The 174529-nt window shown below is 71.6% G+C and carries 151 protein-coding genes, 1 tRNA gene and 3 pseudogenes; 90 read left to right on the top strand and 65 right to left on the bottom strand.

The genetic code is table 11. The features are described from left to right. Window positions 1–314 precede the first annotated feature (314 nt). The 6 genes from ald to ACIBK6_RS13870 all read left to right on the top strand — a co-directional run bounded on the left by ald (window position 315) and on the right by ACIBK6_RS13870 (window position 6334). On the top strand, window positions 315–1430 hold the full coding sequence (ald, locus tag ACIBK6_RS13895) for an alanine dehydrogenase (protein ID WP_399051453.1): 1116 nt from the start codon (window positions 315–317) through the stop codon (window positions 1428–1430). Window positions 1431–1834: 404 nt separating this feature from the next. Next, window positions 1835–2953, top strand: a complete 1119-nt coding sequence (locus ACIBK6_RS13890; RefSeq protein ID WP_399051410.1) for a ParA family protein — start codon at window positions 1835–1837, stop codon at window positions 2951–2953. Continuing rightward, window positions 2938–3477 (top strand): hypothetical protein, encoded by a 540-nt coding sequence (locus tag ACIBK6_RS13885; protein ID WP_399051409.1) that lies wholly within the window; start codon window positions 2938–2940, stop codon window positions 3475–3477. The genes ACIBK6_RS13890 and ACIBK6_RS13885 overlap by 16 nt, the downstream gene beginning before the upstream one ends. 51 nt (window positions 3478–3528) lie before the next feature. After that, window positions 3529–4551 (top strand): segregation and condensation protein A, encoded by a 1023-nt coding sequence (locus tag ACIBK6_RS13880; protein WP_399051408.1) that lies wholly within the window; start codon window positions 3529–3531, stop codon window positions 4549–4551. Beyond that, window positions 4518–5168: an SMC-Scp complex subunit ScpB gene (gene scpB, locus ACIBK6_RS13875; protein ID WP_399051452.1), complete on the top strand. Its 651-nt coding sequence runs from the start codon at window positions 4518–4520 to the stop codon at window positions 5166–5168. Before ACIBK6_RS13880 ends, scpB begins: the two co-directional genes overlap by 34 nt. Beyond that, complete coding sequence (locus tag ACIBK6_RS13870) at window positions 5165–6334, top strand: pseudouridine synthase (RefSeq protein ID WP_399051407.1); 1170 nt, start codon at window positions 5165–5167, stop codon at window positions 6332–6334. Before scpB ends, ACIBK6_RS13870 begins: the two co-directional genes overlap by 4 nt. A gap of 520 nt (window positions 6335–6854) precedes the next feature. On the opposite strand, the gene ACIBK6_RS13865 is transcribed toward ACIBK6_RS13870, so the two are convergent. Beyond that, window positions 6855–7577, bottom strand: a complete 723-nt coding sequence (locus ACIBK6_RS13865) for a dienelactone hydrolase family protein (RefSeq protein WP_399051406.1) — start codon at window positions 7575–7577, stop codon at window positions 6855–6857. A 455-nt stretch (window positions 7578–8032) separates the two neighbouring features. Between ACIBK6_RS13865 and ACIBK6_RS13860 the strand changes: the two genes are divergently transcribed. Both ACIBK6_RS13860 and ACIBK6_RS13855 read left to right on the top strand, forming a co-directional pair. After that, on the top strand, window positions 8033–8800 hold the full coding sequence (locus tag ACIBK6_RS13860; protein ID WP_399051451.1) for an NUDIX hydrolase: 768 nt from the start codon (window positions 8033–8035) through the stop codon (window positions 8798–8800). After that, entirely contained in the window at window positions 8797–9810 is a 1014-nt protein-coding gene (locus ACIBK6_RS13855) for an ADP-ribosylglycohydrolase family protein (RefSeq protein ID WP_399051405.1), read from the top strand. Before ACIBK6_RS13860 ends, ACIBK6_RS13855 begins: the two co-directional genes overlap by 4 nt. A gap of 24 nt (window positions 9811–9834) precedes the next feature. Here the strand turns inward: ACIBK6_RS13855 and ACIBK6_RS13850 are convergent, their stop codons facing one another. From ACIBK6_RS13850 to ACIBK6_RS13840, 3 genes are all read right to left on the bottom strand, one after another. After that, a complete protein-coding gene (locus ACIBK6_RS13850; protein ID WP_399051404.1) occupies window positions 9835–10596 on the bottom strand; it encodes a DNA polymerase beta superfamily protein in 762 nt (253 codons plus the stop codon). Between the two features lie 18 nt (window positions 10597–10614). Further along, window positions 10615–11073 (bottom strand): Rieske (2Fe-2S) protein, encoded by a 459-nt coding sequence (locus ACIBK6_RS13845; protein WP_399051403.1) that lies wholly within the window; start codon window positions 11071–11073, stop codon window positions 10615–10617. A 160-nt stretch (window positions 11074–11233) separates the two neighbouring features. After that, window positions 11234–11569 carry a DUF952 domain-containing protein gene (locus ACIBK6_RS13840; RefSeq protein WP_399051402.1) on the bottom strand — a complete coding sequence of 112 codons (336 nt, stop codon included), beginning with the start codon at window positions 11567–11569 and terminating at the stop codon, window positions 11234–11236. A 165-nt stretch (window positions 11570–11734) separates the two neighbouring features. Here ACIBK6_RS13840 and aroH point away from each other — a divergent pair, with 165 nt between their 5' ends. From aroH to der, 5 genes are all read left to right on the top strand, one after another. Then, window positions 11735–12097, top strand: coding sequence for a chorismate mutase (gene aroH, locus ACIBK6_RS13835; protein ID WP_399051401.1), 363 nt, complete (start codon window positions 11735–11737; stop codon window positions 12095–12097). Beyond that, window positions 12094–13179, top strand: coding sequence for a prephenate dehydrogenase (locus ACIBK6_RS13830; RefSeq protein WP_399051400.1), 1086 nt, complete (start codon window positions 12094–12096; stop codon window positions 13177–13179). The genes aroH and ACIBK6_RS13830 overlap by 4 nt, the downstream gene beginning before the upstream one ends. Before the next feature lie 124 nt (window positions 13180–13303). Beyond that, window positions 13304–13999, top strand: a complete 696-nt coding sequence (gene cmk / locus ACIBK6_RS13825) for a (d)CMP kinase (RefSeq protein ID WP_399051399.1) — start codon at window positions 13304–13306, stop codon at window positions 13997–13999. Beyond that, window positions 13957–14637: a lysophospholipid acyltransferase family protein gene (locus tag ACIBK6_RS13820; RefSeq protein WP_399051398.1), complete on the top strand. Its 681-nt coding sequence runs from the start codon at window positions 13957–13959 to the stop codon at window positions 14635–14637. The genes cmk and ACIBK6_RS13820 overlap by 43 nt, the downstream gene beginning before the upstream one ends. A 70-nt stretch (window positions 14638–14707) precedes the next feature. Next, entirely contained in the window at window positions 14708–16156 is a 1449-nt protein-coding gene (gene der, locus ACIBK6_RS13815) for a ribosome biogenesis GTPase Der (protein ID WP_399051397.1), read from the top strand. A gap of 23 nt (window positions 16157–16179) precedes the next feature. On the opposite strand, the gene ACIBK6_RS13810 is transcribed toward der, so the two are convergent. Together ACIBK6_RS13810 and ACIBK6_RS13805 are read right to left on the bottom strand one after the other, a co-directional pair. Next, window positions 16180–16596, bottom strand: coding sequence for a hypothetical protein (locus ACIBK6_RS13810; protein WP_399051396.1), 417 nt, complete (start codon window positions 16594–16596; stop codon window positions 16180–16182). Between the two features lie 151 nt (window positions 16597–16747). After that, window positions 16748–17518 (bottom strand): hypothetical protein, encoded by a 771-nt coding sequence (locus ACIBK6_RS13805; protein WP_399051395.1) that lies wholly within the window; start codon window positions 17516–17518, stop codon window positions 16748–16750. 505 nt (window positions 17519–18023) lie between these two features. On the opposite strand from ACIBK6_RS13805, the gene ACIBK6_RS13800 reads away from it, so the two are divergent. The 3 genes from ACIBK6_RS13800 (at window position 18024) to ACIBK6_RS13790 (ending at window position 21017) form a co-directional block, all read left to right on the top strand. Next, entirely contained in the window at window positions 18024–18686 is a 663-nt protein-coding gene (locus ACIBK6_RS13800; protein WP_399051394.1) for a transglycosylase family protein, read from the top strand. A 235-nt stretch (window positions 18687–18921) separates the two neighbouring features. Continuing rightward, window positions 18922–20202 (top strand): glycosyltransferase family 4 protein, encoded by a 1281-nt coding sequence (locus ACIBK6_RS13795; protein WP_399051393.1) that lies wholly within the window; start codon window positions 18922–18924, stop codon window positions 20200–20202. Beyond that, window positions 20199–21017: a transferase gene (locus ACIBK6_RS13790; protein ID WP_399051392.1), complete on the top strand. Its 819-nt coding sequence runs from the start codon at window positions 20199–20201 to the stop codon at window positions 21015–21017. Before ACIBK6_RS13795 ends, ACIBK6_RS13790 begins: the two co-directional genes overlap by 4 nt. Here ACIBK6_RS13790 and ctaD read toward each other — a convergent pair. Further along, on the bottom strand, window positions 21014–22720 hold the full coding sequence (gene ctaD, locus ACIBK6_RS13785) for a cytochrome c oxidase subunit I (RefSeq protein WP_399051391.1): 1707 nt from the start codon (window positions 22718–22720) through the stop codon (window positions 21014–21016). The genes ACIBK6_RS13790 and ctaD overlap by 4 nt on opposite strands. A gap of 456 nt (window positions 22721–23176) precedes the next feature. On the opposite strand from ctaD, the gene ACIBK6_RS13780 reads away from it, so the two are divergent. Further along, on the top strand, window positions 23177–23392 hold the full coding sequence (locus tag ACIBK6_RS13780; RefSeq protein WP_399051390.1) for an I78 family peptidase inhibitor: 216 nt from the start codon (window positions 23177–23179) through the stop codon (window positions 23390–23392). Between the two features lie 102 nt (window positions 23393–23494). Here ACIBK6_RS13780 and ACIBK6_RS13775 read toward each other — a convergent pair whose 3' ends face one another. Next, window positions 23495–24496, bottom strand: coding sequence for a phosphatase PAP2 family protein (locus tag ACIBK6_RS13775; protein ID WP_399051389.1), 1002 nt, complete (start codon window positions 24494–24496; stop codon window positions 23495–23497). A 509-nt stretch (window positions 24497–25005) separates the two neighbouring features. Between ACIBK6_RS13775 and ACIBK6_RS13770 the strand changes: the two genes are divergently transcribed. Both ACIBK6_RS13770 and ACIBK6_RS13765 read left to right on the top strand, forming a co-directional pair. Further along, a complete protein-coding gene (locus tag ACIBK6_RS13770; RefSeq protein ID WP_399051388.1) occupies window positions 25006–26667 on the top strand; it encodes an MFS transporter in 1662 nt (553 codons plus the stop codon). 73 nt (window positions 26668–26740) lie between these two features. Beyond that, window positions 26741–27934, top strand: a complete 1194-nt coding sequence (locus ACIBK6_RS13765; RefSeq protein ID WP_399051387.1) for an acyl-CoA dehydrogenase family protein — start codon at window positions 26741–26743, stop codon at window positions 27932–27934. Between the two features lie 60 nt (window positions 27935–27994). On the opposite strand, the gene ACIBK6_RS13760 is transcribed toward ACIBK6_RS13765, so the two are convergent. After that, window positions 27995–28432, bottom strand: coding sequence for a cell division protein SepF (locus tag ACIBK6_RS13760; protein WP_399051386.1), 438 nt, complete (start codon window positions 28430–28432; stop codon window positions 27995–27997). A gap of 323 nt (window positions 28433–28755) precedes the next feature. On the opposite strand from ACIBK6_RS13760, the gene ACIBK6_RS13755 reads away from it, so the two are divergent. The 7 genes from ACIBK6_RS13755 to ACIBK6_RS13725 all read left to right on the top strand — a co-directional run bounded on the left by ACIBK6_RS13755 (window position 28756) and on the right by ACIBK6_RS13725 (window position 37139). After that, a complete protein-coding gene (locus tag ACIBK6_RS13755; RefSeq protein ID WP_399051450.1) occupies window positions 28756–29898 on the top strand; it encodes a DUF5685 family protein in 1143 nt (380 codons plus the stop codon). Between the two features lie 455 nt (window positions 29899–30353). Next, window positions 30354–32180 (top strand): FAD/NAD(P)-binding protein, encoded by a 1827-nt coding sequence (locus ACIBK6_RS13750; RefSeq protein ID WP_399051385.1) that lies wholly within the window; start codon window positions 30354–30356, stop codon window positions 32178–32180. A gap of 82 nt (window positions 32181–32262) precedes the next feature. Next, on the top strand, window positions 32263–33285 hold the full coding sequence (locus ACIBK6_RS13745) for an LLM class flavin-dependent oxidoreductase (protein WP_399051384.1): 1023 nt from the start codon (window positions 32263–32265) through the stop codon (window positions 33283–33285). Then, window positions 33272–34573 (top strand): LLM class flavin-dependent oxidoreductase, encoded by a 1302-nt coding sequence (locus tag ACIBK6_RS13740; protein WP_399051383.1) that lies wholly within the window; start codon window positions 33272–33274, stop codon window positions 34571–34573. Before ACIBK6_RS13745 ends, ACIBK6_RS13740 begins: the two co-directional genes overlap by 14 nt. 4 nt (window positions 34574–34577) lie before the next feature. Further along, window positions 34578–35399, top strand: coding sequence for a DUF1684 domain-containing protein (locus tag ACIBK6_RS13735; RefSeq protein WP_399051382.1), 822 nt, complete (start codon window positions 34578–34580; stop codon window positions 35397–35399). Window positions 35400–35592: 193 nt separating this feature from the next. Then, on the top strand, window positions 35593–36498 hold the full coding sequence (locus ACIBK6_RS13730) for a S1 family peptidase (protein ID WP_399051381.1): 906 nt from the start codon (window positions 35593–35595) through the stop codon (window positions 36496–36498). 161 nt (window positions 36499–36659) lie between these two features. Beyond that, window positions 36660–37139: a hypothetical protein gene (locus ACIBK6_RS13725; protein ID WP_399051380.1), complete on the top strand. Its 480-nt coding sequence runs from the start codon at window positions 36660–36662 to the stop codon at window positions 37137–37139. A 31-nt stretch (window positions 37140–37170) separates the two neighbouring features. Here the strand turns inward: ACIBK6_RS13725 and ACIBK6_RS13720 are convergent, their stop codons facing one another. Further along, window positions 37171–38067 (bottom strand): DUF4231 domain-containing protein, encoded by an 897-nt coding sequence (locus ACIBK6_RS13720; RefSeq protein WP_399051379.1) that lies wholly within the window; start codon window positions 38065–38067, stop codon window positions 37171–37173. A gap of 206 nt (window positions 38068–38273) precedes the next feature. On the opposite strand from ACIBK6_RS13720, the gene ACIBK6_RS13715 reads away from it, so the two are divergent. The 4 genes from ACIBK6_RS13715 to ACIBK6_RS13700 all read left to right on the top strand — a co-directional run bounded on the left by ACIBK6_RS13715 (window position 38274) and on the right by ACIBK6_RS13700 (window position 42837). Then, entirely contained in the window at window positions 38274–38450 is a 177-nt protein-coding gene (locus tag ACIBK6_RS13715) for an FXSXX-COOH protein (RefSeq protein WP_399051378.1), read from the top strand. 141 nt (window positions 38451–38591) lie between these two features. Then, window positions 38592–40784: a radical SAM/SPASM protein FxsBH, inactivated beta-hydroxylase extension form gene (fxsBH, locus tag ACIBK6_RS13710; RefSeq protein ID WP_399051377.1), complete on the top strand. Its 2193-nt coding sequence runs from the start codon at window positions 38592–38594 to the stop codon at window positions 40782–40784. After that, the gene (locus ACIBK6_RS13705; RefSeq protein WP_399051376.1) at window positions 40774–41661 is read left to right on the top strand and encodes an aminoglycoside N(3)-acetyltransferase; all 888 of its coding nucleotides are present in this window, start codon (window positions 40774–40776) and stop codon (window positions 41659–41661) included. The genes fxsBH and ACIBK6_RS13705 overlap by 11 nt, the downstream gene beginning before the upstream one ends. Before the next feature lie 258 nt (window positions 41662–41919). Next, window positions 41920–42837, top strand: coding sequence for a slipin family protein (locus tag ACIBK6_RS13700; RefSeq protein WP_399051449.1), 918 nt, complete (start codon window positions 41920–41922; stop codon window positions 42835–42837). Window positions 42838–42894: 57 nt separating this feature from the next. Here ACIBK6_RS13700 and ACIBK6_RS13695 read toward each other — a convergent pair whose 3' ends face one another. Next, complete coding sequence (locus tag ACIBK6_RS13695; protein WP_399051375.1) at window positions 42895–43917, bottom strand: DUF3533 domain-containing protein; 1023 nt, start codon at window positions 43915–43917, stop codon at window positions 42895–42897. A gap of 167 nt (window positions 43918–44084) precedes the next feature. Between ACIBK6_RS13695 and ACIBK6_RS13690 the strand changes: the two genes are divergently transcribed. The 3 genes from ACIBK6_RS13690 (at window position 44085) to ACIBK6_RS13680 (ending at window position 49410) form a co-directional block, all read left to right on the top strand. Continuing rightward, entirely contained in the window at window positions 44085–44873 is a 789-nt protein-coding gene (locus ACIBK6_RS13690) for a VOC family protein (protein WP_399051374.1), read from the top strand. 122 nt (window positions 44874–44995) lie between these two features. Beyond that, entirely contained in the window at window positions 44996–48445 is a 3450-nt protein-coding gene (locus tag ACIBK6_RS13685) for a DNA polymerase III subunit alpha (protein WP_399051373.1), read from the top strand. Next, window positions 48442–49410 carry a hypothetical protein gene (locus ACIBK6_RS13680; RefSeq protein WP_399051372.1) on the top strand — a complete coding sequence of 323 codons (969 nt, stop codon included), beginning with the start codon at window positions 48442–48444 and terminating at the stop codon, window positions 49408–49410. The genes ACIBK6_RS13685 and ACIBK6_RS13680 overlap by 4 nt, the downstream gene beginning before the upstream one ends. Before the next feature lie 163 nt (window positions 49411–49573). Here ACIBK6_RS13680 and ACIBK6_RS13675 read toward each other — a convergent pair whose 3' ends face one another. Beyond that, window positions 49574–50308 carry an SDR family oxidoreductase gene (locus tag ACIBK6_RS13675; RefSeq protein WP_399051371.1) on the bottom strand — a complete coding sequence of 245 codons (735 nt, stop codon included), beginning with the start codon at window positions 50306–50308 and terminating at the stop codon, window positions 49574–49576. Window positions 50309–50410: 102 nt separating this feature from the next. On the opposite strand from ACIBK6_RS13675, the gene ACIBK6_RS13670 reads away from it, so the two are divergent. Further along, window positions 50411–51061, top strand: coding sequence for a TetR/AcrR family transcriptional regulator (locus ACIBK6_RS13670; protein ID WP_399051370.1), 651 nt, complete (start codon window positions 50411–50413; stop codon window positions 51059–51061). A 243-nt stretch (window positions 51062–51304) separates the two neighbouring features. Beyond that, window positions 51305–52165, top strand: coding sequence for a lipase family alpha/beta hydrolase (locus ACIBK6_RS13665; protein WP_399051369.1), 861 nt, complete (start codon window positions 51305–51307; stop codon window positions 52163–52165). Between the two features lie 58 nt (window positions 52166–52223). Here the strand turns inward: ACIBK6_RS13665 and ACIBK6_RS13660 are convergent, their stop codons facing one another. Continuing rightward, window positions 52224–53252, bottom strand: a complete 1029-nt coding sequence (locus ACIBK6_RS13660) for a lytic polysaccharide monooxygenase (protein ID WP_399051368.1) — start codon at window positions 53250–53252, stop codon at window positions 52224–52226. A gap of 203 nt (window positions 53253–53455) precedes the next feature. Here ACIBK6_RS13660 and ACIBK6_RS13655 point away from each other — a divergent pair, with 203 nt between their 5' ends. Continuing rightward, window positions 53456–53932, top strand: coding sequence for a GNAT family N-acetyltransferase (locus ACIBK6_RS13655; protein WP_399051367.1), 477 nt, complete (start codon window positions 53456–53458; stop codon window positions 53930–53932). 30 nt (window positions 53933–53962) lie between these two features. Further along, a pseudogene (locus tag ACIBK6_RS13650) lies at window positions 53963–54538 on the top strand (class I SAM-dependent methyltransferase); the annotation flags it as partial. A 60-nt stretch (window positions 54539–54598) separates the two neighbouring features. On the opposite strand, the gene ACIBK6_RS13645 reads toward ACIBK6_RS13650, so the two are convergent. Next, complete coding sequence (locus ACIBK6_RS13645; protein ID WP_399051366.1) at window positions 54599–55108, bottom strand: DUF402 domain-containing protein; 510 nt, start codon at window positions 55106–55108, stop codon at window positions 54599–54601. Between the two features lie 78 nt (window positions 55109–55186). On the opposite strand from ACIBK6_RS13645, the gene ACIBK6_RS13640 reads away from it, so the two are divergent. Continuing rightward, complete coding sequence (locus ACIBK6_RS13640) at window positions 55187–55561, top strand: GntR family transcriptional regulator (protein WP_399051365.1); 375 nt, start codon at window positions 55187–55189, stop codon at window positions 55559–55561. 21 nt (window positions 55562–55582) lie between these two features. Here the strand turns inward: ACIBK6_RS13640 and ACIBK6_RS13635 are convergent, their stop codons facing one another. Beyond that, complete coding sequence (locus ACIBK6_RS13635; RefSeq protein WP_399051364.1) at window positions 55583–56683, bottom strand: DUF5925 domain-containing protein; 1101 nt, start codon at window positions 56681–56683, stop codon at window positions 55583–55585. A 119-nt stretch (window positions 56684–56802) separates the two neighbouring features. Between ACIBK6_RS13635 and ACIBK6_RS13630 the strand changes: the two genes are divergently transcribed. Next, window positions 56803–58176, top strand: coding sequence for a xylan 1,4-beta-xylosidase (locus ACIBK6_RS13630; protein ID WP_399051363.1), 1374 nt, complete (start codon window positions 56803–56805; stop codon window positions 58174–58176). On the opposite strand, the pseudogene ACIBK6_RS13625 reads toward ACIBK6_RS13630, so the two are convergent. From ACIBK6_RS13625 to ACIBK6_RS13605, 5 genes and pseudogenes are all read right to left on the bottom strand, one after another. Next, window positions 58173–59381: pseudogene (locus ACIBK6_RS13625) on the bottom strand (lipopolysaccharide biosynthesis protein); the annotation flags it as partial. The gene ACIBK6_RS13630 and the pseudogene ACIBK6_RS13625 sit on opposite strands and share 4 nt — an antisense overlap. A gap of 134 nt (window positions 59382–59515) precedes the next feature. Continuing rightward, window positions 59516–60325: a polysaccharide deacetylase family protein gene (locus ACIBK6_RS13620; RefSeq protein WP_399051362.1), complete on the bottom strand. Its 810-nt coding sequence runs from the start codon at window positions 60323–60325 to the stop codon at window positions 59516–59518. Then, the gene (locus ACIBK6_RS13615) at window positions 60322–61344 is read right to left on the bottom strand and encodes a glycosyltransferase family 2 protein (RefSeq protein ID WP_399051361.1); all 1023 of its coding nucleotides are present in this window, start codon (window positions 61342–61344) and stop codon (window positions 60322–60324) included. The genes ACIBK6_RS13620 and ACIBK6_RS13615 overlap by 4 nt, the downstream gene beginning before the upstream one ends. After that, complete coding sequence (locus ACIBK6_RS13610) at window positions 61341–62204, bottom strand: glycosyltransferase family 2 protein (protein WP_399051360.1); 864 nt, start codon at window positions 62202–62204, stop codon at window positions 61341–61343. Before ACIBK6_RS13610 ends, ACIBK6_RS13615 begins: the two co-directional genes overlap by 4 nt. A gap of 317 nt (window positions 62205–62521) precedes the next feature. Then, on the bottom strand, window positions 62522–63019 hold the full coding sequence (locus ACIBK6_RS13605; RefSeq protein WP_399051359.1) for a hypothetical protein: 498 nt from the start codon (window positions 63017–63019) through the stop codon (window positions 62522–62524). 200 nt (window positions 63020–63219) lie between these two features. Here ACIBK6_RS13605 and ACIBK6_RS13600 point away from each other — a divergent pair, with 200 nt between their 5' ends. Then, the gene (locus tag ACIBK6_RS13600) at window positions 63220–64029 is read left to right on the top strand and encodes an SGNH/GDSL hydrolase family protein (RefSeq protein ID WP_399051358.1); all 810 of its coding nucleotides are present in this window, start codon (window positions 63220–63222) and stop codon (window positions 64027–64029) included. Window positions 64030–64035: 6 nt separating this feature from the next. On the opposite strand, the gene ACIBK6_RS13595 is transcribed toward ACIBK6_RS13600, so the two are convergent. Next, complete coding sequence (locus ACIBK6_RS13595; protein WP_399051357.1) at window positions 64036–65646, bottom strand: serine/threonine-protein kinase; 1611 nt, start codon at window positions 65644–65646, stop codon at window positions 64036–64038. Window positions 65647–65937: 291 nt separating this feature from the next. On the opposite strand from ACIBK6_RS13595, the gene ACIBK6_RS13590 reads away from it, so the two are divergent. Continuing rightward, on the top strand, window positions 65938–66201 hold the full coding sequence (locus tag ACIBK6_RS13590; protein ID WP_189962000.1) for a hypothetical protein: 264 nt from the start codon (window positions 65938–65940) through the stop codon (window positions 66199–66201). A gap of 29 nt (window positions 66202–66230) precedes the next feature. Here the strand turns inward: ACIBK6_RS13590 and ACIBK6_RS13585 are convergent, their stop codons facing one another. Genes ACIBK6_RS13585 through ACIBK6_RS13575 form a run of 3 tightly spaced genes read right to left on the bottom strand, consistent with a single transcriptional unit; the run spans window position 66231 to window position 69220 of the window. Further along, on the bottom strand, window positions 66231–67427 hold the full coding sequence (locus ACIBK6_RS13585) for a CaiB/BaiF CoA transferase family protein (RefSeq protein WP_399051356.1): 1197 nt from the start codon (window positions 67425–67427) through the stop codon (window positions 66231–66233). Between the two features lie 51 nt (window positions 67428–67478). After that, window positions 67479–68261, bottom strand: a complete 783-nt coding sequence (locus ACIBK6_RS13580) for an ABC transporter permease (RefSeq protein WP_399051355.1) — start codon at window positions 68259–68261, stop codon at window positions 67479–67481. After that, window positions 68258–69220, bottom strand: a complete 963-nt coding sequence (locus ACIBK6_RS13575) for an ATP-binding cassette domain-containing protein (protein WP_399051354.1) — start codon at window positions 69218–69220, stop codon at window positions 68258–68260. Before ACIBK6_RS13575 ends, ACIBK6_RS13580 begins: the two co-directional genes overlap by 4 nt. Before the next feature lie 64 nt (window positions 69221–69284). On the opposite strand from ACIBK6_RS13575, the gene ACIBK6_RS13570 reads away from it, so the two are divergent. Both ACIBK6_RS13570 and ACIBK6_RS13565 read left to right on the top strand, forming a co-directional pair. Beyond that, complete coding sequence (locus ACIBK6_RS13570; protein WP_399051353.1) at window positions 69285–69992, top strand: TetR/AcrR family transcriptional regulator C-terminal domain-containing protein; 708 nt, start codon at window positions 69285–69287, stop codon at window positions 69990–69992. Between the two features lie 80 nt (window positions 69993–70072). Next, entirely contained in the window at window positions 70073–70606 is a 534-nt protein-coding gene (locus ACIBK6_RS13565) for a GNAT family N-acetyltransferase (RefSeq protein WP_399051448.1), read from the top strand. A gap of 7 nt (window positions 70607–70613) precedes the next feature. Here the strand turns inward: ACIBK6_RS13565 and ACIBK6_RS13560 are convergent, their stop codons facing one another. The 3 genes from ACIBK6_RS13560 to hmgA form a co-directional block, all read right to left on the bottom strand. Beyond that, a complete protein-coding gene (locus ACIBK6_RS13560; protein WP_399051352.1) occupies window positions 70614–71810 on the bottom strand; it encodes a type ISP restriction/modification enzyme in 1197 nt (398 codons plus the stop codon). Between the two features lie 198 nt (window positions 71811–72008). Beyond that, a complete protein-coding gene (locus ACIBK6_RS13555) occupies window positions 72009–72761 on the bottom strand; it encodes a GntR family transcriptional regulator (RefSeq protein WP_399051351.1) in 753 nt (250 codons plus the stop codon). A gap of 24 nt (window positions 72762–72785) precedes the next feature. Beyond that, the gene (gene hmgA, locus ACIBK6_RS13550) at window positions 72786–74120 is read right to left on the bottom strand and encodes a homogentisate 1,2-dioxygenase (protein ID WP_399051350.1); all 1335 of its coding nucleotides are present in this window, start codon (window positions 74118–74120) and stop codon (window positions 72786–72788) included. Window positions 74121–74223: 103 nt separating this feature from the next. On the opposite strand from hmgA, the gene ACIBK6_RS13545 reads away from it, so the two are divergent. Both ACIBK6_RS13545 and ACIBK6_RS13540 read left to right on the top strand, forming a co-directional pair. Continuing rightward, the gene (locus tag ACIBK6_RS13545) at window positions 74224–74844 is read left to right on the top strand and encodes a TetR family transcriptional regulator (protein WP_399051349.1); all 621 of its coding nucleotides are present in this window, start codon (window positions 74224–74226) and stop codon (window positions 74842–74844) included. Window positions 74845–74919: 75 nt separating this feature from the next. Then, window positions 74920–77145, top strand: coding sequence for a molybdopterin oxidoreductase family protein (locus ACIBK6_RS13540; protein WP_399051348.1), 2226 nt, complete (start codon window positions 74920–74922; stop codon window positions 77143–77145). A gap of 57 nt (window positions 77146–77202) precedes the next feature. On the opposite strand, the gene ACIBK6_RS13535 is transcribed toward ACIBK6_RS13540, so the two are convergent. Together ACIBK6_RS13535 and ACIBK6_RS13530 are read right to left on the bottom strand one after the other, a co-directional pair. Continuing rightward, window positions 77203–80283: an ATP-binding protein gene (locus ACIBK6_RS13535; RefSeq protein ID WP_399051347.1), complete on the bottom strand. Its 3081-nt coding sequence runs from the start codon at window positions 80281–80283 to the stop codon at window positions 77203–77205. Between the two features lie 137 nt (window positions 80284–80420). After that, the gene (locus ACIBK6_RS13530; protein WP_399051346.1) at window positions 80421–83300 is read right to left on the bottom strand and encodes a hypothetical protein; all 2880 of its coding nucleotides are present in this window, start codon (window positions 83298–83300) and stop codon (window positions 80421–80423) included. A 291-nt stretch (window positions 83301–83591) separates the two neighbouring features. Between ACIBK6_RS13530 and ACIBK6_RS13525 the strand changes: the two genes are divergently transcribed. Together ACIBK6_RS13525 and ACIBK6_RS13520 are read left to right on the top strand one after the other, a co-directional pair. After that, window positions 83592–84986 (top strand): aldehyde dehydrogenase family protein, encoded by a 1395-nt coding sequence (locus tag ACIBK6_RS13525; RefSeq protein ID WP_399051345.1) that lies wholly within the window; start codon window positions 83592–83594, stop codon window positions 84984–84986. Between the two features lie 65 nt (window positions 84987–85051). After that, entirely contained in the window at window positions 85052–86131 is a 1080-nt protein-coding gene (locus tag ACIBK6_RS13520; protein WP_399051344.1) for a Zn-dependent alcohol dehydrogenase, read from the top strand. Here the strand turns inward: ACIBK6_RS13520 and ACIBK6_RS13515 are convergent. The 3 genes from ACIBK6_RS13515 to ACIBK6_RS13505 form a co-directional block, all read right to left on the bottom strand. After that, window positions 86128–87111, bottom strand: coding sequence for a DMT family transporter (locus ACIBK6_RS13515; RefSeq protein ID WP_399051343.1), 984 nt, complete (start codon window positions 87109–87111; stop codon window positions 86128–86130). The two genes, ACIBK6_RS13520 and ACIBK6_RS13515, sit on opposite strands and share 4 nt — an antisense overlap. A gap of 89 nt (window positions 87112–87200) precedes the next feature. Continuing rightward, entirely contained in the window at window positions 87201–87902 is a 702-nt protein-coding gene (locus ACIBK6_RS13510) for an ArsR/SmtB family transcription factor (protein WP_399051342.1), read from the bottom strand. A gap of 18 nt (window positions 87903–87920) precedes the next feature. Continuing rightward, on the bottom strand, window positions 87921–88616 hold the full coding sequence (locus tag ACIBK6_RS13505; RefSeq protein WP_399051447.1) for a TetR/AcrR family transcriptional regulator: 696 nt from the start codon (window positions 88614–88616) through the stop codon (window positions 87921–87923). Between the two features lie 57 nt (window positions 88617–88673). Here ACIBK6_RS13505 and ACIBK6_RS13500 point away from each other — a divergent pair, with 57 nt between their 5' ends. From ACIBK6_RS13500 to ACIBK6_RS13490, 3 genes are all read left to right on the top strand, one after another. Beyond that, complete coding sequence (locus ACIBK6_RS13500) at window positions 88674–89825, top strand: acyl-CoA dehydrogenase family protein (RefSeq protein ID WP_399051341.1); 1152 nt, start codon at window positions 88674–88676, stop codon at window positions 89823–89825. Between the two features lie 77 nt (window positions 89826–89902). Continuing rightward, on the top strand, window positions 89903–90190 hold the full coding sequence (locus ACIBK6_RS13495) for a YiaA/YiaB family inner membrane protein (protein ID WP_399051340.1): 288 nt from the start codon (window positions 89903–89905) through the stop codon (window positions 90188–90190). A 105-nt stretch (window positions 90191–90295) separates the two neighbouring features. Continuing rightward, window positions 90296–90943 carry a TetR/AcrR family transcriptional regulator gene (locus ACIBK6_RS13490; RefSeq protein WP_399051339.1) on the top strand — a complete coding sequence of 216 codons (648 nt, stop codon included), beginning with the start codon at window positions 90296–90298 and terminating at the stop codon, window positions 90941–90943. Here the strand turns inward: ACIBK6_RS13490 and ACIBK6_RS13485 are convergent. After that, window positions 90931–91392 (bottom strand): MaoC family dehydratase, encoded by a 462-nt coding sequence (locus ACIBK6_RS13485; protein WP_399051338.1) that lies wholly within the window; start codon window positions 91390–91392, stop codon window positions 90931–90933. The genes ACIBK6_RS13490 and ACIBK6_RS13485 overlap by 13 nt on opposite strands. 128 nt (window positions 91393–91520) lie before the next feature. Here ACIBK6_RS13485 and soxR point away from each other — a divergent pair, with 128 nt between their 5' ends. Continuing rightward, a complete protein-coding gene (gene soxR, locus ACIBK6_RS13480; RefSeq protein ID WP_399051337.1) occupies window positions 91521–91982 on the top strand; it encodes a redox-sensitive transcriptional activator SoxR in 462 nt (153 codons plus the stop codon). Between the two features lie 114 nt (window positions 91983–92096). Here the strand turns inward: soxR and ACIBK6_RS13475 are convergent, their stop codons facing one another. Further along, window positions 92097–92708 (bottom strand): hypothetical protein, encoded by a 612-nt coding sequence (locus ACIBK6_RS13475; protein ID WP_399051336.1) that lies wholly within the window; start codon window positions 92706–92708, stop codon window positions 92097–92099. A 543-nt stretch (window positions 92709–93251) separates the two neighbouring features. On the opposite strand from ACIBK6_RS13475, the gene ACIBK6_RS13470 reads away from it, so the two are divergent. Continuing rightward, a complete protein-coding gene (locus ACIBK6_RS13470) occupies window positions 93252–96089 on the top strand; it encodes a penicillin acylase family protein (protein WP_399051335.1) in 2838 nt (945 codons plus the stop codon). A 68-nt stretch (window positions 96090–96157) separates the two neighbouring features. On the opposite strand, the gene ACIBK6_RS13465 is transcribed toward ACIBK6_RS13470, so the two are convergent. Together ACIBK6_RS13465 and ACIBK6_RS13460 are read right to left on the bottom strand one after the other, a co-directional pair. Further along, window positions 96158–97468, bottom strand: coding sequence for a serine-threonine protein kinase (locus tag ACIBK6_RS13465; RefSeq protein ID WP_399051334.1), 1311 nt, complete (start codon window positions 97466–97468; stop codon window positions 96158–96160). A 118-nt stretch (window positions 97469–97586) separates the two neighbouring features. Further along, window positions 97587–98828: an exo-beta-N-acetylmuramidase NamZ domain-containing protein gene (locus ACIBK6_RS13460; RefSeq protein WP_399051333.1), complete on the bottom strand. Its 1242-nt coding sequence runs from the start codon at window positions 98826–98828 to the stop codon at window positions 97587–97589. A gap of 434 nt (window positions 98829–99262) precedes the next feature. Between ACIBK6_RS13460 and ACIBK6_RS13455 the strand changes: the two genes are divergently transcribed. The 3 genes from ACIBK6_RS13455 to ACIBK6_RS13445 all read left to right on the top strand — a co-directional run bounded on the left by ACIBK6_RS13455 (window position 99263) and on the right by ACIBK6_RS13445 (window position 102352). Further along, window positions 99263–100036 carry an SDR family oxidoreductase gene (locus ACIBK6_RS13455; protein ID WP_399051332.1) on the top strand — a complete coding sequence of 258 codons (774 nt, stop codon included), beginning with the start codon at window positions 99263–99265 and terminating at the stop codon, window positions 100034–100036. Beyond that, complete coding sequence (locus tag ACIBK6_RS13450) at window positions 100033–101688, top strand: class I adenylate-forming enzyme family protein (RefSeq protein WP_399051331.1); 1656 nt, start codon at window positions 100033–100035, stop codon at window positions 101686–101688. Before ACIBK6_RS13455 ends, ACIBK6_RS13450 begins: the two co-directional genes overlap by 4 nt. 67 nt (window positions 101689–101755) lie before the next feature. After that, complete coding sequence (locus ACIBK6_RS13445; protein ID WP_399051330.1) at window positions 101756–102352, top strand: TetR/AcrR family transcriptional regulator; 597 nt, start codon at window positions 101756–101758, stop codon at window positions 102350–102352. 182 nt (window positions 102353–102534) lie between these two features. Here ACIBK6_RS13445 and ACIBK6_RS13440 read toward each other — a convergent pair whose 3' ends face one another. From ACIBK6_RS13440 to ACIBK6_RS13415, 6 genes are all read right to left on the bottom strand, one after another. Next, on the bottom strand, window positions 102535–103749 hold the full coding sequence (locus ACIBK6_RS13440; protein ID WP_399051329.1) for an acyl-CoA dehydrogenase family protein: 1215 nt from the start codon (window positions 103747–103749) through the stop codon (window positions 102535–102537). Window positions 103750–103758: 9 nt separating this feature from the next. Continuing rightward, window positions 103759–104781, bottom strand: a complete 1023-nt coding sequence (locus ACIBK6_RS13435; protein WP_399051328.1) for a phosphotransferase family protein — start codon at window positions 104779–104781, stop codon at window positions 103759–103761. Between the two features lie 149 nt (window positions 104782–104930). Next, entirely contained in the window at window positions 104931–105245 is a 315-nt protein-coding gene (locus ACIBK6_RS13430; protein ID WP_399051327.1) for a DUF202 domain-containing protein, read from the bottom strand. Beyond that, window positions 105245–105631, bottom strand: a complete 387-nt coding sequence (locus tag ACIBK6_RS13425; protein ID WP_399051326.1) for a YidH family protein — start codon at window positions 105629–105631, stop codon at window positions 105245–105247. The genes ACIBK6_RS13430 and ACIBK6_RS13425 overlap by 1 nt, the downstream gene beginning before the upstream one ends. A gap of 30 nt (window positions 105632–105661) precedes the next feature. Beyond that, on the bottom strand, window positions 105662–106177 hold the full coding sequence (locus ACIBK6_RS13420) for an NUDIX hydrolase (protein ID WP_399051325.1): 516 nt from the start codon (window positions 106175–106177) through the stop codon (window positions 105662–105664). Window positions 106178–106232: 55 nt separating this feature from the next. Then, complete coding sequence (locus ACIBK6_RS13415) at window positions 106233–107129, bottom strand: DMT family transporter (protein ID WP_399051324.1); 897 nt, start codon at window positions 107127–107129, stop codon at window positions 106233–106235. A 169-nt stretch (window positions 107130–107298) separates the two neighbouring features. On the opposite strand from ACIBK6_RS13415, the gene ACIBK6_RS13410 reads away from it, so the two are divergent. The 5 genes from ACIBK6_RS13410 (at window position 107299) to ACIBK6_RS13390 (ending at window position 113221) form a co-directional block, all read left to right on the top strand. Then, the gene (locus ACIBK6_RS13410) at window positions 107299–108954 is read left to right on the top strand and encodes an FAD-binding dehydrogenase (RefSeq protein ID WP_399051323.1); all 1656 of its coding nucleotides are present in this window, start codon (window positions 107299–107301) and stop codon (window positions 108952–108954) included. Between the two features lie 225 nt (window positions 108955–109179). Then, complete coding sequence (locus tag ACIBK6_RS13405; RefSeq protein ID WP_399051322.1) at window positions 109180–110130, top strand: hypothetical protein; 951 nt, start codon at window positions 109180–109182, stop codon at window positions 110128–110130. A 73-nt stretch (window positions 110131–110203) separates the two neighbouring features. Further along, on the top strand, window positions 110204–111787 hold the full coding sequence (locus tag ACIBK6_RS13400; RefSeq protein ID WP_399051321.1) for an APC family permease: 1584 nt from the start codon (window positions 110204–110206) through the stop codon (window positions 111785–111787). Between the two features lie 83 nt (window positions 111788–111870). Continuing rightward, window positions 111871–112614 carry a molybdopterin-dependent oxidoreductase gene (locus ACIBK6_RS13395; RefSeq protein WP_399051320.1) on the top strand — a complete coding sequence of 248 codons (744 nt, stop codon included), beginning with the start codon at window positions 111871–111873 and terminating at the stop codon, window positions 112612–112614. Continuing rightward, the gene (locus ACIBK6_RS13390) at window positions 112586–113221 is read left to right on the top strand and encodes a cytochrome b/b6 domain-containing protein (RefSeq protein WP_399051319.1); all 636 of its coding nucleotides are present in this window, start codon (window positions 112586–112588) and stop codon (window positions 113219–113221) included. The genes ACIBK6_RS13395 and ACIBK6_RS13390 overlap by 29 nt, the downstream gene beginning before the upstream one ends. Here the strand turns inward: ACIBK6_RS13390 and ACIBK6_RS13385 are convergent. Together ACIBK6_RS13385 and ACIBK6_RS13380 are read right to left on the bottom strand one after the other, a co-directional pair. Next, complete coding sequence (locus ACIBK6_RS13385) at window positions 113207–114613, bottom strand: gluconate:H+ symporter (RefSeq protein ID WP_399051318.1); 1407 nt, start codon at window positions 114611–114613, stop codon at window positions 113207–113209. The two genes, ACIBK6_RS13390 and ACIBK6_RS13385, sit on opposite strands and share 15 nt — an antisense overlap. A 12-nt stretch (window positions 114614–114625) precedes the next feature. Continuing rightward, window positions 114626–115135, bottom strand: a complete 510-nt coding sequence (locus tag ACIBK6_RS13380; protein ID WP_399051317.1) for a gluconokinase — start codon at window positions 115133–115135, stop codon at window positions 114626–114628. Between the two features lie 138 nt (window positions 115136–115273). On the opposite strand from ACIBK6_RS13380, the gene ACIBK6_RS13375 reads away from it, so the two are divergent. Together ACIBK6_RS13375 and ACIBK6_RS13370 are read left to right on the top strand one after the other, a co-directional pair. Then, the gene (locus tag ACIBK6_RS13375) at window positions 115274–115975 is read left to right on the top strand and encodes a FadR/GntR family transcriptional regulator (protein ID WP_399051316.1); all 702 of its coding nucleotides are present in this window, start codon (window positions 115274–115276) and stop codon (window positions 115973–115975) included. 230 nt (window positions 115976–116205) lie between these two features. Continuing rightward, window positions 116206–117663 carry an amino acid permease gene (locus ACIBK6_RS13370; protein WP_399051315.1) on the top strand — a complete coding sequence of 486 codons (1458 nt, stop codon included), beginning with the start codon at window positions 116206–116208 and terminating at the stop codon, window positions 117661–117663. Window positions 117664–117717: 54 nt separating this feature from the next. Here the strand turns inward: ACIBK6_RS13370 and ACIBK6_RS13365 are convergent, their stop codons facing one another. Beyond that, window positions 117718–118431: a TetR/AcrR family transcriptional regulator gene (locus tag ACIBK6_RS13365; protein ID WP_399051314.1), complete on the bottom strand. Its 714-nt coding sequence runs from the start codon at window positions 118429–118431 to the stop codon at window positions 117718–117720. 118 nt (window positions 118432–118549) lie between these two features. Between ACIBK6_RS13365 and ACIBK6_RS13360 the strand changes: the two genes are divergently transcribed. From ACIBK6_RS13360 to ACIBK6_RS13345, 4 genes and pseudogenes are all read left to right on the top strand, one after another. Then, the gene (locus tag ACIBK6_RS13360) at window positions 118550–120046 is read left to right on the top strand and encodes an APC family permease (protein ID WP_399051313.1); all 1497 of its coding nucleotides are present in this window, start codon (window positions 118550–118552) and stop codon (window positions 120044–120046) included. Window positions 120047–120084: 38 nt separating this feature from the next. After that, complete coding sequence (locus ACIBK6_RS13355) at window positions 120085–121728, top strand: amidohydrolase (protein WP_399051312.1); 1644 nt, start codon at window positions 120085–120087, stop codon at window positions 121726–121728. Window positions 121729–121776: 48 nt separating this feature from the next. Further along, on the top strand, window positions 121777–122892 hold the full coding sequence (locus ACIBK6_RS13350; protein WP_399051311.1) for an S-(hydroxymethyl)mycothiol dehydrogenase: 1116 nt from the start codon (window positions 121777–121779) through the stop codon (window positions 122890–122892). 27 nt (window positions 122893–122919) lie between these two features. Then, window positions 122920–123123, top strand: a pseudogene (locus tag ACIBK6_RS13345) (MBL fold metallo-hydrolase); the annotation flags it as partial. A 67-nt stretch (window positions 123124–123190) separates the two neighbouring features. Here the strand turns inward: ACIBK6_RS13345 and ACIBK6_RS13340 are convergent. From ACIBK6_RS13340 to ACIBK6_RS13325, 4 genes are all read right to left on the bottom strand, one after another. Further along, window positions 123191–124066, bottom strand: a complete 876-nt coding sequence (locus ACIBK6_RS13340) for an amidohydrolase family protein (protein WP_399051310.1) — start codon at window positions 124064–124066, stop codon at window positions 123191–123193. A 49-nt stretch (window positions 124067–124115) separates the two neighbouring features. Next, window positions 124116–124427, bottom strand: a complete 312-nt coding sequence (locus ACIBK6_RS13335; protein WP_399051309.1) for an L-rhamnose mutarotase — start codon at window positions 124425–124427, stop codon at window positions 124116–124118. Beyond that, the gene (locus ACIBK6_RS13330) at window positions 124424–125368 is read right to left on the bottom strand and encodes an aldo/keto reductase (protein ID WP_399051308.1); all 945 of its coding nucleotides are present in this window, start codon (window positions 125366–125368) and stop codon (window positions 124424–124426) included. The genes ACIBK6_RS13335 and ACIBK6_RS13330 overlap by 4 nt, the downstream gene beginning before the upstream one ends. A gap of 70 nt (window positions 125369–125438) precedes the next feature. Beyond that, a complete protein-coding gene (locus ACIBK6_RS13325; protein ID WP_399051307.1) occupies window positions 125439–126389 on the bottom strand; it encodes an RluA family pseudouridine synthase in 951 nt (316 codons plus the stop codon). Window positions 126390–126605: 216 nt separating this feature from the next. On the opposite strand from ACIBK6_RS13325, the gene ACIBK6_RS13320 reads away from it, so the two are divergent. From ACIBK6_RS13320 to ACIBK6_RS13300, 5 genes are all read left to right on the top strand, one after another. Beyond that, the gene (locus tag ACIBK6_RS13320; protein WP_399051306.1) at window positions 126606–128132 is read left to right on the top strand and encodes a beta-ketoacyl-[acyl-carrier-protein] synthase family protein; all 1527 of its coding nucleotides are present in this window, start codon (window positions 126606–126608) and stop codon (window positions 128130–128132) included. Window positions 128133–128361: 229 nt separating this feature from the next. Next, the gene (locus ACIBK6_RS13315) at window positions 128362–128619 is read left to right on the top strand and encodes a hypothetical protein (protein ID WP_399051305.1); all 258 of its coding nucleotides are present in this window, start codon (window positions 128362–128364) and stop codon (window positions 128617–128619) included. After that, the gene (locus tag ACIBK6_RS13310; protein WP_399051304.1) at window positions 128594–129124 is read left to right on the top strand and encodes a DUF6879 family protein; all 531 of its coding nucleotides are present in this window, start codon (window positions 128594–128596) and stop codon (window positions 129122–129124) included. Before ACIBK6_RS13315 ends, ACIBK6_RS13310 begins: the two co-directional genes overlap by 26 nt. Window positions 129125–129151: 27 nt before the next feature. Then, complete coding sequence (locus ACIBK6_RS13305) at window positions 129152–130000, top strand: helix-turn-helix domain-containing protein (RefSeq protein WP_399051303.1); 849 nt, start codon at window positions 129152–129154, stop codon at window positions 129998–130000. Window positions 130001–131136: 1136 nt separating this feature from the next. Beyond that, window positions 131137–131343 carry a DUF397 domain-containing protein gene (locus ACIBK6_RS13300; protein WP_399051302.1) on the top strand — a complete coding sequence of 69 codons (207 nt, stop codon included), beginning with the start codon at window positions 131137–131139 and terminating at the stop codon, window positions 131341–131343. A gap of 1359 nt (window positions 131344–132702) precedes the next feature. On the opposite strand, the gene ACIBK6_RS13295 is transcribed toward ACIBK6_RS13300, so the two are convergent. Beyond that, window positions 132703–132790, bottom strand: a tRNA-Leu gene (locus ACIBK6_RS13295). Between the two features lie 189 nt (window positions 132791–132979). On the opposite strand from ACIBK6_RS13295, the gene ACIBK6_RS13290 reads away from it, so the two are divergent. The 3 genes from ACIBK6_RS13290 to ACIBK6_RS13280 all read left to right on the top strand — a co-directional run bounded on the left by ACIBK6_RS13290 (window position 132980) and on the right by ACIBK6_RS13280 (window position 135664). Next, window positions 132980–134311, top strand: coding sequence for a M20/M25/M40 family metallo-hydrolase (locus ACIBK6_RS13290; RefSeq protein WP_399051301.1), 1332 nt, complete (start codon window positions 132980–132982; stop codon window positions 134309–134311). Between the two features lie 192 nt (window positions 134312–134503). Beyond that, window positions 134504–134737 carry a chaplin ChpH gene (gene chpH / locus ACIBK6_RS13285; protein ID WP_399051300.1) on the top strand — a complete coding sequence of 78 codons (234 nt, stop codon included), beginning with the start codon at window positions 134504–134506 and terminating at the stop codon, window positions 134735–134737. A gap of 138 nt (window positions 134738–134875) precedes the next feature. Then, window positions 134876–135664 carry a chaplin family protein gene (locus tag ACIBK6_RS13280; protein ID WP_399051299.1) on the top strand — a complete coding sequence of 263 codons (789 nt, stop codon included), beginning with the start codon at window positions 134876–134878 and terminating at the stop codon, window positions 135662–135664. Between the two features lie 88 nt (window positions 135665–135752). On the opposite strand, the gene ACIBK6_RS13275 is transcribed toward ACIBK6_RS13280, so the two are convergent. Next, a complete protein-coding gene (locus ACIBK6_RS13275) occupies window positions 135753–135941 on the bottom strand; it encodes a DUF5703 family protein (protein WP_018535088.1) in 189 nt (62 codons plus the stop codon). Window positions 135942–135988: 47 nt separating this feature from the next. Here ACIBK6_RS13275 and ACIBK6_RS13270 point away from each other — a divergent pair, with 47 nt between their 5' ends. Then, window positions 135989–136675 (top strand): hypothetical protein, encoded by a 687-nt coding sequence (locus ACIBK6_RS13270; protein ID WP_399051298.1) that lies wholly within the window; start codon window positions 135989–135991, stop codon window positions 136673–136675. A gap of 59 nt (window positions 136676–136734) precedes the next feature. Here ACIBK6_RS13270 and ACIBK6_RS13265 read toward each other — a convergent pair whose 3' ends face one another. Continuing rightward, window positions 136735–139074 (bottom strand): helix-hairpin-helix domain-containing protein, encoded by a 2340-nt coding sequence (locus ACIBK6_RS13265; RefSeq protein ID WP_399051297.1) that lies wholly within the window; start codon window positions 139072–139074, stop codon window positions 136735–136737. Beyond that, window positions 139071–140054: an aldo/keto reductase gene (locus ACIBK6_RS13260; protein WP_399051296.1), complete on the bottom strand. Its 984-nt coding sequence runs from the start codon at window positions 140052–140054 to the stop codon at window positions 139071–139073. The genes ACIBK6_RS13265 and ACIBK6_RS13260 overlap by 4 nt, the downstream gene beginning before the upstream one ends. A gap of 157 nt (window positions 140055–140211) precedes the next feature. Here ACIBK6_RS13260 and ACIBK6_RS13255 point away from each other — a divergent pair, with 157 nt between their 5' ends. Further along, entirely contained in the window at window positions 140212–141267 is a 1056-nt protein-coding gene (locus ACIBK6_RS13255; RefSeq protein ID WP_399051446.1) for an LLM class F420-dependent oxidoreductase, read from the top strand. Window positions 141268–141487: 220 nt separating this feature from the next. After that, complete coding sequence (locus ACIBK6_RS13250) at window positions 141488–142267, top strand: ferritin-like domain-containing protein (protein ID WP_399051295.1); 780 nt, start codon at window positions 141488–141490, stop codon at window positions 142265–142267. On the opposite strand, the gene corA is transcribed toward ACIBK6_RS13250, so the two are convergent. Then, window positions 142268–143263, bottom strand: coding sequence for a magnesium/cobalt transporter CorA (gene corA, locus ACIBK6_RS13245; protein ID WP_399051294.1), 996 nt, complete (start codon window positions 143261–143263; stop codon window positions 142268–142270). A 59-nt stretch (window positions 143264–143322) separates the two neighbouring features. Here corA and ACIBK6_RS13240 point away from each other — a divergent pair, with 59 nt between their 5' ends. The 4 genes from ACIBK6_RS13240 to mshC all read left to right on the top strand — a co-directional run bounded on the left by ACIBK6_RS13240 (window position 143323) and on the right by mshC (window position 146910). Next, window positions 143323–144009 (top strand): histidine phosphatase family protein, encoded by a 687-nt coding sequence (locus tag ACIBK6_RS13240; protein ID WP_399051293.1) that lies wholly within the window; start codon window positions 143323–143325, stop codon window positions 144007–144009. 68 nt (window positions 144010–144077) lie between these two features. After that, on the top strand, window positions 144078–144668 hold the full coding sequence (locus ACIBK6_RS13235) for a DUF3090 domain-containing protein (protein ID WP_344375820.1): 591 nt from the start codon (window positions 144078–144080) through the stop codon (window positions 144666–144668). Further along, a complete protein-coding gene (locus ACIBK6_RS13230) occupies window positions 144632–145453 on the top strand; it encodes an SCO1664 family protein (RefSeq protein WP_399051292.1) in 822 nt (273 codons plus the stop codon). Before ACIBK6_RS13235 ends, ACIBK6_RS13230 begins: the two co-directional genes overlap by 37 nt. 227 nt (window positions 145454–145680) lie before the next feature. Beyond that, entirely contained in the window at window positions 145681–146910 is a 1230-nt protein-coding gene (mshC, locus tag ACIBK6_RS13225; RefSeq protein ID WP_399051291.1) for a cysteine--1-D-myo-inosityl 2-amino-2-deoxy-alpha-D-glucopyranoside ligase, read from the top strand. 144 nt (window positions 146911–147054) lie between these two features. Here the strand turns inward: mshC and ACIBK6_RS13220 are convergent, their stop codons facing one another. The 4 genes from ACIBK6_RS13220 to ACIBK6_RS13205 all read right to left on the bottom strand — a co-directional run bounded on the left by ACIBK6_RS13220 (window position 147055) and on the right by ACIBK6_RS13205 (window position 152330). Beyond that, the gene (locus tag ACIBK6_RS13220) at window positions 147055–147564 is read right to left on the bottom strand and encodes a hypothetical protein (protein WP_399051290.1); all 510 of its coding nucleotides are present in this window, start codon (window positions 147562–147564) and stop codon (window positions 147055–147057) included. Window positions 147565–147619: 55 nt separating this feature from the next. Continuing rightward, window positions 147620–149365, bottom strand: coding sequence for a S8 family peptidase (locus ACIBK6_RS13215; protein ID WP_399051289.1), 1746 nt, complete (start codon window positions 149363–149365; stop codon window positions 147620–147622). 321 nt (window positions 149366–149686) lie between these two features. Further along, complete coding sequence (locus ACIBK6_RS13210; RefSeq protein ID WP_399051288.1) at window positions 149687–151093, bottom strand: NADP-dependent succinic semialdehyde dehydrogenase; 1407 nt, start codon at window positions 151091–151093, stop codon at window positions 149687–149689. A 253-nt stretch (window positions 151094–151346) separates the two neighbouring features. Then, entirely contained in the window at window positions 151347–152330 is a 984-nt protein-coding gene (locus ACIBK6_RS13205; RefSeq protein ID WP_399051287.1) for a PAC2 family protein, read from the bottom strand. 360 nt (window positions 152331–152690) lie between these two features. Here ACIBK6_RS13205 and ACIBK6_RS13200 point away from each other — a divergent pair, with 360 nt between their 5' ends. Genes ACIBK6_RS13200 through ACIBK6_RS13180 form a run of 5 tightly spaced genes read left to right on the top strand, consistent with a single transcriptional unit; the run spans window position 152691 to window position 158373 of the window. Then, a complete protein-coding gene (locus ACIBK6_RS13200) occupies window positions 152691–154010 on the top strand; it encodes an enolase C-terminal domain-like protein (protein WP_399051286.1) in 1320 nt (439 codons plus the stop codon). Continuing rightward, window positions 154007–154783, top strand: coding sequence for an SDR family NAD(P)-dependent oxidoreductase (locus ACIBK6_RS13195; protein ID WP_399051285.1), 777 nt, complete (start codon window positions 154007–154009; stop codon window positions 154781–154783). Before ACIBK6_RS13200 ends, ACIBK6_RS13195 begins: the two co-directional genes overlap by 4 nt. A 19-nt stretch (window positions 154784–154802) precedes the next feature. Next, complete coding sequence (locus tag ACIBK6_RS13190; protein WP_399051284.1) at window positions 154803–155840, top strand: sugar ABC transporter substrate-binding protein; 1038 nt, start codon at window positions 154803–154805, stop codon at window positions 155838–155840. Between the two features lie 2 nt (window positions 155841–155842). Further along, window positions 155843–157345: a sugar ABC transporter ATP-binding protein gene (locus ACIBK6_RS13185; RefSeq protein ID WP_399051283.1), complete on the top strand. Its 1503-nt coding sequence runs from the start codon at window positions 155843–155845 to the stop codon at window positions 157343–157345. Continuing rightward, window positions 157342–158373, top strand: coding sequence for an ABC transporter permease (locus ACIBK6_RS13180; protein ID WP_399051282.1), 1032 nt, complete (start codon window positions 157342–157344; stop codon window positions 158371–158373). Before ACIBK6_RS13185 ends, ACIBK6_RS13180 begins: the two co-directional genes overlap by 4 nt. A gap of 15 nt (window positions 158374–158388) precedes the next feature. On the opposite strand, the gene ACIBK6_RS13175 is transcribed toward ACIBK6_RS13180, so the two are convergent. From ACIBK6_RS13175 to ACIBK6_RS13155, 5 genes are all read right to left on the bottom strand, one after another. Continuing rightward, the gene (locus ACIBK6_RS13175; protein WP_399051281.1) at window positions 158389–159060 is read right to left on the bottom strand and encodes a FadR/GntR family transcriptional regulator; all 672 of its coding nucleotides are present in this window, start codon (window positions 159058–159060) and stop codon (window positions 158389–158391) included. A gap of 119 nt (window positions 159061–159179) precedes the next feature. Then, window positions 159180–160808, bottom strand: coding sequence for an FAD-dependent oxidoreductase (locus tag ACIBK6_RS13170; RefSeq protein ID WP_399051280.1), 1629 nt, complete (start codon window positions 160806–160808; stop codon window positions 159180–159182). Between the two features lie 5 nt (window positions 160809–160813). Further along, window positions 160814–162340 carry a glycerol kinase GlpK gene (glpK, locus tag ACIBK6_RS13165; RefSeq protein ID WP_399051279.1) on the bottom strand — a complete coding sequence of 509 codons (1527 nt, stop codon included), beginning with the start codon at window positions 162338–162340 and terminating at the stop codon, window positions 160814–160816. A gap of 43 nt (window positions 162341–162383) precedes the next feature. Then, window positions 162384–163160: an MIP/aquaporin family protein gene (locus ACIBK6_RS13160; RefSeq protein WP_399051278.1), complete on the bottom strand. Its 777-nt coding sequence runs from the start codon at window positions 163158–163160 to the stop codon at window positions 162384–162386. 306 nt (window positions 163161–163466) lie between these two features. Continuing rightward, window positions 163467–164231 (bottom strand): IclR family transcriptional regulator, encoded by a 765-nt coding sequence (locus ACIBK6_RS13155; protein WP_399051277.1) that lies wholly within the window; start codon window positions 164229–164231, stop codon window positions 163467–163469. Between the two features lie 295 nt (window positions 164232–164526). Between ACIBK6_RS13155 and metH the strand changes: the two genes are divergently transcribed. The 4 genes from metH to ACIBK6_RS13135 all read left to right on the top strand — a co-directional run bounded on the left by metH (window position 164527) and on the right by ACIBK6_RS13135 (window position 172632). Further along, window positions 164527–168036 (top strand): methionine synthase, encoded by a 3510-nt coding sequence (metH, locus tag ACIBK6_RS13150; RefSeq protein WP_399051276.1) that lies wholly within the window; start codon window positions 164527–164529, stop codon window positions 168034–168036. A gap of 138 nt (window positions 168037–168174) precedes the next feature. Then, entirely contained in the window at window positions 168175–168876 is a 702-nt protein-coding gene (locus ACIBK6_RS13145; RefSeq protein ID WP_399051275.1) for an HAD family hydrolase, read from the top strand. 490 nt (window positions 168877–169366) lie between these two features. Beyond that, window positions 169367–170968 (top strand): ABC transporter substrate-binding protein, encoded by a 1602-nt coding sequence (locus ACIBK6_RS13140; RefSeq protein ID WP_399051274.1) that lies wholly within the window; start codon window positions 169367–169369, stop codon window positions 170966–170968. 71 nt (window positions 170969–171039) lie between these two features. Then, window positions 171040–172632, top strand: coding sequence for an ABC transporter substrate-binding protein (locus ACIBK6_RS13135; RefSeq protein WP_399051445.1), 1593 nt, complete (start codon window positions 171040–171042; stop codon window positions 172630–172632). Window positions 172633–172800: 168 nt separating this feature from the next. On the opposite strand, the gene ACIBK6_RS13130 is transcribed toward ACIBK6_RS13135, so the two are convergent. Both ACIBK6_RS13130 and ACIBK6_RS13125 read right to left on the bottom strand, forming a co-directional pair. Then, the gene (locus ACIBK6_RS13130) at window positions 172801–173472 is read right to left on the bottom strand and encodes a response regulator transcription factor (RefSeq protein WP_100577075.1); all 672 of its coding nucleotides are present in this window, start codon (window positions 173470–173472) and stop codon (window positions 172801–172803) included. Between the two features lie 131 nt (window positions 173473–173603). Continuing rightward, the gene (locus tag ACIBK6_RS13125) at window positions 173604–174461 is read right to left on the bottom strand and encodes a RecB family exonuclease (RefSeq protein ID WP_399051273.1); all 858 of its coding nucleotides are present in this window, start codon (window positions 174459–174461) and stop codon (window positions 173604–173606) included. Window positions 174462–174529 lie beyond the last annotated feature (68 nt).

Here is a 174529-nt window from a genome sequence, read left to right as displayed (position 1 = left end):
GTTTTGGGGGGTGCGGGCGGGCCACCTCTGGCTCGCGTCCCCCCCCCGGCCGGGGCCCCCCCCCCCCGCGGCGGCCGGGCGCCCCGGGGCCGCCCCCGACCGGCTTCTGGAAGATGAGGCAGCAGGCGCTGGGGACCTGCGAAATCCGTAGCAGTTCAGCCAAAGATTGGAGCTTTGTAAGGGTAGACAGCGGGAAAACCTTCATTAGACTGGCTCTGCCGCAACTTCCTGCGGTGTCTCCCGGTGTGCCGCAGTGCATCCGGGTATGTATCGCATTACCCCCCTTTATCCCTGAGCCAAGGACCGTGATCGACGTGAAGGTCGGTATCCCCCGCGAGGTCAAGAACAACGAGTTCCGGGTGGCCATCACCCCCGCCGGTGTGCACGAGCTCGTGCGCCACGGCCACCAGGTCTTCGTCGAGCAGAACGCCGGCGTCGGCTCCTCGATCACGGACGCCGAGTACGTCGGCGCCGGTGCGGAGATCCTCGCCACCGCCGACGAGGTCTGGGCCACCGCCGACCTGCTGCTCAAGGTCAAGGAGCCGATCGCGGAGGAGTACCACCGCCTCCGCAAGGACCAGACGCTCTTCACCTACCTGCACCTCGCCGCCTCCCGCGAGTGCACGGACGCGCTCCTGGAGTCCGGCACCACCGCCATCGCGTACGAGACCGTCGAGACGGCCGGCCGCCAGCTGCCGCTGCTCGCCCCGATGTCCGAGGTCGCGGGCCGGCTCGCCCCGCAGGTCGGCGCCTACCACCTGATGCGCTCGGCCGGCGGCCGCGGCGTGCTGCCCGGCGGCGTCCCCGGCACCCACGCCGGCAAGGCCGTGGTCATCGGCGGCGGCGTCTCCGGCTGGAACGCCACCCAGATCGCCGTCGGCATGGGCTTCCACGTGACCCTGCTCGACAAGGACATCAACAAGCTCCGCGAGGCCGACAAGATCTTCGGCACCAAGGTGCAGACGATCGTCTCCAACGCCTACGAGCTGGAGAAGGCCGTCATCGAGGCCGACCTCGTCGTCGGCGCGGTGCTCATCCCCGGCGCCAAGGCCCCGAAGCTGGTCACCAACGAGCTCGTCGCCAAGATGAAGCCCGGAAGTGTCCTTGTCGACATTGCGATCGACCAGGGCGGCTGCTTCGAGGACTCGCGTCCGACCACGCACGCCGAGCCGACCTTCATGGTCCACAACTCGGTCTTCTACTGCGTCGCCAACATGCCGGGCGCGGTGCCGAACACCTCCACCTACGCGCTCACCAACGCCACGCTGCCGTACATCGTGTCCCTTGCGAACAACGGCTGGGCCGAGGCGCTGCGCCGCGACGCCGCGCTCGCGCTGGGCCTCAACACCCATGACGGCCAGGTCGTTTACGGCTCGGTCGCCGAGGCGCACGGCCTGGAGCACGTCGAGCTGCACGCGCTTCTCGGCTAGGGAAGAGCCGGTTCGTCAACGCGGACCGTCAACCTCATACATCCGGCCGGACCTTGATGACCAAGGTCCGGCCGGATGTGTATCGCGACACTTCTGCCCACCTGTGACGGGCTCGCTCAACTCGCCTCGAACGTAACCCTTTAACCGTTTCGCGCACTGGTGAAATGCGCGCCTGACCGCCCGTACGCCCTTGACAGAGTGGTGTTCGGTTGCCGACACATCGGGCCGGGTCCGGCGGATTGTGTTGCTGCGGACCGGTGACACGCCATAGAGTCGCCAACCGTCGGCATGGTGCCACGCTGACCTATCGATAAAGTTTCCTGGTCACGTCCAAGGAGGTAAGACGACTTGTGAATGAGTCGACATTTACTCCCGGAGGTGGTCAGTCAGGAATCCCTGCGGGGATGTCCGTACGGAGCCAGAGCCCTTCGGGGCCCGAGGCTGTCGGCTCCGTCGCGGTCCGCACCTTCGAAACCACCCAGCACATGACGACAGCCCCACGGATGATGGACGGCCTACACGTGAACGCCACGGCCGGCAACGAGAGCGGCCGGGAGACCGCCGCTCTCGCCGACTTTGACGAGGTGCCCCAGGGGCACTTCTACGACCCCGACGCCGAGTACGAGCCCGACCCCGAGTACGCGGCCACCCTCGCACCCGACGCCGCCCGCCAGCGCCGCGAGCGGATCGGCCCGACCGGACGGCCGCTGCCGTACTTCCCGATCCCGGGTCCGCTGACCGACCACGGTCCCGCGAAGATCATCGCGATGTGCAACCAGAAGGGCGGCGTGGGCAAGACGACGTCGACCATCAACCTGGGTGCCGCGCTCGCCGAGTACGGACGCCGCGTGCTGCTCGTCGACTTCGACCCGCAGGGAGCCCTGTCGGTCGGCCTCGGCGTCAACCCGATGGAACTCGACCTCACCGTCTACAACCTGCTCATGGAGCGGGGCATGTCGGCCGACGAGGTGCTGCTCAAGACCGCGGTCCCCAACATGGACCTGCTGCCGAGCAACATCGACCTGTCCGCCGCCGAAGTGCAGTTGGTGAGCGAGGTCGCGCGCGAGTCCACGCTCCAGCGGGCGTTGAAGCCGCTGATGCAGGACTACGACTACATCGTGATCGACTGTCAGCCCTCGCTCGGCCTGCTCACCGTCAACGCCCTCACGGCGGCCCACAAGGTGATCGTGCCGCTGGAGTGCGAGTTCTTCGCGCTGCGCGGGGTGGCCCTGCTGACGGAGACCATCGAGAAGGTGCAGGAGCGGCTCAACCCCGACCTGGAGCTGGACGGCATCCTCGCCACGATGTACGACTCCCGCACGGTGCACAGCCGTGAGGTCCTGGCCCGCGTGGTCGAGGCCTTCGACGACCACGTGTACCACACGGTCATCGGCCGGACCGTGCGCTTCCCGGAGACCACCGTCGCCGGTGAGCCGATCACGACGTACGCCTCCAACTCCGTCGGCGCGGCCGCCTACCGTCAGCTCGCCAGGGAGGTGCTCGCCCGGTGTCACGCCGAGTGAGTCTGCCCGGGGCCGACGAACTGTTCCGTACGACCGGGGGGATGGCCCTCTCGCCGTCCACCCCGAGGCGGGGGGCCAACGGCGAGGCGAGGGTGCCGGGTCCGGCGGGCGAGAGCGAGCCGGTCCCGCCCGAGTCCGCGTCCGAGGCGGAGCACACCGCCGCCGAGGAGGACTCCAACCCGGCCGAGCCGCGCAGCCGGGGCACCGCCGAGGCGGAGACCGCCAAGACCCGGCGCACGCCCGCGCAGGGCGGCTCCGGTTCCGGCACCGCGCAGCAGCGGCGCCGGCAGCGGGCGGCCAACCGGCGGCCCAGCGGCCGTGAACGGCACGACGAGAAGATCACCGTGTACGTCTCCGCGGAGGAGCTGATGGACCTGGAGCACGCGCGCCTGGTCCTGCGCGGGGAGCACGGGCTCGCCGTGGACCGCGGCCGGATCGTGCGCGAGGCGGTGGCCGTGGTTCTCGCGGATCTGGAGTCGCGGGGCGACGCGAGCATTCTTGTGCGGCGGCTTCGGGGGCGGTAGGGCTAGCCTGCCGCTTGCTCCGCCCTTCTTTGACGAACCCTGGACCGCCCCTTGTCGACTGCCGACGACCCCTCCGCACCTGCTGCGCGTGGGCCGCGCCGTGCCTTGGGAAGGGGTCCGGGCGGGGCGGATGAAATTCTCCCCACCCAGCCCCTTCCCGCTGTGACATTGAGCGGCTCCGCCGCGGAGGGGGCTCCGCCCCCGGACCCCCGCTCCTCAAGTTCTCCCAAGGACTTCGTCCAGGGGGGACCCCCAGGGGCTGATTCTTCGCCCGGCGACGGGCGGTTCAAGGTCAGGCTCGCGAATTTCGAGGGGCCCTTCGATCTGCTGCTCCAGCTCATCTCCAAGCACAAGCTGGACGTCACCGAGGTCGCGCTGTCCAAGGTCACCGATGAGTTCATGGCGTACATCAGGGGCATGGGGCCCGACTGGGACCTGGATCAGACCACCGAGTTCCTCGTCGTGGCCGCCACCCTGCTCGACCTCAAGGCCGCCCGGCTGCTGCCCGCCGCCGAGGTGGAGGACGAGGCCGATCTCGCGCTCCTGGAGGCGCGGGACCTGCTGTTCGCGCGGCTGCTCCAGTACCGCGCGTACAAGCAGATCGCGGACATCTTCAGCGGGCGGCTCGACGCGGAGGCGCGGCGCTACCCCCGTACCGTCGGCCTGGAGGCGCACCTCGCCGAGCTGCTGCCCGAGGTCGTCATCAGCATCGGCGCCGAGGGTTTCGCGAAACTGGCCGTGAAGGCCATGCAGCCCAGGGCGAAGCCGCAGGTGTACGTCGACCACATCCACGCGCCCCTCGTCTCGGTGCGGGAGCAGGCGGAGATCGTCGTGGCGCGGCTGCGGGAGTCGGGGGAGATCAGCTTCCGGGTGCTCGCCGAGGACGCCCCGGACACGCTCACGGTGGTGGCCCGCTTCCTGGCCCTGCTGGAGCTGTACCGCGAGAGGGCCGTCGTCCTCGACCAGGACGAGGCGCTGGGGGAGCTGATGGTGCGCTGGAGCGGCGGGGCCGGTGACGGGGCGCCGGCGGTGACCGACGAATTCGACCGCGTGGTGACGGAGGAGCAGGCGTGAGTGAGGAACTGGAGCTGAAGCCGGCCCTGGAAGCCGTCCTCATGGTCGTCGACGAGCCCGCCACCGAGGAGCACCTCGCGAAGGTCCTGGACCGGCCCCGGCGGGCCGTGGCGGACGCCCTGCGGGAGCTGGCCGACGAATACACCGTCCAGGGCCGCGGCTTCGAGCTGCGGCTCGTGGCGGGCGGCTGGCGGTTCTACAGCCGGGCCCAGTACGCGGACGCCGTCGAGGGCTTCGTCCTGGACGGCCAGCAGGCGCGGCTCACCCAGGCGGCCCTGGAGACCCTCGCGGTCGTCGCGTACCGCCAGCCGGTGAGCCGGTCGAGGGTCTCCGCGGTGCGCGGAGTGAACTGTGACGGGGTCATGCGGACCCTGCTCCAGCGGGGTCTGGTCGACGAGGCGGGCACGGAACCCGAAACAGGTGCGATCCTGTACACGACGACGAACTACTTTCTGGAGCGGATGGGCCTGCGCGGCCTGGACGAGCTCCCGGAGCTCGCGCCCTTCCTCCCCGAGGCGGACGCGATCGAAGCCGAGACTCTGGAGGGTGTGCCGTCGTTCGATCCGGACGCGCCGGACGCGCCGGAAACCCACGCAGACGACAAGACGGAAATTTGATGCGAAGCAGCGGCAGGAACAGCAGCGGAAACAACGGCGGGAGCCGTGGTGGCAACAGCGGCGGCCGCGGCAGCAGTGGTGGCGGCGGTGGCCGGGGCGGCAACCGGGGTGCCGGTGGCGGCCGCGACGACCAGCGCAAGGGCGGCGGCCCGCGCCAGAGCGGCAGCGGCAAGCCGCGCCCTCTGCGTCCCGAGGAGCGCACCTACGACGTGGGCGGCTCCTCCGAGTCGCCCCGCACCGGCCGCGGCGCCTCCGCGCGCGGCGGCGCCAAGGGCGGCCCGAAGGCCCCCCAGGGCGGCACCCCGGTCCGCCGCGGCCCGCACGGCCAGCGGCTCGGCCAGGCCCGCCCGCGCGAGCTCGACGCCAAGATCGAGCAGCGCAACCGCGACCGGTACGCGGACAAGCCGGATGTGAAGACCCCCAAGACCTTCCCGGGCGCCGAGCAGGAGGGCGAGCGGCTGCAGAAGGTGCTGGCCCGGGCCGGCATGGGTTCGCGCCGCGCCTGCGAGGAGCTGATCGAGCAGGCCCGGGTCGAGGTCAACGGCGAGATCGTGCTCGAACAGGGCAAGCGCGTCGACCCCGAGAAGGACGAGATCAAGGTGGACGGCCTCACCGTCGCCACCCAGTCGTACCTGTTCTTCGCGCTCAACAAGCCGGCCGGCGTCGTCTCCACCATGGAGGACCCGGACGGCCGCCAGTGCCTCGGTGACTACGTCACCAACCGCGAGACCCGGCTCTTCCACGTCGGCCGGCTCGACACGGAGACCGAGGGGATCATCCTGCTCACCAACCACGGCGAGCTGGCCCACCGTCTCACCCACCCCAAGTACGGCGTGAAGAAGACCTACCTGGCCGCCATCACGGGCCCGCTGCCGCGCGAGATCGGCAAGCGGCTCAAGGAGGGCATCCAGCTGGAGGACGGCTACGCGCGCGCCGACGCCTTCCGGGTCGTCCAGCAGACCGGCAAGAACTACCTGGTCGAGATCGAGCTGCACGAGGGCCGCAAACACATCGTGCGCCGCATGATGGCGGAGGCCGGCTTCCCGGTCGAGAAGCTGGTGCGGGTCGCCTTCGGCCCGATCGGGCTCGGCGACCAGAAGTCCGGCTGGCTGCGCCGCCTCACCAACACCGAGGTCGGCATGCTGATGCGCGAGGTCGAGCTCTAGGACCCGTCCGGCGGATCTTGTCCGGGACGCGGGGGGCCCTGGGCACCGCCTCCACTTCGCGGCGAGAGCCCGGTTCCCGTTCCGTACGGGAGCCGGGCTTTTGTGCGGCCCTGTTCTCGTATGGCCACCGCCGGGTGGCTATACGAGAACAGGGCCGCGATCCCCGGGAGTTCGCCGAAACCGAAGGTTCTTGGCGTGGTGCTCCATGTTGCGATTGGTTCGCCGACGGCCGGCTGCTGGTCGCCAACCCCGGCCCGGGCGCGGGTGGTCGAGTCGGTCGCCTGCCCGGTGATCCGCAAGGTAGGGCCGAGTGCTTCACGGCGTGGGCCCAGGTGATGGAGAGCTCTGGTGGCTGAGCGCCGCCCCGACCGGCCGGTACCGCCGATGGCCGGTACCGCCGCGATCGGGGCGGTCGTGCGTCTGCCGGGCGCCGTCATCGAGGCGGGCCGGGGCCTGTCCTCGATGGGCGGCATCCTGGCCGGCGGCGCCTACCGGCTGCTGCCGACCCGGCGGCCCGGCCTCACTTCAGGTGCCGGCCGAAGTACCGGTCCCCGTCCTCCCGCTCGAACCACGGGGTGCCGAGGTGCCCGCCAAGATTGGCGTGCAGCGTCTTCTCCTTGGTGCCGAAGGCGTCGAACAGGTCCAGGGCCCGCTGCCGGGGGTTGCCTTCGTCGTCCCACTGCAGCAGGAACAGCAGCGGAATGGTGACCTGCCGAGCCTCCTCGCGCTGGGCGCGGGGCACGTAACCCCCGGCGAAGAAACCGGCGGCCGCGATGCGCGGCTCGACCGCTGCAAGGCGAATGCCGACGGCGGTCCACCCCGAGTACCCGACCGGGCCGCCGATCTCGGGCAGTGAAAGGAGGGCGTCCAGGGTGGTCCGCCATTCCGGGACCGCCTTTTCGACCAGCGGGCCGATGAAGGACTCGAAGATCTCATCGACCGGCTCACCGGCCTGCATCGCCCGGCGGAGGTCGGCGCGGGCCTGCTCGTCGGCGGCGGAACGGGGCCGGTCACCGCACCCGGCGGCGTCGATGGTGGCCACCGCGTAGCCTCGCGCAGCGGTGTACCGGGCCCGGGCCACCAGCCGGGGTTCCGTCTTGGGCAGGCCGTTGTTGTGGGCCATCAGGATCAGCGGGGCCGGTGCGGCGGATTCAGGCGTCCACAGGGTGCCGGGGATCTCGCCGAGGGTGAATTCGCGTTCGAGGACGCCGTCGTCGAGACGCTGTTCAGAAGTGAAGTGCATGGTCATGCCTTTCGGGAGTGCGCTATGAACGGCGCTCCCGGACGACGTGTCGCCCGACCGTGACCCCGGAGGGGAGCACCCATGTCGATACTGCGTTCACGGGTACCACCTCCTCGTTCTCTTGCACGGCCTCCGGAAAAGTAGCAGTGGCCGCCGTGGTCCGCCAACGGGTTTTTGCGGAGGCTCGGTGGCCGCAGCTTCCCGAGTTGAGGGCCGCCTCTCTTGTGCCCATGCGTCGAACACCTTTATAGTCAGAGTGACCATTAAGGGGGTGCGGGCGTGAGCCTGGCTTGGAGTGAGGTCATCGCCCTTGCCGCGTACGGCCGGTGGACCTGGGCCCACGGGGGTGGACCAGGTTCCGACCCGTTGCCGGGGCGGCGATGACCGCCGTGGACGGGCCCCGGGCGCCGGAGGGGTGCGCCCGGGGCCCGGAGGAGGACGAGATGGCCGACCGGATGCCCGAAGTGACCGACGCGTCCGGTGTCGAAGGGGCGGGCCGGGTGCCCGAAGGGTACGACCCGCACGCCTTCGAACCGTTCGCCGTCACCGTCGACCTGGCCGTCTTCACGGTCCGCGACGGCGCCCTGCACGCCCTGCTCATCCGGCGCGGCCAGGACCCGTACGCGGGGGCGTGGGCGCTGCCCGGCGGGTTCGTGCTGCCGCGCGAGTCCGCCGAGCTCGCGGCGCGCCGCGAACTGGCCGAGGAGACCGGCCTTTCGGACGGGATCGTCGCCGCGCTGCACCTGGAGCAGCTGCGCACCTACAGCGAACCGGACCGCGACCCCCGCATGCGGGTGGTGTCGGTGGCGTACACCGCGCTCGTGCCCGATCTGCCCGAACCGCGCGGCGGCGGCGACGCGGCCCACGCGGAGTGGGTCGCGTTCGGCACGTACGGGCGCCTGGCCTTCGACCACGCCGACATCCTCGCCGACGCGCACGAGCGCATCGGCGCCAAGCTCGAATACTCCTGCCTCGCGACGTCGTTCTGCCCGCCCGAGTTCACCCTCGGCGAGCTCCAGCAGGTGTACGAGACGGTCTGGGGCACCGCCCTGGACCGCCCCAACTTCCGCCGCAAGGTCCTTGCCACGCCCGGCTTCGTCGAGCAGGTGGCAGGCGCCTCGCGGCTGACCGGCGGCCGGGGCAAGCCGGCCGCGCTCTACCGGGCGGGTCCGGCGACCGCGCTGCATCCGCCCCTTCTGCGCCCGGAAGGACGACAGACATGAACCGTCCCGCGAAACAGCCGGCCACCGGCGCGTTGCTCGGCCTCGCACTGGGTGACGCACTCGGCTTCCCGACCGAGTTCAACGACGTGCCCTCGATCCTCGCCACGTTCGGGCCGTGGCGCGAGATGGCGCTGCCGAAGCCCGCGATCGTCACCGACGACACCCAGATGACGCTCGCCCTCGGGCGCGGCATCCGCACCGCCATGGACAGCGGCCTGCTCGGCCCCCGGCGCCTTGAGGGGCCGGTCCGCGCCGAGTTCGTCGACTGGTACCACTCACCCGAGAACAACCGGGCGCCCGGCCGGACCTGCCTGGTCGCGTGCGCCCGCCTGGACAGCGGGTTGTCCTGGCAGCAGGCCAGCCAGATCGGTTCCAAGGGCTGCGGCGCCAACATGCGGGTCGCGCCCATCGGCCTCGTGCCGGGACTGAGCGAGGAACAGCGGGCGGGCGCCGCCCAGTTGCAGTCCGCGCTCACCCACGGCCACCCGACCGCCCTGGCCGCGTCCGACCTCACCGCGCGGGCGGTGTTCCTGCTCGCGCAGGGCGCCGACCCGGTGGGCCTGGTCGGCCAGCTGCGGTCGTACGCGTACGAGAACCGCAGCCGCTACCACGACCGCTGGCTCGGCGACCTGTGGACGCGGGCGCAGGACCCGACGCCCGGCCACTTCATCGCACGCGGCTGGGACGACTGCCTCGACGCCCTCGACCGGGTGCTCAAGGCGCTCCGCGCCCCGTCGCCGGAGACCGACCCCTGCCTGGAGACGGGCGACGGCTGGATCGCCGAGGAGGCCTTCGCCACGGCCCTGTTGTGCTTCCTGCTGTTCCCCGGCGAGCCGCTCACCGCACTGCGCCGGGCGGCCTGCACCCAGGGCGATTCGGACTCCATCGCCTGCCTGGCCGGCGCCTTCGCGGGCGCCCACCTGGGAGCGGCCGCCTGGCCCGCGGAGTGGGCCGAACGCGTCGAGTACCGCAGCGAACTCCTGACGCTGGGGGCGCTGTGGGACTCCTGAGGGGTACGAACCGGAGCCGCCGCGCTACGTGTTGAGGGTGCTTCGCACCGCGCCCGACGTGTCCGCTTCGAGCGCCGACTCGCGGCGCACCCGGAACAGGAAGTCCGCCACCCGGGCCCGGTCGGGCTCGGATGGCAGCGGGCTGCGGGCGGCCGCCTGATCGGACTCGGCCGCCAGGCGGGCCATCCACGACTCGACCTCGGTCCACGAGACCTCGCCGCGCCTCACCGCGAGCAGCCGTTCGCGCTCGGCGCCCACGTCGATGGTGAGGGCCCCGGTGCGCAGCAGATCGCGGCAGCTCGTCAGGAGCCGCAGCAGATGCATGGCGTGCTTCCACCGCGGCGCGCCGTACTGGCGCACATCCGCGTCGAGCTTCCTGCGCTGGCCGAGCGCGTAGCGGGCGAAGGTCTGGTGGGCCTGCCGGGAGAGGAACGCCTCGCGCAGGGCGAGGAGTTCCCGACCGGTGTCGTCGATGTGCTGGACGAGCGGGGAGTGCAGGCACTCCAGGACGTTCGGGTTGGCGCGCAGGGCCAGTTCGCAGAAGCGCTCCAGTTCCCAGCTGAACTGCTCGACTCTCCCCGAGCTCTCGACTTCGTTCGAGCAGGGGAGACCCCATCGGCCCTCGACATGGGTCGGGGGCCTCTCGAAGCGCCAGAACAGCGGCGTCGGCGCGAGGTAGACGCCCCGTACGTCGGTGTCGCTGTCCTCGGTCGCGAGGCCGAAGGCGCGCGAGCCCATGACGCAGGAGTAGACGGTGTGGTCGGCGACGAGCTGTTCGGGCGTCATGGCGGTGATTCTGGCCGGTCAGGCCAGCCGGATCGAACCGTTTTCCACGGTGAGCGGCTGGGACGCGAGCGGCCGCGGGGCGGGCCCGGCGGCGACCGAGGCGTCCGCGACGCGGTACTTGCTGCCGTGGCAGGGGCAGTTGATGGTGCCCCCGGACACCGTGGAGACCGTGCAGCCCTCGTGCGTGCAGATCGCCGAGAAGCCCTTGAAGGTGCCGGCCTCCGGCTGGGTGACGACGACCTTCCGGTCCGGGAAGATCTTGCCGCCGCCGACCGGGATGTCCGACGTCTTGGCGAGGGCCTGGCCGGCCTGGGCGGGCGGGCTCGACTGGCTGACCGGAGCCGCTCCGGTGACGCTGGGCGGCGCCGGGGGCGGCGTCGAACTCCCGCCACCGCCCTTGGACTTCGAGCAACCCGCCAGGGCCGCCGCCCCCGCGGCGGCCGCGAGTACGGTCCTGCGGCTGTTGACCGCTTCCATGCTGTGCTCCTCAAAACGTCGAAAAGTCGTCGAACCGTACGCGGAAGTACGTACGGCAGGAGCATCCTGGCGTCGAAGGCGTCGAAGACGAAGCACCGACGGGCTCAACGCCGCGTCGTGTATTCCCGGGTCCCGAGCGGGACGAGGCCCGCCGGGGCCGTCACGTCCACGGCGCGAGGTCCACCGCACGCCCCTCGGCGTCCCGGCGCACTTCGAGCACCGCCGTCACGGCCGCCCGCTCGATGGGCCCGTACACATGGGGGAACACCGTGTCCCGGGTGCCTTCCCAGCGGAGCTCGGCGGACAGTGCCGACTCGTCGACGCACAGGACCAGGAGCGGGCCTGCCACGTCGCGGTAGCGGGCGTCGGCGATCGCCAGCGCCGCGGACTCGTCGGCCGAGCAGTGCACGAAGCCCTCGGCGGCGAGGGAGGGCGGGGCGTAGGGCAGTCCGGGATGGGCGGACCACTCGTCCAGGGGAACCACGTGAAGGATCATCCGTCGGTTCTACCGCAGCTCTGCCGGGGCCCGGGACCGGCCGCGCGGGCCCCGCCGCGGGCCGTCGACCAGCCGCGCCCGTCCCGGAGGGCGGTCGCCGCGTCCGAGTGTCAGTGCGGCTGGCTAGGCTGAACAGGAACAAAAGGTCAAGGCTAGGAGCATGTCGTGGCGGTACGAGCGGTCCGTGGGGCAGTCCAGCTGGAGCGGGACGAGGCCGGACACATGGACGAGCAGGTCGGCGCGCTGCTCACCGAGATCCTGGAGCGCAACGGGCTGACCCCGGACGACCTGATCAGCATCTGGTTCACGGCCACCCCCGATCTGCACAGCGACTTCCCGGCCGCCGCCGCGCGCCAGCTCGGCATCACCGACGTACCGCTGATCTGCGCTCAGGAGCTGGACATAGCCGGCGCCATGCCCCGCGTGGTGCGGATCCTCGCGCATGTCGAGACCGGTCTCGACAAGGCCGCGATCGCCCATGTCTACCTCGGCACCGCCGCCGCCCTCCGCAAGGACATCGCCCAGTGAGAACCGCGCTCGTCATCGGCTCCGGACTGATCGGCACCTCCGCCGCGCTGGCCCTCGCGAGCCGTGGGGTCACCGTGCACCTCGCCGACCACGACCCGGGCCAGGCCCGCACCGCGGCCGCCCTCGGCGCCGGTACGGACGAACCGCCACAGGCCAGGGTCGACCTCGCGATCGTCGCGGTGCCGCCCACCCACGTGGCCGCGACGCTGGCCGAGGCGATCGGCGGCGGCGTGGCCCGCGCGTACATCGACGTGGCCAGCGTCAAGGGCGGCCCGCGGCGCGAGCTGCTCGCCCTCGGCTGCGACCTGAGCTCCTACATCGGTACGCACCCGATGGCGGGCAAGGAGCGCTCCGGCCCGCTCGCCGCCACCGCCGACCTCTTCGAGGGCCGGCCCTGGGTGCTCACGCCGACCCGGGACACCGACACCGAAGTGCTCAACCTGGCCCTGGAGCTGGTCGCGCTGTGCCGTGCCGTGCCGGTCGTCATGGACGCCGACGCCCACGACCGGGCCGTCGCCCTCGTCTCGCACACCCCGCAACTGGTCTCCTCCATGGTCGCGGCCCGCCTCGAAGAGGCCGACGAGACGGCGGTACGGCTGTGCGGCCAGGGCATCCGCGACGTCACCCGCATCGCCGCCTCCGATCCCGGCATGTGGGTCGAGATCCTCTCCGCCAACCCGGGCCCGGTCGCCGACGTGCTGTCCGGGATCGCCGCCGACCTGGACGAGACGGTGCGCGCCCTGCGCTCGCTCGACTCCGCCGACGAGGAGAAGCGGCGCGGCGGCGCCGCCGGCATCGAGGACGTGCTGCGGCGCGGGAACGCGGGCCGGGTCAGGGTGCCCGGCAAGCACGGGGCGGCGCCGGCCACGTACGACATCGTCGCCGTGCTCATCAGCGACGAGCCGGGCGGTCTCGCACGGCTCTTCGCGGACGCGGGCCGGGCCGGGGTCAACATCGAGGACGTCCGTATCGAGCACGCGACCGGCCAGCAGGCGGGCCTGGTCCAGTTGATGGTCGAACCGACTGCGGCCCCCGGCCTCACGGCCGCGCTGCGGGAGCGGGGCTGGTCCATCAGGCAGTGAGAAGGCTCCGGGGAGCCCGGGGGAGCCGGGCGGGACGGGGGGCTCGCACGAGCCAGTAACCTTGTACGGGGCGGATTTGCGCCCCGAGCAAACCCCGCCCCGTACAAGGAAGGTGTCCGTCACCGTGGAAAGCGCCGCCCGGACCGCTCCGGCAGCAGTGATTGTCGCCATCGACGGCCCCTCCGGCACCGGCAAGTCCAGCACCTCCAAGGCGGTCGCCGCCAAGCTGGGGCTGAGCTATCTGGACACCGGCGCCCAGTACCGGGCGATCACCTGGTGGATGATCAGCAACGGGATCGACACCAGCGACCCGGCGGAGATCGCCGTCGCGGCCGCCAAGCCCGTGATCGTCTCCGGCACCGACCCGTCGGCGCCGACGATCACCGTGGACGGCGAGGACGCGGCCGGGCCGATCCGCACCCAGGAGGTCACCTCCAAGGTGAGCGCGGTCAGCGCCGTCCCCGAGGTGCGGGCCCTCATCACCCAGCTCCAGCGCGGCATAGCGGCCTCCGCCGCCCACGGCATCGTGGTCGAGGGCCGGGACATCGGCACCACCGTGCTGCCCGACGCCGACCTGAAGGTGTTCCTCACCGCTTCCCCCGAGGCGCGCGCGGCCCGCCGCAGCGGTGAGATCAAGGGCTCCGACGTGACGGCCACCAGGGAGGCCCTGATCAAGCGGGACGCGGCCGACTCCAGCCGCAAGACCTCCCCGCTGGCCAAGGCCGACGACGCGGTCGAGGTGGACACCACCGAGCTCACCCTCGACCAGGTCATCGAGTGCGTGGTCACCCTCATCGAGGAGAAGCAGGCCGCCACGTGACTCGCACGGAGCGGGGCGCCGAGATCGGGCGCCGGATCGGTGTCGGCCTGATGTACGGGCTGTGGAGGCCCCGGGTGCTCGGCGCCTGGCGGGTTCCGGCGAGCGGTCCGGTGATCCTCGCCGTCAACCACTCCCACAACATCGACGGCCCGATGGTCATGGGCACCGCCCCGCGCGGCACCCACTTCCTGATCAAGAAGGAAGCCTTCGTCGGGCCGCTCGGCCCGTTCCTCGAAGGCATCGGCCAGCTCAAGGTGGACCGGGCGGTCGCCGACCGCACCGCGATCACCGACGCCTTGGCCGTGCTCGGCCAGGGCGGCGTCCTCGGGATCTTCCCCGAGGGCACCCGGGGCGACGGCGACTTCGCCTCGCTGCGGGCCGGCCTCGCCTACTTCGCCGTACGGTCGGGGGCGCCCATCGTCCCGGTCGCGGTGCTGGGAAGCACCGAGCGCCGCGGACGGTTGATAAAGGGGCTGCCGCCGCTGCGCAGCCGCGTCGACGTCGTCTTCGGGGACGCCTTCGAGGCCGGCGACGGCAGCGGGCGGCGGACCCGCAAAGCCCTGGACGAGGCCACCGTCCGCATCCAGGACCGGCTCACCGGCCACCTGGAGAACGCCAGGCGCCTGACCGGGCGCTAGGCCAGACTTTCAGTAGTGGACCGCCCGATCGCGGTCCACCGATCACCACGATGAACGAGGTACGGACTTCATGAACGACCAGCACGAACACGGAGCGCTCGGCGACGCCGAGTACGCGGAGTTCATGGAGCTCGCCGCCGAAGAGGGCTTCGACGTCGAGGACGTCGAGCAGGCCATTGACGAGGCCGGTCACGGCCCGCTCCCGGCCCTCGCCGTCGTCGGCCGTCCGAACGTCGGCAAGTCGACTCTGGTGAACCGCATCATCGGCCGCCGCGAGGCCGTCGTCCAGGACAAGCCCGGCGTCACCCGCGACCGCGTCACCTATGAGGCCGAGTGGGCGGGCCGCCGTTTCAAGGTGGTCGACACCGGCGGCTGGGAGCAGGACGTGCTGGGCCTCGACGCCTCCGTCGCCGCCCAGGCCGAGTACGCCATCGAGGCCGCGGACGCCGTCGTCTTCGTGGTCGACGCCACCGTGGGCGCCACCGACACCGACGAGGCCGTCGTCAAGCTGCTGCGCCGGGCCGGCAAGCCCGTCGTGCTCGCCGCCAACAAGGTCGACGGCATGTCCGGCGAGTCCGACGCCGCGGTTCTGTGGTCCCTCGGTCTCGGCGAGCCCTACCCCATCTCCGCCCTGCACGGCCGCGGCACCGGCGACCTCCTGGACGAGATCCTCAAGGCCCTGCCCGAGGCCCCGCCGCAGCGCTTCGGCACCGCGGTCGGCGGCCCGCGCCGGATCGCCCTCATCGGCCGTCCCAACGTCGGCAAGTCCTCGCTCCTGAACCAGGTCGCGAAGGAGGAGCGGGTCGTCGTCAACGAGCAGTCCGGCACCACCCGCGACCCCGTCGACGAGCTCATCGAACTCGGCGGAATCACCTGGAAGTTCGTGGACACGGCGGGCATCCGCCGCCGCGTCCACCTCCAGGAGGGCGCCGACTACTACGCCTCGCTGCGCACCGCCGCCGCCGTCGAGAAGGCGGAGGTCGCGGTCGTCCTCATCGACACCAGCGAGTCCATCTCGGTACAGGACCAGCGGATCATCACGATGGCCGTCGAGGCCGGGCGCGCGCTGGTCATCGCGTACAACAAGTGGGACACCCTCGACGAGGAGCGGCGCTACTACCTGGAGCGCGAGATCGAGACCGAGATGCAGCAGGTCGCCTGGGCGCCCCGGGTCAATGTGTCGGCGCTCACCGGCCGCCACATGGAGAAGCTGGTCCCGGCGATCGAGACGGCCCTGGCGGGCTGGGAGACCCGCGTCCCGACCGGCCGTCTCAACGCCTTCCTCGGCGAGCTGGTCGCCGGGCACCCGCACCCGATCCGTGGCGGAAAGCAGCCGCGCATCCTGTTCGGTACGCAGGCGGGCACCAAGCCGCCCCGCTTCGTGCTGTTCGCCTCCGGCTTCATCGAGGCCGGCTACCGCCGCTTCATCGAGCGCCGCCTGCGCGAGGAGTTCGGCTTCGAGGGCACCCCGATCCACATCTCGGTCCGGGTGCGCGAGAAGCGCGGCCGCAAGAAGTAACTCCCTTACGGGGAGGGCTTGGACTAGAGCCCCCTGCGGGCCACGGGCGGCAGTGCTGCCGGGAGCTGATGGTGCCCGGTGTACTGCCGCCCGTGCGCGTGCATCGCGGGGTGCACATGCCAGTTCCCGGCGTACGTGACCGGGAAGTGCTGGGTCTGGTGGCCCGAATGGTGGCTCGTCTGGTGGCCGATCCGGCCGCCGTACGTCCCCGTACTCAGTCCGGCGAAGCCGCCGAACCCCCGGAAGTCGAGATCCTCCTCGCCGGACCGGTCGCCCGGCAGGGCGCGGAAGGACCTGCGGTACTCCGAGTACAGCGCGTCGTAGATCGGCGTGGGGGAGTGGGTTCCTGACACGTCGCTCGGGGAGCGCATGGCAGGGATCTGGGACTGGTACGTCTCGCGGGAGGGGTCGTATGAGTGCACGTATGTGCCAACGACCACGCGGGGCAGGGGATGCGGGGCGTTTCGGCTTATCGGTAGCACGCGGCGAGGTGCCCCACGCCCCTTCCGTGCGCGCCCGGGGCAGGGGTGAGCCGCTCGGCCGCCGGGGCGCGGCCGTCCGGGGCGCTTCGGGAAGGGGCCGGGGGAAACCTCAGGTGCCCGCCAGGGGCATGGCGGCGGCCACCAGGCGGCCGTCGGCGGCGGCCTTCTCCAGCGCGTCCCTGAGCAGGTCCTCGCGCGGCTGCTGGCCGATCGCGCCGACCGGCGCCGCGAAGACCAGCACGCGCTGCGACTTGTTGGCCGCGGCGCGCCAGCCGTCCGTCACCTGGAGCGGCTGGTGCGCCTGCCACCAGGAGACCGAGCCGCCGCCTGCGGCGCCGGGCTGCAGGATCGCGTGCAACTGGCCCATCGCGAGCAGCACCGACCAGCCGGACAGCACCGAGGGCAGCCGGGCCATGTCGGTGACCGGCACGAAGCCCTGCTCGATGAGGAGCGGCAGGAACTCGTCGGTGGAGCCGCCCGACCCGGCCCGGGCGATCGGGACGGTCGGCTCGACGACGAGCGCCGGGTGCAGGTCGCCCTCGATCAGCACCAGCCCGCTGGTGATGCCGAGCACCGCCTGCTCGGGTGCGCCGCCGGCCGGCTCCTCGCCGGTGATGGAGCGTACGGCGCCCTGGAGCTGCTCCTCGGCGACCTGGACGACCTGGGAGGGGATGCAGCTGGCGTGGGCGAAGGCGAGCACCGCGGTTTCCTCGCCGACGAACAGGACGGTGCTGGTGCGCTCCTGCTCGGAGTCGCCCGGCGTGCGGCAGGAGGTGCAGTCGTAGCTGCCCGGGGCGTTCTCGCCGGCGAGCAGCCGCTCGGCTTCTTCGTCGCCGATCTCGGCGCGGACGTCCTCACTGACGTCGAGCATGCGCGGCACGGGTGGCTCCTAGGAACTGAGTGGATGCGCCGGGCGGTTCCCGGCTTCTCTCGTACAAACGACAACGGACGATCTGTGGCCGGAGTCACGCGCGAAGGCGAACGGAATCGAACCGTCCCCGCCGGAGGGTGAGCGCACCCCCGGAACCCTTCACTCCCTGTCAACACCTGCGGGATGCATGGAAGTTGGCCAGGTGAGCCGAGTCACAGATCACTTCAACGACAGGTCGACAAATACCGATATCTGCGAATCAAGTGGGTGACCGGAAATCGCCGATACTCCGGGTAACAGTCAACTGGCCTGGAATGACAAGGCTTTGGTTGATTCCGGAGCGTGCGGGTCCCTAGATTCCACCGCCGAGTGCACCGAGCACCGCCCGGGAACGCCCGCCGCCGCACCAGTGAACGACCACCTTGCGGCGGGCGGGGGCAGTGCGGAACGAGGCGCCGGACGCGCCGGAGTCCGCACCGCTCAGGGGGACCCCGGGTGCTTCGAGAGGGATTTCATGTCTGTTGGTACCAGTGGTTCCAGCTCGCCGCACGGTCGCGGGACGGCAGCGCTGATCGGGGTCGCGATCGCGGCCCCGATCGCCCTGCTCAGTGTTGCCACCGGTCCGGCCGCGGCGGCGGACGGCGGCGTGTGGGACCGCATCGCGCAGTGTGAGAGCGGCGGAGACTGGCACATCAACACCGGCAACGGCTACTACGGCGGGCTGCAGTTCGACGCCGGGACCTGGCGGGCGCACGGCGGCGGAGCGTACGCCTCCACCGCCGACCGGGCCAGCAGGGCCGAGCAGATCGCCATCGCCACCAAGGTCCAGCGCTCGCAGGGCTGGGGCGCCTGGCCAGCCTGCTCGCGCTCGGCGGGCGCGTCCGGCGGCGCTCCCGCGGCACGGCCGCCCGCCGCCGAGCGGGCCGCCGAGCCCGTCAAGCCGAAGAAGGCCACGAGTGCGCGGCCTGCCGCGCCGAAGCCGTCCGGGCCGGCTGCCCCGGTCCGCACCGAGAGCGCGCCGCCCACCGCGGGCGCCTACACGGTCAGGAGCGGCGACACGCTGTCCGCCATCGCGGCGGTGCACGGCACCCACTGGGAGGCGCTGTACGCGGCCAACCGGGCCGTCATCGGAACCGACCCGGACCTCATCGTGCCCGGGCAGCGGCTCAAGGTCTGACAACCCGAGGCACCGAGCCCCGTCCGGCCGCCCGGACGGGGCTCTCCCCAACCGCTGCGCATACCGTGGTCCCCGGTGGCCGGGCGGTGATCCGCCCCTGGAGTACAGGTGACGGGCGAGCCAAGTACAGTCCGTTGCTGACCGGGGCACCGGTCCCGACCGACCTGGCCGGCCGAATGATCAAGCGGATGATCGATCGACCGATCGATCGAACGACCAAGGGGACGCGTGGCGCATGCACATCTCATTCCTGCTGCACAACGCGTACAGCCTGGGCGGCACCATCCGGTCCACCTTCAACCTCGCCGGTGAGCTGGCCCGGCGGCACGACGTCGAGATCGTCTCCGTCTTCCGCCACCACGACGAGCCCACCCTCACCGCGCCCGAGGGCGTCCGCCTCAAGCACCTGGTGGACCTCCGCAAGAACAGCGCCGGATACGACGGCGACCACCCCCGGCACCGGCAGCCGGCCAAGGTCTTCCCGCGCGGCGACGGACGCCACAGCCAGTACAGCCGGCTCACCGACGACCGCATCGCGGCCCATCTGCGGGCGATCGAGGCGGACGTCGTCGTCGGCACCCGGCCCGGGCTCAACGTGCACATCGCGCGCGAGACCCGGCCCGGCGTGGTCCGGGTCGGCCAGGAACACCTGACCCTCGCCGGACACAGCTACCGGCTGCGCAGCGAGATCGGCCACTCCTACCCGCTGCTCGACGCGATCACCACGGTCACCCGCGCCGACGCGGCCGCCTACCAGGAGCTGCGGCTCCCCGGCGTACGCGTCGACGCGGTGCCCAACAGCGTGCCCGCGCCCCGCATCGAGCCCGCCTCGGGCGATGCCAGACTGGTCGTCGCGGCCGGGCGGCTCACCCCGGTCAAGCGGTACGACCTGCTGGTGCGGGCCTTCGCTCGCGTGGTCGCCGTACGGCCGGACTGGCGGCTGCGGATCTACGGTTCCGGTGACGCCTTCGGGAACGAACGGGAAGCCCTGCGCAACCTCATTGACGATCTTGGCCTCTACAACAATGTGTTCCTTATGGGCCTGGCAGGCCATCTTGAGAGCGAGTGGGTCAAGGGCTCCGTCGCGGCCGTCACCTCCAGCCACGAGTCCTTCGGCATGACCATCGTCGAGGCGATGCGCTGCGGCCTCCCCGTCGTCTCCACCGACTGTCCACAGGGGCCACGCGAAATCATCCAGGACGGGGGGGACGGCCGGCTGGTCGAAACGGGCAACGCCGATGCGGTGGCCGCGGCCCTGCTCGAACTGATCCAGGACGACGGACTGCGCCACCGCATGGCCAAGGCGGCGCTGCACAATTCCGAGCGCTTCGACCCCGCCCGGATCGCCGAACGCCACGAGGCGATCTTCGCCGAGCTGCACGCCCAGGGCGGCGGCAGCCGCTCCGCCGGGGTGCTGAGCGATTCGCTGCACCGGGCCCGCAGCACCGCCCTCGACGGGGCCTACGCCCTGCGCCACAAGGCCGCCAGAGTGCTCCGGAAAGGGCAGACCGCATGACCACCACCGCCGAGTCCCCGGACACGGGCAGCGCATCCGCCACGCCGCGCGCCGACTGCATCGCCGACTCCGCGGGCGGGGTGACCTTCGACATCACGGGGGCCGGCCGGCCGGGCGCCACGCTCGTCCTGCGCCGGCGCGGCGCGAACCCGGGCCCCGATGTGCTGCTGCCGCTCACCCCGGCCGCCGAAGGCCGGCTCCGGGCGGTGCTGCCCAGCACGGTCGAGCTCGCCGAGGGCCTGTGGGACGGGTACCTGCGCGTCGGTGAGGAGGAACAGCGCCTGGAGCCGGGGACCCGGGACCTGCGCGCGCTGGTCGACCGGGAGCCCGGTCCGGACGCCGACCGGGTCGCGGTGCGCATTCCGTACGCCGGGCGGTCCGGCGAGCTCATCGTCCGCAGCTGGCTGCGCAAGCCGCACGCCGAGACCGGCACGATCGGCTTCGGCGAGGGCGCGGTCACCGTTCAGGGACGGCTGTACGGAACAGGGCTGGGCCCGGACGCGGTCGTGGAGGCGCGGCTGCGAGGCGGGGGCGGCCGGGTCCACCGGGTGCCCGCGACCGCCGAGGGCGACGGCTTCACCTTCACGCTGCCCTACGCGCCGCTCGCGGAGGGGCTCGACGCGAAGGAATGGCTCTGGGACCTGTGGCTGGTCACCGGCACCGCCGCGGTCCGCCTCGCCCGCATCCTGGACGACGTCCCGCTGAAACAGGTGATCTTCGTGTACCCGGGGTCGCGGGTGGGCCCGGGAGTGGTCCGGCCGTACTACACGGGCGCCAACGATCTGAGCGTACGCGTGGACGCGGCGGCGGGTTAGCGGGTCTCCCCGTCGGTCCCCGCACCGATCTCCGGCCGCAGGTCTTTCGGCAGGTCGTCGCGGAACGGGGCGAACTCCGGGTGGTGCAGGTCGAAGGCCGGGGCCTCGGTGCGGATCCGGGGGATGGCCACGAAGTTGTGCCGGGGCGGCGGGCACGACGTCGCCCACTCCAGCGAGCGGCCGAACCCCCACGGGTCGTCGACCTCCACCTTCTTGCCGTACTTCGCCGTCTTCCAGACGTTGTAGAAGAAGGGCAGGTTGGAGAGGCCGAGGAGGAACGCGCCGATGGACGAGATCATGTTGAGCGTGGTGAAGCCGTCCGCCGCCAAGTAGTCCGCGTACCGGCGCGGCATGCCCGCGGCGCCCAGCCAGTGCTGGACCAGGAAGGTGGTGTGGAAGCCGATGAAGAGCGTCCAGAACTGGATCTTGCCGAGCCGTTCGTCGAGCATCTTGCCGGTGAGTTTCGGCCACCAGAAGTAGAAGCCGCCGAAGGTCGCGAACACCACCGTGCCGAACACCACGTAGTGGAAGTGCGCCACCACGAAGTACGAGTCGGTGACGTGGAAGTCCAGCGGCGGGGAGGCCAGGATGACGCCCGTCAGGCCGCCGAACAGGAAGCTCACCAGGAAGCCGACCGCCCACAGCATCGGGGTCTCGAAGCTCAGCGAGCCCCTGAGCATCGTGCCCGTCCAGTTGAAGAACTTCACCCCGGTCGGCACCGCGATCAGGAACGACATGAACGAGAAGAACGGCAGCAGCACCGCTCCGGTCGCGAACATGTGGTGGGCCCACACCACGACGGACAGGCCGGTGATGGCCGCCGTCGCTCCGATCAGGGTCATGTAGCCGAAGATCGGCTTGCGTGCGAAGACCGGGATGATCTCCGTGATGATGCCGAAGAACGGCAGCGCGATGATGTAGACCTCGGGATGGCCGAAGAACCAGAAGAGGTGCTGCCACAGCAGCGCGCCCCCGTACTGCGCCTCGAAGACCACCGAGCCGAACCTGCGGTCCGCCTCCAGGACGAGCAGCGCCGCCGCGAGCACCGGGAACGCGATCAGCACCAGGACCGACGTGAACAGGATGTTCCAGGTGAAGACCGGCATCCGGAACATCGTCATGCCGGGGGCGCGCATCGTGATGATGGTGGTCAGGAAGTTGACCGAGCCGAGGATCGTGCCGAAGCCGGAGAGCGCGAGCCCCATGATCCAGAGGTCGGCGCCCGCGCCGGGGGAGCGGGTCAGCGAGTTGAGCGGCGCGTAGGCGAACCAGCCGAAGCTCGCGGGGCCCGTCGGCAGCAGCAGCGAGCCGAGCACGATCAGACCGCCGAAGAGGAACATCCAGTACGCCAGCATGTTCAGCCGGGGGAAGGCCACGTCCGGGGAGCCGATCTGCAGCGGCATGATTGCGTTGGCGAAACCGGCGAAGGTGGGCGTCGCGAAGAGCAGCAGCATGATCGTGCCGTGCAGCGTGAAGAGCTGGTTGTACTCCTCGTTGGTCATGATCTGGAGCCCGGGGCGGGCCAGTTCGGCCCGCATCAGGAGCGCCATCGCGCCGGCGATCAGGAAGAAGACGAACGACGTGATCAGGTAGAGGTGCCCGATCTTCTTGTGGTCGGTGGTGGTCAGCCAGTCGAGGAGCACCGCGCCGGGCCGGGTGGCCCGCCTGGGTTCCGCCGCCGGGGTCACTGTCTCCGTACCCATTGCACCCCCAGAGCTGTCTGGCGTCAGGCCGGGGGCCATGATGCTCGCGGTCCGGCCCGGCGCAACAGAGGGCGTGGGCCATCTGGCCGAGCACCGACGGTCCCGGTCACGGGGTTCCGGGTAGGGATCGTGTAAGGGTGCGGTGAATTCCTATGCGCCGCCAATTTCATTCGGGGCGCTGTCGGGAGGGAATTCCCAGAGTGTCCGGCGTAAGAATTCTGTCAATTCCAGGAATGTGTTCGAGTGGCCGGAACCGGTGTGTGCGATAACTGGGCAAGAGGTCAGGAACTGCCCGTATGAGTGACGTAGTTCGAGGCAGACCCGAGCCTCGATCCTGTGACAGAAGTGTGACTGGTGGGGCACCGGAGGCGGACAACCAGCGGGTTCCCACCAGGTCGGCGGGCCCCTGACGGCCCCGGCTTCCGTCGCCGGGCTGACCCGCCTACGGTGGGTTGTATGGCACCCATACCGTCCCACTCAGCACATCCCGACGACGCCCCCGAGTCCTATGTCGGCCTCGACGCCGAGGGCGCCGAGCAGCTGGCCAGGTCGCGCGGCTGGTCCCCCGTCAGGTCGCTGCCGCCGGGCTCGATCATCACCATGGAGTACCTGGCGGGCCGGCTGAACTTCGAGGTCGAGGACGGCACGGTCACCCGCTGCTGGCACGGCTGAGCCGGTTCCCGCGCGACAACGACGAAGGCCCCCGGTATGGACCGGGGGCCTTCGTGCCGCGGGGGTTGGCCTGTGCGTACCGTCCCCGCCGTTCCGCTGCCGTCAGCCGCCCAGGGGGCGGGCCGGGGCGGTGCGCGGCGACCGCTCGGTGTGCGGCGGGCGCCGGGTGCCCGCCGGGACGACCGGCGGCCGCTCCGAACGGGCCGGCTGGTAGGGCCTGGCCGGGAGCGGCCTGCTGGAGCCGCGCCCGCTCGCCGCGCCGACCGGCTCGCGCTCCGGGGCCCCGTCCTCGTCGTGGCCGCGCTGGGGCAGCATCGCGGGCACCGTACGGGCCGGCACCGGGACCGGGGCGGTCGCGACCCGGGTCCGCCGGCGCTCGCGCACCTTCTCGCGCACCGCGAAGACGAACGCCTCGGCGCGGGCGATCAGCGGCTCCATCCAGGGCAGGGCGAGCAGGATGAGCAGCCCGGCCGCCCAGCCGAGGAGCACATCGCTGACCCAGTGCGTACCGAGGTAGACCGTGGTCGCGCCGACTCCGAGGGCGACCATGGCCGAGATGACCGAGAGCCAGCGGCGGGCGCGCGGAGTGGTGGCGAGGTAGGCCAGGATGCCCCAGGTCACGACCGCGTTGGCGGTGTGCCCCGAGGGAAATATGTCGCCGCCGGCGAAGAGCTCGGCGGACCCTATCTGCGTGGCGTAGTGCGGGCCCAGCCTTCCGAGGCCGAGCTTGACCGAACCGACCGTCATGTTGAGCAGCAGCAGGGCCGCCCCGAGCGTCAGGAGCGGCCGCAGTGTGTGCTGGCGCCAGGAGCGCCAGCCCAGCCACGCCATGACCATCACGGCGGTCGGCCCGCGCTGGCCGAGGACCACGAAGTAGTCCAGGAAGGCGTGCCATTGCGGCCAGTGCTCGTACGGCCGGAACAGCATGACCTTCCAGTCCAGCTCGACGAGCCAGGACGAGGTCAGCACGGCCACGACGATGGCGAGGTAGAACACCATCGTCGCGCCGAAGAGGACCCCGCGGTGACGGCTCATCCGCGGGATCTCTATCTTCGGTGGCTCGGGCTCCCGGTCCAGGCGGGCGAAGATTCGGTCAGTACGCACTCAATCGACGTTACAGCGAGTGAGTGACGGTCCAGGCCGATCCGGGGTCTTTGTGATGACGATGTGATGTGGAGTATGTCTCACGCCCGCCTTTATTCCCGGGCCCTCCGGAATACCCGGCGGCCTTGCGCTCTATTCATTCGACTCACCTCCGGAAGGGCCTGTTTGTATCCCATGGAATTCCGTTTGCCGGGTGGGGGAGCGAAATTCACCCTTCGGTCACCGGTCCGGTACGGAGCGTAAAGATCATCTCGGGGCCCGGCGCGGCGTGGCGCACGCCACACTCCTGCGGTCTTCGGGGTGAGAGGTGGACCACGCGCCACCGCGGCGAACTCGCGTACGCTGACCAATCACTCGCCCGTCGATGCCGGGCTCCCGGGCACGCCAACCCGATTCAGGGCTGGTCACTGGTCCGCCGGGCCCGCCGACCGCGAGAGTGGTGACGGACGGTCCGATGCGACCGCACCGTCCCGGGCCCGGCCCGGCCCGCAGTACTGGGAGGTACGTACATGACAGGGACGACCACGGCCGGTGCACGAGCGCGTGCTGCTGCCGGCGGTCCCAACCGCTGGGTCGTCCTCGTCGTCCTCTGTGTGAGCCTGTTGTTCGTGGCGCTCGACGCCACCGTCCTGCATGTCGCGATCCCCTCGGTCACCGAGGGCCTGCGGCCCGGCCCGGTGGAACTCCTGTGGATCGTCGACGCCTACCCCCTGGTCTGCGCCGCCCTCCTCATCCTCTTCGGCACGCTCGGCGACCGGGTGGGCCGGCGCCGGATCCTGCTGCTCGGCTACGGGATCTTCGGCGCCGCCTCGGCGGTCGCCGCGCTCGCTGAATCGGCGCCGGTGCTGATAGCCGCCCGCGCGCTGCTCGGCATCGGCGGCGCGATGATCATGCCCGCCACGCTCTCCATCGTCCGCGTCGTCTTCCCCGACCGCCGCGAGCGGGCCACCGCCATCGGCATCTGGACGGCGGTCGCCGCGATCGGCGCCGCCACCGGACCGGTGCTCGGCGGCTTCCTCGTCCAGCACTTCTGGTGGGGCTCGGTCTTCCTCGTCAACATCCCGCTGATGGCGCTGATCCTGCCGCTCGGCCGCTGGATCCTGCCCGAGTCCAAAGGCAGCTCCGACGGACCCTGGGACGTGCTCGGCGCGTTGCTGGCGGCGGGCGGCATCCTCGCCGTCGTGCTCGGCGTGAAGTGGCTCGGCAGCGGCTCCGGCATCATCGACGACCGCACCCTCGCTGCGCTCTGCCTCGGCGCCGCGCTGCTCGTCCTCTTCGTCCGCAGGCAGCGGCGCCGCACACATCCGCTCATCGACATCCGGATGTTCTCCCGGCCCGCGTTCGCCACCTCGGTCGGCTGCATCGTCGTGGCCATGCTGGCGCTGGTCGGCCTCGAACTCATCGCGGTCCAGTACCTCCAGCTGGTCCTCGGGCTCTCCCCGCTCGCCACCGGACTGCGCATGCTGCCGCTCACCTTCGCCGCGATGGCGGCGGGCGCGACCGGCTCGTACACGCTGCGCAGGCTCGGCCCGCGCCGGATGGTCTGTACGGGCTTCGTGCTGACCGCGGCCGCCGTGCTGCTGCTGGCCCTGATGGGCCAGACCGACTGGCCGGCCCTGATGTTCGTCTCCTTCGTCCTGCTCGGCTTCGGCTTCCAGACCACGCTGTTCGCGGCGTACGAATCGATGCTCAGCGAGGCCCCGGCCGAGCGGGCCGGTGGCGCGGCCGCCATCGGCGAGACCTCCTACCAGCTCGGCGCTGGCATGGGCATAGCCCTGCTCGGCAGCGTCATGAACGCCGCCTACGCCCCCGGGCTCGCCTCGGTCGGCGGGGTCCCCGTCAAGGCGTCGGCCGCCGCGGCCGATTCGCTCGGCGAGGCCTACGACGTCGCCGACCACCTCGGCGGCCCGGCGGGTGAGGCGCTGCGCGGCGCGGCCCGGAACGCCTTCGTGCACGGTCTGCACGTGACGCTGTTCGTCAGCGCCGCACTCCTTCTGCTCGGCGCGGTGGCCGGGCTGCGGCTCCCGCGGATCATGGACTGCTCGGTGGCGGGGCCGGAGTCGGCGCCCGAGGCCGAGCCGCGGCAGGCGCAGCCGCTCAGCGTGAAGCTGCCGTCCCCGGCGCGGCCCGGCGATGTGGCGACCGCCGAGTCTGGACGCGCGGGACACTGACCCGTAACGTCAGCGCTCAGGTAATAACTAACATTGCTAGTTTTAGTTGAGCGAGAGCCGCGGAGGCGCCCTCATGTCCGCTCCTTCCTCCAAGCTGCCCCCCTTCGACCCGGCCGACCCGCTCGGCATCGACGACCTGCTGAGCGCCGAGGACCTCGCGATCCGCGGCACCGTGCGCTCCTGGGCCGCCGACCGGGTCCTGCCGCACATCGCCCAGTGGTACGAGAACGGCGAACTGCCCGGCATCCGCGAACTGGCCCGCGAACTCGGCGCGATCGGCGCGCTGGGCATGTCCCTGACCGGCTACGGCTGCGCGGGCGCCACCGCCGTGCAGTACGGCCTCGCCTGCCTGGAGCTGGAGGCCGCCGACTCCGGCATCCGCTCGCTCGTCTCCGTACAGGGCTCGCTCGCCATGTACGCGATCTGGCGGTTCGGCTCCGAGGAGCAGAAGCAGCGCTGGCTGCCCGGGATGGCGGCGGGCGAGATCATCGGCTGCTTCGGCCTCACCGAGCCCGACCACGGCTCCGACCCGGCCGGGATGCGCATGTACGCCAAGAAGGACGGCACCGACTGGGTGCTGAACGGCCGCAAGATGTGGATCACCAACGGCTCGGTGGCGGGCGTCGCCGTGGTGTGGGCCCAGACCGACGACGGCATCCGCGGGTTCGTGGTGCCGACCGGCGCCCCGGGCTTCACGGCCCCCGAGATCAAGCACAAGTGGTCGCTGCGGGCCAGCGTCACCAGCGAGCTGGTCCTCGACGAGGTGCGGCTGCCCGCCGACGCCGTACTCCCGGAGGTCACCGGGCTGGGGGGCCCGCTCAGCTGCCTCTCGCACGCGCGGTACGGAATCGTCTGGGGCGCGATGGGCGCGGCCCGCGCCTCCTTCGAGGCGGCGCTCGACTACGCGAAGACCCGCGAACAGTTCGGCAAGCCCATCGGCGGCTTCCAGCTCACCCAGGCCAAGCTCGCCGACATGGCGCTCGAACTGCACAAGGGGATCCTGCTCGCCCACCACCTGGGCCGGCGCCTGGACGCGGGACGGCTCCGCCCCGAGCAGGTCAGCTTCGGAAAGCTCAACAACGTACGGGAGGCGATCGAGATCTGCCGCACCTCGCGCACCATCCTCGGCGCGAACGGGATCTCGCTGGAGTACCCGGTGATGCGGCACGCCACCAACCTGGAATCGGTGCTCACCTATGAAGGCACCGTGGAAATGCACCAGTTGGTGCTCGGCAAGGCGCTCACCGGACTGGACGCGTTCCGCTAGGAACGATGATCCGGTGAGCGCCCGGCTCGGCGGTGGTCGTGGCCGGGAGCCATCGGGAACTCAGCTCTGGTTGAAGAAGCCGCCGGTCTGGCGGCCCGCGGCCTCGCCGCTGACGATCTGGGTGTCGGCGGGGGTCAGCAGGAAGACCCTCGTCGCCACGCGTTCGATGGAGCCGCGCAGGCCGAAGGTGAGCCCGGCCGCGAAGTCGACGACGCGCTTGGCGTCACCCGCGTCCATGCTCGTCAGGTTCACGATCACCGGGACGCCCTCGCGGAACAGCTCGCCGATGCCCCGCGCGTCCCGGAAGCCGTCCGGAGTGACGGTGGCGATCCGGCGGCCCTGCTCCTCGGCCGCGTCGGAGGCCACCCGCACCCGCGGGTCGGTCACCCAGGCCTCGCCGGGCTCGGCGGCACCCTCGGTGTACTCGTCGTCGTAGTAGCGGTCGTCGTTGTCCTCGACAAGTCCCAGCCAGGCACTGGCCTTGCGCACCGATCCCATGGACGCCTCCTCTCACAGCGGTCTTCTTCTTGCTACATCTTCCGTTCCGCATCCCTATGGTCGTCCATGATGCGGATACCGCGCCAAGTGGATAGTCGCCGCGCAGGTGATTCGTGACGGTACTGGCACAGAACATGTGGCGATTCGTCAGGAATCCTCTAGGGCTGGGGCGGTACAGGGGATCCGGTGTAACAAAAATATGTATGTCCCTCCACACGGGTGAGACAGGGGTCGTACGGGTGAACGGATGACTCGATACGATGCGTGCCGCACTGAAGATCGACGCGTTGGGCGTGGTGCCCAACGCCACGTGGGGGAGAGCCGTGTTCGGAATCGTCAGGCCCTGTTCGCACCGGCTCGGCGAGGGGCTGAAGACCGAGTGGATGGCCCATCTCTGCGGCCTCTGCCTGGCACTTCGCTCCGACCACGGGCAGCTCGCCCGGGTCGTGACCAACTACGACGGCCTGATCGTCTCGGTTCTGACGGAGGCTCAGGCCGAACGGAGCACCGGCTGGCGGCGCACCGCCGGACCCTGCCCGCTGCGCGCGATGCGTACGGCTCCGGTCGCGCAGGGCGAGGGGGCCCGCCTCGCGGCCGCCGTCTCGCTGGTCCTCGCCTCGGCCAAGGTCCGCGACCACGTGGCCGACCGGGACGGCCTGTTGGCGCGCAGGCCGGTCGCGCTCGCCGCCCGCCGTCTCGCCAGGAGCTGGGACCGGGCCGGGGCGCGCACCGGAGCCTCGCTCGGCTTCGACACCGCCGTGCTCCTCGACGCGGTCGACCGGCAGGGCGGCATCGAGGCGCTCGCGGGCCCCGGCACCTCGCTCCTGACGGTCACCGAGCCCACCGAGACGGCCACCGCGGCCGCGTTCGCGCACACCGCCGTCCTCGCCGGCAGGCCCCACAACGCGGAGCCGCTCGCCGAGGCCGGCCGGCTCTTCGGGCGGCTCGCGCATCTCCTGGATGCCGTGGAGGACCGGGAAGCTGACGCCGCGTCGGGTGCCTGGAACCCGCTCGCCGCGACCGGCACGGATCTCGCCGAGGCCCGCAGGCTCGCCGACGACGCGGTGCACGGCATCCGGCTCGCGCTGCGCGAGGTCGACTTCGTGGACGGAAGGCTCGCCCACGTCCTGCTCGCGCACGAACTGAGCCAGTCCGTGAACCGCTCGTTCGGCACGGTGAGCTGCGGCCATCCGCACGAGGCCGCCTTCGGTCCCGCCGGACCCGGGTTCGACCCCGAGCCGCCGCGCCTCCAGCCGCGCGGCTTCCTGGCGGGCTGCGCCGCCTTCGTCGGGCTCTGCTGCACCTGCAGGATGTGCTGCGCCGACGCGTACGAGGGCCCCTGGTCGCGCAAGAAGCGCGAGGGCTGCTGCAATGCCTGCGACTGCGGCAACTGTGACTGCGGCTGCGGCGACTGCGGGAACTGCGACTGTGACTGCTGCGATTGCTGCAGCTGCTGCGACTGCTGACGGACCGTCCGCTGCTCGGCGGCGCCCAGGTCGCAGTCGGAAGTGACAAGGGCGCCGCGGTGGGTGCGAACGGGTACTGAGGTGCGTGCGAGGGGAGGGGTGCGCGAGTGATCAGTGAGGTGAAGGCGCGGAAGAACGGCGCGGCAGCGCGCCGAAGAAGCCGTGCAGGGGGTCAGCTCAACAGGACGAGGACCACACTCGACCGAAGTCGATGTGGGAGCGCGTGACCAGCCACTGCTGCGGATGCATGGCCCAAGTGGAACAGCCATCCGTTTCCGCGTCAACTGCGCAGGGACGCACCGCTCACAGTGCGGACAAGCTTGACAACCTCCAGCGTGCGGCGCATAGCCTCGGGACCGGAAGCCGTGCTGAGGGGCTCGGTTCCGCACCGTTGCGCACCGTGTGTCCGTGAAGGCCATTCCCGTGTTCGATCTCTGCATCCACGGAGCCTTCGCATGTGCCTCACCCGCCCCGAGCGGCCGTCCGCCGTTCCTGAAGACGTCCTTCCCGACCGCGCGTCCGTAGTCGTCGTGGGAGCCGGTCCGCGGGGGACCGGACTCCTGGAGCGGCTCGCCGCCAACATCCCCTCCCTGTACGGGGAGGAGCCTCTCGACATCCATCTGGTCGACCCGTATCCCGCGGGCGGCGGACGGATCTGGCGGGCCGGGCAGTCGCCGCTGCTGTGGATGAACTCCATGGCCGAGGACGTCACCATGTTCACCGACGACACCGTCCAGCAGGAGGGCCCGGTGCGCCCCGGCCCCACCCTCGCCGCCTGGTCCGGCGCGGAAGCCCGCAGCTTCCCCAGCCGGCGGGCGCAGGGTGAGTACCTGCGCTGGGTGTACGAGGACGCCGTGGCCGCGCTGCCGGACACCGTCACCGTGCACGAGCACCGCACCCGGGCCCGCCGCATCGACGGCCCGCACGAAGGCCGCCAGCGGGTGTGGCTAGAAGGCCGCGGCGAGCCGCTCACCGCCGACGTGGTCGTCCTCACCATCGGCCACCTGGACGCCGAACTCGACGGCGAGCAGTGCCGGTTGGCCGACTTCGCCGACCGGCACGGCCTGGTGCACCTGCCGCCCGCCTTCACCGCCGACAGCGACCTGTCACCGCTGCGTCCCGGCGAGCCCGTGATCGTCCGCGGCTTCGGACTCGCCTTCGTCGACCTCATGGCGCTCCTCACCGAAGGCCGCGGCGGCCGCTACGACGCGACCGGCGCCTACCACCCCTCCGGCCGCGAGCCCGTGCTGTACGTCGGCTCCCGGCGCGGCGTGCCCTACCGCTCCAAGCTCGGCTACGCCTGGCACGGCGAACGTCCGCCGCTGCCGCGTTTCTTCGGCCCCGCCGAGGTGGACGAACTCCTCGGCCGCCCGCACCGGCCCGACTTCCGCCGCGACATCTGGCCCCTGATCGAGAAGGAACTGGGCTTCGCCCACTACCACCGGCTGTTCACCGCCCACCCCGAACGCACCGCCGTCGACTGGCCCGACTTCGAGGAGAAGTACGCCGCCGCCGACCCCGGCAGCCCCGGGCTCCCGGCCCTGATTGCCGCCGCCGTGCCCGACCCCGCCGACCGCCTCGACCTCGAAGCCCTCGACCACCCGCTCGACGGGATCCGCTTCACCTCGTACGACAGCCTCCAGGACGGTCTGCGTTCGCACCTCCGAGCCGATCTGACGAGACGTCATGATCCGTCCCGCAGTGCTGACTTGGCCGTCTTTCTCGGACTGCTCTCGGTCTACGGCCAGCTGCTGCGCATCGGCGACGTGGGCGGCTGGTGGCACGGGTTCTTCAGCTACCTCGCCTCCGGCCCGCCCGGACCCCGCCTGCGGCAACTGCTCGCCCTCTCCGACGCCGGGGTGGTGCGCTTCCTCGGCGCGGGGATCAGCGTCGGGACCGACGAGTCCAAGGGCGTCTTCCGCGCGGGCAGTGCCAGCGTGCCGGGGCAGTGGGTCGAGGCGGCCGCGCTCGTCGAGGCGCGGCTGCCCGAGCCCACCGCCGAACGCGTCGGCAGCCCGCTGCTGCGCTCGCTGTACGAGGACGGGGCCGGGGCGGCCGAGACCGGGCTGCTCCAGGTGGAGCCCGCGGACGGCCGGATCACCGGACGCGACGGGCGGGCGCACCCGCGCCGGTTCGCGCTCGGTCCCTTCACCGTCGCCCGCGCGGCGGGGGCGTTCACCCGGCCGCGCACCGGAGGCCCCGCCTTCCGGCAGAACGACGCCACGGCCCGCGCCGCACTGAGCGTCCTGCGCGACCTCGCGTGTCGCCACCCCAGCGCCTGACCGGGATTCTTCCGCCCAGCGCATGAAGGCCGGGCTCCCGCCCAGAGCCGAGCTCCGGCATCCACCCCAGAGAGGTCCAGCCATGTCCGCACCACTCGTCCGCAGCCCCGTGCACCTCGCCGTCGCCATCGACGCGGCCGGGCACTACGACGCCGCTCACTTCACCGCGCTCGCCCGGCTCGCCGAGCGGGGGACGCTCGACTTCGTGACGCTCGGCGACTCCTTCGCGCGGCCCGGGCTCGACGCGCTCGCCGTGCTGGCCCGCCTCGCCCCCGCCACCGGACGCATCGGGCTCGTCCCGGCCGTGAACACCACCCACACCGAGCCGTTCCACGTGTCGTCGGCCGTCGCCACGCTGGACTGGGTGAGCCGCGGCCGGGCCGGCTGGAGCCCCGAAGTGTCCACCACCGAGGCCGAGGCGAGGCTGTTCGGGCGGCGGTCCGCCGCCAGCGCGGCCGAAGCGTGGCACGAAGCACGCGAAGTCGCCGATGTGGCAGCCAAGTTGTGGGACTCCTGGGAGGACGACGCCGAGATACGCGACGAGTCGACAGGGCGCTTCATCGACCGCGACAAGCTGCACTACGTCGACTTCGAGGGGCGTACATTCTCGGTGCGCGGGCCCGCCATCGTGCCCCGGCCGCCGCAGGGCCACCCGGTCACCGTGATCGACGCGACCGCCGCCAGGCCGAGGGCCGCCGCCGCACGGCACGCCGATGTCGCCCTCGTCCGCACGCAGGACCCGTCGGCCGCGCGCACCGCCCGCGAGGAACTGCGCGACCGGGCCCGCGCGCACGGCCGGAACCCCGAGCGGCTGCGGGTGCTCGGCTCGGTCCCGGTGGCGCTGCACACGACCGCCGACGCCGTGGAACTGGCCGGTCTCATCGGCGAGTGGCACGCCGAGGGCGCCGTCGACGGCTTCCACCTGCGCCCGGCCGACCCCGAGCGCGACCTCGGACTCGTCGTCGCAGCGACCGTGCCCGTCCTCCAGCACCGCGGTCTGCTCCGGCGCTTCTATCCGGGCGCCACCCTTCGCGAACACCTGGGCCTGGCACGGCCCGTCAACCAGTACGCCACCGCCGGGGGAGCCCGCCATGACCGAGCGTAAGAAGCAGATCCACCTCGCCGCCCACTTCCCCGGCGTCAACAGCACCACCGTCTGGGCCGACCCCCGCTCCGCCTCGCAGATCGACTTCTCGTCCTTCGAGCACCTCGCCCGGGCCGCCGAACGCGGCAGGTTCGACTTCTTCTTCCTCGCCGAAGGGCTGCGGCTGCGCGAGCACAAGGGCCGCATCCACGATCTCGACGTGGTGGGACGGCCCGAGTCGATCACCCTGCTCAACGCGCTGGCGGCGGTCACCGACCGGCTGGGCCTCGCCGCCACGGTCAACGCGACCTTCAACGAGCCGTACGAGACCGCCCGCAGGTTCGCCTCGCTCGACCACCTCAGCGGCGGCCGGGCCGCCTGGAACGTGGTCACCTCACCGGATGCCTTCACCGGCGAGAACTTCCGCCGCGGCGGCTATCTCGACCGCGCCGACCGGTACGGCAGGGCCGCCGAATTTGTCGCAACCACAAGGGAGTTATGGGACTCCCGGGGGCCGGGCGGGGCGCCCGGGCCCTTCGCCCACCACGGGCGGCACTTCTCCATCGAGGGCACGTTCGGCGTGCCGCGCTCCCCGCAGGGCCACCCCGTGGTCATCCAGGCCGGCGACTCCGACGAGGGCCGCCAGTTCGCCGCCTCGGCCGCCGATGTCATCTTCACCCGGCACGGCACCCTGGAGGCGGGCCGCGCCTTCTACGCCGATGTGAAGGGGCGCCTGGCCCGGTACGGCAGGGAGCCCGACGACCTCAAGATCATGCCCGGGGTCACCTTCGTCCTCGGCGACACCGCGGCCGAAGCCCAGGAGAAGGCCGCCGAGATACGCCACCAGCAGGTCTCGCCGCAGAACGCGATCCTCGCCCTCGAACAGATCTGGGGCCGCGACCTGTCCGCGTACGACCCCGACGGCCCCCTCCCCGACATCGACCCGGATCCGGACTCGGCGCTCGTGCAGGGCCGGGTGAAAATCACCAACCCCTTCGAGATCGCCGCCAAGTGGCGGGCCCTGTCCGAGGCCAAGGGGCTCTCCATCCGGCAGACCGTCATCGAGAACACCGGACGCCAGTCCTTCATCGGCACCCCCGGCGATGTCGCCGCCCAGCTCGACGCGTTCGTGCAGAGCGACGCGGCCGACGGCTTCATCCTCATACCCCACCTCACCCCCGGCGGCCTGGACGACTTCGTCGACCGGGTGGTGCCGCTGCTCCAGGAACGCGGCGCGTTCCGCACCGAATACACCGGCTCCACGCTGCGCTCGCACCTCGGGCTGCGTACCCCGGTATGGAAAGGTTGATCACATGCGCACGGATGCCCAGCAGGATCCCCGGTCCGACCACCGGCTCGACTGGAAGAAGTGGCACGAGCAGCGCGTCGCGGCGGTCTCCGCGCCGTACGGACCGCTCGCGCTGACCGGCACCCACTGGCTCGCGGACGGCGTACCCGAGGAGTTCGGCCGGTGGCGCGAGGACGGTGACGAGGTGGTGCTGACCGCCGCAGCCGAGCACCAACTGGCCCTGGACGGCGAGCCGTTGACCGGTGAGGTGCGGCTGGCGGCCGACGCCGGGCCGGTCGCCGAGTCCCGCCTCGCCCAGGGCGAGCGGCGGCTCGTGGTGCTGCGCCGCGAGGGGCTGTGGGCGGTGCGCGTCTGGGACCCGGCGGCCGAGGCCCGGCGCGCCTTCGCGGGCATCGACGCCACCCCGTACGAGGAGCGGTTCCGGCTGCCCGGCACCTTCCGCCCGTACGAGGCACGGCAGGTGAAGGTGGCGAACGCCGACGGCGTGGAGCGCGGGCTCGCTCTCGCCGGGGAGATCGCCTTCACGCTCGGCGGCCAGGAGCACACCCTCCAGGTCGCGGTGGAGGGCGACGGCTCGCTGTGGGCCGTCTTCGCCGACGGGACCAGCGGGAAGTCCACCTACAGGTTCCGCTTCCTGCGGCCCGGGGCGCCCGCCTGGGGGTCCCCCCGGACGGAGTCTGGGGGAGGTTCGGTGACGGTCGATTTCAACCGCGCGCTGCTGCCGCCCTGCGCCTTCGCCGACCACTTCATCTGCCCCTTCCCGCCCCCGGGCAACACCCTCCCCCTCGACATTCCGGCGGGGGAGCGCACCATCCGCACCAACTGAGCCCCGCGCACGCCTCATTGAGGGGACCGGCCCGAAAGGCACCCTTGCGCTTGACGGCCGGGCCGCCGAATACTCCTCCGCAGCGCTTGTCAGGAGCACGGCTTGCGCCTTGTTGTGCTGCCGTCATCCCTGGCTGCGCCTCACGGGGTCCCCCCACCCTTGGGCCCCTCGATTCCCCTCGGGAGGAAAAGAAGTGAGGATCAAGCGCACCACCCCCACACGCCGCTCCGGTCTCGCGAGACGTACCAAGCTCGCCGCCGTCGCGACCGGCCTGCTCGCGGCCGTGGCCATCGCCGCCCCCAACGCCAGTGCCACCCAGGACCAGACCTTCGGCGCCGCCGCCCTGACCGCCGCCGGTGACGCCGTGCGCGGGGCCGATGTGGCCGGAACCGCATGGAGCGTGGACACTGCGACCGGCAAGGTCGTCGTCACCACCGACTCGACCGTCTCGGCCGCCGACATCGCGAAGATCAAGCACGAGGCGGGGGCCAACGCGGGCGCCATACGCGTCGAGCGGGTCCCCGGCAAGTTCAGCAAGCTGCTCTCCGGCGGCGACGCCATCTACACCACCAGCTGGCGCTGCTCCCTCGGCTTCAACGTCAAGAAGGGCTCCACGTATTACTTCCTGACGGCCGGTCACTGCACCCAGGGCTACCCGAACTACTACACCGGCTCCTCGCGCTCGACGAGCATCGGCCCGACCGTCGGCACCACCTTCCCGGGCCACGACTACGGTCTCGTGCAGTACACCAACGCCTCGCTCGCGCACCCGAGCGCCGTCGGCAGCCAGCGCATCACCAGCGCCGCCAACCCGAGGGTCGGCCAGAGCGTCACCCGGCGCGGCTCCACCACCGGAGTCCACAGCGGCCAGGTCACCGCGCTCAACCAGACGGTGAACTACGGCAACGGCGACATCGTCTCCGGCCTCATTCGGACCACCGTGTGCGCCGAGCCCGGCGACTCCGGCGGCCCGCTCTACTCCGGATCCACCGCCCTCGGACTCACCTCGGGCGGCAGCGGCGACTGCACCTCCGGCGGCACGACCTTCTTCCAGCCGGTGGTCCAAGCCATGAACGCCTATGGCGTGAGCCTTTTCTGACGTTACGTCAGTGATGTGCGGACGGCGTTGACGAAGCCCCTGTTCCGGAGAACCGGACGGGGGCTTCCGGCTGGACGCGATGCGCTGATTTGAGAGGATGTGCAAGGGCAGACGCGGAAAAGGTCCGAAGGTGGCCGGCGCCGGACACGGGGTGAGACGCAGTGAAGCGCATCGGAGTGACCGGTCACCGGGACATCCCGGCCGAGGCCTTCGCGGAGATCCGCGACCGGCTGCGGTCGCTGCTCTGCGGCCACGACGGCTCCCTGGAGGCGCTCTCCAGCCTCGCCACCGGCGCCGACCAGCTCTTCGCCGCCATCGCCCTGGACTGCGGCGCCGCCCTCACCGTGGTGATCCCGAGCGGCGACTACGAGACGGGCTTCGCGGACGCGGCCGAACTCGCCCGCTACCGGGGCCTGAAGCGGCGCGCCAGCCAGGAGGTCGCCCTCGGCTACCCGCACTCCACGGATGAGGCCTACTACGCGGCGGGGGCCTACATCGCGGACAACTGCGACCGGCTCGTCGCCGTCTGGGACGGACTGCCCGCCCGCGGGCTCGGCGGCACCGGCGACATCGTGCAGTACGCCCGCAGCCTGGGCCGGCCCGTGACGGTCATCTGGCGCGACGGCACCCGCCGGGCATGAGAGCCGGCGTCTGAACTCCGTACGGATCCGGTCAACTCCGCAGCCGTGCCAGCCAGTCCGTGTGCTGCGGCGAGACGATGCGCTCGGTCTCGTACACGGCCTGCGGCCACTGCCGTTCCGTCACCATGTTCTCCATCGCCACATGCATCTCCATCAGGTCCTGCTCCACGAGCGAGTGGGCCGAGATCAGCGGCTGGTGGCGGCGGATCTCGCTCCAGGCGAGACAGGCGGCGGCCGCGGCCGACAGCAGACCCGCCAGGTTTACCTTCTCCGCGACCGAGAAGGTTTGCAGAGTGGTGAACAGCAGGGCGAGGAGGGTGAGCAGCGTGATCGCCGTCGACCACAGCCTGGTCGCCCGCCGCGAGGTCTCCTGGCGGCGGCGGTACCAGTTGCGCTGCTCGATCAGCCGGTCGCGTACGTACGTCTCCTTGCGCACGTTGAACGACTTGCCCCGTAACGCCCGCATGCTCGGTGTGACGAGTTCCCCCAGGGCCTGCTCCCCGTGGTCGCGGGGGTCGCGCCAGCCGACCTTCTTCAGCTCCCGCAGACCCTCCTCGACGCGGGTGACGAACAGCCCCTCCGGGTCGGGGGCGGCCAGATCGAAAGGAGCCCCGTGGACGGCGTAGCGCCAGCACATCGATTTGATGAACTCGGCGGCGGAACGGTTGAGTTGCCAGTGCGAGGCGGCATGACGCCGGGCCGCCCCGAAGGCGGCGAGCAGCACCCCCGCGTACGCGATCGCGCTCAGCGCGCTGAGCACCTGGAAGTCCTGGCCGACCCGCACCTGCGGCAGCGCCGCCGCCAGTGCGCCGGTGACGAGGAGCGAGAGCTGGGCGCGGGTGATCTTGACGGCGGACTGCTGGCGGCCGATCGCCAGTGTGTCCGCGTGATGGAAGAGGCCCGGCAGATCCGCGTTCCGGAAGACCATGCTCTGCAGTGGGCCGGGAATCGCCGTCACATGCACCCCCGTCTGCGGTTTTGCCTGCATTCCTACGAAGGGACGGCAGTTGTGCGCTCGATTGCGTGCGCCATCCCCCGGTGGGGATGAGAGTAAAGTCGTCCCGCCGACACTGCAACGGTGCATGTGCCGGTGGCCACTGTCCACGTGCGGTTATCACTCACCGAGGGGCAAGCGTGAAAACCTCCGTAAATTCAGCCTCATTCGCCGCTGCGAAGAAGGACCGGGTATCGCTGGCCGAGCTGGTCGCGAAGGGCGCAGACAGGGACGCCGATACGTCGCTCAGCAGGGTTCTGCCCATCCCGGGCGGCGGCCGTCCGGCGGCTGCGTCCACCTTCAACTCGGCGCTCTGAAGCGGGCGTTGAGTCTCCACCCCCGCCGGGTGCGCCCGGCGGGGACCCCCGTGACGGACGGGCAGTGCCGGGGCTCCGGGGCCTTTCCGGGATGAACTCCCGTTCCCGGCGCCCGAATTCCCGTCTCGCTAAACTGGTGGAATGACAGGACCCCTGGTCCCCTTTCGCGAGATCGTACTGAAGGTGCACAGCCGGTGCGATCTGGCCTGTGACCACTGTTATGTGTACGAAGCCGCAGACCAGAGCTGGCGCGATCAGCCGATGACGGTCTCCGACGACGTCATTTCCCGCACCGCGCGGCGCCTCGCCGAGCATGCCGAAACGCACGGGCTGCCGTCCGTGTCGGTGATCCTGCACGGCGGGGAACCGCTGCTGGCGGGAGTGGACCGGCTGCGCCGCGTCTGCGCGGAGCTGACCGCCGCCGTCACCCCGGTCGCCGGACTCGATCTGCGGATCCACACCAACGGTGTGCTGCTCGGCCCGCGCTACCTCGATCTGTTCGAGGAGTTCGGCGTCGGGGTCGGCATCTCCCTCGACGGCGACCGGGCCGCCAACGACCGCCACCGGCGCTACGCGGACGGCCGCAGCAGCCATGCGCAGGTCCTGGCCGCGGTCGAACTGCTCCAACAGGACCGCTACCGGCCGCTGTTCCTCGGCCTGCTGTGCACCGTCGACGTGGCCAACGACCCGGTCGCCGCGCACGACGCGCTGGTCGCCCTCGATCCGCCGCGCATCGACTACCTCCTGCCGCACGCGACCTGGGAGGCGCCGCCGGTGCGGCCCGAGGGGGCGGCGACCCCCTACGCCGACTGGCTGCTCGCCGTCTTCGACCGCTGGGAGGAGCAGGGCAGGCCGGTTCCGGTCCGGCTCTTCGAGTCGGTGCTCTCCACCCTGCACGGCGGCCCCAGCCTCACCGAGTCCCTCGGCCTCGCCCCGACCGACATCGTCGTCGTGGAGACCGACGGCTCCCTGGAGCAGGTCGACTCGCTCAAGTCGGCCTACGAAGGCGCCGCCGCCACCGGATTCTCCGTGTTCCAGGACGACTTCGACGCGGTCGCCGCCCACCCCGGGGTCCGGGCCCGTCAGCGCGGCCTGGCCGGCGTCGGCGACGAGTGCCGCCGCTGCCCGGTGGTGCGGTCCTGCGGGGGCGGTCACTACACCCACCGTTACCGCGCCGACCGGGGCTTCGACAATCCGTCGGTGTACTGCGCCGACCTGATGGCGCTGGTGCGCGGCATCGAGTCCCGCACACCGGTGCCCGAGCTCCCCGGCCCGGACCAACTCACCCTGTCCGCACTGGAGTTGAACCGCACCCTGCTGGCCCGACTGCACACCGAGCTCGACGGGCGCGGCGGGGCCGAGTGGGCCGCGCTCTGGGAGCTCACCACGGCTGTCGACGGGGCGGGGCTCGACACCGTACTGGCCCACCCCTACGCCCGCAGCTGGCTGCTCGCCACGCTGGGCGCGCTGCGCGAGGGGCGCCCCGAAGCGGTCGCGACGGCCGGTCGGCTGGCCGCGTACACGGCCGCCGCCGCGGTGCACGACGGCGCCGAACTGACCGTCCCCGTACGCTGGTTGGACGGCAGGCTGCACCTGCCGACCCTCGGTGAACTGCGCCTCGGCGGCCCCGGCACGGCCGGCCGGGCCGAGGTCGTCGTCGGCCGGTCCGGATTCCGGGTCCGGCACGCCACCGGCGAGCGGCACATCGCCCGCCCCGCCGAACCCGCCCCCGACTGGCATCCGGTGCGCAGGCCCGGCGGTCGCGGCGCACCGGTCCTGGAGGACCTCGACCCGTACCGCGACTGCTTCGGCAGCCCGGTACTGCCCCGGCTCGGGGCGCGCGAGGCACAGGCGTGGGGGAGCCGGGTGGCGCGGGCCCGCGAGCGGCTCGCGGCGACCGTCCCGCGACTTGCCGGGACCGAAGCGCCGACCACGCTGACCCCGCTCGCCCGGGGCGCGGGGCCCGTGGTGGGACGGCACGGCTTCGGGGCGCTCGGGCTGCCCGTCGGCCTGGCGGGCGAACCGCTCGCCGTGGCCCTGCTGCGCGGCCTGCGCCGGGCCACCCTGCGGGCCCTGCTCGACGTCGCGGACCTGTACGACCTGGACGGTGCGTGGCGGCATCCGTCGCCCTGGGGGCCGCTCCCGGTCTCCCGGCTGCTCGCCGAGACGTACGAGGGGGTCGCGGTCGCCGCGTACGACGGCGGTGCGCGGGCCCTGGCGGAGCTCCGGCCCGCGCTGGCGGCCCTGGAGCGGGCGGCCGAACTCACTGTGACCGGAAAGCGCCTGGTCGCCACCGTGCGCCAGGAATGGGAAGAGGCATCGCGTGACCGCTGAGCACCGCGGGGAATCCGAAGTGGCCGAAGTGATCGAGGCGGTCGAAGTGGCGGAGGCGGTCGAAGTGATCGAGGCAGTGGCCGAAGCGATCGAGGCGGCCGAGGTGGCGGAGGCGGTCGAAGTGGCCCAGGCAGCCGCCCAGTTGCGCGTCCTCGGCGTGCGGGAGGGCGGCATCCTGCTCGCGCACGCCTCGCTGCGCGGCACCGGGCTGCGGGACGACGTGCTGCTCGGCGCGCTGCGCACGGCGCTCGGCCCGGAGGGAACGCTGGTGGTCCCGGCGTTCACACCGGAGAACTCCGACACCTCCCCGGCCCATCTCGCCCTCCTGCGCGACGCCCCCGACCCGGCCGCGTTCCGGGCCGCGATGGCGCCCTTCGACCCGGACCGCACCCCGTGCCCCGGGATGGGGCGGCTGGCCGAACGGGTCAGGACTACCGAGGGCGCCGCCCGCAGCGACCATCCGCAGACCTCCTTCGCCGCGCTCGGCGCCCACGCGGCCGAGCTGATGAAGGGCCACGCACTCGACTGCCACTTCGGCGCCGACTCCCCGCTCGCCCGGCTGATCGCCGCCGAGGCGCAGGTGCTCCTGATCAACGTGGGCTTCGCGGTGTGCACCGCCTTCCACTTCGCCGAATACCTGGTGCCGCCGCATCCGGTGCGCACCTACCGGGCGGTGATCAGGGACGAGCGGGGCGGCCGCGCCTGGTTCGAGTACACCGACGCCGCGCTCGACGACGGCGACTTCGCGCGCATCGGCGCCGACTTCCCCGCCGAGCACCTGCGCCGGGGCCCGCTCGGGCGGGGCCGCGCGCGGCTCTTCCCGATCCGGGAGGCGGTCGAGCACGCGACCGCCTGGATGGCCGAGAACCGGCGGTGAGCGATGCCCCGGAGCGGCCGACGAGCGCGAAGCGTTCGAGTCCGTAACGGTCCGCGACCGCCGCCACGTCCCGTGCGGCGTCGGCGACCCGGCGGCCCTTGAGCCACCCGAGCCCGTACCGCGGCCCCCTCACTCGGTCAGGGCGCCGACCGCTTGCGGCATTACCCGTGCGGCTCGCGCGGTGACCGGGGGTCCCCCTGGGAGAGAAGCGGAGTTACCGTCGGAGTACACGTCCGATTCGGACCCTTGGGGGCCGTGATGGTCGAGGCACTGGTGACGGCGGGGATCGCCGTCGGATCCGCCGGCGTCGTCTATGTGCTGGCGGCGGCTCGGGTCGTCAAGCAGTACGAACGCGGAGTGGTCTTCCGGCTCGGCAGGCTGCGGGATTCGGTGCGTGGCCCCGGCTTCACGATGATCCTCCCGTTCGCCGACCGGCTGCGGAAGGTGAACATGCAGATCGTCACGATGCCGGTGCCCGCGCAGGACGGCATCACCCGGGACAACGTGACGGTCAGGGTGGACGCGGTGATCTACTTCAAGGTGGTCGACGCGGCGGACGCGGTCATCCAGGTCGAGGACTACCAGTTCGCGGTCTCGCAGATGGCCCAGACCTCGCTCCGTTCGATCATCGGCAAGAGCGACCTGGACGACCTCCTGTCGAACCGGGAGAAGCTCAACCAGGGCCTTGAGCTGATGATCGACAGCCCGGCGATGGGCTGGGGCGTGCAGATCGACCGCGTCGAGATCAAGGACGTGTCGCTGCCGGAGACGATGAAGCGGTCGATGGCCCGCCAGGCGGAGGCCGACCGTGAGCGCCGGGCGCGGATCATCAACGCGGACGCCGAACTCCAGGCGTCGAGGAAGCTCGCCGAGGCGGCCGGAGTGATGTCGGAGCAGCCGGCCGCGCTCCAACTCCGGTTGCTGCAGACCGTGGTGGCGGTGGCCGCCGAGAAGAACTCGACGCTGGTCCTGCCGTTCCCGGTGGAGCTGCTCCGCTTCCTGGAGCGTGCCCAGCAGCCGGCGCCGACGGCAGCGGCGCCCGCGGTCGGGCCGGCTCCCGCAGCGCCCGCGGTTCCCGCAGCCCCCGAGGCGGCGCCCGCGGTCGAGCCCATCCCCTTGGACCCCTCAGATCCCTCGGAGCCCTCAGCGGCCGAGGGCGCGCCTCCGACGGCGTGAGCCGCATTCTTGTGTAGGTCTCCACAGGCGCGCCAGGATCGGCCCATCGGCAGGGGATCAGGCTCGTGCGTCCGTCGGCGTCTCGCTCCGGTTCCGGCGCAGCCCGGCCAGGAGCACGGTGATGATGGCGCCGAGCAGCGCCCAGAGGGAGAGCACCTGAAGGGGGCCGCTGATCGAGTTCCCCTTGAAGTACGCGATGGAGCGGGCCGCCCAGGTGCCGGCGCCCGGCGGAAGCCCGGGGCCGATCGTCCGCCAGAACGGCGGCAGCAGCGGATACGGGTAGGCGCCGCCCGCGCTCGGATTGCCGAGCACGACGATGACCAGGATCGCCAGGCCGATGCCGACGACCCCGGCAAGGCCCTGGAAGGCGAGCGTCGTGGCCCCCACCGCGAACACGACCAGCGCGCCGAGCCCGGCGAGCCCGAGGTAGCTGCCCGGCAGCGCGCCGAGCACCGGCCCGATGATGAGCGAGCCGAGCAGGCCCGCCGCGATCGAGTACACCGCGAGCGCGCCCAGCCGGATCAGTGCGCGATGGGGGTTGGCGGGCCGGGCGCCCGCGCTGATCGCCAGGATCGCGGCGCACAGATAGCCCCCCACGCACCAGCCGACGACGAGGTAGAACGAGGACAGACCGCGGGCGTCGTCCCGGTCGGCGGGGGCCACGTCCACCACCTTCACCGTGCGCTGCTGCGCCTTCTCGGCGGCCGTCGCGACCAGTTCCACGGCCTGCGAGAGCGAGGCCCCGCCGCCGCTCGCGACGAGCAGCGTGTCGGTGGTGCCCCGCGGGTCGACGACCAGGACCCCGTCGACGCCGCGGTCGCGCAGCTGCCGGGTGGCATCGGCCTCGTCCTTGGCCGTCCGTACGTCCAGCGGCCCGCCGGGCAGCGCGTTGAGCTGCCGCGTGAGCTGCCCGGCGATCTGCGCGGGAGCGACCACCGCGAAGGGGATGTCCTTCGGCTTCGGGCTGTGGAAGGCACCGGCGTAGGACGCGATGAAGGCGACCATCAGCCCCAGTACGCCGATGACCAGCAGGGCGGCCCGCACGGTGACGGCGGTCTTCACCTCGTCGACGAAGGTCATGCCCCCACGCTCGGCCGCGCCGTGCGTTCACGCAGTTGGGGCGGGGCCGAATGGCTGACCCGAACTGTTCCGTCCGCCCGCGCGGACAGGCGTCTGCTGCCACGCTGGAGACAGTTCCCGGGGCCCGTCGATCCCGGGAGGACGACGCACGCGACAGGAGCACCTCAATGCTGACCTCCACGCAGGTACCGGGCGGGCTGAACTGGCTCGACCTGGGGACCCCCGACATCGAAGCGGCCGTCGCCTTCTACCAGGGCGTGTTCGGCTGGCAGTTCCAGTCCGCCGGACCGGAGGCCGGGGGCTACGGCATGCTGCAGAAGGACGGCAGGACGCTCGCCGCCGTCGGCCCGCTGACCGAGGAGGGCGCGAGTTCCGCCTGGACGGTGTACTTCCGCACGGCCGACGCCGACGCCACCGCCAAGGCCGTCGAGCAGTCGGGCGGCTCGGTCCGCTTCCCGCCGATGGAGGTCTTCACGGCCGGGCGGATGGCCGGCTTCACCGACCCGACGGGCGCCGAGTTCGCGGTGTGGGAGCCCCGGGACATGGACGGCCTGGAGGTCGTCAACGAGCCCGGCAGCGTCAGCTGGATCGAGCTGTACACGACCGACGCGGCGGCGGCGAAGGACTTCTACCGACCGGTCCTGTCGTGGGACACCCGGGACATGCCCATGGGCGAGGACATCGTCTACACGATCGCCGGTCCCGCGGGCGGCGGTGAGCAGACCATGCACGGCGGCATCATGCAGCTGGCCCAGCAGAACCTGGACGCGGGGTCGTCCTCCGAATGGCACCCGTACTTCGAGGTCGAGGACTGCGACGCCACGGTGGCCAGGGCCCAGGAGCTGGGCGGGAACGTCATCATCCCGGCCGTCGACGCCGAGGGCGTGGGGCGGTTCGCGATGCTGCTCGACCCGTTCGGCGCCCCGTTCGCGGTCATCAAGAGCGCCGCGGCCTGAGCCCGGCGACCGCCTGCCGGATCCACCCGGCAGGCGGCCGTTCGAATTGGTCGCACGTACGTTCGAAACTGGTCTATGGTGGAAGCGAGGGGGAGGTGAGAACGGATCGGTAGGAGGTGCGGATGCCCGGTTTCACGCATCTGCACACCGTTTCGGGATTCTCCCTGCGGTACGGGGCCTCCCACCCGGAGCGGCTGGCCGAACGTGCCGTCGACCGCGGTATGGACGCCCTCGCGCTGACCGACCGGGACACCCTCGCGGGCGCGGTCCGCTTCGCCAAGGCATGCGCCAAAGCGGGGATCCGGCCGCTGTTCGGGGCCGATCTGGCGGTGCCGGAACACCTCGGGGAAGCGGGGCCCGCCCGGGGGCAGACGCGGCGCACGCCCGTACGGGGCGGTGCGTTCGTCGACGAGTCGGCCCCCCGGGTCACCTTCCTCGCCCGGGCCGGCGCGGCCGGCTGGGCCGAGCTCTGCCGACTGGTCAGCGCCGCGCACACCGCCGGAGGCCGCCCGCTGCTCGCCCGCTCCGAACTGCCCGCCGAAGGGCTCACCGTGCTGCTCGGACCGGCCTCCGAGATCGGCCGCGCGCTCGCCGCCGGCCGCCCCGACCGGGCCGCGAGACTGCTCGCGCCCTGGCGGGAGATCTACGGCGACTCGCTCCGCCTCGAAGCCGTCCACCACGGGCTCAGGGGCACCGGCCCCGGCTCGCTGCGGCTCGCCGCGCGCACCGTCGGCTTCGCCGCCGAACAGGGCGTGCGCGCCGTGCTGACCAACGCCGTGCGGTACGCCGACCCGGGCCAGGGCCCGGTCGCCGACGTGCTCGACGCGGCCCGGCGCCTGGTGCCGGTGCGGGCGCCGTTCGACAGCGGCGAGCGCTGGCTCAAGGACCCGGACGCCATGTTCAAGATCGCCGAACGGGTCGCCGAGGCGGCCGGCTGGCGGCGCGACGTCGCCCACCGGCTGCTCGCCATGACCGAGCAGACCGCCGCCGAATGCCTCGTGGACCCTCAGGACGACCTCGGCATCAAGACCTTCGCCTACTTCCCGGAGCCGCACCTGGTCGGCGCGGCCCACCGCACCCCGCAGCGGGTCCTCGCCTCCCGGGCCGCCGCCGGCATGGTGCTGCGCGGCTACGCGGGCCGGCGCGCGTACTGGGAGCGGATGCACCACGAGCTGGACATCATCGCGCACTGGGGGTACGCCTCGTACTTCCTCACCGTCGCCCAAGTCGTGGACGACGTACGGGAGATGGGGATCCGGGTGGCCGCGCGCGGCTCCGGGGCGGGCTCGCTCGTCAACCACCTCCTCGGCATCGCGCACGCCGACCCGGTGGAGAACGGGCTCCTGATGGAGCGCTTCCTCTCCACCCGGCGGCCGGTGCTGCCCGACATCGACATCGACGTGGAGTCCGCCCGCCGGCTCGACGTCTACCGCGCGATCATCGACCGCTTCGGCACCGAGCGGGTCGCCACCGTCGCCATGCCCGAGACCTACCGGGTACGGCACGCCATCCGGGACGTGGGTGCCGCGCTGTCCATGGACCCGGCCGAGATCGACCGGATCGCCAAGTCCTTCCCGCACATCCGGGCCCGCGACGCCCGCGCGGCGCTGAAGGAACTCCCCGAACTGCGCGTGCTGGCAGGGGAGATGGAGAAGTACGGCAGGTTCTGGGAGCTGGTCGAGGCCCTTGACGCGCTGCCGCGCGGAATCGCCATGCATCCGTGCGGAGTGCTGCTCTCCGACGCCTCGCTGCTGCGCCGCACCCCCGTCATGCCGACCAGCGGCGAGGGGTTCCCCATGTCCCAGTTCGACAAGGAGGACGTGGAGGACCTCGGGCTGCTCAAGCTGGACGTGCTCGGAGTACGGATGCAGTCGGCGATGGCCCACGCGGTGGCCGAGATCGGCCGCGCGACGGGCGAGGAGCTCGACATCGACGACCCGGCGCAGGTGCCGCCGGGCGACGCCAAGACGTATCAACTCATCCAGTCCACCGAGACGTTGGGCTGCTTCCAGATCGAGTCGCCGGGCCAGCGCGATCTGATCGGGCGGCTTCAGCCGTCGACCTTCCACGACCTCGTGGTCGACATCTCGCTGTTCAGGCCGGGACCGGTCGCGGCCGACATGGTGCGGCCGTTCATCGAGGCCCGGCACGGGCGGGCGCCGGTGCGCTTCCCGCACCCCGACCTGGCGGACGCGCTGCGCGGCACCTACGGCGTGGTCGTCTTCCACGAGCAGATCATCGAGATGGTGAACATCATGACCGGCTGCGGCCGGGGCGAGGCCGACCGGGTGCGGCGCGGCCTCAGCGACCCCGAGTCGCAGGGCCGCATCAAGGTCTGGTTCGCCCAACGCGCGGGCGAGCGCGGCTACTTGCCCGACGTGATCGCCCGCACCTGGGAGATCGTCGAGGCCTTCGGCTCGTACGGCTTCTGCAAGGCGCACGCCGTCGCCTTCGCCGTGCCGACCTATCAGTCGGCCTGGCTCAAGGCGCACCACCCGGCCGCCTTCTACGCCGGGCTGCTCACCCATGACCCCGGGATGTACCCGAAGCGGCTGCTGCTCGCGGACGCCCGGCGGCGCGGGGTGCCGATCCTGCCGGTGGATGTGAACCGCTCCTCGGTCGCACACAGAATCGAACTGGTGTCCGGTATGTGGGGGGTGCGGCTCGCACTCGCGGACGTCCACGGGATCAGCGAGGCCGAGAGCGGGCGGATCGAGGCCGGCCGCCCCTATGCCTCGCTGCGCGACTTCTGGCAGCGGGCCAGGCCCAGCCGGCCGGTCGCCGAACGGCTCGCCCGGATCGGCGCGCTCGACGCGTTCGGCGCCAACCGGCGCGACCTGCTGCTCCACCTGTCCGAACTGCACGGCGCCCGCCGCGCGGCTGGCGGCCAACTCCCGCTGGACGGAGGGCGGCTGACGGCCCCCGCCGGACTGCCCGACCTGGACGCGGCGGAACGGCTCAGCGCCGAACTCGGCGTCCTCGGCATGGACGCCTCCCGCCATCTGATGGAGGACCACACGGAGTTCCTGAACGAACTCGGCGTGGTCTGCGCCAAGCGGCTGCGCGATGCCGAGCACGGGCAGACGGTCCTGGTCGCGGGCGCCAAGGCGGCCACCCAGACCCCGCCGATCCGCTCCGGCAAGCGGGTCGTCTTCAGCACCCTGGACGACGGCACCGGCCTCGTCGACCTGGCCTTCTTCGACGACAGCCACGACGCCTGCGCCTATACCGTCTTCCACTCCTGGCTGCTCCTGGTACGCGGCGTGGTGCAGCGGCGCGGCCCGCGCAGCCTCAGCGTGGTGGGCGCCCGTGCCTGGAACCTCGCCGAACTGGCCGAACTGCGCCGCACGGGCGGCCTGGACGCGGTCTCGGCCCGCCTTGCGACCCCGCCCGAACCGCCGGAACCGTCCGGCCCCTCCGAAGCGGCAGCCGAGCCGTCCGCCGACAACGGCCGCCGCATCCACCTGTCCACCGGCTACGAACTGAACCCCTGGGCCGACCTGCGACCGGCAGGTGAACAGGCCGCCACCGGGCGGAAGTTGTGGCACGCGAGCCCGGGGAGCGCGGGATGATCCTCTGTGCACGGTTCGCCCTGGCGGACACGGAAGCGGCGCTTCCCGCGCTGGTCGCGCTGGCCGAGGGCCTCACCCCGGTCGTCCAGGCGCTCCCGCCCGATGGGCTCCTCGCCGACCTGGGCGGCGCCGAGAAGTACTTCGGACAGGACGCGGGCCAGCTTGCCGCAGTCCTGCGGGTGCGGGCGCTCGCCCTCTTCGGCCTGGGCTGCGCCATCGGCCTCGCGCCCAACCCGATGCTGGCCAGGATGGCGGCGCGGGACGCCGGACCCGGGACGACCCGGACGGTGCGCCCGGAGGAGGTGGACCGGTTCCTCGCCGGGCAGCCGGTCCGCGCGCTGAACGGCGTGGGGCGCTCGACGGCCCGCACCCTCTGCGCGTACGGACTCGACACCGCGGGGCGCCTCGCCGACGCCCCGCCGGGCACCGTCCAGCGGATCGTCGGCGCCAGGGCCGGCCGCGAACTCCAGGAGCGGGCCCGCGGCATCGACCGCACCCCCGTCGTACCGAACGCGGCGGCCAGGTCGCTGGCCGCCGAACGGTCCTTCCCCCGCGACGAGGTGGATCCGGTACGCCACCGCAGGGCGCTGCTCTCCCTCGCCGAGGAGCTGGGCGTCCGGCTGCGCGGCGCGCACCAGGTGTGCCGCTCCCTCAGCCTCACCGTGCGTTACGCCGACCGGTCCACCACCACCCGTACCCGCGGCCTGCGCGAACCCTCGGCGCACTCACCCGCGCTCGCCGACCTGGCGTACGGCCTCTACGCGGCGCTCGGCCTGCAGCGGGCCAGGGTGCGGGGCATCTCGCTGCGGGCCGAGGGGCTGGCGACGGCCGAACTCGCCGCGCACCAGCTGACGTTCGACCCGGCGGACGAGCGGGCGCGCCGCATCGAGGCGGTGGCCGACCGGGCCCGCGCCCGCTTCGGCCCCCGGGCGATCGTCCCGGGAACGCTGTCGGACGCGGCCTGAGCGCCTGTGCCCAAGCCCGCGGAACCGGACGGGGTTTTCAGACACAGCCCCTGAGCCCCCGAGGTGCGGCGGCGGCAGCCCCCGGCGCGTTCACCCCGAGGTGCGGCGGCGGCAGCCCCCGGCGCGTTCACCCCGAGGTGCGGCGGAGGGGCCCCGGGCGTGCTCATCCCGAGGTCAGGCGGGCACCTCCGTCCACCGTCAGGACGATGCCGGTCGTGAAGCTGTTGCCCACCAGGAACGCGATCGCGTCCGCTATGTCCTCGGGGCGCCCGCAGCGGCCGGCCGGGGTGGACTTGGCGTACGCCGCGAAGGTCTCCGCCTTCGCGTCCGCGTCCATCCAGTCCCACCACGGGGTGTCCACCACCCCCGGTGACACCGCGTTGAAGCGGACCGGGGCCAACTCCACCGCCAGGACCGGGACCATCGCCGCCACCGATGCGTTGACCGCGGCCAGACCGGCCGTGCCGGGCATCGCGGCGCCTGCCGAAGCGGCGGTCACGAAGGTGATCGATCCGCCGGGGGAGAGGACGTCGAGGGCGGCCCGTGCGGTCAGGCTGTGGGTGATCAGCTTGCCCTCGGCGGCCTCGCGCAGCGCGTCCGTGGTCACCGAGCGGAACGGCCCGGCCGCCGTGGAGCCGGTCGCGGCGACGACTACGTGGTCGACCCGGCCCAAGCCCGCGAAGAACTCCCGGGTGGCCGCCTCGTCCCGGGCGTCCACGACCGATCCGCTCACCGTGCCCGACGTGCCGCCGGTTGCGGCCAGTTCGTCCAGTGCGTCCCGCAGCCGCTCCGGGCTCCGGCCGGTGACCACGACGTCCCTGCCCTCGCCGAGCTGGCGCCGCGCCGTGGCCAGGCCGATACCGGACGTGCCGCCGATGATCACAACTCGCTCGTTCATTGTGCAGTCCTTCCAGGCCCTCTTGTGCGGGCCTCCGCGCTTTTCGAGGCTCGCTGTCTCGTAAAGAGTATTCCGAGGCATGGTGTCTTGTAAACTGTCCCCATGAAGAAAATCGAGAGCGGATCCGGGGGCGAGCCCGCGGACGGCTCCCCGCCCCGCGGGCGCCCCCGCAGCGAGGCGGCCAGGCGCGCGGTGCTCGATGCCGCGATGGAGCTCTGCCGGCGTGACGGCTACCAGGAGCTGACGATCAAGGGCATCGCGGACGAGGCCCAGGTCGGCCGCCAGACCGTCTACCGCTGGTGGCCCACCAAGCAGGACGTCCTGCTCGAAGTGCTGACCGAGCTCCCGCACCGCAGCCCGGCCGAGCTCTTCCCCGACACCGGGGACGTCCACCGCGACATCGAGGAACTGCTCGGCCACACCTTCCGGCTGACCCGCGGGACCACCGGCCGGGCCGTGGTCGGGCTGATGGCCGACGCGCAGGCGGATGCCTCCCTCGCCCGCAGGCTGCAGGAGGAGGTCATCGGTCCGCGCCGCGCGGCGCTGCGCGAGATCCTCGAACGGGGCGTGGCGCGCGGCCAGTTGCGGCAGAACGGCGCCGCGTCCCTGGACCTCGCGGTCGACTTCGCCTTCGGTGTGATGTGGTACCGGCTGCTCAGCGGGCACGCACCGGTCGACGAGCGGCTCGCCGGTGAGATCACCGCCGCGCTGGGAGCGCTGCTCGCGAACGAAGGGGCCGCGCCGTGGGCCTGAGGGGGTCGCGCCCCCGGGTCTGAGGGAGCCGCGCCGTGGGCCTGAGGGGGCCGCGAAGTCGTGGTGAGGATGTAGAACTGACGGGCCGACAGTTTTTACCGACGCGTAACTTCACTCCCGGGCTACTGGTGCGTAATTTGGCGTGAGCACGACCGTACCTACCCAGTACGGCACTCACTTGTGGTCCGGGCCGCAGAGCGAACCCCCCATCGCAACTCCCTTGAGCCGCAAGGAGATCCCCCGATGCTGCCCTGGAAACGTGTGCTCAGACCGCTCTCGGCGGTGCTGCTGGCCGCCGCGGCCTCACTCGCCCCCGCAACCGCCGCGCACGCCCAGTCCGCGCCGAGCAGTGGCTGGAACAACTACGCCTGCAAGCCGTCCGCCGCCCACCCCCGGCCCGTCGTCCTGGTGCACGGAACCTTCGGGAACGGGACCGACAACTGGCTGGCCCTCGCCCCCTACCTGGTCGACCGCGAGTACTGCGTCTTCTCCCTCGACTACGGCCAGCTTCCCGGCGTACCCCTCTTCGACGGCCTCGGCCCCATCGACAAATCGGCGGCCCAGCTCGCCACCTTCGTGGACAGGGTGCTCGCCGCGACCGGAGCGCCCAAGGCCGATCTGGTCGGCCACTCGCAGGGCGGCATGATGCCGCGCTGGTACCTGAAGTTCCTCGGCGGTGCCGCCAAGGTCAACGCTCTCGTCGGGATCGCCCCCGACAACCACGGCACCACCCTCGACGGCCTGACCCAACTGCTGCCGTACTTCCCGGGCGCCGAGAACCTCCTGACGCTCGCCACCCCCGGACTCGCCGACCAGATGGCCGGATCGGCCTTCCTCACCCGGCTCAACCAGGGCGGCGACACCGTCCCCGGGGTCCACTACACCGTCATCGCGACCAAGTACGACGAGGTGGTCACCCCCTACCGTTCGCAGTTCCTGGACGGCCCGGACGTCAACAACGTCCTCATCCAGGACAAGTGCGCGCTCGACCTCTCCGAACACGTGGCGATCGGTCTCGCCGACCGCATCGCCTACCACGAGGTGGTGAACGCGCTCGACCCGGCGCACGCCACCCCGACCACCTGTGCCTCCGCCATCGGCTGACCCGCCGTCACAGAAGCCGCCCCTCCCGGCATCCGGGAGGGGCGGTGTGCCGCGCGGGTCAGCGGCCGTGCCGGCCGGCCGGGGCGGCCTTGCGGCGCAGCGTCGCGAAGAGCGCCGCGGCACCGACGGCGAGCGCGCCCGCGCCCCCCACGGCGAGGTACGGGGTACTGCTGTCGCCCCCGGTCTCGGCGAGGTTCTGCGTGCCGGTCGTGCCGGGCGTGCCGGGCGGAGTGGACGTGGCACCGTCCGCCTGCGGCCGGCTGCCGCCGGTCCCGGCCGGGGCGGTGCTCGCCTGCGTACCCGGGGCGGCGCCGCCGTGGTGGTGCTGGACCGTCGACTTGGCCGCGCCGTCCGCGATCTCCTGGTCGGTGGGCGCTGAGGCGGCCGGCGCCGGTGCGGCCGAACCACCGCTGTCCTTGCCGAACACCACGTCGGAGCAGGTGTAGAACGCCTCGGGGCTGTCCGAGCGCTGCCAGATCGAATAGATCAGATGGCGGCCCGACCTGGCCGGGATCTTCCCGTCGAAGACGTAGTCGCCGTTCCGCATCGGCGGGTCGGTGACCTTGAGGAACGGCGTCGCCTCCAGGTCCGACCACTTCAGCGGCTTCGACGGGTCGTAGCCGTCCTTGGTGATGTACAGCTCGAACGAGCCCTTGTGCGGCGCCGTTCCCTTGTAGTGGAAGGTGTGGCTGCCCGCCGAGAGCTTGGTGGCCGGCCAGTCGGTGCGCGCCAGGTCGAGCCCCCTGTACTTGTCGTTGCCGCCGCTGCACAGCTTCCCGTCCGGGATGATCTCCTTCGATTTGCCCGCGGCGTCGGCCATGTTCACTGCGTTCCAGTCGTAGAACGCCTGCGCGCCGCTCGCCGCGACGGCGGCCTTGCACGCCGCCGACTTCGGGCTCTCGGGGCCCTCCGCATAGCAGGCGGAGACCCGGCTTACCGGATCCGTCATGGAGCCGTGGGCGGCGGCGGGCCCGGCCGTCAGCCCGGTCAGGGCGAGCGGCGCGAAGCCCAGGGCGGCGACCGCGGCGGCCTTGCGGCCACGGGGTCCCCGCTGCCCGAACGCGGTGGAGAGCTGGGGGAAGGTCATCGGGGCGTACTCCTTCGATGGTGCGCAGCGTGCGGCGTGGGGGGCTCGGGACTGGCGGATGTCCCGTCCGGTGATCAGCACGCTAGCCCCAGAAATCCGTGAAATCCCCTGCTGGGAGCGGGTGATGGCGATCCTTATGGTCGACTTAAGGAGCCACTCAGAAGTGATTAAGAACCGGGCCGTCCGCCACGTACCGTGTCTGCATGAACGATGAGATACGGCTCGCGACCGCCGCCGACGTGCCGCGGGTGCGGGAGGTCACCGATGCCGCCTACCGCCCCTACATCGAGCGCATCGGCCTCGTGCCCGTGCCCATGGAGGCCGACCACGCGGCGAACGTGGCGGCGGGGCGGGTCTTCGTGACCGGCGATCCGGTCGCCGGGGTCCTGGTCCTCGTCCCGGAGCCGGACCACCTCTTCCTCGACTCGGTCTCCGTCCACCCGGACGTCAAGGGCACGGGCCTCGGCCGCAGGCTGCTGCACTATGTGGACGACCACGCGCGGGCCCTCAAACTGCCCGAGATCCGGCTCTACACCAACGCGATGATGTGGGAGAACCAGCAGATCTATCCGCGGTACGGGTACGAACTCGTCGAGCGGCGCGTTGAAGGGGCGTACGACCGTTTCCACTACCGCAAGGTGCTCGCCCCGGAATCCGGTGGAGGGGCGGGCCGGGGCTGATTGTCAGTGGGGCCTGGCACGATCGACGGCATGAACGACATCGACTGGGACGAAGCCGCCGACACGTTCGACCAGGAGCCCGACCACGGGCTGCTCGACCCCTCGGTGCGGGCCGCGTGGGACGAGCGCCTCGCGGGCTGGCTGCCGGGCCGGGCGGGCGAGTTGCTCGACCTCGGGTGCGGCACCGGGAGCCTGTCGCTGCTCGCCGCCGCGCGGGGCCACCGGGTCACGGCCGTCGACCTGTCGCCCCGGATGGCCGAGCTGGCCCGTACCAAGCTGGCAGGCACCGGCGCCGAGGTGCTGACCGGGGACGCGGCGCGGCCGCCCGTCGAAGGGCGCACCTTCGACGTCGTCCTGGCCCGCCACGTGGTGTGGGCCCTGCCCGACCCGGAAGCCGCGCTGCGCCACTGGTGGTCGCTGCTGCGGCCGGGCGGCCGGCTGATCCTCGTCGAAGGAGTGTGGGGCGACATCGGCATACCCGCCGACCGTCTCACCGGGGCCCTCGCACCGCTGAACGCCGAGGTACGCCATGAACGGCTGTCCGGGGACGCCCGGTTGTGGGGGCGCGCGGTGGACGACGATCGGTACGTGGTGGTGGCCGAGGCGCCCGGGGTCTGACCGCGGCCGCCGGGGTCGCCCGGCCCGCGTGCCCCCGATGCCGGAGCCTCAGTCGATGAGCGCCGTGAACTGCCCCGTCTTCGCCAGGAGTTCGAGCTCGTCCAGAGCGCCCAGGGCGCGGGCCGCCGCCTCCGGGTCCCGCTCGGCCAGGCCGCTCTCGGCGAACTCGTCCTCGTCCAGGCGCAGTACGCTCGCGCCATCGGCCGAGACCCAGAGATCGAGGTCCAGGTCCTCGGCGATCAGCTCGCCGTCCCCGACCACCGCGGGCCGGGTGATGTCGCAGTACCAGCCCTTGAGCGCCGAGTCGGCGTCGCGGACCTCCTTCACGGCGTACCAGCGGTCGCGCCAGTAGTGCTCGGTGAACACATCGCCCGGCTCGAACCGTACGAACCCGAAGTCACGGACGTCCGCCGCCGCCCAAGGGGCGCGCACGCTCAGCCGCGTCCCGTCGTCGGACACCACCGACGCCGGATAACGCAGCTTGGTACGCCCGGCCTTGACCAGGACGACATGGATGGGGGTGCCGGGCTCGGCCGGTCCGCGCGCGATCACAGTCATGGGGCCGCACGGTACGCGGACCCTCGGGGCGGGCGCCGCCCATTTTCGCCGGGGCGGGCAGCGGGGCAGAATCGGGCTGTGACCCTCAAGATCGTGATTGACCAGGGCGCGGCCACCGCGCCGTACGAGCAACTGCGCGCCCAGATCGCCGACCGGGCCCGTTCCGGGAAGCTGCCGGTCGGCTACAAACTGCCCACGGTCCGCGGCCTCGCCGAGGAGCTCGGACTCGCCGCGAACACGGTGGCCAAGGCGTACCGGGCGCTCGAATCGGACGGGGTCATCGAGACCCGGGGCCGCAACGGGACGTTCGTGGCGGCGGCGGGGGATGCCTCGGAGCGGCTGGCGGCGGCGGCCGCGGCGGCGTACGCGGGGGAGGCCAAGCGGCTCGGCCTCGGCCGCGACGCCGCCCGCGCCGCGGTCGAGGACGCGCTGCGGGCGGCTTACGGCAGGTGAGGCGGGGGCGGCCGCGACGGGCTACAGGTACAGCCCCGCGTCCGGCCGCTCCCGCTGGTCCGGGACCGACGCCGGGGACGTGCCGCGGCGCAGGGCGTACAGCTCGGCCAGGGTGGTGCCGTCGCGGGCGACGCCCTCCTCGCTGCCCAGCCAGCCGACCGCCTCCGCCCGGGTCAGCGGGCCGACCTCGATGCGGGCGAGGCAGCGGCCGGGGCGCACCACCGCGGGGTGCAGGCGCTCCAGGTCCTCGTTGGTCGTGACGCCCACCAGGACGTTGCGGCCCTGGCCGAGCAGACCGTCCGTCAGGTTGAGGAGACGGGACAGGGCCTGGCCCGCCGTGTGCTTGGCCTCGCCGCGGATCAGCTCGTCGCAGTCCTCCAGGAGCAGCAGCCGCCAGCGGCCCTTGGCCGTGCCGTCGTCCTCGCCGATCGCGATGTCCATCAGATAGCCGACGTCGTTGAAAAGACGCTCCGGGTCGAGCACGCAGTCCACCTGGCACCAGTCGCGCCAGGAGCGGGCCAGGGTGCGCAGCGCCGAGGTCTTGCCGGTGCCCGGCGGCCCGTGGAGCAGCAGCAGGCGGCCGGCGATGTCGTCCGGGGTCAGCTTCATCAGACCGTCCATCGCCTCCGCCACCGGCGCCGTGTAGTTGGGCCGCACCTCCTCCCAGGTGCCCGCCGAGATCTGCCGGGTGGTGCGGTGCGGGCCGCGCCGCGGCGACACGTACCAGAAGCCCATCGTCACGTTCTCCGGCTGCGGCTCCGGCTCGTCCTCGGCGCCCTCGGTGGCCTGCTTCAGTATCTGCTCGGCCAGTTCCTCGCTGGTCGCGGTCACCGTCACGTCCGCGCCCCGGCTCCAGCGCGAGACCAGCACCGTCCAGCCCTCGCCCTCGGCGAGCGTCGCACTGCGGTCGTCGTCGCGGGCGGCGCGCAGCACCTTCGCACCGGGCGGCAGCAGGCTGAAGCCCTTCTTGACCCGGTCTATGGAGGAACTGTGCGAGAACGGCTGCTCGCCCGTGGCGAAGCGGCCGAGGAAGAGCGCGTCGACGACATCGGACGGCGCATCGCTGTCGTCCACGGTCAGCCGGATCGGCAGCGCGGCCTCTGGGTTAGACATGCCGCCCATGATCCGGCAACCCGCCCGCGCGCGCACGTGCTTTGTCCCGTTGGCGCTCGGGGGACGTTCCCTACCCGTTCCGGCGAAACCCGCCGGAATGACAACTACCGCCGCTACGCTGCCCCGTGATGGAACGTCATCCTGGAACCGCCGTTCGGAGCAGCGGGCCCGCCAGGGCGCCCCGGGTCAGGACGGCGGCGCTGCTGGCCGTCGTACTCCTCGCCGCGCTCGCGCTCGTCCTGACCATGTGCGGCGGTCCGGGCAGAACCGGCCGGGGCGGTCCGTCCGGTACGAGCGCCACCGGCCCCGCGCTCGGCTGGGGCTTCACCCACACCCAGTACAGCGCCGACACCGGCACCGACGACGCCGTGGCCCGCGCCCGCACACTGCTCTCCGCGCAGGGCCTGCCGCAGGACCAGGCGCTGATGGGCTGGGGCGCGGGCAACCCCGAGCCGTCGCCGGGCACGTACGACTTCTCCGATCTCGACCGGCGCATCGAGTACATCCGCTCCACCGGCGCCACCCCCGTCATCACGCTGTGCTGCGCACCCGACTGGATGAAGGGCGGCCGGCCCGGGGCGAGCAAGACGGACTGGAGCGTGCCGGCCCTGGAGTCGGCGCCGCTCCCCACCCACTACAAGGACTTCGCCGCGCTGGCCGCCAAGGTCGCCCAACGCTACCCGGACGTACGGCACTTCATCGTCTGGAACGAACTCAAGGGCTTCTACGACGATACCGGCCAGCGCTGGAACTACGAGGGCTACACCCAGCTCTACAACCTGGTCTACACGGCGGTGAAGAAGGTCGACAAGGACGTTCTGGTCGGCGGGCCCTACCTGGTCATGGACAGCTACGGGCCCAAGGACAAGTCGTACGCCTCCGACCTCAAGGGCCCCTGGGGCTCGGTGGACCAGCGAGTGCTCGACGCCTTCACCTACTGGAACGCGCACAAGGCCGGCGCCGATTTCGTGGTCGTCGACGGTGCCAGCTTCACCCGCGACAGCCAACTGCTCCCCGACGCCTTCGGCGCCACCGACAAGCTGACGGCCGTGAGCGCATGGGTGCGCACGGCGAGCGGCGGGCTGCCGCTGTGGTGGGCCGAGTACTACGTGGAGCCCGACAAGTCCGGCTGGAGCGAGCAGCGGCGCGTCGCCACCCAGGCCGTCGGCATGATGGCCCTGGCGCGCGGCGGCACCAGCGCCGCCTTCTACTGGAGCCCGCAGGAGCAGAGCGGCCCGTGCCCGGGATGCCTGTGGACGCCGACCCAACTGGCCGGCGGAGGGCGGGAGTTGCCCATGTACGCGCTGATCGCGAAGTTCGCCGCGGCCTTCCCGCCGGGCACCTCGTTCCGCACCGTCACCGCCGAGCCGGCCGGCGTCCGGGTGCTGGCGAGCGACAAGGACCTGCTCGTCGTCAACACCCTCGGCCGTGCCGTCGACGCGAACGCCGACGGCAGGCCGCTGCCACTGGCCGCCTACGAAGTGCGCTGGCTGGCCCGCTGAACAGGGGCCGACCGCAGCACCCCGAACAGCTTCACCGCCGCGACCGACGCGATCACTGCCAGGCTCGCGACCTCCGCGATTCCGACGCCGGTCAGCCCCAGCGGACCGAGGAGCGCGAGCGTGGCGCCCAGCACCAGAGCGCACAACCCGCCCTGGAGACAGGCCAGTCCAACCGTCCGGCTCTGCGCGCGCAGCACCGCGAAGTACAGCTCGATCACCACCCGCAGCAGCGCCCCCACCACCAGCCAGCGCAGCAGCGGGGTCGCGTGCAGGGCGTACCCCTCGCCGAACACGTGCAGGATGTGCGGGGCGAAGGCGAAGATGAACCCGCAGATCGGCACCACGATCTTGACCATCCGGATCAGCGCGGCGCGCGCGTTGCGGCCGAGCCGCTCGGGGTCGTGCGCGCCCTCCACGGTCAGCGAGGCGCCCATGTTGATGGCGAGCAGCTCGACGGTGCCGCCGATCGTCGCGGTGATGTAGAAGTACGCGTTGTCCGCCGAGCTGATCTGCGAGGCGACGATCACGGGGACGAGGTAGACGACGGCCAGCGCGAACAGCGAGCCCGTGTAGTCGCCGGCCAGGAACCGGCCCAGCTCGCGGTAGCTCGGCGGCCGTGCGGTGTGCACGGTGAGTTCCACGTGGCGGGGCACCAGACGCCGGAACACCAGCCAGCCCAGCGGCAGTACGGACACCGCGATCGACGCCACCCAGGACACGAACACGCCGCTGGCCGGCAGCGAGGCCGCGATCGCCACCAGGAGCAGCAGCTTGACCGTGGAGAACGCGGTGTTGCCGACCGGCACCCAGAACGCGCTGCGCAGCCCGGTGAGCACGCCGTCCTGGAGGGTGAGAATGGACCAGGCCGTCACCGCCGCGATGAAGCCGAGCCCCTTGAACGGCCCGTGCAGGAAGCGGTACGAGGGACCCCAGAGGTCCAGGGTCTCGACGAAGACCAGCGCGGCCACGCCGACGACGCACGCGCTCAGCGCATAGGTGCGCAGGACCAGACGCCCGGTGGCGGCGCCCGCCACCGGGATGAAGCGCGCCACCGCCCCGGTCAGGGTGAGCGCGGTGATCCCGGCGAGGAACTTCATCGCGGCGATCGCCGCGGAGCCCTGGCCCACCGCGTCATCGGTGTAGTACCGGGCCGCGATCAGCCAGAAGCCGAGGCCGAGCACCGCACTGATCCCGGTGTTGAGCATCAGCGCGTAGGCGTTGCGGAAGAGCGGGGTGCCGCCCCGGTGCTTCCCCCGGGTCGGCGTCCTTCGGTCCTGGGCGGTGGTCACGTTAGCCACGAGTACCGCTCACCTTCTGGTCGATCTTGGGACACGGACTCTCAGTCGCCGCCGAGCTTGTGCCCGGCCTGCCGGGCCCTGCGGACCAGCGCGTACCCCTTCGTCAGGGCGCGGTCCGCTGCGAAGCCGCGCGCGACGGCGCGGCCGCTGCCCGCGACGAGCCGCTCGAACTCGTCGATGCCGGTGCTGCGCCGGACCGTCACCCGCTCCAGGGCGTACGGTCCCTGGCGCCGCCGGGCGAGCCCGTTGCCCACCGCCAGCGCCTGCTCGAATCCCGCGGCCCGCACGGTGCGCCGCACCCGGCGGCTGGAGTAGCCGTACGGGTAGGCGAAGGAGACCGGCCGCGCGCCGAGCTCCTCGCCGATGATCTCCTTGCAGCGCAGCGTCTCGAACCAGAGCTGCTTGTCGGAGAGTTGGTCCAGCTGCGGATGGCTGTGGCTGTGCCCGCCGATCTCGGTACCGGCCGCGGCGAGTTCGCGCACCTGGTCCCAGTCGAGCATGGTGTCCAGGGCGCCGCCCTCGTCGTACGCGCCGCGCAGCCAGCCCGTCGACACGAAGAGGGTGGCGGCGAAGCCGTACGTGGCGAGGACCGGCAGGGCGTGGCGGTGCACGCCCTCGTAGCCGTCGTCGAAGGTGATCAGGACGGGACGGCGTGGAAGCGCTCCCGCCGTGCGCCAGGCGTGCGCCAGCTGCGCCGTGGTGATGGGGGTGAACCCCAGCTCGGCGAGCAGCTCCATCTGGTCCGCGAAGGCGTCCGGCGAGACGGAGAGGCCGTACGCCGCCTTCGCGGGGCGGTGCGCCACCGCGTGGTACATCAGGATGGGCACGGGCCCCGTTCCCGTAGCCGTCATGCCGCTTCGTCCTCCTCGCTCTCGCCGGTCCCCGCGTGCTCGATGGGAGCCACCTGGAAGCTCACCCCGTTCCGGCGGGCCCGCACAGTGCCGAGCAGATAGCCGCCGGCCGCCACCGCGACGCCGGTCACGATCGCGCCCGCGCGCCCCGCGCCACCGGCCCGGCCGAGCACCGCGTCCCGCACCCCGCGCACGACACCGGCCGGAAGGACCCGGGTCGTGTAGCGGCGCTCGGACTCAAGTCCCTTGCCTGATCCGACACTTCGGGCCACCAGGGCCTTGGAGAGGCCTTCCGCGTACGCCCTGGCGCGGAAGTAGCCGAAGCGTTCGCGGGCCGGGGGCACCCGGTGGTGGATCACCGAGCGGTCGTCGATGAGCAGTACGGCGCCGGGCAGCGCCTTGGCGAGCCGGATGCACAGCTCGGTCTCCTCGCAGCCCAGCGGCCGCTTGTCCCCGTCGCGGCCGATGCCGGTGGCGAAGCCGCCCGCGGCGTCGAACGCGGACTTGCGGAAGGAGGCGTTGCCGCCGAGGACGTTGCGCACCACCACCCGGCCCGGTGGCAGGCCCCGGTACGTGCAGCCGACGACCCAGTCGAACTCCTCCGGGAACCAGGCGGGCCGGCGCCCCGAGGCCCAAGCGGGCATCGTCCGGCCGCCGACCGCCATCACCCGGAGGTCGCCGTACCCTTCGGCGAAGTGGCGCAGCCAGTCCCGCTCGGCCACGGCGTCGTCGTCCAGGAAGGCCACGAACTCGCCCCGGGCGGCGGCGATTCCGGTGTTGCGGCCGGCCGAGAGGCCGCGGGGGCCCGCGTTGGCGAGCACCCGCACCTCCCCGGCGGCCGCGAGGTCCTTGAACTCCGCTCGGAGCCGTTCCAGGAGCCGCTCGTTGTGGTCCACCACCAGCAGCGTCTCCAGGGCGGGCAGCGACTGCGTGCGCACCGAGGAGACCGCCGCGAGGATGTCCTCCCAGCGGTCCTCGGTGTACACGCAGACCACCACGGAGAAGTGATGCTCCGTCAAGACACCCCTCCCCGGCGTGTGTTCAGGAAGACCGCCTGGGTGCGGCGGTGTGCGCGGGGCACCGCCTTCTCCTTGAGGATCACCTTCAGGACGCGGATGCCGTCACGCACCGCGCTGAGGTTGGAGACGCCGTGGATCCGGTTGTACTCGTAGCTCGGGACCTCCTGGACGCGCAGGCCCGCCTTGACGATCCGGATGTTGATCAGGGTCTCGATCTCGAACCCGGAGCAGTCCAGGACGATCTTGTCCAGGCAGTGCCGCCAGAAGGCGTTGTAGCCGTAGCAGAGGTCGGTGTAGCGGGCGCCGAACTTGCGGTTGACGATGCCGCACAGGACCGCGTTGCCGAGCTTGCGGATCGGGGTCATGTCGTCGGTGCCGCCGCCGTTGGCGAAGCGGGAGCCCTTGGCGAAGTCGGCGCCGCCGACCAGTGCGGAGACGTAGCTGACGATCTCCTCGCCGTCCGCCGAGCCGTCCGCGTCGACCATGACGATGATGTCTCCGGTGCAGGCCGCGAAGCCGCTGATGAGGGCGTCGCCCTTGCCCTTTCCGACCTGCTTGACGACCTTGACGTCGGGCCACAGTTCGCGGGCGACCCGTACGGTGTCGTCGGTGGAATTACCGTCGACCAGGACCACTTCGTGGATCCAGTCCGGAAGTGTCTTGAACACATACGGAAGGTTTTCGGCCTCATTCATGGCCGGGATGACCACGCTCACCGGCGGTGCAATGGCGAGATTCGCCGAAACCGGCCGGTACTCAGCTGGTATTCGGTTGTCCGCGCCGGCCGCCGCGTGGACATTCGGCGAATCCGAGATTAATTGATCTTGGCCCGGCACGGCCGGGCGCACCGAAGAAGTCATGATGAGTCTCTGTCCCTCTCGTCCGGTGGACCGCCCGCCCCCGGGTGGTCCGGATGAGTTTCCGGTTACGAAAGGGGGGTTCTCACCCCGGTCATGACGGCATGAAACACCGTACTCATTGGGCGAGCTGGCTTTGCTGGCCGCGCGGCCCGTGTGCCGGTCCGCGCATGGCGAAGACCGGGCACGGCACCCCCCTACCGCGCCCCGCTCCGGCACCCATCGTGACGCTCGAGCCCTCCCCTTGCGTCGCTATACCTGATGGACCGATGCGGGTGGATGTAAGACGGTATTGATGGTTAGGACTGTAGGGCAAGACCTCAACCGAGGCCTCGCGTTTCGGTGTTTTTGGTCTTACTTTCACGATCGCGTCCGGAGCGATTCGCTCCCGTTCCCAGCAGGAATAGGAGAAGGCTGATCACGCCAACTGCCGTGACGCCGCTCCGGACCGACCACAGGTGCAGAGCCGCCATGCTTTCGGCGGTCAGCAGATCGATGAGTACTGCTCCTGATATCGACGCCACCGCGCGACCGAGCGGTTCCAGTCGGCGCAGCGCGAATGCGCCCGCCTCGGCGGGCGCGGAGACCAGGAAGAAGAGCGCGAGCGGTGCGCGCAAGGGTGAGTTCAGGCCGGTGATGGCCAGGACGGACCCCGCGGCCGAGGCGGCGAGTGCCGCTCCCGCGAGTACGGGCAGCAGATCGGTACCCGCCGAGGCGTGCACCGCCGGTCTGTCACTGATGGTCTGCATTGGCGACGGTTCCCCCCGATGCGCCGGATGCGGGGCTTCAATGTGGCGCAGTCCGGACAGTCCCGTCAAGACGCCGATTCGCTTGCGGTGAACGGGTGTTGACGGTGGGTCAGCGGAGTGTGGTGCTCCGGTGAAGGATTACTCGTGGGTTGCTGACGGATCGTCAGATATACGGAGATGTCCGTCCGGCGTTCTTGGCATGGACACTTCCCGCGGTCCGTGGTGGCTGGTACCACTGCCGTGGCGGAAACCCCGCTATAGGAGGTTCCATGAAACTGTCCCGAATCGCGGCGTATGCATGGGCGCTCGTGCTGGCAGTCGCGCTTTCCCTCACCGGGGCCGGCGTGGCCGCAGCAGCAACCCAGACGGCCGGATCCCACTATGTGGCCCTCGGCGACTCGTACTCGTCCGGCGTCGGAGCCGGCAGCTACGACAGTTCGAGCGGCAGCTGCAAACGCTCCACCAGGGCCTACCCGGCACTGTGGGCGGCAGCGAATTCACCCGCCTCGTTCGACTTCACCGCTTGCTCCGGCGCTCGTACGGGTGATGTGACGTCGAGCCAGCTCGACCCGCTCGACTCCTCGACCGACCTCGTCTCCATCACCATCGGCGGCAACGACGCCGGGTTCTCGGACGTCATGACCAACTGCGTCCTGTACTCGGAGTCCACCTGCCTCAGCAAGGTGGCGGCGGCCCGCGCCTACGTCGACTCGACGCTGCCGGGGCTGCTCGACTCGGTGTACTCGGCGATCAGAGCCAAGGCCCCCAACGCCCATGTCGTCGTCATCGGCTACCCGCACTTCTACAAGATCGGCGGCAACTGCTTCGCCGGGCTCAGCGAGACGTCCCGCTCGGCGATCAACGGCGGCGCCGACGAGCTCAACTCGGTGACCGCGAAGCGCGCCGCCGACCACGGCTTCACCTTCGCGGATGTCGTACCGGCCTTCACCGGACACGAGATCTGCTCCGACAGCCCGTGGCTCAACAGCGTCGTGTGGACCAACATCAGCGAGTCCTACCACCCCACCGCCGCCGGACAGTCGGGCGCCTACCTGCCCACCTTCGCCGACGCGGCCTGACATCGCTCAGCCGGCGGGCGAGTACGGCGAGCCCGTCGGCCCCGGCGAGGAGGAGGCCCCGCCCGTCGGGGTCCCCTTCTCGCAAGTGACCGTGTACGCAACGGGGTTGGACGCGGCCCGGGCCGGGGACCGCACCTCGACACGGAGCTCGGTGGAGCCGCTCTGGGCGGGCGACTCGGTGTGCGCGACCTGCCGGGTCCCCGGCCCGCCCGAGGCGAACGAGAGCGTCTTCCAGCCGGGGTCGGAGGACTGGCCGTCCCGGGTGACCCAGCGGTACTCCACATCCGCCGGCGTGCGCCCCACGGTGAAGACGGCGACCATCGCGGGCGCCGACGCGCTCGGCGCCGGACACGCACCGTCGTAACTCCCGCGCACCGCCTCCAGGGTGACCTCCACCGACTGCGCGGGCGAGGACGAGGGGCTCGCGCCGCCGGTGGCGGGCGAGGCGGCGGGTGAACTCCCGCCTCCGGACGGGCGCGGCACCCCGGAGGAGTGCGACACGGACGGCGCGGGCGCGCCGCTGGTCGATGAACTCGCCTTGCCACCCCGCTCGTTGGCCCGCACCAGCGCGTAGATGAGCCAGCCGAGCGCGAGCAGCAGCACCAGGATCCCGACGAGCAGGGCGGCCCCGGTGTTCCGCCGCCGCCCGGCGGGCCGCGCCGTGGTGGTGGCCGGGCCGCCGCCGGACGGGGCCGCGGGCAGCGTCGGCACCGGGGCCGGCGGTGCTCCCGGCGGCCCGGTCGCCACCGTCGTCGCCTCGGACCGCCCCTGCGGGGCCCGCACCGTGCCGCCCGCCGCCACCACCCGCAGCTGGTGCTCGGCCTGCTCCGCCGACAGCCGCCCGGCCGGGTCCTTGCGCAGCAGTCCCTCGATGACCGGGGCCAGCGGGCCCGCCCGGCGCGGTGGCGGCAGCTCCTCGTCGACCACCGCCCGCAGCGTGGACAGCGGGGTCTCCTGCCGGAACGGCGAATTGCCCTCGACCGCCGCGTACAGCAGCACACCGAGCGACCACAGGTCCGAAGCGGGACCCGGCGTACGCCCCAACGCCCGTTCGGGAGCCAGGAATTCGGGCGAGCCGACGACCTCGCCGGTCAGGGTGAGCGTCGAGGTGCCCGCCACCATCGCGATGCCGAAGTCGGTCAGCACCACCCGGCCGTCATTGGCGAGCAGCACGTTTCCCGGCTTCACATCGCGGTGCAGCACCCCCGCCCCGTGCGCGGCGCGCAGTGCCGCGAGCACTTCGGCGCCGATGTGCGCGGCGCGTCTCGGCCCCATCGGGCCCTCCGAGTCCAGCACGTCGGACAGGGCGAGGCCGCGCACCAGCTCCATCACGATCCACGGCCGGCCGTCCTCGGTGGCCACGTCGTACACCGTCACCACATTGCGGTGCGTGATCCGGGCCGCGGCCCAGGCCTCGCGCTCCAGGCGCGCGTACAGCCGCCGGACGTCGGGGGTGTCCAGGGCGGCCGGGGCCAGGACCTCCTTGACCGCGACCTCGCGCCCCAGGACCTCGTCCCGCCCGCGCCACACCACACCCATGCCGCCCCGGCCCAGCGGGGAGAGGAGCCGGTAGCGCCCCGCGATCAATCGCTGCTCACTGCCCGGCACTTCGCTCACCGGCGAGCCTCCCGTCCGCGGCGGAGAAACCCTTCCAAGTTAGCTCAGGGCCGCGCCGCTGCCGCCCCCTTGAACGGCAATCCGCACTCAGTGCGAACACGGGTCACGACGCTGCGTGATGGGCAGTCAGAGATCTGTCCAACTCGCCCTGGAATCAACTGTATTCGGAGAGTAATCGTCAACCTGCGGCCCCTCAAGGTGAATCCTGCCACCGGGATACACGAGTGTGATGCGGGGGCGATAGGGTTACCCTGCCCGGGGCCGGGTGCCCTCGTACGGGTGGGGAGTGACATGGAACAGATAACAGTGCGCAGCAGGGCGCGAGTCCCTGCCATCACCTGCGGGAGCAGTGCGACCAGCTCGCGGCTCGACCGCCATCTCTCGGTGCTCGGCGGCCCTGCCGTCCCGCAGCGCGAGGCGGCCGAGGCCACGTTGCTGATGCGCGAGCTGACCTCGCGTGACATTGCGCACACCCGCAAGAGCAAGAGCGCTCGCGTCTCGCTCTTCGCGCCGCTGCGGCGGCTGCGCCGCTCGCTCTTCGGCAGCCGCGGCTGAACCCACTCCCGACAGCATACGAACCGCGCTCAGGCGATCACGCCGTCCCGGCGCAGCTCTGCCAACTGCTCGTCCGTCATTCCCAGGGCTCGCAGTGTTGCGCGGGTGTGCTCGCCGAGCGCGGGCACCGCACCCATCCGAGCTTCTTGACCGCCGCCCAGATTGATGGGCGGCAGCAGGGCCCGCAGCGGCCCCACCGGTGACTCCACCTCCCGCCAGCGATCGCGTGCCGCCAGCTGCGGATGCCCGGCGACATCGCCGACCGTGTTGAGCCGGGCGCAGGCGATCCCCGCGGATTCGAGCCGGCCGACGGCTTCGGCGGCGGTCAGCGCGGCCAGCGCCCGCGCCACCACCGCATCCGTCTTCTCCCGGTTCGCCACCCTTGCCGCATTGGCCGCGAAGGCTGGATCATCCGCCAACTCGGGCTGATCCAGGACGTGTTCGGCCAGCCGCCGCCACTCCCGGTCGTTCTGCACGGACAGCAGCACCTGTCCGCCGCACGCCGTCGCATAGGCGTCGTAGGGCGCGATCACGGCGTGTGCGACGCCGGTGCGCGCCGGCTCCGTACCCCCGTGCATCACGTGGTGCAGCGGATGCCCCAGCCATTCGGCGAGCGCCTCCAGCATCGAGATCTCCACCGGGCCGCCCCGGCCGGTCGTGCCGCGCCGCACCAAGGCCGCCAGGACGCCCGAGAAGGCGTACATGGCGGCCGCGATGTCGGCGGCCGGGATCCCGGCCTTGACGGGCTGCTCCGGCGTCCCGGTGACCGACACCAGACCCGCCTCGCACTGCACCAGCATGTCGTAGGCCCGCTTGTGCGCGTACGGACCTCCGGCTCCGTACCCGGATATGTCCACCGCGACGAGCCGGGGATGCGTGGCGCACAGGGTCGCCGCGTCCAGGCCGAGCCGGGCCGCCGCCCCGTGCGCCAGGTTCTGCACGAACACGTCCGCGTCCGCGATCAGCCGGTGCAGAACGTCCAGACCGCGCGGGTCCTTCAGATCGAGGGCCACCGACTCCTTGCCCCGGTTGCACCATACGAAGTGCGAGGCGAGGCCGCGGGCCGCGGTGTCGTAGCCGCGGGCGAAGTCGCCGCCGTCGGTGCGCTCGACCTTGATGACGCGGGCGCCGAGGTCGGCGAGCTGCCGGGTCGCGAACGGTGCGGATACGGCCTGTTCGACGGCGACGACGGTGATTCCCGCGAGGGGCAGTGGCTGAGTGCTCATGACAGCCGTACCTATCGCGTGCGGACCGCCCTTGTCACCCCGCGCGGGTGCTCAGCGGCCGGAGTGCGCGTAGCGGCGTACGGCCAGTGGCACGAAGACGAGCAGCAGGAAGGCGCACCAGGCGAGCGAGCCCGCGACCGGGTGGGCGACCGGCCAGGCCGCGTCCGCGGCGGGCGAGGAGTTGCCGCAGAGGTCGCGGACGGCGGAGGCGACCGCGCTGATCGGGTTCCACTCGGCGATCGTGCGCAGCCAGCCGGGGAGGTTGCCGGTGGGGATGTACGCGTTCGAGAGCAGCGGCAGGATGAAGGTGGCCGAACCCAGCTGCCCGGCGGCCTCCTCGCTCTGCGTCAGCAGCCCCAGGAACAAGCCCGCCCAGGTGGTCGCCAGGCGGAGCAGCATCAGCAGTCCGAAGGCGCCGAGCGCGCCGAGCGGACCGCTGTCGATCCGCCAGCCCACCGCGAGCCCCACGACCATCAGCGGGATCATGCCGAGCGCGGTGGTCAGCAGGTCGGCCGCGGCCTGGCCGACCGGCACCGCGGCCCGGCTCATCGGCAGCGTGCGCAGCCGGTCCATCACCCCGCGGTGGGAGTCCTGCGCGGCCTGGAACATCCCGGTCATCAGGCCGCCCGCAGCCGTCGCCACCAGGAGCCCGGGCACCAGATAGGCCCGGTACTCGCCGCCCGGCATGGCGAGCGCGCTGCCGAAGACGTAGCCGAAGAACAGCAGCATGGTGATCGGCATGGTCTGGGTGAGGATCAGCACGCCGGGCGCGTGCCTGATGCGCTGGAGCTGGCGGCCGAGCATGGCCGAGCTGTCGTAGCCGAGCGAACTCATGTCACCAGCTCCTTGCGGGTGTCGGCGGCGCCGGTGAGGCGCAGGAAGACCTCGTCGAGGGTGGGCGGACGCAGACTCGCGTCCAGGATCGGCACCCCGGCCGCGTCCAGTTCGCGGACGATACGGGGCAGGGTGAGCGTCGGGTCGACCGAGACCGCGCCCACCGTTCTTCTCCCGGCGTCGAGTTGGGGCTCGTTCCCGGTCAACTGGTCGAGCACGGCAGCCGCTTGGGGCATCGCTCCCTCGTCGGCGAGCACGACCTGGGCGTACGAACCGATCCTGGCCTTGAGTTCGGCGGGGGTGCCGGTGACCGCGGCCCGGCCCCGGTCGATCAGCACGATGTCGTCGGCCAGCTGGTCGGCCTCCTCCAGGTACTGGGTGGTGAGCAGCACCGTGGTGCCCTCGGCCGTCAGGGCGCGCACGGCCGCCCAGATCTGGTTGCGGCTCTGCGGGTCGAGACCGGTGGTCGGCTCGTCCAGGAAGAGCACGCGGGGGCGGGTGAGCAGGCTCGCGGCAAGGTCGAGCCGGCGCCGCATGCCGCCGGAGTACGTGCCGACCGCCCGGTCAGCCGCGTCCATCAGCTCGAACTGCTCCAGGAGCTCGGCGGCGCGGGTCCGGCCCGCCGCGCCGCGCAGGGCGTGCAGCTTGGCGAAGAGCTGGAGGTTCTGCCGCCCGGTGAGTTCGACGTCGACCGAGGTGGACTGGCCGGTCACACCGATCGCCCGGCGCACCGCGTCCTGCTCGCGCACCACGTCGTGCCCGGCGACCCGCGCGGAGCCCGCGTCCGGCGCGAGCAGCGTGGTCAGCAGCCGCACGGCGGTGGTCTTGCCCGCGCCGTTGGGGCCGAGCACCCCGCAGACGGTGCCTTCGGCGACCGCCAGATCGAGGCCGCGCAGCGCGTGGACCTCGCCGAAGCGCTTCTCCAGACCTTCACTAAGTACAGCGTACGTAGTTGTCATGCGGCCCACCGTACCGCACTACGTACGGCGTACGTAACTACGATGGTGGGCGAGGTGATGATCCATGGCAGGGCGACCTGCTGAACCAGAAGTGATCTGGGCGCGCCCCAAGCGCGCCGGACGGGGCCCCAGGCCCGCTTTCAGCCGTGCCGACATCGCGGCCGCCGCCGTGCGGATCGCGGACGCGGACGGCATCGACGCGGTCTCCATGCGCCGGGTCGCGGCCGAGCTGGGCTGCGGAACGATGTCGCTGTACAACTACGTCCCGCGCAAGGAGGACCTGTACGAGCTGATGGTGGACGCGGTCAGCGCCGAGTACGAGCTGAGCGCGCCGACCGGGGACTGGCGGGCCGACATGCTCGGCCTCGCGCACCAGACCCGGGCGCTGATGCACCGCCACCCGTGGGTGCCGGGGCTGATGTCCCCGGTGTACGGCTTCAGCCCGAACGCGCTGCGCTACCTGGAGCACTGCATGGGCTGCCTCGAACCGCTGGAGGCGAGGTCCGGGACGAAGATGGAGCTGATCGCCTCGGTGAACGGCGTCGTCACCGCGTACGTCGCCAACGAGATCTCCACGGCCGAGCGGACCCGCTCCCTGCCGTGGTCCGCGGAGCAGGAGCAGGGCGTGCGGATCGCCTACCTCTTCAGCCAGGTCTCCACCGGCCGCTACCCCCACCTGGCCGCGGCCTTCGCGGAGGACTCGGGCCCGATCGATCTGGACGCGGTGTTCGACAGGGCGCTGACCAGGACGCTCAACGGCTTCGCGGGCTAGGGGGTGTCCGGCGCATCATGGCCGGACACTCCGCGCTCGCCGATTTCCGGCTCGGCCCCGGATCCGTGCAGGATGGCCCCATGACCGAGATCCGCACCCCCCGCCTCGTCCTGCGCCGATGGACCGACGACGACCTCGTCCCCATGGCGGAGATCAACGCCGACCCGGAAGTCATGCGCTGGATCGGCGACGGCTCGGTCCGCGATCTGGAGCAGACCGCCGAGGACATCGAGAGCTGGGAGGAGGAGTGGGACGAGGAGGGCTTCGGTCTCTTCGCCGTCGAACTGCTCGCCTCCGGTGAGCTGATCGGCTTCGCCGGTCTGTCGGTGCCCGAGTTCCAGCCGGAGGGCGTGCCCGACGTGCAGATCAGCTGGCGCCTCGGTCGGCCGTTCTGGGGTCAGGGGTACGCCTCCGAAGCCGCCCACGCCACCTTGGAGTTCGCCCTTCAGGACCGCGGACTCGACGGGGTCATCAGCATCACGCACCTGAGCAACACCGCGTCCGAGAACATCTCGCGCAAGCTCGGCATGGACCTCGCGAGCGAGACGACGCACCCGGTGTACAAGACCCCGCAGCACATCCACACCATCGACCTCACGGAATACGCCGGCTGACGCGTCCTCAGATCAGCGCGAACTGCCCGCCCGGGCCCTCCTCGTGGTGGTCGAACACGGAGGCCGGGCGGCGCGCGGCAGCCGGCACCGGAAGCACCCCGGCCGAGACCAGGTGCTCGCGGGTGAGGCCCGGTCCGGTCGCCAACTCGGCCTGCCGCGGGCGCAGTTCGGCCAGCAGGGCGAGCACCGTGATCAGTTCGAGCAGGTCGGAGGTCCACTCCTGCGGCCAGCTCGCCGGCCCGACCGCGCCCAGCGTGCCCGGTTCGGCGGGCTCCGTACGGCGCTGGAACCACAGCTCCAGCATCCGCACCCCGCCCACCTGGAACTCCCAGGCCTGCCGCGGCACCGGTGAGATCCGGCCGTCGCCCACGTGCAGGGTCTCCTCCTCGGCGTCGTAGCAGAGCTCCCGCGGGCGGGCCGGGAGCGCGGCCCGCACGTACGGGCGCCGGCCGCCGGGCAGCCGGGGCTTCTCGCCGCTGCGCGCCCCGCGCACCATCACCGTGCACATCTGCCGCCCCAACTCGACTCCGGCGGACCAGAGTTGAGGGTCAGCGCTCAGCGGGACCGAGCAGCCCGCGGCGCCCGGCCGGGCGGCCGCCACGATCCAGGCGAGCACATCGGCGGCCGCCACATCGCTCCCGTACGTCGCGCGGAGGAAGGCGAGCAGGCCCGGGGCGAGGTTCGGTTCGAGGCCGCCGGGGCGGCGGTGCAGCGGGCGGATGCGGCCCGGACGCCCGGCGGGGGAGCGGCCGTCGGGCAGCACCGCCGAGACGGTCACCGCGGGACCGGCTTCCTTCGGTACGTACCCCTGCTCGACCACGAAGAGCTGTCGCTCGTCCGCGACCCGCCACAGCTCGGGCCGGGCGGCGTCGATCAGCCGCTGGTCCGGTATCAGCCACTGTTCGTCGAAGGGCCCGTGCTGGATGCGGACCGGCGCCGGACAGGGGCCCCGCTCCTGTGCGAACGGGCCGGTGCCGGCGGCCCGGCCGGGCAGCGCGGCGACCGCGGAGCGGAGCGTACGGGCCCGGCTCGGGCCGAACAGCCGCTCCCGCTCGGCTCCTTCGGACCGCACGAGCAGCTCCCAGCGGGAGCGCAGCGTCCGCTCGTCGGGCGCCACCACCCAGTCGCGCCCCAGCCGCAGCGGAGCCACCGACCAGGGCATCAGGTCCGCCAGAAGAGGCGCGTCATCGCTCACAGCCAGCATGCTAAGCGCGCCGCGGGTAGTGGCGTTCGTCGGCTGCGGGCCGATGGGGGTCCCCCTGCTCGAACGAAGTTGAGAGCTTGGGGGAGGCTGGTCGCGCCCACACGGCGGAGCCGCACGATGTCACAGCCCCGCGCCCCTTCAGGGCGCCGTACCGCACTGGACTTCCACAAGACCGCTTAGTAACGCACGCTCCCCGTATCAGCGGGCCTCGACCGTCACCGAGAACGCGAAGCGGTCGCCGCGGTAGTGGATCCGGGCGACATCGACCACCTGGCCCGAGCCGTCGTAGGTGACGCCCGTGTAGTGCAGGATCGGTGAGAGCAGCGGCACTTGGAGCAGGTCGGCGGTGACCGGGTCGGCGAGGCGGGCCTCCACGGTGTCCGTGATGCGGCTGATGTCCACCCCGACCGCGTCCCGCAGCACCTTCGTCATCGGCCAGCGCTCCAGATCGGCGAGGTCGATCCGGTCGGCCACCTCCGGACGCACCGCGTTGTGCGCCCAGTTGGTGGGCTCGCCGCTCTCGCCGTCGCACCGCAGCCGCCGGTACGCCACGACCTCCGCGCGCCCGGGGAAGTACTCGGCGAGCTCCCCGGGCACCGGCTCCGGGCCGTGGCCCAGGATCGTGGTCCGCTCGCCCGACTGCTGGGCCACGATCGCGTCGATCGAGCCGAGCAGCCGGACCGGCGAGGCCCGCCGGGCGGCGGGCTCGATGAACGTGCCGCGCCGCCGGTGCCGGCTGATCAGGCCCTCCTCCTCCAGCTCTTTGAGCGCCTGGCGCATCGTGAGCACGCTCACCCCGTAGTGCGCGGCGAGCCGCTCCTCGGTGGGCAGCCGCAGCGAGGCGTCGGGGGAGCGGCCCAGTATCGAGGCGCGCAGCGACTGGGACACCTGGTACCAGAGCGGCAGCTTCCGGTTCAGGACCAGCGAGTCGGGTGCGAAGGAGGAGGTCACAGGGGATTCCGTATCAGGTGGTGCTCAGGAGCGGAAGTGGCGCTGAAGACCCTGCCACACCTCGTCGTAGCCCTGCTGGAGGTGTCCGGCCGTCGCCGCCTGCCCGGTGGCGGTGACCGGCCAGCGCGTCTCGAACATGAAGGCGAGCCCGTCGTCGATCTTCTGCGGCTTCAGCTCGGCGGCGCTCGCCCGGTCGAAGGTCTCCCGGTCCGGGCCGTGCGCCGACATCATGTTGTGCAGCGAGCCGCCGCCCGGCACGAAGCCTTCGGCCTTCGCGTCGTACGCGCCCTCGATGAGGCCCATGTACTCGCTCATCACGTTGCGGTGGAAGTACGGCGGCCGGAACGTGTCCTCGCCGACCAGCCAACGCGGCGCGAACACCACGAAGTCGACTCCGGCCAGGCCCGGGGTGTCGGACGGCGAGGTGAGCACCGTGAAGATCGACGGGTCGGGGTGGTCGTAGCTGATGGTGCCGATGACGTTGAAGGTGCGCAGGTCGTATACGTACGGCGTGTGGTTGCCGTGCCAGGCGACCACGTCCAGCGGGGAGTGGTCGTACGTCGCGGTCCAGAGGTTGCCGCAGAACTTGTTGACGACCTCGACCGGTCCCTCAGTGTTTTCGGGGTCTTCGTACGCGGCGACCGGCGCCCGGAAGTCCCGTGCGTTGGCGAGGCCGTTGGCGCCGATCGGGCCGAGGTCGGGGAGCTGGAAGGGCCGGCCGTAGTTCTCGCACACATAGCCCCGTGCGCTCTCGTCCAGGAGCTCGACCCGGAAGCGGACGCCGCGCGGGATCAGGGCGACCTCGCCCGGGCGGGCGGCGAGCAGGCCGAGCTCGGTGCGAAGCAGCAGGCCGCCGCGCTCGGGGACGATCAGGAGCTCGCCGTCCGCGTCGCTGAACACCCTAGATTCCATGGAGGAGTTGGCGTGGTAGAGGTGCACTGCCATGCCGGTGCGCTGGGTGGCGTCGCCGTTGCCGCCCAGGGTCCACAGGCCGGCCAGCCAGTCGGTGCCCGCCGGGGGCTCGGGCAGCGGGTTCCAGCGCAGCCGGTTCGGGTCGGGGACGGTCTCGGTGAAGGGCGCCGACCGGAGGTGGCCGTTGTCGGCGCGGGTGAACGCCGGGTGCGCGGCCGAGGGGCGGATCCGGTAGAGCCAGGAGCGGCGGTTGTGGGCGCGCGGCTCGGTGAAGGCGCTGCCGCTGAGCTGCTCCGCGTACAGACCGAGCGGGGCGCGCTGGGGGGTGTTGCGGCCGAGCGGGAGGGCGCCGGGGACGGCCTCCGAGCTGTGCTCGTTGCCGAAGCCGCGGGAGTAGGCAAGTCCTTCCGCGGTCTTCCTCGCCTGTTCGCCGGTTGTCGTCGTCATCGTCCGCTCTCCTGCTTGCAGTGCTGGAATCCTATGCTCCACCGTAGGATTACGATGCGGACGCGTCAACGGGAAAACCGGCCCGGCCGGGCATGATGGGCCCGTGCCTCCTGCTCCTGATGTCCACGCGAACCTCCGTCGCGCGCCCGTGCAGCAGCGCAGCGCCGAGCGGCTGTCCCGGATACTCGACGCCTGCGCCGAACTCCTCGACGAGACCGGCTACGAAGAACTGTCCACGCGGGCCGTGGCCCAGCGTGCGGGCGTGCCCATCGGGTCCGTCTACCGCTTCTTCGGCAACAAGCGGGCCATGGCCGAAGCGCTCGCCGCCCGCAACCTCGACCGCTACGCCGGCATGATCAACGCCCGTCTGGAGACGATCGAGGCGGCCGACTGGCGGGGCGCCGTCGACGCGGTCCTGGACGAGTACCTCGTCCTGAAACAGACGGTGCCCGGATTCAACCTGGTCGACTTCGGCGGCCCGCAGCCGGTGCCCGACCCGGCGTCCGACGCCAACCACATCCTCGCCGACCGCCTCGCCGAACTCCTCCCGGCCCAGTTCGGCCGCACCCCGGACGCGGAGCTGCGCCGGGTCATCCTGGTCGCCGTGGAGGCGGCCGATGCCACCCTGCGCCTCGCCTTCCGCACGGACCCGCAGGGCGACCCCCACATCGTCGCCCAGACCCGGGAGCTGCTGCACGCCTACCTCGCCCGGAGCCTGGACTGATCCGGCCGGGACCTCCCGCACATGCCTACCGGTCGGTATGCTCGAAGCCCGCGCGCCGCCGCCCTGGGAGGACGAATGTCCCGCACCGCCCTGCGTATCTGCCCGCTCTGCGAAGCCACCTGCGGGCTCAGCCTCACCCTGGAGGGCGGCCGGGTCACCGGCGCCCGGGGAGACGTGGACGACGTGTTCAGCCAGGGGTTCATCTGCCCCAAGGGCGCCTCCTTCGGGGAGGTCGACAGCGACCCCGACCGGTTCAGCAAGCCGCTCGTACGCCGCAACGGCGTACTGGAGGAGGCCAGTTGGGCCGAGGCCTTCGACCTGATCGCGGCCCGGCTGCGGCCCATCACCGAGCAGTACGGGCCCAACGCGGTGGGCGTGGTGCTCGGCAACCCCAACGTCCACACCATGGCCGGAGCCCTCTATCCGGTTGCCCTGCTGCGCGCCCTCGGCACCCGCAACATCTTCACCGCGAGCACCCTCGACCAGATGCCCAAGCACGTCGCCAGCGGACTGCTGTTCGGCGACCCGATGGCCATCCCGGTGCCCGATCTGGAGCGCACCGGCCATCTGCTGCTGCTGGGCGCCAACCCGCTCGAATCCAACGGCAGCCTGTGCACCGCCCCCGACTTCCCGGGCAAGCTCAAGGCCCTGCGCAAGCGCGGCGGCACGCTCACCGTGGTCGACCCGCGCCGCACCCGCACCGCGAAGCTGGCCGACCGGCACGTCGCGATCCGGCCCGGCACCGACGCCCTGCTGCTCGCCTCGATCGCCCAGGTGCTCTTCGAGGAGAAGCTCACCACGCCGGGCGACCTCGACGAACAGCTCGAAGGGATGGGTGAACTGGCCTGTGCGATAAGGGAGTTCACGCCCGAGGCGGTCGCAGCGGCCTGCGACGTGGAGCCGGCCGACATCCGGGTCATCGCCCGCGAACTCGCCGCCGCACCCACCGCCGCCGTATACGGCCGGATCGGCAGCTGCACCGTCGAGCACGGCACCCTGGCCAGCTGGCTGGTCGACGTACTCAACATCCTCACCGGCAACCTCGACCGGCCCGGTGGCGTGCTCTTCCCGCTCTCCGCCACCGACCGCGCACCCCGCCCGGCCGGACCGGGCAAGGGCTTCGCGCTGGGGCGCTGGCACAGCCGGGTCGGCGGGCACCCCGAGGCGAAGTCCGAACTGCCCGTCGCGGCGCTCGCCGAGGAGATCGAGACGCCGGGCGACGGGCAGATCCGCGCGGTCATCGCCTGCGCCGCCAACCCGGTGCTCTCCGCGCCGGACGGGGACCGGCTCGACCGGGCGCTGGCCGGGCTCGACTTCATGGTCAGCATCGACCCGTACCTGAACGAGACCTCGCTGCACGCCGATGTCGTGCTGCCCCCGCCGCCGCCCTCGCAGAGCGCGCACTTCGACTTCACGTTCAACTCCTTCGCCGTCCGCAACCAGGTCCGCTACACCCGGCGCGCCCTGCCGCTCGCCGACGGGCGCATGGACGAGTGTGAGATCCACGCCCGGCTCGTGCTCGCCGTGAGCGGCCGGCACGGCGCCGACCCCGGCGCGGTGGACGCGATGCTCGTGGACCACGCGCTGGCCACCGCCGTCGCCGACCCGCACTCGCCCGTGCACGGCCAGGACGCCGAGGCGCTCGCCGCCCGGCTCACCGGCGCGAACGGCCCCGAGCGCCGCCTCGACCTCATGCTCAGGCTCGGTCCGTACGGGGACGGCTTCGGCGCCGACCCGGACGGGCTCACCCTGGAACGAGTGCTCGCCCACCCCCACGGCATCGACCTCGGGCCGCTCAAGCCCCGCCTTCCGCAGGTCCTCAGGACCCGCAGCGGGCGGATCGAACTGCTTCCCGCGCCCATCGCCGCCGATCTGCCCCGGCTGCACGCCGCCCTCAAAGTGCGGCCCGCCTCCCTCGTGCTCGTCGGCCGGCGCCATCTGCGCTCCAACAACAGCTGGCTGCACAACATCCCCGCCCTGAACGGCGGTTCCAACCGCTGCACCCTCCAGATCCACCCCGAGGACGCGGCCCGGCTCGGCCTCGCCGACGGAGCCGAGGTGCGGATCACGGCGGACGGGGGAGCGGTCGCGGCACCCGTGGAGATCACCGACAGCGTGCGCAGGGGCGTGGTCAGCCTGCCGCACGGCTGGGGGCACAGCAGGCCCGGCAGCCGGCTCGCCGTGGCCGCCGGCCGCCCCGGCGTCAACGTCAACCAGCTGCTCGACGGATCCCGGCTCGACCCGCTGTCGGGGACCTCGGTGCTCAACGGGTTCCCCGTCGAACTCGTACCCCTGTCGTGACCTGGAGTTTTGCGCCTATTGCTCAGGCGGCGACATCCGCCGGGATCCCGTTCGGCATCATCTGACCCGACCGGTGCGATCGGCTAACTCGCCCAGCGCGGCCCGTACTTCGTGCTGCGCCTGGCGGTCGTGGTGGGCGGCGGCGACCCGCCCCGCCCGGTCGAGGAGGTCCGCGGCCGAGGCGGGCGCCCCGCCCCGCATCCGCACCCGCGCCAGCGCGGCCAGTGCGTACGGCAGGGACCAGGCGCCGTCCGGCTCGGCGCCCCGCACCGACGCCTCGGCGTGCCGCTCGGCCGCCTCGAACTCGTCGAGCAGCAGATGGAGTTCGGCGAGGTTGGCCTGCTCGAAGGAGGTGGCCGTCGGATCGCCCGAGCGCTCGGCCAGCTCCAGCGCGCGGCCCCCGATGGCGACGGCGTCGCGCAGCCGCCCCTCGCGCCGCGCGTTCTCGCGCAGGGTGGACAGCACATTGGCGAGCAGGGTCGGATCGCCGTACGCCTCGGCGGGGGCCAGCGCCCGGTCCGCGGCCGCGCGAGCCTGATCGGGATGGCCGCCGAGGCCGAGGCAGGTGGCCTGCATCGCGAGCGAGCGGGCCACAAGTCCCGTGCCAGGAAGGCCAGTTACCCGCTCGGCCGCCTCCTGGGCCCGGCGGGCCGTCGCATGGCCGTCGGCGTAGCGGCCGAGCACGAAGTGCACCACGGCCTGGGCTATGTGGTGCTGGGCGGCCGGTTCGGGCGCGGTGCCGGGCCCCGGCGGATACGCTCGCAGCACCTCGGCCCCGCGCTCCGGGGTGCCCGTCTTGGCCAGCACGTCCGCGAGCAGCGCCGCCGCGAGGACTTCGCGGTCCGCCTCGCCCCGCCGCCCGAACTCGGCGAGGGCGTCCCGGAGCGTCTCGGCCGCCGCCCCGAAGTGCCCCATCCTGCGCAGCACCTGGCTGTGTGCGAGCCGGACGCGCGCCGGATCGGTCCCGCCGTACGGCATGCCGTCGTACGGCGTGCCGAGACGGGCGATGAGCTCGCGGAAGTAGCGGTCAGCGGTGTCGTTGGCGTACAGCGCGGCCGCCCGCTCGGCCGCCTCGCGCAGATAGCTCGCCGCCCGGGGGTCGTCGGCCCGCGCCAGATGGGAGGCGAGCGCGTCCACCGCGTCGGGCCGGCTGCGCAGCACCGCCTCGGCGCAGGCGGAGTGCAGCTGCCGGCGGCGTACGGCGGAGAGCCGTTCGTAGCAGGTGAGTCGCACCAGGGGGTGCCGGAAGGCCAGACCGGCCACCGGGCGGCCCGCGATGACCACCGGGCGCTCGGCGATCAGCGAGGCCGCCACCGCCGTGTCCAGCGCCTCGGCGCACTGGGCCGGGCCGAGCGGCGGGAACAGGCCGTGCGCCGCGACATCGAGGACCTCGGCGAGCGGGGCCTCGCCGCCCGCGACCGCCACCACCTCGACCATCCGGCGGGCGGCCCCGCCGATCCGGGCCAGCCGCGCGCCCACCAGCTGCCGCACCCCCTCCGGCGCGCCCAGCCGGTCGGGCGGGGTGCCGTCGCCGAGGACCTGGGCCAGCTCGACGGCGAACAGCGGGTTGCCGAGGGAGAGTTCCCACACCCGGCCGAGCCCGCTCTCGGCCGTGCCCGTGGTCAGGCGGAGCGCGTCGGCCGCCACCGCCAGACAGGCCGCGCGGTCGAGCCGGCTCAACCGCACGGTGCGGGCGAGTCCCTGGCGGACCAGGGCATCGATGCCCGTGCGGCGCGGATCGGCCCCGGACAGCTCCTCCTCGCGGTACGTCACCGCGAACCGCAGGTCCGCGCCGCTCGCCGCGGTGCGCCGGGCGAGATGGCTCAGGAGCTGGCAGGAACCGGTGTCGGCGGCGTGCAGATCGTCGAGCACCACCAGGACCGGGCGCTCGGCGGCCAGCTCGGCGAGCAGGCCCGCCGTGGCGCGGAACAGCCGGTCGCGCTCGTCCTCGGGGCTGCGGTCGAGGACATCGCGGACCCGGCCCAACGAGGGGAGCAGCGCGGCCAGTTCGGGGTACTCGGCGCCGGTGCGGGCACGTTCGGCGGGCGGCCGGTCGGCGAGCCAGCCGTCCAGCGCGTCGGCGAACGCGCCGTACGGAGTGTGCCCCTCGGCCTCGTGCCCCGCGCCCCACAGCACCGCGGCCCCGGTGGCGGCGCTGCGCCGGGCCGCCTCGCCGACGAGCCGGGTCTTGCCGAGCCCGGCCTCGCCGACGACCAGCCGGACCGGCGGTCCGGCCGGGCGCAGCAGGGCGGCCAGGACCGAGTCCCGGCCGCGCATCGGAGTGGGCGGCGCGGTGCGGATCGCGGGCGGGAGCACGGGGGCCATGGTGCGGGCCGCCGGGGCCGAGTCGTCCAGGGCCGCCTGGTGCAGGCGCTCGGTCTCCGGGCCCGGCCGCACCCCCAGCTCCGCGTCGAGGGCCGCGCGGCACAGGTGGTACTGGTGTGCCGCCTTCCGCCGCAGCCCCTGCCGCAGATACGCCGCCATCAGGAGCCGGTGGGCCGGTTCCTCGGCGGGCGAGGTGGCCAGCGCCCGTTCCGCGGCGACCGCGGCACTCGCCGGGTCGCCTTCGGACAGATGGGCCTCGGCGAGGGCGAGCAGTACCCGTCGGCGCAGCAGCGAGAGCCGTTCGCGGCGGGCCTCGGCCCAGTCGGCGTAGCGGTCCTCGGGCAGCAGCTCGCCGCTGAACGCGTCCAGTGCGGCGGCGAGTTGGACACTTCGGGCGCCGCCGAGCGCGGCCTCGGCGAGCGTCTCGGCGTGGTCCGCGTCGATCCACACCGTGCGCGGGTCGAGCCGCAGCAGCGCGCCCTCGCCGATGAGATAGGAGGAGGCGGCGCGCGGCGCGAGCTCCGGCTCCAAGGCGCGCCGGGCCGCGTGCAGCGCCACCCGCAGGCTGCCGGTGGCGCTGTGCCGGTCCGCCTCGGGCCAGCAGACGGCCATCGCCTGTTCACGGTGGAGGCGGTGGCCCGGGGTGACCGCGAGCAGTTTGACCAGGGCGCGGGCGCTGGGCCGAGGCCAGCGCTCGGCGAGCGGCGGACCGCCGTCGCGCTCCACCCGGAACCCGCCGAAAAGGCGCAGCCGCAGCAGGGGAGGGGCGGTTGGGGTGTCCCCGGCGGCGGCATGCGGAGGTACGGCGTCCATGTGTCCGCCATCTAACCGCCGGTCATGGGCATGCCGCCAGCCCCCGTGGGCCGATGCGCACGGAGGCCGGCGGGATCAGGGGAGGCCGGGCCCTCGGGCAGAGGCTCGCGGGCACAGGCCCTCAGGACGCTCCCCGGTCACGGCTTCGGGAAGGACACCACCCCGATTCCGTGGACCGCCTGCGAGGTGTCGCGGTAGCGGCCGCCGGACAGCTCCAGGGTCTGGTCGTAGCCCCGCTCGTCCCGGTTGAGCAGGATCATCTCGTCCACCCCGTCGCCGTTCAGGTCGGCCACCAGGTTCGCGCCGTCCTCGTACGCGGACGCCTTGGCGAGCTGCGGCGGGTAGTTGGGCCCGCCGGAGGTCAGGATCGACGGGTCCCACAGGTAGACGCCGTCCTGCACGGTGCCGAGCAGCAGCCGCTGGCCGCCCGGGCCGCGGACGAAGGACCCCGAGGTGACCGTCGGCAGCGTGTTCACCTCGTGCAGCGAGCCGCCCAGGCCGTACGTGGAGTACACGACGGTACGCACCTCGGTCAGGCCCTCCGGCCCGGTCAGCCAGCTGCCGTGCACCCAGGGGCCGCCGTACTGCTGCGAGCGGACCGCCCGGCCGGTCCGGGCATCGCGGATGTCCACCCGCTGCTCCAGGAACTGCCCGTTGCGCACGACCGAGGCGTAGGCCACCGCGTGCCCGTCGGCGTACGGGATCCCCGGCGACGCGAACACGCCGTCGACCAGCTGGGCCGCCACCGCCTTGGCCCCGTCGTCACCCGTGGGCGCCACCGCCCAACGGGCCGTTCCGGTACGGGCGTCGAGCGCCACCTGGCCGACGTCGGCCGCGTTCACGTCCGAGCCCACCGGTATGCGGGTGTTGTACGAGGCGTACACCCCGCCGCCGGACACCGACACGTCCGAGAACACGGTGCCCGCCGGGCCCGCGTACTCCCACAGCGGTGAGCCGTCGGCCCGGTAGGCGCGGACCTTGTCCGTCGGCACGATCACCTCGGTGCCGCGTCGCCCGTCGAGCTTCGCGGCTGCGACCGACCACACGAACTGGCCGTGCCCGTCGAGGTGTTGCTCGACGCGGCCGGTGCGCGCGTCCACGATCACGGCCTCGGTCTCGGCGGCGACCACCACCTCGGGCCTTCCGCCGGCGCCGGCGACGACCTGGACGCGGTGCACCGCGCCCGGCATGACCGCCTTCCAGATCACCTTGGCCCGGCCCGCGAGATACGCCTTGCCGTCATAGGCCCACAGCCCGTGCGACTCACCGCCGGTGATCACGTCCTGCACACCGTCGCCGTTGATGTCGACGGTGGCCGCCCAGGACAGATCGCCCGGCAGCGGGTTCAGCGCGACCTGGTGGCCGTTGTCGGCCCGGTAGGTGCGGACGTTCTGGTCGCCGTCGACGGTACGGATCAGACTCCGGCCGTCCTGGCGGAAGGGCTCGGCGTACAGCACGGACGTGACCGGTCCGCGCTGGGCCCAGCGCACCGTGCCGCTGCGGCCGTCGTACGCGGTGAGAGCTGCCGAGCGCAGCCCGCCGTAGCCCGCCGCACCCGACAGCTCCCCGGTGAACGAGGAGACGTACAGCCGTCCGTCGGCGATCTTCAGCCCGAAGTCGACGGGGCCGTCCGTCCCCTCCTTGCCCTTGGGCCGCTTGGTGGTGTGCGACCACAGTTCGGTCGCGCCGTCGCCGCCGTCGAGCACCCGCACGGTGCTCGCGTCGATGAGGAGCGAGCTGTCGAGGGCGGCCTCGGCCACCGCGTACTGCGGTCCGCGGCCGCCCGCCAGGTCGCCGACCCGGATGCCGAGCGCCACCGCGTTGACACGCCGGTCGAGCCCCGTGCGTCCACCGGTTCCGATGTCGTACGCGGCCAGTTCGTAGGTCAGACCGTCCGTGTAGTCGGTCTGCTCCAGGGCGAGCAGCCGCCCGCGTGCGGCGTCGTACCGCAACTGCCGTGAGTACAGGGCCCCGTCGGCCGTCCACCTCACCTTGCCGTCGGCGGTGTCGATGAGCAGGGTGTGGCCCGCCGCCGGTGCGGTCTTCGTCTTGCGGCGGTCCCAGGAGACGGCGAGCAGCCCGCCGCCGGTGTCCTCGACGGCGGCCCAACGGGCGCTCCGCTCACCGGTGTTGTAGGTCCAGGGCTTGTCCGGGGTCAGCTTCCCTGCCGCATGGCGGAAGCGGAATCCGTGCAGGGTGCCCGGGGCGTCCTTGGGGGCGCTCCGGTTGGTGGACGGCTGGTCGGCGACGACCAGCGTCGTGCCGACCAGCTTCACCAGCCGCGCGTCGGCGAAGAGCTGGCTCCACAGCGTGCGGCCCGTCCTGCCGTCGAGGACGGTGACGAAGGTGCCGGTGCTGAGCTTGCTGCCGGGGACGGTGAACGGACGGTACGGGCTGACGCCGACCTGGGCGCTGAACACCACGTCCGCGACGCCGTCGCCGGTCAGGTCGCCGACGCTGTAGCCGCTCTCGCTGTTGTCCGCGAACGGCCCGATGGCGTTGAAGCCCATCGGGATCCGTGCCGGGTACGGGACGGGCTGCCAGGGCTGGACGTTCTTGACCTGCCAGTCCTGGTACAGCGAGTAGTTGTGGCGCTCCCACACGGTGGCGCCGGTGCGGTCGATGCGCGCGATGTCTCCGAGGCTGTGCACCGTCAGGTAGTCGCCCCCGGTGCCCGGCAGCTGAGTGGTGTCGGCGACGCCGCGGACGGTCTCGGTGACGTTCTTGGAGGTGAGCGGAAGCGGGTCGGCGGCCGGTGCGGCGCCAAGGGCCTGGGGCGCCTCGGGGCTCGGCCCGGCCTTGGCCTTGGGCGCGTCAGTGGGCGGCGGGGTGCCCGCCTCGTCGTACACATCGGGCGTGAGGCGCTTGGCGAGCTGCCCGGCCTGGGCGTCGGTGAGGGTGCGCACACCGTTGCCGCGGTCGGCGGCGAGGGCGGTGGTCCCGGGCAGCACGGTCAGCGCGAGTCCCGCCGCGGCGAGCGCCGCCACCAGGCGCGGGACCCGCTGGGGAGTTCTCATGGTCAGGCCTTTCCGGAGAAGCGGATCGCGGACTTGTCCTGGATGACGGCTTCGTTCATGACGGCTTCGTCTGGCGGAGCCGGGTCGTCCGCCGCCCTGGCCGGAAAAGCAGGGGAGAAGCAGGGAGACGGCAGGGGAGCGTGGCGGACTGCTGCCGGAGACTAGGAGGATGGCGTTACTGAGGAATTACCGGCGGCCGGGCCCCGGCTCCGCGGGGCGCCCCTGGCGCTTAAAAACTATCAACGCTAGTTTGAGTGGCGGACGAGAGTGGCTCCGCCCGGGAGGAATGCGATGAAGGCCCACGACGGCATGTACATCGGCGGCGAGTGGCGACCCGCCGCAGGCCAGGACGCCATCGCGGTGGTGAACCCGGCCGACGAGCAGGTCATCGGCCATGTTCCGGCCGGCACCGCCGAGGACGTCGACGCGGCGGTACGCGCCGCCCGCGCGGCACTCCCGGCCTGGGCCGCGACCCCGCCGGCCGAGCGCGCCGCGAAGCTCACCGCGCTGCGGGACCGGCTGGCGGCCCGCAAGGACGAGATCGCCGCGACCATCAGCGCCGAGCTGGGCGCACCGCTGCCGTTCGCGCAGGCCGTGCAGACGGGGCTGCCGATCGCGGTCGCCGGTTCGTACGCCGAACTCGCCGCCTCGTACCGCTTCGAGGAGAAGATCGGGAACTCCACGGTCTACCAGGAGCCGGCCGGGGTCGTCGGGGCGATCACGCCCTGGAACTATCCGCTGCACCAGATCGTCAACAAGGTGGCACCCGCACTGGCGGCGGGCTGCACGGTCGTCCTCAAACCCGCGGAGGACACGCCCCTGACCGCGCAGCTCTTCGCCGAGGCGGTGCACGAAGCCGGCCTGCCCGCCGGGGTGTTCAACCTGGTCACCGGCCTCGGCCCGGTCGCGGGCCAGGCGCTCGCCGAGCACGAAGGGGTCGACCTGGTCTCCTTCACCGGCTCGACGGCCGTCGGCAAGCAGATCGGCGCCACGGCCGGGGCCGCCGTCAAGCGGGTCGCCCTGGAGCTGGGCGGCAAGTCCGCCAATGTCATCCTGCCCTCCGCCGACCTCGCGAAGGCCGTCAACGTGGGCGTCGCCAACGTCATGGGCAACTCCGGCCAGACGTGCAGCGCGTGGACGCGGATGCTGGTCCACACCGACCAGTACGAGGAGGCCGTCGAGCTGGCCGCGGCCGCCGCCGCCAAGTACACAGTCGGCGACCGGGTGGGCCCGCTCGTCAACGCCAAGCAGCTGGCGCGGGTGCGCGGTTACATCGAGAAGGGGGTGCGGGAGGGCGCGCGGCTCGTCGCGGGCGGCGCCGATGCGCCCCTGGAGCGGGGCTACTACGTCGCGCCGACCGTCTTCGCGGACGTCACCCCGGAGATGACCATCGCGCAGGAGGAGATCTTCGGCCCGGTCGTCTCGGTCATCAGGTACGAGGACGAGGACGACGCCCTGCGGATCGCCAACGGTACGGTGTACGGCCTCGCGGGCGGGGTCTGGGCAGCCGACGAGGCCGAGGCCGTGGCCTTCGCGCGGCGCATGGACACCGGCCAGGTCGACATCAACGGCGGACGCTTCAATCCCCTTGCCCCGTTTGGCGGTTACAAGCAGTCGGGGGTGGGCCGGGAGCTCGGTGTGCACGGTCTGACCGAGTACCTCCAGACCAAGTCGCTCCAGTTCTGAGCGTCGCACCGCCCCTTTCCGACCGCCGCCGTTTCCGTTCCGACCGTTCAGGAGTCACGCACGCCATGGTTCGCGCCGCCGTACTGCCCGCCGTCGGCTCTCCGCTGGAGATCACCGAGATCGACCTGCCCGAGCCGGGCCCCGGCCAGGTGCGGGTCCGCCTGGCCGCCGCCGGGGTCTGCCACTCCGACCTCTCGCTCACCAACGGCACCATGCGGGTCCCGGTCCCGGCCGTCCTCGGCCATGAGGGCGCGGGCACGGTCGTCGCCGTCGGCGAGGGCGTCACCTCGGTCGCGCCCGGAGCCCCGGTCGTCCTCAACTGGGCGCCGTCCTGCGGCAGTTGCCATCCCTGCTCGCTCGGCGAGGTGTGGCTCTGCGTCAACGCGCTGAACGGCGCGGCCTCGGTGTACGCGCGCACCGCCGACGGCACCGAGCTCCACCCGGGCCTGAACGTCGCCGCGTTCGCCGAGGAGACCGTCGTCGCCGAGAACTGCCTGCTGCCGCTCCCCGACGGCATCCCGCTCACCGAGGCCGCGCTGCTCGGCTGCGCGGTCCTCACGGGGTACGGGGCCGTCCACCACTCGGCGAAGGTCCAACCGGGCGAGACGGTCGCGGTGTTCGGCGTCGGCGGGGTGGGTCTGGCCACCCTCCAGTCGGCCCGGATCGCGGGCGCCGCGCAGATCATCGCGGTCGATGTCTCCCCGGAGAAGGAGGGGCTGGCCCGCGCGGCGGGCGCGACCGACTTCGTCGTCGCCTCCGAGGCCACCGCCAAGGACATCCGCAGGCTCACGGGCGGTCAGGGCACCGATGTGGCCGTCGAATGCGTGGGCCGCGCCGTCACCATCCGTACCGCCTGGGAGTCCACCCGGCGCGGCGGCCGCACCACGGTCGTCGGCATCGGCGGCAAGGACCAGCAGGTCACCTTCAACGCGCTGGAGATCTTCCACTGGGGCCGCACGCTCGCGGGCTGCGTGTACGGCAACTCCGACCCGGCGGCCGACCTCCCGGTCCTCGCCGGGCACATCCGCTCCGGCCGCCTCGACCTCGGCTCGATGGTGTCCGAGCGGATCGGCCTGGACGGCATCCCGGCCGCCTTCGACAACATGATTGCGGGCAAGGGCGGCCGGGCCCTGGTCGTCTTCTAGCCGACCTTCTCCCCGGCCCCGCCCGCCGCCTCGGACACATCGGGGCGGGGCGCCGTCGCCAACTCGCCGCCCCTGCCCCCGGGTTCCGTGCGGGTGCGGGGGCGGGAGCGGGACACGGCTACACCCGCGAGGCAGATCGCGCCGCCCACCAGCGTGAGTGCGGCGGGCACCTCGTCGAGCAGCGTCCAGGACATCAGCACGACCATCGCGGGCACCACGTACGTCGTCGCGCCCATCCGGCTCGCCGAGGTGCGGGCCAGCGCGTACGCCCAGGTGGTGAAGGCGAGCGCGGTCGGGAACACGCCCAGGTAGACCATGTTGAGGGTGGCCGAAGCGGGCGCGTGCGAGGCGTCCGAGACGAGCTGCCCGCTGAACGGCAGGCAGGCGATCGCTCCCACCAGGCAGCTGAAGAAGGTGACTTGGAGCGGGCTGCCGTGCCGCAGCGCCGGCTTCTGCAGAACGACCCCGGCCGCATACGTCGCGGCCGCGACCAGGCACAGCGCCACGCCGAGCACCGAGGCGTGCCCGTCGCCCGACATCGAGAGCCCCACCGTGACCGCCCCCGCGAACGAGACGGCCATGCCGGCGATCAGCCGGGGCGGCAGCGCCTCGCCGAGGAACCGCGAGGCGAGCAGGGCCATGAGGATCGGGCCGATGTTCACGATCATCGCGGCGGTACCGGCGTCCACCTGCTGCTCGCCCCAGTTGAGGGCCACCATGTAGCAGGCGAACCACAGCACGCCGGACGCGGCGATGCCCGGCCAGGCGGCCCGCGGCGGCAGCCCCTCACGGCGTATCAGCAGGAAGAGTCCGAGGACGAGCGTCCCGGCGAGGAGACGGCCGAGGGCGAGCGCGCCGGGGGAGTAGGCGGCACCGGCGCTGCGGATCGACACGAAGGCCGAGGCCCACAGCACGACGGAGACCGCCACCGCGCCGAGGGCGAGCCGGGCGGAGCGGCGGTCGGGGGAGAAGTTCGTCATGCGAGGACAGTAGGCCGGGTACGCTTCGGCGCTCGCCGAATTATCGGACGCCGGGCGCCTCCGGTTGCGCGCCGCCCGGGTCCGGCCGCTCAGCGCAGCCGGGCCGCCTCGATGCCGAGCGTCTCGGCGAGCGCCCGCTCGCCCGCCCCGGTCACCTTCACCGCCCGCTCGGAGCCGATCCGTACGCACCAGCCGGAATCCAGCGCGTGCGCGCACAGCGCCGCGCCCGCCACCCCGGCCAGGTGCGGCCGCCGCTCGGTCCAGTCCAGGCAGCCGCGCACCAGCGGCCGCTTCCCCCTGTGCTCAAGCGCGATGCCCAACTCGCCGTACCAGCGCACCCCTTGAGCGGTGAGCGCGAAGCCGGTGTCCTGGCTGAGCAGTCCCCGTACGGTCATGGCGTCGGTGATGGCGATCCCGATCCGCCCGGCGAGATGGTCGTAGCAGGTGCGCCCCCGCGCCATCGCGCTGCTCGCGCTCACGGCCCGCAGATCGCGCGGCGCCCGGGCTGCCGGGGTGACGTGCGAGGCGAGCTCCTCCACGAGGTGTGCGGTCCGCTCGTCGGCGAGCCGCACGTACCGGTGCCGCCCCTGCCGCTCCTCGGTGAGCAGCCCGCCCGCGATCAGCTTGCCGAGGTGCTCGCTCGCGGTCGACGGGGCGACCCGGGCGTGCCGGGCGAGCTCACCCGCCGTCCAGGCCCGGCCGTCGAGCAGGGCGAGGCAGAAGGTGGCGCGGGTCTCGTCGGCGAGCAGCGCCGCGAGGGCGGCGAGACCGGCTCCTGAGGTGGGTGTCATGCGTCCAGGATGGCGCCGTCACTGTTCGGCGGCGGCCGAACGGTCACCCTGGCCGGTTCCGGTCGATCCGCCCAGCGCCTGGTACTGGATCGACAGGCCGTCGAGCAGCGCCCGCAGGCCCGTCTCGAAGGCGCCCTCGTCGATCTTCTGCTGCCGCTCGGCGAGGAGGTGCGCCTGGCCCAGGTGCGGATAGTCCGCCGGATCGTACGCCGCCTCGTCGGCCACGAAGCCGCGCGCGAACGAGCCGAGCGCCGAGCCCATGACGAAGTACCGCATCAGCGCGCCGATCCGGGTCGCCTGGGCGGGCGGCCAGCCCGCCGCGACCATCGCGCCGAACACCGCGTCGGCGAGCCGCAGACCGGCCGGGCGGCGGCCGGGGCCCTGGGCGAGGACCGGAACGATGTTGGGGTGGCGGGTCAGCACCGCGCGGTAGGCGACCGCCCAGTCGTGCAGTGACGTATGCCAGTCGCGGCCGTCGTCCGGGTCGAACATCGACAGGTCGACCTGGGCGGAGGTGGCGTCCGCGACGGCCTCCAGGATCTCGTCCTTGGTGCGGAAGTGGTTGTACAGCGAGGGGCCGCTGACCCCCAGTTCGGCGGCGAGGCGGCGGGTCGAGACCGCCGCGAGACCCTCCGCGTCCACGAGCGCGCCCGCCGCCGCGACGATGCGATCGGTGCTCAGCAGGGGCTTGCGCGGTCGGGCCATGCGGCACATAGTAGGGCCTGCCAACCAAAAACTAGCAGTGGTAATTAAAACTGGGGTGCAAGGAAGATGAACCTGGAGCTGAGCGAGGAGCAGGCGGCGGTGCGGCAGCTCGCCGAGGAGTTCGTGGACCGCGAGATCACCCCGCACGTCATCGAGTGGGACCGCTCCGAGAACGTCGACAAGTCGATCGTGAAGAAGCTGGGCGCGCTCGGCTTCCTCGGACTCACCGTCGCCGAGGAGTACGGCGGCTGCGGCGGCGACCACCTCGCCTACTGCCTGGTCACCGAGGAGCTGGGCCGCGGCGACTCCTCGGTCCGCGGCATCGTCTCGGTCTCGCTCGGCCTGGTCACCAAGACCATCGCGTCCTGGGGCGACGAGGAGCAGAAGCGCGCCTGGCTGCCCCGGCTCACCTCCGGCGACGCCATCGGCTGCTTCGGGCTCACCGAACCGGGCACCGGCTCGGACGCGGGGAACCTGTCCACGCGGGCCGTCCGGGACGGCGACGAGTACGTGATCAACGGCACCAAGATGTTCATCACCAACGGCACGTGGGCCGATGTGGTGCTGCTCTTCGCCCGCACCGGCGGCGCGCCCGGCCATCGCGGCGTCTCCGCGTTCCTCGTCCCCGCCGACACCCCCGGACTGACCCGCCGCGCCATCCACGGCAAGCTCGGTCTGCGCGGCCAGGCGACCGCCGAGCTGGTCCTGGAGGACGTACGGGTTCCGGCGGGCGCCCTGCTCGGTCCCGAGGGCAAAGGCTTCTCCATAGCGATGTCGGCGCTCGCCAAGGGGCGGATGTCGGTCGCGGCCGGCTGCGTCGGCATCGCCCAGGCCGCCCTGGACGCGGCCGTCAAGTACGCCGGTGAACGCGAGCAGTTCGGCAAATCGATCGCCCACTACCAGCTCGTCCAGGAGCTGATCAGCGACATCTCGGTGGACGTGGACGCGGCCCGGCTGCTGACCTGGCGGGTCGCCGATCTGGTCGACCGGGGCGAGGAGTTCGCGACCGCCGCCTCCAAGGCGAAGCTGTTCGCCTCCGAGGCCGCGGTGCGCGCCGCCAACAACGCCCTCCAGGTCTTCGGCGGCTACGGCTACATCGACGAGTACCCGGTCGGGAAGCTGCTGCGGGACGCCCGCGTGATGACCCTGTACGAAGGCACCAGCCAGATCCAGAAGCTGATCATCGGCCGCGCGGAGACCGGGGTTTCGGCCTTCTGACCGCGCGGCCGCCCTGAGTACGTACTGAGTACGGGAGCGGATGTGGCGCGCACCATATCCGCCGCATGCTGTCCGCCATGAGTGACACACCGGTCAAGCAGCAGGACACCGCGGCCTACTACGGGCAGGCCGTCGCCGCCTTCGCGATCGCGCTCCTCGCCACCGCGATAGGGATCCTCCGCCTCCAGGCCGATGCCTGGGTGCGCGCCTTCCTCGGCATCGCCGTCCTCTACCTCGTCACGTCCGCCTTCACCCTGGCCAAGGTGGTCAGGGACCGGCAGGAGGCCGGGCAGATCGTCACCCGCGTCGACCAGGCCCGCCTGGACAAGCTCCTCGCGGAACACGACCCGTTCCAGAAGCTGTAGGCGGCACCCGGTGGATCACGGCCAGCGCGCTAAGCGCTTGCTCACCCTCGGGGTATGGTGTTCGTCCTGCTGAACTGAAGCGCGGACGGACGGAAGGGGCGAGCGATGGGCACGGCAGACGTGGTTGAGGGGACGGCCGGCGGCGAGGAGAAGCCGTGGGGCGAGGTCACGCCCGAGGCCGCCAGGAGGCTGCTCGTCGCCGCCGTCGAGGCCTTCGCCGAGCGCGGCTACCACGCCACCACGACCCGGGACATCGCGGGCCGGGCCGGTATGAGCCCGGCCGCGCTCTACATCCACTACAAGACCAAGGAAGAGCTGCTCCACCGGATCAGCAGGATCGGGCACGACAAGGCCCTGGAGATCCTGGAGTCCGCGGCGGACGGCGAAGGCACCGCCGCCGAGCGGCTCTCCGACGCGGTGCGCTCCTTCGTCCGCTGGCATGCCGGGCATCACATGACGGCCCGCGTCGTGCAGTACGAACTCGACGCGCTCGGCGCCGAGCACCGCACCGAGATCGTGGAACTGCGCAGGCGCAGCGACGCCGCGGTGCGCCGCATCCTCAACGACGGGGTGGCGGCGGGGGAGTTCGACGTCCCGGACGTTCCGGGCACCACGCTGGCCGTGCTGTCGCTCTGCATCGACGTGGCGCGCTGGTTCAACACCCAGGGGCGCCGCACGCCCGACGAGGTCGGCGCACTCTACGCCGACCTCGTGCTGCGGATGGTGGGGGCCGCCCCCGCTCAGAAGAAGTAGCGGGAGACCGATTCCGCCACGCAGACCGGCTTGTCGCCGCCCTCGCGTTCGACGGTGACCTTCGCGGTGACCTGGACCCCGCCGCCCGCCTCCACGACGTCCGTCAGTACCGCCGTCGCGCGCAGCCGCGAGCCGACCGGCACGGGGGCGGGGAAACGGACCTTGTCGGTGCCGTAGTTGATGCCCATCTTCATGCCCTCGACCCGCAGGACCTGCGGTACCAGCGCCGGCAGCAGCGACAGGGTGAGATAGCCGTGCGCGATGGTCTTCCCGAACGGGCCGGCCGCGGCCCGCTCGGGATCGACGTGGATCCACTGGTGGTCGCCGGTGGCGTCGGCGAACAGATCGATCCGCTTCTGGTCGATCTCCAGCCAGTCGCTGTGCCCGAGCTGCTCGCCCACACCGGCCTTCAGCTCCTCGGCGGACGTGAAGATCCTCGGCTCTGCCATGTCCTTGATCCCTGCCTCTCGCGACGCTCTCGCGGTCTTGTACAAGCGCTTGCTCAGCAAGGTCAGCATGGTTGGGGCCGCCGGTCCTGTCAACGACGTGCCCACCGGGGAGCAGTAGGGTTCGAGGAGTGCCGCAGATTCCAGAGAAGATCCACGAACTCACGGTCGGCCAGCTGTCCGCGCGCAGCGGGGCCGCCGTGTCCGCCCTGCACTTCTACGAGGCCAAGGGTCTGATCACCAGCCGCCGGACCACGGGCAACCAGCGCCGCTACTGCCGCGACACCCTGCGCCGCGTCGCCTTCGTACGGGCCGCACAGCGCGTCGGCATTCCGCTGGCCACGATCCGCGACGCCCTGGCCGCACTTCCCGAGGAGCGCACCCCGACGAGGGAGGACTGGGCTCGGCTCTCGGAGAACTGGCGGGCCGAACTCGACCAGCGCATCGCGCAGTTGAGCCGCCTGCGCGACCACCTCACGGACTGCATCGGCTGCGGCTGCCTGTCGCTGAGCACCTGCGTCCTGTCCAACCCGGACGACGTTTTCGGCACCAGCCTGACGGGCTCCCGCCTCCTTGGGGAACGCAAGGGCTGAGAGCCGGTGTGCCAGGCGTCGCGGACCCGGGCGGGGTTGAGACACAGGTTCTGAAAGCCCCGCCGGGCAGCGGCACTGACAACGCGGGGGTGAGCCGGCTCGCCCCCGCGCCGCTCACGCGACCGATGCGAGTTCTCCGCGCCGTACCGCCTTGGCCCGGGCCAGCGCCTCGGGGGTCAGTACGGGCTGCGGCACAAGGATCCCGCACCCCGAGCAGACCGGTCCGAACCACGGTTCACGGGCCAGATCCTGTTTCCACACCAGCGGGCCCCCGCCGCACGCCGGGCACACCGTCCCGGGTGCCCCCCGCAGGGCCGAGATCATACGGCCGAGCACCTCGGCCATCGGGCCGTCCGGATGCACCGCCGGATCGTCGCACCACGCCACCCCGAAGCCGCCCCAGGTGCGCCGGTGCCAGTCGTCGAAGAAGCCCGGCCGCCGCAGCCCCTCGTGCTTCTCGCGCTTCCTGCGCTGGGCGAACTCCACTTCGTAGGCGAGCCAGACGGCCCTGGCCGCCTCCAACTCGTCCAGTGCGGCCACCAGCCGCGCCGGATCGGGTGCCCGGTCCTCGGGCCCGATGCGGTGCCTGCCGCACAGATGGTCCCAGGTCGCCCGATGCCCATAAGGGGCGAACCGCTCCAGGCACTTGCGCAGCGAGTACCGCCGCAACGCGAGATCGTTCCTCGGGTCGCGCACCTGTCTCGCCAGACTGCGGAAACCAGCCATGGCCCTGCCACCTCCGTCGCTCGTACTTCGGCGTCGAGGAATGGACGTACCGGAAGCCGATCCGGCTCCATCGAAATTCCGATGGCGTCCATTACGGGGGATTCGCCTACCCTGTCCGGCCCCCGGGAATCCGATTCTCATGAACTCCTCAGGAGCTGGCCCAAATGGCCCCGCCTCCCCGCCCACCTGCCGGAACGGCCCGAGGTCGGGGCGGGGGAGTGGTGGTGTCACGTGACAGGGGCACGGCGGGATCCGACCGGTCGGCACATCCGGAACCCCTTCAACCGGTCTTGTCGCCATGGCCACTTGGCCACCATGGACACGAGTCGTATTCACCCGCCCCACATATCCCTGCGGGGCCCGGAAGAATTACTCGCGTCGGCCGAGGCCGAAAAGGGCGCAGCGGTGGCCCGCCCCGACGGTGATCGCGGAGCCGATCGGGCGGGCGTGTGGGGATTCGGGAAAGGTGACGCATGTTCACCTTACGTTGCGCCGTACCCCTGAGTAGCCTCCGCGCATCGGCACCCCCCACTAGGAGCGCGCATGCGACGACGCACCGCAAGCCTCAGAAGCATCGGCAGGAAGCCCCGAACACGCCCTCTCCTGAAGGGAGATGGACGGGGCAGGGCTGCCGCCACCGCTGCCACCGTCCTCGCCCTCGCCGCCGCTCTGCTCGGCCCCGCCATCCCGGCCGGTGCCGCCGAACCCGCGGACGGAGACCACTGCCAGGGGCAGTGCTCCGACATCCTGCCGCCCGGCGCGAACGGCAACGCCACCCTCGTGGAGATCCTCGGCAACAAGGCGTTCGGGACCCACCCCGCGCACAGCGACGACCAGCTCGGCAAGTACGACGCCCTGGTGGCCGGTCAGTCCTCGCTCACCGACGACAAGCTCAGCAGCTTCTTCGACGACGCCTCCTTCGGCGTGCCGAACGGGCAGGTGGAATCGGCCAGTTCGCCCCGCCCGGACGTCACCATCACCCGCGACAGGGCGACGGGCGTCCCGCACATCAAGGGCACCACGCGGTACGGGACCGAATACGGCGCCGGGTACGCGGCCGGGCAGGACCGGCTCTGGCTCATGGACCTCTTCCGGCACATCGGGCGCGGCGAGCTCACCTCCTTCGCGGGCGGCGCTCTCGCCAACCAGGGCCTTGAGCAGGAGTTCTGGCCGCAGGCCCCGTACACCGAGGCCGACCTCCAGTCGCAGGTCGACCGCATCCGCGCCACCAAGGGCCCCCGCGGCGAGCAGGCCATGGCCGACGCCCAGGCCTATGTCGACGGCATCAACGCCTACGCCAAGCAGTCCAAGGACGGCCGCTACTTCCCCGGCGAGTACGTCCTCACCGGCAAGATCGACGCCATCACGAACGTGGGCGAGATCCAGCCCTTCAAGGTCACTGATCTGATCGCGCTGGCCTCGGTGGTCGGCGGGCTCTTCGGCGGGGGCGGTGGCGGCGAGGTGCAGGCCGCGCTCTCCCTCCAGGCGGCCCAGGCCAAGTACGGCGTCGCCGAAGGCACCAAGGTCTGGGAGTCCTTCCGCGAACGCAACGACCCCGAGGCCGCGCTCACCGTCCACGACGGCACGAGCTTCCCCTACGCGGGCAAACCCGCGAACGCCCAGGGCACCGCGCTGCCCGACGCCGGCTCGGTCGTCCCCGAGCAGCTCGTCTACGACCGTACGGGCTCGGCGAGCACCCATGCCAAGGCGAGCGTGAAAGTTCCCGCGCAGCTCAAGCAGTTGAACGGCGTGTACGACAACGGGGTGCTGCCCGGCTTCGACCTCGGCAAGCCGCGCGGCATGTCCAACGCCCTCCTGGTGTCCGGATCACACACCGCCAGCGGCAACCCTGTAGCGGTGTTCGGCCCCCAAACCGGCTATTTCGCGCCACAGTTGCTGATGCTCCAGGAGATCCAGGGCCCCGGCATCAGCGCCCGCGGCGCCTCCTTCGCCGGCGTCGGGATGTACGTCCAGCTCGGCCGCGGCCAGGACTACGCCTGGTCCGCCACCTCGGCCGGTCAGGACATCACCGACACCTACGCGGTGGAGCTGTGCCAGGACGCCACCCACTACCTCTACCGGGGCGTGTGCACCCCCATGGAGAAGCTGGAGAAGACCAACTCCTGGCAGCCGACGGTCGCCGACACCACCGCGGCCGGCTCCTACCGGATGCAGGTCTGGCGCACCAACTACGGCATCGTCACCGCCCGCGCCACCGTCGGCGGCAAGCCCGTCGCCTACACCTCGCTGCGCTCCACCTACCGCCACGAGGCCGATTCGATCATCGGCTTCCAGATGTTCAACGACCCGTCGTATGTCAAGGACGCCCAGTCCTTCCAGCAGGCGGCCCAGTCCATCGACTACGCCTTCAACTGGTTCTACGCCGACTCCCGTACCGCCGCCTACTACAACAGCGGCCTGAACCCGGTACGCAACCCGAACGTCGACCCCGCCCTGCCCGTCAAGGCGGACCAGGCCTACGAGTGGCAGGGCTTCGACCCCGCGTACAACACCGCGGCCTACACCCCGCCCGCCCAGCATCCGCAGTCGACCGGCCAGGACTACTACGTCTCCTGGAACAACAAGCAGGCCAAGGACTACTCGGCGGCCGGCTTCGGCGACGGCTCGGTGTACCGCGCCAACCTCCTGGACGACCGGGTGAAGGCACTGGTCGCCCAGGGCGGCGTGACCCGCGCCTCGCTCACCCGGGCCATGGCCCAGGCCGCCGTCACCGATCTGCGCGGTGAGGACGTCCTGCCCGACCTGTTGAAGGTCCTGCGCAGCGCGCCCGTCACCGATCCCCAACTGGAGTCGGCCATCGAGCAGTTGGAGTCCTGGAGGGCGGACGGCACCCAGCGCCGCGAGACCGCCCAGGGCTCGCACACCTACACCCACCCCGACGCGGTGCGCCTGATGGACGCCTGGTGGCCGCTGCTCGTCGAGGCCGAGTTCAGGCCCGGACTCGGCGACCCGCTCTACAACGCCCTCACCACCAATCTGAGCACCGACGAATCCCCCTCGGCCGCACACGGACCGACCGGGGCGCACGCCGGTTCCGCCTTCCAGTACGGCTGGTGGAGCTATGTCGACAAGGATCTGCGCACGGTCCTCGGTAAGCCGGTGCAGGGTCCGCTGGCCCGCGCCTACTGCGGTGACGGCAACCTGGCCGCCTGCCGGGACGGTCTGCTCGGCACGCTCAAGCAGGCCGCCGCGAAGACCCCGGCCCAGGTCTACCCCGGCGACGCCGGGTGCGCGGCCGGCGACCAGTGGTGCGCCGACACCATCGTGCAGCGCCCGCTCGGCGGCATCACCCAGTCCCCGATCAACTGGCAGAACCGGCCGACCTACCAGCAGGTCGTCGAGTTCCCGAGTCATCGTTAGGAGGCCCGATGGACCAGGGCCGCAGCCCCGGTCCATCGGAAACCCCCTGGCGGACGAACGGCCGCGGGTCAGACCCTGCCGATCCGGCCCGCGGCCAGCACCACCCGCGCCAGTTGCTCATGGCAGATGTCGCTGTGCGCGCCGGCCGGCGGCCCGCCGGCCTTCACCACCGACGACGCGTCGACGCTGACGCAGCCCGAATCCGGAACCCCGTCGCGCAGCGCCTCGTCCAGCGTCAGCGTGGTGCACGGGGTGACGGCCTGGATCCCGTCGTGGCCGATCGCCCACCAGCGTCTTTCGAGACCGGGGAGTTCACTCGCGTCATCCCCGGACAGCGCCGACGCCAGCGGGTAGAAGACGCCCAGCGCGGTGTCGAAGCGCGAGTAGCAGGAGACGACCGGGCCGTCGACGCGCTGCTGCGTGTCGCTCAGGGCGCCCGCGCCGGTGAGGCCGTCCGGCAGCCGTTCGGCGAAGGCGTAGTGCGAGAAGGCCCCTTCGAGCAGTGTCACCGACTTCACGGTGTGCGTCGCACCGGGCAGCCCCTTCAGCGCGAAGGCGACCAGCCGCGCGCCCTGGCTGTGTCCGACGAGGTGGATCCTCAAGTGGGGCTGTGCGACAGCCAGTTGACCGATCAGCGGACCGAGTCCGAGCTGTCCGACCTTCCCCGCCCGGCGTTTCATCTCGTAGTAGGTGATCTGGCGCAGGACCTCCTTCGCGCCGCGCCAGAGGTGCTTGAGGGAGCCGCCGATGGAGAACGCGGGGCCGGGCGGCCCCGGCTGGGCCGCCATCCCGAGGTCGCCCAGCGCGGCCGTGAACTGCCGGCACAGGCCCAGGGTGTCGTTCGTCAGAAGCGTCGGCGAGGCGTTGGGGGCGTCCTCCACCGTCAGGTCCCCGACGGTCCCGGCGCCGCCGCCGGAGGCCGTCACCAGCTGCCGGGTCAGTTGCCCGAACTCGCTGAACGCCCCTTCGGAGTCGGGCTGTTGGGAAAGGAGCGCGGCGATCCGGTCGACGGCCGGGCCCTGCCCGGGGAAAACCCCCTTGAGCGCGTCCACGGTCGCGCCGTCCAGGCCGGGGCCCACGGCGGCCACCGCGGTGTGCGGAAAGTCCGGGATGGTCTCGTCCGTGAAGCGGATCGACGGCCAGATCACACCCGAGTAACCCAGCCGCACCCCCGGGGCGCTCGCGAGCAGCGCCGGGAACGCCGCGAAGAAGCCGCGGAACAGACTCCTTGCGTCCGAGGGGGTGTTGTTCCAGCCGTGCGCGAACATCACCAGGTCCGTCGCCCCGACTCCGGTCAGGGCCGCTCGCTGTGCGGGATCGGCGTCGCCGTCCGCGTCGAAGGTGATCTCCCGGTACGGCTCGACTCCGATGTCCGTCATGGCCCGACCTCCGGTCCGCTCGACGATGAGCGATCCCATCGTCCCGCCGGACCCGGGGAGTCGGCCATACACGCGACCGAGGAGACCGCGGCCGATCGGCCGCGGTCATCCGGCGGTCTCACCCGTACAGCAGGTGCTTCCGGCGCACCGTGCGGAATGCCGTCAGGCCGGGCTGCCAGGCGGCCACCACCTCATCTGCCGTGGCGCCCGCGTCGATCATCGTCCGGACCAGCGCCGAACCCGTGAGCTTGTCGATCCAGAGGTCGGGGCGCCAGGCGAAACCGCTCCACACCCGCTTGGCGGTCACCAGGAGCATGATCCCGGTGCGTACCGGATCGTAGGACTCCCGGTCGTGGACGTGCAGTTGGACCCCGCCGACGGTCTTCCCCTGGAACTTGGAGAACGTCGGCGCGAAGTACGCCTCGCGGAACCGGACGCCGGCCGGGGCGAGTTCATTGAGCGCGGCCGCCCACCGGCCGTCGATCCCCTCGGCGCCGAGCAGTTCGAACGGCCGCGTCGTGCCCCGTCCCTCCGAAAGGTTCGTGCCCTCGAACAGGCAGCTGCCCGAGTACACCAGAGCCGTGTCCGGCGTCGGCATGTTCGGGCTCGGCGGCACCCACGGCAGCCCGGTGGCGTCGAAGAAGTCGGAGCGCCGCCACCCCGTCATGCGCACCGTCGTCAACTCGACTTTTCCACCCAGGAATTGGGTGTTGAAGAGCCCGGCGAGTTCGGCCGCCGTCATCCCGTGCGCCTGGGCGATCGGCTGCCGCCCGACGAAGGTCGCGAACGCCGGGTCGAGCACGGGACCGTACGCCGCCCGCCCGGTCACCGGATTGGGCCGGTCCAGGACGACGAACCGCTTGCCGGCGAGCGCCGCCGCCTCCATGCAGTCGTACAGCGTCCAGATGTAGGTGTAGAAGCGCGCGCCCACGTCCTGGATGTCGAAGACCACCGTGTCGACGCCCGAGGCGGTGAAGATGTCCGCCAGAGGCTGCCCGCTCTTCGTGTACGTGTCGTACACCGGAAGCCCGGTCGCCGGGTCGTTGGAACGGCCCTCGGAGCCACCCGCCTGCGCCGTGCCGCGGAAGCCGTGCTCGGGGCCGAAGACGGCCACCAGGTTCACCCGGTGGTCGGCGTGCATGACGTCCACGATGTGGCGTACGTCCGCCGTGACCCCGGTCGGGTTGGTGACCACCCCCACCCGCCGGCCGGACAGGGCGGCGTAGCCGTCGGCCGCGAGCCGGTCGAAACCGGTGCGGAGCGGATTCCTCCGGTCGTCGTCGGCGTGTGCAGGGGAGGCGGACGCCAAGGCTCCCGCCGCGACCGTGCCCGCGAGCAGACCCCGTCTGGACAGGCTCATCCGCACACCTCCGCGCTCGAACCGGCTGTCACGACCACGCACGCTAGCGGGCGGGGAGCCTGCGGGGAACGAGGCGAGTCGTCCGGGCGCGGCCCGGTGGTCGGCTCCTGGGGCTCCGCCCCATACGCGCCCTGCCAGGAGCGCGGGGAACTGCGCGACCAGCCACGCACGGTCGGGAGGCCGAAGGGCGGGTCAGGGGCGCGGGGAACCGCGCGACCGGCCACGCATGGTCCGCAGGCGGCAAGGCGGCAAGGCGGCAAGGCGGCAAGGCGGTGGGGGCAGGGCGCAGCCTCTGGGCGGGTGGCCATGCACGGTCCGCAGGCGAACGAGGGGCAGGGGGCGGGGCGCAGTCCCGGGGCCCCGGGGGGCTTCCCCCGCGACATACCGACTGGTTAGTCTGCCGTAGCATTCGGCACGCAGAGAGGCGGGTCTCGATGAGTACGGTCCAGGGGTTCCAGGGCGCCGCAGTGGTGGTCACCGGCGCGGGCGGCGGCATCGGCGCCGCCCTCGCCCGCAGATTCGCGGCCGAGGGCGCCCGGGTGGTCGTCAACGACCTGGATGCGGACAAGGCCCGCAGGACCGCCGAGGAGATCGGCGCCATCGCCGTGCCGGGCGACGCGTCGGCCGTCGTGGGACCGGCCCGCGAGGCGCTCGGCGGCCCCATCGACGTCTACTGCGCCAACGCGGGCCTGGGCTCCGGCGGTTCGGAGTCCGCGTCCGAGGACGTGTGGGCCGCGGCCTGGGACGTCAATGTGATGGCCCATGTGCGGGCCGCCCGCGAGCTGCTGCCCGACTGGCTGGAGCGCGGCAGCGGCCGCTTCGTCTCCACCGTGTCGGCGGCCGGCCTGCTCACCATGATCGGCGCGGCCCCGTACAGCGTCACCAAGCACGGCGCGCTCGCCTTCGCCGAATGGCTGTCGCTGACCTACCGCCACCGCGGCATCCAGGTCCACGCCATCTGCCCGCAGGGGGTGCGCACCGACATGCTGGCCGCCACCGGATCGGCCGGCGACCTCGTGCTCAAGCCCACCGCGATCGAGCCGGACGCCGTGGCCGACGCCCTCTTCGCGGCGATGGCCGACGACCGCTTCCTGGTGCTGCCGCACCCCGAGGTCGCCGACTACTACACCGCCCGCGCGGCCACCCCCGACCGCTGGCTGACCAGCATGAACCACCTCCAGCAGAAGTGGGAGGCGAACGCCGAATGACCTCGATCTACGCGGCCAAGCCCTGGCTCGCCCAGCTCAGCGAGGCCCAGCGGGCCCCCATCAGCCCGCCCGAGACCGTGCTGCACTCCTTCCGCGCCGCCGTCGACCGGGCGCCCGAACACACCGCGCTCGCCTACTTCGACGGGCGGCTCAGCTACCGCGAGACCGACGCCCTCTCCGACTCCGTGGCCGGTCACCTCGCCGCCCGGGGCCTGGTGCGCGGCGACCGCGTCGCGCTCATGCTCCAGAACACCCCGCACTTCGTGATCGCCCTGCTCGGCGCCTGGAAGGCGGGCGCCACCGTCGTCCCGCTCAACCCCATGTACAAGTCTGCCGAAGTCGCCCACGTGCTGAAGGACTCCGAGGCCGCCGCGCTGATCTGCTCCGACCGCGCCTGGGAGGGGTACCTGCGCGACACGGCGGCCGGCTCCCCGGTACGCATCGCGCTCACCGCCTGCGAACTCGACCTCCAGACGCGGAACGACGAGCGGGTCCTCGGCTTGGAGCGGCTGCCCCGCCCCGCCGACACCGACGACCTCGTGGCCGTCGCCCGACAAGGTCTGATCGCGCCCTCGGAACGGGAACTCTCCGCCCACGACACGGCGTTGATCAGTTACACCTCGGGCACCAGCGGGACCCCCAAAGGCGCGATGAACACCCATCGCGGCATCACCTACAACGCGGAGAGGCAGCGCACCGGACATCCGATACCCGAAGGCTCGGGCTACTTCGCGCTCGCGCCGCTCTTCCACATCACCGGCATGGTCTGCGAACTCGCCGCCTGCGTCGCCAACGCGGGCACCCTGATCCTGGCCTACCGCTTCCACCCGGGCGTCGTCCTCGACGCCTTCGCCGAGCACCGCCCCGCCTACACGGTCGGCCCCTCCACCGCCTTCATGGCGCTCGCGGCCACCCCCGGCGTCACCCGGGAGCACTTCGCCTCCTTCCAGGTGATCTCCTCGGGCGGCGCCCCGCTGCCGCCCGCGCTGGTCGAGAAGTTCCGCGAGGGCTTCGGACCGTACATCCGCAACGGATACGGACTGACCGAGTGCACCGCCCCCTGCGCCTCGGTACCGCCCGAGAAGGAGGCGCCCGTCGACCCGGTCTCCGGCACGCTCTCCGTCGGCGTGCCCGGACCCGAGACGGTCGTACGGATCGTCGGTCCCGCGGGCGAGGAGGTGCCCTTCGGCGAGCAGGGCGAGATCGTGGTGCGCGGGCCCCAGGTCGTGCCCGGCTACTGGCGCCGCCCCGAGGCCACCGCCGAGGCGTTCCCCGACGGCGAACTGCGCACCGGCGACATCGGCTTCATGGACCGGGACGGCTGGCTCTACGTGGTCGACCGCATGAAGGACATGATCAACGCGTCCGGGTTCAAGGTCTGGCCGCGCGAGGTCGAGGACGTCCTGTACACCCACCCGGCGGTCCGCGAGGCGGCCGTCGTGGGCATCCCCGACGCCTACCGGGGAGAGAGCGTCAAGGCGTACGTCAGCCTCCGCCCGGGCGCCGAAACCGGCCCGGCCGAGCTCGCCGAGTACTGCAAGGAGCGGCTCGCCGCCTACAAGTACCCGCGCGAGGTGGAGATCCTGCCGGAGCTTCCGAAGACCACGAGTGGGAAGATCCTCAGGCGGGAACTGCGCTCACCGGCGCACTGACCGGCAGGAACGACGAGCACAGCACGGTGCGCCCGCACGTGGCGCGCGTATGAGAAAGGTGGCGGCGATGGCCAAGGCTACGGACGGAAACGGCACCACCCCCGTCCCCCAGCGGCTGCTGGCCGCCGCCACCCGCCTCTTCGCGGAGAACGGCTACGACCGCACCTCCGTGCAGGAGATCGTCGAGGCGGCGGGTGTCACCAAGGGGGCGCTCTACCACTACTTCGGCTCCAAGGAGGACCTCCTTCAGGAGGTGTACGCGCGGGTGCTGCGGCTCCAGCAGGAGCGGCTCGACGCGTTCGCCGACGCGGACGAGCCGGTGGAGCGGCGGTTGCGTGAGGCGGCGGCGGATGTGGTGGTGACCACCATCGACAATCTGGACGACGCGGCGATCTTCTTCCGGTCCATGCATCACCTGAGCCCGGAGAAGAACAAGCAGGTCCGGGCGGAGCGGCGGCGGTACCACGAGCGGTTCCGGGCGCTCATCGAGGAGGGGCAGGCGGCGGGAGTGTTCTCGACGGCCACCCCGGCCGACCTGGTGGTCGACTATCACTTCGGCTCGGTGCACCACCTGTCGACGTGGTACCGGCCGGATGGTCCGCTGACCCAGCAGGAGGTCGCGGACCACTTGGCGGATCTGCTGCTCCGTGCGCTGCGGCCGTAGCGGGCTGTTTTTCCCCACCCCGCCCCTTCCCGAAACCCTCCGGGGGGTGGGGGTGGGAAGGTTGTTCCTGGGGGCTTCGCCCCCAAACCCCCTCCCGGTGCTGCGCCCCGGACCCCCTTGCGGGGCTGTGCCCCGGGCCCCCAGCGGCCGCGTCTGAGGTCCAGGGCCTGCCTGCCCCGCTGCTAGACGTACCGCTTCAGTTCCCGGTGGGCCAGTGAGCGTTGGTGTACCTCGTCCGGGCCGTCTGCGAGCCTCAATGTCCTTGCTGCGGCCCACAGTTCGGCCAGGGGGGTGTCCTGGCTCACGCCCGCCGCGCCGTGGAGTTGGACCGCGCGGTCGATGATGTCGACGACCGTGCGCGGGGTGGCGATCTTGATGGCCTGGATCTCGGTGTGCGCGCCGCGGTTGCCCACCGTGTCCATGAGCCAGGCCGTCTTCAGGACGAGCAGGCGCAGCTGCTCCACCGCGACGCGGGCGTCCGCGATCCACTCCTGGACCACGCCCTGCTGGGCGATGGGCCTGCCGAAGGCTGTACGGGAGACGGCCCGGCGGCACATCAGCTCGATCGCCCGCTCGGCCATGCCGATCAGCCGCATGCAGTGGTGGATCCGGCCGGGTCCGAGCCGGGCCTGGGCGATGGCGAAGCCGCCGCCCGCCTCGCCGACCAGGTTGCCCGCGGGCACCCGGGCCCCGTGGAAGACGACCTCGGCGTGACCGCCGTGGGAATGGTCCTCGTAGCCGTACACCCGCATGGCGCGGCGGACTTCGACGCCCGGGGTGTCGCGCGGCACCAGGATCATCGACTGCTGGCGGCGCACGTCCGCGTTGCCCGGATCGGTCTTGCCCATCACGATGAAGATCGTGCAGTCCGGGTTCATCGCCCCGGAGATGTACCACTTGCGTCCGGTGATGACGTACTCGTCGCCGTCCGCCTCGATCCGGGTCTCGATGTTCGTGGCGTCGGACGAGGCCACCGCCGGCTCGGTCATCGCGAACGCCGAGCGGATCTCACCGGCGAGCAGCGGCTCCAGCCACCGCTTCTTCTGCTCGGCGGTGGCGAACTGCGCCAGTACCTCCATGTTTCCGGTGTCCGGGGCCGCGCAGTTGAGGGCCGTCGGCGCCAAGTGCGGGGAGCGGCCGGTGATTTCGGCGAGCGGGGCGTACTGGAGGTTGGTGAGGCCGGCGCCATACTCCGCATCGGGCAGGAACAGGTTCCACAGGCCCTGCCTGCGGGCCTCCTTCTTGAGGTCCGCCACCACCTGCGGGGTGTCCCAGGGGGAGGCGAGCAGGGCGCGCTGCTCCTCGGCGGTGGCCTCGGCCGGGTAGACGTACTCGTCCATGAAGGCGAGGAGCTTGGTCCGCAACTCTTCGGTGCGGGCGTCGAATGCGAAGTCCATGACGGGAGTTCAGCCTTCCTGGAGGGTCGTGAGGCCGTGCGCGATGAAGACGGGGACCAGCTCGCCGATGCGGTCGAAGCCGGCCCCGACGGTCTGCCCGAGGGTGTAGCGGTAGTGGATGCCTTCGAGGATCACGGCGAGCTTGAACCAGGCGAACGCCGTGTACCAGGCGATGGCGGAGGTGTCGCGGCCGGAGCGGGCCGCGTACCGCTCGATCAGCTCGGCCGGGGAGGGGTGCCCGGCGGCGCCCGCCGTGGTGGAGATCGGCGAGTTGGGGAGTTCCAGGCGCGCGCTGTACATCACGAGCAGCCCGAGATCGGTCAACGGGTCGCCCAGGGTGGACATCTCCCAGTCGAGGACGGCCTTGATCCGGTCGTCGTCGCCGATCAGGACGTTGTCGAGGCGGTAGTCGCCGTGGATGACCGTGGGGGTGGGGGAGGCGGGCAGCTCGCGCCCGAGCGCCGCGTGCAACTCGTCGATGCCGGCCAGTTCGCGGTTGCGGGACGCGTCGAGCTGCTTGCCCCAGCGGCGCAGCTGGCGGTCGAGGAAGCCCTCGGGCCGCCCGAAGTCGCCGAGGCCCACCGCCTCGGGATCGACGGCGTGCAGCTCCACGAGCGTGTCGACCAGGCCGAGCACGGCCGCCCGGGTGCGCTCGGGACCGAGCGGGGCGAGCTGCCCGGCGGTGCGGTACGGCGTTCCGGCCACGTACTCCATGACGTAGAACGGCGCGCCGAGCACCGACTCGTCCTCGCACAGCAGCACCGGCTCGGGCACCGGGACGGCCGTCGGGTGCAGGGCGCTGATGACCCGGTGCTCGCGCTTCATGTCGTGCGCGGTGGCGAGCACATGGCCGAGCGGCGGGCGGCGCACGACCCACCGCCCGGTCCCGTCCGTGACGACGTACGTCAGGTTCGACCGGCCCCCCTCGATCAGCCGGGCCGTGAGCGGTCCGCTCACAAGGCCCGGACGCGCGCGGTCCAGGTATGCCCGCAGCTGCTCCGGGTCGAGGCCTGGCGGGGGGACTGTGCTCATGGTCGGCACCTCCGGAACGGGTCGGTCATGCTGTCCGAGGTCACGCTACCGACCAGTCGGTATGCCGTCCAGAGCGGACATCGATTTGAGGTCGCGGGTTCAGGGCCCGTGTCTGAACCCCGGCCCGGGCCTGCGGCGCTCAGCGGGGTTCAGAACAGTATGGCGACGGCGAAGCAGGCCAGGGCCATCACGCAGGCGGCCGCGCCGATCGCGGCGTGCACCCCGAGCACCCCCGGCCGCACGGCGCCGCTCAGGGCCCGGATGCGGCGGTGCGCGACGGTCAGAAACCCCAGCCACGCGAGTCCGCTGAGCGTCACCGCCGTGATCGCGACCGGTGAACTCCCTTTGTGCAGCGCCTGTTTGGCCGCGAGCAGCGCGGCCACCGTGCAGGCGAGCGTGGTACGCCGCCAGGCGAGCCGGGTCCGCTCCGGCTGGAGCCCCGGGTCCCGGGCGGGCGCGGGCATCAGCCGGCCCAGCCGAAGACGACGACCACCACCATCACCACGGCGACGACCGCGACGGCGAGGCCCAGCAAGGTCGGGAACCGCGTCACCGGCAGGTCCTCGCCGCGCCGCATGGCCCGCTCACAGCGCACCCAGTGGTTCACGGCGCGCACCGCGCACAGCACCCCCGCGGCGAGCAGCGCCAGCGCGAGGCCGACCCGGACGCCCCAGCGCAGCCCCGGCAGGAACTGGTCGACCGCGAAACCGCCTCCGATCAGCGCGAGCGATGTCCTGATCCAGGCCAGGAAGGTGCGCTCGTTTGCGAGCGAGAACCGGTAGTCGGGGGTCTCGCCCTCCTCGCCGATGCGCTGGGGCGCGAACCACAGCCGCACGGTCTGCCTGATCATGATCACTCGCCGCACCTTACCCGCGTGCCCTCAGGACGGGCCGAGCCCCGACGCGCGCAGCCGCCGCCAGGCCGCCAGCCCGTCCGGCACCCACTCCCACTCCTCGATCCGGCGCTCCAGCTCGGCCGGCGGGAGGAAGTCGTGCCAGGCGACCTCCGTCACCTGCGGGTGCACCGCGAGCTCGCAGCGCACTTCGTACACCGACGACCACCAGGTCTGCTCGCCGTTCTCGTAGAGGAACTTGAACAGCGGTACCGGCCGGGGCAGCCCGGACACCCCGAGCTCCTCCTCGGCCTCGCGCAGCGCCGCGGTGTCGTACGACTCGCCCGCACCGACCACCCCGCCGACGAACATGTCGTACAGGGCGGGGAAGACGAGCTTGTCCGGGGTGCGGCGGTGGACGAAGATCCGCCCCGCCGCGTCCCGGGCGAGGACGAAGACGCAGCGGTGGCGCAGGTTCTTCGCGTAGGCGTCGGCGCGCCGGGCCTGCCCGGTCACGGTGTCGTTCTCGTCGACGATGTCCAGGATTTCGTCAGCCGGATTCATGGCGCCATGAAATCACCGGCCGGCGGACCGCCGCACGCCCGGCGGAGACAAGTTCTCAGTGCGGCTGGAGGTCGTGGACCTCTTCCCTGGCGGCCGTGCCCGACGGCATCGCCGGATGCAGCCCGAGCAGCACGATGCCGGTCACGATCGCCGCGAGCCCGGCCGCCTCCCAGGCCAGCGCGCCCGCATCGGTACGCAGCCGGTCCCCGAGGAAACCGACCCCGCAGGCGATCCCGGCCAGCGGCTGGGCCGCCGTCAGGGCGGGCAGCGACATCCGCAGCGGGGCCGTCTCGAAGGCGCTCTGCACCAGCACGAGCCCGGTCACGCCGAGCGCGATCACCGCGTACGGCTGCCAGCTCGTCGTCAGCTCCGGCCAGCCGCCACTCGAAAGGCGCTGCCCGCTGACCCGCGTCAGCGCGTCCTGGAGGCCGTACAGCAGGCCCGCGGCGACGGCCAGCATGACCGGGGCCGCCACGCTGAGCCGGTCGTGCTTGGCGAGGGCGGCGAGCAGCAGCGCGACGCCGACCACCAGACCCACGATCAGCCAGTGCCGCAGCGGGCCGGCCACCGAGACGCTGCCGTGCGGCTGGCCCGCCACGATGAACGCCGTCACCCCGCACGCGAGCAGCGCGAGCCCCGCCCAGCCCTGGCGGCCCAGCGGCTGGCGGGTCTGGAGCCTGGAAAGCCACATGGCGAAGAACAGATTGGTCGCCACCAGCGGCTCGACCAGCGACACCTCGCCCCAGCCGAGCGCCAGCGCGCTCAGCGCCATGCCGGTCACCATCAGGCCTATCCCGGCCAGCCAGCGCGGCATCCGCACCAGGTCGAGCAGCAGCCGAGGCGACATGAAGTCGCTCAGCGGGGCGTGCTGCGCCGCGTTCTGCTGCAGCACGAACCCCGAGCCCAGACAGCACGCTGCGCTCACGGCGAGGACGAGGACCAGTACCGACACGACGTACACCTCAAGTACGGCCGGGGGCCGCTGACTTGGCCGACGATAGCGCCCTTGGGGCGCGGGCGCCCGTCGGGCGCCCGGACCCGGCCGGTTGACGCGGGTGGAGTGTGAACCGAAGATCAGACGCACGGGTGACGTGGCGGCGGACGAGCGGAGTGAGCGGCCCATGGCGTACGACGCCGATGTGATCGTGATCGGGGCCGGGCTCGCGGGCCTGGTGGCCACCGCCGAGCTGGCGGACGCGGGCAAGAAGGTGATCCTGCTCGACCAGGAGCCCGAGCAGTCGATCGGCGGCCAGGCCCACTGGTCGTTCGGCGGGCTCTTCCTCGTGGACTCGCCCGAGCAGCGCCGGATGCGGATCAAGGACAGCCGGGCGCTCGCGCTCCAGGACTGGTACGGCACGGCAGGCTTCGACCGGGCCGAGGACCACTGGCCGCGCAAATGGGCCGAGGCGTACGTCGACTTCGCGTCCGGTGAGAAGCGGGCCTGGCTGCATGCCCAGGGGGTCCGCTTCTTCCCCGTGGTGGGCTGGGCCGAGCGGGGCGGTTACGACGCCAACGGGCATGGGAACTCCGTCCCCCGCTTCCACATCACCTGGGGCACCGGGCCGGGCATCGTGGCCCCCTTCGAGCGGAGGGTGCGGGAGGCCGCCGCCCGCGGACTCGTGCGGTTCAAATTCCGGCACCGCGTTACGGGCCTCGGCCGCGGCGCCGGAGTGGTCGACACCGTGACCGGTGAGGTCCTGGAGCCGTCCGCCGCCCGGCGCGGGACCGCTTCCACCCGTGCCGTCACCGGCTCCTTCGAGCTTACGGCGCAGGCGGTCATCGTGACCAGCGGCGGCATCGGCGGCAACCACGACCTCGTCAGGTCCCAGTGGCCCCAGCGGCTCGGCACCCCGCCCGAGCACCTGCTGTCCGGCGTGCCCGCCCATGTGGACGGCCTGATGCTCGGCATCGCGGAGCAGGCGGGCGCCCACCACATCAACCGCGACCGGATGTGGCACTACACCGAGGGCATCCAGAACTGGAACCCCATCTGGGCCCGGCACGGCATCCGCATCCTGCCCGGCCCCTCCTCGCTCTGGCTGGACGCGCGCGGCAGCCGGCTGCCCGTGCCGCTCTTCCCCGGCTTCGACACCCTCGGCACCCTCGACCACATCATGAAGACGGGGTACGACTACACCTGGTTCGTGCTCGACCAGAAGATCATCGGCAAGGAGTTCGCCCTTTCGGGGTCCGAGCAGAACCCCGACCTCACCGGCAAGTCCGTCCGCGGGGTCATCGGGCGGGCCCGGGCCGATGTGCCGGGCCCGGTCAAGGCGTTCATGGACCACGGCGCCGACTTCGTGGTCGAGAAGGACCTCGCCTCGCTGGTGCGCGGCATGAACGCGCTCACCGAGGAGCCCCTCATCGAGGAGGCCGCGCTGCGCCGCGAGATCGTGGCCCGCGACCGCGAGATCGCCAACCCGTTCACCAAGGACCTCCAGGTCACCGCCATTCGCGGGGCCCGCAAGTACCTCGGCGACAAGCTCATCCGCACCGCGCCGCCGCACCGCATCCTCGACCCGAAGGCGGGCCCGCTGATCGCGGTCAAGCTGCACATCCTCACCCGCAAATCGCTCGGCGGCCTGGAGACCGACCTCTCCTCACGGGTCCTGACGGCGGGCGGCGAGCCGCTGCCCGGCCTGTACGCGGCGGGCGAGGCGGCCGGGTTCGGCGGCGGAGGCGTGCACGGCTACCGCTCCCTGGAGGGCACCTTCCTCGGCGGCTGCATCTTCTCGGGCCGGGCCGCGGGCCGGGCCGCCGCGAAGGCGGTGTCCTGAGGGGCAGCCGATGGGGCAGCCCGGGAGCCGGTCCTGCCCGATCGGCCAGGCGCCGTTGCCCGCGCGGTCAACTCCCGTGACCGCGGCTCGGCTTGGATGATCAAGCACGAGCCGGACCGGCCTTGACGTGGACCATCGGGTACCGCTTTGCTGTCGGCGACCATCGCGCACAGGTTCTGCGCACATTCGTGCCCACGAGGCATCGTCCCCACAGGAAGTACGCGGATGCCCCCGCCGCCGCCCCCGCTCGGCCGCCCCCGCCGAAGGGGCAGCCGGTCCTTCGACCCGGCCCTCGACGACACCGAACTCGCCACGGTACGGGACCAGTTGGCACAGGGCCGGTGGACCAGGGTCCGCTCGCTGCTCGGCGCGACCGGGGACGACTGGGACCGCCGCGGCCACCGCGTCACCGTGCTCGCCGAGCCCGCGACCAGCGCCGGCTGGGCCCGTGAGTGGCTGCTCGCCGAACCCGACAGCGCCGACGCCGCGGTCCTCTTCGCCTGCGCCGCCGTCCAGTGCTGTCTGCGCGGCAAGGAGTCCGAGGACCGCGCCCGCGCGGCCTGCCTGACTGCCGCCGGGCGGGCCCCCGCCGACCCGACCCCCTGGCTCGCGCTGCTCGCCCTGGCCCGCGCGCTCGGCACCGAGGACGAGACCGTGCGCGCCTTCGACGAAGTGCGGGCCCGCCACCCCGAGCACCACCACGCCCACCATCTGATGGCCGCCCGGCTGGCCGAGCGCCGCCCCGCCGAGGGACCCGACCCGCTGCACGAGGTGTACGATTTCGCCGCCGCCTCGGCCGCCCGCGCCCCCGCCGACTCCCCGCTCGCCCTGCTACCGCTGATCGCTCACACCGAGCGCTACCGGGTGCTCGCCGCAGCTGGAGGCGGGCCCGCCGGCCCCGCGACGTCCGGGCACTGGAGCGGCCGACGGGCCGCCCAGGTGATCAGGACCGCGTTCGACTGGTGGCTGGAATGGGAGCGCGAGGACCACCCGAGGGCCGGCGTCGACCTCAACTTCCTGGCCCACGCCAAGCACTGCGAGGGCCGCCCCGCCGAGGCCGCCGCACTCTTCCACCGCATCGGGCGCCACTTCACCCCGGCCCCCTGGTCCTACCCCGACCGCGATCCGTACCGTGCCTTCCACGCCGCGCGCACCGCCGCGCTCGGTTCCGTGTAGCGCGGGCCACGGCCGCCACCACGGCCGCACCCACGACCCTGTTCCGAAGCAGCACCGAAAGGCCAGACCCCGCATGCCGAGCCAGACCGACGAGACCGAGATCAGTACGTACAAGGGCCAGGAACGGGCGCTGCGCGCCGACCGCCTCGGCACCCCGGGGCTGCTGCTCTCGGTCCTCGCGGCGAGCGCGCCCCTGATGGTCGTGGCCGGGGTGATGCCCACCGCGTACGCCGCGATGGGCGTCGTCGGACAGCCGCTGCTCTTCCTCATCCTCGGCGCGGTCCTCGCGCTGTTCAGCATCGGGTACGCCGAGATGAGCCGCCATGTGCACAACGCGGGCGCGTTCTACGCGTACATAGCGCGCGGCCTCGGCCCGACCGCGGGCGCCGCCGCCTCCTATGTGGCGCTGGCCGCCTACAGCGCGCTCCAGGTCGGCATCTACGGCATGTTCGGCTTCGAGGTCTCCGGGCTCCTCGACACCTACGCCCATGTGACCATCGACTGGTGGGTGCCCGCGATCCTCGCGGTCGCGCTGGTCGGCGGGCTCGCCTGGCTGAAGATCGACCTCAACGCCAAGGTGCTCGGCGTGCTGCTCGTCATCGAGGTCGCGCTCGTCGTCGTCTTCGACGGCGCCGCCATGGCGAAACCGGCCACCGGCGGGCTCTCGCTGCACGCCTTCAACCCGCACACCCTGACCGGGCCCGGCGTCGGCATCGCCCTGTGCTTCTGCGTCGCCGCGTTCACCGGCTTCGAGCAGGCCCCGGTGTACGCGGAGGAGACCAGCCGCCCCAACGTCGTCGTCAAGCGCGTCATGTTCCTCGCCGTGGGATTCACCGCCGTCTTCTTCGCGCTCAGCTCCTGGGCGCTGACGCTGGCGACCGGCCCGCGCGACATCGTGGACTCCGCGCAGAAGCAGGGCCCGGAGCTGCTGTTCGCGCTGGCCGAGAAGAACCTCGGCAGCACGTTCACCGACGTGCTCCACGTGCTGTTCGTCACCGGCATGTTCGCGGCGCTGCTCAGCTTCCACAACGTCGTCGCCCGGTACGTCTTCGCCATGGGCCGCGAGGGGCTGCTGCCCGCCGGCTTCGGCCGGACCAGCAGCACCAGCGGGGCCCCGGCGGGCGGCTCGCTCCTGCAGACCGTGATCTCGGTGGTCGTCGTGGCCGCCTTCGTGCTCACCGACCACTGGCCGGCCGGCGACCCGACCGCCCCGGTCATGCACCTGTTCACCTGGATGGGCAACGTCGGCGCGCTCGGCGTGATCCTCCTGATGGCCGCATCCTCGCTCGCCGTGATCGTCTTCTTCGTCCGCAGGGGAGCGGCCGGGGCCCAGCTGTGGCGGCTGCTCGCCGCGGGTGCCGCCGGCATCGCGCTGCTCGGCATCGCCGCGTACACCGTCAAGGACTTCCACGTGCTGGTCGGCGCGGGGCCCGACGACGCGCTCAACTGGGTGCTGCCCGCGATCATCGTGCTGGCGCTGCTCGCCGGCCTGGCCTACGGGCTCGTGCTGCGCGCGCACCGGCCCGAGGTGCACGCCCGGATCGGGCTCGGCAACGAGGCCTTCCAACTGGAGCGGACGGCCGTCGCGGAGCGGGGCGGCGTGCCGGGCCGCCGCGAACCCGGCAGGGAGGAGTCGGGCCGCACCGCCGAGCTGTGAGTCGGCTCGGGGAATTCTGACGGAACGGTGACGTACGGCCGTGACCCCTGGCAGGACCGGGCCGCGGGTGTTCGAATCGTCGGGTGACAGCAGAACAACCGGAACCACCCCCGAGGACCGAGCCGCGCGGCGCCCCCGTCGGGCGCCGACTCGTGCTCGGCATGCTCGGACTCGGCGTGGCCGGGGTCGCCTCCGCGCGCTATGTCCAGCAGGGCCTGGAGTCGTTCCTGGGCGCCGCCGCCGACAAGGACCCCACCGGGCTCACCAGTCTGCTGCCCAACGGCGGCGGCTTCCGCTACTACTCGGTCACCGCCTCCGTGCCGCACCGGAGCGCCGCCGACTACCGGCTCACCGTCGACGGCATGGTCACCCGGCCGGCGACGTACACGCTCGACGCGCTGCGCGCGCTGCCGCAGACCCGGCTGGTGCGCGATGTGCAGTGCGTGACCGGGTGGCGGGTGCCCGGCACCCCTTTCGCGGGGGTGCAACTGTCCCGGCTCCTCGATGCCGCGGGGGTCCGGCCGGGAGCCGGGGCGGTCCGCTTCACCTGCTTCGACGGCGCCTACAGCGAGAGCCTCACCCTCGAACAGGCCCGCCGCGACGACGTGTTGATCGCCCTGAGCATGCAGGACAAGCCGGTCAGCCACGCCCACGGCGGGCCCGCCCGGCTGTATGTGGCGCCCATGTACTTCTACAAGTCGGCGAAATGGCTCTCCGGGATCACCGTGACGGAGCAGGTCCAGCGGGGATTCTGGGAGGAGCGAGGCTATGACACCGACGCCTGGGTCGGCCGGTCCAATGGACGCGAAGACACCCCCACCGGCTGAACTCCCGTACCGAGTACGGAGGTTCACGCCGGGGGAGCGGTGGGTGCACCGGGCCACGGCCTGGCTGATGGGCGCCTGTGTGGTCACCGCGGCGATCCTGTACGTCCCGCAGTTCGCGGAGGCGGTCGGCCGGCGGGAACTGGTGGTGCGGGTGCACGAGATCTGCGGGGTGCTGCTGCCCGTGCCGGTCCTGCTCGGCCTCGTCTCCCGGGCGTTCCGCGCGGATCTCGGTCGCCTCAACCGCTTCTGGCCGTACGACCGCACCTGGCTGCGCAGCGCGCTGCGCCGGGAGCGCGAGCCGCGGCCGGCCGGCAAGTTCAACGCCGGGCAGAAGGTGTACACGGGCTGGATCGCGGGGGCGGCCCTGGTGATGCTGGGCACCGGGCTGCTGATGTGGTTCACGCATCTCGCGGCCATCGAGGTGCGGATCGGCGCGACCTTCGTACACGACTGGCTGTCGCTGGCCGTCGGCATCGTCATCGCCGGGCATGTGTGGATGGCGCTCGGCGACCCGGAGGCACGCCGTGGCATGCGCACCGGGTCGGTCGAGCGCCCGTGGGCCGAGCGGGAGCACCCTTTGTGGGAGCCGGAGCTAGACGAGGAGTGACAGCAGGAGCACGAAGCCGAGCGACACCACGGAGATGATCGTCTCCATCACCGACCAGGTCTTGATCGTCTGGCCGACGTCCATCCCGAAGTACTCCTTGACCAGCCAGAACCCGGCGTCGTTGACATGGCTGAAGAAGAGCGAACCGGCGCCGACGGCCAGTACGAGCAGGGCCGTGTGCGCGGTCGACATGTCGGCCGCGAGCGGTGCGACGAGCCCCGCCGCCGAGATGGTCGCCACGGTCGCCGAGCCGGTCGCGAGCCGGATCGCGACCGCGATCAGCCAGGCGAGCAGCAGCGCCGGAATCGCCCAGTGCTGGGAGAAGTCCAGGATCATCCGGCCCACGCCGACATCGATCAGCGTCTGCTTGAAGCCGCCGCCCGCGCCCACGATCAGCAGGACGCCCGCGATCGGCGCGAGCGACTTCTCGACGGTGGCCGAGATCCGCTCCTTGGTGAATCCGGCCGCCCGGCCCAGCGTGAAGATGCCGACGAGGACGGCCGCGAGCAGCGCGATGAGCGGCGAGCCGACGACGTCGGTGACCCGCTGGACGTGGTTCTTCGGATCGTCGATCACGATGTCGACCAGCGCCTTGGCCAGCATCAGGACGACCGGAAGCAGCACGGTGGTGATGGTCGCGCCGAAGCTCGGCCGCTTCTCCAGGTCCTCCGAGGGGCGCCCCGGAAGCATCTTCTCGGGGGCCGGGATGTCGACCCAGCGGGCCGCGTACTTCGAGAACAGGGGCCCCGCGATGATCACGGTCGGCACGGCGACCACCACACCGAGCGCGAGCGTCACCCCGAGATTGGCGCCGATCGCGTCGATGGCGACCAGCGGGCCGGGGTGCGGCGGGATCAGCCCGTGCATCACCGAGAGACCGGCGAGCGCGGGGATGCCGATCCGCATCAGCGAGTAGTTGCCGCGCTTGGCGACGAGCAGCACCACGGGGATCAGCAGCACGATGCCGACCTCGAAGAACAGCGGAAGCCCGATGATCGAGGCGATGGCCACCATCGCCCAGGGCATCGCCCGCCCGCCGGACTTGCCGGCCTTGGCGAGGATGGTGTCGACGATCTGGTCCGCGCCGCCGGAGTCGGCGAGCAGCTTGCCGAGGATGGCGCCGAGCGCGATCAGCACGCCCACCCCGGCGACCGTGCTGCCGAGGCCGGTGCTGAAGCTGGCGATGGCCTTGTCCAGCGGTGCGCCCGCGAAGGCGCCGAGTGCCAGCGAGCCGATGGTCAGGGCGAGGAAGGCGTGCAGTTTGAACCGGGTGATGAGCAGGACGATGACGGCGATGCCCGCGAGTACGGCAATGCCCAGCTGGGTGTTGCCGGCCGAGGTGATCGGCTCCGTGGCGCCCGCTGCCAGGAACTCGACGCTGAGTCTGGTCACGGTGGTGATTCCTTAGATGGAGAGCGGTCGCAGCGCGGCGGCGGCCCGCTCGGCGATTTCCTCGGGGGTGCCGGACACATCGACGGCGACGCCGGCCTCGTCGGCCCCCAGCGGCTGGAGGGTGGCGAACTGCGAATCGAGCAGCGCGGCCGGCATGAAGTGCCCGGTGCGCTGCGACATCCGCCGCTCGATGAGCCCGCGGTCACCGGTCAGGTGCAGGAAGACCAGTCCGGGGGCGGCCGCCCGCAGCCGGTCGCGGTAGCTCCGCTTGAGCGCGGAGCTGCTGACCACCCCGCCGAGCCCGGCCCGCCCGTGCGCCCAGGCGCCGATCGCGTCGAGCCAGGGCCGGCGGTCGGCGTCGTCCAGCGGGATGCCCGCGGACATCTTGGCCACGTTCGCCGCGGGGTGGAAGTCGTCGCCCTCGGCGTAGGGGACGCCGAGCAGGTCCGCGACCAGCGGCCCGATGGTGGTCTTGCCGGTCCCGGCCACGCCCATCACGACGATGGTCAAAGGGGATTTCATGCGGGTGGTGCCTCGCTGTCTTCATCGACATCGATGTCCGTCGCGCACACTCAAACCCATTAGGTACGACATATTCAAGAGCTCGTGATGTAAAAGTCATACTTTTGAGGCCTCGATGGTGCCCCGTAGGCTTGGCCCATGACGACTGCGGCCCGGGGGCTCCACACGCATGTGCTCGACAGCCTGGGCCTCGCGATCACCGCGGGGGAGTACCCGCCGGGCAGCGTGCTGCGCACCGACGAGATCGCCGAGCGCTTCGACGTCTCGCGCACCGTGGTCCGCGAAGTGGTGCGGGTCCTGGAATCCATGTACCTGGTCGAGTCCAGACGCCGGGTCGGCGTGACCGTACAGCCGCCCGAGCAGTGGAACGTGTACGACCCGCAGGTCATCCGGTGGCGCCTGGCGGGCGCCGACCGGCCGCGCCAGTTGCGCTCCCTGACCGTGCTGCGCTCCGCCGTGGAGCCGGTCGCGGCCGGCCTCGCCGCCCTGCGGGCCACCCCCGCCCAATGTGCCGATCTCACCGAGCGGGCCCTCGGCATGGTCGCCACCTCGCGCGGCCGCCAGTTGGAGGCGTACCTCGTGCACGACGTGGCCTTCCACCGGATCGTGCTCAACGCGTCCGGCAACGAGATGTTCGCCCGGCTCGGCGATGTGGTGGCCGAGGTCCTCACCGGCCGCACCCACCACCAGGTGATGTTCCCCGACCCCGACCCGGCCGCCGTCACTTTGCATGTGCGGGTGGCCGAGGCGGTGCGCGAGCGCGATGCCGCGGAGGCCGAGCGGCTGACCCGGGAGATCGCGGTCGGCGCCCTCCAGGAACTGGACGTACTCGCTCCATAGGTACCCTAGGCAACAAAAAACGTTCACCGGATACCTTTTAGTTACCTCTGAAACACCTCAAATCTGTCTCTACGTGACATTGGACACTGCCAAACTGTGCCGACAGCCGGGACTATGGGCCGCTGGTCCGTGCCAAGGTGACGACTAGTCACTGCCAAGGTGACGACCTGCATCACCGGTACGGCCGGTCCCGCACGACCGCATGACCCCTCACAAAGGCGAACTACTCCATGAGTGACCGCACCATGCCTGCGGCCGAGACCCAGGATGCCCCCGCGGGGGCATCGACGGGCACCCCCCACATCGACGCCGGTGACGCCGGTTACAGCAAGGACCTCAAGTCCCGCCATATCAACATGATCGCCATCGGCGGCGCGATAGGCACCGGCCTCTTCCTCGGTGCCGGCGGCCGGATGGCGGGCGCGGGCCCCTCGCTCGCGATCGCCTACGCGGTCTGCGGCGTCTTCGCGTTCTTCGTCGTACGGGCCCTCGGCGAGCTCGTGCTCTACCGCCCCTCCTCGGGCGCCTTCGTCTCCTACGCCCGTGAGTTCATGGGCGAGAAGGGCGCCTACACGGCGGGCTGGCTGTACTTCCTCAACTGGTCGACGACCGCCGTCGCCGACATCACCGCGGCCGCGACCTACGCCCACTTCTGGGCCATGTTCAGCAACGTCCCGCAGTGGATCCTCGCGCTGATCGCGCTGGCCGTGGTGCTCACCGCCAACCTCATCTCGGTGAAGTACTTCGGCGAGATGGAGTTCTGGTTCGCGATCATCAAGGTGGTCGCCCTGGTCGCCTTCATGCTGGTCGGCATCTTCCTGGTGGTGACCCAGCACAACGTGGACGGCTCCACGCCGGGCCTGGCCAACATCACCAGCCACGGCGGCATCTTCCCGATGGGCATGCTGCCCATGCTGCTCGTCATCCAGGGCGTCGTCTTCGCGTACGCGTCGGTCGAGCTGTGCGGCGTCGCCGCCGGTGAGACCGAGAACCCGCAGAAGATCCTGCCCAAGGCGATCAACTCGATCATGTGGCGCGTCGGCATCTTCTACGTCGGCTCGGTGGTGCTGCTCGCGCTGCTGCTCCCGTACACCGAGTACTCCGAGGGCCAGAGCCCGTTCGTCACCGTCCTCGACAAGATCGGCGTCCCGGCCGCGGCCGGCGTGATGAACCTGGTGGTCCTCACCGCGGCCCTCTCCAGCCTGAACTCGGGCCTGTACTCCACCGGCCGCATCCTGCGCTCGATGGCGATGGCGGGCTCCGCGCCCAAGTTCACCGGCCTGATGAACAAGGGCCAGGTGCCCTACGGCGGCGTGCTGCTCACCGCGGGATTCGGCGTCCTCGGCGTCGGCCTGAACGGCTTCGTGCCCAACGACGCCTTCGAGATCGTGCTGAACTTCGCCTCCATCGGCATCCTCGGCACCTGGGCGATGATCATGATCTGCTCGCTGCTGTTCTGGCGCCGCGCCCAGCAGGGCGGCGTGCAGCGCCCGTCCTACCAACTGCCGTGGGCCCCGTACACGCAGATCGTGACGCTGGTCTTCCTCGCGACCGTGGCTTTCCTGATGTGGTACGGCGGGGGCGTCGGCCGCACCACGATCTACTGCCTCCCGATCATCGCGGCGCTGCTCGTCGGCGGCTGGTACCTGGTCCGCAAGCGGGTCTCCGCGATCGCCTCGGGCGAGTAGGCGGCCCGGCTGCTTGAGCGGGCGGCATCCCCGGTTCCGGGGGTGCCGCCCTTTTCATGCCTCTGTGCGTACGTGCTGCAAGCGCGCCGCGGCCGCCGCGAGCACCATCTCAAGGGCCGCCGGGTAGGCGCTGCGGCGCATCTCCGCCACCAGGACCGGCGCGGTCGCGGCCACATGCGGATGGGTGTCCGCCGGAAGCCGCGCGTACCGCTCCCGCCAGGCCCGCTCCTCCAGCTCCCGGGACTCCTCGGGCAGCGTGAGCACCGCCGCGTCGATCGCCGCGAACGACAGCGCCTGGTCGACGAAGACGTGGTAGATCCGCACCGCCTCGGCGTCCGGGAACCCGGCCCCGCGCAGAATCCCGAGGATCGTCTCCACCGACCGCATCTCGTGGGCCCGCCCGGTGACCCGCGTGAAGGTGAGCAGCGCCGCCTGCGGATGGGCCTGGTAGTCGGCGTGGATGCGCAGCCCGAGCGAGCGCAGGTCGGCCCGCCACTCGCCGGTCGGCCGCCAGCAGCGCAGCGTACGGCCGATGAGCTCGTCGGCCACCGCGAGCAGCAGGTCGTCGGTGTCGCGGAAATAGCGGTAGAGCGCGCTCGGGTCCGCGCCGAGCGCCGTGCCGAGCCGGCGCACCGTGAGCGCCGCCGCCCCGTGCTCGCCGATCAGCCGCAGCGCGGTCCGGACGATCAGCTCCTCGGACAGCACCGTGCCCAGCTTGGTGGGTCGGCGGCGCCGCCGCTCCCCGTCCGCCACGACTCGCTCGCTCATGGGCCGCCACCCTACGAAGCCGCGGAGTTTATGACAACGGCGTTGACGAAGTGAGTTCACCGGGAGTTCGATGTGCCGCCATCGGGGCCGATCAGCGCCCCTCGGCGAAGGAGCGACCGTGCGCACTCCCTACGGCAGTGACCCACCCGTTCTGCACAAGAGCCTCGGAGTCCTCGACGGCATCGCCATCGCCGCCTCCTCCACGGCGGCCACCACCAGCATCGGCATCGGCCTCGGCGTCACGGCGGGCGCGGTGGGCCTGCACCTGCCGATCGTCATGCTGCTCGCGTTCGTGCCGATCCTCGGCATAGCGAGCGCCTACACCCGGCTCAACAAGGTCGAGCCCAATATGGGCAGCGGCTATGTGTGGGTCGGCCGCTCGCTCAGCCCCTGGCTGGGCTTCCTGACCGGCTGGATCGGCATCGTCTCGACCGTCGTCTTCCTCTCCTACACCACCGCCGTCACCGGCTCCGCCCTGCTCCAACTCGCGGGCGAGGCAGGCCTGCACGAGCTCGGTGGGCTGCGCCTGAACCCCGACTCCACGGCCCAGTCCACCGCCATCGGCATCGTCATCCTGGTGGCCGTCACCTTCACCGCCGTCGTCGGCACCCGCTCGGCCGCCACCCTCCAGAAGTGGCTCCTGGTCTTCGAGTACGCGGTGCTGCTCGGCTTCTGCGGCTACGGACTCCTCAAGGGCCCGCACCCCTTCAGCCTCGACTGGCTGAACCCGTTCACCATCCCCTCGGGCCAGGCCCTCGCCCAAGGGCTGCTGCTGTCCGTCTTCTGCTACTGGGGGTTCGAGTCGACCTTCAGCGTGAACGAGGAGATCCGCGACCCCGAGGACGCCTCCAAGGCCGGACTCATCACCCTGTTCACCATGCTCGGCCTGTTCCTGCTCGGCTCCTTCGCCTTCCAACGGGTGCTCTCCGCAGACGAGTTGGTGGGCCACGGCGCCCAGGGGCTCACCTTCTTCGGCGACCGGCTCGCCTCCCAGCCGCTCGCCGCGCTCCCGCTGGTCGCGCTGACCTTCTCGGCCGTCGCCTCGCTCCAGTCCGGTGTCATCCCCACCGTGCGCGGCATGTTCGCGATGAGCCGCGACCGCACACTGGGCCCGCTCTGGCTCAAGGTCAGCCCCAGGTACGGGACTCCGGCGGCGGGCACGATCGCCATCGGCTGCGTCGCCGCGGCCATCGCCGTCCTCTCGCTCCTCATCCCCAAGATCGGCGACCTGATCCTGGCCTCCGTCAACGCGATCGGGATCGTGGTGTCCCTCTACTACGCGCTGACCGCGCTGGCCGCCGCGAGCCGCTTCCGCGGGGCGCTGCGGGAGAGCGTGGGAGAGGCTGTACGCGCCGTCGTCATCCCGGTCCTCAGCGCACTGTTCCTGCTCGGCCTCGGCGGCTACCTCGGCTGGACCTTCTACACCTCCGCCGACCACTTCGAAGTCAGCCCCGACAACGGGTGGTTCATGCTCACCTGCCCGGCGGTGATGGTGCTCAGCGGCTTCGTCGCCGCGGCCTGGGCCAAATGGGTAAGGAAATCCCCGTACTTCGTCACCGGCCTCTCGACGATGGAAACGGACCCGGCACCGCTCGGCGCCCCCGAAGCCGCCTGAACCACCCCCGTACCGACCCGTACAGAATGGATCCGCACATGCGCCACACCCCCGCCGACCTCGTCTTCACCGGCGGCCCGGTCCTCACCCTGGACGCCGCCCGCTCCCGCGCCACCACCGTGGCCGTCACCGGGGAGCGCGTCACCGCCGTCGGCCACGACGAGGTGCGCGAGCTGATCGGCCCGAGGACCGAAGTCGTGGACCTCGCGGGGAAGTTGCTGATCCCCGGCTTCCAGGACGCCCATGTCCACCCGGTGTCGGCGGGCATCGAGCTGGCCCGCTGCGACCTCACGGGCACCCGCACGGCGGCCGACACCCTGGCGGCCGTACGGGCCTACGCCGACGCCCACCCCGGCCAGGAGTGGATCACCGGCGGCGGCTGGTCCATGGAGGCCTTCGACGGCGGCAGCCCCACCCGGGACCTCCTCGACCGCGTCGTGCCCGACCGGCCCGTCTACCTCCCCAACCGCGACCACCACGGAGCCTGGGTCAACACCCGCGCCCTCGTCCTCGCCGGGATCACCCGGGACACCCCCGACCCCGCCGACGGCCGCATCGAGCGCGACGCCTTGGGCGAGCCCACCGGACTCCTCCAGGAGGGTGCCATGGACCTGGTCGGCCGGCACACCCCCCGCTCCACCCCCGCCGAACGCCGCGCGGCACTGCTGCGCGCCCAGGCGCACCTCCACTCGTACGGGATCACCGCCTGGCAGGACGCGATCGTCGGCAGTTTCGGCTCGATGGACGACCCGGCGGACGCCTATCTGGCCGCCGCCCGCGACGGCTCGCTGACCGCTCGGGTCGTCGGCGCCCTGTGGTGGGACCGCGAGCGCGGCGCCGAGCAGATTCCCGAACTGGTCGAGAAGCGGCGCGAGTTGAGCCACGGCCGGTTCCGCGCCGGATCGGTGAAGATCATGCAGGACGGCGTGGCGGAGACCGGCACCGCGGCGCTGCTCGGCCCGTACCTGGACGCCTGCGGCTGCGCCACCGCCAACTCGGGCACCAGCTTCGTCGACCCGGTCGAACTGCGCTCGTACGTAACCCAGTTGGACGCGCTCGGCTTCCAGGCGCACTTCCACGCGCTCGGCGACCGGGCCGTGCGCGAGGCGCTCGACGCGGTGCGGGCGGCCCGCGAGGCCAACGGGTGGACCGACACCCGGCCGCACCTCGCACACCTCCAGATCGTCCACCCCGACGACATCGACCGCTTCCGTGAACTCGGCGCCACCGCCAACATCCAGCCCCTGTGGGCCGCCCACGAACCCCAGATGGACGAGCTGACCATCCCCTTCCTCGGCGAGGAACGGGCGGGCCGGCAGTACCCGTTCGGGGCGCTGCTCCGCTCCGGGGCGACCGTCGCCGCGGGCTCCGACTGGCCGGTCAGCAGCCCCGACCCGATGCACGGCATCCACACCGCCGTGAACCGGATCACCCCCGAGGAGCAGGGCCCCGTCTTCCTGCCCGAGCAGCGGATCACGCTGACCGCCGCGTTCGCCGCGTACACGGCGGGTACGGCGTATGTGAACCACCTGGACGACACCGGCTCGATCCGCCCGGGCGCCCTCGCCGACCTGGCGGTGCTCGACCGGGACCCCTACGCGGGCCCGCCCGAGGAGATCGGCGCGACCCGCGTGCTGCGGACCTACGTCGGCGGCCGACGGGTGCACGATGCCGCCTCGTAGGGTGTATTCCTGAGACACCGGACGGTACGAACCAGAGAGTGGGGCGGCATGTCGCAGCAGGTCCAAGGGGTCATCGCACCGGGGAAGAACCAGCCCGTACGGGTCGAGACCATCGTGGTGCCGGACCCGGGCCCCGGCGAGGCGGTGGTCAAGATCCAGGCCTGCGGCGTGTGCCACACCGACCTGCACTACAAGCAGGGCGGCATCAACGACGACTTCCCGTTCCTGCTCGGCCACGAGGCGTCCGGGATCGTGGAGTCGGTGGGCGAGGGCGTCACCGATGTCGCGCCCGGCGACTTCGTGATCCTCAACTGGCGTGCGGTGTGCGGCAATTGCCGGGCCTGCCTGCGCGGCCGCCCGCAGTACTGCTTCAACACCCACAACGCGAAGCAGAAGATGACGCTGCTTGGGGGCACCTCCCTGGCCGGAGGCCTTGGGGGAGGCACCGAGCTGTCTCCCGCCCTCGGCATCGGCGCGTTCGCCGAGAAGACCCTGGTCGCGGCCGGGCAGTGCACCAAGGTCGACCCGGCGGTCTCCCCGGCCGTGGCGGGCCTGCTCGGCTGCGGCGTGATGGCCGGCATCGGCGCGGCCATCAACACCGGCAACGTCGGCCGGGGCGACTCGGTCGCCGTCATCGGCTGCGGCGGCGTCGGCGACGCGGCGATCGTGGGCGCCCGGCTGGCGGGCGCGGCCCGGATCATCGCCGTCGACATCGACGACCGCAAACTGGCCACGGCGAAGACGATGGGCGCCACGCACACCGTCAACTCCCGCACACAGGACGCCGTCGAGGCGATCCGAGAGCTCACCGGCGGCAACGGCGCGGACGTCGTCATCGAGGCGGTGGGCCACCCCGAGACGTACAAGCAGGCGTTCTACGCCCGCGACCTGGCGGGCACGGTCGTGCTGGTGGGCGTACCGACACCGGACATGACCCTGGAACTCCCTCTCCTGGACGTCTTCGGCCGAGGCGGCGCCCTGAAGTCCTCCTGGTACGGGGACTGCCTGCCGTCCCGGGACTTCCCGATGCTGATCGATCTGCACCAGCAGGGCCGGATCGACCTCGGAGCGTTCGTGACCGAAACGATCGCGCTCGATGAGGTCGAAAAGGCCTTTGAGCGGATGCACGAGGGTGATGTGCTGCGCTCGGTGGTGGAGTTCTGATGACCGTTCGCGCACGTATCGATCATCCTCCCGCTGTGGAAGCAGACCCACCCCGGATGCCTCCCGGACGCCGAACTGGCGCACAGCCAGCGGGTGTTGATCGCCGGTACGGAGCTGGAGGTCATTCACACCCCGGGCCACGCCCCGGGCGCGGTCTGCCTCCACGCCCCGTCCCTCGGCACGGTCTTCACCGGCGACACCCTCTTCGCCGGCGGCCCCGGCGCGACGGGCGCTGCGCCGGCTGAGCGGTAGGTCGGCTGCGGGCTGTCCGTGGCTGGTCGCGCAGTTCCCCGCGCCCCTAAGGGCCCAGCCCGTACACTCCCCGAGCCGTCCCCCCGAAAACCGCCGCGCGCTCGGCCGCGCTCAACCCCGCCGTAAGCTCCCGAGCCGCATCGAGCACACCCGCGTACGACGCCGCCAGCCCGCACACCGGCCAGTCCGACCCCCACATCACCCGCCCCGCCCCGAACGCGGAGAGCACGGTTTCCGCATAGGGCTGAAGATCGCGCACACTCCACCGCGCCCAGGACGCCTCCGTCACCATCCCCGACAGCTTGCACACGGTGTGGGGCAGCGCGGCGAGCGCGCGGACCGCCGAAGCCCAGGGCTCCAGTGCCCCCGTGGCGATGGGCGGCTTCCCCAAGTGGTCGAGCACAAAGGTGAGTTCGGGGTGCAGGGTGGCGGCCCGCACACAGACGGGCAGTTGCCGGGACGTGACCACCAGGTCGTAGGCGAGCCCCGCCGACGCGACCGCCCGGAGCCCGCGCCGTACATCGTCGCGCAGCAGCCACTCGGGATCCGGCTCCCCCTGCACCTGGTGCCGGATCCCCACCAACCGCCCCCCGCCCGGTAGTTGACGCAGCCGGGCCAGTTCATCGGCTATGCCCGGGGCGGTGAGGTCGGTCCAGCCGACGACCCCCGCGACGAGACCGCTGCCGTCCGCGAGCGCCAGGAACTCCGGGGTCTCCTCGGCCACCGGCACGGTCTGTACGAGTACGGTCGCCGTGACCCCGGCGGATGCGGCCTCCGGACGGAGGTCGTCAAGGGTGAAGTTCCGGCGGAGCAGGGCGAGTTCGGGCCCCGTGATCCAGTCCTGGTCGCGGACGCCCAGGTCCCACACATGGTGGTGGGCATCGACGAAGTCCGCTTCCCGCACGGGGCGGGGGGCACTCACGAAGGCCTCGCCCACGTCGTGAGGGGCATCGACGCCCCCGGGCAGCTCCTCACAGCTCCCACACCACCGGAAGCCCGGCCCCCGCCCCTTCGCTCGAATAGTCGTGTACGACATCGAGCAGTTCGCCCATTCGAACCTGCCAAGCGACATTCGCCGGCAATCCCGCCAACTCGCTCAGCAGATGTGCGTAATCCGAGCACTCGATCACGTGGAACAGCTCGGCGCCGCTGCGCCAGATCGTCCACGAGGTGGCCCCGGCTGCCTTGATCGCGGCCGTGAGTTCCCGGGGCACCTCCCGGTGCGCGGCCTCGTACTCCTCGATCCGGTCGGCCCGGACCCGGGTGTGCAGCGCGACCCTCATATGCCCAGTTCCTCCCACAGCTCGTCCGGCACCGGCGTCGCGAACATGGCGGCGGTGTCGCGGACTTCGGCCGCCGAACGCGCCCCGGCCAGCACGCTCGCCACCGCCGGATGCCGCAGCGGAAAGGCCAGCGCGGCGGCCCGCAGCGGAACACCGTGGCCCGCGCAGACCGCCTTGATCTTCAGCGCCCGTTCGAGGAGCTCCGGGGGAGCGGCGCTGTAGTCGTACATCGCGCCGGGGCGCGGGTCGGCGAGCAGCCCGGAGTTGAAGACGCCGCCCACCACCACGCTGCGGCCGCGCGCGGCGGCTTCCGGCAGCAGTTCGTCGGCCGCGCCTTGGTCGAGGAGCGAGTACCGCCCGGCGCACAGCACCGCGTCCACGTCCGACTCGCGCAGGAAGCGGGTGAGCAGCCCGGTCCGGTTCATCCCGGCCCCGATGGCCCGTACGACGCCCTCCGCGCGCAGCCGTTCAAGCGCCGGGTAGGCCTCGCGGAGCGCCTGCTCGCCGTGGTCGTCCGGATCGTGCAGGTAGGCGATGTCGATCCGGTCGAGCCCGAGCCGCTCCAGACTGGCCGCGATGCTGCGGCGCACGCCGTCCGCGCTGAAGTCCCAGCGGCGGCGGTGTGTGGCGGGCACCGCGAAGCCCTCCGCGAGATCGTCCCCGCCGCCCTCCCAGGGCTCCAGCACGCGGCCGACCTTTGTGGAGAGCGTGTACGCATCGCGCGGCCGGTCGCGCAGCGCGGCCCCGATCCGGCGCTCGGAGAGCCCGAGCCCGTAGTGCGGGGCGGTGTCGAAGTAGCGGATGCCCGCCTCCCAGGCGGCGTCGACGGCACCCCGGGCCGCCTCGTCGGTGAGCGGGGTGAAGAGGTTGCCGAGAGCGGCGCCGCCGAAGGACAGAGCGGTCACCGGGCAGTCGCCGGCACCCAGCGAGGTAGCACGCATGCCCGCATATTTATCAGACCTTTGCGGGGTTCAGGCACCCCCGAGGCCTCAAATTCCGTACGCGAGAGGCTTATTGATCCGATGTCTCGGCGGCGGGCCATTCCGCCAGCCGCAGCCCGCTCTCAAACCTGCGGGCCCGCCCGTCCACCGGATCGGTGAACTCCAGGGTTTTGGCCAGTAGTTGCAGCGGCGCCCCGAAGTCCTCGGGATCGGGCTCCGGCAGGACCACCGGATACACCGGGTCGTTGAGGATCGGCAGGCCGAGCCCGTTCATGTGGACCCGCAGCTGATGGGTCCGGCCGGTCGCGGGCAGCAGGCGGTAGCGGCCGAGCCCGCCGCGCCGCTCGGCCAGCTCGATCCGGCTCTCCGCGTTCGGCTCGCCCGCCTCCTCGCGGGCGGCGATCACCCCGCGCTCCTTGACGATCCGGCTGCGTACGGTCACCGGCAGCGCCACACCGGGGTCGTACGCCGCCACCGCCTCGTACTCCTTGCGCACCCGGCGGTCGCTGAACAGGCTCTGGTACGCGCCCCGGTCCTCGGGCCGCACCACGAACAGGGCGAGCCCGGCGGTCAGCCGGTCGAGCCGGTGGGCGGGCTGGAGCGCGGGCAGGGCCAGATCCCGCCGCAGCCGGGCCACCGCCGTCTCGGTGATGTGCCGGCCCCGTGGCGTGGTGGCCAGGAAGTGCGGCTTGTCCGCGATCACGATCCGCTCGTCGCGGTACACGATGCCCACCTCGAACGGCACCGGCGGCTCCGGCGCGAAGTCCCGGTGGAACCACACATGCGTCCCGGCCCGGTACGCCTCCGCCCCGCTGAGCACGCCCTCGGCCCCGACGAACCGTCCCTCGCGCAGCATCGCGGCCACCCGCCCGGCGCCGATCGCGCCCTCGAACCGGCCCACCAGGTGATCACCGACCGTCGCCCAGGCCCCCGCCGGATCGGCGGGCAGCCGCACACGCACCGGATCGATGCCGTCGCGCTGCGGAAGCGGGGCGGCCGGGGTCCTGGATCTGCGTCTCACAGAACCAGAGAACCCCACCCGGGCCCGCAGAAGCAAGGGAACCCCAGGTCAGCACCCTTCTCCGAGCGGATTCCGGTTTGGCTGGACGAATGGGACGGCCCTCCCGCCCTGCTGTCAGCGCGATCGAGAGGCATGCTGCGAGAGGGGACTAACGGCGAGATGTCCGTATATGCCGTACGTAGGCTCGGAGCGCAAGTAAGGCATTAAGAGGCAGTGATGAGCGAAGAGTCAGTCATGGGCGGCAAATGCTGTCTGCTCACCACGGGCGAACTGATGCCCGGAGACGTCATCGCGACGGATCCGGACGGCCCCTGGCTCGTGGTGGTGCGCACCGCGCCCGCGACCGAGACGAAGACCAGGCTGCAGCTGCGTCCGCTGACCGGCGGCCCCGACCTGGAGCGCGTACTGCCACGCTATGAACGCCAGGTCGTGCGTACGTCCCGGCAGGACCCGGCCGATCTGCCGCAGCCCGTACCGCGCGACGCCCCGCGACCCCGCCGGGTCGTGGTGACGGGCCTGGGTGCCGTCAGCCCGCTCGGGGGTGATGTGCCGGAGCTGTGGCAGGGGCTGCTCGACGGCCGCTGCGGGGTCTCGGTGGTGTCGGGCCCGGAGTTCGACGGGCTGCCCGTACGGCTCGCCGCCCGGGCCGCCGTCGACCCCGCCGCACTGTTCCCGAAGCCGGTGGCGCGCCGGATGAACCGCTCCACCCAGTTCGCGCTGCTCGCCGCCCGCGAGGCCTGGCGGGACGCGGGGCTCGACCTGTCGGGGACCGTGGCCAGCGGCCTGCGCCCGTCCCGTACGGGAGTGTCGATCGGCACGATCATCGGCGGGGCGCCGGTCCTGGTCGAGAGCAGGCTGACCCTCATCGAACGCGGGCCGAGGGCGGTCTCCCCGTACACCACGCCCATGACCGTGCCGTCCGCGTCGGCCGCCCAGATATCCAAGGACCTGGACATCCGCGGCGAGGCCAGGACCGTGGTGTCCGCCTGCGCGTCCGGTACGGAGGCGATCGGGCAGTCCATCGACGCCATCCGCGCCGGACGGGTCGACCTCGTCGTCGCGGGCGGCGCCGAAGCCGTGATCACCCCGGAGATCCTCGCCGCGTTCGCCGCGCTGCGGGCCGTCTCGACGCGCAACGACCAACCGGCCGACGCGTCAAGGCCGTTCGACGCCGCACGCGACGGATTCGTCCTGGGGGAGGGCGCCGGCATCCTCGTCCTGGAGGAAGAGGAGCACGCGCGGGCGCGCGGGGCTCGCATCTACTGCGAGGCGGCGGGCTGGGGTCTGTCCGCGGACGCCTTCCACATCGCGGCCCCCGAACCCCACGGCCGCGGTATCGAGTCCGCGCTGCGGGCCGCCCTCGCGGACGCGGGGGCCACCCCCGCCGACGTCGCGCACGTCAACGCGCATGCCACCGCGACGGTGGAAGGAGACCGCACGGAGGCCCGCGCCCTGGGCCGGCTGTTCGGCCGCCACACCCGCGACATCCCGGTCACTGCCAACAAGGGCGCCCTGGGCCACCTCCAGGGCGGCGCGGGCGGAGTCGAGGCGATCGCCGCGGTACTCACTCTGCGAGACGGCCTGATCCCGCCGACCGTCGGCTGCGACGACCCGGAGGAGGGCCTGGACCTGGACATAGTCCGTGGCACCCCCCGCCCGCTCCCGCCGTGCGGCGACATAGTCCTGAGCAACTCGTTCGGCTTCGGCGGCCACAACGCGGTGCTGGCCTTCCGGCGGATGTGAACCCCGGGGGCGGAGCCGCCGTACAACGAGAAGTCCCCGCGATCGCTGTGCGACCACGGGGACTTGCTGGTGTCCGAGGGGGGCTTGAAGTCTCCACTCCGCCGTGTCGCCGGAACGCTGTGTCACGGCTTGGAGGTTCGCCGGTGCGCTCGTGCGCCCTTGACGATGCGGACCCGCCACGGCGAAGCTCGTGCAAGTTGGCGTAAGCCGCTCGACACCGGAGGCAGCCATGGCACTACGGTTCATCGGGATTGATCCAGACACCGGTCAACAGGGTTCCCCCACCGTCTGGGTGGACGAGGAGAACAGGGAACTCGTGCTCCAGGGCTTGAAGCCAGACAAGCAACTGGAGGCAGAGTGCGCGGCGTTCGAGGCTCCGGGGCATGCGCCGGGTATCCCCGCACACGAAGCCGTCATTCGGATTCCGGCCCGCATGGTGCCGATGCTCAGGAGGGCGTGCGATGTCGCAGAGCGAGCCGGGCTTTAACGAGCTGCTGGCGGCAGCCAAGCACTCAGCCGTGCACCTGGAGTTGCGCGACTCCTACGGGGTGGGCGATGAAGCCGAGGACTTCGAAACCTGGAAGCGCACCGGGCAACGTGACGTGGACCCCGCGTCCGAGTACTGGACGCCTTGGGTTGAGTTGATTCGAAGCACGGTTGCCCGCGGCGTTGTGGTCCGTCGCGCCCGAGTCGTCTCCGAACCGGTGACGGACTACATCCGGTACGAGCACGCCGGCACTGTGGTCAACGTGCTGGCCGGGGAGCAAGTCCGGTGGTTGCCCAGGCGGCAGGCATCGGACATCGCCTTGCCCGGAAACGACTGCTGGGTGTTCGACGGTGAGACCGTGCTCTTCAACCACTTCTCGGGTGATGGCAACTGGTCCGAACCGGGCTGGGAGGTTCGCACTGAACGAGCCGTAGCACGGCTGGCATCGGGCGCATTCGAGGCTGTGTGGGAGCGCGGGATCCCGCACGAAAAGTACTCGGTCTGACGTAGCGAAACACTGAAGAGCCAACTCATGTCCGCGTCCCCCTCATCCAGGGCTCAGGCCGCCCGCGAAGTCCTTGCCGCACGCCTCGGGGAGCTACGCAGAGATGCGGAGTTGACCGGACACGAGCTGGCGCTTCGGTGCGGCTGGAGTCCTGCGAAGTCATCCCGCATAGAGCGGGCGAAGACGCCCGCCTCTGATGCCGACATCCGTGCATGGTGCAAGGCGTGCGGCGCGGAGGACCAGACTGCGGATCTCGTCGCGGCGAACCGCCAAGCCGATCAGATGTACGTCCACTGGAAAAAGCTCCACCGGCATGGGATGCGCAGGGCGCAGGAGGAAGTCGTTCCCCTGTACGAAGGCACCCGGCACTTCCGCGTGTACTGCTCGAACGTCGTTCCCGGGATGCTCCAGACTGAGGCATACGCGACTGCTCTGCTCTCCACGATCGCCACCTTTCAAGGCACCCCGGATGACTCATCCGATGCCGCGGCTTCGCGCGTCGAGCGCTCGCACGTCCTCCATGAAGGCGGCCACCGGTTTGCGTTGCTCATGGAGGAGACCGTGCTGCGCTACCGCATCGGTGACGCCGACACGATGGCCGGCCAACTTGGCTACCTGCTCGCAGTGATGGCGCTTCCGAACGTGAGCCTCGGCATCATCCCGTTCGCCGCTGAGCGGCGGGTGTGGCCCCTGGAGGCGTTCTACTTGTTCGACGACCACCGTGCGAGTGTCGAGCTGCTGACGGCCGCTGTGAACGTGTCGGCTCCGAGTGAGATCGCTGTCTATGCGAAGGCGTTCTCTCAACTGGCAGAAATGGCCGTCTACGGATCAGAGGCCCGCGTCCTCATCACGGAGGCGATCAGCTCGCTCCGGTAACTGCGTGCAAGCTCGTGCAAGAACGTGGACCGACAACTCCCCCTCTCCCTACCGTCTTTGACGTAGCGGAGGCGCTGGAGAGGGCGGGCCATGGTGAGCGAAGGCAGGACGCACAGCACCCACGCGGCTGATCACATGGGCAGCAGCGAGGCCCGACAGTTCCTCTCCCGGCTCTCCGGTGCGTTCGGGATCGGTGGCGTGCTCATGGTGCAGAAGGCTGACCACGGCGGGCCGGAGGAAGCCGACCTGGCCCCCGGCGATGGGCTGAAGTGGCCCAGGTGTGAATGCGGTAGTCCGAGGTGCCCCTACTACGAGGCGCCGCCGAAACGGCCGATCGAGGATCTGCACGCCAGGGTGGCTGAGGCCCACAGGCGCAGCCGCAGAGGTGGGCTGTGAGTCCTCGCACGGCGACTCGCCCGGTTCCCAGGTCGAAGGCCCGCAAGAAGCCTCAGGCCACCAACGACCCCGTCCACTCGGGAATGCTCTGCGGATTGTGCACCGGTCACCGCTCGATCTGGTGTCCCGACTGTTGGGGATTCGCTGGGTGCGACACCTGTCGCCACTCGTTCAAGGTTCCTTGCCCGGCCTGCGCGGGCGGCACGTTGGAGCCGATCCGATGGTGACCCCCTCATTCTCCGCCCCTGCCGGACGTATCCGAACTGAGTTCCCCCCGCACCCATCCGGAGGCCCGGCGGGGCAGGCATTACGAGGAGTAGGCCCGTGTCTGTACAGAACTTGCTGAACCTCGTTGCCCCGAGGGCGGGCGAGGTCGACCCCGCGTCGTGCCCCCAGTGCGCGTCGCTTCGCAAACAGGTAAGTGCAGCGATCACCAGGCGGGCGACCCCGCTGAGGCGGCGAAGACGACGAACGCCATGCGGGTTCACAAGCAGTGCAGTACGGACAGCCGGACGACCCGCGATCGCTCCGCTCCGTTCTCCCCAACATTGCCCCCAGGCTGGTCTAGGACGGCTGCGTTGGTCCCAGTGTCCGCATGGCTGTGACAGCAGGTCAGCGACAGTCGGGCGGTCCAAGCCCCCATCCCGGTGATGGAAACCCTGGACAGGCCAAGCGGCCGGGGCGGGTTGTCCAACGGCGCGGGGACCGATCCCCGCACGCGCGGCGAAGGGATAGGCACAATGACCGCAGTCCCCGAGTTCGAGTTCCGCACGTCCAGCGCATGTGAGTACGACAACAACAAGCTGTGTGTCGAGGAGGCGACCAATGTTCCCGGTAAGGTCGCGGTCCGCAACTCCGCGACGGGCCAGACGGTCGAGTTCACGACCGTGGAGTGGGCGGATTTCCTCCCCGGCGCCAAGCTGGGGGAGTTCGACGTTACGGCGTAGGGAGTCGTCATGCAGCAGTGCCCCTTGTGCGGTGGTAGCGCGGAGCGCGATCCGGAGCACTCTGGGGTGATGCGCTGCATGTCGTGCTGGGAAGTGTGGGCACTGCCGACTGATCGACGGTGCCCAGGCGTAGGACGGGGCGCACTCGCCCCCGCTCTGCGGCTGCTGGAGGAGTACTGGGACTTGAACCGCTGAGCAACCAAGGGAACGCCCCCGCCGTAATCGGCGGGGGCGTTCTGGGTTTGATTCGAGCGGTCAGAGCAATGCGATGAAGGGGTTGGTACCCGTGAGCAGTTCCGACTGCCTTCCCGGTTCCGAGATCGGGAGTGTCATCTTCGAGTGTGAACGAAGTAGCCGGACGACCGGATTTCCCTGATCGCTCCACCGTGACGATGATTCGTCAGTAGTGCCAGTGAGGACGCCCGGACTCCATTTCACAGGTGAGTGAATTGCCTTCTGCATCAGTCGTGGTCCTGCCAAGGTCGTCTTTTCGACAGTACTCGCCAGCCTTGTAGCAGTTGCCCTTGTTCGTGCGAATGCTGCACAACCCGCCCCCGCCGGTGGTCTGGGTGGGGGCACTGGTCTGGCGCGCGCTGGGCCGGACCGGCTGAGGCAGGGGTTGCGTCGCTCTCGGCGGAGCGCTGCTGGGCTCGGTAAAGGTGGGTGCTGGAGTGGTAACCGGCGAGCTACTAACTGGAGCCTCGGGCTTCGTTGAATCACAGGCCGCCAAGCCAAGTACAGCGAGAAATGCCACTGCGGCGACGGTTGGACGGCTGCGGTTCATCTATGGACCTTAACTTTTGCCCATACTGCCCGGATTGATCCGTTCGTCGGCGGGCCGATCTCTCACACACATTGGACGACCCGCACCGGATGCCGGAAACCGTCCCATGCCCCACCAACAAGGGCAACCCCTGGGTACCAAGAGCGTGCGGCACGTCCACAACATCCTCTCCGGTGCTGTCGGCGATGCCGTGCCCAAGCTGATACCCGCCGAACTGGGGTGGGTCGTGGTCGAGGAAGGCACCACCTACCGGCTGCGGAAGCTGACCAAGGACGGCGACGTCAACGCCGCCATCTACGGGGACCAGTCCGTCATGAACGTCCTCAAGTGGCAGAAGGAACGCCGGGACGCCGAGCGGGAACGCCTTGGGGCGACGTGGACGGATCACGATCTTGTGTTCGCCCGGGACGGCTTCAAGCTGTACCGGGGCAAGGCGGGGCCCGCAGGACCCAGAGAAAGTCTCGGCGCGATGGCGCACCCTGCGCACTCGCCTGAAGCTCCCCGAGGAGTTACGCATCGTCGGTCACGCCGCTGCTCAGAAACGCAGAAAACCCCAGATCAACTGGGGTTCTCGCTGGTGTCCGAGGGGGGACTTGAACCCCCACGCCCGATAAAGGGCACTAGCACCTCAAGCTAGCGCGTCTGCCATTCCGCCACCCGGACAAGGTGTCTGTCTCGCGGGCCGTGCCCGTTCCGACGTGGAAAACAATAGCAAACATCTCGGGGTGCTCGATCACCCCCCTGGCCTGCATGAACACCGGATGTCGGCGGGAAGCTGCCCTTGGGTGCCGGGCAGCCGCGGGGGAGGATGGGGGGGGCGGACCACACGGAGCGACAGTGGGAGGAAGCAGCGTGAGCGAGTCGAGCACGACCCGGACCGGCGGCGTGACCGGTGAGGACGAGGTCGTCGACCTCTGCCGCGATCTGATCAGGATCGACACCAGCAACTACGGGGACCACTCCGGGCCGGGGGAGCGCGCGGCGGCCGAGTACGTCGCGGAGAAGCTCGCCGAGGTCGGCCTCGAACCGCAGATCTTCGAATCGCACCGGGGCCGGGCCTCCACCGTCGCCCGGATCGCGGGCGAGGACCCGTCGCGTCCCGCGCTGCTCATCCACGGCCACACCGACGTCGTACCGGCCAACGCCGACGACTGGACGCACCACCCCTTCGCCGGTGAGATCGCCGACGGCTGCGTGTGGGGCCGCGGCGCGGTCGACATGAAGGACATGGACGCGATGACCCTCGCGGTCGTACGGGACCGGCTGCGCAGCGGCCGCAAGCCCCCGCGGGACATCGTGCTTGCCTTCCTCGCCGACGAGGAGGCGGGCGGCACCTACGGGGCGCGCTTCCTCGTGGACAAGCACCCCCACCTCTTCGAGGGCGTCACCGAGGCGATCAGCGAGGTCGGCGGGTTCTCCTTCACCGTCAACGAGAACCTGCGGCTCTACCTGGTGGAGACGGCCCAGAAGGGCATGCACTGGATGAAGCTGACCGTGGACGGCACCGCCGGGCACGGCTCGATGATCCACAAGGACAACGCCATCACCGAGCTGTCCGAGGCCGTGGCGCGGCTCGGCCGGCACAAGTTCCCGGTGCGCGTGACCAAGACGCTGCGGCACTTCCTCGACGAACTCGGCGACGCGCTCGGCACCGAGCTCGACCCGGAGAACATGGACGAGACGCTCGCCAAGCTCGGCGGCATCGCCAAGCTCATCGGCGCCTCGCTCCAGAACACCGCCAACCCGACCCAGCTGGGCGCCGGTTACAAGGTCAACGTCATCCCGGGCCAGGCCACCGCGCACGTGGACGGACGGTTCCTGCCGGGGTACGAGGAGGAGTTCCTGGCCGATCTGGACCGGATCCTCGGGCCGCGCGTCAAGCGCGAGGACGTCCACGCGGACAAGGCGCTGGAGACCACCTTCGACGGCGCGCTGGTCGACGCGATGCAGACGGCGCTGCAGGCCGAGGACCCGATCGCGCGCGCCGTGCCGTACATGCTCTCGGCCGGCACCGACGCCAAGTCCTTCGACGACCTCGGCATCCGGGGCTTCGGGTTCGCGCCGCTGAAGCTGCCGCCGGAGCTGGACTTCGCCGGGATGTTCCACGGCGTGGACGAGCGGGTGCCCGTCGACGGCCTGAAGTTCGGCGTACGGGTCCTCGACCGGTTCATCGACGCCTCGTGACCCCCGTGCGCCCCGGGAGCACTCCCGGGTATCGGAGCCGCGGCGAAACGACCCTCCAATAATCGTTTGAACGTGCGTATTTGACTGAAAAGAGTGAATCAACTCGTATGCTCGTAGCTCCATAACTTTCTCCTCGTTACAGGGTGTGCGGTCCGCGGCTGGGATCGCACATATGCCAACAAGGAGGAAGTAATGATCAAGAAGGTCGTCGCTGCTGCGGCTGTCACTGGTGGTCTGGTTCTCGCGGGTGCGGGGCTGGCTGTCGCCGACTCGGGTGCCCAGGGTGCCGCTGTGCACTCCCCGGGTGTCGTGTCCGGCAACGTCATCCAGGCGCCCATCGACGTCCCGGTGAACGTGTGCGGCAACACGGTCTCCGTGATCGGGCTGTTGAACCCCGCCTTCGGCAACACCTGCGTCAACAAGTGACGTTGCGCCTCAACCCGTGAGGTCTGAGCCCGGCGGCCCCGGAGTGCGCGCCATGCACTCCGGGGCCGCCCGGCGTTTCAGCCCGGGCGCAACGGCGCAGCCGGGCTTTCCGGAAGGCAGAGGGCAGGGAACGAATCTATGCGACAGGTCACCCGTAAGGGACTGATCACCATGGCGGCCGCGACCGGCGTCATCGCCATGAGCGGCGGCGCCGCGCACGCCGACTCGGCTGCGCAGGGCGGCGCCTCGAACTCGCCGGGCGTACTGTCCGGCAACGCGGTCCAGGTACCGGTGCACGTGCCGGTCAACGCCTGCGGCAACACCGTCAACGTGGTCGGCGCGCTCAACCCGGCGTTCGCCAACCACTGCGCCAACAAGGGCGGCGGGGGGCACGGCGGCGGGGCCACCGCAAGCGGCCACACCAGCAACTCGCCCGGTGTGGGCTCCGGCAACACCATCCAGGTGCCCATCGACGTGCCCGTGAACGCCTGCGGGAACAGCGTGAACGTCGTGGGCGTCGGCAATCCGGCGTCCGGCAACGACTGCGTGAACGACGAGGGTGGCCGACCGCAGCACCCGGGCCACCCCGGGCACCCGCAGCACCCCGGTCACCCCCAGCACCCGGGCAAGCCCGAGCACCCCGGGCAGCCGGGCCAGCACCAGCCGCCCTGCCAGCCGGGGCACCCCGGCATCCCGCAGAACCCGGTCAGCCCGATCGGGCACCAGCCGGCCAAGCCCGCGACGCCCGTGCAGCCTGCCGCGCCCTCCGCGCCCGGTGGCCCGGTCACCCAGACCGCGAGCGCGGCGCACGCCCCGGCCGCGCTGGCGCACACCGGCGCCGAAGGCCTGGGCTTCGCCGCCCCGGCCGCCGCGGGCCTGCTGCTCGGCGGAGCGGTGCTCTACCGCCGCGGACGTTCCGCGCAGTAGTCCCCGAAGCCGTGGCGTACGGCGGTCATGACGGAGCGGGCCCCGCAGCTGCGGGGCCCGCTCCGTTCTCGCCGCATGCTCGCCACTGTCACCACGTGGCTCGCACCTGGCGGATGATCCGCCTGCGCAGCCGCACTCTGCGGCTGCCGTCCCGGCGCAGACTCAGTCGGTCCAACTCCCAGTGTCCGTACTCGGCATGGTCGGTCAGCAGACGCGTAGCCTCCTTGCGGGACACTCCGCGCGGAACGTACACGTCGACAAATTCGTATTCCGGCATCGCATCTATTGTGCGGGCAGAGCCCCGGTACGGATAGCGTCTGCTCTATGTCTGATGCTGCGCAGCCCACCGCTGCCGAGGTACGTGCCGCCGCCGAGGCGGTCAAAGCCGCGCTGGACCGTCACCTCGATGCGGTGGAACGCCGCACGGGGGACGACGATCCCGCCGTGTACGAGGCGTTCAACGCGCTCGCGGCGGCGGCCGAGGCCTATGACGAGCGGCTCTACGACCGGTACGACGAGGTCACCCCCTTCGAGATCCCCGGCGCCGACGACTCCCTGCCGCCCTACGCGGGCCCCGAGGAACCGAACGCCCTCAGTGTCCTCATCCGGCGCGACTACGCCGTGGCCGAGCCCCAGCGGCTGCTCGCCCAGACCCAGCGGATCGCCGATCTCGACCCCGAAGCGGACGAGACGGACGACGCCGAGCGCACCGCGGCGGTCGTCGGGAGCAGCGTCCACGCCGCGCTCGGCGTGCTGTTCGGCGAGTACGAACCGGATGAAATCGCCTCCCGGCACAAGGAGTTCGGCCTGGAGGAGGGCGATTCCACCCTGTGGGTGTCGGCCGCCGACGAGCTCCCGGAGCCGGGCGAGTGGCTGAGCACGCCGTTCGATCACGCCGATCCGCAGCGGGTGGTGTGCCGCTTCGATGTGAGCGCCGTCTTCGACGAGGAGGAGCTGGAGGAGGACCTCGACGACGGGGACGACGGGGACGACCTCCCGCCGACGCCCTGATATGACGGAGGCCGCGCACCCCGGGAACGAGCGGGGTGCGCGGCCTCCGTCGTGTGCGGCTACTCCGCGGTCTTCAGGAGCCCGTGCAGCAGCGGGGCGAGCCGGGTGGTGCGCGGCGCCGGGAGGATCTCCGCCACGGCCCGGGGCAGCGCCTGGTCCACCCCGTGGACGACGGACAGATGCCGCTCGGCGCGGCCGAACGCGGTATAGACCCACGCCCGGTTGAGCCCCTGCGCCGCGTCGCCCGGCAGCACCACGACCACCGCGGGCCAGCGCATCCCGGCCGCCTGGTGCGCGGTCAGCGCCCAGCCGTGCCGCAGCGCCGGCTCGACCCGCTCCTTCGGTACCAGGACGGGGGTGCCGGCGCAGTCGAGCCGCAGGCCTTCCGCGTCCGCCCCCACGACCGTGCCCGTCACCGTCCGGCCGGGGGCCTGGACGTACGCCACCCGGTCGGCCGGGTCGAAACCGCCGAATCGGCCGGGGCCCGGGTTCAGGCGCTGCTTGAGGGCCGCGTTCAGCGCGCGGGTGCCCGCCGAGCCGCCGTGGCCGACCGTGATGACCTGGGTCTGCTCGGCGGGGATGCCGATCGCCCGGGGGATCGAGTCGGCGAGGAGCTGCACGCTGCGGTGCACGGCCTCACCCGCGTCCCGCACCGGGACGATGACGACCTCCTTGCCGGGTGCCTCGACCTGGTTCAGCTCGCCGATGCCGATGCCCGAGACCAGTTCGCCGACCGGCCCCGGATCGGGCAGCCGCGAGGCGACCACCGGGCAGACCCGGGCGGCCAGGACGTCGGCGAAGACCCTGCCCGCGCCCGCGGAACCGAGCACCCCGGGGTCCCCGCTCAGCACCAGCCGGCAGCCGTCGGGCAGCGACTCCACCAGCATGGCCGCGGTCTCCACGTCGAGCTGCGGCGCGTCCTGCACCACCAGGACGTCGAGGGCCAGCGCGCCCTCCGCGTCCCGGCCGGGGCCCGCGCCGAAGAGCAGTCCAGCGACGGTGAACGCGGCCAGCGGGCCGGTCAGTTCGGCGAGGCGGCGCTGTCCGTCCGCCGTGTGCGCGGCGGCCGCGGCCCGTAGACCCGCCGCCGCGGCCGCCGTCACCACGGCCGCCGACTCGGCGCGCGCGGCCTCGCCGCCGGTGTGCGCCACCAGGCCGCTGTCCGCGACCGCGCGGATCAGCTCGCCGCCCTCGGGCCAGGCCGAACCGTCGTCCCGCACCGGCGAGTTGAGCAGCCGGGCGAGCCCGTCGGCGAGGCTCTCCTCGGCCAGTGCACAGCGGTCGAGGCCGAGCAGCACCTCGACCGGCTCAGCGGGTTCCTCGGCTTCCTCGGCGCCGTCCACGTCCTCCGAGGCCGCCGGCTCGTCCGGGACGCCGTCCTGGAAGACCAGCACCACGCCTTCGGCGATCGCCTGCTGCACCGCTTCGTCCGGATCGGGCACGGACCGCGCCGCGAGGGCCTTGCGCACCGCGTCGGCCGCCAGCGCCGTGTGCCCCTGCAGGGCCGCCTGTTCCAGGATCCAGCCCACCAGCGCGGCGCCCCTGCGCTCGTCGTCCGGACGGCACTCGGCGCCGAGCAGCGCCCTGGCGAAGCCGTCGGCCTGCTCGGGCCGCACCCCGGGCACGGCGAGGAGCTGCCAGGGGTCCGTGCCGAGGACCTCGGCCGCCTGCTCGCCGAGTGCGCCGGTGACCTGGGCGGCCAGCGCCTCGGGCGCGCCACCCCGGGTCAGCACGTCACGTACGGAGGCGAGCGCCTCGGCCGAAGTGGCGGGCGGCTGCGCGGGTTCGGGCGCCCGGGGGCGTACCGGAGCGGCTTCCGGGGTGGGCGCGGGCTTGCGGGGGGCGGGTGCCGGGCCCGCGAAGAACGCGGCTCCCGACTTCTCGCCGCTCTCCACGGCCCGTACCGCCGCGAGGAGATCGGCGGCCGGCCCGCTCAGCTTGGTGCCGGCCGCGATCGGCGCTTCCTTCTCCGCCTTGCGCTGCTCGATCCTGGCCCGCAGTTCGCGCTGCGCGGCCAGCTCGGCCGCGGCCTCGGAGACCTCGGGCGCTGCCGCGTCGGCCGTCGCGTCCGGCGTCGGGTCGGCAGTCGGGTCCGGTGTCGCGTCCGCTGTTTCGTCCAGCGTCGAGTCGGCCGTCGTGTCCGCTGTGTCGTCCGGCGTCGCGTCCTCCGTCGTGTCCGGCGTCGACTCGGCCGTCTCGTCCGCCGTCGCGGATTCGGCCGGGGCATCGGATTCGTCCGGCGTCTCGGATTCGGCGCCATCCACAGCGGTTTCGTCGCCGCCCGCGGCCTCCGTGTCGGCGGCCGCAGCCGGCGACACGGAGTGGTCCGGCGCCATCTCCGCCTCGGCGGTGTCGTCGGCCGTGGATCCAGGGGCCGAGCCCTGGGGAAGCGCAGTCACAGCGTGCTCCAGTCCTGATCGGGATAGCGGTGCACGGGCGCCGACACATCGTCCAGCGCCTGGCAGATCTCGTCAGGAAGACTAAGCGCCTCCACTGACAATGCGGCCGCGAGCTGGTGCGCGTTGCGCGCGCCGACGATCGGCGCCACCACTCCCGGCCGGTCCCTCACCCATGCCAGCGCCACCTGGAGGGGTGTCGCGGCGAGCCCGTCCGCCGCTATCGCGAGGGCGTCCACGATCCGGCTCGCCGCCTCGTCGAGATAGGGCGCGACGAACGCCGAGAGCCCTTCCGACGCACCCCGCGAGTCCGCGGGTGTCCCCTGCCGGTACTTCCCGGTGAGCACCCCCCGCCCGAGCGGCGACGAGGGCAGCAGGCCGATGCCCAGGTCCAGGGCGGCCGGCAGGACCTCGCGCTCCACTCCGCGCTGGAGCAGCGAGTACTCCATCTGGGTGCTGGCGAGCCGGGTCCGCGTGCCGGGCGCGGCGAGCTGCCAGGTCCCGGCCTTGGCGAGCTGCCAGCCGCTGAAGTTGGAGATCCCCGCGTACCGTGCCCGCCCGCTGGTGACCGCGATGTCCAGCGCCTGGAGGGTCTCCTCCAGCGGAGTCTCGCGGTCGAAGGCGTGCACCTGCCAGAGGTCGACGTAATCGGTCCCCAGCCGTTCGAGTGAGGCGTCGAGGGCATGGAGCAGATGGCCGCGCGAGCCGTCGAAGCGGCGGTCCCGGTCGGGCACGCTGCCCGCCTTGGTCGCGATCACCAGGTCCCTGCGCGGCACGAGCCGCTCCATCAGCTGCCCGAGCAGATACTCGGCTTCCCCGCCGCCGTACACGTCAGCCGTGTCCACGAGCGTGCCGCCCGCACCCCAGAAGGCCTTGAGGAGATCGGCGGCATCCTGCTCGCCGACGTCCCGGCCCCAGGTGAGGGTGCCGAGCCCGATCCGGGATACGCGCAGGCCCGTGCGGCCGAGATGCCTCTGCTCCATGGGCGCTGAGATTACTGGCCAGAGGCCGACGGGGAGAGAGCCTGTGGACAACTCGGCCTGCCGCAGCGCGCCCCCGCGCGCTAGAGTCCCGGGCACAGGGACATTACTCATGAGTAAGACGCGTGGGTACGAGTCAAGACGAGTAAGGGGATCGGCCATGCGGCTCGGCATCAACCTCGGCTACTGGGGCGCGGGAATGGACGGCGACAACCTCGCCGTCGCCAAGGAAGCGGACCGGCTCGGCTACGACGTGTGCTGGGCCGCCGAGGCCTACGGCTCGGACGCGCCGACCGTGCTCGCCTGGGTCGCCGCCCAGACCGAGCGCATCGACGTGGGCTCCGCGATCCTCCAGATCCCGGCCCGCCAGCCCGCCATGACCGCGATGACGGCCGCCACCCTCGACTCGCTCTCCGGCGGCCGCTTCCGCCTCGGCCTCGGCGTCTCGGGACCGCAGGTCTCCGAGGGCTGGTACGGCGTCAAGTTCGACAAGCCGCTGGCCCGCACCCGGGAGTACGTCGAGATCGTACGCAAGGCGATGACGCGGGAGCGGCTCTCCTACGAAGGCGAGCACTGGACGCTGCCGCTGCCCGGCGGCCCCGGCAAGCCCATCAAGCTGACCGTGCACCCGCAGCGCGAGCACATCCCGCTCTACATCGCCGCGATCGGGCCGAAGAACCTGGAGCAGACCGGCGAGATCGCCGACGGGGCACTGCTGATCTTCCCGGCCGCCGAGCACATCGAGGCCACCGCGATCTCCCACATCCGCACGGGCCGCGAGAAGGCCGGCCTCACCATGGACGGCTTCGACGTCTGCCCGACGCTGCCCATCGCGCTCGGCGCCGACGCGGACGTCTCCGCGCTGGCCGACATGTTCCGCCCGTACACCGCGCTGTACGTCGGCGGCATGGGCAGCCGCAAGCAGAACTTCTACAACCAGCTCGCGCAGCGCATGGGGTACGAGAAGGAGGCCGCCGAGATCCAGGACAAGTACCTCTCCGGCGACAAGGCGGGTGCGTCCGCCGCCGTACCGCAGCAGCTGATCGACTCGACCACGCTGCTCGGCTCGGTGGAGCGGATCGCCGACCGGATGCGGGCGTACGCCGCCGCCGGTGTCACCACGCTGACCCTGGCGCCGGCCGGCTTCACGCTGGACGAGCGGCTCGCCGCGCTGCGGGCGGGCACGGACGCGCTGGAGCACGCGGGCCTCGCGTAAAGGGGGGGCTCTGCGGCCGTGGTGGGGGCTCGGGGGGTCTTCCCCGCCACGGCCGTCACGCCTATCAACGCCCCGCCGCGCCCGGTGGTTACGGCGCGGCGGGCACCGCACATTCCTTCGTTCGGCCCAGTGGAGCAGGACCCCTGTTGCCGCTGCGTGGCCGCCGCATTTGACTCGGTTTCCGCACAGTCCGCGTGCGGCGCACCCCGGAGGTTCAGCGATGCTCTCGGCCAAGAGCCTGTTCCAGGAGATCCTCGGCGACGACGAGTCGTTCCGGCTCTTCTGCTCCATCGCGGCCAGCGGGGAGTCGCAGGGCGGCTGGGAGAACGGCCGGATCGCCGCCCTCCTCCCTGAAGGCTGCCGCGCCCTCGCCCCCAAGGTGGCCCGGCACGGCGCCGACGAGGACAAGCACGGGCGGATCTTCCAGGCGCTGCTGAAGCAGCGCGGGCTGAGCCCCGTGGGTGTACCGCGGGACACCGACTACACGATGCTGCTCGAACAGCACGGCATCGGCCTGGGCCACGGCCGGCTCAGACGCGCGGAGCCGCTCACCGAACGGGACGTCATCGTCTACCTCGCCCACAGCCGGGTCACCGAGCAGCGCGCCTCCGAGCAGATGGCCCTGCTGCGCAAGCACTTCGGGGACGACCCCGGCATCGGGCGCGCGGTGCGGATGATCTCCGCCGACGAGGACAACCATCTCGCCTACTGCCACGAGGAGTTGCTGCGCCTGGCCCGCGCCGGGCACGGCCCCACGATCCAGCGGGTGCTGCGCGAGTGCGCGCTCGCCGAGATCCGGGTGTACCGCGACGTCAGCCTCGCCGTGATGGCCCACATGGGGCGGATCCTGGGCTGGCCGCGGCCCAGAGCGGCGGTGCTTGTGGCGGTGATCCACGCGGTGTACGCGTACGAGCGGCTCGGCGGGTGGCGGCGGATGGTCAGCCTCTCCATGCCGGAACGGCGCAACGCGCTGGGGACTCCCGCGCCTGAGTACGCCTAGCTACAGCCAGCCCCGCCGCTTGAACTGGCGGTACAGGGTGACCTCCAGCAGTGCCATCAGCAGGATCACCACCGGATAGGCCCAACTCCAGTGCAGTTCCGGCATGTTGTCGAAGTTCATGCCGTAGATGCCGGCCACCATCGTGGGGACCGCGGCCATCGCCGCCCACGCCGAGATCTTCCGCATGTCGTCGTTCTGGCGGACGCTCACCTGGGCGAGGTGGGCCGAGAGGATGTCGGAGAGCAGCCGGTCCAGGCCGTCCACCGTCTCGTTCGTCCGCATCAGATGGTCGTTCACATCGCGGAAGAACGGCTGCGACTTGGCGTTCACGAACGGCACGCCCGCACTCGCGAGCCGCTGCACGGGCTGCGCGAGCGGGCCGGTCGCCCGGCGGAATTCCTGGAGCTGCCGCTTGAAGGTGTAGATGCGCGAGGCGGTGTTCTTCGCGTCGCGGCCGCCCGTCGGGGAGAAGATCTCCGCCTCCAGCTCCTCCAGGTCGTTCTGGAGCTCGGCCGCCACGTCCGTGTAGTGGTCGACGACCGCGTCGCTCACGGCGTACAGGACCGTGGTGGGCCCGTGCTTGAGCAGGTCCGGCTCCGCCTCCAGCCGGCGCCGCACCGCCTTGAGCGGCGCGCCCTCGCCGTGCCGGACCGTCACCACGAAGCAGTCGCCCACGAAGAGCATCAGCTCCCCGGAGGACACGGTGTCGCCGTGCGGTTCGTACACGACCGGCTTGAGCACCATGAACAGCGAGTCGTCGTAGACCTCCAGCTTGGGCCGCTGGTGTGCCTTCAGGGCGTCCTCCACGGCCAGCGGGTGCAGCCCGAACTCGCTGCTGACCAGGTCGAACTCCTGCTCCGTCGGCTCGTAGAGACCCACCCAGAGGAAGCTGTCGCCGACCGCGCGCGCCCGGGCGAGCGCGTCCGAGAAGTCCCTCGGACCCGCGGTGCGGCGGCCCTCGCGGTAGATGGCGCAGTCGACGATCATTGCGGGCATTGTCCCTTGATCGGGAGCCGCCCGCACTCGCGGTCCACCGGGCGCCTAGGCTGGCGGGTATGGCCACGCTGATCCTCGTACGCCACGGACGTTCCACCGCCAACACGGCGGGGGTGCTGGCCGGCTGGACGCCGGGCGTCGCCCTCGACGAACGCGGCGCCGCCCAGGCCGCCGCCCTGCCCGCCCGGCTGGCCGCGGTGCCGCTCGCGGCCGTCGTCACCAGCCCCCTGCAACGCTGCCGGGAGACCGTGCGGCCGCTCCTCGACGCCCGCCCCGAGGTGCCGCTGCACGCCGAGGACCGGATAGGCGAGTGCCACTACGGCGACTGGTCGGGCGGCAAACTCTCCGAGCTCGCCGGTGATCCGCTGATGGGGGTCGTGCAGCAGCACCCCTCGAACGCCGCCTTCCCCGGCGGCGAGTCGATGCGCGCCATGCAGAACCGGGCCGTCGAGGCCGTACGGGACTGGAACGCGCGGATCGAGACCGAGCACGGCCCCGACGCGGTCTACGCCATGTGTTCGCACGGCGACGTCATCAAGTCCATCGTGGCGGACGCCCTCGGCATGCATCTCGACCTCTTTCAGCGCATCTCGGTCGAACCGTGCTCCCTCACCGTGATCCGCTACACCCGGCTGCGGCCGTTCCTGGTGCGCCTCGGGGACACCGGCGACCTAGCGTCGCTCGTCCCGCGTGAGACGACCTCGGGGGAACAGGCCGAGGTCGGTGGCGGTGCGGGAGCACCGTGATCTCCGCGCGCAGTAGGGTGGACGCGCCGAAAACCGCTGCTCCAACTCCGAACTAGGGAGACCAGAACGTGTCCCGTCAGGTGTTCTTCTACGACCCGCCGGACCGTTTCGTGGCCGGCACGGTCGGGCTGCCCGGGCGCCGTACGTTCTTCCTCCAGGCGTCCGCGGGCAGCCGCACCACCAGCGTCGCCCTGGAGAAGACCCAGGTCGCGGCGCTCGCCGAGCGCATCGACGAGCTGCTCGACGAGGTCGTGCGCAGGACCGGGGGAAACGCTCCTGTGCCGGCCGTGGCCCCGCCCGACGTCACGGACACCGCGCCGCTCGACTCACCCGTCGAGGAGGAGTTCCGGGTCGGCACCATGGCGCTGGCCTGGGACGGCGACGAACAGCGCATGATCATCGAGGCGCAGGCCCTGGTCGAGCTCGACGCGGACACCGAGGACGACCTCGCCGAGGCCGAGGAGCGGATGCTCCAGGACGAGGAGAACGGCCCGCCGATGCTGCGGGTGCGGCTGACCGGAGCCCAGGCCCGGGCCTTCGCCAAGCGGGCCCTGGACGTCGTGAACGCGGGCCGGCCGCCGTGCCCGCTGTGCAGTCTGCCGCTCGACCCGGAAGGACACGTATGCCCGCGCCAGAACGGATACCGTCGCGGAGCCTGACCGCCGTCGAGCTCCTCGCCAAGGGCGAACTCACCGTCCTCGGACGGATCCCCGAGGCGTCCAACGCGGTGCTGTACTGCTCGGTCGCGTACGGGGACGAGAGCGCGGAGTGCGTCTACAAGCCCGTCGCCGGTGAGCGGCCCCTGTGGGACTTCCCCGACGGCACGCTGGCCCAGCGCGAGGTCGCGGCGTACGAGGTGTCCCTGGCGACCGGATGGGACCTGGTGCCGCCCACCGTGCTGCGCGACGGGCCGCACGGCGAGGGCATGGTGCAGCTGTGGGTCGAGCCCGTCGAGGGAGACTCCGGACTGCTCGCGCTCGTCGAGGGCGAGGAGCCGGGCGAGGGCTGGAAGGCGATCGGGTTCGCCGAGGTCGGCGAGGGGCGCACCGCGCTGCTCGTGCACGCCGACGACGAGCGGCTGCGGCGGCTCGCGGTGCTCGACGCGGTGATCAACAACGGCGACCGCAAGGGCGGGCACCTGCTGCCCGCGCCCGGCGGGCGGCTGTACGGGATCGATCACGGGGTCACCTTCAACGTGGCCGACAAGTTGCGGACGCTGCTGTGGGGGTGGGCGGGGGAGCCGCTCACCTCGGAGGCGGTGGGCGCCTTGAAGGGCCTGGCCGAGGCCCTTCGCCCAGGGGCGGCGCTTGCCGGGCGGCTGGGTGGGCTGATCACGGCGGCGGAACTCGATGCGGTGCGCGCGCGGGTGGCGGCGCTCCTGGACTCCGGGGTCCATCCCGCCCCTTCGGGGGAGTGGCCGGCCATTCCATGGCCGCCGGTCTGAGCTTCCCCACCCCGCCCCTTCCCGAAAGCCTCCGGCGGACTGGGGAGGGTGGGGTACGTGTGCCGTGGGTCGGCTGCGGATCGTGCGTGGCTGGTCGCGCAGTTCCCCGCGCCCCTGGCAGGGTGCGGAGCCCCAGCACTTCCAGGGCGCCCTGCGCAAGGGGGTGGATTCAGCCAACCACCCGGTCCGGTTCGTATCCGGAAGCTGCGTCCGGTTACGCTCGTGACATGTATGCCTGGCCCGCTTCTGAGGTCCCCGCCCTGCCCGGCAAGGGCCGCGACCTCCGGATCCATGACACCGCGACCGGCGGTCTGGTATCCCTCGACCCCGGTCCCGTCGCCCGTATCTACGTCTGCGGGATCACCCCGTACGACGCGACCCACATGGGTCACGCGGCGACCTACAACGCGTTCGACCTCGTTCAGCGCGTGTGGCTCGACACCAAGCGGCAGGTTCACTATGTCCAGAACGTGACGGACGTGGATGATCCGTTGCTGGAGCGAGCCATCCGCGACGGCAAGGACTGGGTGGAGCTCGCGCAGAGCGAGACCGCGCTGTTCCGCGAGGACATGACCGCACTGCGGCTGCTGCCGCCGCAGCACTACATCGGCGCGGTCGAGTCGATACCCGGGATCGTCCCGCTCGTCGAACGGCTGCGGGACGCGGGAGCGGCGTACGAGCTCGAAGGGGACATCTACTTCTCCGTCGAGAGCGACCCGCACTTCGGCGGCGTCTCGCACTACGACGCCCAGGCCATGCGGGCGCTGTCCGCCGAGCGCGGCGGCGACCCCGAGCGGCCCGGCAAGAAGAACCCGCTCGACCCGATGCTGTGGATGGCCGCCCGTGAGGGCGAGCCGAGCTGGGACGGCGCATCGCTGGGGCGCGGTCGTCCCGGCTGGCACATCGAGTGCGTCGCCATCGCGCTCGACCACCTCGGCATGGGCTTCGACGTGCAGGGCGGCGGCTCCGACCTCATCTTCCCGCACCACGAGATGGGCGCCTCGCACGCCCAGGCGCTGACCGGCGAGTACCCCTTCGCCAAGGCGTACGTGCACGCGGGCATGGTCGCCCTGGACGGCGCGAAGATGTCCAAGTCCAAGGGCAACCTGGTGTTCGTGTCGAAGCTGCGGCGCGACGGCACCGACCCGGCCGCCATCCGCCTCACGCTGCTCGCCCACCACTACCGGGCCGACTGGGAGTGGACCGACCAGGTGCTCCAGGAGGCCGTCGAGCGTCTCGGGCGCTGGCGGGCCGCCGTGTCGCGGCCCGACGGCCCGTCCGCGGACGCACTGGTCGAGGAGGTCCGGGAGGCTCTCGCGGGCGACCTGGACGCGCCCGCGGCCCTGGCCGCGGTCGACCGCTGGGCCGAGCGCCAGGAGGCCGAGGGCGGCACCGACGAGGGTGCTCCGGGCCTGGTCTCCCGTACCGTCGACGCGCTCCTGGGTGTGGCCCTCTAGCCCCAACCGCCTTTTCCGCAACCGCCCTTGGACCCACCCGGGTCCAGGGGCGGTCTCCGTTGCACTCCTGGACCCGGCCTTGACGTGCCTCGGGCGCCGGATGGGGACCGCCCCCATCCGGCGCCCTCTGTGCGGGAGTTGGCCCTACTGCTTGTTCACCACGATGGCCTGGATGACGCTGTTGGTGGTGTCGTAGAACCCGATGACCTGCTGCCCGAAGGCGAAGGCCTGCTGGACCGCGTCGTGCGTGACCTGGTTGGGGTTGGCGAGCTGACGCCAGTTGCCGTCGATGAACAAGTACAGGATCGACGGCTGGCCGGGCAGCGGGGTCACGACGTCCCAGAACTTCGTGGCGATGCCGCTGACCAGTGCCTGGTTGTTGACCGCGGCCGGCAGCACCAGCGGCTGGCCGATGCCCTGCGGGCTCTGGCCGCCCATCTGCTGGAGCAGCTGCTGGTAGGGCTGCTGCTGGCCGAGCTGCTGGAGCTGCTGCTGGATCTGCGGCGCGACGGGCTGCTGGCCGTAGCCCTGCTGGCCGTACGACGGGCCGATGCCGGGCTGGCCGAAGCCCTGCGGCGGGGACGTGCTGGGGCCCTGCTGCTGGCCGTACTGCTGTTGTTGGTGCTGCTGGCTCATCTGCGGGGTGGTGTTCATGCGGGTGTCACCTTCCCTTGTGTGAGTTCGATGCGCTGTCCGGTGTCCCGCGCGGTCAGCCGGCGACCACCAGGCCGACGACCTCGTCGTCCGAGAACCAGACCCGTACGTCCGGCCGTCCGGCCGCGAAGGCGGAGTGCACCGCCTGGCGGAGCTCGGGCCCGGGGTTGTTCAGGTTGCGCCATGCCCCGGCCACGAACAGCCGGAGCCTCGGGGGCAGTTCACGGGGGTAGGGGAGCAGTTCGTCCCAGTACCGCTCGGCCTGGCCGGTGCCGACCGTCGAGGGCATCAGACGGGCCACCGCGGCCTTGATGTCGGGCCGGTTGCCGATGCGCTGGGACGCGGGCCGGCCCGGCGCGTCCTGCTGCGGCGAACCCGTCGACCGCAGGATGGTGCGGGCCCGCTCCGGAGACATGGGCGGCTGCCCCGTCGCCTTCAGCATGCCCTGGAGCGAGGCGAGGGCGCCGGCCACGATGGGCGAGGCCGACGACGTTCCGGAGAACGCGTCCGTGTACCAGGCGATCTCCTCGGCACCGCCCTGGAGGTCGCCCGCCCGGTCCCAGAACCCGCCGGTCGTCGTGGTCTCGCGGCCCCAGCCCTGGGCGTCCACGCGGGCGCCGTAGTTGGAGAACGCGAGCCGAGAGCGGTCCGGGCCGTGATCGCGGCCGTGCGTGCCGGGCGGCGGGGCGCCCGCGCCCACCAGGACCGCGCCCGAGGACTGGTTGGACGGGTTGAACGGGTTGCGCCAGCCCTGCGGGAACGCGTCGGGACGCCGCTCGTACAGCGCGTCGTCCAGACTCTCGCCGCCGTTGCCGCCCGCCGCCACCACCAGGACGCCCTTCGCGCTCGCCCAGCGGATCGCCGCGAAGTCGTCCGGCCACCACTCGACCGGGATGTACCCGGCCTGGTCGTCCCGGTCCTGGAAGTCGAACCGCGGCCCCGGGCGGTGCAGTTCGACCAGCACGATGTCGCCGGGCGAGAGGCGTTCGGCCGCGGCGTGGATCGCCGCCGCCGTGCCGATGCCCTGGAACGAGGCGGCCGCCGTGACCGCCTCCGGGGTGATCCCGGTGATGCCCTTCTCGTCCCGGTCGCCGCCGAGGACCCCGAGGACGGCCGTACCGTGGTTGCGCCATGCCACGTCCTGGACGGGCGTGCCCACCACGATCCCGGCGAGCTTGCCCGCCAGGTCCTCGTGGCCCAGCTGCCAGGCGCCCTCGACGTCGATGACGGTGACGCCCTCGCCGCAGCCGCCCGGCCGCAGCCACGCCCAGTACGCGTCGATGCCCTCGGGCGCGGGGTTCAAGTAGCCCTGCCGGCCCGTGAAGTCGGGCGTCGCGGGCGCGCCCTCCTTCAGCCGCCCGGCCGTCTCCTCGTCGCGTCCGGTCAGCGAGGCCGGCACGGCGCCCGGCTTCACATAGGCCGTCTCGATCCCGGGCAGCGCCGCGAGCCGTGCGGTCAGCTCCTCTGCCCGCTCGCTTCCACCGCGTACCCGGTAGTAGAGGGACAGGTCCGGGAGGGCGTCCCGGGAGGTGCCCTGCGGTACTTGGGGCACCTGGGCCAGTCGCTCCTCGCGGCCGAACAGCGGTTGCAGGGTGAGCTGTTCATCGGCGAGGAACATCGAGAGAGCCGTGGTGTCGGCTCCGGAAGCCGACCGGACGCCCTCGGCGCCGACGCGCAACCGGGCTTCGGCCCGCGCGACGACGATCAGTTCCGGCTCGGCTCCGTGATAGGTGAATCCAGCTCCATCGGGTCCGGGGCCCGCCGTTCCGGGGCCCTGGCCCGGGAGAATCCGATCGGTCATCGCTTCCGCCGCTCCCCTCGGGTGCTGTGCTTGGCGTGCCTACGGGGAGACACCCTGCACCCGCAGCGCCGGATCGTCCACCCCGCTCGCACGAACAGAGTTTGAAATCAAGCTGAATGGGCAACCCGTGCAATCCGGCGGGAAAACGATGTCCCGCCTCAAGTAGGCCAAATGCTGCGGAGGTTGGCGATGTCCGTGGGGCGGGAGGGACGAAGGGATCCCTACCCGGCCGGGGCCGGGGGCGGGCGGACCGGGATCGGTTCGGGGCCGCGCGCGGCCGGGGAGGGACCCGTGCGGAGCCGGGGAGGGATCCGTTCGGGGTCAGTCGGCGGACGGCTCCGCGCCGTGCCACACCGTCGTCACGTTGCAGAACTCGCGGATGCCGTGCCCGGAGAGCTCGCGGCCGTAGCCGGAACGCTTGACGCCGCCGAACGGGAAGGCCGGATGGGAGGCGGTCATCCCGTTGAAGAACACCCCGCCCGCCTGGAGGTCCCGTACACAGCGGTCCACTTCGGCCGGATCGCGGGTCCACACGTTGGAACTCAGCCCGAACGGCGTGTCGTTGGCGACCGTCACGGCCTCGCCGGCGTCCCGCACCCGGTAGAGCGTGGCGACCGGCCCGAAGGCCTCCTCGCGGTGGATCCGCATGTCCGCGGTGATGCCGGCGAGCACGGTCGGCAGATAGAACCAGCCCCGGTCGAGCCCGTCGGGCCGGCGCCCGCCGCACAGCGCGGTGGCCCCTTTGCGTACGGCGTCCTCGACCAGCTCCTCCAGATCGGCGCGGCCCTGCTCGCTGGCCAGCGGACCCACGTCGGTGCCCTCCAGAAGCGGATCGCCGACCGTCAACTCCCGCATTCCAGCGGTGAATTGCTCGGCGAACGCGTCATAGACGTCGGTGTGCACGATGAAGCGCTTCGCGGCGATGCAGGACTGGCCGTTGTTCTGCACCCGGGCGGTCACCGCGGTCCGCGCGGCCCGCTCGACATCGGCGGAGGCGAGCACGAGAAAAGGGTCGCTGCCGCCGAGTTCGAGCACGGTCTTCTTGATCTCGTCGCCGCAGATCGCCGCGACCGACCGGCCCGCGGGTTCGCTCCCGGTCAGCGTCGCCGCCGCCACCCGCGGGTCGCGCAGCACCCGCTCGACGCCGTCCGAGCCGATGAGCAGGGTCTGGAAGCAGCCGTCGGGGAACCCGGCCCGGCGGAACAGGTCCTCCAGGTACAGCGCGGTCTGCGGCACGTTCGACGCGTGCTTGAGCAGGGCGACATTGCCCGCCATCAGCGCGGGCGCGGCGAACCGCACGACCTGCCAGAGCGGGAAGTTCCACGGCATCACGGCGAGGACGGCGCCGAGCGGCCGGTAGTGGACGCGGGCCCGGTCGGCCCCGGAGTCGTGGACGTCGTCCGGGTCGGGCTCCTCGTCGGCGAGCAGCGCGGGCGCGTGCTCGGCGTACCAGCGCAGCGCCTTCGCGCACTTCGCCGCCTCCGCGCGGGCCGCCGCGACCGGCTTGCCCATCTCAAGGGTCATGGTCCGGGCGATGTCCTCCCGGTCGCCGTCGAGGAGATCGGCCGCCCGCAGCACGAGCCGGGCCCGCTGGTCGAACCCGGTCGTACGGTACGTACCGAACGCGACCTGAGCCGCAGCGAGCCGCCGCTCGACCTCCTCGGGCCCCATGGCCCCGAAGCTCTTGAGCGTCTCCCCGGTAGCCGGATTCACGGTGGCGATGACCATGCTGTACGACACCTCCCGAAGACACTGGTCCCTCGACCTTCCCGCGCGCCAGGAGCACCCGCAACGCGAAGCATCCGACACGGCGTCGGCCTCGGGAGGCAAAACCAGCAGCCCCGGGGGGCAGGAACCATCGGCCTCGGGAGGCGAAAAATCAAGCCCTTCATGGGGGTCCCCCTGGTCCTTCAGGCCTTGGGGGAATTTGAGGAGCGGGGGTCCGGGGGCGGCGCCCCCGGATGCTCAGCCCCGAGGGGGCCTACTCCTCGGGGGGTTCCTCGTCCCCGGTGTCCTCCCCGGGACCCGTTGCCTTCGGCGGCATCGGTGGGCGCGTGCGGCCGCTGGACGTGTCGCGCAGATACGACGCGTCACCCGACTCGGTGGCATGGCCAGGGCCCGGCCCACCGTCCCGCCGCCGCAGATACCGCTCGAACTCCCGGGCGATCGCCTCGCCGGACGCCTCCGGCAGATCCGCGGTGTCCCGCGCCTCCTCCAGCGTCTGGACGTACTCGGCCACCTCGCTGTCCTCCGCGGCGAGCTGGTCGACGCCCAGCTGCCAGGCCCGCGCGTCCTCGGCCAGCTCGCCGAGCGGGATGCGCAGGTCGATGAGGTCCTCAAGTCGGTTGAGCAGGGCCAGCGTTGCCTTCGGGTTCGGCGGCTGCGACACGTAGTGCGGCACCGCCGCCCAGAGGCTGACCGCCGGAACTCCCGCATGCGTACAGGCTTCCTGGAGGATGCCCACGATGCCCGTCGGGCCCTCGTACCGCGTCTCCTCCAGGTCCATCGTCCGCGCCAGATCCGGATCGGAGGTCACTCCGCTCACCGGCACCGGCCGGGTGTGCGGGGTGTCGCCGAGCAGCGCGCCGAGGATGACCACCATCTCGACGCCCAGCTCATGGGCGAAGCCCAGGATCTCGTTGCAGAACGAGCGCCAGCGCATCGACGGTTCGATGCCGCGCACCAGCACCAGGTCGCGCGGCTTGTCGCCGCCGACCCGGACCACGGAGAGCCGGGTGGTGGGCCATGTGATCTTGCGGACCCCGCCGTCCAGCCACACCGTCGGCCGGTTGACCTGGAAGTCGTAGTAGTCCTCCGCGTCGAGCGCGGCGAAGACCTCGCCCTTCCACACCCCGTCCAGGTGCGCGACCGCGGAGGAGGCGGCGTCGCCCGCGTCGTTCCAGCCCTCGAACGCGGCGATCATGACCGGGTCGACCAGCTCGGGAACGCCCTCCAGCTCGATCACCCAGTGCCTCCCTCAGAAGTTCCCTTGCGTACGCCCCAACCTTACGGCTTCAGCCCTACCCAGCCGCAGCCCCCGTGCACGGCACCCTGTGCCCGGAATCGACGGGGCGGAGGCTGGGTATGCAGCCAGCGGGGGCGGTGATTCATCCGAGCTGTGCAACGGGAACTTCGGCCAAACTCTGGACGGTGGTGCTCAAGCGGCGATATACATCGGATGACCGGTAGAGATCCGATGTCCATACGGATGTTCCCGCGAACGTTCCCGCAAGCGGAGCTGCGGACGTTCGTTCAGCGGTTCATCCAGTGGTCCGTCCAGCCGTTCATCCGGCCGTTCAGCCAGGCGTTGATCCAGGGGGCGTGCATGAGACCGAGCGTCACGGGGTTCGAGGTACACGACATCCGCTTTCCCACCTCGGAACGGCTCGACGGCTCGGACGCCATGAACCCCGACCCGGACTACTCGGCCGCCTATGTGGTGCTGCGCACCGAGGACGGCCACGAGGGCCACGGCTTCGTCTTCACCATCGGCCGCGGCAACGAGGTGACCGCCGCCGCCATCGAGGCACTGCGGCCGTACGTCGTCGGCCGCCCGGCACCGGCCGGCGCCGCCGGCCTGGCCGCCCTCCACCACGACCTCACCCACGACTCCCAACTCCGCTGGCTGGGGCCGGAGAAGGGAGTCACACACATGGCGGCGGGCGCCGTCGTCAACGCCGCCTGGGACCTGGCGGCCACCATGGCGGGCCTCCCGGTGTGGGAGTTCCTCGCCTCGATGACCTCCGAGGACCTGGTCTCGCTTGTCGACTTCCGCTATCTGACCGATGTGCTCACCCGGGAGGAGGCGCTCGCCATCCTCCGCGCCGCCGAACCCGGCCGCGCCGAACGGGCCCGGCTCCTGCGCGCCGAGGGCTATCCCGCGTACACCACCTCGCCCGGCTGGCTCGGCTACGACGACGCCAAACTGGTCAGGCTCGCCAAGGAGGCCGTCGCGGACGGCTTCGTCCAGATCAAGCTGAAGGTCGGCGCCGATCTGGCCGACGACGTACGCAGACTGAGCCTGGCCCGCGCCGCCGTCGGCCCCGGCATCCGGATCGCCGTCGACGCCAACCAGCGCTGGGACGTCGGTGAGGCGATCCGCTGGATGGCCGCGCTCGCCCCGTACGAACCGCACTGGATCGAGGAGCCGACCAGCCCCGACGACATCCTGGGCCACGCCGCCGTGCGGGCCGGGCAGCCGGTGAAGGTCGCCACCGGCGAACACGTCGCCAACAGGGTCGTGTTCAAGCAGCTGCTGCAGGCCGGGGCAGTGGACTTCGTGCAGATCGACGCGGCCCGGGTGGCCGGGGTCAACGAGAACCTGGCGATCCTGCTGCTCGCCGCCAAGTACGGCGTGCCCGTCTGCCCGCACGCGGGCGGGGTCGGTCTGTGCGAGCTCGTCCAGCACCTCGCCATGTTCGATTTCGTCGCCGTGTCCGGCAGCCGCGAGGACCGCGTCATCGAATACGTCGACCACCTCCACGAGCACTTCGCCGACCCCGCCGTCATCGAGGGCGGCCGCTACCGCGCGCCGAGTGCCCCAGGCTTCTCCGCCCGGATGCATCCTGCGACGATCGCCGCCTACCGCTATCCGGACGGGCCGCAGTGGCAGGCCCGCCGTCCGGCCTTGGAGGTCAACTCATGAGTACCGCAAGGGACTTCGACGGCATGGCCGCCCTGGTCACCGGCGGCGCCTCGGGCATCGGCGCCGCCGTCGCCGAACTCCTCATGGAGCGGGGCGCCCGGGTCGCCGTGCTCGACCGGGACGTGAAAGGCGCCCCCGGCGCCGCCCTATCCCTGGAGGCCGATGTCACCGACGACGCGGGCGTACGGGACGCGGTGACCCGCGCCGCGCACGAACTCGGCGGCCTGCACACCGTCGTCTCCAACGCGGGCATCGGCGCCATCGGCACCGTCGAGGACAACGACGACGCCGAATGGCGCCGGGTCCTCGACGTCAACGTCCTCGGCATGGTCCGGGTGGCCCGGCACACGCTGCCCCATCTGCGACGCGCGGCCGGGGAGCGGCCCGGCCGCGCGTCCCTCACCCACACCTGCTCCATCGCCGCCACCGCGGGCCTGCCGCAGCGCGCCCTGTACAGCGCGGCCAAGGGCGCGGTCCTCTCCCTCACCCTCGCCATGGCCGCCGACCACGTGCGCGAAGGCATCCGGGTCAACTGCGTGAACCCCGGCACCGCGGACACCCCCTGGGTCGCCCGGCTGCTGGACCGGGCGGACGATCCGGCGGCCGAGCGGGCCGCACTCCGGGCGCGCCAGCCGATGGGGCGCCTGGTGTCCGCCGCCGAGGTCGCCGCCGCCATCGCCTATCTCGCCAGTCCCGCCGCGGCCGCCGTCACCGGCACGGCCCTCGCGGTCGACGGCGGCATGCAGGGCCTGCGCCTGCGCCCCACCAACTGATCACTCGAAGGACGGGACCATGAGAGTGCGTACGACAACTGCCGCCGCCTGCACCGTACTTGTGGCGGTCGCGGCGCTCACCGGCTGCAACCGCCAGTCCGGCGGCGGCACGGGCGGCCGGCAGGTCGGCATCGACCTGCCGCGCAGCGACAGCGACTTCTGGAACTCCTACCAGCACTACATCGAGCTGGGTGTCAAGGCCGGCGACGTCTCCGCGCTGCCGCTCACCAACTCCCAGAACGACGTCGGCAAGCTGGTCTCCAATGTCACCGTCTTCACCGACCTGGGCGCCAAGGCCGTCGTCATGGCCCCGCAGGACACCGGCGCGATCGCCTCCACCCTGGAGAGTCTGAACCAGAAGAAGATCCCGGTCGTCAGCGTTGACACCCGCCCCGAGAAGGGCGACGTCTACATGGTGGTGCGGGCCGACAACAAGGCGTACGGCGAGAAGGCCTGCCAGTACCTCGGTCAGCAGCTCAAGGGCCAGGGCAAAGTCGCCGAGTTCCAGGGCGACTTGAGCTCCATCAACGGCCGCGACCGCTCCGAGGCCTTCAAGTCCTGCATGGACAAGAACTTCCCCGGCGTCAAGGTCTTCGAGCTCGCCACCGAGTGGAAGGGCGACGTGGCCTCCGCCAAGCTCCAGTCGACCCTCGCCGCCAACCCCGACCTGGGCGGCATCTACATGCAGGCCGGCGGGGTCTTTCTCCAGCCGACCCTGGCCCTGCTCCAGCAGAAGGGCCTGCTCAAACCGGCGGGCACCGCGGGCCACATCACGATCGTCTCCAACGACGGCATCCCCGAGGAGTTCGACGCCATCAAGGCCGGGAAGATCGACGCGACGGTCTCCCAGCCCGCCGACCTCTACGCCAAGTACGCGCTGTTCTACGCCAAGGCCGCCCTGGACGGAAAGACGTTCAAGGAGGGTCCGACCGACCACGGGTCGAACATCATCAAGATCCCGAACGGGTACGAGGACCAGCTGCCCGCGCCCCTGGTCACCAAGGACAACGTCAACGACGCGTCCCTGTGGGCCAACCAGCTCCAGAAGAAGAGCTAGCCGTGGCACCCGAACCCGCCCTGCGAGCCCACGGCATCGTCAAACGCTTCGGGCCCACCGTCGCGCTCGACGGGGCCTCGCTGACCGTGCGGCCCGGTGAGTCGCATGCGCTGGTCGGCCGCAACGGCGCCGGGAAGTCCACCCTGGTCGGGGTGGTCACCGGACTGCACCGCCCGGACGCGGGAACGGTCGCCTTCGGCGGCGCCCCCGCACCGGCCCCCGGCGACCGGGCGGCCTGGCAGTCCAAGGTCGCCTGCGTCTACCAGAAGTCCATGGTCGTCCCGGACCTGACCGTCGCCGAGAACCTCTACCTGAACCGCTTCGAGGGCCGGCGGATCCGCTGGAGCCGGCTGCGCCGCAGCGCCGCGGAGCTCCTCGCGGAGTACGGGGTGAGCGTCGACCCCGACACCCGGGCGAGTCAACTCTCCGTCGAGCAGCGCCAGTTCGTGGAGATCGCCCGCGCCCTGTCGTTCGGCGCCCGGCTGATCGTCCTGGACGAACCGACCGCCCAGCTCGACGCCCGCGGCATCCAGCGCCTGTTCACCAAACTGCGCGAACTGCAGGGCCAGGGCGTGGCCTTCCTGTTCATCTCGCACCACCTCCAGGAGGTGTACGAGCTCTGCACCGCGGTCACCGTCTACCGCGACGCCCGCCGGGTCCTGACCGCCTCCGTCGCCGACCTCCCCAAGGAGGAGCTGGTCGCGGCGATGACGGGCGAGCGAGCGGGCGGCCCCGCGGCTTCCTGGCGGGCGGCGGCCAGGAGCGTACGGGAAGTGGAACCGGTCCTGCGGACCGAAGGGCTCGCGCTCGACGGGGAGTTCGAGCCGCTCGACCTCGCGGTACGCCCCGGTGAAGTCCTCGGTGTGGCCGGAGCCGCGGCCAGTGGCAGCACCGCGCTCGGCGAGACCCTCGCCGGGATGCGCAGAGCGAGCGCGGGCCGGGTCACGGTGCACGGCAGGCCGGTGAAACCGGGCAGTGTGCCGCATGCGCTCGACGCGGGCATCGGCTACATCCCCGAGGACCGGCACCGCCAGGGGCTGGTCCCGGACCGCTCGGTCGCCGAGAACGCCACACTGACGGTGACCGATCAGCTCGGGCCGTGGGGGACCGTACTCCCGTCCCGGACAAGGGAGTTCGCCCGGTCGATGATCGGCTCGCTCGACATCAGGACGCGGGGGCCCCAGCAGCCGGTCTCGGACCTGTCGGGCGGCAATCAGCAGAAGGTGGTGGTGGCCCGCGCGCTGGCCAGGAAGCCGGTGGCGCTGGTCGCGGTACGCCCCACCGCGGGCGTGGACGTGAAGTCCAAGGACGCGCTCCTCGGCGTGGTGCGGCGGGTCGCCGACGAAGGCAGCGCGGCGCTGATCGTCTCCGACGAACTGGACGACCTCAGAGTGTGCGACCGGGTGCTCGCGCTGTTCCACGGGCGTGTCGTCGCGGAATTCGACAGCGGGTGGACCGACCGCGAACTGGTCGCCGCCATGGAAGGTGTGGGGGAACGGCCATGACCGACACGGCGACCGAAGCGCCGGCCGAACCGCGGCAGACGAGCCCGCTGCGGAGCCTGTCGCGCGTCCGCTGGAGCGATTTCTCCCTCGTCCCCGTGATCCTGGTCCTGATGGTCATCGGCTTCATCGTCTCGCCGGTGTTCCTGACCTCGGGCAACCTGATCAGCGTCATCCAGCAGTCGTCCGAGCTGAGCCTGCTCGTCCTCGGCGAGGCGCTCATCCTGATCTGCGGCCGCATGGACCTGTCCCTGGAGTCGACGATCGGCATCGCGCCGGTCGTCGCGCTGTGGCTGATCCTGCCGTCGGGCGCGCCCGGCGGCCGGTTCGTGGGTGTCGGCCTGCTGCCCGGCTGGACGGCGATCCCGGTGTGCCTCCTGGTCGGCCTGGCCATCGGCGCGTTCAACGGCTTCCTGATGCTGAAGCTGAACGTCAACGGGTTCATCGCCACCCTCGGCATGCTGACGATGCTGCGGGGCCTGCACACCGGCATCACCGAGGGCAAGGCCATCATCGACATGCCGCCGTCCTTCCGCTACCTCGGCATGACGGACTGGCTCGGGGCGCCCGCCGCGGTCTGGATCTGCCTCGCGCTCTTCGCGGCCGGCGGGGCCGGGCTCGCGTGGCTGCGGCACGGGCGGGCGCTGTACGCGATCGGGGGCAACCCGGAGGCGGCCCGCGCGGCCGGCATCCGGGTCGACCGGGTCACCTGGATCGTGCTCGCGATCGGCGGAATGCTCGCCGCCTTCGCGGGGATCCTGTACGCGGGCCACTACGGCTCGGTGGCGGCGGGCCAGGGCAGCGGGTGGATCTTCCAGGTGTTCGCGGCGGCGGTGATCGGCGGGATCAGCCTGAAGGGCGGCCGGGGCACCCTGTTCGGCGCCCTGACCGGCGTTCTGACCCTTCAACTGGTGGTCAACGTCATGACGCTGGGCGGCGTCCCGGCGCTGTGGAACCAGTTCCTGAACGGGGCGATCATCATCGTGGCGCTGGTGATCAGCCGCTTCGCCAGCGGAGAGAAGCAGACGTAGCCCAACCCTGCGGGCTCACAATGTGGACCTCAGCCACTGCTCCACGCTCGCGATGTGCACCGTCGCCCAGGACCGCGCGGCCTCCGCGTCCCGGTCCCGCAGGGCCGTGAGGATGGCCCGGTGCTCGTGCAGCGTGCGGCTCACCGCGTCCTCCTGGGTGAGCCCGCGCCAGATCCGGGCCCGCGTCGTCGGCCCGGACAGACCGTCGAGCAGGGAGCAGAGCACCGAGTTGCCCGAGCCCGCCACGATGCCCCGGTGGAATTCGAGGTCGGCCGCCACCAGCTCCTCCACCGACGGCGCCGCCCCCAGCGCGTCCAACTGCGCCGACAGCGCGTCGAGTTCGGGCTCGGTGATCCGCGCCGCCGCCATCGCCGTCGCGGCCGGCTCCAGGATGCGGCGTACCGCGAGGAACTCCAGGACCGTGTCGTCGCGGTGGAAGTCCACCACGAAGCTCATCGCCTCCAGGAGGAGCTGCGGGTCCAGGCTGGTGACGTACGTGCCGTCGCCCTGCCGTACGTCCAGGATGCGGATCAGCGACAGCGCCCGCACCGCCTCGCGCAGCGAGTTGCGCGACAGGCCGAGCTCGGCGGCGAGTTCGCTCTCCTTGGGGAGCCGGTCGCCCGGCCGCAGCGCACCGGAGACGATCATTTCCTTGATCTTCTCGATGGCCTCGTCGGTGACAGCCATGAACGGCCTCCTCCATACATCCGATGTATGGGCCCCATTATGCGGTCCTGGCCGTCACGGAGTACGCGAAAGGGGCGGCCCCTCGCGGGAACCGCCCCTCGCCGGTTGTTGACGTACCGTCAGATCTTCTTGCCCAGCAGGTCGTCGACCTTGCCGCGGATCTCGTCCGTGGCCAGACCCCGGATCGTCAGGGTCGTACGGCGGCGCAGCACGTCGTCGGCCGTCTCGGCCCACTCGTGGTCACGGGCGTACACGACCTGCGCCCAGATCTCCGGCGCGTCCGGGTGGATGCGCTCGGCGAGCGCCGCGTCCTCGTTGGCCAGGCGCGCGATGTCGAAGGACAGCGAACCGTAGTGCGTGGCCAGGTGCTTGGCGGTGTCGGCCGACATGCGCGGACCGGGCGCCGGGCCGTCCACCATCAGGCGGTGGGCGACGGCACGCGGGTTGGCTATACCGGGCAGCGGCATCTTGCCGGGCAGCTGGGAGATGGGCTCGAAGTCGTCGCCGAGCGGGTGGCCCGGCAGCTGCTCCAGCTTCTTCATCACCGTACGGCCGATGTGGCGGAAGGTCGTCCACTTGCCGCCGGCCACCGACAGCATGCCGCCGCGGCCCTCGGTGACGACCGTCTCGCGCTTGGCCTTCGAGGTGTCGCCGGGACCGCCGGGCAGCACCCGCAGACCCGCGAAGGAGTACGTGATCAGATCGCGGGACAGCTGCTGGTCGCGGATCGAGAACGCGGCCTCGTCCAGGATCTGCGCGGTGTCCGCCTCGGTGACGCGGACGTCCGCCGGGTCGCCCTCGAACTCCTCGTCGGTGGTGCCGAGCAGGAGCATGTCCTCCCAGGGGAGGGCGAAGGTGATGCGGTACTTGTCGATCGGGGTCGCCAGCGCGGCCTTCCAGGGGGCGGTGCGCTTGAGGACGAGGTGCGCGCCCTTGGAGAGGCGGATGGAGGGAGCCGAGTCGGGGTCCTCCATCTTGCGCAGGTGGTCGACCCACGGGCCGGTCGCGTTGAGGACGAGGCGCGCGTTGACGCCGAACTCCTCGCCGGACAGCCGGTCCTTGAGGTCGGCGCCCGTCACCCGGCCCTTGGTGAAGCGCAGGCCGGTGACCTCGGAGTGGTTGAGGACGACCGCGCCGGCCTCGACGGCGGCGCGGACCGTCATCAGGGCCATGCGGGCGTCGTTCATCTGGTCGTCGCCGTAGACGGCCACGGCCTTCAGGTTGTCCGTACGCAGCTCGGGCACGTCCGCCGCGGCCTTCGCGGGGGACAGCAGGTGGCCCACGCCGTCGCCGAAGGCGGACAGCGCCGAGTAGGCGAAGACGCCGGCCCCCAGCTTGGCGGCACCGTGCGGGCCGCCCTTGTACACGGGCAGGTAGAACGTGAGCGGGTTGGCGAGGTGCGGGGCCACCTGACGGGACACCGCACGCCGCTCGAAGTGGTTCTCCGCGACCAGCTTCACCGCGCCGGTCTGCAGGTAGCGCAGACCGCCGTGGAGCAGCTTGGAGGAGGCGGAGGAGGTGGCGCCGGCGAAGTCACCGGCGTCCACCAGCGCCACCCGCAGTCCGGACTGCGCGGCGTGCCAGGCGGTGGAGATGCCCAGGATGCCGCCGCCGATCACCAGGAGGTCGTACGTCGCCGTGGAGAGCTGCTCCCGTGTTTCGGCGCGGCTCACTGCCTTGAAAGAAGACACAGTGGAGCCGGAGGCCGGGTGCGTCCCGAGGGCAGGGACGCTCTGCAGGGTGGTCATGTCGATTACTCCTCGTCCTCGATCCAGCCCATGGTCCGCTCGACGGCCTTGAGCCAGTTCTTGTACTCGCTGTCACGCTGGTCGGCGTCCATGCGAGGGGTCCATTCCGCCGCCCGGCGCCAGTTGGCGCGCAGCGCGTCGGTGTCCGGCCAGAAGCCGACGGCCAGACCGGCGGCGTAGGCGGCGCCGAGGCAGGTCGTCTCGGCGACCATCGGACGCACGACCGGCGCGTCCAGGAAGTCCGAGAGGGTCTGCATCAGCAGGTTGTTGGAGGTCATGCCGCCGTCGACCTTCAGCGCGGTGAGCTCGACGCCGGAGTCCTTCGTCATGGCGTCGGTGATCTCGCGGGTCTGCCAGGCGGTTGCCTCAAGGACGGCGCGCGCGATGTGCGCCTTGGTGACGTACCGGGTGAGACCGGCGATCACGCCGCGGGCGTCGGAGCGCCAGTACGGGGCGAACAGGCCGGAGAAGGCCGGTACGAAGTACGCGCCGCCGTTGTCCTCGACCGACGACGCCAGGGTCTCGATCTCGGCGGCGGTCTTGATCATGCCCATCTGGTCGCGCATCCACTGGACGAGCGAGCCCGTGACGGCGATGGAGCCTTCCAGGGCGTAGACCGGCTTCTGCTCGCCGATCTGGTAGCCGACGGTGGTCAGCAGGCCGTTGTAGGAGTTGACGGGCTTGTCACCGGTGTTCATGAGCATGAAGGTGCCGGTGCCGTAGGTGGACTTGGCCTCGCCCTCGGAGAAGCAGGTCTGGCCGAACAGGGCCGCCTGCTGGTCGCCGAGCGCGGACGCGACCGGGATGCCGTCCAGGACGCCGCCCTTGGCGTGTCCGTACACCTCGGCGGAGGAGCGGATCTCGGGCAGCAGGGCCGCCGGGATGTCCATGGACTGGAGGATCTTCTCGTCCCAGGCCATCTCGTGCAGGTTCATGAGCAGCGTGCGCGAGGCGTTGGTGACGTCCGTGACGTGCACACCGCCGTCGGTGCCGCCGGTCAGGTTCCAGATGACCCAGGAGTCCATGGTGCCGAAGAGGATCTCGCCGCGCTCGGCACGCTCGCGCAGGCCCTCGACGTTGTCGAGCAGCCAGCGCACCTTCGGGCCCGCGAAGTACGACGCGAGCGGCAGGCCGGTCTCGCGGCGGAAGCGGTCCTGGCCGACGTTGCGGCCGAGCTCCTTGCAGAGCGCGTCGGTGCGGGTGTCCTGCCAGACCAGCGCGTTGTGCACGGGCTCGCCGGTGTTCTTGTCCCACAGCAGCGTGGTCTCACGCTGGTTGGTGATGCCGATCGCCTTGACGTCGGCGGCGGTGATGCCCGCCTTCTCGACCGCGCCGGCCACGACCTCCTGGACGTTGGTCCAGATCTCGGCGGCGTCGTGCTCCACCCAGCCCGGCTTGGGGAAGATCTGCTCGTGCTCCTTCTGGTCGACCGAGACGATCCGGCCGTCCTTGTCGAAGACGATGCAGCGGCTGGAGGTGGTGCCCTGGTCGATGGCCGCGATGAACGGGCCGGTGCTGTGCGTGTCGCTCATGGGGTGCTCCTGGGAAGTCCGAAGGGGGGCGCGTAGCTTCTCGTCAGGCGAAGGCGATGTGGTAGATGCCACCGGCGACCGCGCCGCCGATCAGCGGGCCGACGACCGGGATCCAGGCGTAGCGCCAGTCCGAACCGCCCTTGTTGGGCAGCGGCAGCAGGGCGTGCACGATGCGCGGGCCGAGGTCGCGGACCGGGTTGATGGCGTAACCGGTCGGGCCGCCGAGCGAGAGGCCGATGCCGACCACGACGAGTGCGGTGATCAGCACACCGATGACGCCGAGGCCCTTGCCGTCGCCGTTGAGGCCCTGCGTCAGGATCGCGAGGACCAGGACGGCCGTGGCGATGATCTCCGTGACCAGGTTCTGCACCGTGTGGCGGATCTCCGGGCCGGTCGAGAAGATACCGAGCACCGGTCCCGCCGCGCTCTCGCGGGCCTCGACCGACTTGCCGTCGTCCAGGATCTCGGGGTCGGTGAGGTGCGCGTGGAACTGGCCGTAGTAGGCGAGCCACACGAGCACCGCGCCGAGCATGGCGCCGAGCAACTGTCCGCCGAGGTACACGGGGACGTCGCTCCACTGGGTGCCGCCCTCGATCGCGAGACCGAGGGTCACCGCGGGGTTGAGGTGGGCACCCGAGAGCGGTGCGGAGATGTACGCGCCGGTCAGCACCGCGAAGCCCCACCCGAAGGTGATCGCGAGCCAGCCGGCGTTCCGCGCCTTCGAGCGCTTCAGCGTGACGGCGGCGCACACGCCACCGCCGAGCAGGATGAGAACGGCGGTACCGATGGTCTCGCCGATGAAGATGTCGTGGCTGGACATCCGCGACTCCTTTGTCCTTCGTCCAGGGGGAAACCCCAACAGGCAGAGCACCGGGTCCCTCCGGTGATCCGCGCCCTCATGGCTGAGAGCTGCCGGCCCATGGCGTTGTCACACTCTAACTCGTATTGTCGTTAGGTGTTCGACAATGCCGACCGTTGACCGGCAGTTTTGCCCCCGGGTTAAGTCGGCGTCAAGGCTTCTGTGGCCGGAATCCCTGATCGTTACCACCTGGTACGAATCGACAAACCAGACCCCGGTCCGACGACCAAGATCATGTAGTGCTATGGGAGTGCCGCTGCCGGGCCGCTAGAAGCGGCCGGCGCCCAGGTCACGGGAGACCGCACGGGCGCAGTCCCGTACCGCGGCCACCAGCTCGGCCCGGACCTCGCCGTCCTTGCAGACCCGCTCGACGGCGCCCGTGACGCCCACCGCGCCGACCGGCATCCGGCGCCGGTCGTGAATGGGCGCGGCCACCGAGGCGACGCCGTCCCAGGTCTCCTCGATGTCCGAGGCCCAGCCGCGCGCCCGGGTCAGGTCGAGCAGCTCCTCGAAGTCCTCGGCCAGCGTCACCGTGCGGGCCGTGAACGCCTCCTGCACGTTGTCCACGGCCTCGGTGTGCGCCACCGGGTCGTACGCGGACAGCACCTTGCCCAGGGCCGTGGAGTGCAGCGGCTGCATGGCACCCACCTCCAGGACCTGGCGGCTGTCGTCGGGCCGGAAGACGTGATGCATGATCAGCACGCCCTGCTGGTGCAGCACCCCCACGTACACGCTCTCGCCGCTGGACCTCGCCAGATCGTCCGTCCACACCAGGGCGCGGGCCCGCAGCTCGTGGACGTCCAGGTAGCTGTTGCCCAGGCGCAGCAGCTCCGCGCCGAGCTGGTAGCGGCCCGAGGCCGGGTCCTGCTCCACGAAGCCCTCGGCCTGCAGGGTCCGCAGGATGCCGTGCGCGGTGCCCTTGGCGAGGCCCATCGCGGAGGCCACCTCGGACAGGCCGAGCCGTCGCTCGCCCCCCGCGAGCAGCCGCAGCATGGCTGCCGCCCGTTCGAGCGACTGGATGTTGCGCGCCATCGCGCTCCCTCCCTTTCGGGCACTGCTGAACCGGCTGTCGCCGCTGAAGCGGCCGGTTCTGAATTGTTCGGCAATGCTGAACAGTATCGGCCGTTGCCGACCTCGTGTCACCGTGAGTGCCCCCCTTCCGGCACATCAGGCAGCCGCCCGGGCCCCGCCCCGCGGGGCGCCCAAGGGCCGTCCGCCCCCTGATACACCCGAGCGGTGCCCCGGCCCACCCGGTTACGCTGGCGGCGTGCGCCCTCCCACCGGACGGCGCAAAGCCGACAGCCGTCGCACTCCAGGGAGCACATCCATGGCCTTGTTGCCGACCCCTTCCGCTGACAGCCGGACCCGTATCGACGCCCTCCGTGCGGCGCTCGCCACCCGGGTGGTGGTGGCCGACGGCGCGATGGGCACCATGCTGCAGGCGCAGGACCCGACCCTGGAGGACTTCCAGGACCTCGAAGGCTGCAACGAGGTCCTCAACGTCACCCGGCCCGACATCGTGCGCTCGGTGCACGAGGCGTACTTCGCGGTCGGCGTGGACTGCGTGGAGACCAACACCTTCGGCGCGAACCACACGGCACTGAGCGAGTACGACATCGCGGAGCGCGCCTTCGAGCTCTCCGAGTCCGGCGCCCGGATCGCCCGCGAGGTCGCCGACGCGTTCACCGCGTCGAGCGGACAGCAGCGCTGGGTCCTGGGCTCCATGGGCCCCGGTACGAAGCTGCCGACGCTCGGCCACATCGGCTACACCACGCTGCGCGACGGCTTCCAGGCGAATGCCGAGGGCCTGATCGCGGGCGGCGCGGACGCCCTGATCGTGGAGACCACCCAGGACCTCCTCCAGACGAAGGCGGCCATCCTCGGTGCGCGCCGCGCGATGGAGGCGGCCGGAGCCGACCTGCCGCTGCTGTGCTCCCTGGCGTTCGAGACGACCGGCACGATGCTGCTCGGCTCCGAGATCGGCGCCGCGCTGACCGCGCTCGAACCGCTCGGCGTCGACATGATCGGCCTGAACTGCTCGACCGGCCCGGCCGAGATGAGCGAGCACCTGCGCTACCTCACCCGGCACTCCCGCATCCCGCTCCTGTGCATGCCGAACGCGGGCCTGCCCGTCCTCACCAGGGACGGCGCGCACTTCCCGCTCGGCCCCGAGGGCCTGGCCGACGCGCAGGAGAACTTCGTCCGCGAGTACGGCCTGTCCCTGGTGGGCGGCTGCTGCGGTACGACCCCTGAGCACCTGCGCCAGGTCGTGGAGCGGGTCCGGGGCGTCGAGCCGGGCGTGCGCGATCCGCGCCCCGAGCCGGGCGCCGCGTCCCTCTACCAGACGGTGCCGTTCCGCCAGGACACCTCCTACCTCGCGATCGGCGAGCGTACGAACGCCAACGGGTCGAAGAAGTTCCGCGAGGCCATGCTGGAGGGCCGCTGGGACGACTGCGTGGAGATGGCCCGGGACCAGATCCGCGAGGGCGCCCACATGCTCGACCTCTGCGTCGACTACGTGGGCCGGGACGGCGTGGCCGACATGGCCGAACTGGCCGGCCGCTTCGCGACCGCCTCCACGCTCCCCATCGTCCTTGACTCCACCGAACTCCCCGTCATCGAGGCCGGGTTGGAGAAGCTCGGCGGGCGCGCCGTCATCAACTCGGTCAACTACGAGGACGGCGACGGGCCCGAGTCGCGCTTCGCGAAGGTCACCAAGCTGGCCGTGGAGCACGGCGCGGCGCTGATCGCGCTGACCATCGACGAGGAGGGCCAGGCCCGTACCGTCGAGGCCAAGGTGGCCATCGCCGAGCGGATCATCGCCGATCTGACCGGCAACTGGGGGGTGCACGAGTGCGACATCCTCATCGACACGCTGACCTTCACCATCTGCACCGGCCAGGAGGAGTCGCGGGGCGACGGCATCGCCACCATCGGGGCGATCCGCGAACTCAAGCGCCGCCACCCCGAGGTGCAGACCACGCTGGGCCTGTCCAACATCTCCTTCGGCCTCAACCCGGCCGCGCGCGTGGTCCTCAACTCGGTCTTCCTGGACGAGTGCGTCAAGGCGGGTCTGGATTCGGCGATCGTGCACGCCTCCAAGATCCTGCCCATCGCGCGCCTGGAAGAGGAGCAGGTCAAGGTCGCCCTCGACCTGATCTACGACCGGCGCGCCGAGGGGTATGACCCCCTCCAGAAGCTCATGGAGCTGTTCGAGGGCGTCAACATGAAGTCGATGAAGGCGGGCAAGGCCGAGGAACTCCTCGCGCTGCCGCTGGACGAGCGCCTCCAGCGCCGCATCATCGACGGCGAGAAGAACGGCCTGGAGGCCGACCTCGACGAGGCCCTCCAGGACACCCCGGCCCTCGACATCGTCAACAACACCCTGCTCGCGGGCATGAAGGTGGTCGGCGAGCTGTTCGGCTCGGGCCAGATGCAGCTGCCGTTCGTGCTCCAGTCCGCCGAGGTCATGAAGGCGGCGGTGGCCCATCTGGAGCCGCACATGGAGAAGTCCGACGCGGAGGGCAAGGGCACCATCGTGCTCGCCACCGTCCGCGGCGACGTCCACGACATCGGCAAGAACCTGGTCGACATCATCCTGTCCAACAACGGCTACAACGTGGTCAACCTCGGCATCAAGCAGCCGGTTTCGGCGATCCTGGAGGCCGCCGAGGAGCACCGCGCGGACGTCATCGGCATGTCCGGCCTGCTGGTCAAGTCCACCGTGATCATGAAGGAGAACCTGGAGGAGCTGAACCAGCGCAAGCTGGCGGCCGAGTATCCGGTCATCCTCGGCGGCGCGGCGCTGACCCGGGCCTACGTCGAGCAGGACCTGCACGAGATCTACGAGGGCGAAGTCCGCTACGCCCGCGACGCGTTCGAGGGCCTGCGCCTCATGGACGCCCTCATCGGCGTGAAGCGCGGCGTGCCCGGCGCCGTACTGCCCGAGCTCAAGCAGCGCCGCGTCCCCCAGCGCGACGCAGCCGTCCTTGAGGTCAAGGAGCCCGAGGGCGCGGCGCGCTCCGACGTGTCCACCGACAACCCGGTGCCGACCCCGCCGTTCTGGGGCACCCGCGTCATCAAGGGCATCGGCCTCAAGGAGTACGCGTCCTGGCTGGACGAGGGCGCCCTGTTCAAGGGCCAGTGGGGTCTCAAGCAGGCCCGCGCGGGCGGCCCGACGTACGAGGAGCTGGTGGAGACCGAGGGCCGGCCGCGGCTGCGCGGCCTGCTGGAGCAGCTGCACACCCGCAACCTGCTCGAAGCGGCCGTCGTCTACGGCTACTTCCCCTGCGTGTCCAAGGGCGACGACCTGATCCTCCTTGGCGAGGACGGCTCCGAGCGGACCCGCTTCACCTTCCCGCGCCAGCGCCGCGGCCGCCGGCTGTGCCTGGCGGACTTCTTCCGACCGGAGGAGTCCGGCGAGAGGGACGTGGTCGGGCTCCAGGTGGTCACGGTCGGCTCGAAGATCGGCGAGGCCACCGCCGAGCTCTTCGAGGCCAACTCCTACCGCGACTACCTCGAACTGCACGGCCTGTCCGTCCAGTTGGCCGAGGCGCTCGCCGAGTACTGGCACGCCCGGGTGCGTTCCGAGCTCGGCTTCGCGGGCGAGGACCCCTCGGACGTGGAAGACATGTTCGCGCTGAAGTACCGCGGCGCCCGCTTCTCGCTCGGCTACGGGGCCTGCCCCGACCTGGAGGACCGGGCGAAGATCGCCGAACTGCTCGAACCGGAGCGGATCGGCGTCCACCTCTCCGAGGAGTTCCAGCTCCACCCCGAGCAGTCCACCGACGCCATCGTCATCCACCACCCCGAAGCCAAGTACTTCAACGCCCGGTGACCCCGGTGACAGGGCGCGGCAGATAATTCAGCGCGTGTTCAGCGGGCTGGACGTACACTGGTCGCCCAGTAGAGGCCGGTCGCTTTTCCCAGCTGGGGAAGGCGACCGGCCTTCTCGTCCCTCCAGGAGGTGTGCCGGATGACCAGTACGGTCCCCGCAGCCATGACCTTTACGGCCGAGGGCTCCGCCCTTCAGGCCGTCTTCCTCGACATGGACGGCACCCTCGTCGACACCGAAGGTTTCTGGTGGGATGCCGAGCGCGAGGTCTTCGCCGGCCTCGGGCACACCCTGGACGAGTCATGGCGCCATGTGGTGGTCGGCGGTCCGATGACGCGCAGCGCGGGCTTCCTCATCGAGGCCACCGGCGCCGACATCACGCTGGCCGAGCTGACCGTGCTGCTCAACGAGCGCTTCGAGCAGCGCATCGGGCGCGGGGTGCCGATGATGCCGGGCGCCGAGCGGCTGCTGAGCGAGCTCGCGGCCCACAACATCCCCACCGCCCTGGTCTCCGCCTCGCACCGCCGCATCATCGACAAGATCGTGCACTCGCTGGGCCCGGCGAACTTCGCCCTGACCATCGCGGGCGACGAGGTGGCCCGCACCAAGCCGCACCCCGAGCCCTACCTGCTGGCGGCCCGCGGGCTCGGCGCCGACCCGGTGAGGTGCGCGGTCGTGGAGGACACCGCGACCGGTGTCGCGGCCGCCGAGGCGGCCGGCTGCCGGGTGGTCGCGGTGCCGTCGGTGGCCCCCATCGCGGCCGCCGCGGGCCGGGTCGTGGTCGGCTCGCTCGAAGAGGTCGACCTGGCCTTTCTGCGGACCCTGATCACGCGCGTGAACTGACCGGGGCACCGAGCGTGCTCCGTTGAATGCGATGGAAACTCATCGCAGCCGCGCGTTCATTTTCCGTGACGTTCCCGAGGCGAATTCACACCCTGTCAAAGGGATCTCGATGGTGACGTTCGTCACCCGACAGGGGGTCGACAGGGGTCCGTACGGGTGCTCGCGGGCCCCCCGGAGGTGCCCTTGTGTCCCGATTGGTGATCCGGTGTACGAATCATTCCGGTACCCCGATATCGGCGGGCCGGTATTTCGGTGCGCCGTTTGATTCCCTGTGCACCAGGGCCAGTTCCTGCTTTCCGCGCGGCGCCCACTAATCTCGTCGCGAGAACTTCGCCGCACCCTCATCTGCCCCAGCCGCACACCAAGCGACCGGGATCGCAGGTCCGATCGCACATACCCGGCCCGATCGCCCCGCCCCGAACGGGCGGCCGCGGCGGAGTGTCCCGCCACAGCTGTACCCCCACGTGCCGGACAAGGGAGATCGTCCAGGATGAACCGCAAGACTTTGGTGCTGTCGGCCGTAGTGGGCCTGCTCGCTCCTGTACTCGCCGCATGCGGCGGATCGGGGAGCGGGGGAGGCGGCGGCAAGACCATCGTCGTGGGCACCACGGACCAGTTCGTGGCAACCAAGGACGCCCCTGCCCCGCTCGACCCGGCACACGCCTATGAGACGGGCATCTGGAACGTGATGCTGCAGACCACGCAGTCGCTGGTCCACGTTCCACGCGGCGGCGGCACGCCCGTCCCCGACGCGGCGTCGTCCTGCAACTTCACGGACAAGGAGAACGAGAGCTACCGCTGCACCCTGCGCAGCGGCCTCGAGTTCGCCGACGGCACCAAGGTGACCGCCGACGACGTCAAGTACTCCATCCAGCGCGTGATCGCCATCAACGACGACAACGGCCCGGCCGGTCTCCTCGACAACATCGACACCATGGAGACCAAGGGCGACACCGAGATCGTCTTCCACCTGAAGACGCCGGACGCCACCTTCCCGTACAAGCTCGCGACGCCCGCCGCCGCGATCGTGCCGAAGGACAAGTACCAGCCGAAGAAGCTCCGGGACGGCTTCGAGATCGACGGCTCGGGGCCGTACAAGGTCAAGGCCGAGGTCAAGGGCGACCAGGCGGTGAAGTTCACCTTCACCAAGAACCCCAACTACAAGGGCGACCTGAAGCTCTCCAACGACAAGGTCGAGCTGCGCTCCTTCCCGAGCGCCGAGGCCATGGGCACCGCGCTCGGCAAGGGCGACATCGACATGATGACCCGCGCCATGACGCCGGCGCAGATCCAGCAGATGTCGGTCAGCCCCAGCAAGGACATCAACCTGGTCGAGATGCCCGGCCTGGAGATCCGCTACCTGGGCTTCAACACCGATGACCCGTCGGTGAAGAACAAGGCGGTGCGCCAGGCGATGGCCCAGGCCATCGACCGCAGCTCGCTCGCCTCCAAGGTGTACGGCCCGACCGCCGAGCCGCTGTACTCGCTGATCCCCACCTCGATCGCCGGCCACACCAACTCGTTCTTCAACAAGTACGGCGAGGCCAACAAGGCCAAGGCTCAGGCCATCCTGAAGGCCGCCAACATCCCGACGCCGGTCAAGCTCACCCTCAACTACACCAAGGACCACTACGGTTCGAGCACCGAGGAAGAGTTCAACGTCCTGTCGGAGCAGCTGAACGCGACCGGTCTGTTCAGCACCACCACCCAGGGCACCGAGTGGTCGAAGTTCCGCCCGGCGCAGAAGAAGGGCGAGTACGCGGTCTACGGTCTCGGCTGGTTCCCCGACTTCCCGGACCCGGACAACTTCATCGCGCCGTTCTTCGGCAAGGACAACTTCCTCCACACCCCGTATGCCAACGACGACATCCGCAACACGCTGATCCCCGCGTCCCGGGTGGCGGCGGACCGCAACCAGGCCTCGAAGTCGTTCGAGCAGATCCAGGACATCGTCGCCAACGACGTCCCGGTCCTCCCGCTGTGGCAGGGCAAGCAGTACGTCGCGGCCCGCACCGATATCACCGGCACCGAATGGGCCATCAACTCCGCGTCCAACCTGCAGCTCTGGGAGCTCGGGCGGGGCAAGAGCTGACGCACGACCCGGCGGCGGTCCTTCCGCGCCGGCCGGCAATTTCCGTAGGCAGGACTGTGAGGCACGTGCACGTGAAGATGCGGAACCGATGGCTGACGATGCCGCTGGCGGCAGGTGTGGCGGCCGGTCTCCTGAGCGGTTGCGGTTCCCAGCAGGGCGGCAACGGCTCGTCGGGCGGCGGCGGTTCGGTGGTCATGGGGATGTCCGACGACATCCTGGCCACCGACCCCGCCTCGGGTTACGACCCCGGTTCCTGGCTGCTGTTCAACAACGTGTTCCAGTCGCTGCTCAGCTTCCCCAAGGGCAGTTCGACGCCGGAGCCGGAGGCCGCCCAGGCGTGCAGCTTCGACAAGGGCGGCTCCACGGTCTACCGCTGCACCCTGCGCCCCGGCCTCACCTTCAGCAACGGCGACAAGCTCACCTCGGAGGACGTCAAGTACTCCTTCGAGCGCGTGCTGAAGATCAACGACGCCAACGGCCCGGCGCCGATGCTCACCACCCTGGGCAAGATGGACACCCCGGACGAGAAGACGGTCGTCTTCCACCTCAAGGTTCCGGACGCGACCTTCCCCAGCAAGATCGCCTCCGGTGCCGGTTCCATCGTGGACCACAAGGAGTACCCGGCCGACAAGCTCCGCACCGACGGCAAGGCCATCGGCTCCGGCGTCTACAAGCTGGACTCCTTCGGCGAGAAGCAGGCCGTCTTCGCGGTCAACGGCTCCTACCAGGGCACCGTCAAGGCCAAGAACTCCGGCCTGACCATGAAGCTGTTCCACGGCGACCGCAAGGCCCTGGCACAGGCGCTGGAGAAGGGCGACATCGACCTCGCCTACCGAGGCCTGTCCGCCAAGGACACCGCGGCGCTGCAGAGTTCGCCGACCGCGGACAAGCAGGGCGTCAACGTCATCGAGGGCACCAGCGCCGAGGTCCAGGACCTGGTCTTCAACATGAAGGACCCGGTCGCCGGCAAGGTAGGCGTCCGCAAGGCGATCGCCTACCTCGTGGACCGCGAGGCCCTGGTGCGCAACGTCTACTCGTCCACCGCGAGCCCGCTGTACTCGGTCATCCCGAGTGGCATCACGGCCCACAGCACCGCCTTCTTCGATCTGTACGGAGACAGCCCGCAGCCCGCCAAGGCGAAGGCGGCACTGCACTCGGCGGGCATCGCAGGCAAGGTGAAGCTGACCCTGTGGTCCACGCCGAGCCGCTACGGACCCTCCACCGACGAGGAGTTGAAGGCGATCGCCGGTCAGCTCAACGCGAGCGGGCTGTTCGACGTGGACGTGAAGTCGGTGGAGTTCAAGCAGTACGAGAAGGACATCGAGGCCGGAAAGTACGGCGTCTACGTCAAGGGCTGGGTCCCCGACTACCCGGATCCGGACAACTTCACCCTGCCGTTCTTCGGCAAGGGCAACGTGCTGTCCAACAACTACGCCAACAAACAGATCACCGACGAGATCCTCCCGGCGACCGCGGGCACCGCCGACCGCGCGACCACCGAGGCCCAGTTCGCCCAGCTCCAGGACATCGTCGCCGACGAGGTCCCGGTCCTCCCGCTGTGGCAGGGCAAGCAGTACGCGGTGGCCCGCACGGGCATCACCGGCCTGGAGTGGACGCTGGACGCGTCGACGGTCTTCCGCTTCTGGGAGATCAAGAAGGGCTGAACCCTGGATTTCCGGGCTCGGAAAACCGGGCCCGGAAAATCAAGCCCCTCATGGGGGTCCCCCTGGCCCTTTAGGCCTTGGGAGAGATTGAGGAGCGGGGGTCCGGGGGCGCTGTGCCCATCAGCGGCTGCGCCGCGGGCCCCGGAAGCTCAGGGAGCAACCCCGCCCTCACTGCGCACCCGGCCGCACCAGCCCACTCTCATACGCGTACACCGCCGCCTGCACCCGGTCCCGGAGCCCCAGCTTCGTCAGCACGTGCCCGACATGCGTCTTGACCGTCGTCTCGCTGACGAACAGGTCCGCCGCGATCTCCGCGTTGGAAAGCCCCCGCGCCACCAGCTTCAGGACCTCGACCTCGCGGTCGGTCAGCGTGTGCAGGGTGTCCGGCACCGGCTCCTCGCCGGACGGCAGATGGTCGGCGTACTTGTCGAGCAGCCGGCGCGTGATCGACGGCGCGAGCATCGCCTCGCCGGCCGCGACCACGCGGATCGCCTGCACCAGCTCGTGGGCGGGCGCGTCCTTCAGGAGGAACCCGCTGGCCCCCGCCTTCAGCGCCTCCACCACGTACTCGTCCAGGTCGAAGGTGGTCAGCACGAGTACCTTCGCGGGGCCGTCCTTGCCGGGTCCGCTGATCTGCCGGGTCGCCTCCACCCCGTCCATCCGGGGCATCCGGATGTCCATGAGGACGACATCGGGCTGGAGCGCCCGGACCTGATCGAGGGCCTGCAGACCGTCACCGGCCTCGCCGACCACCGCGATGTCCTGCTCGGCCTCCAGGATCATCCGGAAGCCGGTGCGCAACAGCGGCTGGTCGTCGACCAGTAGGACGCGGATCGCCACGGGTACTCCTCATCGGGATTGCTGGACCGGGCCCATTCTGCCCTGCTCAACCGCGGTGGGTCCGGCCGGGCGCGGGCCGAGGCGGCCGCGCCGCCCGGGGACCGCCCCCGGTCGCGGGCGCCCGCTGGAACTCAGCCTGCCGACTGCGGGGCCGGGACGATGGGCAGCGGGTATACCGGGGGAGTCCCGCCGAATTCGGGACAGACCGCCTGATGGTCGCACCAGCCGCACAGCTTGGTGGGCCGCGGCCGCCAGTCGCCCGTCTCGGTGGCGAGCCGGATCGCCTCCCACAGCGCGAGCAGCTTCCGCTCCACCTGTACGAGATCGGCCTCGACCGGGTCGTACGTCAGCACATCGCCGCTGCCCAGGTACACCAGTTGCAGCCTGCGCGGCACGATCTGCTTCAGCCGCCACACCACCAGGGCGTAGAACTTCATCTGGAAGAGCGCGCCCTCCGCGTACTCCGGCCGCGGGGCCTTGCCCGTCTTGTAGTCGACAATGCGCACCTCGCCGGTCGGCGCCACGTCGACGCGGTCGATGACTCCGCGCAGCCGCAGTCCCGACTCCAGCTCCGTCTCGACGAAGAACTCCCGCTCCACCGGCTCCAGCCGCGTGGGGTCCTCCAGCGAGAACCACCGCTCCACCAGCCGCTCCGCCTCGCCCAGCCACTTCGCGAGCCGCTCGCCCTCCGCGTCCTCGGCGAACAGCTCGGTCAGCTCCGGCTTCGACTCGAGCAGCCGGTCCCACTGCCCGGGGATCATCGACTTGGCCCGCGGCGCGGTGCGCTCGGCCGCCGGGTCGTCGAAGAGCCGTTCCAGCACCGCGTGCACCAGCGTCCCGCGCGTCGCCGCTTCGCTCGGCTTCTCGGGCAGTCTGTCGATCACCCGGAACCGGTACAGAAGGGGGCACTGCATGAAGTCGTTCGCCCGCGACGGCGACAGCGACGTGGGCTGCTGTGCGGCCGCGGCCCCACCGGTGCTCGTACTCATGACACAGACCCTACGACCCGCCACTGACAGCGAGCGGAATACCATCGACGGCAGGAGCCCTCACCCTG

Source organism: Streptomyces sp. NPDC050485 (genome assembly GCF_044458185.1).
Classification (GTDB): domain Bacteria; phylum Actinomycetota; class Actinomycetes; order Streptomycetales; family Streptomycetaceae; genus Streptomyces.
This window is presented reverse-complemented; position numbering and strand designations above follow the sequence as displayed.

Coding starts and splice junctions, on each gene's coding strand:
- ACIBK6_RS13890 (WP_399051410.1), top strand. CDS start 1,835: ATGTCCGTACGGAGCCAGAGCCCTTCGGGGCCCGAGGCTGTCGGCTCC.
- ACIBK6_RS13865 (WP_399051406.1), bottom strand. CDS start 7,577: ATGCACTTCACTTCTGAACAGCGTCTCGACGACGGCGTCCTCGAACGC.
- ACIBK6_RS13860 (WP_399051451.1), top strand. CDS start 8,033: ATGCCCGAAGTGACCGACGCGTCCGGTGTCGAAGGGGCGGGCCGGGTG.
- ACIBK6_RS13855 (WP_399051405.1), top strand. CDS start 8,797: ATGAACCGTCCCGCGAAACAGCCGGCCACCGGCGCGTTGCTCGGCCTC.
- ACIBK6_RS13850 (WP_399051404.1), bottom strand. CDS start 10,596: ATGACGCCCGAACAGCTCGTCGCCGACCACACCGTCTACTCCTGCGTC.
- ACIBK6_RS13845 (WP_399051403.1), bottom strand. CDS start 11,073: ATGGAAGCGGTCAACAGCCGCAGGACCGTACTCGCGGCCGCCGCGGGG.
- ACIBK6_RS13840 (WP_399051402.1), bottom strand. CDS start 11,569: ATGATCCTTCACGTGGTTCCCCTGGACGAGTGGTCCGCCCATCCCGGA.
- der (WP_399051397.1), top strand. CDS start 14,708: ATGAACGACCAGCACGAACACGGAGCGCTCGGCGACGCCGAGTACGCG.
- ACIBK6_RS13800 (WP_399051394.1), top strand. CDS start 18,024: ATGTCTGTTGGTACCAGTGGTTCCAGCTCGCCGCACGGTCGCGGGACG.
- ACIBK6_RS13795 (WP_399051393.1), top strand. CDS start 18,922: ATGCACATCTCATTCCTGCTGCACAACGCGTACAGCCTGGGCGGCACC.
- ACIBK6_RS13790 (WP_399051392.1), top strand. CDS start 20,199: ATGACCACCACCGCCGAGTCCCCGGACACGGGCAGCGCATCCGCCACG.
- ctaD (WP_399051391.1), bottom strand. CDS start 22,720: ATGGGTACGGAGACAGTGACCCCGGCGGCGGAACCCAGGCGGGCCACC.
- ACIBK6_RS13780 (WP_399051390.1), top strand. CDS start 23,177: ATGGCACCCATACCGTCCCACTCAGCACATCCCGACGACGCCCCCGAG.
- ACIBK6_RS13770 (WP_399051388.1), top strand. CDS start 25,006: ATGACAGGGACGACCACGGCCGGTGCACGAGCGCGTGCTGCTGCCGGC.
- ACIBK6_RS13765 (WP_399051387.1), top strand. CDS start 26,741: ATGTCCGCTCCTTCCTCCAAGCTGCCCCCCTTCGACCCGGCCGACCCG.
- ACIBK6_RS13760 (WP_399051386.1), bottom strand. CDS start 28,432: ATGGGATCGGTGCGCAAGGCCAGTGCCTGGCTGGGACTTGTCGAGGAC.
- ACIBK6_RS13750 (WP_399051385.1), top strand. CDS start 30,354: ATGTGCCTCACCCGCCCCGAGCGGCCGTCCGCCGTTCCTGAAGACGTC.
- ACIBK6_RS13745 (WP_399051384.1), top strand. CDS start 32,263: ATGTCCGCACCACTCGTCCGCAGCCCCGTGCACCTCGCCGTCGCCATC.
- ACIBK6_RS13740 (WP_399051383.1), top strand. CDS start 33,272: ATGACCGAGCGTAAGAAGCAGATCCACCTCGCCGCCCACTTCCCCGGC.
- ACIBK6_RS13735 (WP_399051382.1), top strand. CDS start 34,578: ATGCGCACGGATGCCCAGCAGGATCCCCGGTCCGACCACCGGCTCGAC.
- ACIBK6_RS13720 (WP_399051379.1), bottom strand. CDS start 38,067: ATGGTCTTCCGGAACGCGGATCTGCCGGGCCTCTTCCATCACGCGGAC.
- fxsBH (WP_399051377.1), top strand. CDS start 38,592: ATGACAGGACCCCTGGTCCCCTTTCGCGAGATCGTACTGAAGGTGCAC.
- ACIBK6_RS13700 (WP_399051449.1), top strand. CDS start 41,920: ATGGTCGAGGCACTGGTGACGGCGGGGATCGCCGTCGGATCCGCCGGC.
- ACIBK6_RS13695 (WP_399051375.1), bottom strand. CDS start 43,917: ATGACCTTCGTCGACGAGGTGAAGACCGCCGTCACCGTGCGGGCCGCC.
- ACIBK6_RS13690 (WP_399051374.1), top strand. CDS start 44,085: ATGCTGACCTCCACGCAGGTACCGGGCGGGCTGAACTGGCTCGACCTG.
- ACIBK6_RS13685 (WP_399051373.1), top strand. CDS start 44,996: ATGCCCGGTTTCACGCATCTGCACACCGTTTCGGGATTCTCCCTGCGG.
- ACIBK6_RS13680 (WP_399051372.1), top strand. CDS start 48,442: ATGATCCTCTGTGCACGGTTCGCCCTGGCGGACACGGAAGCGGCGCTT.
- ACIBK6_RS13675 (WP_399051371.1), bottom strand. CDS start 50,308: ATGAACGAGCGAGTTGTGATCATCGGCGGCACGTCCGGTATCGGCCTG.
- ACIBK6_RS13670 (WP_399051370.1), top strand. CDS start 50,411: ATGAAGAAAATCGAGAGCGGATCCGGGGGCGAGCCCGCGGACGGCTCC.
- ACIBK6_RS13665 (WP_399051369.1), top strand. CDS start 51,305: ATGCTGCCCTGGAAACGTGTGCTCAGACCGCTCTCGGCGGTGCTGCTG.
- ACIBK6_RS13660 (WP_399051368.1), bottom strand. CDS start 53,252: ATGACCTTCCCCCAGCTCTCCACCGCGTTCGGGCAGCGGGGACCCCGT.
- ACIBK6_RS13655 (WP_399051367.1), top strand. CDS start 53,456: ATGAACGATGAGATACGGCTCGCGACCGCCGCCGACGTGCCGCGGGTG.
- ACIBK6_RS13645 (WP_399051366.1), bottom strand. CDS start 55,108: ATGACTGTGATCGCGCGCGGACCGGCCGAGCCCGGCACCCCCATCCAT.
- ACIBK6_RS13635 (WP_399051364.1), bottom strand. CDS start 56,683: ATGGGCGGCATGTCTAACCCAGAGGCCGCGCTGCCGATCCGGCTGACC.
- ACIBK6_RS13630 (WP_399051363.1), top strand. CDS start 56,803: ATGGAACGTCATCCTGGAACCGCCGTTCGGAGCAGCGGGCCCGCCAGG.
- ACIBK6_RS13620 (WP_399051362.1), bottom strand. CDS start 60,325: ATGACGGCTACGGGAACGGGGCCCGTGCCCATCCTGATGTACCACGCG.
- ACIBK6_RS13610 (WP_399051360.1), bottom strand. CDS start 62,204: ATGACTTCTTCGGTGCGCCCGGCCGTGCCGGGCCAAGATCAATTAATC.
- ACIBK6_RS13600 (WP_399051358.1), top strand. CDS start 63,220: ATGAAACTGTCCCGAATCGCGGCGTATGCATGGGCGCTCGTGCTGGCA.
- ACIBK6_RS13590 (WP_189962000.1), top strand. CDS start 65,938: ATGGAACAGATAACAGTGCGCAGCAGGGCGCGAGTCCCTGCCATCACC.
- ACIBK6_RS13585 (WP_399051356.1), bottom strand. CDS start 67,427: ATGAGCACTCAGCCACTGCCCCTCGCGGGAATCACCGTCGTCGCCGTC.
- ACIBK6_RS13580 (WP_399051355.1), bottom strand. CDS start 68,261: ATGAGTTCGCTCGGCTACGACAGCTCGGCCATGCTCGGCCGCCAGCTC.
- ACIBK6_RS13575 (WP_399051354.1), bottom strand. CDS start 69,220: ATGACAACTACGTACGCTGTACTTAGTGAAGGTCTGGAGAAGCGCTTC.
- ACIBK6_RS13570 (WP_399051353.1), top strand. CDS start 69,285: ATGGCAGGGCGACCTGCTGAACCAGAAGTGATCTGGGCGCGCCCCAAG.
- ACIBK6_RS13565 (WP_399051448.1), top strand. CDS start 70,073: ATGACCGAGATCCGCACCCCCCGCCTCGTCCTGCGCCGATGGACCGAC.
- ACIBK6_RS13560 (WP_399051352.1), bottom strand. CDS start 71,810: ATGCTGGCTGTGAGCGATGACGCGCCTCTTCTGGCGGACCTGATGCCC.
- hmgA (WP_399051350.1), bottom strand. CDS start 74,120: ATGACGACGACAACCGGCGAACAGGCGAGGAAGACCGCGGAAGGACTT.
- ACIBK6_RS13540 (WP_399051348.1), top strand. CDS start 74,920: ATGTCCCGCACCGCCCTGCGTATCTGCCCGCTCTGCGAAGCCACCTGC.
- ACIBK6_RS13535 (WP_399051347.1), bottom strand. CDS start 80,283: ATGGACGCCGTACCTCCGCATGCCGCCGCCGGGGACACCCCAACCGCC.
- ACIBK6_RS13530 (WP_399051346.1), bottom strand. CDS start 83,300: ATGAGAACTCCCCAGCGGGTCCCGCGCCTGGTGGCGGCGCTCGCCGCG.
- ACIBK6_RS13525 (WP_399051345.1), top strand. CDS start 83,592: ATGAAGGCCCACGACGGCATGTACATCGGCGGCGAGTGGCGACCCGCC.
- ACIBK6_RS13520 (WP_399051344.1), top strand. CDS start 85,052: ATGGTTCGCGCCGCCGTACTGCCCGCCGTCGGCTCTCCGCTGGAGATC.
- ACIBK6_RS13515 (WP_399051343.1), bottom strand. CDS start 87,111: ATGACGAACTTCTCCCCCGACCGCCGCTCCGCCCGGCTCGCCCTCGGC.
- ACIBK6_RS13510 (WP_399051342.1), bottom strand. CDS start 87,902: ATGACACCCACCTCAGGAGCCGGTCTCGCCGCCCTCGCGGCGCTGCTC.
- ACIBK6_RS13505 (WP_399051447.1), bottom strand. CDS start 88,616: ATGTGCCGCATGGCCCGACCGCGCAAGCCCCTGCTGAGCACCGATCGC.
- ACIBK6_RS13500 (WP_399051341.1), top strand. CDS start 88,674: ATGAACCTGGAGCTGAGCGAGGAGCAGGCGGCGGTGCGGCAGCTCGCC.
- ACIBK6_RS13495 (WP_399051340.1), top strand. CDS start 89,903: ATGAGTGACACACCGGTCAAGCAGCAGGACACCGCGGCCTACTACGGG.
- ACIBK6_RS13490 (WP_399051339.1), top strand. CDS start 90,296: ATGGGCACGGCAGACGTGGTTGAGGGGACGGCCGGCGGCGAGGAGAAG.
- ACIBK6_RS13485 (WP_399051338.1), bottom strand. CDS start 91,392: ATGGCAGAGCCGAGGATCTTCACGTCCGCCGAGGAGCTGAAGGCCGGT.
- ACIBK6_RS13475 (WP_399051336.1), bottom strand. CDS start 92,708: ATGGCTGGTTTCCGCAGTCTGGCGAGACAGGTGCGCGACCCGAGGAAC.
- ACIBK6_RS13470 (WP_399051335.1), top strand. CDS start 93,252: ATGCGACGACGCACCGCAAGCCTCAGAAGCATCGGCAGGAAGCCCCGA.
- ACIBK6_RS13465 (WP_399051334.1), bottom strand. CDS start 97,468: ATGACGGACATCGGAGTCGAGCCGTACCGGGAGATCACCTTCGACGCG.
- ACIBK6_RS13460 (WP_399051333.1), bottom strand. CDS start 98,828: ATGAGCCTGTCCAGACGGGGTCTGCTCGCGGGCACGGTCGCGGCGGGA.
- ACIBK6_RS13455 (WP_399051332.1), top strand. CDS start 99,263: ATGAGTACGGTCCAGGGGTTCCAGGGCGCCGCAGTGGTGGTCACCGGC.
- ACIBK6_RS13450 (WP_399051331.1), top strand. CDS start 100,033: ATGACCTCGATCTACGCGGCCAAGCCCTGGCTCGCCCAGCTCAGCGAG.
- ACIBK6_RS13445 (WP_399051330.1), top strand. CDS start 101,756: ATGGCCAAGGCTACGGACGGAAACGGCACCACCCCCGTCCCCCAGCGG.
- ACIBK6_RS13440 (WP_399051329.1), bottom strand. CDS start 103,749: ATGGACTTCGCATTCGACGCCCGCACCGAAGAGTTGCGGACCAAGCTC.
- ACIBK6_RS13435 (WP_399051328.1), bottom strand. CDS start 104,781: ATGAGCACAGTCCCCCCGCCAGGCCTCGACCCGGAGCAGCTGCGGGCA.
- ACIBK6_RS13430 (WP_399051327.1), bottom strand. CDS start 105,245: ATGCCCGCGCCCGCCCGGGACCCGGGGCTCCAGCCGGAGCGGACCCGG.
- ACIBK6_RS13425 (WP_399051326.1), bottom strand. CDS start 105,631: ATGATCAGGCAGACCGTGCGGCTGTGGTTCGCGCCCCAGCGCATCGGC.
- ACIBK6_RS13420 (WP_399051325.1), bottom strand. CDS start 106,177: ATGAATCCGGCTGACGAAATCCTGGACATCGTCGACGAGAACGACACC.
- ACIBK6_RS13410 (WP_399051323.1), top strand. CDS start 107,299: ATGGCGTACGACGCCGATGTGATCGTGATCGGGGCCGGGCTCGCGGGC.
- ACIBK6_RS13405 (WP_399051322.1), top strand. CDS start 109,180: ATGCCCCCGCCGCCGCCCCCGCTCGGCCGCCCCCGCCGAAGGGGCAGC.
- ACIBK6_RS13400 (WP_399051321.1), top strand. CDS start 110,204: ATGCCGAGCCAGACCGACGAGACCGAGATCAGTACGTACAAGGGCCAG.
- ACIBK6_RS13390 (WP_399051319.1), top strand. CDS start 112,586: ATGGACGCGAAGACACCCCCACCGGCTGAACTCCCGTACCGAGTACGG.
- ACIBK6_RS13380 (WP_399051317.1), bottom strand. CDS start 115,135: ATGAAATCCCCTTTGACCATCGTCGTGATGGGCGTGGCCGGGACCGGC.
- ACIBK6_RS13375 (WP_399051316.1), top strand. CDS start 115,274: ATGACGACTGCGGCCCGGGGGCTCCACACGCATGTGCTCGACAGCCTG.
- ACIBK6_RS13370 (WP_399051315.1), top strand. CDS start 116,206: ATGAGTGACCGCACCATGCCTGCGGCCGAGACCCAGGATGCCCCCGCG.
- ACIBK6_RS13365 (WP_399051314.1), bottom strand. CDS start 118,431: ATGAGCGAGCGAGTCGTGGCGGACGGGGAGCGGCGGCGCCGCCGACCC.
- ACIBK6_RS13355 (WP_399051312.1), top strand. CDS start 120,085: ATGCGCCACACCCCCGCCGACCTCGTCTTCACCGGCGGCCCGGTCCTC.
- ACIBK6_RS13350 (WP_399051311.1), top strand. CDS start 121,777: ATGTCGCAGCAGGTCCAAGGGGTCATCGCACCGGGGAAGAACCAGCCC.
- ACIBK6_RS13335 (WP_399051309.1), bottom strand. CDS start 124,427: ATGAGGGTCGCGCTGCACACCCGGGTCCGGGCCGACCGGATCGAGGAG.
- ACIBK6_RS13330 (WP_399051308.1), bottom strand. CDS start 125,368: ATGCGTGCTACCTCGCTGGGTGCCGGCGACTGCCCGGTGACCGCTCTG.
- ACIBK6_RS13320 (WP_399051306.1), top strand. CDS start 126,606: ATGAGCGAAGAGTCAGTCATGGGCGGCAAATGCTGTCTGCTCACCACG.
- ACIBK6_RS13315 (WP_399051305.1), top strand. CDS start 128,362: ATGGCACTACGGTTCATCGGGATTGATCCAGACACCGGTCAACAGGGT.
- ACIBK6_RS13310 (WP_399051304.1), top strand. CDS start 128,594: ATGTCGCAGAGCGAGCCGGGCTTTAACGAGCTGCTGGCGGCAGCCAAG.
- ACIBK6_RS13305 (WP_399051303.1), top strand. CDS start 129,152: ATGTCCGCGTCCCCCTCATCCAGGGCTCAGGCCGCCCGCGAAGTCCTT.
- ACIBK6_RS13300 (WP_399051302.1), top strand. CDS start 131,137: ATGACCGCAGTCCCCGAGTTCGAGTTCCGCACGTCCAGCGCATGTGAG.
- chpH (WP_399051300.1), top strand. CDS start 134,504: ATGATCAAGAAGGTCGTCGCTGCTGCGGCTGTCACTGGTGGTCTGGTT.
- ACIBK6_RS13280 (WP_399051299.1), top strand. CDS start 134,876: ATGCGACAGGTCACCCGTAAGGGACTGATCACCATGGCGGCCGCGACC.
- ACIBK6_RS13275 (WP_018535088.1), bottom strand. CDS start 135,941: ATGCCGGAATACGAATTTGTCGACGTGTACGTTCCGCGCGGAGTGTCC.
- ACIBK6_RS13270 (WP_399051298.1), top strand. CDS start 135,989: ATGTCTGATGCTGCGCAGCCCACCGCTGCCGAGGTACGTGCCGCCGCC.
- ACIBK6_RS13260 (WP_399051296.1), bottom strand. CDS start 140,054: ATGGAGCAGAGGCATCTCGGCCGCACGGGCCTGCGCGTATCCCGGATC.
- ACIBK6_RS13255 (WP_399051446.1), top strand. CDS start 140,212: ATGCGGCTCGGCATCAACCTCGGCTACTGGGGCGCGGGAATGGACGGC.
- ACIBK6_RS13250 (WP_399051295.1), top strand. CDS start 141,488: ATGCTCTCGGCCAAGAGCCTGTTCCAGGAGATCCTCGGCGACGACGAG.
- corA (WP_399051294.1), bottom strand. CDS start 143,263: ATGCCCGCAATGATCGTCGACTGCGCCATCTACCGCGAGGGCCGCCGC.
- ACIBK6_RS13240 (WP_399051293.1), top strand. CDS start 143,323: ATGGCCACGCTGATCCTCGTACGCCACGGACGTTCCACCGCCAACACG.
- ACIBK6_RS13230 (WP_399051292.1), top strand. CDS start 144,632: ATGCCCGCGCCAGAACGGATACCGTCGCGGAGCCTGACCGCCGTCGAG.
- mshC (WP_399051291.1), top strand. CDS start 145,681: ATGTATGCCTGGCCCGCTTCTGAGGTCCCCGCCCTGCCCGGCAAGGGC.
- ACIBK6_RS13220 (WP_399051290.1), bottom strand. CDS start 147,564: ATGAACACCACCCCGCAGATGAGCCAGCAGCACCAACAACAGCAGTAC.
- ACIBK6_RS13215 (WP_399051289.1), bottom strand. CDS start 149,365: ATGACCGATCGGATTCTCCCGGGCCAGGGCCCCGGAACGGCGGGCCCC.
- ACIBK6_RS13210 (WP_399051288.1), bottom strand. CDS start 151,093: ATGGTCATCGCCACCGTGAATCCGGCTACCGGGGAGACGCTCAAGAGC.
- ACIBK6_RS13200 (WP_399051286.1), top strand. CDS start 152,691: ATGAGACCGAGCGTCACGGGGTTCGAGGTACACGACATCCGCTTTCCC.
- ACIBK6_RS13195 (WP_399051285.1), top strand. CDS start 154,007: ATGAGTACCGCAAGGGACTTCGACGGCATGGCCGCCCTGGTCACCGGC.
- ACIBK6_RS13190 (WP_399051284.1), top strand. CDS start 154,803: ATGAGAGTGCGTACGACAACTGCCGCCGCCTGCACCGTACTTGTGGCG.
- ACIBK6_RS13180 (WP_399051282.1), top strand. CDS start 157,342: ATGACCGACACGGCGACCGAAGCGCCGGCCGAACCGCGGCAGACGAGC.
- ACIBK6_RS13175 (WP_399051281.1), bottom strand. CDS start 159,060: ATGGCTGTCACCGACGAGGCCATCGAGAAGATCAAGGAAATGATCGTC.
- ACIBK6_RS13170 (WP_399051280.1), bottom strand. CDS start 160,808: ATGACCACCCTGCAGAGCGTCCCTGCCCTCGGGACGCACCCGGCCTCC.
- glpK (WP_399051279.1), bottom strand. CDS start 162,340: ATGAGCGACACGCACAGCACCGGCCCGTTCATCGCGGCCATCGACCAG.
- ACIBK6_RS13160 (WP_399051278.1), bottom strand. CDS start 163,160: ATGTCCAGCCACGACATCTTCATCGGCGAGACCATCGGTACCGCCGTT.
- ACIBK6_RS13155 (WP_399051277.1), bottom strand. CDS start 164,231: ATGGCGCGCAACATCCAGTCGCTCGAACGGGCGGCAGCCATGCTGCGG.
- metH (WP_399051276.1), top strand. CDS start 164,527: ATGGCCTTGTTGCCGACCCCTTCCGCTGACAGCCGGACCCGTATCGAC.
- ACIBK6_RS13145 (WP_399051275.1), top strand. CDS start 168,175: ATGACCAGTACGGTCCCCGCAGCCATGACCTTTACGGCCGAGGGCTCC.
- ACIBK6_RS13140 (WP_399051274.1), top strand. CDS start 169,367: ATGAACCGCAAGACTTTGGTGCTGTCGGCCGTAGTGGGCCTGCTCGCT.
- ACIBK6_RS13125 (WP_399051273.1), bottom strand. CDS start 174,461: ATGAGTACGAGCACCGGTGGGGCCGCGGCCGCACAGCAGCCCACGTCG.